The 230,686-nt window shown below is 72.5% G+C and carries 186 protein-coding genes, 1 tRNA gene, 3 rRNA genes and 9 pseudogenes (2 of these 199 running past the window's edge); 131 read left to right on the top strand and 68 right to left on the bottom strand.

The genetic code is table 11. The features are described 5' to 3' along the window. Positions 1 to 617: the 5' portion of an ArsA-related P-loop ATPase gene (locus VM636_RS13940; protein WP_338484621.1), read on the bottom strand. Its footprint begins 361 nt before the window's first position; 617 of the gene's 978 nt are visible here — the first part of the coding sequence; the start codon lies at positions 615 to 617; the stop codon falls past the left edge of the window. Between the two features lie 105 nt (positions 618 to 722). Here VM636_RS13940 and VM636_RS13935 point away from each other — a divergent pair, with 105 nt between their 5' ends. From VM636_RS13935 to VM636_RS13920, 4 genes are all read left to right on the top strand, one after another. Then, positions 723 to 881, top strand: coding sequence for a DUF4177 domain-containing protein (locus VM636_RS13935; RefSeq protein WP_071828754.1), 159 nt, complete (start codon positions 723 to 725; stop codon positions 879 to 881). Then, positions 878 to 1,345, top strand: a complete 468-nt coding sequence (locus VM636_RS13930; protein WP_030422466.1) for a RidA family protein — start codon at positions 878 to 880, stop codon at positions 1,343 to 1,345. The genes VM636_RS13935 and VM636_RS13930 overlap by 4 nt, the downstream gene beginning before the upstream one ends. Before the next feature lie 199 nt (positions 1,346 to 1,544). Then, positions 1,545 to 2,432 (top strand): NUDIX hydrolase, encoded by an 888-nt coding sequence (locus tag VM636_RS13925; RefSeq protein WP_030422467.1) that lies wholly within the window; start codon positions 1,545 to 1,547, stop codon positions 2,430 to 2,432. Continuing rightward, positions 2,429 to 3,259, top strand: coding sequence for an MBL fold metallo-hydrolase (locus VM636_RS13920; RefSeq protein ID WP_030422468.1), 831 nt, complete (start codon positions 2,429 to 2,431; stop codon positions 3,257 to 3,259). Before VM636_RS13925 ends, VM636_RS13920 begins: the two co-directional genes overlap by 4 nt. A 442-nt stretch (positions 3,260 to 3,701) precedes the next feature. Here VM636_RS13920 and VM636_RS13915 read toward each other — a convergent pair whose 3' ends face one another. After that, a complete protein-coding gene (locus VM636_RS13915; protein ID WP_030422469.1) occupies positions 3,702 to 4,376 on the bottom strand; it encodes a Crp/Fnr family transcriptional regulator in 675 nt (224 codons plus the stop codon). A 478-nt stretch (positions 4,377 to 4,854) separates the two neighbouring features. Here VM636_RS13915 and nth point away from each other — a divergent pair, with 478 nt between their 5' ends. The 3 genes from nth to VM636_RS13900 all read left to right on the top strand — a co-directional run bounded on the left by nth (position 4,855) and on the right by VM636_RS13900 (position 8,179). Further along, positions 4,855 to 6,093, top strand: coding sequence for an endonuclease III (gene nth, locus VM636_RS13910; protein WP_338484615.1), 1,239 nt, complete (start codon positions 4,855 to 4,857; stop codon positions 6,091 to 6,093). Between the two features lie 55 nt (positions 6,094 to 6,148). After that, the gene (locus VM636_RS13905; RefSeq protein ID WP_030422471.1) at positions 6,149 to 6,862 is read left to right on the top strand and encodes a CoA pyrophosphatase; all 714 of its coding nucleotides are present in this window, start codon (positions 6,149 to 6,151) and stop codon (positions 6,860 to 6,862) included. Between the two features lie 117 nt (positions 6,863 to 6,979). Then, entirely contained in the window at positions 6,980 to 8,179 is a 1,200-nt protein-coding gene (locus tag VM636_RS13900; protein WP_053914542.1) for a MarP family serine protease, read from the top strand. A 112-nt stretch (positions 8,180 to 8,291) separates the two neighbouring features. Here the strand turns inward: VM636_RS13900 and VM636_RS13895 are convergent, their stop codons facing one another. The 6 genes from VM636_RS13895 to VM636_RS13870 form a co-directional block, all read right to left on the bottom strand. Further along, positions 8,292 to 8,480: a hypothetical protein gene (locus VM636_RS13895; protein WP_078856191.1), complete on the bottom strand. Its 189-nt coding sequence runs from the start codon at positions 8,478 to 8,480 to the stop codon at positions 8,292 to 8,294. 128 nt (positions 8,481 to 8,608) lie between these two features. Next, positions 8,609 to 9,559, bottom strand: coding sequence for an alpha/beta hydrolase (locus VM636_RS13890; RefSeq protein WP_030422473.1), 951 nt, complete (start codon positions 9,557 to 9,559; stop codon positions 8,609 to 8,611). Then, entirely contained in the window at positions 9,556 to 10,044 is a 489-nt protein-coding gene (locus VM636_RS13885) for a phage holin family protein (RefSeq protein WP_030422474.1), read from the bottom strand. Before VM636_RS13885 ends, VM636_RS13890 begins: the two co-directional genes overlap by 4 nt. 102 nt (positions 10,045 to 10,146) lie before the next feature. Beyond that, positions 10,147 to 11,577, bottom strand: coding sequence for a Na+/H+ antiporter NhaA (gene nhaA / locus VM636_RS13880; protein ID WP_030422475.1), 1,431 nt, complete (start codon positions 11,575 to 11,577; stop codon positions 10,147 to 10,149). Positions 11,578 to 12,082: 505 nt separating this feature from the next. Beyond that, positions 12,083 to 14,050 carry an acetate--CoA ligase gene (gene acs / locus VM636_RS13875; RefSeq protein ID WP_030422476.1) on the bottom strand — a complete coding sequence of 656 codons (1,968 nt, stop codon included), beginning with the start codon at positions 14,048 to 14,050 and terminating at the stop codon, positions 12,083 to 12,085. 528 nt (positions 14,051 to 14,578) lie between these two features. Then, positions 14,579 to 14,947 carry a hypothetical protein gene (locus VM636_RS13870; RefSeq protein ID WP_199825515.1) on the bottom strand — a complete coding sequence of 123 codons (369 nt, stop codon included), beginning with the start codon at positions 14,945 to 14,947 and terminating at the stop codon, positions 14,579 to 14,581. 592 nt (positions 14,948 to 15,539) lie between these two features. Here VM636_RS13870 and VM636_RS13865 point away from each other — a divergent pair. Beyond that, positions 15,540 to 16,802 carry a hypothetical protein gene (locus VM636_RS13865; protein ID WP_030422478.1) on the top strand — a complete coding sequence of 421 codons (1,263 nt, stop codon included), beginning with the start codon at positions 15,540 to 15,542 and terminating at the stop codon, positions 16,800 to 16,802. 7 nt (positions 16,803 to 16,809) lie between these two features. Here the strand turns inward: VM636_RS13865 and VM636_RS13860 are convergent, their stop codons facing one another. After that, a complete protein-coding gene (locus VM636_RS13860) occupies positions 16,810 to 17,790 on the bottom strand; it encodes an ATP-binding protein (protein ID WP_053914566.1) in 981 nt (326 codons plus the stop codon). 111 nt (positions 17,791 to 17,901) lie between these two features. On the opposite strand from VM636_RS13860, the gene VM636_RS13855 reads away from it, so the two are divergent. Beyond that, positions 17,902 to 18,726 carry a Fic family protein gene (locus VM636_RS13855; protein ID WP_030422480.1) on the top strand — a complete coding sequence of 275 codons (825 nt, stop codon included), beginning with the start codon at positions 17,902 to 17,904 and terminating at the stop codon, positions 18,724 to 18,726. A 485-nt stretch (positions 18,727 to 19,211) separates the two neighbouring features. Here the strand turns inward: VM636_RS13855 and VM636_RS13850 are convergent, their stop codons facing one another. Next, a complete protein-coding gene (locus tag VM636_RS13850; protein WP_030422481.1) occupies positions 19,212 to 20,045 on the bottom strand; it encodes an HAD-IB family hydrolase in 834 nt (277 codons plus the stop codon). A 741-nt stretch (positions 20,046 to 20,786) separates the two neighbouring features. On the opposite strand from VM636_RS13850, the pseudogene ssd reads away from it, so the two are divergent. From ssd to VM636_RS13825, 5 genes and pseudogenes are all read left to right on the top strand, one after another. Continuing rightward, positions 20,787 to 21,461 (top strand): annotated as a pseudogene (gene ssd / locus VM636_RS13845) (septum site-determining protein Ssd); the annotation flags it as partial. Positions 21,462 to 21,565: 104 nt separating this feature from the next. Further along, entirely contained in the window at positions 21,566 to 23,023 is a 1,458-nt protein-coding gene (locus VM636_RS13840) for a site-specific integrase (protein ID WP_338484604.1), read from the top strand. Continuing rightward, the gene (locus tag VM636_RS13835; protein WP_338484602.1) at positions 23,023 to 24,795 is read left to right on the top strand and encodes a hypothetical protein; all 1,773 of its coding nucleotides are present in this window, start codon (positions 23,023 to 23,025) and stop codon (positions 24,793 to 24,795) included. Before VM636_RS13840 ends, VM636_RS13835 begins: the two co-directional genes overlap by 1 nt. Further along, positions 24,792 to 26,966 (top strand): site-specific integrase, encoded by a 2,175-nt coding sequence (locus VM636_RS13830; protein ID WP_338484600.1) that lies wholly within the window; start codon positions 24,792 to 24,794, stop codon positions 26,964 to 26,966. The genes VM636_RS13835 and VM636_RS13830 overlap by 4 nt, the downstream gene beginning before the upstream one ends. 2 nt (positions 26,967 to 26,968) lie before the next feature. Next, positions 26,969 to 27,442 carry a hypothetical protein gene (locus VM636_RS13825; protein WP_338484598.1) on the top strand — a complete coding sequence of 158 codons (474 nt, stop codon included), beginning with the start codon at positions 26,969 to 26,971 and terminating at the stop codon, positions 27,440 to 27,442. Between the two features lie 73 nt (positions 27,443 to 27,515). Here the strand turns inward: VM636_RS13825 and VM636_RS13820 are convergent, their stop codons facing one another. The 3 genes from VM636_RS13820 to VM636_RS13810 all read right to left on the bottom strand — a co-directional run bounded on the left by VM636_RS13820 (position 27,516) and on the right by VM636_RS13810 (position 30,909). After that, the gene (locus VM636_RS13820) at positions 27,516 to 28,496 is read right to left on the bottom strand and encodes a hypothetical protein (protein ID WP_338484597.1); all 981 of its coding nucleotides are present in this window, start codon (positions 28,494 to 28,496) and stop codon (positions 27,516 to 27,518) included. Between the two features lie 184 nt (positions 28,497 to 28,680). Then, entirely contained in the window at positions 28,681 to 29,907 is a 1,227-nt protein-coding gene (locus VM636_RS13815) for a hypothetical protein (protein ID WP_338484596.1), read from the bottom strand. A 90-nt stretch (positions 29,908 to 29,997) separates the two neighbouring features. Next, entirely contained in the window at positions 29,998 to 30,909 is a 912-nt protein-coding gene (locus tag VM636_RS13810) for a hypothetical protein (RefSeq protein ID WP_338484594.1), read from the bottom strand. A gap of 188 nt (positions 30,910 to 31,097) precedes the next feature. Here VM636_RS13810 and VM636_RS13805 point away from each other — a divergent pair, with 188 nt between their 5' ends. The 5 genes and pseudogenes from VM636_RS13805 to VM636_RS13785 all read left to right on the top strand — a co-directional run bounded on the left by VM636_RS13805 (position 31,098) and on the right by VM636_RS13785 (position 37,705). Next, entirely contained in the window at positions 31,098 to 31,880 is a 783-nt protein-coding gene (locus tag VM636_RS13805) for a hypothetical protein (RefSeq protein WP_338484592.1), read from the top strand. Between the two features lie 185 nt (positions 31,881 to 32,065). After that, positions 32,066 to 32,524, top strand: a pseudogene (locus tag VM636_RS13800) (septum formation initiator); the annotation flags it as partial. 497 nt (positions 32,525 to 33,021) lie between these two features. Further along, positions 33,022 to 33,864 (top strand): annotated as a pseudogene (locus VM636_RS13795) (TadA family conjugal transfer-associated ATPase); the annotation flags it as partial. 74 nt (positions 33,865 to 33,938) lie between these two features. Further along, positions 33,939 to 35,234: a site-specific integrase gene (locus VM636_RS13790; protein WP_338484590.1), complete on the top strand. Its 1,296-nt coding sequence runs from the start codon at positions 33,939 to 33,941 to the stop codon at positions 35,232 to 35,234. Beyond that, positions 35,231 to 37,705, top strand: coding sequence for a site-specific integrase (locus VM636_RS13785; protein WP_338484588.1), 2,475 nt, complete (start codon positions 35,231 to 35,233; stop codon positions 37,703 to 37,705). The genes VM636_RS13790 and VM636_RS13785 overlap by 4 nt, the downstream gene beginning before the upstream one ends. A gap of 43 nt (positions 37,706 to 37,748) precedes the next feature. Here VM636_RS13785 and VM636_RS13780 read toward each other — a convergent pair whose 3' ends face one another. Then, entirely contained in the window at positions 37,749 to 38,036 is a 288-nt protein-coding gene (locus tag VM636_RS13780) for a hypothetical protein (protein ID WP_338484586.1), read from the bottom strand. Between the two features lie 679 nt (positions 38,037 to 38,715). Between VM636_RS13780 and VM636_RS13775 the strand changes: the two are divergent. From VM636_RS13775 to VM636_RS13750, 6 genes and pseudogenes are all read left to right on the top strand, one after another. Then, positions 38,716 to 39,045 (top strand): annotated as a pseudogene (locus VM636_RS13775) (secretion protein); the annotation flags it as partial. Beyond that, complete coding sequence (locus VM636_RS13770; RefSeq protein WP_053914565.1) at positions 39,042 to 39,917, top strand: type II secretion system F family protein; 876 nt, start codon at positions 39,042 to 39,044, stop codon at positions 39,915 to 39,917. The pseudogene VM636_RS13775 and the gene VM636_RS13770, both read left to right, overlap by 4 nt. Beyond that, on the top strand, positions 39,914 to 40,708 hold the full coding sequence (locus VM636_RS13765; protein WP_053914540.1) for a type II secretion system F family protein: 795 nt from the start codon (positions 39,914 to 39,916) through the stop codon (positions 40,706 to 40,708). The genes VM636_RS13770 and VM636_RS13765 overlap by 4 nt, the downstream gene beginning before the upstream one ends. Positions 40,709 to 40,804: 96 nt before the next feature. Continuing rightward, positions 40,805 to 41,017 (top strand): DUF4244 domain-containing protein, encoded by a 213-nt coding sequence (locus VM636_RS13760; protein ID WP_053914564.1) that lies wholly within the window; start codon positions 40,805 to 40,807, stop codon positions 41,015 to 41,017. A 115-nt stretch (positions 41,018 to 41,132) separates the two neighbouring features. Next, positions 41,133 to 41,516, top strand: a complete 384-nt coding sequence (locus tag VM636_RS13755; RefSeq protein WP_078962806.1) for a TadE family type IV pilus minor pilin — start codon at positions 41,133 to 41,135, stop codon at positions 41,514 to 41,516. Between the two features lie 278 nt (positions 41,517 to 41,794). Next, positions 41,795 to 42,157 (top strand): annotated as a pseudogene (locus VM636_RS13750) (Rv3654c family TadE-like protein); the annotation flags it as partial. A 348-nt stretch (positions 42,158 to 42,505) separates the two neighbouring features. Here the strand turns inward: VM636_RS13750 and VM636_RS13745 are convergent. Continuing rightward, positions 42,506 to 45,049 (bottom strand): DEAD/DEAH box helicase, encoded by a 2,544-nt coding sequence (locus VM636_RS13745; RefSeq protein WP_199825514.1) that lies wholly within the window; start codon positions 45,047 to 45,049, stop codon positions 42,506 to 42,508. Between the two features lie 80 nt (positions 45,050 to 45,129). On the opposite strand from VM636_RS13745, the gene bldG reads away from it, so the two are divergent. The 11 genes from bldG (at position 45,130) to VM636_RS13690 (ending at position 62,275) form a co-directional block, all read left to right on the top strand. Continuing rightward, positions 45,130 to 45,471, top strand: a complete 342-nt coding sequence (bldG, locus tag VM636_RS13740) for an anti-sigma factor antagonist BldG (RefSeq protein ID WP_003975386.1) — start codon at positions 45,130 to 45,132, stop codon at positions 45,469 to 45,471. Between the two features lie 107 nt (positions 45,472 to 45,578). Then, a complete protein-coding gene (locus VM636_RS13735; RefSeq protein ID WP_053914538.1) occupies positions 45,579 to 46,004 on the top strand; it encodes an ATP-binding protein in 426 nt (141 codons plus the stop codon). An 815-nt stretch (positions 46,005 to 46,819) separates the two neighbouring features. Then, a complete protein-coding gene (locus tag VM636_RS13730) occupies positions 46,820 to 49,225 on the top strand; it encodes a sodium-translocating pyrophosphatase (protein ID WP_030422566.1) in 2,406 nt (801 codons plus the stop codon). A gap of 242 nt (positions 49,226 to 49,467) precedes the next feature. Continuing rightward, the gene (locus tag VM636_RS13725; protein ID WP_053914537.1) at positions 49,468 to 50,052 is read left to right on the top strand and encodes a hypothetical protein; all 585 of its coding nucleotides are present in this window, start codon (positions 49,468 to 49,470) and stop codon (positions 50,050 to 50,052) included. 127 nt (positions 50,053 to 50,179) lie between these two features. Next, complete coding sequence (locus VM636_RS13720) at positions 50,180 to 51,694, top strand: methyltransferase (RefSeq protein ID WP_030422568.1); 1,515 nt, start codon at positions 50,180 to 50,182, stop codon at positions 51,692 to 51,694. A gap of 192 nt (positions 51,695 to 51,886) precedes the next feature. Next, on the top strand, positions 51,887 to 52,084 hold the full coding sequence (locus tag VM636_RS13715) for a hypothetical protein (protein ID WP_030422569.1): 198 nt from the start codon (positions 51,887 to 51,889) through the stop codon (positions 52,082 to 52,084). A 269-nt stretch (positions 52,085 to 52,353) separates the two neighbouring features. Continuing rightward, positions 52,354 to 55,218, top strand: coding sequence for a type I DNA topoisomerase (gene topA / locus VM636_RS13710; RefSeq protein ID WP_030422570.1), 2,865 nt, complete (start codon positions 52,354 to 52,356; stop codon positions 55,216 to 55,218). A gap of 245 nt (positions 55,219 to 55,463) precedes the next feature. Beyond that, entirely contained in the window at positions 55,464 to 58,739 is a 3,276-nt protein-coding gene (tmk, locus tag VM636_RS13705; protein WP_338484569.1) for a dTMP kinase, read from the top strand. Between the two features lie 404 nt (positions 58,740 to 59,143). Continuing rightward, positions 59,144 to 60,349 (top strand): DNA polymerase III subunit delta', encoded by a 1,206-nt coding sequence (locus VM636_RS13700; RefSeq protein WP_053914533.1) that lies wholly within the window; start codon positions 59,144 to 59,146, stop codon positions 60,347 to 60,349. A 125-nt stretch (positions 60,350 to 60,474) separates the two neighbouring features. After that, on the top strand, positions 60,475 to 62,091 hold the full coding sequence (locus VM636_RS13695; protein WP_030422573.1) for an alpha/beta hydrolase: 1,617 nt from the start codon (positions 60,475 to 60,477) through the stop codon (positions 62,089 to 62,091). A gap of 107 nt (positions 62,092 to 62,198) precedes the next feature. After that, positions 62,199 to 62,275: transfer RNA gene (locus tag VM636_RS13690), tRNA-Thr, on the top strand. Positions 62,276 to 62,372: 97 nt separating this feature from the next. Here the strand turns inward: VM636_RS13690 and VM636_RS13685 are convergent. From VM636_RS13685 to VM636_RS13675, 3 genes are all read right to left on the bottom strand, one after another. Further along, positions 62,373 to 63,299: a hypothetical protein gene (locus VM636_RS13685; protein ID WP_338484567.1), complete on the bottom strand. Its 927-nt coding sequence runs from the start codon at positions 63,297 to 63,299 to the stop codon at positions 62,373 to 62,375. 145 nt (positions 63,300 to 63,444) lie between these two features. Then, the gene (locus tag VM636_RS13680) at positions 63,445 to 65,118 is read right to left on the bottom strand and encodes a bifunctional 3'-5' exonuclease/DNA polymerase (protein ID WP_053914531.1); all 1,674 of its coding nucleotides are present in this window, start codon (positions 65,116 to 65,118) and stop codon (positions 63,445 to 63,447) included. A 158-nt stretch (positions 65,119 to 65,276) separates the two neighbouring features. After that, positions 65,277 to 66,050 (bottom strand): Clp protease N-terminal domain-containing protein, encoded by a 774-nt coding sequence (locus VM636_RS13675; RefSeq protein WP_030422712.1) that lies wholly within the window; start codon positions 66,048 to 66,050, stop codon positions 65,277 to 65,279. Between the two features lie 86 nt (positions 66,051 to 66,136). On the opposite strand from VM636_RS13675, the gene VM636_RS13670 reads away from it, so the two are divergent. After that, positions 66,137 to 67,273, top strand: coding sequence for a DUF2786 domain-containing protein (locus VM636_RS13670; RefSeq protein ID WP_338484564.1), 1,137 nt, complete (start codon positions 66,137 to 66,139; stop codon positions 67,271 to 67,273). Positions 67,274 to 67,314: 41 nt separating this feature from the next. Here the strand turns inward: VM636_RS13670 and VM636_RS13665 are convergent, their stop codons facing one another. Further along, positions 67,315 to 67,872, bottom strand: coding sequence for a DUF4232 domain-containing protein (locus VM636_RS13665; RefSeq protein WP_053914528.1), 558 nt, complete (start codon positions 67,870 to 67,872; stop codon positions 67,315 to 67,317). Positions 67,873 to 68,558: 686 nt separating this feature from the next. Here VM636_RS13665 and VM636_RS13660 point away from each other — a divergent pair. Next, the gene (locus VM636_RS13660) at positions 68,559 to 68,828 is read left to right on the top strand and encodes a DUF397 domain-containing protein (protein ID WP_030422715.1); all 270 of its coding nucleotides are present in this window, start codon (positions 68,559 to 68,561) and stop codon (positions 68,826 to 68,828) included. Between the two features lie 37 nt (positions 68,829 to 68,865). Here the strand turns inward: VM636_RS13660 and VM636_RS13655 are convergent, their stop codons facing one another. Then, positions 68,866 to 69,345 (bottom strand): ATP-binding protein, encoded by a 480-nt coding sequence (locus tag VM636_RS13655; protein ID WP_037859573.1) that lies wholly within the window; start codon positions 69,343 to 69,345, stop codon positions 68,866 to 68,868. Between the two features lie 407 nt (positions 69,346 to 69,752). On the opposite strand from VM636_RS13655, the gene VM636_RS13650 reads away from it, so the two are divergent. The 4 genes and pseudogenes from VM636_RS13650 to VM636_RS13635 form a co-directional block, all read left to right on the top strand. Next, entirely contained in the window at positions 69,753 to 70,577 is an 825-nt protein-coding gene (locus VM636_RS13650; RefSeq protein ID WP_051821545.1) for a helix-turn-helix transcriptional regulator, read from the top strand. Positions 70,578 to 70,676: 99 nt separating this feature from the next. Beyond that, the gene (locus VM636_RS13645) at positions 70,677 to 72,137 is read left to right on the top strand and encodes an aldehyde dehydrogenase family protein (protein WP_338484560.1); all 1,461 of its coding nucleotides are present in this window, start codon (positions 70,677 to 70,679) and stop codon (positions 72,135 to 72,137) included. A gap of 118 nt (positions 72,138 to 72,255) precedes the next feature. Beyond that, positions 72,256 to 72,801, top strand: coding sequence for a DinB family protein (locus tag VM636_RS13640; protein ID WP_053914526.1), 546 nt, complete (start codon positions 72,256 to 72,258; stop codon positions 72,799 to 72,801). A gap of 8 nt (positions 72,802 to 72,809) precedes the next feature. Beyond that, a pseudogene (locus VM636_RS13635) lies at positions 72,810 to 72,927 on the top strand (PadR family transcriptional regulator); the annotation flags it as partial. A gap of 287 nt (positions 72,928 to 73,214) precedes the next feature. On the opposite strand, the gene VM636_RS13630 reads toward VM636_RS13635, so the two are convergent. After that, the gene (locus tag VM636_RS13630) at positions 73,215 to 74,633 is read right to left on the bottom strand and encodes a glutamate decarboxylase (RefSeq protein ID WP_030422720.1); all 1,419 of its coding nucleotides are present in this window, start codon (positions 74,631 to 74,633) and stop codon (positions 73,215 to 73,217) included. Positions 74,634 to 74,752: 119 nt separating this feature from the next. On the opposite strand from VM636_RS13630, the gene VM636_RS13625 reads away from it, so the two are divergent. Beyond that, positions 74,753 to 75,514: a MerR family transcriptional regulator gene (locus VM636_RS13625; protein WP_030422721.1), complete on the top strand. Its 762-nt coding sequence runs from the start codon at positions 74,753 to 74,755 to the stop codon at positions 75,512 to 75,514. A 106-nt stretch (positions 75,515 to 75,620) separates the two neighbouring features. On the opposite strand, the gene VM636_RS13620 is transcribed toward VM636_RS13625, so the two are convergent. Continuing rightward, the gene (locus VM636_RS13620; protein WP_030422722.1) at positions 75,621 to 75,995 is read right to left on the bottom strand and encodes a YbjQ family protein; all 375 of its coding nucleotides are present in this window, start codon (positions 75,993 to 75,995) and stop codon (positions 75,621 to 75,623) included. A gap of 137 nt (positions 75,996 to 76,132) precedes the next feature. Here VM636_RS13620 and VM636_RS13615 point away from each other — a divergent pair, with 137 nt between their 5' ends. Further along, positions 76,133 to 77,161, top strand: a complete 1,029-nt coding sequence (locus VM636_RS13615; protein ID WP_053914524.1) for a VTT domain-containing protein — start codon at positions 76,133 to 76,135, stop codon at positions 77,159 to 77,161. Positions 77,162 to 77,206: 45 nt separating this feature from the next. Here VM636_RS13615 and VM636_RS13610 read toward each other — a convergent pair whose 3' ends face one another. Both VM636_RS13610 and VM636_RS13605 read right to left on the bottom strand, forming a co-directional pair. Next, positions 77,207 to 78,907, bottom strand: a complete 1,701-nt coding sequence (locus VM636_RS13610) for a threonine/serine exporter family protein (protein ID WP_030422724.1) — start codon at positions 78,905 to 78,907, stop codon at positions 77,207 to 77,209. A 114-nt stretch (positions 78,908 to 79,021) separates the two neighbouring features. Next, positions 79,022 to 79,513, bottom strand: coding sequence for an inorganic diphosphatase (locus VM636_RS13605; RefSeq protein WP_030422725.1), 492 nt, complete (start codon positions 79,511 to 79,513; stop codon positions 79,022 to 79,024). Between the two features lie 79 nt (positions 79,514 to 79,592). Between VM636_RS13605 and dacB the strand changes: the two genes are divergently transcribed. The 6 genes from dacB to folE all read left to right on the top strand — a co-directional run bounded on the left by dacB (position 79,593) and on the right by folE (position 87,270). After that, positions 79,593 to 81,221 (top strand): D-alanyl-D-alanine carboxypeptidase/D-alanyl-D-alanine-endopeptidase, encoded by a 1,629-nt coding sequence (gene dacB, locus VM636_RS13600; protein WP_338484554.1) that lies wholly within the window; start codon positions 79,593 to 79,595, stop codon positions 81,219 to 81,221. A gap of 88 nt (positions 81,222 to 81,309) precedes the next feature. Then, positions 81,310 to 82,437 carry a zinc-dependent metalloprotease gene (locus tag VM636_RS13595; protein ID WP_030422727.1) on the top strand — a complete coding sequence of 376 codons (1,128 nt, stop codon included), beginning with the start codon at positions 81,310 to 81,312 and terminating at the stop codon, positions 82,435 to 82,437. Between the two features lie 191 nt (positions 82,438 to 82,628). Continuing rightward, positions 82,629 to 83,687, top strand: coding sequence for a tRNA lysidine(34) synthetase TilS (gene tilS, locus VM636_RS13590; RefSeq protein WP_053914522.1), 1,059 nt, complete (start codon positions 82,629 to 82,631; stop codon positions 83,685 to 83,687). Between the two features lie 71 nt (positions 83,688 to 83,758). Continuing rightward, positions 83,759 to 84,319: a hypoxanthine phosphoribosyltransferase gene (hpt, locus tag VM636_RS13585; protein ID WP_030422729.1), complete on the top strand. Its 561-nt coding sequence runs from the start codon at positions 83,759 to 83,761 to the stop codon at positions 84,317 to 84,319. A 195-nt stretch (positions 84,320 to 84,514) separates the two neighbouring features. Further along, positions 84,515 to 86,557, top strand: a complete 2,043-nt coding sequence (gene ftsH / locus VM636_RS13580) for an ATP-dependent zinc metalloprotease FtsH (protein ID WP_030422730.1) — start codon at positions 84,515 to 84,517, stop codon at positions 86,555 to 86,557. Between the two features lie 107 nt (positions 86,558 to 86,664). Beyond that, a complete protein-coding gene (gene folE, locus VM636_RS13575; RefSeq protein WP_030422731.1) occupies positions 86,665 to 87,270 on the top strand; it encodes a GTP cyclohydrolase I FolE in 606 nt (201 codons plus the stop codon). A gap of 72 nt (positions 87,271 to 87,342) precedes the next feature. Here folE and VM636_RS13570 read toward each other — a convergent pair whose 3' ends face one another. From VM636_RS13570 to VM636_RS13545, 6 genes are all read right to left on the bottom strand, one after another. After that, positions 87,343 to 87,834, bottom strand: a complete 492-nt coding sequence (locus VM636_RS13570) for a DUF3180 domain-containing protein (protein WP_030422732.1) — start codon at positions 87,832 to 87,834, stop codon at positions 87,343 to 87,345. A gap of 87 nt (positions 87,835 to 87,921) precedes the next feature. Beyond that, complete coding sequence (folK, locus tag VM636_RS13565) at positions 87,922 to 88,533, bottom strand: 2-amino-4-hydroxy-6-hydroxymethyldihydropteridine diphosphokinase (protein ID WP_030422733.1); 612 nt, start codon at positions 88,531 to 88,533, stop codon at positions 87,922 to 87,924. Next, on the bottom strand, positions 88,530 to 88,889 hold the full coding sequence (gene folB / locus VM636_RS13560; protein ID WP_030422734.1) for a dihydroneopterin aldolase: 360 nt from the start codon (positions 88,887 to 88,889) through the stop codon (positions 88,530 to 88,532). The genes folK and folB overlap by 4 nt, the downstream gene beginning before the upstream one ends. 319 nt (positions 88,890 to 89,208) lie before the next feature. Then, a complete protein-coding gene (locus VM636_RS13555) occupies positions 89,209 to 89,712 on the bottom strand; it encodes a nuclear transport factor 2 family protein (RefSeq protein WP_030422735.1) in 504 nt (167 codons plus the stop codon). After that, a complete protein-coding gene (folP, locus tag VM636_RS13550) occupies positions 89,709 to 90,599 on the bottom strand; it encodes a dihydropteroate synthase (protein WP_030422736.1) in 891 nt (296 codons plus the stop codon). The genes VM636_RS13555 and folP overlap by 4 nt, the downstream gene beginning before the upstream one ends. Before the next feature lie 83 nt (positions 90,600 to 90,682). Next, positions 90,683 to 92,629, bottom strand: a complete 1,947-nt coding sequence (locus tag VM636_RS13545; protein WP_338484549.1) for a phosphatidylglycerol lysyltransferase domain-containing protein — start codon at positions 92,627 to 92,629, stop codon at positions 90,683 to 90,685. A 236-nt stretch (positions 92,630 to 92,865) separates the two neighbouring features. On the opposite strand from VM636_RS13545, the gene VM636_RS13540 reads away from it, so the two are divergent. Beyond that, positions 92,866 to 93,993 carry an alpha/beta hydrolase-fold protein gene (locus tag VM636_RS13540; protein WP_053914521.1) on the top strand — a complete coding sequence of 376 codons (1,128 nt, stop codon included), beginning with the start codon at positions 92,866 to 92,868 and terminating at the stop codon, positions 93,991 to 93,993. Between the two features lie 401 nt (positions 93,994 to 94,394). Next, positions 94,395 to 95,693: a hypothetical protein gene (locus tag VM636_RS13535; protein ID WP_053914520.1), complete on the top strand. Its 1,299-nt coding sequence runs from the start codon at positions 94,395 to 94,397 to the stop codon at positions 95,691 to 95,693. A gap of 513 nt (positions 95,694 to 96,206) precedes the next feature. Here VM636_RS13535 and VM636_RS13530 read toward each other — a convergent pair. Together VM636_RS13530 and VM636_RS13525 are read right to left on the bottom strand one after the other, a co-directional pair. Further along, positions 96,207 to 97,535 carry a PH domain-containing protein gene (locus tag VM636_RS13530; RefSeq protein WP_234340487.1) on the bottom strand — a complete coding sequence of 443 codons (1,329 nt, stop codon included), beginning with the start codon at positions 97,533 to 97,535 and terminating at the stop codon, positions 96,207 to 96,209. A gap of 2 nt (positions 97,536 to 97,537) precedes the next feature. Beyond that, on the bottom strand, positions 97,538 to 97,993 hold the full coding sequence (locus tag VM636_RS13525; protein WP_078856132.1) for a PH domain-containing protein: 456 nt from the start codon (positions 97,991 to 97,993) through the stop codon (positions 97,538 to 97,540). A 322-nt stretch (positions 97,994 to 98,315) separates the two neighbouring features. On the opposite strand from VM636_RS13525, the gene VM636_RS13520 reads away from it, so the two are divergent. Beyond that, positions 98,316 to 99,467, top strand: coding sequence for an NADH-quinone oxidoreductase subunit D (locus tag VM636_RS13520; protein ID WP_030421942.1), 1,152 nt, complete (start codon positions 98,316 to 98,318; stop codon positions 99,465 to 99,467). Here the strand turns inward: VM636_RS13520 and VM636_RS13515 are convergent. After that, positions 99,432 to 100,685, bottom strand: a complete 1,254-nt coding sequence (locus tag VM636_RS13515; protein WP_234340486.1) for an SAM-dependent methyltransferase — start codon at positions 100,683 to 100,685, stop codon at positions 99,432 to 99,434. The two genes, VM636_RS13520 and VM636_RS13515, sit on opposite strands and share 36 nt — an antisense overlap. A gap of 356 nt (positions 100,686 to 101,041) precedes the next feature. On the opposite strand from VM636_RS13515, the gene VM636_RS13510 reads away from it, so the two are divergent. From VM636_RS13510 to VM636_RS13500, 3 genes are read left to right on the top strand one after another with little or no spacing between them, the layout of a single operon-like run. After that, a complete protein-coding gene (locus VM636_RS13510; protein ID WP_053914519.1) occupies positions 101,042 to 102,244 on the top strand; it encodes a sensor histidine kinase in 1,203 nt (400 codons plus the stop codon). Positions 102,245 to 102,302: 58 nt separating this feature from the next. After that, the gene (locus VM636_RS13505; protein ID WP_030421945.1) at positions 102,303 to 102,974 is read left to right on the top strand and encodes a response regulator transcription factor; all 672 of its coding nucleotides are present in this window, start codon (positions 102,303 to 102,305) and stop codon (positions 102,972 to 102,974) included. A gap of 40 nt (positions 102,975 to 103,014) precedes the next feature. Further along, a complete protein-coding gene (locus tag VM636_RS13500) occupies positions 103,015 to 103,647 on the top strand; it encodes an AAA family ATPase (RefSeq protein ID WP_030421946.1) in 633 nt (210 codons plus the stop codon). Positions 103,648 to 103,713: 66 nt separating this feature from the next. On the opposite strand, the gene VM636_RS13495 is transcribed toward VM636_RS13500, so the two are convergent. The 3 genes from VM636_RS13495 to VM636_RS13485 are packed head-to-tail and all read right to left on the bottom strand — an operon-like array spanning position 103,714 to position 106,210. Further along, entirely contained in the window at positions 103,714 to 104,820 is a 1,107-nt protein-coding gene (locus tag VM636_RS13495; RefSeq protein WP_030421947.1) for a DUF5937 family protein, read from the bottom strand. Continuing rightward, on the bottom strand, positions 104,817 to 104,996 hold the full coding sequence (locus VM636_RS13490; protein WP_030421948.1) for a hypothetical protein: 180 nt from the start codon (positions 104,994 to 104,996) through the stop codon (positions 104,817 to 104,819). Before VM636_RS13490 ends, VM636_RS13495 begins: the two co-directional genes overlap by 4 nt. 20 nt (positions 104,997 to 105,016) lie before the next feature. Continuing rightward, positions 105,017 to 106,210 (bottom strand): beta-eliminating lyase-related protein, encoded by a 1,194-nt coding sequence (locus VM636_RS13485; protein WP_053914563.1) that lies wholly within the window; start codon positions 106,208 to 106,210, stop codon positions 105,017 to 105,019. A gap of 209 nt (positions 106,211 to 106,419) precedes the next feature. Here VM636_RS13485 and VM636_RS13480 point away from each other — a divergent pair, with 209 nt between their 5' ends. From VM636_RS13480 to VM636_RS13435, 10 genes are all read left to right on the top strand, one after another. Continuing rightward, positions 106,420 to 107,340, top strand: a complete 921-nt coding sequence (locus VM636_RS13480) for a DUF2520 domain-containing protein (protein ID WP_030421950.1) — start codon at positions 106,420 to 106,422, stop codon at positions 107,338 to 107,340. After that, positions 107,337 to 108,326, top strand: coding sequence for a pantoate--beta-alanine ligase (gene panC, locus VM636_RS13475; protein WP_030421951.1), 990 nt, complete (start codon positions 107,337 to 107,339; stop codon positions 108,324 to 108,326). The genes VM636_RS13480 and panC overlap by 4 nt, the downstream gene beginning before the upstream one ends. Continuing rightward, positions 108,323 to 110,044, top strand: coding sequence for an L-aspartate oxidase (locus VM636_RS13470; protein ID WP_053914517.1), 1,722 nt, complete (start codon positions 108,323 to 108,325; stop codon positions 110,042 to 110,044). The genes panC and VM636_RS13470 overlap by 4 nt, the downstream gene beginning before the upstream one ends. A 5-nt stretch (positions 110,045 to 110,049) precedes the next feature. Continuing rightward, positions 110,050 to 111,030: a carboxylating nicotinate-nucleotide diphosphorylase gene (nadC, locus tag VM636_RS13465; protein WP_030421953.1), complete on the top strand. Its 981-nt coding sequence runs from the start codon at positions 110,050 to 110,052 to the stop codon at positions 111,028 to 111,030. A gap of 5 nt (positions 111,031 to 111,035) precedes the next feature. Continuing rightward, on the top strand, positions 111,036 to 111,833 hold the full coding sequence (locus VM636_RS13460) for a type III pantothenate kinase (RefSeq protein ID WP_030421954.1): 798 nt from the start codon (positions 111,036 to 111,038) through the stop codon (positions 111,831 to 111,833). A gap of 309 nt (positions 111,834 to 112,142) precedes the next feature. After that, positions 112,143 to 112,775, top strand: coding sequence for a hypothetical protein (locus tag VM636_RS13455; RefSeq protein WP_078856128.1), 633 nt, complete (start codon positions 112,143 to 112,145; stop codon positions 112,773 to 112,775). 23 nt (positions 112,776 to 112,798) lie between these two features. Beyond that, the gene (locus VM636_RS13450) at positions 112,799 to 112,978 is read left to right on the top strand and encodes a hypothetical protein (protein ID WP_030421956.1); all 180 of its coding nucleotides are present in this window, start codon (positions 112,799 to 112,801) and stop codon (positions 112,976 to 112,978) included. 152 nt (positions 112,979 to 113,130) lie between these two features. Next, positions 113,131 to 113,670 (top strand): BlaI/MecI/CopY family transcriptional regulator, encoded by a 540-nt coding sequence (locus VM636_RS13445; RefSeq protein WP_267882422.1) that lies wholly within the window; start codon positions 113,131 to 113,133, stop codon positions 113,668 to 113,670. Positions 113,671 to 113,679: 9 nt separating this feature from the next. Then, on the top strand, positions 113,680 to 114,189 hold the full coding sequence (locus VM636_RS13440) for an amino-acid N-acetyltransferase (protein ID WP_030421958.1): 510 nt from the start codon (positions 113,680 to 113,682) through the stop codon (positions 114,187 to 114,189). Positions 114,190 to 114,463: 274 nt separating this feature from the next. Continuing rightward, the gene (locus VM636_RS13435) at positions 114,464 to 114,799 is read left to right on the top strand and encodes an Lsr2 family protein (protein ID WP_030421959.1); all 336 of its coding nucleotides are present in this window, start codon (positions 114,464 to 114,466) and stop codon (positions 114,797 to 114,799) included. A gap of 37 nt (positions 114,800 to 114,836) precedes the next feature. Here the strand turns inward: VM636_RS13435 and VM636_RS13430 are convergent, their stop codons facing one another. Then, positions 114,837 to 115,514 carry an SCO3374 family protein gene (locus tag VM636_RS13430; protein WP_234340485.1) on the bottom strand — a complete coding sequence of 226 codons (678 nt, stop codon included), beginning with the start codon at positions 115,512 to 115,514 and terminating at the stop codon, positions 114,837 to 114,839. A 430-nt stretch (positions 115,515 to 115,944) separates the two neighbouring features. Here VM636_RS13430 and VM636_RS13425 point away from each other — a divergent pair, with 430 nt between their 5' ends. Continuing rightward, on the top strand, positions 115,945 to 118,470 hold the full coding sequence (locus VM636_RS13425; protein WP_030421961.1) for an ATP-dependent Clp protease ATP-binding subunit: 2,526 nt from the start codon (positions 115,945 to 115,947) through the stop codon (positions 118,468 to 118,470). 114 nt (positions 118,471 to 118,584) lie between these two features. On the opposite strand, the gene VM636_RS13420 is transcribed toward VM636_RS13425, so the two are convergent. Continuing rightward, positions 118,585 to 121,650, bottom strand: a complete 3,066-nt coding sequence (locus VM636_RS13420) for an NACHT domain-containing protein (protein WP_338484538.1) — start codon at positions 121,648 to 121,650, stop codon at positions 118,585 to 118,587. Positions 121,651 to 122,128: 478 nt separating this feature from the next. Here VM636_RS13420 and VM636_RS13415 point away from each other — a divergent pair, with 478 nt between their 5' ends. Continuing rightward, positions 122,129 to 122,809, top strand: coding sequence for a M23 family metallopeptidase (locus VM636_RS13415; protein WP_030421963.1), 681 nt, complete (start codon positions 122,129 to 122,131; stop codon positions 122,807 to 122,809). Between the two features lie 14 nt (positions 122,810 to 122,823). On the opposite strand, the gene VM636_RS13410 is transcribed toward VM636_RS13415, so the two are convergent. Next, a complete protein-coding gene (locus VM636_RS13410; RefSeq protein WP_030421964.1) occupies positions 122,824 to 123,429 on the bottom strand; it encodes a TetR/AcrR family transcriptional regulator in 606 nt (201 codons plus the stop codon). 141 nt (positions 123,430 to 123,570) lie between these two features. Here VM636_RS13410 and VM636_RS13405 point away from each other — a divergent pair, with 141 nt between their 5' ends. Further along, on the top strand, positions 123,571 to 125,157 hold the full coding sequence (locus VM636_RS13405) for an MDR family MFS transporter (RefSeq protein WP_338484536.1): 1,587 nt from the start codon (positions 123,571 to 123,573) through the stop codon (positions 125,155 to 125,157). Positions 125,158 to 125,278: 121 nt separating this feature from the next. Here VM636_RS13405 and cseC read toward each other — a convergent pair whose 3' ends face one another. The 6 genes from cseC to VM636_RS13375 all read right to left on the bottom strand — a co-directional run bounded on the left by cseC (position 125,279) and on the right by VM636_RS13375 (position 130,929). Beyond that, positions 125,279 to 126,634: a two-component system sensor histidine kinase CseC gene (gene cseC, locus VM636_RS13400; RefSeq protein ID WP_053914513.1), complete on the bottom strand. Its 1,356-nt coding sequence runs from the start codon at positions 126,632 to 126,634 to the stop codon at positions 125,279 to 125,281. An 8-nt stretch (positions 126,635 to 126,642) separates the two neighbouring features. Then, positions 126,643 to 127,344: a two-component system response regulator CseB gene (gene cseB / locus VM636_RS13395; RefSeq protein WP_030421967.1), complete on the bottom strand. Its 702-nt coding sequence runs from the start codon at positions 127,342 to 127,344 to the stop codon at positions 126,643 to 126,645. Positions 127,345 to 127,531: 187 nt separating this feature from the next. Further along, positions 127,532 to 128,116 carry a hypothetical protein gene (locus tag VM636_RS13390; protein ID WP_037859013.1) on the bottom strand — a complete coding sequence of 195 codons (585 nt, stop codon included), beginning with the start codon at positions 128,114 to 128,116 and terminating at the stop codon, positions 127,532 to 127,534. A gap of 56 nt (positions 128,117 to 128,172) precedes the next feature. Then, a complete protein-coding gene (locus VM636_RS13385) occupies positions 128,173 to 128,712 on the bottom strand; it encodes a SigE family RNA polymerase sigma factor (protein ID WP_030421969.1) in 540 nt (179 codons plus the stop codon). A gap of 271 nt (positions 128,713 to 128,983) precedes the next feature. Beyond that, complete coding sequence (locus VM636_RS13380) at positions 128,984 to 129,961, bottom strand: A/G-specific adenine glycosylase (RefSeq protein WP_030421970.1); 978 nt, start codon at positions 129,959 to 129,961, stop codon at positions 128,984 to 128,986. Between the two features lie 317 nt (positions 129,962 to 130,278). Then, a complete protein-coding gene (locus VM636_RS13375) occupies positions 130,279 to 130,929 on the bottom strand; it encodes a phosphatase PAP2 family protein (RefSeq protein WP_199809426.1) in 651 nt (216 codons plus the stop codon). 174 nt (positions 130,930 to 131,103) lie between these two features. Between VM636_RS13375 and VM636_RS13370 the strand changes: the two genes are divergently transcribed. Beyond that, the gene (locus VM636_RS13370) at positions 131,104 to 131,946 is read left to right on the top strand and encodes a hypothetical protein (protein WP_199809427.1); all 843 of its coding nucleotides are present in this window, start codon (positions 131,104 to 131,106) and stop codon (positions 131,944 to 131,946) included. A 39-nt stretch (positions 131,947 to 131,985) separates the two neighbouring features. On the opposite strand, the gene disA is transcribed toward VM636_RS13370, so the two are convergent. Both disA and radA read right to left on the bottom strand, forming a co-directional pair. After that, entirely contained in the window at positions 131,986 to 133,110 is a 1,125-nt protein-coding gene (gene disA / locus VM636_RS13365) for a DNA integrity scanning diadenylate cyclase DisA (protein WP_030421973.1), read from the bottom strand. An 82-nt stretch (positions 133,111 to 133,192) separates the two neighbouring features. Beyond that, a complete protein-coding gene (radA, locus tag VM636_RS13360; RefSeq protein ID WP_030421974.1) occupies positions 133,193 to 134,602 on the bottom strand; it encodes a DNA repair protein RadA in 1,410 nt (469 codons plus the stop codon). 476 nt (positions 134,603 to 135,078) lie between these two features. On the opposite strand from radA, the gene VM636_RS13355 reads away from it, so the two are divergent. Beyond that, positions 135,079 to 136,833, top strand: coding sequence for a BACON domain-containing protein (locus VM636_RS13355; RefSeq protein ID WP_030421975.1), 1,755 nt, complete (start codon positions 135,079 to 135,081; stop codon positions 136,831 to 136,833). Positions 136,834 to 136,890: 57 nt separating this feature from the next. Here VM636_RS13355 and VM636_RS13350 read toward each other — a convergent pair whose 3' ends face one another. Then, positions 136,891 to 137,760, bottom strand: coding sequence for a hypothetical protein (locus tag VM636_RS13350; RefSeq protein ID WP_030421976.1), 870 nt, complete (start codon positions 137,758 to 137,760; stop codon positions 136,891 to 136,893). A gap of 109 nt (positions 137,761 to 137,869) precedes the next feature. Here VM636_RS13350 and VM636_RS13345 point away from each other — a divergent pair, with 109 nt between their 5' ends. From VM636_RS13345 to ilvD, 4 genes are all read left to right on the top strand, one after another. Then, a complete protein-coding gene (locus VM636_RS13345; protein ID WP_030421977.1) occupies positions 137,870 to 138,820 on the top strand; it encodes a Ppx/GppA phosphatase family protein in 951 nt (316 codons plus the stop codon). Between the two features lie 161 nt (positions 138,821 to 138,981). Beyond that, positions 138,982 to 139,812, top strand: a complete 831-nt coding sequence (locus tag VM636_RS13340; protein ID WP_030421978.1) for a sugar phosphate isomerase/epimerase — start codon at positions 138,982 to 138,984, stop codon at positions 139,810 to 139,812. After that, complete coding sequence (locus tag VM636_RS13335; RefSeq protein ID WP_053914509.1) at positions 139,809 to 140,426, top strand: TetR family transcriptional regulator; 618 nt, start codon at positions 139,809 to 139,811, stop codon at positions 140,424 to 140,426. The genes VM636_RS13340 and VM636_RS13335 overlap by 4 nt, the downstream gene beginning before the upstream one ends. 281 nt (positions 140,427 to 140,707) lie before the next feature. Beyond that, on the top strand, positions 140,708 to 142,561 hold the full coding sequence (gene ilvD / locus VM636_RS13330; RefSeq protein ID WP_030421980.1) for a dihydroxy-acid dehydratase: 1,854 nt from the start codon (positions 140,708 to 140,710) through the stop codon (positions 142,559 to 142,561). A 190-nt stretch (positions 142,562 to 142,751) separates the two neighbouring features. Here the strand turns inward: ilvD and VM636_RS13325 are convergent, their stop codons facing one another. Further along, positions 142,752 to 145,001, bottom strand: coding sequence for a PQQ-binding-like beta-propeller repeat protein (locus VM636_RS13325; protein WP_338484526.1), 2,250 nt, complete (start codon positions 144,999 to 145,001; stop codon positions 142,752 to 142,754). 184 nt (positions 145,002 to 145,185) lie between these two features. Here VM636_RS13325 and VM636_RS13320 point away from each other — a divergent pair, with 184 nt between their 5' ends. The 6 genes from VM636_RS13320 to proC all read left to right on the top strand — a co-directional run bounded on the left by VM636_RS13320 (position 145,186) and on the right by proC (position 150,000). Beyond that, positions 145,186 to 145,503, top strand: a complete 318-nt coding sequence (locus tag VM636_RS13320) for an SH3 domain-containing protein (RefSeq protein WP_030421982.1) — start codon at positions 145,186 to 145,188, stop codon at positions 145,501 to 145,503. Positions 145,504 to 145,612: 109 nt separating this feature from the next. Continuing rightward, entirely contained in the window at positions 145,613 to 146,140 is a 528-nt protein-coding gene (locus VM636_RS13315; RefSeq protein ID WP_030421983.1) for a hypothetical protein, read from the top strand. Between the two features lie 366 nt (positions 146,141 to 146,506). After that, the gene (locus VM636_RS13310) at positions 146,507 to 147,316 is read left to right on the top strand and encodes a class I SAM-dependent methyltransferase (RefSeq protein ID WP_030421984.1); all 810 of its coding nucleotides are present in this window, start codon (positions 146,507 to 146,509) and stop codon (positions 147,314 to 147,316) included. Positions 147,317 to 147,348: 32 nt separating this feature from the next. Next, positions 147,349 to 148,170: an ABC transporter ATP-binding protein gene (locus VM636_RS13305; RefSeq protein ID WP_338484522.1), complete on the top strand. Its 822-nt coding sequence runs from the start codon at positions 147,349 to 147,351 to the stop codon at positions 148,168 to 148,170. Continuing rightward, positions 148,167 to 148,958: an ABC transporter permease gene (locus VM636_RS13300; protein WP_053914506.1), complete on the top strand. Its 792-nt coding sequence runs from the start codon at positions 148,167 to 148,169 to the stop codon at positions 148,956 to 148,958. Before VM636_RS13305 ends, VM636_RS13300 begins: the two co-directional genes overlap by 4 nt. A 229-nt stretch (positions 148,959 to 149,187) precedes the next feature. Next, the gene (gene proC, locus VM636_RS13295; protein WP_030421987.1) at positions 149,188 to 150,000 is read left to right on the top strand and encodes a pyrroline-5-carboxylate reductase; all 813 of its coding nucleotides are present in this window, start codon (positions 149,188 to 149,190) and stop codon (positions 149,998 to 150,000) included. 22 nt (positions 150,001 to 150,022) lie between these two features. On the opposite strand, the gene trpS is transcribed toward proC, so the two are convergent. Further along, positions 150,023 to 151,093 (bottom strand): tryptophan--tRNA ligase, encoded by a 1,071-nt coding sequence (gene trpS, locus VM636_RS13290; protein ID WP_338484519.1) that lies wholly within the window; start codon positions 151,091 to 151,093, stop codon positions 150,023 to 150,025. Positions 151,094 to 151,922: 829 nt separating this feature from the next. On the opposite strand from trpS, the gene VM636_RS13285 reads away from it, so the two are divergent. From VM636_RS13285 to VM636_RS13235, 11 genes are all read left to right on the top strand, one after another. Further along, positions 151,923 to 153,447, top strand: a 16S ribosomal RNA gene (locus tag VM636_RS13285). Positions 153,448 to 153,762: 315 nt separating this feature from the next. Further along, a 23S ribosomal RNA gene (locus VM636_RS13280) occupies positions 153,763 to 156,883 on the top strand. A 68-nt stretch (positions 156,884 to 156,951) separates the two neighbouring features. Next, a 5S ribosomal RNA gene (gene rrf, locus VM636_RS13275) occupies positions 156,952 to 157,068 on the top strand. The 16S, 23S and 5S rRNA genes sit together here, the layout of an rRNA operon. 58 nt (positions 157,069 to 157,126) lie before the next feature. Then, positions 157,127 to 157,771: an HAD family hydrolase gene (locus VM636_RS13270; protein WP_030422653.1), complete on the top strand. Its 645-nt coding sequence runs from the start codon at positions 157,127 to 157,129 to the stop codon at positions 157,769 to 157,771. Between the two features lie 108 nt (positions 157,772 to 157,879). Beyond that, entirely contained in the window at positions 157,880 to 159,178 is a 1,299-nt protein-coding gene (locus VM636_RS13265; protein ID WP_030422654.1) for an MFS transporter, read from the top strand. Continuing rightward, positions 159,129 to 160,301: an acetoin utilization protein AcuC gene (locus VM636_RS13260; RefSeq protein ID WP_030422655.1), complete on the top strand. Its 1,173-nt coding sequence runs from the start codon at positions 159,129 to 159,131 to the stop codon at positions 160,299 to 160,301. The genes VM636_RS13265 and VM636_RS13260 overlap by 50 nt, the downstream gene beginning before the upstream one ends. A 255-nt stretch (positions 160,302 to 160,556) precedes the next feature. Continuing rightward, on the top strand, positions 160,557 to 161,372 hold the full coding sequence (locus VM636_RS13255; RefSeq protein WP_030422656.1) for a phosphatase: 816 nt from the start codon (positions 160,557 to 160,559) through the stop codon (positions 161,370 to 161,372). Positions 161,373 to 161,501: 129 nt separating this feature from the next. After that, positions 161,502 to 161,714, top strand: coding sequence for a helix-turn-helix domain-containing protein (locus VM636_RS13250; protein WP_030422657.1), 213 nt, complete (start codon positions 161,502 to 161,504; stop codon positions 161,712 to 161,714). A gap of 199 nt (positions 161,715 to 161,913) precedes the next feature. After that, the gene (locus VM636_RS13245) at positions 161,914 to 162,012 is read left to right on the top strand and encodes an AURKAIP1/COX24 domain-containing protein (RefSeq protein WP_003948845.1); all 99 of its coding nucleotides are present in this window, start codon (positions 161,914 to 161,916) and stop codon (positions 162,010 to 162,012) included. A 279-nt stretch (positions 162,013 to 162,291) separates the two neighbouring features. Next, positions 162,292 to 163,353, top strand: a complete 1,062-nt coding sequence (locus VM636_RS13240; protein ID WP_338484514.1) for an NAD-dependent epimerase/dehydratase family protein — start codon at positions 162,292 to 162,294, stop codon at positions 163,351 to 163,353. 14 nt (positions 163,354 to 163,367) lie between these two features. Next, positions 163,368 to 164,393, top strand: a complete 1,026-nt coding sequence (locus VM636_RS13235) for a lysophospholipid acyltransferase family protein (protein ID WP_338484512.1) — start codon at positions 163,368 to 163,370, stop codon at positions 164,391 to 164,393. A gap of 187 nt (positions 164,394 to 164,580) precedes the next feature. Here VM636_RS13235 and VM636_RS13230 read toward each other — a convergent pair whose 3' ends face one another. The 3 genes from VM636_RS13230 to VM636_RS13220 form a co-directional block, all read right to left on the bottom strand. Then, entirely contained in the window at positions 164,581 to 165,822 is a 1,242-nt protein-coding gene (locus tag VM636_RS13230) for a DUF5667 domain-containing protein (RefSeq protein WP_030422660.1), read from the bottom strand. A 259-nt stretch (positions 165,823 to 166,081) separates the two neighbouring features. Further along, positions 166,082 to 166,876 (bottom strand): ECF subfamily RNA polymerase sigma factor, BldN family, encoded by a 795-nt coding sequence (locus VM636_RS13225; protein ID WP_030422661.1) that lies wholly within the window; start codon positions 166,874 to 166,876, stop codon positions 166,082 to 166,084. A gap of 307 nt (positions 166,877 to 167,183) precedes the next feature. Further along, entirely contained in the window at positions 167,184 to 168,119 is a 936-nt protein-coding gene (locus VM636_RS13220; RefSeq protein ID WP_030422662.1) for an HAD-IB family hydrolase, read from the bottom strand. A gap of 162 nt (positions 168,120 to 168,281) precedes the next feature. Between VM636_RS13220 and VM636_RS13215 the strand changes: the two genes are divergently transcribed. The 5 genes from VM636_RS13215 to VM636_RS13195 all read left to right on the top strand — a co-directional run bounded on the left by VM636_RS13215 (position 168,282) and on the right by VM636_RS13195 (position 174,042). Next, positions 168,282 to 168,614, top strand: a complete 333-nt coding sequence (locus VM636_RS13215) for a glutaredoxin family protein (RefSeq protein WP_234312786.1) — start codon at positions 168,282 to 168,284, stop codon at positions 168,612 to 168,614. 283 nt (positions 168,615 to 168,897) lie between these two features. Then, the gene (locus tag VM636_RS13210; RefSeq protein ID WP_030422664.1) at positions 168,898 to 169,662 is read left to right on the top strand and encodes a redox-sensing transcriptional repressor Rex; all 765 of its coding nucleotides are present in this window, start codon (positions 168,898 to 168,900) and stop codon (positions 169,660 to 169,662) included. Beyond that, positions 169,659 to 171,371, top strand: coding sequence for a glutamyl-tRNA reductase (locus VM636_RS13205; RefSeq protein ID WP_030422665.1), 1,713 nt, complete (start codon positions 169,659 to 169,661; stop codon positions 171,369 to 171,371). Before VM636_RS13210 ends, VM636_RS13205 begins: the two co-directional genes overlap by 4 nt. Beyond that, positions 171,368 to 172,327: a hydroxymethylbilane synthase gene (gene hemC / locus VM636_RS13200; RefSeq protein ID WP_030422666.1), complete on the top strand. Its 960-nt coding sequence runs from the start codon at positions 171,368 to 171,370 to the stop codon at positions 172,325 to 172,327. The genes VM636_RS13205 and hemC overlap by 4 nt, the downstream gene beginning before the upstream one ends. Continuing rightward, positions 172,324 to 174,042 carry a uroporphyrinogen-III synthase gene (locus tag VM636_RS13195; protein WP_030422667.1) on the top strand — a complete coding sequence of 573 codons (1,719 nt, stop codon included), beginning with the start codon at positions 172,324 to 172,326 and terminating at the stop codon, positions 174,040 to 174,042. The genes hemC and VM636_RS13195 overlap by 4 nt, the downstream gene beginning before the upstream one ends. Positions 174,043 to 174,142: 100 nt before the next feature. Here the strand turns inward: VM636_RS13195 and VM636_RS13190 are convergent, their stop codons facing one another. The 3 genes and pseudogenes from VM636_RS13190 to VM636_RS13180 form a co-directional block, all read right to left on the bottom strand. Further along, positions 174,143 to 175,168: a protein-L-isoaspartate O-methyltransferase gene (locus tag VM636_RS13190; RefSeq protein ID WP_030422668.1), complete on the bottom strand. Its 1,026-nt coding sequence runs from the start codon at positions 175,166 to 175,168 to the stop codon at positions 174,143 to 174,145. Positions 175,169 to 175,854: 686 nt separating this feature from the next. Next, positions 175,855 to 176,392: pseudogene (locus tag VM636_RS13185) on the bottom strand (GNAT family N-acetyltransferase). Then, the gene (locus VM636_RS13180; protein ID WP_030422669.1) at positions 176,389 to 177,672 is read right to left on the bottom strand and encodes a hypothetical protein; all 1,284 of its coding nucleotides are present in this window, start codon (positions 177,670 to 177,672) and stop codon (positions 176,389 to 176,391) included. The pseudogene VM636_RS13185 and the gene VM636_RS13180 overlap by 4 nt, the downstream one beginning before the upstream one ends. 241 nt (positions 177,673 to 177,913) lie before the next feature. On the opposite strand from VM636_RS13180, the gene VM636_RS13175 reads away from it, so the two are divergent. The 7 genes and pseudogenes from VM636_RS13175 to VM636_RS13145 all read left to right on the top strand — a co-directional run. After that, entirely contained in the window at positions 177,914 to 178,360 is a 447-nt protein-coding gene (locus VM636_RS13175; RefSeq protein WP_030422670.1) for an ATP-binding protein, read from the top strand. Beyond that, a complete protein-coding gene (locus VM636_RS13170) occupies positions 178,360 to 178,548 on the top strand; it encodes a hypothetical protein (protein ID WP_338484505.1) in 189 nt (62 codons plus the stop codon). Before VM636_RS13175 ends, VM636_RS13170 begins: the two co-directional genes overlap by 1 nt. A gap of 196 nt (positions 178,549 to 178,744) precedes the next feature. Next, positions 178,745 to 178,924, top strand: a complete 180-nt coding sequence (locus VM636_RS13165; protein ID WP_030422672.1) for an FxLD family lanthipeptide — start codon at positions 178,745 to 178,747, stop codon at positions 178,922 to 178,924. A 222-nt stretch (positions 178,925 to 179,146) separates the two neighbouring features. Beyond that, the gene (locus tag VM636_RS13160) at positions 179,147 to 182,092 is read left to right on the top strand and encodes a lantibiotic dehydratase (protein WP_338486369.1); all 2,946 of its coding nucleotides are present in this window, start codon (positions 179,147 to 179,149) and stop codon (positions 182,090 to 182,092) included. Further along, positions 182,089 to 183,357, top strand: a complete 1,269-nt coding sequence (locus tag VM636_RS13155) for a lanthionine synthetase C family protein (protein WP_338484503.1) — start codon at positions 182,089 to 182,091, stop codon at positions 183,355 to 183,357. The genes VM636_RS13160 and VM636_RS13155 overlap by 4 nt, the downstream gene beginning before the upstream one ends. Before the next feature lie 21 nt (positions 183,358 to 183,378). Beyond that, a pseudogene (gene fxlM, locus VM636_RS13150) lies at positions 183,379 to 185,476 on the top strand (methyltransferase, FxLD system). 77 nt (positions 185,477 to 185,553) lie between these two features. Next, positions 185,554 to 185,892, top strand: a pseudogene (locus VM636_RS13145) (hypothetical protein); the annotation flags it as partial. Positions 185,893 to 186,108: 216 nt separating this feature from the next. Here the strand turns inward: VM636_RS13145 and VM636_RS13140 are convergent. The 3 genes from VM636_RS13140 to VM636_RS13130 all read right to left on the bottom strand — a co-directional run bounded on the left by VM636_RS13140 (position 186,109) and on the right by VM636_RS13130 (position 187,604). Continuing rightward, positions 186,109 to 186,315 (bottom strand): DUF397 domain-containing protein, encoded by a 207-nt coding sequence (locus VM636_RS13140; RefSeq protein ID WP_030422676.1) that lies wholly within the window; start codon positions 186,313 to 186,315, stop codon positions 186,109 to 186,111. Beyond that, complete coding sequence (locus VM636_RS13135; RefSeq protein WP_030422677.1) at positions 186,312 to 187,145, bottom strand: helix-turn-helix transcriptional regulator; 834 nt, start codon at positions 187,143 to 187,145, stop codon at positions 186,312 to 186,314. Before VM636_RS13135 ends, VM636_RS13140 begins: the two co-directional genes overlap by 4 nt. Before the next feature lie 111 nt (positions 187,146 to 187,256). After that, positions 187,257 to 187,604: a helix-turn-helix domain-containing protein gene (locus VM636_RS13130; RefSeq protein ID WP_030422678.1), complete on the bottom strand. Its 348-nt coding sequence runs from the start codon at positions 187,602 to 187,604 to the stop codon at positions 187,257 to 187,259. A gap of 122 nt (positions 187,605 to 187,726) precedes the next feature. Between VM636_RS13130 and VM636_RS13125 the strand changes: the two genes are divergently transcribed. Then, positions 187,727 to 188,851 carry an NADH:flavin oxidoreductase gene (locus VM636_RS13125; RefSeq protein WP_037859544.1) on the top strand — a complete coding sequence of 375 codons (1,125 nt, stop codon included), beginning with the start codon at positions 187,727 to 187,729 and terminating at the stop codon, positions 188,849 to 188,851. Between the two features lie 64 nt (positions 188,852 to 188,915). Here the strand turns inward: VM636_RS13125 and VM636_RS13120 are convergent, their stop codons facing one another. Genes VM636_RS13120 through VM636_RS13110 form a run of 3 tightly spaced genes read right to left on the bottom strand, consistent with a single transcriptional unit; the run spans position 188,916 to position 192,888 of the window. Further along, positions 188,916 to 190,250, bottom strand: a complete 1,335-nt coding sequence (locus VM636_RS13120; protein ID WP_030422680.1) for an NAD-dependent succinate-semialdehyde dehydrogenase — start codon at positions 190,248 to 190,250, stop codon at positions 188,916 to 188,918. Between the two features lie 44 nt (positions 190,251 to 190,294). Next, on the bottom strand, positions 190,295 to 191,395 hold the full coding sequence (locus VM636_RS13115) for a Zn-dependent alcohol dehydrogenase (RefSeq protein WP_030422681.1): 1,101 nt from the start codon (positions 191,393 to 191,395) through the stop codon (positions 190,295 to 190,297). After that, on the bottom strand, positions 191,395 to 192,888 hold the full coding sequence (locus tag VM636_RS13110; RefSeq protein ID WP_030422682.1) for an APC family permease: 1,494 nt from the start codon (positions 192,886 to 192,888) through the stop codon (positions 191,395 to 191,397). The genes VM636_RS13115 and VM636_RS13110 overlap by 1 nt, the downstream gene beginning before the upstream one ends. 89 nt (positions 192,889 to 192,977) lie before the next feature. Between VM636_RS13110 and VM636_RS13105 the strand changes: the two genes are divergently transcribed. From VM636_RS13105 to VM636_RS13000, 22 genes are all read left to right on the top strand, one after another. Further along, positions 192,978 to 193,613 (top strand): TetR family transcriptional regulator C-terminal domain-containing protein, encoded by a 636-nt coding sequence (locus VM636_RS13105; protein WP_053913319.1) that lies wholly within the window; start codon positions 192,978 to 192,980, stop codon positions 193,611 to 193,613. Positions 193,614 to 194,228: 615 nt separating this feature from the next. Beyond that, positions 194,229 to 194,792 carry an amino acid synthesis family protein gene (locus VM636_RS13100; protein ID WP_234340402.1) on the top strand — a complete coding sequence of 188 codons (564 nt, stop codon included), beginning with the start codon at positions 194,229 to 194,231 and terminating at the stop codon, positions 194,790 to 194,792. Positions 194,793 to 194,851: 59 nt separating this feature from the next. Next, positions 194,852 to 196,210, top strand: coding sequence for an aminotransferase class III-fold pyridoxal phosphate-dependent enzyme (locus VM636_RS13095; protein ID WP_037858321.1), 1,359 nt, complete (start codon positions 194,852 to 194,854; stop codon positions 196,208 to 196,210). Between the two features lie 50 nt (positions 196,211 to 196,260). After that, positions 196,261 to 197,694 (top strand): dihydropyrimidinase, encoded by a 1,434-nt coding sequence (gene hydA / locus VM636_RS13090; protein WP_030420633.1) that lies wholly within the window; start codon positions 196,261 to 196,263, stop codon positions 197,692 to 197,694. A 254-nt stretch (positions 197,695 to 197,948) separates the two neighbouring features. Continuing rightward, positions 197,949 to 198,956: an LLM class flavin-dependent oxidoreductase gene (locus VM636_RS13085; RefSeq protein WP_030420632.1), complete on the top strand. Its 1,008-nt coding sequence runs from the start codon at positions 197,949 to 197,951 to the stop codon at positions 198,954 to 198,956. A 5-nt stretch (positions 198,957 to 198,961) separates the two neighbouring features. Then, positions 198,962 to 199,681 carry an NADPH-dependent F420 reductase gene (gene npdG / locus VM636_RS13080; RefSeq protein ID WP_051821361.1) on the top strand — a complete coding sequence of 240 codons (720 nt, stop codon included), beginning with the start codon at positions 198,962 to 198,964 and terminating at the stop codon, positions 199,679 to 199,681. After that, on the top strand, positions 199,678 to 200,511 hold the full coding sequence (locus VM636_RS13075; RefSeq protein WP_051821360.1) for a nitrilase-related carbon-nitrogen hydrolase: 834 nt from the start codon (positions 199,678 to 199,680) through the stop codon (positions 200,509 to 200,511). The genes npdG and VM636_RS13075 overlap by 4 nt, the downstream gene beginning before the upstream one ends. Positions 200,512 to 200,530: 19 nt before the next feature. Then, a complete protein-coding gene (gene cofC / locus VM636_RS13070) occupies positions 200,531 to 201,214 on the top strand; it encodes a 2-phospho-L-lactate guanylyltransferase (RefSeq protein WP_051821359.1) in 684 nt (227 codons plus the stop codon). Continuing rightward, positions 201,211 to 203,832, top strand: a complete 2,622-nt coding sequence (locus VM636_RS13065; RefSeq protein WP_078855960.1) for a bifunctional FO biosynthesis protein CofGH — start codon at positions 201,211 to 201,213, stop codon at positions 203,830 to 203,832. Before cofC ends, VM636_RS13065 begins: the two co-directional genes overlap by 4 nt. A gap of 521 nt (positions 203,833 to 204,353) precedes the next feature. Then, complete coding sequence (locus VM636_RS13060; protein WP_078855959.1) at positions 204,354 to 205,295, top strand: ABC transporter permease subunit; 942 nt, start codon at positions 204,354 to 204,356, stop codon at positions 205,293 to 205,295. Between the two features lie 29 nt (positions 205,296 to 205,324). Beyond that, positions 205,325 to 206,119 (top strand): ABC transporter ATP-binding protein, encoded by a 795-nt coding sequence (locus VM636_RS13055; protein ID WP_030420626.1) that lies wholly within the window; start codon positions 205,325 to 205,327, stop codon positions 206,117 to 206,119. Then, positions 206,116 to 206,934 (top strand): ABC transporter permease, encoded by an 819-nt coding sequence (locus VM636_RS13050; RefSeq protein ID WP_051821358.1) that lies wholly within the window; start codon positions 206,116 to 206,118, stop codon positions 206,932 to 206,934. The genes VM636_RS13055 and VM636_RS13050 overlap by 4 nt, the downstream gene beginning before the upstream one ends. A gap of 65 nt (positions 206,935 to 206,999) precedes the next feature. Beyond that, positions 207,000 to 208,166: an ABC transporter substrate-binding protein gene (locus tag VM636_RS13045; RefSeq protein ID WP_199809391.1), complete on the top strand. Its 1,167-nt coding sequence runs from the start codon at positions 207,000 to 207,002 to the stop codon at positions 208,164 to 208,166. 115 nt (positions 208,167 to 208,281) lie between these two features. Continuing rightward, the gene (locus tag VM636_RS13040; protein WP_030420623.1) at positions 208,282 to 209,073 is read left to right on the top strand and encodes an IclR family transcriptional regulator; all 792 of its coding nucleotides are present in this window, start codon (positions 208,282 to 208,284) and stop codon (positions 209,071 to 209,073) included. Positions 209,074 to 209,166: 93 nt separating this feature from the next. Beyond that, positions 209,167 to 210,651 (top strand): NAD-dependent succinate-semialdehyde dehydrogenase, encoded by a 1,485-nt coding sequence (locus tag VM636_RS13035; protein ID WP_030420622.1) that lies wholly within the window; start codon positions 209,167 to 209,169, stop codon positions 210,649 to 210,651. Beyond that, positions 210,648 to 211,532, top strand: a complete 885-nt coding sequence (locus VM636_RS13030) for a nitrilase family protein (protein WP_051821356.1) — start codon at positions 210,648 to 210,650, stop codon at positions 211,530 to 211,532. Before VM636_RS13035 ends, VM636_RS13030 begins: the two co-directional genes overlap by 4 nt. Before the next feature lie 260 nt (positions 211,533 to 211,792). After that, positions 211,793 to 213,328 carry an NCS1 family nucleobase:cation symporter-1 gene (locus tag VM636_RS13025; protein WP_030420620.1) on the top strand — a complete coding sequence of 512 codons (1,536 nt, stop codon included), beginning with the start codon at positions 211,793 to 211,795 and terminating at the stop codon, positions 213,326 to 213,328. A 76-nt stretch (positions 213,329 to 213,404) separates the two neighbouring features. After that, the gene (locus VM636_RS13020; RefSeq protein WP_053913317.1) at positions 213,405 to 214,526 is read left to right on the top strand and encodes a Zn-dependent alcohol dehydrogenase; all 1,122 of its coding nucleotides are present in this window, start codon (positions 213,405 to 213,407) and stop codon (positions 214,524 to 214,526) included. 53 nt (positions 214,527 to 214,579) lie between these two features. Then, positions 214,580 to 216,097 carry an aldehyde dehydrogenase gene (locus tag VM636_RS13015; RefSeq protein WP_078855957.1) on the top strand — a complete coding sequence of 506 codons (1,518 nt, stop codon included), beginning with the start codon at positions 214,580 to 214,582 and terminating at the stop codon, positions 216,095 to 216,097. Positions 216,098 to 216,177: 80 nt separating this feature from the next. Then, positions 216,178 to 217,176: a porphobilinogen synthase gene (hemB, locus tag VM636_RS13010; protein ID WP_053913316.1), complete on the top strand. Its 999-nt coding sequence runs from the start codon at positions 216,178 to 216,180 to the stop codon at positions 217,174 to 217,176. A gap of 126 nt (positions 217,177 to 217,302) precedes the next feature. Beyond that, on the top strand, positions 217,303 to 218,205 hold the full coding sequence (locus VM636_RS13005) for an SAM-dependent methyltransferase (RefSeq protein WP_338484490.1): 903 nt from the start codon (positions 217,303 to 217,305) through the stop codon (positions 218,203 to 218,205). A 63-nt stretch (positions 218,206 to 218,268) separates the two neighbouring features. After that, on the top strand, positions 218,269 to 219,114 hold the full coding sequence (locus VM636_RS13000; protein ID WP_030420615.1) for an arylamine N-acetyltransferase: 846 nt from the start codon (positions 218,269 to 218,271) through the stop codon (positions 219,112 to 219,114). Between the two features lie 52 nt (positions 219,115 to 219,166). Here VM636_RS13000 and argS read toward each other — a convergent pair whose 3' ends face one another. Beyond that, entirely contained in the window at positions 219,167 to 220,933 is a 1,767-nt protein-coding gene (argS, locus tag VM636_RS12995; protein WP_053913314.1) for an arginine--tRNA ligase, read from the bottom strand. 168 nt (positions 220,934 to 221,101) lie between these two features. Here argS and lysS point away from each other — a divergent pair, with 168 nt between their 5' ends. After that, positions 221,102 to 222,847: a lysine--tRNA ligase gene (gene lysS, locus VM636_RS12990; protein WP_338484488.1), complete on the top strand. Its 1,746-nt coding sequence runs from the start codon at positions 221,102 to 221,104 to the stop codon at positions 222,845 to 222,847. Positions 222,848 to 222,920: 73 nt separating this feature from the next. On the opposite strand, the gene VM636_RS12985 is transcribed toward lysS, so the two are convergent. The 3 genes from VM636_RS12985 to VM636_RS12975 all read right to left on the bottom strand — a co-directional run bounded on the left by VM636_RS12985 (position 222,921) and on the right by VM636_RS12975 (position 226,523). Further along, the gene (locus tag VM636_RS12985) at positions 222,921 to 224,468 is read right to left on the bottom strand and encodes a DUF2637 domain-containing protein (protein WP_338486367.1); all 1,548 of its coding nucleotides are present in this window, start codon (positions 224,466 to 224,468) and stop codon (positions 222,921 to 222,923) included. Positions 224,469 to 224,599: 131 nt separating this feature from the next. Beyond that, positions 224,600 to 225,541, bottom strand: coding sequence for a DUF3558 family protein (locus VM636_RS12980; RefSeq protein ID WP_037858317.1), 942 nt, complete (start codon positions 225,539 to 225,541; stop codon positions 224,600 to 224,602). A 118-nt stretch (positions 225,542 to 225,659) separates the two neighbouring features. Further along, positions 225,660 to 226,523 (bottom strand): hypothetical protein, encoded by an 864-nt coding sequence (locus VM636_RS12975; RefSeq protein ID WP_030420610.1) that lies wholly within the window; start codon positions 226,521 to 226,523, stop codon positions 225,660 to 225,662. A 215-nt stretch (positions 226,524 to 226,738) separates the two neighbouring features. Between VM636_RS12975 and VM636_RS12970 the strand changes: the two genes are divergently transcribed. Then, positions 226,739 to 227,932: an RtcB family protein gene (locus VM636_RS12970; protein ID WP_338484485.1), complete on the top strand. Its 1,194-nt coding sequence runs from the start codon at positions 226,739 to 226,741 to the stop codon at positions 227,930 to 227,932. Positions 227,933 to 227,968: 36 nt separating this feature from the next. Here the strand turns inward: VM636_RS12970 and VM636_RS12965 are convergent, their stop codons facing one another. Both VM636_RS12965 and VM636_RS12960 read right to left on the bottom strand, forming a co-directional pair. Continuing rightward, a complete protein-coding gene (locus VM636_RS12965; RefSeq protein WP_199809390.1) occupies positions 227,969 to 228,115 on the bottom strand; it encodes a hypothetical protein in 147 nt (48 codons plus the stop codon). After that, complete coding sequence (locus VM636_RS12960; RefSeq protein WP_030420608.1) at positions 228,115 to 228,891, bottom strand: SDR family NAD(P)-dependent oxidoreductase; 777 nt, start codon at positions 228,889 to 228,891, stop codon at positions 228,115 to 228,117. The genes VM636_RS12965 and VM636_RS12960 overlap by 1 nt, the downstream gene beginning before the upstream one ends. A gap of 181 nt (positions 228,892 to 229,072) precedes the next feature. On the opposite strand from VM636_RS12960, the gene VM636_RS12955 reads away from it, so the two are divergent. Beyond that, positions 229,073 to 230,170 (top strand): LLM class flavin-dependent oxidoreductase, encoded by a 1,098-nt coding sequence (locus VM636_RS12955; protein WP_030420607.1) that lies wholly within the window; start codon positions 229,073 to 229,075, stop codon positions 230,168 to 230,170. After that, positions 230,167 to 230,686 carry the 5' portion of an FMN reductase gene (locus VM636_RS12950; RefSeq protein WP_030420606.1) on the top strand. 110 nt of this gene lie beyond the right edge of the window, so 520 of the gene's 630 nt are visible here — the first part of the coding sequence; its start codon is at positions 230,167 to 230,169; the stop codon falls past the right edge of the window. Before VM636_RS12955 ends, VM636_RS12950 begins: the two co-directional genes overlap by 4 nt.

The following is a 230,686-nucleotide window of genomic DNA, read 5'->3' as shown; positions in this document are numbered from 1 at the left end:
GCGATGCCGTCGGCGGTCTCCTGGACCGGCATCTCCTCCAGCAGCGTCACCAGGTGCACGGCGGTCTGCGGCGACTTCAGCACCCGCATCACCGCCTGGGCCTGATGGTGTATCGGGCCGACCTTGGCGAGGCCGGCCACCTCGTCGTTGACGTTGAGGAAGCGGGTGACGCGTCCGGTGGGGGGAGCGTCCATGATCACGTGGTCGTAGACGAACCGTCCGCCGCGGTCCTTGCGGCGCACCGCCTCGCACGCCTTGCCGGTCAGCAGGACGTCCCGCAGGCCGGGGGCGACGGTGGTGGCGAAGTCGATCGCGCCGAGCTTCTTCAGGGCCCGTCCGGCGCTGCCGAGTTTGTAGAACATCTGGAGGTAGTCCAGCAGAGCCCGCTCGGGGTCGATGGCGAGGGCGTACACCTCCCCGCCCCCGGGAGCGACGGCGATCTTCCGCTCCTCGTAAGGCAGCGCTTCCGTCTCGAAGAGCTGCGCGATGCCCTGGCGGCCCTCGACCTCGACGAGAAGCGCGCGCTTCCCCTCGGTGGCCAGGGCCAACGCGAGGGCCGCGGCCACCGTGGTCTTGCCGGTACCGCCCTTGCCGCTGACGACCTGGAGCCTGCTCACGTATTCGAGCGTAACCAGTTCGCGTGCCGCTCACGCGGGAGGCTGTGGACAACGTGGCCCCGGTCGGCCGCCTGGGGCCCCGACCGGGCGGCTAGAGTCGGCGGCATGACCAAGTGGGAATACGCAACCGTGCCGCTGCTCGTCCATGCCACGAAGCAGATTCTGGACACCTGGGGCGAGGACGGCTGGGAGCTGGTCCAGGTCGTCCCCGGGCCCAACGCCGAGCAGCTCGTCGCCTACCTGAAGCGGGAGAAGCAGGCATGAGCGCCGTCGAGGAGAAGCTCGCCGAACTCGGCCTGACCCTCCCCGCGGTCGTCCCGCCGCTGGCCGCCTACCAGCCCGCCGTGCGGTCCGGCTCCTACGTCTTCACCTCCGGCCAGCTCCCCATGGTGGACGGCACGCTGCCGGTCACCGGCAAGGTGGGCGCCGAGATCACCCCGGAGGAGGCCAAGGACCTGGCGCGCGTGTGCGCGCTGAACGCCCTGGCCGCCGTGAAGTCCGTCGCCGGTGACCTCGACCGCGTCGCGCGTGTCGTGAAGGTGGTCGGCTTCGTCGCCTCCGCGCCCGACTTCACCGGCCAGCCCTCCGTGATCAACGGGGCCAGCGAACTCCTCGCCCAGGTCCTCGGAGACAAGGGCGTGCACGCCCGCAGCGCCGTCGGCGTGGCGGTGCTGCCGCTGGACGCGCCGGTGGAGGTCGAGGTCCAGGTCGAGCTGACCGACGCCTAGGGGTCCGCGCCGGTCGCGTACGGCCACCCGCGGGCCCGGACGGGCGTCCGGGCCGGGCCGGGGCCGCTGTGTGCCGGGAGACCGGCCCGTACGGTCGCGCACGCGCGCCGTATCGCGCCCGCACGGCGCCCCGGGTCGGGAGTCCGCTCCCGCCCCGGGGCCCCTCGAACATCCGCCCGCCAGCGGATAGCCTCCGGCCATGGCGAATGGTCAGTGGTACCCCCCGGAGTGGCCCGACCGCATTCGCGCGCTCGCGGCCGGCACGCTCACGCCGGTCGAGGCGCGGCGCGCGGCCACCGTCATGCTCCTGAAGGACACCGGCACCGGCACGGTCGTCCACATGCTGCGCCGCCGCACCTCCATGGCCTTCGCCGGGGGCGCGTACGCCTACCCCGGCGGCGGGGTCGACCCCCGCGACGACCGGGCGGTCGGCTGGGCGGGCCCCACGCGCGCGTGGTGGGCGAGCAGGCTCGGCGTCGACGAGAACACCGCCCAGGCGATCGTCTGCGCCGCCGTGCGGGAGACGTACGAGGAGAGCGGCGTCCTGCTCGCCGGACCGGGCCCCGACACGGTCGTCGGCGACACCACGGGCGCCGACTGGGAGGCCGAGCGGGCCGCCCTGGTCGCCCGTGACCTGTCCTTCGCGGAGTTCCTGGACCGCCGGGGCCTCGTGCTGCGCTCCGACCTGCTGGGCGCCTGGGCCCGCTGGATCACGCCGGAGTTCGAGGCCCGGCGCTACGACACCTGGTTCTTCGTGGCCGCCCTCCCCGAGGGCCAGCGCACGCGCAACGCCTCCACCGAGGCCGACCGCACGGTGTGGATCACGCCGGACGAGGCGGTGGCCGGATACGACCGGGGTGACCTGCTGATGATGCCGCCGACCGTCGCCACCCTGCGCTCGCTGTCGGCGCACCCCACCGCCGCGGCGGCGCTCGCCGCGGCGCCGGAGCAGGACCTGGAGCCCGTGCTGGCGCGGGCCCGGCTGGACGGCGACGAGATCGTGCTCTCCTGGCCGGGACACGAGGAGTTCACCAAGTACGTCGCCGCCGGGACACCCGCCGGCCCGGCCCGGGGAGCGGCCCGATGACCGACGCGGCCTCCCTGCCCGGCCGGCCCCGGGGCGTCGTCCGTTCCGGGACGGCCACCCCGCGCGCGGTGAACGTCCTCGCGCCCAACCCGTCCCCCATGACGCTGGACGGGACGAACACCTGGCTGCTCGCCGAACCCGGCTCCGACCTGGCCGTCGTCGTGGACCCGGGTCCCCTGGACGAGGCACACCTCCGGCGTGTCGTGGAGACCGCGGAGCGGTCGGGCCGGCGTGTCGCGCTGACCCTGCTGACCCACGGGCACCCGGACCACGCCGAAGGGGCAGCGCGGTTCGCCGAGCTGACCGGCACCAAGGTGCGCGCCCTGGACCCGGCGCTGCGCCTGGGCGACGAGGGGCTGGCCGCGGGGGACGTCATCACCACCGGCGGCCTGGAACTGGTCGTCGTCCCGACCCCCGGGCACACGGCCGACTCGCTGTGCTTCCACCTGCCGGCCGACCGGGCCGTGCTGACGGGCGACACCATCCTCGGACGCGGTACGACGGTCGTGGCGCACCCGGACGGGCGCCTGGGCGACTACCTGGACTCGCTGCGGCGGCTCAGGTCGCTCACGGCCGACGACGGCGTGCACACCGTGCTGCCGGGACACGGGCCCGTCCTGGAGGACGCCCAGGGCGCCGTGGAGTTCTACCTCGCCCACCGGGCGCACCGGCTCGCCCAGGTGGAGACGGCCGTCGAGGACGGCCACCGTACGCCGTCGGAGGTCGTCGCCCGCGTGTACGCGGACGTCGACCGTTCGCTGTGGCCCGCCGCCGAGCTGTCGGTACGGGCGCAACTGGAGTACCTCGGCGAGCACGGGCTGATCTAGGGACCGTCCCGCGTGCCCGCCGGAGGGCGTGGGGCCGCTCCCGTGTACCCACCGGAGGGGCGAGGACCGGGGGTGGGTTCCGGGTCCGTCCCCGAGGGCGCGGGGCCGGGTGGGTCCTGTGCGTGCCCGGGGCGTGGGGGCGGGTCCGGTCCCGTGCGCTTCGCCCTCGGCGGGGCGGGGACCGGCTGCGCGTGCGTGCCGGAGGGCGGTCCGGGACCGGCCCCCCCCGGACGTGCCGGGGACTGGCCGGGACCGCGTACCGTGCTCGCGCCGGTCGTCGTCCGGGACGGCTCCGCGCGTGTCCGGGACGGCTCCGCGCGTGTCCGGGACGGCTCCGCGCGTGTCCGGGACGGCTCCGCGCGTGTCCGTGTGCTCGGGCAGGGGCGGCTTCGTGCCGGTGTCCGTGCGCTCGGGCAGGGGCAGGGGCAGGGGCAGGGGCGGGTCAGCGGGAGCGCTTGGCCAGCCGCTCCACGTCGAGAAGGATCACCGCGCGGGCCTCCAGGCGCAGCCAGCCGCGCTGGGCGAAGTCGGCGAGGGCCTTGTTGACCGTCTCGCGGGAGGCGCCGACCAACTGGGCCAGCTCCTCCTGCGTCAGGTCGTGCACGACGTGGATGCCCTCCTCGGACTGCACGCCGAAGCGCCGGGAGAGGTCCAGCAGCGCGCGGGCGACCCGGCCGGGGACGTCCGAGAAGACCAGGTCGGACATGGCGTCGTTGGTCTTGCGCAGGCGCCGGGCGACGGCGCGCAGCAGGGCGGTGGCCACCTCGGGGCGCACGTTCAGCCAGGGCTGGAGGTCGCCGTGGCCGAGGCCCAGCAGCTTGACCTCGGTCAGCGCGGTGGCGGTCGCCGTCCGCGGGCCCGGGTCGAACAGCGACAGCTCGCCGATCAGCTCGCCGGGACCGACGACGGCCAGCATGTTCTCGCGGCCGTCGGGGGAGGTGCGGTGCAGCTTGACCTTGCCCTCCGTGACCACGTAGAGGCGGTCTCCGGGGTCGCCCTCATGGAACAGCGAGTCGCCGCGAGCGAGCGTGACCTCGCTCATGGAGGCGCGGAGCTCCGCGGATTGCTCGTCGTCGAGCGCCGCGAAGAGCGGGTTGCGCCGCAGAACGTCGTCCACGAGTTCTCTCCTTGTCGACCTGCTCAGGGGATCGTGCTCCCCCGTCTACCAGGGGACCGTGGTGCCCATTTTGCCGGACAGTCCAAACAGTGTGATCTGTCACAAGGATGCCGCACTGATGTGCTGGGGTACGCGGCAGGGGTCCAATTGGGCGCCGATCTTCGAGGTCCGGGGCGGATGACGGTGCCGGGCCGTAGGCTGGCCGAGTGTCCAAATCGCCGGTGAGAGCACAGGCATAGGGAGCTGCGCGGGTGGTTGCACGTCGGGATTCCGCCGTGGGCGAACAGCGCCCCGATGGCGGTAAGGAAACGGCGAAAGCGGCAAAAGGGGCGGTGTCCGCCGAACGGGCGCCGGCGGCGCGGGGCCCTGCCCGCGACACGGCCGGACCCGCCGGAACGAAGACACCCCCCGCCAGGAAGACGGCCGCGCGGACCAGTCCCGCGCAGACGGCCGCGGACACCGGAAGGACCCGGACGCGATGACGAGCCCGGAGAAGAGGAAATCCGCCGCAGAGGCGGGCACGGAGACGAGCCCCGCCGAGTCGTCGCCCGGGGAGCGGGCCGGCGGCGGCGAGCGGGCCGCAGCGAAGCCTGCCGGGGCGGCCGCCACTAAGGCACCCGCCCAGAAGGCCGCCGCGAAGAAGGCTTCGGCCAAGAAGGCCCCGGCCAAGAAGGCCGCCTCGGGGAGGGCCGTCGCCCAGGCGTCCGCCGAGAGCCCCGCCCAGAAGGCCGCCGCCGAGAAGGCCCCCGGACAGAAGGCGTCCGGGCGGAGGAAGGCGGCCCCGCCGAGCCCGGAGGAGGCCACCGCGCGGAAGGGGACGTCCGCCGGGAAACCCCGGGCCAAGCGGCTCGCCCCCGCCAGGACGCCCGCCGTGGTGCCCGGCAGGGCCACCTCGGTGAAGGGCGCCGCGCCCGCCAAGACCCTCGCCCCGGCGCCTCCCGGCGGCGAGTCGCGTACCGCCCTGGTCCGCCGCGCCCGCCGTATCGACCGCGAACTGGCCGAGGTCTACCCCTACGCCCACCCGGAGCTGGACTTCGAGAACCCCTTCCAGCTCCTGGTGGCCACGGTGCTGTCCGCGCAGACCACCGACCTGCGCGTCAACCAGACCACCCCGGGGCTCTTCGCCAAGTACCCCACCCCGGAGGAACTGGCCGCCGCCAACCCCGAGGAGGTCGAGGAGATCCTGCGGCCCTGCGGATTCTTCCGGGCCAAGACCCGGTCGGTGATAGGGCTGTCCAAGGTCCTCACCGAGGAGTTCGGGGGCGAGGTCCCCGGGCGCCTGGAGGACCTGGTGAAACTGCCCGGCGTCGGCCGCAAGACCGCCTTCGTGGTCCTCGGCAACGCCTTCGGCCGCCCCGGCATCACCGTGGACACGCACTTCCAGCGCCTGGTGCGCCGCTGGCGGTGGACCGACGAGACCGACCCGGACAAGATCGAGGCGGCTGTCGGCTCGCTCTTCCCCAAGAACGCCTGGACCGACCTCTCCCACCACGTCATCTGGCACGGCCGCCGCATCTGCCACGCCCGCAAACCGGCCTGCGGGGCCTGCCCCGTCGCACCGCTCTGCCCCGCCTACGGGGAGGGCGAGACCGACCCCGAGAAGGCGAAGAAGCTGCTCAAGTACGAGAAGGGCGGCTTCCCCGGTCAGCGGCTCAACCCGCCGCGCGCCTACCTGGAGGCGGGCGGCATCCCCGCCCCGCCGCTGGGGGCCGGATGACGGAACGAACGCGGGGGCGTCGGGCGTTGGACGGGGCAGGACGGGGGTGGCGGCGATGACGAGGGCGGGCGACATCCGGGACGTGACGCTGAGCGAGACGGGTCTGCCGGGGTGGCTGGAGCCGGTGGCGCGGGCCGGGCGGACGGTGCGGCCGAAGCAGCTCAGTCGCTTCCTCCCCCCGGAGAACGGGGAGGGGCGGCAGTCCGCCGTCCTGGTTCTCTTCGGCGAGGGCACGCCCCGCCCCGAGGGCGGTCGCGGTCGCGGGCCCGAGCTGCTGCTCATGGAGCGGGCGGGGACCCTGCGTTCGCACGCCGGCCAGCCCGCCTTCCCCGGCGGCGCCCTCGATCCGGAGGACGGCGATCCGCAGGGCGAGGGCCCACTGCGGGCGGCGCTGCGCGAGGCCGAGGAGGAGACCGGGCTCGACCCGTCCGGCGTCCAGCTCTTCGGCGCCCTGCCCAAGCTGTACATCCCGGTCAGCGGTTTCGTCGTCACCCCCGTACTGGGCTGGTGGCGCGAGCCGAGCCCGGTCGGCGTGGTCGACCCTCGCGAGACCGCCCGTGTCTTCACCGTGCCGGTGGCGGATCTCACGGATCCGGCCAACCGCGTCACCGCCGCCCACCCGAGCGGCCACCGAGGCCCGGCATTCCTGGTCGAATCGGCCCTGGTCTGGGGTTTCACGGCGGGCATCATCGACCGGTTGCTGCACTTCGCGGGCTGGGAGCGGCCCTGGGACCGGGAGAAGCAGGTCCCGCTGGACCGGCTCTCATGACAGGCTGGCCCGCGTACTGTGTCGTTCCGGGGGACGCCGTGTCCTGTTGCCGCCGCGGCGGTCCGACGCCCGGCCGGTCCGACGTGAGCGGAAGAGGACGAGGCGAGGGCCCCATCAGTGAACGTGCTGGACATCCTGCTGCTGCTCGCCGCCGTCTGGTTCGCCGTCGTCGGCTACCGACAGGGCTTCGTCGTCGGCATCCTGTCCGTCACCGGCTTCCTCGGCGGCGGTCTCGTCGCCGTCTACCTGCTGCCGGTCCTGTGGGACGCGCTGACCGACAACGCCGAGGTGAGCACCGCCGCCGCCGTCGTCGCGGTCGTCGTCGTGATCGTCTGCGCCTCCGTGGGGCAGGCCCTCACCACGCACCTCGGCAACAAGCTGCGCCGCTACATCACCTGGTCCCCGGCCCGCGCGCTGGACGCGACCGGCGGCGCCCTGGTCAACGTCGTGGCGATGCTGCTGGTCGCCTGGCTGATCGGCTCGGCCCTGGCAGGCACCACCCTGCCCACGCTCGGCAAGGAGGTCCGCAGCTCCAAGGTGCTGCTCGGCGTGTCACGGGCGCTGCCCGCCCAGGCCGACACCTGGTTCACCGACTTCTCCTCGATCCTCGCGCAGAACGGCTTCCCCCAGGTCTTCAGCCCGTTCTCCAACGAGCCCATCACCAACGTCCAGCCGCCCGACCCGGCCCTCGCCAACAGCGCGGTCGCCACCCGGGCCCAGCGCTCCATCGTCAAGGTGACGGGCACCGCCCCCGGCTGCGGGAAGGTCCTGGAGGGCACCGGATTCGTCTTCGCCGACCGCCGCGTGATGACCAACGCCCACGTCGTCGGCGGCGTCGACGAGCCCACCGTCCAGATAGGCGGCGAGGGCCGCAAGTACGACGCCACGGTCGTCCTCTACGACTGGCGGCGCGACATCGCCGTCCTCGACGTGCCCGAGATGAAGGCGCCCGTGCTGCGCTTCGCCGACCAGGACGCGAGCAGCGGATCGAGCGCCATCGTCGCCGGCTTCCCGGAGAACGGCGCCTACGACGTCCGCTCCGCGCGCGTCCGCGGCCGCATCACGGCCAACGGCCCGGACATCTACCGCCGCGACACCGTCCGCCGCGACGTGTACTCCCTGTACGCGACCGTCCGTCAGGGCAACTCCGGCGGCCCGCTGCTCACGCCCCAGGGCGAGGTGTACGGCGTGGTCTTCGCCAAGTCCCTCGACGACCCCGACACCGGCTACGCGCTCACCGTGGACGAGATCCGCGAGGACATCGAGAAGGGCCGCGCCGCCAACCAGCAGGTGGACAGCGACAGCTGCGCCCTCTGAGGCCTCTCGTCTGGATCACGCCGGGCTCGCGGGGCCCGGCTGATCCAGACGAAAGACCCTTGGGCCGCTGCGCGCGGGAGGGGGAGTCGGGACGCCCCGGCCGCCGCGGGGCTCAGCCGCGCGGATGGCGCAGCCGTACGGAGACCCAGCGGGCCCGGCGGCGTAGGATGCGCGGAATGCCCACCCGGGGATCGTCCGCGTTCGCCCATCGCGCGGTCGTGCCGCCTCGCGGATGGGGGTTCACGCCGCTCGTGGAGCGGCCGTCGCGTGCTACGTCGTTGTAGTCGTGCGTCCAGCCCATACCCGGACGTGTGCCCCCGCCCCAAGGTCCATAACCGTTTCCCAGGTCCCCAATTGGCCTATGCGCGCGGCAAGTGGCCGTTCATACGACGAGTGTTCCGCCGTCGGGCACCGGACGCGTCCGTTCGGTCACCGATCCGGCTCGGGATCGTTCAGCCAATTGATCAGTTCTGTCGAGAAGAGCGCCGGGTCCTCCTCGTGCGGGAAGTGGCCGAGCCCGTCGAACAGCCGCCAGCGGTACGGCGCTTCCACGTACCGCCCCGACCCCGCCGCACTGCCCGTGCGCATCACCGGGTCCAGCGAACCGTGCAGGTGCAGGGTGGGCACCCGCACCGGCCGCTTCATCCGCCGGTAGAACTGCACGCCGTCGGGCCGGGCCAGCGACCGCACCATCCAGCGGTACGGCTCGATCGAGCAGTGCGCCGTCGACGGGATGCACATGGCCCGCCGGTAGACCTCCACCGCCTCGTCGTCCACCGGCTTCGGGCCCGACCACTCGCGGATCAGCCGGCCGACCAGCGCGCCGTCGTCCGCGGTCAGTTGCCGCTCCGGGACCCACGGGCGCTGGAAGCCCCAGACGTAGGAACCCGCCCGGGTCTGCCGCAGGTCGCCGAGCATCGCGGAACGCCAGCGCCGGGGGTGCGGCATCGACGACACCGCCAGCCGGCGCACCAGCTTGGGCCGCATCGCCGCGGCCGTCCAGGCCAGGTAGGCGCCCAGGTCGTGGCCGACCAGCGCGGCGTCCGGCTCGCCGAGGGAGCGGATCACGCCGGTGATGTCGAGCGCGAGCCCCGCGGGGTCGTAGCCGCGCGGCGTGCGGTCGCTGCCGCCGACGCCGCGCAGGTCCATGGCGACCGCGCGGAAACCGGCGTCGGCGAGCGCCGGAAGCTGATGCCGCCAGGTCCACCAGAACTGCGGGAAGCCGTGCAGCAGCAGCACCAGCGGCCCCTCGCCCAGCTCGGCGATGTGGAAGCGGGCGCCGTTGGCGGCGACGTCCCGGTGGGTCACCTCGCGTCCGCCGGGGATGCCCAGGCGTACGACCGAGGCGGGTTGGGCCGAAGGAGTGGCGGGGTCCGTCATGAGGACGAGCGTGCCACAGCCTCGATGGCCTCGGGGGCGCGGTCCTGGGGCAGTTCCGGACGCGGGTGCGGCTTGGCGTGCTGCAGGACGCCCGCCGACTGCTTCACCGAGGAGGCGACCTTCTGCGGGCCGCGGCCCTTCTTCGCCTTCTTGGCGAAGACCAGGCCGATCAGCGCCAGCAGCAGGGCGACCAGCACGTTCGCCGCGAAGGACAGCAGGAAGCACACCGCGAGGTTCCAGCCGGTCCACGTCCGGATGCCGTAGGCCAGAGCGAAGTTCAGCATCGGCAGCGAGAAGAGCAGGAGCACAGCCGCGACGGAGAAGGCCCCGCCGCTGGTGACGCCCCGTTTGACGTCCTGCTTGAGCTGCGCCTTGGCCAGGGCGATCTCGTCGTGCACCAGCGCCGACATCTCGGTGGTCGCCGAGGCGAACAGCTGGCCGATGCTGCGTTCGGTGCCGACCGGGCCGCCGTCGGGTGCGCTCATCGCGGTCTCCCTCTTCCTACTGGCTGATGTGCGTACGAGTCCGTTGCCTGTCGTCTTCTGCCTGACTGCGTACGGTCCCGTCTTTTGTACCGTCTCGTCAGATCATGCCGGACCGTCGCCCTCCTCGCCTGCCCCGCCCGTCACTTCGGCAAGCCCGTGCCGCCCTTCGGCCTTCTCCCGGGCGAGCCGGCGGTGCTCGGCGGCCTTCCGCTCGTGGATGGCGGCCATCCTCAGGTGGTACGCCGGGTCGTCCTCCTCGTAGACGTCCGGGACGCCGCTGAGGTCGTCGTCGCGGTTCTCCTCCTCGGTCATCCGGCGGTACTTGGTGTTCCGCATCTTCAGCAGCACCGTGGCCAGGGCCGTGGCGATCAAGGAGCCGGTGAGGACGGCGGCCTTGACACCGTCGGTCATCGCCGGGTCGTCGGTGAAGGCCAGCTCGCCGATGAGCAGCGACACGGTGAACCCGATGCCGGCCAGCGTCGCCACCGCGAGCACGTCGGCCCAGGCGAGGTCCTCGCTGAGCGAGGCCCGTGTGAAACGCGCCGTCAGCCAGGTGCCGCCGAAGATGCCCAGCGTCTTGCCGACCACGAGCCCGAGCACCACGCCGAGGGTCTCCGGACGGGTGAACACGTCGGCGATCGCACTGCCGGAGAACGCCACGCCCGCGCTGAAGAGGGCGAAGAGCGGGACGGCCAGCCCGGCCGACAGGGGACGCACGAGGTGCTCGATGCGCTCGCCGGGCGACCGCGACTCACCCTCACGGGTGTGGCAGCGCAGCATCAGGCCCATCGCCACGCCCGCGATGGTGGCGTGGATGCCGCTGTTGTACATCAGCGCCCAGATGGCGAGGCCGAGCGGGACGTGGACGTACCAGCCGCGGACCCCCTTGCGGAGCAGCAGCCAGAACACGGCGAGCCCGGCGACGGCACCGCCGAGCGCGGCGAAGTTCAGCGTGTCGGTGAAGAAGACGGCGATGATCAGGATGGCGAAGAGGTCGTCGACCACGGCGAGCGTCAGCAGGAAGGCGCGCAGCGCGCTCGGCAGGGAGGTGCCGATGACGGCGAGGACCGCGAGCGCGAACGCGATGTCCGTCGCGGTGGGCACCGCCCAGCCCGCGAGCGAACCGCCGCCGGCCGTGTTGGTGATCGTGTAGACGAGCGCGGGCACCGCCATGCCGCACAGCGCGGCGACCACCGGCAGCGCGGCTGCCTTGGGGTCCTTGAGGTCGCCGGCCACGAGTTCGCGTTTGAGTTCGATGCCGGCCACGAAGAAGAAGATCGCGAGGAGCCCGTCGGCGGCCCAGTGCGCGACCGACAGGTCCAGGCCGAGGGCGGAGGGGCCGAGAGGGAAGTCGCTGACGCTCGCGTAGCTCGACCGCAGGGCCGGGACGTTCGCCCAGACCAGCGCGGCGACCGCGGCGATGAGGAGGAGGACGCCCCCGACGGTCTCGGTGCGCAGGGCGTCGGTGACGAAGGTCCGCTCCGGGAGGGACAGACGGCCGAGGGCCTTGCGGGGGGTGCGGGGCGCGGTCACGGGGAGGAACCTCCGGTCGGTGGGCAGCACGGAACACGTGCCGACCAGACTTCCCGGCGCACCATGAGGAACTGTGTTGTTGATCTTGTCGTATCGCTTGCGCGTCTCTCAGCTTACCGAACGCGCGCGCCCGACACGCGGCCCCGGGGGGAGGCACCTGCCGACAGGGGGGTCGGGTGGTTCGGGTGATTCGGGAGGCTCGGGGCGGAGGCCCGCCGAGGGCGCGGGCCGGTGTGGGTCGGTTCGGACCGGTTCGGACCGGCGTGTGTGTCGGTGTGGCCGGTGTGGCCGGTGTGGCCGGTGTGAGTTGGCTGGACCTGCGTGGGCCGGTGCGGGCCGGCAGGGGCGGGGCGGCTCCGGGGGTGCGGGAGCCGGGGTGAGGACGTGCGGCCCGTGGGCAGGCACCGGGCGGCGGGTGCGGCAGGCGGCCCATGCCGACCACCCCGGTCGGAGGGACCGGGGCGGTCGGGGCGGCCGGTGTGAGTTGGCGGGCCGGGCCGGCGGGTCAGTCGTCGCTCGACGAGGACGGCAGCTTGGCCTGGATGAAGTCCATGACGGTGGAGTCGGTCAGCGTCGTCACGTCGCCCAGCTCCCGGTTCTCCGCCACGTCGCGCAGGAGGCGCCGCATGATCTTGCCCGAGCGGGTCTTCGGCAGCTCGGCCACCGGCAGGATCCGCTTGGGCTTGGCGATCGGACCGAGCGTCGCGCCCACGTGGTTGCGCAGGTCCGCGACGAGGTCGTCGGACTCCGAGGCCGTGCCGCGCAGGATCACGAAGGCCACGATGGCCTGGCCGGTCGTCTCGTCCGTCGCGCCGACCACGGCCGCCTCGGCGACCGACGGGTGGGACACCAGCGCCGACTCGACCTCCGTGGTCGAGATGTTGTGGCCGGAGACCAGCATCACGTCGTCGACCCGGCCGAGCAGCCAGATGTCGCCGTCATCGTCCTTCTTCGCACCGTCGCCCGCGAAGTACTTGCCCTCGAAACGCGACCAGTACGTGTCGATGAACCGCTGGTCGTCGCCCCAGATCGTGCGCAGCATCGACGGCCACGGCTCGGTGATGACCAGGTAGCCGCCACCGCCGTTCGGCACCTCGTTGCCCTCGTCGTCGACGACGGTGGCCTCGATGCCGGGCAGCGCGCGCTGGGCGGAACCCGGCTTGGCCTCGGTCACGCCGGGGAGCGGGGAGATCATCATCGCGCCGGTCTCGGTCTGCCACCAGGTGTCGACGACCGGGGTGCGGTCCGCGCCGATGGTCCTGCGGTACCAGATCCACGCCTCGGGGTTGATCGGCTCGCCGACCGAGCCGAGGACCCGCAGGGACGACAGGTCGAACTTGGCGGGGATCTCGTCGCCCCACTTCATGAACGTCCGGATCGCGGTGGGCGCCGTGTACAGGATCGTCACGCCGTACTTCTGCACGATCTCCCAGAACCGGCCCTGGTGGGGCGTGTCCGGGGTGCCCTCGTACATGACCTGCGTCGCGCCGTTGGCGAGCGGGCCGTAGACGATGTACGAGTGCCCGGTGACCCAGCCGACGTCGGCCGTGCACCAGTAGACGTCGGTCTCCGGCTTGAGGTCGAAGACGGCCGAGTGGGTGTACGCCACCTGCGTGAGGTAGCCGCCGGAGGTGTGCAGGATGCCCTTGGGCTTGCCTGTCGTGCCCGAGGTGTACAGGACGAACAGCGGGTGCTCCGCCTCGAACGCCTCCGGCGTGTGCTCCGCCGACTGCCGGCCGACCACGTCGTGCCACCACAGGTCGCGGGAGTCGCTCCACGCGACGTCCTGGCCGGTGCGGCGGACCACGAGCACGTGCTCGACGATGCCGGCCCGCTCGACCGCCTCGTCGACGGCGGGCTTGAGCGCGGACGGCTTCCCGCGCCGGTAGCCGCCGTCGGCGGTGATGACCACGCGGGCGTCCGCGTCCTGGATGCGGGTCGCGAGCGCGTCCGAGGAGAAACCGCCGAAGACGACCGAGTGGGCGGCGCCGATCCGGGCGCAGGCCAGCATGGCGATCGCCGTCTCGGGGATCATCGGCATGTAGACGGCGACCCGGTCGCCCTTGCGCACGCCCAGTTCCAGCAGCGCGTTGGCCGCCCGGGAGACCTCGTCCTTCAGCTCGGCGTAGGTGATGGCGCGACTGTCGCCCGGTTCGCCCTCGAAGTGGATGGCGACGCGGTCGCCGTGTCCGGCCTCCACGTGCCGGTCCACACAGTTGTAGGCGACGTTCAGCGTGCCGTCCTGGAACCACTTGGCGAACGGCGGGTTGGACCAGTCGAGAGTCTCGGTGGGCTCCTCCGCCCAGGTCAGTCGGCGTGCCTGCTCGGCCCAGAAGCCGAGCCTGTCAGCCTTGGCCTGTTCGTACGCCTCCGCGGTGACGTTGGCGTGGGCGGCCAGGTCAGCGGGCGGCGCAAAACGTCGCTCCTCCTTCAGCAGGTTAGAGAGGGAAGAAGTCTCGTTCTCAGCAGCCATCTGCGCACCGTCCCAGTGGTTTAGACCATTACCGGTTTGATTCTCGGACGCCGTCAAGGGTCGGTCAACCCCTTCCCCGGCGGGTCACCAACTCACACGCACGACGGCCCCCGGAAGTTCACTCCCCGGGGGCCGTACGCCACCCAACGCTTACGGCTCGCAACCCAGCGCCAGGGAGCCTGGTGAATCACGCACCCCGAGCTGGTCGACGAGCGAAGGTAGATGCCTCACGGCAGACGGGCGAGCGACGGGGGCATGAAGTGGTCACGGCCCGATGCTGAGCCCGGCTCTCCGCAGCGTGCCGATCCCGCCGACGCGCGTACACCGAGCAGAGGTCACAGTCGACGAGATGCCGCGGTGGCCCGTCGCCGGGGTGAGCCTCCGCTATGTGCCGAGACACCCGAAGCTGCTCCCCAGAAGGAGTGGTCAGGGTCATCAGACCAGACATGCGCGAGGCACAGCAGCCGGCCGGCGCACTCTAGGCACACCCACATGAACGGTGGCAAGGCAGGTTCTCGGGCTCCTCGGTCAACGCCGACTCCTGATCGTGGTGGCGCCCATGGACGCGCGACCCTGCGTCACAACGCGGGCGAGGTACGCCTCGAGGGCATCGGGGCCCGCCCCGGGCGGGATCGGGTCCAGACCGACCGTGACGCAGACGCGCCCGCTCACCGTGACGTGCCGCCGCCACTCCTCTCCGGGAGCGGGTATCCGCATGACGTAGGCCGGGTGCCCGTAGTCCAGCGCGACGTACGGTCCCCGCAGCAGCAACCGCGTGCCGACGATCGGCCCCCGCTCGGCGGCCGGCCGGAGGCCCGTCCCGTCGACCATGCCCATGAGGGCCGTCTCGATGGTCTCGGCTGTCTCGCCGGGGCGCCTCGAGGGCGCGTGGCCCACCAGGACGTACGCGATCGGATTGGTTGCCGCGCCCGCGGGCCCGCTCTCCCGACTCCATCCTTATGCGGGGCGCCGGGGCCGGGGGTCGTGGACCTCGATACGAACGTGATTGCCTCGTGTGCGTCACTGCTGCGTGGGGCTGCTCCTTGACCTGCCGGCCGTCGCCGCCGGAGGGGCGGTGGGACGGTGGGCGGTGGGCTGCTATCGGACCGTGAGGGGCGACGGGGGCACGGCCGGGCGGGGCGGCGTTTGCGCAGGTGAGGTCCTCGGCCGAAGGACCAGGAGCCGCATGGCGGCCCGAAGGCGTGTGGGCGGGCGGCGTACGGAGTGGCGGGGCAGTGACCTGTGGGTGGCTGGCGGCAGGTCGCAGTCAGTAAACAAATGGTAATTCGGAGTAAAGGGAAGGCATAGGCTTTCCGCGCAAGAGGAGTAGAACACCGCTCACGTGGGTGAATCGGTCTGTTCATCGGCTTGTCGTACTAATTCCTTCTCTCTCCCGTGCCACCTTGACCGCGCTGACGGCACGCCCGGCACAGCATCCGAAGCGCCCGCGTCGGCGTAGGCCCGAGAGAAGGAAGAAGGTGGGCGGAACATGGCCGCCACCCACAGGACCGCCACACGGATCGTGATCGCCGCGATCTGCGCCGCGTCGCTCGCCGGTTGCGCGATCGGCACCGACGGCGACAGCCAGCAGAAGGAGAAGGGCAAGGCCGCCCCCGCGCCGAAGAACGCGGTCCGGCTCATCGGCGACGGCTCCACCGCGTACACCGGGGCCCAGCCGCACCTGCCCCGGCCGGAACGGCTCAAGGCGGGCCAGAAGCCCCCGCAGTTCGTGGTCTTCTCCTGGGACGGGGCGGGCGAGGACAGCCAGAAGCTGTTCTCCCACTTCCGGCAGGTCGCCAAGGACAACGACGCCACGATGACGTACTTCCTGAGCGGCGTGTACCTGCTGCCGGAGGAGAAGCGCGACCAGTACCAGCCGCCGCAGCACTCGCCGGGCCGTTCCGACATCGGCTTCAACGACCAGCAGGGCATCTCCGACACCGTCAAACAACTGCGGCTGGCGTGGCAGGAGGGCAACGAGATCGGCACCCACTTCAACGGCCACTTCTGCGGCGCCGGCGGCGGCGTCGGCGAGTGGTCGGTCGACGAGTGGAAGGACGAGATCAGCCAGGCCAAGCAGTTCGTGAAGACCTGGAAGACCAACACGGGCATGAAGGAGGCCGCGCCGCTCCCCTTCGACTACGACAAGGAGTTGATCGGCGCCCGCACCCCGTGCCTGGAGGGCCAGAAGAACTTCATGCGCGCGGCGAGCCAGATGGGCTTCCGCTACGACAGCAGCGGCGTCAACAACCAGGTCTGGCCGTCGAAGAAGGAAGGGCTCTGGGACCTGTCGATGCAGCTCGTGCCCTTCACCGGGCACACCTTCGAGCAGCTCACCATGGACTACAACTTCATGGTCAACCAGTCCGGCACCGCCACCCAGGGCGACCCCGCCAAGCGGGAGTTCTGGGGTGACCAGATGCGGGACAGCCTGCTCCAGGGCTTCCGGCGCGCCTACGACGGCAACCGCGCGCCGCTGATCATCGGCAACCACTTCGAGTCCTGGAACGGCGGCACCTACATGCGTGCCATCGAAGAGGTCGTCAAGTCGGTGTGCACCAAGGAGGAGGTGCGCTGCGTCTCCTTCCGGCAGCTCGCCGACTGGCTGGACGCCCAGGACCCGAAGACGCTCGACAAACTGCGCACCCTGAACGTCGGCGAGGCGCCGAAGCAGGGCTGGGCGTCCTTCCTCTCGGCCGCGCCCGCGCCGGCGCCGAAGGGCGTGCCCGGGGCGCCGGCGGCCAAGCAGTAGCCGGCGCTCAGGCGGGGGCGACGACCCCTTCGCCGAGCACGAAACCGGGGTCGACCTGCGCCGCCAGGTCGGTCCCGGTGCGCTCGTTGCCCCAGCTCTGGGCGTTCTTGAGGTGGAAGTGCACCATCTGACGGGTGTAGCGCTCCCAGTCCCGCAGCTCGTACGTCGCGTCGGCGGCCGTGTGCAGCGTCTCCAGCGCACGGCGGTTGACGTCCTCCAGGAGGGCGAACCGGGGCGGACGGCCCTTCTCCATGCCACGCACCCAGTCCGAGTGCCCGACCGTCGTCAGCAGGTCCTCGCCGACGTGCTCGCGCAGGAAGTCCAGGTCGTCCGGCCCCTGCACCTTGTTGCCGACGACGCGGAGGACGACGCCGTAGTCCCGGGCGTACTCCTTGTACTGGCGGTAGACGGAGACCCCCTTGCGGGTCGGCTCGGCGACGAGGAACGTCATGTCGAACCGGGTGAACATGCCGGAGGCGAACGAGTCGGAGCCGGCCGTCATGTCGACCACGACGTACTCGTCGCGGCCGTCGACCAGGTGGTTGAGGCAGAGCTCCACCGCTCCCGTCTTGGAGTGGTAGCAGGCGACCCCCAGGTCGGCGTCGGTGAAGCGCCCGGTGACCATCAGACGAACGGTGCCGCCGTCGAGTTCCACCGGTCGCGCGCAGGCGTCGAAGACCGGGTTGTCCTCGCGCACCCGCAGCAGCCGCGAGCCCTCGCCCGGCGGCGTCGTCTTGATCATCTTTTCGGCGGAGGCGATGCGCGGGTTGGTGCCGCGCAGGTGATCCTTGATCAGCGGCAGGTGCTCGCCCATCGCGGGCAGCCCGGCCGCCTGCTGGTCGTCGAGGCCGAGAGCGGCCCCCAGGTGCTGGTTGATGTCGGCGTCGATCGCCACGACCGGCGCCCCGGTGGCGGCGAGATGGCGGATGAACAGGGAGGACAGCGTGGTCTTGCCGCTGCCGCCCTTCCCCACGAAAGCAATTTTCATGTTCACCAAGCGTAGTGGTGTCATCGCGGTGGGTGTCGCGAGAGCCTGTGGCTACGTGAAGAAGACCACTCCTTCGTGGGGTGCAGCGGCAAGGTGCGTACTGTCGTACTCATGAGTACGACAGGCGCGACCGCCGATCCGCTCGCGACCCTGGGCACACTGCCCGGAGTGGCCGATTCCGTGGAGTCCGTACGCAAGGCCGTGGACCGGGTCTACGGTCACCGGATCATGCGACGGCGCAGCAACCAGATCACCTCCGAGGCGGCCCTGCGCGGAGCCCGGGGTTCCGCGGCGCTGTCCGGCGCGGACTGGGCCCTGGAGGAACTGCGCCGCCGCAGCGACTTCGGCGGCGACGACGAGGCCCGCACGGTGGGCGCGGCGCTGCGGCTCACCGCCGAGGCGGGGCAGTTGCTGTCCGTCTGGCGGCAGTCGCCGCTGCGGGTGCTGGCCCGCCTCCACCTGGTGGCCGCGGCGGAACAGTCCGACATGGTGGGCCGCCCACGCCAGGGGGGCGAGCCGGTGGACGAGCCCTTCGTGGACCTGCCGCTGCCGACGGCGGCCGAGGCGCACGCGCGTCTGGAGGGGCTGGCCGACCTGGTCGTCGCGGGCAGTTCAGCGCCCGCGTTGGTGATCGCGGCCGTCGTCCACGGCGAACTGATGACCCTGCGCCCCTTCACCTCGCACAACGGCCTGGTCGCGCGCGCGGCCGAGCGTGTCGTCCTGGTCGGCAGCGGACTCGACCCGAAGTCCGTCTGCCCCGCCGAGGTCGGCCACGCCGAACCGGGGCGTGAGGGCTACCTGAAGGCGCTGAGGGGCTACGTCTCCGGTACGCCGGAGGGGATGGCGGAGTGGATCGCCCACTGCGGCCGTGCGGTCGGGCTGGGCGCGCGCGAGTCGACCGCGGTCTGCGAGGCGCTCCAGCGCGGGGCCGCGTAGGGCCCGCCGGCTCGCGGGAGGCCGGGCCGGGGGCGCACTCGCCGGACGCGGTGGTCGCGCGCCGCGGACGACGTCCGGTGTCGCGCCGGGACGGGCGGCGGGGCGGCGGCAGGGGAAAGGCCCCGGCCGGAAGCGGGGCCCCATGGCGGTCGTCGACGGCATTCCATGGTGATGCGGCGGTACGAGATTTCGTACCGCCGCTGGCATGAGCATCGGGGTACCAAGCGTCCTCGAAATATGTGCCCATCAGGCCGGGGACTTTGCCCGTCACCTGGTGCGGCTGGCCCGTAATCGACGGGTCGACGTCGCGTGGGTGCCCGGTGTTCATGCGCGGTCCGTGGGGCCATGTGCGTTGTGTGAGGTGATCCTTTCGGATGTCCTTGGTCTCGCGGGCCGTTGAATCCTTTGTACTACCGCGGTGCGGTAAGGGGAAGGGGTCGTCCCACTTCTTTACTTTTGGGCGCAAAGGCGGGTGAAAGGGTTGCTCAGGCAACTGCTGCGCGGCGTCGGCTCGCATACCAGACGAGTCCCGCCGTGGCCGCCGCGGCGCCCAGTGCGGCCGCGGCCACGAGCGCCGGTCGCGGGGGCACGGAGAATGCGGGAATGCGGCGCTTGAGCCGTACGGGCCGGTGGAAATCGAGAATCGGCCACTCCCGTGCCAGGGCTTCACGGCGCAGGGCCCGGTCCGGGTTCACGGCGTGCGGGTGGCCGACCGACTCCAGCATCGGCAGATCGGTCACCGAGTCGCTGTAGGCGTAGCAGCGGGCGAGGTCGTACCCCTCGGACGCGGCCAGTTCGCGGACGGCCTCGGCCTTGGTGGGGCCGTACGCGTAGTACTCCACCTCCCCGGTGAAGCAGCCGTCGTCGCCGACGGCCATCCGGGTCGCCACCACGCGATCCGCGCCCAGCAGTTCGCCGATCGGCTCGACGACCTCGGCGCCCGAGGTGGAGACGATCACCACGTCGCGGCCGGCGGTGTGGTGCTCCTCGATCAGGGAGGCGGCCTCGTCGTAGATGATCGGGTCGATGAGGTCGTGCAGGGTCTCCGCGACGAGTTCCTTCACCAGCTCGACGTTCCAGCCGCGGCACAGCGCGGACAGGTACTTGCGCATCCGCTCCATCTGGTCGTGGTCGGCGCCGCCGGCGAGGAAGATGAACTGGGCATATGCGGTGCGCAAGACGGCCCTGCGGTTGATCAGTCCGCCTTGGTAGAAGGACTTGCTGAAGGTGAGAGTGCTCGACTTCGCAATGACCGTCTTGTCCAGGTCGAAGAAGGCCGCTGTGCGGGGCAAGGAGTGGTTTTCCACGACCCCGAGCATAGGCGCAGCCCATTCGGCGTAAGGTGTGGCGCGTGGGTTTGCCTGAGAGGGCTCTCGGGTACACCATGGAAGTCACGGATCGTTCGCGACCGTGCTAACCCGGCCCGACTCCTCCCCCCCCGAGTCGGCCGTGGAGACGACCCCCGCTCTCCCCCCCGGCGGGGGTCGTCGCATGTCCGGGTGGGTTTTCCCTCTTGCTGCCGGTGGTGGCGCGGTACCGGTGTGATCCTCGCCCAGGGATTGGCATGCCCATGTTTTGTAGCTGTCGGTAGTGATCGCGCTGCTCTGTGGAGGAAATGCCTCTCGGCTGGGTGCTCTCGCGCGAGCACTCACCTGTACGGGTGAAGGCGATATTCACAGGCTCGGGACTTGTCCACAGTTTTCCACCAAGATCCACATCTTTTTCGTGATCCCCCGATGGTGATTCCCACGCGACGCCACCGTCGGCCGACTTCGCGGTAACGGGCACGACGGTGCGGCGGCGCGCCGCATGCCGTCGGGTGCGTGGAGGAGCCGAGTCACCGGCGGGCAGCCAGAGCAAGCGGAGAACACGCTGCCGGGACATCACCGTCCGGCAGTGCCACACCACAGCGCCACCCGGCATCGGTGCCAGGCCATCGGTGCCGGGCCATCGGCGCAGGGACGCCGTAGCCCGGCACCGCGAGACCGGCCGGAGCCCGGCACCGCGAGACCGAGAGGGGTCGAGAGATGACGAGAGACGTGTCGAAGGGGGATGCCGTCATGGCAGGAATCACCGAGCATGGTCCGCCGTCCGGCGCCGGAGGGAAGCCTGGCGGGCCGCTCATCGTGACCGAGGACGCCGAACTCCTCGACGACCTGCTGCGCCTGTGCGCGGCGGCCGGGGCGACACCCGAGGTGCACCACCGCGCACCCACGACCCCACCAGGGTCCGGACGGCCCGGAAGCTGGGAGGCGGCACCGCTCGTCCTGGTCGGTGACGACGCCGCAGGCCGGGTTCGAGGGATCCCACGCAGACGCGGGGTGGTGCTGGTCGGCCGGGACCAGGACGATCCGGGGGTCTGGCGCCGTGCCGTCCAGATCGGCGCCGATCACGTCCTGATGCTCCCCGATGGCGAACAATGGCTGGTCGACCGCATCGCCGACGTCGCCGAGGGCGTAGGCCGACCGGCGCTGACCGTCGGCGTCATCGGCGGCCGGGGCGGAGCGGGGGCGTCCACGCTGGCGTGCGCGCTCGCCGTCACCTCCGCACACCAGGGGATGCGGAGTCTGCTGGTGGACGCCGATCCGCTGGGCGGCGGGCTCGACGTGCTGCTGGGCGGTGAGACGGCCGAGGGACTCAGGTGGCCGGCGTTCGCCGGCTCCCGGGGCCGGGTCGGCGGCGGCGCCCTGGAGGAGTCGCTGCCCGAACTGCACTCGCTGCGGGTGCTGAGCTGGGTTGTTTCTGCTTAGTTGCAGTGTCGTTTTGGAGGTGACCTTGCAGGTCAGCGGGCGTTTGTGCGTGCACACTGCCGGTGTCCCGTCAGGTAGCGTCCGCAGGTGTGAAACAAGCGTTCTATTCATCTGTGGGCTGGGAGACCTGGGGGCTTGAGTTCAAGCCGATCATCCCCGAAGGCATGTCGTTGATCTTCGACGAAGATCTGCTCTTCGAAGACGAGCGCGGGCTGCGGCCCTCCGCTGTCGTGAACCGCTGGGCCTGTGAGTTGCCGACGAGCAAGGTTCCGTCGGACAACTCATGGCCGTCCTACGTTCGCGCCGTACGCGAATGGATGGAGTTCGGTGCCGAGCACGGGGTGGGCCTGTTCGAGGACAGGAACCGGCTCAAGGTCCTTCTGAGTGCCTACTCGGTCCACCGCGCCCGGGGCCCGCTCAAGGCCCGGTTTAAGGCATCGACGTGGAACCAGCACATGGCCATGCTCGGCAAGTTCTACGCCTGGGCGATCGACAACGGCTACACCACCGCTCTGCCGTTCACCTACGACCACGCCACGGGACTGTTCGAGAACCAGATGCGCGAGGTGAAGGTCAACCAGGCTCGTCGCCGTCAGGCGAAGAGGCATGTGACGATCAAGTACCTCGAAGACGACTTTGCTGCCCTGTTCCTCAAGGGCCTGGCCCGACTCGAGCCGGACGGCTCGGAAGAACGTGGGTACCGGGGCCGGGAGATGGCCCGAAATGCGGCTGTGGGCCGGTTCCTGTTCGCTTCCGGGCCGCGCAAGCAGGAACTCACCTACCTGCTGGCCTGCGAAGTTCCGGCATTGCCGAAGAGGCGGACCGAGATCCCGACGCTCGTACCACTGCCGTGGGGCATCACCAAGGGCGGAAAGTTCCGTAACACGTGGGCCGATTACGACTCGCTGGTCGAGCTGCACAACTATCTGGCGTTCGAGCGGGCGACCGCTGTGGCGGGCTCGACGTGGATGCCGCCAGCCCGCTGGGGCGAGCCGCTGATCGTGACCGAGGCCGATGCCCGGGGCGGTCGGATCAACGGCATCCGGATGCAGTGGGAGGGCCTGGGGCCCGGCGAACGCCGCCGACTGGTCGCGCCCGGCGGCGGATCGATGCTGTTGTCGGTCTGCGGCCCCGGACGGCCCTTCACCGCGTGGAACACGGTCTTCGAACGCGCCTCAGACCGGATTCGTGAACGGTACGAGCCACGCTTCCCGCATGTTCATCCGCACCGAGGGCGCCACACCTTCGCGATGCAGACGATGGCGAAGCTCGCATCGGGCTACTACGCGCGTTTGGCCCGCAAGGTTCAGCCTGGTGACACGGACGCCGCTCTGGCTCTCTACCTCACCAGCCATGAACCGCTGCTGATCCTGCGCGATTTGCTAGGGCACTCCAGCGCTCTGACCACGGAAAAGTACCTGAACCGCCTCGATACGACACGGATCTTCGCTGACCTGCATGCGACAGGAGAGCCGTCCGCTGCTCGGCTGCGGGCTGCTGAGCGTGAGGCGGCTGCGGAGTTCGACGATGAGGGAGACGGCATCTGATGCCCGCCACCGTGATCGATGAGCCGCCGGGGATAACCGCGATCTTCAGCGATGGGACTGGATGCACACGCTGGGTGAACAGCGAGGTTCACGGTGAGAGATTCTCCACCAAGAATCCTGGGCTGGCCCGTGAGTTGCTGCATGGTCTGGCGGACCTCGTGCATCCGCACGGAGATGTCGACCAGGAGAACACGCTGGCTGGCTACCTGGGAGGGGTCAGAACCCTCACCAACGGGCTGGCTGAGCTGGGGTTCACCGGTGGCGCCGCCGAGCTGACCCGGAGCCAGCTGGCCGAGCACTGGATCAGCGGGAAGCACCGTCCGGTGGACGAAGGCCGCGCGCGGGCGATGCTGCGGCGACTTGACGATCTCCACGGAGTGTTGCGTCCGGATGTCCGTGAGTTGGTCGACGGCCGTCGGTTCGTCTCGAAGCGGCGGCGTGACCAGAAATTCATCCAGCCCTACAGCGAGGCCGAGTGGTCGGGCCTCAGCCAGGTTTGCCGCACCGTGGTCAAGGAGTCGTACGCGGCTCACCAACTCGCGGTGAAAACCGCTCAGTCGGGCCAGGATCCGCGCGTGGGCGGATGGACGGACGCGAACCTGCTCTGGCTCTATGCCGAGGTGGGTCCGGTGGCGGCGGCCCCGTTCGCGGCTTGGTCCGTAGACCATCCCTCCGGACTGTCCCAGTCGAGATTTCCGTGGCGCCGTAGCTACGAGGCCGCCAAGCTGTTCCCCTCGGTCGATGTCGTGATCGGGTATCGGCTGTTGTTCGGGATATACACCGGCATCGTCCCGGATGGCCTGGATGACCTTGGTCTGGGCGATGTCGACTGGGCCGGGGACAAGACGATCCTGCTGGATTACCTGAAGGGCCGCACGGCCGCGGAGAGCCGGACGCTGACTACGCGGGCGACCCGGTTGCTGCAGCAGTGGATCGACCACACAGAACTTTCTCGCCGGTTCGCTCCGCCGGAAGCTCGGGACGCACTCTGGGTCCGCTACGACACACATGGGGCAGGCCCCTGGACCACACGGCCGGCCCGAGGCACCACGATCCGCAAGTGGGTGACGGACAAAGGCCTGGCGGGTGACGACGGTGAGCCTCTGGCCTTGCACATGCACCGGATCCGCACCACCTACGACTCAATGCGGGATCGCCGCGCGTGGACGGGCAGCCGACGCGCGACAATGGACCCCAACCGGAGCCCCCAGGCCGAGGGCGACCACTATCTGGGCGCGGGGACACCGAAGCAGCGCGAGCTCGTGGACGAGATCATCGCCGAGGCCCAGAACGACATGCTGAAGCGGGCAGAACCACCAGTGGTCCTGGCAGACGATGACGTCGTCGAGCTCATTCGCGACTACCCCCAGAAGGTCGCGGCCCTCGGCTTGGACGATGCGTCGCTGGCCGCACTGGTTGGCGGGGAACGTGATGTGTTCACCGCCGCCTGTGGCGACCAGTTGTCGGGCCTGCACGGCCCGAAGGGCAAGCCCTGCCCTGCCCGGCCGTGGGTATGTCTGCTGTGTCCGCTTGCGCTGTTCACCCCGCGGCACTTGCCCAATTTGATGCGCCTGAGAGCGTTCTTCGCCCGTCAGTGGGATCAGATGCCCCAGGCCGATTTCATGGGCGTCTTCGGCCGATACGACCAACGCTTGGCCGAGATTCTCACTCCGGACGCTCACTTCACCTCTCAGGCCCTGCTCGCTGCAGCCGCACAGGTTGCCGACTACGACGCCGAACTGCCGCTGCGGCCGGAAGAAGGAACACGATGACGACAGTGATCGCAGGGGCGTCCACGGACGGCGCACAGAACAGGGGTCCGCTGGCTGGGCTCGATGTCTGCGAGGCTGCCGGATTGCGGGTGAGGCCGGGCGGGATACGGCCCAGAGTCGGCGAGCCGGTCTGGTCCTTCACCGACGTCGAGGGTCTGCCCGTAATCCTCCGGCCAAGTGAACGCAGGCTGGACTTCTCCGCGATCCGGGATCAGCGCTGGCGCGTTGTGGCCGAGGAGTTCATCTTTGCGCGCCTGGCCCCGAGGCACGAGGCCGTGCGGGAACTGGCGAATGCCTTCCGCTATCCCCTCGAGATCAAGACCTGCCAGGGGCGACTCAAGAACCTGATCGAGTGGTTCAACTGGCTTACCGAGCGCGGGATCACGTCGCTGGGCGAGGTCACACAGCTGCATTGCCAGGCCTACTATCTGCACCGCAGTGACGTGCGGGACCGGAAAGGAAGAATCCTTCGGCCTGCAAGCCAGGAGACACGGCTGGCCGCAGTGCAGGCTATGCAGGAGACGTCCTTTTACAACGATCTTTTCAGCACCGACCGGTTTGACGACGGGTTCGTTCCCTGGCGCGGCCGTTCCCCCTTCGAGGTGGCCGGCTGCAAGCATCGCAGGGCGAACGTGACCCAGCCGATGCGGCAGGAGGCCCTGCAGCCTTGGCTGGGCGCTGCCTTGTACATCGTCGAAACACTCGGTCCCCACGTCCTGGACCTGGTCGGCGAGGCTCGGCAGGAAGAGGCACCAGCACTTTGGGCTAGCAGTGAGACATGGGAGTCCCGTCTCAGTACAGCGATCCGCACTCATATTGCCGAGGGTGTCCCGCTGGCGACGCTCGAAGTTGCAGAGACGGCAAGGCGCGGGCGCGAAGGATGGTCCGATGACGACCCGCTGCTAAACGTGAGTCTGAACGCCCTCGCCCAGAAGGCTGGCATAGCGGCGTTCCGACACCGCTGGATTCCCGCCCTGCGTCCGCAACTGGAGCAAGCCGTGTCCGCCGTAGGCGTGAGACCCCGATGGGGACGGGACGCGCCGATGGTGGCCCGCGCAGATGGCGAAGGTGAGGTGCCCTGGACCGAAGGAGTCGCGGGACAACTGGACTTGAAGTTCCTGGTGGAACGGGTCCGGACCGCCTGCATCGTCGTCACTGCCCTGCTGACCGGCATGAGGGCGAGCGAGATGATGGAGATGCCGGTCGACGCCTGCGTCCCGCCGAAGGACCTGGGAGCTGGCCGAATGCGTTACCGGCTGAGAACCAAGCTGATCAAGGGACAAGGCATCGGCGGAGTCTGGGACGAATGGGTCACCGTCCGCCAGGCGCATTCCGCAGTCCAACTAGCGGTCGGACTCCGGAATCCAGAAGATTCCTCCCCATGCCTGTTCGGTCGGTTCAGCCTCACCGGGCGATGCGCGAGTCTGCGGAACTGGATCAATAGTTCAGAGGGGCGACGTCTGGGACTTGCCCCAGTACCGGACGACCCGATCACCCTGCAAATTACCCGTCGCACTCTGGCCATGGAACTTGCTCACCGCCCCGGTGGACTTCTGGCAGCAAAGATCCATCTCAAGCATGTTAGCGTCGTCACCACCGAAGGGTATGCAGCAAGGCCGGGAGGCGCGCAGGCTGGTTTCCTGACTGATGTTGCCGCAGAAGAGCAGGTCCGAAACGAAAATCTTACCCTGGCAGCCTTCCGGGATTCCCAGAAGGGAATCATGCCCACCGGTGCCGGCGCGCGCGACCTGATCGAGTTCTTCGCTTCCGTCGACGCCAAGCTCAAGGAGATGGAGGCATCCGCGCCAGGAGTCAAACCCGGGGACCAGGAAGTCATCAACCTGTTGTCCAAGCGGGCGAAAACACTGCACCTGGGCATTGCCAACTACTGCTGGTTCATCGACCCCTCCAAAGCCTTGTGCCTGGCCCTCGCAGGGAAGCAGGGAGCGGACAAGCCACTGGTCGGCATGTGTGACTCCGCGCGCTGCCCGCAGGCCACCCACCATCTGAGCCACCGTCCGGTCTGGGCTGCAAGCGCGGAAAATAAAAAGGTCTTCATCGGCAACATCGGGCGCGGCCAGCCGACGGAGAAGGCCCGTCTGCAAGCCGACTTGGAGCGTGACCTGCGAGTTTTGGCCGAGATTGACACTGCGACTGGAAGGGCCGCCTGAACGTGGGACGTATAAGCGAAGAAATCCGGATTCGGAACGAGGAAGCGATCCGGGCTGCGGCTGACCGGTTACTCCGCGGTGAACTGCCGCCCGGTGGCAAGTGCGACCTCAGCACTTTGGCGACCGAGGCGGGAGTGACACGCACCGCGTTCTACCCGAAGAAGAACCGCGACGGCACTGTCCGCCCCGGCCCATACCAGCATCTCGCCGAGGAGTTCGAGCGGCGTCTGAAGTTGCTCCAGGACTCTGGGACCGTCATCGATCCCAGAGTCGCGCAGATCCAACGGCTCAAGGACAAGAACGCCAAACTCGAAGAGCGGCTGAAGGATCAGAATACCGAGATTGATGAACTCAAGGAGTTCCAGCAGCTAGCGCTGTCCCGGATTGCCGCCCAGCACCTCGAGATCGAGCGCCTGCGTGCCGAGAAGGCGGCTGGCGAAAAGATCGCCAACTTGCCTCGCGGGGCCCGCCGGTAGTCGCTGCGCTGTTGTGTCTACAATGCCCTATCAGTAAATCCAGCGGCGAGACTTCTTACATTTCTCCACGATCTCAGTCCTCCTCGAGCTGGGCGCGCAGAACTTCTTCCTCCTCGTCACGCCTGCGATCTCGGAAAGTGTCCGAGGCGAGATTCATCCACAGGTCCTCATGGGTGCTGCCGTCGGAGTAGGTAAAGGTCGCGGCCGGCCCCATGGGGATGTCTTGGTAGAGGTGGGCGAAGTAGCCGAGGAGGTAGCCGTCGAGGGCGAAGCCGCAGACGCTGCACAGGAAGTGTTGGGTGACGATCACAACCTCGGGTTCTTCGCCCTTGAAGTCCGTGTCGAGATCACCGCCGACCCAGCCTTGGTTGGAGCATGCGGGGCATTCGCGCATTGCTGTCGCCTGCCCTGCGACCATGCTGTGTACTTGTGCGCTGGCTATGGCCCTGCGTCGCTCCTCGGTGTCGCTAGCACCGAATCGCGCCTCGTATGTTTTGTTGGCGCGGATCTTCAATGCTTCGATCCGGATGAAGTCAGCGCGTCGCTTTTCTTCAAGGATTTTGTCATGTAGGGGATGGAACTCTCCCCAATAGTCAGCGGTGTCCTCTTTGAGTGCGACGAGAACGGCATCGACAACCTTGATCCCATTGCTGAGAAGGTCCTCAATCTTGGCGGTGTCGTGTACTCCGATGTGAGCGACACCGTTGCGAGCATCAGCGATCACGCGGAACTGGTCCTCTGTCACTTTCAGCGCGCTCTTTTCGAGGATCTTACTGACCCGCGAGAAGGCTTCGACGGCACCGATGGTTTTGATCAGGGACAGTTTTTTCTTGGCGAGGTCGCCCCGGTCAGCCGCATGCAGCAGACTCGGGAGGTCGCGTCCGTCGGCAACGAGCGAGGGGTGGATGGAGCATAGATAGGCCTTGAGGACATGCTCGATGGCGACACCTGCGTGTAGGACAACCACGTCAGCTTGTTGTTCGGCAGCACCGAGGTCTGCGAGGGCCAAGTGCATGAGGCGCCGACTTGAGGCCAAAAGCTCGCTCTTGTTCACGTCTTCTTCCATAATTGTTATGTGCGTAAGCAGGGTGACTTGGCCTGGTCTTCTGGTCCTTGGCAGCGAAGGCCAGACCTGTCCGTCTGGAGCTTAATCCAGCTTCTCTCGTTAAGAAACGGGAGCGTGGCTGCCCGTTCTCCTCACCTTCTCCTGACGTAGGGCGCGTGGGTGACGTCAGTCTCTAATTGGCTGTGCCGATCGGGTGGAGATGGAAGGGAAGGAAAGCGATCCTTATTTCGCGGGATGGGTCGCCGTCGATGTGGAAGACGAAGTCGTGACGAGTCCCGAACTCATCAGTCGGCCCGCGCCGCTTGAAATTGGGGTGCGCTTCCAGGCGATCTAGAGCTTTGGTGACGATGTCCGAGAAGGCCTTGCCGCGGACGAACAACAGCACGGCCGCCTTGGTGTCGCGCCAGGTCAGATAGCCAAGTAGCTGGTCCAGCGTGTTGGTGATGGTCTTCGGGCCTTTCCAGAACTTGCACTCGCCGATGAACACGTGCCTATCGTCGACCCGGATGAGGATGTCGGTCTTGCCTTTAAAGTTGAACACCTCGCCTGCGGCCGCGCCCTCGAACTGGGAGTTCAGCGCCAAGAGCAACAGGTCGCGAATCTCCTCCTCGTCGAGTTTGCACACCAGCGAGGGTGAGCGCTCCAGCTGGTTGCGAGCGTTGGTCAGAACCCGCAGAGCGTCCTCGTAGTCGGTGTCGGCCAGAGTGGGCTCGGGCTGGAAGGCGGCACCCGTGGAGGGCTCGGTGGGCTCGGTCTTGATTTTCTTACGGGTCAGCGGGACTTCGTAAGTCTTGGCATCTCTGCGCTTACGGATCGGGAACCCGAGTGATGCAGCAAGGTCTCTGCCGGCAAGAAGGTCCTGCTTGCGGGCCTGCACTCGCTCAGGGATCAGTCGTTCGACGCGCTTGTTATAGCTGTTGACGTTGTCTCGTGCCCAGTCCAGGCACTTCGTGATCTCGGCGATCTTCTCGTTCAGTGCCTGGCGTACCCGTTCGTGATTGTCACTCTGGCCGGACCAGAGCAACTTGATCTCTGCGTCGGTCACGGTTCCCTCGGGCGCGGGTTCCATGCAGGGGTTGGGCCGGAGGGTGAAGACGACGCGGTCTCCCGTGTAGGGGATCAGCAGCTGGATCTTGTTCTGCACGACCCTGAAGGAGCCGTTGATCGCCTCGACGCTGTTGTAGACCTGCTTCAGAGGCTCGATCTCGATGCCCTCGTGGTCGAGGGTGGGCACCACGATGCGGAAGCTGTCCATCAGTTCCTCGACGATGTCGGTCTCCGGCATGGTCAAGAGCTGTTCGGGGTCACGGTCCTCGACCGTCTGGTTGATCTCCCGGAGGTTCTTGTGCATAAAGTCGCGAAGGTCCCCGTGGCTGAAGAGCTTGCCGTTCCCGTGCATCTTCCAAGTCTGCGACATGGCACTGACAAGGAGGGATCCCCATCTGCCCTCGCGTAAACGGATCGCGTCCCTTAAGGGACGAAGTGGTATCTATCGCGGCGGGAGATGGCCATGGCGACTGAGAAGGCGCGCGAAGAAGTCGGTGAGCATCGCCTTCCCGGCTGTGTGGTCGCGCAACTCGTGGCCGCCAATACGGAAGACTTCGTAACCCTGCAGTGTGAGCTGGCGATCCTCCGCCACCATCGGGGCGTAGCGAGCTGGGTCAGCCACCCAGGCGGGGCCAGGCCGGTGCGGCGACATTGCATCGACCTGTCGAGCGTAGTGCTGGATGCCGTCGACTTCGATGACCGCTCGGGCGCGCTGATTCATCAGCAGCAGGAAGTCCATCCGCTGGCGGGTAAGCCGGCCAACACCGTCCAGCTCGGCCAGGCTGTACGGGTCGTAGTGAAGATAGACCTGGGGGATGAGTGCCGGGAGGTCGAAGCCGAGCTCGGTGTAGGCGTCGAACACCAGAAGCTCGGCACCGTTGTCGCCCAACGAACGGCGTAGCCGCTCCCGCAGCGAGACACGAGCACGCGTTGGATCATTCGCATGCTCCGGGTGCTGGTGAACCCACCAGGCCACCAGGTCAGACCAGCTCAAACCGCGGTCTTCCAGAGGTCGGTCGTACACCAGGCAGTACTTCTCGTTCTTCACGATGCGGATGGTGTTGCTGATTGAATCCGGCAGCACGATCTGCGGCTTGGGGCCATCGGCGGCGAAGATGAGGTTCTTCATTTCCCCGTCGACTCCGCGGGCACCTAGCGCGTTGACCAGGGTCTGCAGGTCCTCGTCGCCATACTCGCTGATCACCCGCCGCGCGATGTCCACAAGCTCGGACAAGGGCTTTCTCTGCAGCCGAGAGCGCACATACACCCGCTTGCTGTTGAACGGATCCTCACCAGTCCTCTGGGGCTCCAGTCCCAGGTACTCGCACACAGCCGCGAGCTCGTAGGACTTCACCACGTGGAGCGCCCCAGCTATGGCTTCACGAAGAGCAGCCGGAGTGACCGCAGGTGTAGACGGCATCACATCATGATGGACCTGGTCTGCCGTGCCGGTACAGAGGGCAACTGCCGCTTGCAACAACGTTCCTGAGCCGCTCGACCAACCCGGCTGTGCCTGTCAGATCCGGCTGCCAGACTACGAGGATGCACATGGATGCCGATGAAGAGGCCAACCTGGTACTGGGGCAGACAGCGATCTTGCTGGATCGCAAGGGAGACCGTGAAGCCGCTCAGCTACTCGCGGACGCCAGTTACCTCGACTTCGAGAGTACGGGTGATTCCTACCAAGCCTCTGGTGGCATCCAGACCTACATCATGGCTGCCGTGCTGTACGTAGATGATCACTTGATGTCCGCGTTCACCGACGAGATCCAGGGGCGCATCGCGACTGTCCTGCTCGACGTCGCCCTACGCAACGGCTACACGGCAACCGACCGCATGCATGTCAAAGAGGTCCTGCCGACCATCCCGAGCGACTGGAGAAAAGGGCTGAAGGAGCGAGCCCAGGAGCGGCCCACCAACCAGGCCCGCCGGGAGCGGTTGGCGCCCAACCATCCCGTAGAAGATGGGCTCTCGCTCGGCAGCCGCCAAGAGCAGCAGGTCTACCGGGCGCTCAGGCAAATCCAGGCCACGACTCCGCCCGACCGGACTATAGCGATCGCGCCGCTCCCCGGCGTGCGGCTGCAGGCTGGCCACACTTGGACGCCCGACATCATCGTGCTTGGGAACGGACGGGCAGTCGTTTTTGAAGTTGACGGGCCCCACCACCGCGACCGCCGCCGGTACGCCGATGACAGAAACCGAGACCTTCAGTGGCAGCGCTGCGGGATCCAGGTTGTCCGCCTACCAGTAGAGGATCTGCAGGAAGGTGAGCAGCTCACGAACCGGCTCAAGGAAGAGTTGATACGGCACCTTTGGCCTCGTTGACCAAAGTTGAGGGGCTTCACCTTCAGGGGGCAAGTCCTCCTGGTGCCTGTGTTTCTCATCACCAGGTACGCTCCGGGTGAGCTTTCTAAGCGACACCACGCACAGAATGAGCGTGACACGAGCCGGCGCTTCGCTCGTTGCCCAAAGAGACGTGACCTGCGAGGGACACGATCTTTGCGGAAAGAAGCTGGGACAGGGGTGACTGTGTCGCGGTACCGCCCCAGGCCGTACGGGCGGTGCTGGCCGCGGCCCGGCGCAGGGGCGGCACGGTCGTCGTCGACCTGCCCCGCCGCATCGACGACGGGGCCGCCGAGGTTCTCGCCCAGCTCGACGTCGCCCTGCTCGTCGTCCCGGCGGAACTGCGCGCGGTCGCGGCGGCGGGCCGGGTGGCCTCCGCCGTCGGCATGGTCCTGCGGGACCTGCGCGTCGTGGTGCGGGGGCCGTACGGCGCCGGTCTCGACGACCGCGAGGTGGCCCGGCTGCTCGGGCTGCCGCTGGTGGGCGAGGTGCCTGTCGAGTCCGGGCTGCTGCGGGGGACGGAGGGTGGCCGTCCGCCGGGCGCGGCGGGCAGGGGGCCGCTGGCCCGCTTCTGCCGGGAGTTCTGGGAACGCGCCCTGGTCGTGGACGGGGGTGGAGCGGCGTGAACACGCGGGTGAGCGGCGAGGCGGCGGGGATGTACGCGAGGCCGGAGGGCGCGGAGGCGTCGGTCGGGAGGCCCACGGGGGTGGCCTTCGGACGGCTTGGCGGTGGAGCGTCCTCCGGGGTGGCACCGGGAGGCGGGACGGGGCCTTTCGCGGGGCTCCCCGCCGGCACGGAGGGTGCGCCGGCAGGCCGGAGGGGACCTTCCACGGTGCTCCCCACGGGCGTCGCCGCAGGGACGGCATCGCGGAGGCCGGCCGGGTCGGTCACGACCGGACTCCCGGCCCGGGGGCGACGGCCGTCGTGGGCCGCGGTGGAGCTGGAGGCCGGGGAGACGGACCGGGAACCCCACCCGGAGCACGGCCGGCCGGCCGGGACCGGGGAGCGGACGCCCGTGGCCGCGGGGCCGGTCGTGTTCGACCGGCCGGGGAGCGGGACGGCCGCGGCGCCCGGAGCCGTCCCGCCGGCGCCCCCGGGGGCGGGGACCGGGGCCGCCCCGGGCCTGCTCGACGGCGTACGGCGGTGGCTGGCCGACCGCGGGGCGGAACCGACACCTGCGCGCGTGGCGCAGGCTCTGCGCGACCAGGGACGGGTGCTCGGAGACGCCGAGGTCCTGGGTGCCGCCGAACAACTGCGGTCGGAACTCGTCGGCTCCGGCCCGCTGGAGCCGCTGCTCGCCGACCCCGCGGTGACCGACGTCCTGGTGTCCGCGCCGGACCGGGTCTGGGTCGACCGGGGCGGCGGGCTGGAACTGACGCCGGTCTCCTTCCCGGACGCGGCGGCGGTACGGCGCCTGGCCCAGCGTCTCGCCGGTGTCGCGGGACGGCGGCTCGACGACGCCCGGCCCTGGGTGGACGCCCGGCTGCCCGACGGCACCCGGCTGCACGCCGTCCTGCCCCCGGTCGCCGTCGGCTGTACCTGCCTGTCCCTGCGGGTGGTGCGGCCCCGCGCCTTCACGCTCGGCGAACTCGCGGCGGCGGGCACGGTGCCGCCCGGTGGGGACGGAGTGCTGCGCGCCCTCGTGCACGCACGCCTGTCCTTCCTCGTCAGTGGAGGCACGGGCACCGGGAAGACCACTCTCCTGAGTGCCCTGCTCGGTCTCGTCGGGCCCGGCGAACGCGTCGTCCTCGCCGAGGACTCGGCCGAACTGCGGCCCGACCATCCGCACGTCGTCCGCCTGGAGACCCGGCCCGCGAACCAGGAGGGCGCGGGCCGGGTCAGCCTGGAGGACCTGGTCCGACAGGCGCTGCGGATGCGACCGGACCGGCTGGTCGTCGGCGAGGTCCGAGGCCCGGAGGTCGTCCACCTGCTCGCCGCCCTGAACACCGGCCACGAAGGCGGTTGCTGCCTGTTGACCGAACTAAGTAGGTCGTTTTCCCAGGTCAGTGACCAGATGAGGGTTCTTGCGTTAGCCCGTCCGTGAACTCACCTGAAGTGCTCCGCAAGGACCTGACGAACCTGACCGTGCCGCAGATCGGCCGCCTGGAAGAGACGGGCAAGGAAGAGGAGCCGTACAGGCTGCTCGACCCTGCTGACGTCGTCGTTGAGCCGGTGGCTGAGTGGTTCGCCGAACTGCAAGCATGCGCCAAGCCGCCGGCCACGATCCGGTCGTACGGCATGGACCTGCTGCGGTGGCACCGGTTCCTGTGGACGTTGGAGATCCCCTGGAACAAGGCGTCCCGGGCCGACGCCCGGGACTTCACCCGGTGGCTCCAACTCGCCGACAAACCAGTCCGGTTGCACTGGCGCTACCAGAAGTACGGGCTGCCGCCCGGCGGGCTCCCGAAGCAGAGCCGACCAGATCGCGGCACCCCGAACCCACTGACAGGCAAGTCCGGTCCGGGCGAAAAGTACGCACCGACGACCAGGGCCCACAACGAGACGTCCATCCGGTTGTTCTACGACTTCCACTGCGAAGAGGGCACCGGACCACTACTCAACCCGTTCCCACTCGACCGGTCCCGACGCTCCCGCAGAGCTCAAGCGGCGGCCCGGCCGAACGCCCACCACAACCCCATGGAGGCCTTCCTCGACGAACGGACGGGCCGCTACCGCCCAACCGTGCCCAAGCGGATCCCGAAGCGGATCCCCGACGACCTGTTCAACGCCCTGTTCGCCGCCCTAAATCACGATCGGGACCGTGCTCTGCTGGCCTTCTGGGTCTCCACCGGAGTCCGAGCCGATGAACTTCTCGGCAGCAAGAACAAGGACGCGCTCCCGGGCGAGCAACTGATCGGGGTGACTCGCAAGGGCACCCGCGAATACCAACAAGTTCCGGCCTCCACCGACGCGTTCGTCTGGCTCCGCCTGGCCCAGGAACAGGCCTGGCGAGGCGGGGTCCCCCGGGGCCGCAACGAGACGTTGTGGTGGACGCTGAGGAAGCCCTGGCGCCCGCTGGAGTACGACGCGGCCCGCATGATGTTCAACCGGGCCAACGATCTCCTCGGAACGAACTGGACCCTGCACGACCTGCGGCACACCGCCGCCTACCGCATGGCCCGGGACCCCGAGCTGTCGCTCACGGACGTCCAGTGGGTCCTCAACCACGCTCACCTTTCCACCACGGAGATCTACCTGGCGGCCAGCCAGGACGAGATCGTCGAGCAGTTGCTTGCCCACCACGCCCGCCAGGCCGCAGGGAAACTCCCGACGCCGCGGCCACCGGCTCCCGGTTACAACGCGGCGAGCCTGGACGTCCTGTTCGGCCGATCATGACGAGCACGACACTGCTGGCCAAAGTGCCAGCTCAAGGCCCTGTTCTCGCGTTTCACGGCTCGCACTACAAGGCCTTGCAGAAGGCCTACCCGCCGCGGACCGTCCCGGAGACCTGGCCGGAGACCGCGGTCGACAGCGACACCGTCCTCGACATGCTGAACGAGCTGTTCAAAGACGCTGCGAAGAACACGCGCTACACACGCTGGCGCGGGGCCCGCAACGTGATGCGATGGCTTGAGCGGTTCGACGGCGAGACCTGGCAACAGCGGTGGCGCAACAGCCCGTTGGACAAGCACCTTGCCCTCGACCTTCCGGATCTCGGACCCTGGGTCCGAGAGCACGCGGACCCCATCCCCGATGGCGTCCTGCGATCGGGCATCCTCGGGATGGCCTGCGCTGACGTGATCCGGCCCGACCCCCGCTGGCTGCTGACCCGCCGGTCGCGGCACATGCGTCAGATCGTGGCCGAGTGCCGTGACCCGGACGGCTTCTCCGCCCTGGAGGCCAAGGCCGCCCCAGGCGTCTGGGACGCCAAGCTCGGCCTGCAGGCCCGGAACCACATCTCCACGATCATCCTGGCCAAAGGCGGCAAGGTCAGCGACATCACCGTCGGCGACTGCCTCGAACTGCGAGGCATCGAGCACGAGACCATGGCCACGGGAAGCGGCCGGTCACTGTTCTACCTCTGGCTCAAGGACCTGGAGGTCTTTCCCCCGGACGCGCCGGCCACCCTCCGCGACTTCAAACGGCGGGCCGGGCAGGTCAGCGTCGAGGAGCTGGTGGACCGCTACCAGCTGCAGTGCCGCCCGGTCCGCGACCTGATCGTCGACTACCTCACCGAGCGCCAACCAGCCCTGGACTACACGTCGCTGGAAGGGCTCTCGCGCAACCTCGCCCAGCTGTTCTGGGCCGACCTTGAACGCCACCACCCAGGGATCGACTCCCTGCGACTGCCGAAGAACGTCGCGACCGCATGGAAGGAACGCATTCGCACCAAGACCCGCCGCAAGCGGCAACCGGACGGCAGCTACATCGAGATCACCACCGAACGGCAAAGCGCCATCTCGGTGCTGAACGTCATCCGGGCCTTCTACCTCGACATCTCCCAGTGGGCCGTCGAGGAGCCGGGCCGCTGGGCACCTTGGGTGGCCCCCAGTCCCGTCAAGGAAGCCGAGCTGAACTACAAGAAGCACGCCCGGCGGCAGAAGGCGAAGTCGGACCAGCGCACCCGGGAACGGCTGCCCGTCCTGCCCACCCTCGTCGAGGCCGCGGACCGGCAGCTCAAGGAGGCCCGCACGCGAAATGAGGCGGCCCTCGCGGCCGCCCCCGGCGCCACCTTCTCGGTCTTAGGCAAGAACTACACCCGCATCCGGCACCCCCGCTGGGCAGACGGCGTCGCCGCCAACACCGTCTATGACGAGGACGGGCGGCGATGCACGTTCGGCTATACCGAGAACCGGGCCTTCTGGGCCTGGGCGACGGTGGAGTTCCTCCGACACACTGGCGTCCGCATCGAGGAGATGCTGGAGGTCAGCCACCACAGCATCACCCAGTACACGCTCCCCACCACTGGGGAGGTCGTTCCGCTCCTGCAGATCGCCCCCTCGAAGACCGACCAGGAACGACTCCTGCTGGTCAGCCCCGAACTCGCCGACGTGCTCGGCGCCATCATCTGCCGAGTCCGCGACGCCGCCGGGACCGTTCCGCTGGTCCGCTCCTACGACGTCGGCGAGAAGGTCTGGAACCCGCCCATGCCTCTGCTGTTCCAATGGCGCACGGGCGGTCAGAACAGGCCGATCTCCGAGACCACGATCCGCAGGGCACTCAACGAGACCCTCGACTTCGCCGGCCTGACCGACAACACAGGTCAGCCGCTCGACTACCAGCCGCACGACTTCCGAAGGATCTTCATCACCGATGCCATCATGAACGGCCTGCCACCTCATATCGCGCAGGTCATCGCCGGGCACGACGACATCTCAACGACCATGCGCTACAAGGCGATCTACCCCATGGAGGCCATCGAGGCCCACCGCTCGTTTATCGCGCGGCGGCGGTCGACCCGTCCCAGCGAGGAGTACCGTAGGCCGACCGACGCCGAGTGGGACGAGTTCCTGGGGCACTTCGAGCTCCGCAAGGTCTCGATTGGCACCTGCGGACGAGCCTACGGAACGTCCTGCATCCACGAACACGCCTGCATCCGCTGTCCGATGCTCCGACCTGATCCTCGCCAGCGATGGCGCTTGGTCGAGATCAGGGACAACCTCGTCGACCGCATCGCCGAGGCCGAACGAGAAGGCTGGCTCGGCGACGTCAAGGGCCACGGGACCACCCTTGAAGGGGCCAAGGACAAGCTCGCTCAGATGGACGCGCAAGCAGCAAGATCAAAACAGTCGATCTACCTAGGAATGCCTTCGTTCGGGGACATCGCCGCTCGAAGTACGGTCGCGGACACCGAAACGGGGTCCTGATCAGCTTGTCAGGACCCCGCACGGCATTGGCCGCGGGCCCTCGTCAGTCTTCGATAGCGGCGCCATCCCGCTGCTGATCAGGAATAACAGTCCTGACCAAAGCAGTGCAGGAAGCTGTGATCACACCCACCGCTGATGCCTGCTCCGGCGATACTGCGTTCAGCAACACCAGGGCACACAGCACCCCTGAAACCATCGCGATGCCGCCAACAAGCAGCAACCGACGACGGCGAATGGCGTGGGCTAGACCGGGCTGGAGTGGGCGTCGTTCGCTGTCCGCCCTAGCATGGTCCATGAAGACGGCTCCCTTCGCGGAGATCGGATTCACCACCACCGGCGGCCTCCTGTGACAGCAGGAGGCCGCCGCCTTGTCAGGCGGCGGCCCGCGGTCGCCGGTTGAACCATGCTGGACCCGAGGGCTCTGACCAGGCAACTCTCAGGATTTTCGCGCGCCTCAACTTACGTCAAATGGGCGGGCGCCATGCTGGGGCTCGTGGAAATACCACATCCTGCCTGGAAGCGGCCATCAGCCCGCTCTCCTGCAGTAAGTCGTTCTACTTGGGCGGATGGCCGGAAGAAACAGCACATTCATTACATTCGCGGCGCCGTGCGCGACATGAGAGCCACTAAAACCCGCAAAGCCTGTCGATGCGGAGTAGATCGAATTCTTCCGCTTGTGACGCTGTGACCTGGGGCTTCGGCACCGCTCGGCTCACCCAGCAGTGCGGTGTGACATGTCTCACGTTTGAACAGGGGGGGGGCTATTGGGGCCCTTGCCTCCTAGTTCAGAGAAGCCTGCATCCGCCGTCCGATGCTCCGCCCGGACCCGCGCCGAGTCAGACAGTCGATCTACCTAGGAATGCCCTCGTTCGGCGAGATCGCCGCACGAGCCTGACCCCCGGCTCCGCCAGCACGCTGGCGGAGCCGCTTTCATGAGAGGAGGCCCCGTGACCAGCACTCTTTCTATCCTCGGAGAGCTCGGAGCATGCGCGACTTCTAAGTTCGGAGAAGGCACCGTGCACGCCAATGCCGCCGCCGACGTCCCGGCCCGGCTGGAAGCCCTCGGCACGGCCGCCGGGCTCGACCGGGCGGCGCTGCACAGCCAGTTGGCGGCGGCCCTGTCGGTGGTCCTGCACCTGGTGCGCGACAGGGCCGGACGGCGCCGCATCGCCGAGGTCCACGTCCTGGAACGGGACCCCTCGGGCCTGGTCCGGACGGTACCTGCGCTGCGCTGGGGCCCCGAGGCGTTCGTGGCCGAGCGGGGCTGGGCGCGGCTGCGTGAACTGCTGCGCGGCGACCGGCTCCCCGCGGAGGTCCCGGCAGGGGAGGTGTGCCGGTGACGACCACGAACGAGCTGTCGGTGGGACTGGCCCTGGTGTGTCTGGGCGTGGCCGGGTGGCTGGCGGGCGGAGGACATCCCGGGGTGCGGCGCGCGAGGCTCCTGCTCGCCCACGGAGGCACGGCCGGGGCCGGTCCGCCGCGCCCGGCACGGCGGTTGCGGGAAGCCGCGCTGCGGGCCCACGGCAGGCTGCGCCCCGAGTGGTGGTGCCTGGTCGCCGGACTGTTCCTGGCGGTCCTCGGCGGCTCGGTGCTGCCGGTCGTCGCGGGGGCGGCCGGGGTACCGGTGCTGCGCGGGGTGCGGCGGGCCGGAAGTGTCCGGCGGGATGGTGAGCGACGGCAGGACGCGGTGATCGCGCTGTGCGGGGTCCTTGCCGGCGAAGTGCGGGCAGGGCGGCAGCCGGCCGAGGCACTGCTGTGGGCCGCACGGGACTTCGCCGGGCTCGGGGAGGCACGGGCGGGGCTGCTGGCGGCGGCCAGGTTCGGCGGGGACGTCCCAGGCGCGTTGACCGCGGCGGCACGCAGACCGGGTGCCGAGGGACTGAGGGGCCTCGCGGCGTGCTGGCGGGTGGCCGTGGACCAGGGCGCGGGGCTCGCGGCCGGACTCGACCGGCTGGAGACCGCGTTGCGCGCGGAACGCGAGCAACGGGCCGACCTGCGCGCCCAACTGGCCGGTGCCCGTGCCACGGCCGTGATGCTCGCCTGCCTCCCCGCACTGGGGCTTCTCCTGGGCGTCGCCCTGGGCGCGGACCCGCTGCACGTACTGCTGCACACCGGAGCGGGGCTGGGTTGTCTGCTGGCCGGCGGGGTGCTGGAGGGCCTCGGCGTGTGGTGGGTGACGCGGATCGTGCGGGGAGCGGAGGCGGTGACATGAGCGGCGACGTGGTCCACAGGCTGGGGGTGGTGGTGGGGGCGGCGGCAGCGGCCGCGGCGCTGGTGTACTGGGCCGGCGCGACCCGGCGGGACCGGAAGGCACGCGGACGGCTCACCGCACTGCTGACACCCGAGCCGGCCGGCCCTGGCACCCGGGGCACCGAAGTGATGGACGCCGTGCGCCGGGTGCTGCCTCTGCTGGGCGCGGTGGGAGCCGGGTGGGCCCTGATCGGGGGCGCGACCGGAGCCGTGACGGGACTGCTGGTCGCGGCCGGCCTGTGGCGTCGGCAGCGCCGGAGAGCGACGACCGGCGAGGAGGCGGAGAAGGCCCGCGCCGAGGAAGCGGCCCGTCAACTCCCGCTCGCCGCCGACCTCCTGGCCGCCTGCGTCGCCGCGGGCGCCGGCCCGGTCGTGGCGGCCCAGGCGGTGGGCGATGCCCTCGGCGGCCCGCTGGGAGACGCTCTGGCCCGCGGCGCGGCGGAAGTGCGGCTCGGCGGAGAACCCGGCGGCGCCTGGCGCACCCTGGCGGAGCTTCCGGGCGCCGGACCGCTCGCACGGCTGCTGGAACGGGCCGACGTGTCCGGGCTGCCCGCCGCCGCTCCCGTCGCCCGTCTCGCCGCGCGGGCACGCGCCGACCGGGCACGGGCGACGACGGCCAGGGCTCGTCGGGCCGCCGTCATGGTCACCGCTCCGGTGGGGCTGTGCTTCCTGCCCGCCTTCGTCGCGGTGGGCGTCCTCCCCGTGGTGATCGGCCTCGCGGGCGGGGCGCTGGGCGGAGGAGGTGGTCGATGACGGGACGGAGCCGCACGGCGCAGTGCCACTGACGTGGGCGGCCGACAGCGGAGGAACAGCGGGCTGGCGGTGGGAACGGACCTTACGGGGGTTGTGATGTCTCAGGCGGTACGGGCACGGCTGCGTGCCCTGGTGATCAAGGTACGGACGGCACGGCGACGGGACGCGGGCATGGTCACGTCGGAGTACGCGATGGGCATCGTCGCGGCCGTGGCGTTCGCGGTGGTCCTCTACAAGGTGGTGACGAGCGGGGCGGTCAGCACCGAGTTGCAGCGCATCGTGAAGCAGGCGCTCAGTGTGCGGATGTGAGCGGCGGACGAGCCGGCCGGCCCGGTCGGGAGGGGGAAACGGCGGACCGGCCGACAGGGGGCGGTGCGATCCGCGGGCCGGTGGCCGGTTCACCGGCTCGGGCGATGAGGGGTTCGTGACGGCGGAGACCGCCGTGGTGCTGCCGGTGCTGGTGGCGTTCGCCATGGCTCTGGTGTGGGTGCTCCTGGTGGTGGCGGCCCAGATCCAGTGTGTGGACGCGGCTCGGGCGGCTGCCCGCGCCGCGGCCCGCCAGGACCCGCCCGACGCGGTCCTCGAGGTCGCCCGCCAGGCAGCCCCGCGCGGCGCGCGGATCACGGTCGGCCGGGAGGGGGGCCGGGTCCGGATCGTCGTGGTGGCCGCACTCCCGGTGCTGAGCGCCCTGCCGTTCGAGGTACGCGAGGAGGCGGTGGCGGCGGCGGAACAGGCGCCGGACCGGACGATGGCCCGGGGAGCGGGAACCGGGCGCCCCGGCCCCCGAGAGTCGGGAGACGGGGCGTGACGGGCCGTGGCAGGCTCCGGTGGCCGATGCGGGCGCTCCTGTGCCTCCGCCGGGACGGCGGGCCACCTGCGCGCGGCTGGGCGGGCTCGGGGGCGGAGGAGGGCCGGGGCGTCCCGCTCCGCCACGGTCCGGCGGTCGTCCCGGGCCGGGAGCTGGACGCCGCCGGGTGCGAATCGGCGGGCAGTGCCGCGTGCACCCCGGACGCCGTCGCGGGCGGGTCGGCGATCAGAAGCGTGGACGGCCTGGACGCCGCCGGGCGCGGAACGCCGGGCAGGGCTGTGAAGCCGGAGGCGTTCGCGGTCCCCGGGGCCTCGACCGGCCCGGCACGCGACCAGGGGTCGGCCACTGTCTGGGGTCTCGTCGTCATCGCCGTGCTGTGCCTGGTGTTCGGCGTCGTGCTGGCCCTGGGGCAGGCAGTCGTGGCCCGGCATCGCGCGGCCGGCGGCGCCGACCTCGCGGCACTCGCGGCGGCGGACCACTGGGCACGTGGCGATGCGGCGGCCTGCGAGCGGGCGGACCGGATCGCACGGGCCCAGGGCACGCGGCTCGTGCGGTGCGTGCTCGTCGGGCAGGTCTCGGACGTGACGGCGTCGTCGGGCCGGGGCCCCTTCGCGGCGGAGGTCCGTGCCCGAGCGGGGCCGGAGCCGGAGCCGGGGGAGTGGTCCGGCGGCCCTTCACGGACGGGGCCGGCCGGACCGACCGGCACGGCGGGGCGTGCCGCGGGGGATCCGGTGCGCGGGGTCGCGTCCGCGGGTCCTGCCGGTGCCCCGGCGAAGACGGCGATGTCCCTGAGCCCCGTCGTGCGGTCGCGGTCGCGCGGGCCGGTGATTCCCGGCGCTCTCCCGGACCCCCGGCAGGCAGGCGTGGACCCCCGGCCTGTCGTCGAGCAGCCGGTGGTGACAGCCCCTGAGCCCGGCGCGAAGCACGTGACGCCGGAGCCGTCCCGTCGCGCCCGTTCCCGGCCGGGGCAGGCGGTGGGGCACTCCCGGCTAGTCCGCCACGGAGGGCCCGCCACCACTGCCTCCGTCGCCCTCCGCGCCTCGCAGCAGCACGGTCAGCAGGCGGACCGCACCCCGCTTGTGCAGCGGATCGTTGCCGTTGCCGCACTTGGGGGACTGGATGCAGGACGGGCAGCCGGCCTCGCACTCGCAGGAGGCGATGGCCTCGCGCGTGGCCGCCAGCCAGTCGCGGGCCGTGTGGAAGGCACGCTCGGCGAAGCCCGCCCCGCCGGGGTGGCCGTCGTAGACGAAGACCGTCGGCAACAACGTGTCCGCGTGCAACGGGACCGAGACGCCGCCGATGTCCCAGCGGTCGCAGGTCGCGAAGAGGGGCAGCAGGCCGATCGAGGCGTGCTCGGCGGCGTGCAGGGCGCCGCCGAGGATCTCCGGGCCGATCCGGGCCGCGTCGAGCTGGTCCTCGGTGACCGTCCACCACACCGCCCGCGTGCGCAGCGTGCGGGGCGGCAGGTCGAGCTTGGTCTCGCCGAGGACCTCGCCGGTGATCAGGCGGCGGCGCAGGAAGGAGACCACCTGGTTGGTGACCTCGACCGAGCCGTAGCACAGGCGGCCGTCGCCCCAGGGGATCTCGGTGCCGGTCTCCAGGACGGAGATCGCCGTGGTGTCGCGGGCGACCGTCGAGTACGACGGGGTGGCCTGCTCGACGAGGGCTACGGAGTCCTCCAGGTCGAGGGAGCGGACGAGGTAGGTGCGGCCCTGGTGGAGGTGGACGGCGCCCTCGTGGACGGTCGTGTGGGCGGCCCCGGCGTCGACCGTGCCGAGCAGCCGGCCCGTACCGGCCTCCACGACTTGGACCGGCCTGCCGCCCTCGCCGCGGATGTCGGTCAGGTCGGCGGCCCGTTCGCGGCGCGTCCAGTGCCAGGCCCTGGTCCTCCGGCGCAGCAGTCTCGCCGCCTCCAGTTGGGGGATCACCTTCTCGCAGGCGGGACCGAAGAGCGGCAGGTCCTCCTCGGTCAGCGGCAGTTCGGCCGCCGCCGCGCACAGGTGCGGGGCCAGGACGTACGGGTTGTCGGGGTCGAGGACGGTGGATTCCACCGGCTGGTCGAACAGGGCCTCCGGATGGTGGACCAGGAAGGTGTCCAGCGGGTCGTCCCGGGCGACCAGCACCGCGAGGGCCCCCTCCCCGGACCGGCCCGCACGGCCGGCCTGCTGCCACAGCGAGGCGCGGGTGCCCGGATAGCCGGCGATCACCACGGCGTCCAGGCCGGAGATGTCGACGCCGAGTTCGAGGGCGTTGGTGGCCGCGAGGCCGAGGAGTTCACCCGAGTGCAGGGCGCTTTCCAGGGCCCGGCGCTCCTCGGGGAGATAGCCGCCGCGGTAGGCCGCGACACGCCGGGCCAGCGACCGGTCGACCTCGGCCAGGCGTTCCTGGGCGATCACCGAGATCAGCTCGGCGCCCCGGCGGGAACGGACGAAGGTGATCGAGCGCAGGCCCTGCACGGTGAGGTCGGTGAGCAGGTCGGCGGCCTCGGCGGTGGCCGTACGGCGTACGGGTGCTCCCTTCTCGCCCCGGAGTTCGGTCAGGGGCGGCTCCCAGAGGGCGAAAACCAGTTCACCACGGGGCGAGGCGTCGTCGGCGACCTCCACCACGGGTACCCCGGTGAGCCGGCGGGCCGCCACCGCGGGCTCGGCGGCGGTGGCGGAGGCCAGCAGGAAGACCGGGGAGGAGCCGTAACGGGCGCACAGCCGGCGCAGTCGCCGCAGCACCTGGGCGACGTGCGAGCCGAAGACGCCCCGGTAGGTGTGGCACTCGTCGATCACGACGTACTCGAGCGATTTCAGGAACGACGACCAGCGGGGGTGGGAGGGCAGGATGCCCCGGTGCAGCATGTCCGGGTTGGTCAGGACGTACGTGGCGTACTGGCGGATCCACTCGCGTTCCTCGAACGGGGTGTCGCCGTCGTACACCGCGGCGCGTACGGGAGTGCCGAGCGGCTCCGCGAGGTCCCTCACCGCCCGGTGCTGATCGGCGGCGAGCGCCTTGGTGGGGGCGAGGTAGAGGGCCGTGGCCCCGCGCCCGCCCGCCCTCCGCGCCACGGCGCCGGGATCCGCCGCCGCGCCCCGCCCGTCCCGCGGTGCGAGGGGTCCGGCACCGTCCAGCAGGGCGGACAGCACCGGGACCAGGTAGGCGAGGGACTTGCCGGAGGCGGTGCCGGTGGCCACGACCACCGAGTCGCCGTCCAGCGCGTGCTCGACGGCGCGCGCCTGGTGGGCCCAGGGGCGTTCGACGCCGGCCGCCCGCACGGCGTCGACCACCTCCGGGCGAATCCGGTCCGGCCAGTCGGCATGACGTCCCGCGCGCGGGGGCAAGTGCTCCGTATGAGTGATGCGCGCAGACCGGCTCGGGCCCGCGGCGAGCCGGTGCAGGATCGTGCCCGGAACCGGCCGGGAGCCCGGCTCGGCCAGGGGTCGATCGGATCGGTGATTCTTGGCCATCGGCACCGAGTGTGTCACTGGCGTGACGGACAATGGGACCAAGGCGTCGTGCACGCCTGCCGGTAAGTGATTGAATGCCATCGCGGCTGGCGAACCGTCCTGGGGGCTTCAAGCCGAAGCCCTGAGGGGCGACCGCTCGATAGCAAGGTGCTGGAGGATCCGTGGACCTGTCCCTGTCGACCCGTACCGTCGGCGATCGTACGGTCGTCGAGGTCGGTGGCGAAATTGACGTATACACCGCGCCCAAGCTGCGCGAGCAGCTGGTCGAGCTGGTGAACGACGGGAGTTTCCACCTCGTCGTCGACATGGAGGGCGTGGACTTCCTCGACTCCACCGGGCTCGGTGTGCTGGTCGGTGGCCTGAAGCGTGTGCGTGCCCACGAGGGCTCGCTGCGCCTGGTCTGCAACCAGGAGCGCATTCTCAAGATTTTCCGCATCACCGGCCTGACCAAGGTGTTCCCGATTCACACCTCGGTCGAGGAAGCGGTGGCGGCCACCGACTGACGGCCGGTCCCGGGCCCGCCCGGCCCGGGGCGCCCGTAGCACGAGGGGGTCCGGGCCGGCGTCCGCCCGGACCCTCGACAGCACGCCCGTAGCTCCGAGGGGGATGCATGGCCACCGTTGAACTCCGCTTCAGCGCGCTGCCCGAGCATGTCCGCACCGCCCGTCTCGTGGCGGCCGCCGTGGCACGCCGGGCCGGAGTGGACGAGGCGGTCCTCGACGAGGTCAGGCTCGCCGTCGGAGAGGCGTGCAGCCGGGCCGTGGGCCTGCATCGGCACGTGGGCATCACGGCGCCGGTGACGGTGGCGCTGATCGAGGAGGAGAAGCAGTTCTCCATCGAGGTCGGTGACGAGGCGCCGCACGCCGTCATGGGCGCCGCCGGCGGCCCCGCCGCGGAGGCGGAGGCCGAGGAGGACGAGATGGGCCTCGCGGTCATCAGCGGGCTCGTCGACGACGTCGAGGTCACGGCGGACGAGGGCGGTGGCCTGATCCGCATGACCTGGCCGACGGCCCCCGCCGACCTGCCGACCGCCTGATCCGATCGACCGCACGCTCCGTTCCCGGAGCCCCGGCCCCGGTGGCCGTAGCTCCCCCGGCAGCAGCCGTCTTTCGCACCGACCCGAGGTCGGTCCTCTCCGGTGGCGGCCACACCGTCGGTGCTCCGGCCCCTGGACTCACCGAGCCCGCCCGGCCCAGTCCGCGCGGCGTCACGCCTCCCGGGGCGCTCGGAAGCCCGCGCGCGTCCGCTTCGGCGCACCTCGGACGGGCACGGTCACGCCCGTCCGTTCGCAAGCCCGCGCGCCCGCTCCGGACCCGATCCGCGGTACCGCCCGCTGACGCCCGCCCCAGGTGACCCACCTGCACCGCATCGACACCACCTCAGCGTTCAGGGCGTCCTCCCGGGGGTCAACCCTCACCTCCGCCGCGCCTGAGCACCCCCTCCGTGGCACCTCCCGCGACCCGCCCGGCGAGCACCCCCTGCCTTCTCCCGTGGCACCTCCCAGGGCCGACCCGCCCCGCCTCGGCCGAGCGCTCCCGCCCCCTCACCCGGCACCCGGGCCACCCGAAAGGCCCCGTCCCAGGCGTGCCTTTCGGCGCGTGCGGCAGGGGAGGCCCGCGCCTACAGTGGTCCAGTGCACCACGCGAATTCCTTCACGTTCCGCGTGTGCTGTGAATGGATCACGAAAAGAGTGATCTCTTCCCGGTCGATTTAACGCCCGAAAGGCGTTACCGCGAACGGCGCTTTTCGGTTGACAGTGCACATCTATTTGTCGTGCTCTGTTTTGATCAGGTTCCCGTACCTACAATCCCGTCCACATCGTGAGCTCAGCCCAAGCGTCAAGGAGGACGAATGGCGGAGCTTCCCATCCCTCATCAATGGGGCGCGTCCCCGAACCTCGCCGCCGCGGTGCTGACCGACGGGAACCGGGTGCTGATCGCGGTCATCGCGGTCGTCGCCCTGGCCGCTCTGGTGCTGGCGGGGGTCCTGGTGCGTCAGGTACTCGCGGCGGATGCGGGCACCGACAGCATGAAGAAGATCGCGGCGGCGGTCCAGGAAGGCGCGAACGCCTATCTGGCCCGGCAGTTGCGCACGCTCGGCGTATTCGCCGTCGTGGTGTTCTTCCTGCTCATGCTGTTGCCCGCGGACGACTGGAATCAGCGCGCCGGACGGTCGATCTTCTTCCTGGTCGGTGCGGTGTTCTCGGCGGCGACCGGATATATCGGTATGCGACTCGCCGTCCGCAGTAACGTGCGCGTCGCTGCGGCGGCGCGGGAAGCGACACCGGCGCCGGGCGAACCGGAAAAGGATCTCACTCTCGTCTCGCACAAGGCGACGAAGATCGCTTTCAGGACGGGTGGCGTCGTCGGCATGTTCACCGTGGGACTCGGCCTGCTGGGCGCCTGTTGCGTGGTGCTCGTCTACGCGGCCGACGCGCCGAAGGTGCTGGAGGGCTTCGGCCTGGGGGCCGCGCTGATCGCCATGTTCATGCGTGTCGGCGGCGGCATCTTCACCAAGGCCGCCGACGTCGGCGCCGACCTGGTCGGCAAGGTCGAACAGGGCATTCCGGAGGACGACCCGCGCAATGCCGCGACCATCGCCGACAACGTGGGCGACAACGTCGGCGACTGCGCGGGCATGGCCGCCGACCTCTTCGAGTCCTACGCGGTGACCCTGGTCGCCGCGCTGATCCTCGGCAAGGTCGCCTTCGGCGACTCGGGGCTCGCCTTCCCGCTGCTGGTCCCGGCGATCGGTGTGATCACCGCCATGGTCGGGATCTTCGCGGTGGTGCCCCGGCGCTCCGACCGCAGCGGCATGAGCGCGATCAACCGGGGTTTCTTCCTCTCCGCGGTGATCTCGCTGGTGCTGGTGGCGGTGGCCGTCTTCGTCTATCTTCCCGGCTCGTACGCCGACCTCGACGGGGTCACCGACGCGGCGATCGCGGGCAGGAGCGGCGACCCGCGCGTCCTCGCCCTGGTCGCGGTGGCCATCGGCATCGTGCTCGCCGCCCTGATCCAGCAGCTCACCGGCTACTTCACCGAGACCACCCGGCGCCCCGTCAGGGACATCGGCAAGACCTCGCTCACCGGACCCGCCACCGTGGTCCTCGCGGGCATCTCGGTCGGCCTCGAATCCGCCGTGTACACCGCCCTGTTGATCGGCCTCGGCGTCTACGGGGCGTTCCTGCTCGGCGGCACCTCGATCATGCTGGCGCTGTTCGCGGTGGCGCTGGCGGGCACCGGCCTGCTCACCACGGTCGGCGTGATCGTGGCCATGGACACCTTCGGCCCCGTCTCCGACAACGCCCAGGGCATCGCCGAGATGTCCGGCGACGTCGAGGGCGCCGGCGCGCAGGTGCTCACCGACCTGGACGCCGTCGGCAACACCACCAAGGCCATCACCAAGGGCATCGCCATCGCCACGGCCGTGCTCGCGGCGTCCGCGCTGTTCGGCTCGTACCGCGACGCCATCACCACCGGCGCCCGGCAGGTGGGCGAGAAGCTGACCGGGCAGGGCGCCCCGATGAGCCTGATGATGGACATCTCTCAGCCCAACAACCTGGTCGGGCTCGTCGCGGGCGCGGCGGTCGTCTTCCTCTTCTCGGGGCTGGCGATCAACGCGGTGTCGCGGTCGGCGGGTTCGGTGGTCTTCGAGGTGCGGCGCCAGTTCCGCGAGAAGCCCGGGATCATGGACTACAGCGAGACCCCGGAGTACGGAAAGGTCGTCGACATCTGCACCCGGGACGCCCTGCGCGAACTCGCCACGCCCGGACTGCTCGCCGTGATGGCGCCCATCTTCATCGGGTTCACGCTCGGCGTGGGCGCGCTGGGCGCCTTCCTGGCGGGTGCCATCGGGACCGGCACGCTGATGGCGGTGTTCCTCGCCAACTCCGGTGGCGCCTGGGACAACGCCAAGAAACTCGTCGAGGACGGCCACCACGGCGGCAAGGGCAGCGACGCCCACGCGGCGACCGTCATCGGCGACACGGTCGGCGACCCCTTCAAGGACACCGCCGGACCGGCCATCAACCCGCTGCTGAAGGTGATGAACCTGGTGGCGTTGCTCATCGCGCCGGCGGTCATCAAGTTCTCGTACGGCGCGGACCGGAGCATCGGCGTACGGGTCCTGGTCGCGGTCGTCGCGTTCCTCGTCATCGCCGCGGCGGTGTACGTGTCCAAACGGCGCGGCATCGCCGTGGACGACGGGGACGATCCCGGCCGCACGCCGACGCCGCGCGACCCGGCGGTGGTGTCCTAGCCGGCCCGGTGCCCGGACCAGCGGGGAAGAGCCAAGGCGTGGGCGGACGGCGTGTGTTGACACGCCGTCCGCCCAGCCGTAGGCCATGGCGCGCACGCGTGTCGCCGGTATGCGCGGGACGGGGGCGCCCGCGCGTGGTGAGGCTTCTCTCTCTTGGTGCAAATGGCGTCAGACACGCTCTTAACGGATGTTCGTCCTGACCGTGTCCTCCATCCGGCGTGTATGTTCCGGGGCCGAGAGCCATGGAAGGGACCAAACCGGTGAACAAGAAGCTCGCGGCCGCGCTGTCCGGCGGTGCGGTACTGGTACTGGCGCTGACGGGATGCGGCGGCGGCGACGGCAACGAGAAGCTGGACGCCTGGGCGAAGGAGGTCTGCGACGCGGTGCAGCCGCAGGCCAAGAAGATCGAGGCCGCCAACACCGCGATCCAGAAGGAGACCTCGGACAACAGCACGCCGGAGCAGGTCCAGAAGACCGACGCGAAGGCGTTCCAGGACATGTCCGACGCCTACAAGGCGATGGGCGCCGCCGTGCAGAAGGCCGGGCCGCCGAACGTCGACGACGGTGAGAAGAAGCAAAAGGACGCCGTCAAGGAACTCGACAGCCTCTCCTCGGCGTACGCCTCCCTGAAGACGCAGGTGGAGGACCTCGACACCAAGGACCAGGCCAAGTTCGCCGACGGACTCAAGGACATCGCCACCGAGCTGAACAAGCTCGGCAAGAACGGCAGCGACGCGCTCAGGACCCTGGAGGAGGGCGACGTCGGCAAGGCGATGGCCAAGCAGCCGAGCTGCAAGTCGGCCACCGCCCCGGCGGCACAGGGCTGACCCCCGCATCCGGCGACGGCCCCCGCGCGCCCGGCCCCGCCACTCGCCCGCCCCGGCCCGTGGAGTGCGTCCACCCGGCGGTGCCCGCCCCCCGGCCGAGGGGCGGGACGCGGGCCACAATGGGGACGTGAGTAACGCCAGCCTCTCCCCCCTTCCCTCAGCCGACCACCCCGACGTCGCCGCGCGACTGCGGGAGGCCCTGCTCGGGGCGTCCTTCACCGCCGACGGACTGCTGGAACTGCTCGGCGCCCCCGCCTACGCGGCGCTGTCCCGCAGCGAGACGGTGCCCGCGCTCCGGGCCACCCGGGGCGACACGCCGCTGGAACTGCTCGTGCGGCTGTTCCTGCTCCAGCAACCCGTGCCCCACGCGCGCGTGGCGGACGTCCTGCCCCTGGACGACTGCCTGGCGCACGGGTGGCTCGTGCGCACCGACGGGGAGGAGGTGGCGGCCGCCGTCGACGTGCGCCCGTACGGCGGACCGGACGGCGAGGACTGGTTCATCGTCTCCGACCTGGGCTGCGCCGTCGGCGGTGCGGGCGGCATCGGCAACCGGGCCGAGGGCGTCGTCCTCGGCGTCGGCGGCGCCTCGACCACGCTCGCCGGCCTCACCGTGCGCGCCCCCGTCCGCGCGGCCCTCGACCTCGGCACCGGTTCCGGCATCCAGGCGCTGCACGCCTCCGGGCACGCCACGCGCGTGACGGCCACCGACGTGAACCCGCGCGCCCTGCACATCACCGCGCTCACCCTCGCCCTGTCCGGGGCGCCCGCCGCCGACCTGCGGGAGGGCTCGCTCTACGAGCCGGTCGGCGAGGAGACGTACGACCTGATCGTGTCCAACCCGCCGTTCGTGATCTCCCCCGGGGCCCGGCTCACGTACCGGGACGGGGGCATGGCCGGGGACGACCTGTGCCGCACCCTCGTCCAGCAGACCGGGCGGCGGCTCGCCGAGGGCGGCTTCGCGCACTTCCTGGCGAACTGGCAGCACGTGGAGGGCCGGGACTGGACCGAGCGGCTGCGCTCCTGGGTGCCGGACGGCTGCGACGCCTGGATCGTCCAGCGCGAGGTGCAGGACATCACGCAGTACGCCGAGCTGTGGCTCCGGGACGCGGGCGACCACCGGGGGGACACGGCCGCGTACGAGGCGCGCTACGACGCGTGGCTGGACGAGTTCGAGGCGCGCGGGGTCAAGGCGGTCGGCTTCGGCTGGATCACGCTGCGCCGGACCGCGGCGGCCGCGCCCTCGGTCACCGTGGAGGAGTGGCCGCACCCGGTCGAGCAGCCGCTCGGCGAGACGGTCCGAGCCCACTTCGACCGCGTCGACTACCTGCGCGCGAACGACGACGCCGCGCTGCTCGCGGCCTGTTTCACGCTGGCCGGCGAGGTCGTCCAGGAGCAGGTCGGGCCGCCCGGCGCCGAGGACCCCGAGCACGTCGTGCTGCGGCAGAACCGCGGCATGCGCCGGGCCACCCGCGTCGACACGGTCGGCGCCGGCTTCGCGGGCGTCTGCGACGGCACGATGACCGCCGGCCGCATCCTGGACGCCATCGCCCAACTCGTCGGCGAGGACCCGGTGGCGCTGCGCGACCGTACGCCCGCGCAGATCCGGCTCCTGGTGGAGCAGGGCTTCCTCGAACCGGCGTAGGGAAAACCGCACCGGTCTTCACGGCGCGCCGCGGTCCGGCACGCCCCCGTGCCCGCCCCTTCCCGGCCCCGCCGCACGGGGAGGGGCGGCGTCGTGCCCCCGTTCACCTCGGGTTCGCCTGTCCGCCGCCCGCGCGTGTCAGCCTCCCTGGGTCCGGGCACCCGCGCCCGGGGAGAAGGGGGCACGGCGGTCATGGAAAGCGGACCCGCGATCTTCGCGGGCATGGTGTTCGCCCTGTTCGGGGGCTGTCTGCTGGTGTGGACCGCGACGCGCGTGCGGCAGGGCCGCCCCGTCGCGGACGGTGTGAACCCGGTCGCATCGGCGACCGTCGCCGGCCTCGTCTCGGTGGTCGCGCTGCTCCTCGCCCTGTGGTGCCTGACCCGCCTGTGAGGCACGGCTTTCCGGCCACGTGGCCGGTGCGGGCCGGGTAGTCACGGAGTCGCGCTCCGGATACGCGCCGAGGGCCGGTCGGCACTCCGGGCGGCAGGAACAGGGTTCGTCGGGTTACCGTTCGAGTGGCCGTTGCGGGCTTTTCCCGTTTGACACGGGGGCGGGAGGTACCGTCACACTCCGCAGCGTCACCGCCGAAACACAGAACGACCCGACCCCGGGACCACCGCCTGGGGAGGCCCCAGCGTCGACCGGAGAGAAGAGCGAAGTTGTCCCCGACCAGCGAGACCGCGAAGGGCGGCCGCCGACTCGTCATCGTCGAGTCGCCTGCCAAGGCGAAGACGATCAAGGGCTACCTCGGGCCCGGTTACGTCGTCGAGGCGAGCGTCGGGCACATCCGCGACCTTCCCAACGGCGCCGCCGAGGTGCCCGAGCAGTACACCGGTGAGGTGCGGCGCCTCGGGGTGGACGTCGAGCACGACTTCCAGCCCGTCTATGTGGTGAACGCCGACAAGAAGGCCCAGGTCAAGAAGCTCAAGGACCTGCTGAAGGAGTCCGACGAACTCTTCCTCGCCACCGATGAGGACCGCGAGGGGGAGGCCATCGCCTGGCACCTCCAGGAAGTCCTCAAGCCGAAGATCCCGGTCAAGCGGATGGTGTTCCACGAGATCACCAAGGACGCGATCCGGGCCGCCGTGGCCAATCCGCGCCAGCTCAACCAGAAGCTCGTCGACGCCCAGGAGACCCGCCGCATCCTCGACCGCCTCTACGGCTACGAGGTCTCCCCGGTGCTGTGGAAGAAGGTCATGCCGCGGCTGTCGGCCGGCCGGGTGCAGTCGGTGGCGACCCGCCTGGTGGTCGAGCGGGAGCGCGAGCGCATCGCGTTCCGCTCCGCCTCGTACTGGGACCTGACCGGCACCTTTGCCACGGGCCGCCCGGGTGACGCCTCCGACCCCGCCGCCCTCGTGGCGCGCCTGCAGAGTGTCGACGGACGGCGTGTCGCCCAGGGCCGCGACTTCGACTCCCTCGGACAGCTCAAGTCCGCCAACACCCTCCACCTCGACGAGGCGACCGCCCGCGCGCTGGCCGCCGCCCTGGCAAAGACGCGGTTCACGGTCCGCTCCGTCGAGTCCAAGCCGTACCGCCGCTCGCCGTACGCGCCGTTCCGGACGACGACGCTGCAGCAGGAGGCCTCCCGCAAGCTCGGCTTCGGGGCCAAGGCGACCATGCAGATCGCCCAGAAGCTGTACGAGAACGGCTTCATCACCTACATGCGCACGGACTCCACGACGCTGAGCGACACGGCGATCTCCGCCGCCCGCGCCCAGGTCACGCAGCTCTACGGCGCCGACTACCTGCCGGCGCAGCCGCGCACCTACGCCGGGAAGGTCAAGAACGCGCAGGAGGCGCACGAGGCCATCCGCCCCTCGGGCGATCGTTTCCGCACGCCCGCGGAGACCGGGCTCACCGGCGACCAGTTCCGGCTCTACGAGCTGATCTGGAAGCGGACCGTCGCCTCCCAGATGAAGGACGCGACCGGCAACAGCGTCACCGTGAAGATCGGCGGCGCCGCGGCCGACGGCCGGGACGTCGAGTTCAGCGCCTCCGGCAAGACGATCACCTTCCACGGCTTCCTCAAGGCGTACGTCGAGGGCGCCGACGACCCGAACGCCGAGCTGGACGACCGCGAGCGCCGGCTTCCGCAGGTCGGCGAGGGCGACGCGCTCACCGCCGAGGAGATCACCGCCGACGGTCACGCCACCAAGCCCCCGGCCCGCTACACCGAGGCGTCGCTGGTCAAGGAACTGGAGGAGCGGGAGATCGGCCGCCCGTCGACGTACGCGTCGATCATCGGCACGATCCTGGACCGCGGGTACGTGTTCAAGAAGGGCACGGCGCTCGTGCCGTCCTTCCTCTCCTTCGCCGTCGTCAACCTCCTGGAGAAGCACTTCGGGCGGCTCGTCGACTACGACTTCACCGCCAAGATGGAGGACGACCTCGACGCCATCGCCCGCGGCGAGGCCCAGGCCGTGCCGTGGCTGCGCCGCTTCTACTTCGGCGAGGGCAGCGGCTCCGGCCGCGCCGCCGACGCCGGCAACGGCGACGGGGACCACCTCGGCGGCCTGAAGGAACTCGTGACCGACCTCGGCGCGATCGACGCCCGCGAGGTCTCCTCCTTCCCCGTCGGCAGCGGCATCGTGCTGCGCGTCGGCCGCTACGGCCCGTACATCGAGCGCGGGGAGAAGGACGCCGAGAACCACCAGCGCGCCGACATCCCCGAGGACCTCGCCCCGGACGAGCTGAGCGTCGAACTCGCCGAGGAACTGCTCGCCAAGCCCAGCGGCGACTTCGAACTCGGCACCGACCCGGCGACCGGCCACACCATCGTCGCCAAGGACGGCCGCTACGGACCGTACGTCACCGAGGTGCTCCCCGAGGGCACCCCGAAGACCGGCAAGAACGCCGTCAAGCCGCGTACGGCCTCGCTGTTCAAGTCGATGTCGCTGGACACGGTCACCCTGGACGACGCGCTGCGCCTGATGTCGCTCCCGCGGATCGTCGGCACCGACGCCGAGGGCGTCGAGATCACCGCGCAGAACGGCCGCTACGGCCCGTACCTGAAGAAGGGCACGGACTCGCGGTCGCTCCAGGCCGAGGAGCAGCTCTTCACCATCACCCTGGAAGAGGCGCTGGCGATCTACGCCCAGCCCAAGCAGCGGGGCCGGGCCGCGGCCAAGCCGCCGCTGAAGGAACTGGGCGAGGACCCGGTCAGCGGCAAGCCGGTCGTGGTCAAGGACGGCCGCTTCGGCCCGTACGTCACCGACGGGGAGACCAACGCGACCCTGCGCTCCGGCGACAGCGTCGAGGAGATCACCCCGGAGCGCGGCTTCGAACTGCTCGCGGAGAAGCGTGCCAAGGCGCCCGCCAAGAAGACGGCGAAGAAGGCCGCCAAGAAGGCCCCCGCGAAGAAGACGGCGGCCAAGAAGACCGCGGCGAAGAAGACCGCCGCCAAGACGGCCACGGGCAAGACCGCGGCCGCGAAGAGCACGGCGAAGAAGAGCACGGCGAAGAAGAGCACGGCCAAGAAGAGCACCGCGAAGAAGACGGCCGCCTCGGAGACCGGGACGGACTGAGCGCGGGCCCGGCACCCGCCCGCCGGACCCGCCACACCGTGCCGGGTCCCCGGCGGGTGGCCGGTACGCCGCCACCGTCCACCAGGGGTTCCTCCTCCGGTTCTCCCGCGTGGCGCCCGTCGGCGACCCCGGGGCCCGGTCTGGGGAGCGGCCCACGGAACGCCTCCGCATCATTTCGGTGTCGGGGCGTTCGTCCGTTCGGCCGGGTACACCGGCCTGTCCTCGACGCCCGATAGGCTGAACGCATGACGCGAGCCGAGCAGCCAACGGCCCCTCACACCGCCCCTGACGACGCACTCGTCGCGGACTCCCGCGAGCGCGCCGTCCGCGCCCTGCTGCGCCGGCCGCAGCTCAGGCGCCTGTGGGGGGCGCAGCTCGTGGGGGGTGTCGGCGACATCCTCGCCCTGCTGGTGCTGGTGCTCCTCGCCGTGCAGTCCGCCATCGCCACGGGCGCGCTGGGCGGCGGCTACCGGGGCGTGGCGTTCGCGGTGGCGACCGTCTTCGCGGTGCGCGTCCTGGCGACGGTGCTCTTCGGCGCCGTCCTGCTCGGCCCTCTCACCTCGCTCACCTCCCCCGACGGTCCGCTCGACCGCCGCTGGACCATGGTCGGCGCGGACGGGGTGCGGGCCGCGCTGCTGCTCGTCGCGCCCCTGTGGATTGACTGGACGCGGGACAGCGCCCTCGCCGTGCTCCTGGTGACCGCCTTCGTCACCGGAGTGGCCGAACGTTTCTGGACGGTGTGCCGGGAGGGCGCGGCCCCCGCGCTGCTGCCCGCCCCGCCGCCCGAGGGCGCCGCCGTGCGCCCGCTGCCGGACCACATGGACGCCCTGCGCCGCCTCTCCCTGCGCACCGGTTTCGTCGCCATCCCGCTCGCCGCCGTCGCGCTCGTCGTCGCCGGCCTGCTCAACAACCTGCTGGGCGCCGGCATCGCCTGGTTCGCCGAGCACCAGGCGGCGCTCGGCTCGTACGTGGCGGCCGGGCTGTTCGCCGCCTCGCTGTCCCTGGTGACCTTCCTGGAACTGCCCACCGTCCGCACCCCGCGGGCGCGGTCGCCGCTGGAGGGACTGCGCCGTCCCCGGAGCGGCGGTGGCCCGGACACCGGCCGCACCGGCGCGATCCCGCTGCTGGTCCTCGCCTGCACCGCGGTCGCCGGGGCGGTCGCCGCCACGGTCGCCGTCACGGTGCTGCACGCCATCGACCTGCACGGCGGCCCCGTACTCTTCGGGCTCATGGTGGGCGCGCTCACCGGCGGTGTCGTCGTCGGCATCCGCACCGCACCCTCCCTGCTGCCCTCCCTCTCCCGCCGGCGCCTGCTCGCCCTGGCGATCGCCTTCTCCGGCATCACCCTGCTCTCCGCCGGGCTCGTCCCGGACGACACCAGCGTGCTGCTGCTCCTCGCGCTGACCGGTGTCGGCGCGGGCGCCGCCGCCAACACCGGGCACGCGCTGCTCGACCAGGAGACCGAGGAGGCGCGACGCGCCCGGGTCACCGAGCACCTGCACGCGTGCGTGCGGCTGTGCGTCGGCCTCGGCGCGGTCGTCGCGCCCCTGGTGGCGGCGGGCATCGGGCCGCACCGCCTGGAGAACGGCAAGTTCGTCTTCGCGCACGGCGGGGCCGCGTTCACCCTGATGCTGGTCGGCGCGCTGCTGCTGCCGGTGGCCGCGCTGGTGCTGGCCAAGGTCGACGACCGCTCGGGCGTCCCGCTGCGGCACGACCTGCGCGACGCGCTGCTCGGCGGCGACGACCCGGTCCCCACCCCCGCGACGAACGGTTTCTTCATCGCCCTGGAGGGCGGCGACGGCGCCGGCAAGTCCACCCAGGCCGAGGCCCTCGCCGAGTGGATCCGCAGCAAGGGGCACGAGGTGGTCCTCACCCGCGAGCCCGGCGCCACGCCGGTGGGCAAGCGGCTGCGGTCCATCCTGCTCGACGTCTCCAGCGCCGGGCTGTCCCACCGCGCCGAGGCCCTGCTCTACGCCGCCGACCGCGCGGAACACGTCGACACCGTCGTCCGGCCCGCCCTGGAGCGCGGCGCGGTCGTCGTCTCCGACCGGTACATCGACTCCTCGGTGGCCTACCAGGGCGCCGGGCGCGACCTGTCGCCGACCGAGATCGCCCGTATCAACCGCTGGGCGACCGACGGGCTCGTCCCGCACCTGACCGTCCTCCTGGACGTCGCCCCGGAGACCGCCCGCGAGCGGTTCACCGAGGCGCCTGACCGGCTGGAGTCGGAGCCCGCCGAGTTCCACGCGCGCGTGCGCTCCGGCTTCCTCGCGCTGGCCGCAGCCGACCCCGGGCGCTACCTCGTGGTCGACGCGGGCCAGGAGCCGGAGGCCGTCACCGCCGTCGTACGCCACCGGCTCGACCAGGTGCTGCCGCTCTCCGAGGCCGAGATCCGGGCCCGCGAGGAGGCGCGGCGCAAGGCCGAGGAGGAGGCCCGCCGCAAGGCGGAGGAGGAGGCCGCCCGCAAGGCCGAGGAAGAGCGCCTGGAGCGTGAGCGCCAGGAAGAGCTGGAGCGGCTGCGCGCCGAGGAGGAGGAGCGCAAGCGGCGCGAACTGGAGGAGGCCCAGCGCCGCGAGGCCGAGCGGCAGGCCGAGGAGGCCCGCCGCCGCGCCGAGGAGGCCCGCCGCAAGGCCGAGGAGGAGCGGGCCCGGGTGCTCGCCGAGGAGAAGGCGCGCGCCGAGGAGGAGGCCCGCCGCCGGGCGGAGGAGGAGCGGCGCCGCAAGCAGGCCGAGGAGGAGGCCCGGCTGCGGGCGGAGGCCGAGGCACAGCGCCTGGAGAAGCAGCGCCGGGCCGAAGAGGCCCTGATCCGCGCCGAGGAGGCCCGCCGGGCCGCCGAGGCGGCGGCGGCAGCGGCCGCCGCGGGCACCCGGCCGACCGCCCCCGAGGCGGCCTCCCGACGCTCCGCCGACACCCGGAAGCCGTCCGGCACGCCCGGGGCCGCGACCACGCCCGCCCCGGCGAGCCCCCCGCCCGCCGGAGCGGCGGACGAGACGGCGGTCCTGCCTCCGGTGCGGGCCGACCGAGGCCGCGACACGCCCGACACGCCCGACACGCCCGACGTGCGTGGTGGCGGCCGGGCCGCGCGGCCGTCCGAGTCCGAGGTGACGGCCGAGCTGCCGGTGCCGCCGGGCGCGGCCGACGAGACGGCGGTCCTGCCGGCGGTGTCGCCGAGGTCCGAGGACGAGACGGCGCTCCTGCCGCCCGTGCCGCCGGGCGCCGCCGACGAGACGGCCGTGCTGCCTCCCGTACGCGAGGACGACCCCGCCGACCGGCTCCCGCGCGGCTACTTCCGCGACGAGGACCCGGCCGCCCGGCCCGGCACGGCCCGCGAGCCCGAGGACCGGACGCGGGAACTGCCCCGGATCGACGCCGAGCAGGCACGCCCCCGCCGCCCCCGGCCCGACTGGGCCGAGGAGACCCCGCTGGACGACCTGCCGACCCTCGCGGACGAACTGCTCGGCCCGCGCGACGACGAACCGGACGACGACGGACGCCGGGGCAGGGGCCGCGGACGCCGCTGACGCCCGGCCGGGCATCGACCGGAACGGTGCCGCCGGTGCGCCACGCCCGCGGCGCGAGCCTCCGGCACCGCCTCGGGCGCGGCGGGTCGGCCCCTGCCGGCGACCGTTCCGCGTTCTTCGGCGGCGCGGGCCGCGGGGCCGCACCGGCTGCCCCGCAGGGGGGGGTGGCCGGGGCCGGGTGTCGGTGGCGGCCCGCACAATGGAGGGCCCGGTCCGGTGCGGCACGGGCCGTGGCGGGAGCCGCCGGTGCCCCCTGGCGGGCCGGGCGGAACTGGCGGACCGGGTGGCTCGCGTGCCGGCTGCCCCGCGGTGCGGGTGGCCGGGGCCGGGTGTCGGTGGCGGCCCGCACAATGGAGGACGCGGCGCACAGTGCGGCCGGACGTGACGGAAAGGCGGCGTGACCCATGACCGTGTGGGACGACCTCGTCGGACAGGAGAAGGTGAGCGAACAGCTCGCCGGCGCCGCCCGGGACGCCGACGCCTTCGTCACCGCCGCCGCGAACGACGCCCCCACGCCCGCGACCACCCGCATGACCCACGCCTGGCTCTTCACCGGGCCGCCGGGCGCGGGCCGCACCCGGACGGCACGGGCGTTCGCCGCCGCGCTCCAGTGCGTCAGCCCCGACCGGGCCCTCGGCGGCGTCCCCGGCTGCGGCTTCTGCGACGGCTGCCACACCGCGCTCGTCGGCACCCACGCCGACGTCAGCACGGTCGCCGCCGTCGGTGCGGAGATCCTGGTCAAGGACATGCGGGACACCGTCCGCAAGTCCTTCACCTCACCGGCGAACGGCCGCTGGCAGATCATCCTCGTCGAGGACGCCGAGCGGCTGAACGAGAAGTCGGCCAACGCCGTCCTCAAGGCCGTCGAGGAACCCGCCCCCCGCACCGTCTGGCTCCTGTGCGCCCCCTCCATCGAGGACGTGCTGCCCACGATCCGCTCCCGCTGCCGCCACCTGAACCTGCGCACCCCCTCCGTCGACGCCGTCGCCGACATGCTGGTGCGCCGGGAGGGCATCGCGCCGGACGTCGCCGCCTCCGTGGCCCGCGCCACCCAGGGCCACGTCGACCGGGCCCGCCGCCTGGCCACCGACCCGGCCGCCCGCGAACGCCGGACCGCCGTCCTGCGCCTCCCGCTGCGCGTCGAGGACGTCGGCGGCGCGCTCAAGGCCGCCCAGGAACTGGTCGACGCGGCGGCGGCGGACGCCAAGCAACTCGCCGAGGACATGGACGGCAAGGAGACCGAGGACCTGAAGGCGGCGCTCGGCGCGGCCCAGGGCGGGCGGATGCCGCGCGGCACGGCGGGCGTCATGAAGGACCTGGAGGACATGCAGAAGCGCCGCCGGACGCGCACCCAGCGCGACAGCCTCGACCTGGCCCTCACCGACCTGACCGGCTTCTACCGCGACGTCCTCGCCCTCCAGCTCGGCTCCCGCGTGGCCATCGCCAACACCGACGCGGAGGACGCCCTGGAGCGGCTGGCCCGCGTCGGCACCCCCGAGGCGACCCTGCGCCGCATCGAGGCCATCGGCGCCTGCCGCGACGCCCTCGACCGCAACGTCGCGCCGCTGCTCGCCGTGGAGGCGATGACGATGGCGCTCAGAGCGGGCTGACCGCGCGGCGCCGCCGGCCGCCCGGAGCCCGCGCCACGTCACCCACGCACACCCCGCTTTCACCCGTACGCGCCACGCCCGGCACACACGGCACCCAAGGGAATGCGGAGAGTTACGCTCCCTGAATGCACACACGGCGCACCCACCGCAGCACCCGGCCCCGGGCCCGTACCGCGGCCGTCCTCCTCGCCGCCTCGCTGCTCGCCACCGCCTGCTCCGCCGGCGGCGCCGCGACCTCCGCCGCCCCGCGGGCGCCCCGCGCGGCCGGCGCCACGGAGGCGTCGACCGCGACCCTGGCCGCGCTGCCCGAGGCCACGCCGTCGGAACTGACCCGGTACTACGGGCAGAAGCCGGGCTGGCGGGACTGCGGCGCCCCCGGTTTCCAGTGCGCCACCGTCAAGGCGCCGCTCGACTACGCCGAGCCGTCGCGGGGCGACATCGACCTCGCCGTGGCACGCAAGAAGGCCACCGGCCCCGGCAAGCGGCTCGGCTCCCTGCTGGTCAACCCGGGTGGCCCCGGCGGCTCGGCCATCGGCTACCTCCAGCAGTACGCCGGCATCGGCTACCCGGCCGAGGTCCGCGCGCGGTACGACATGGTGGCGGTCGACCCGCGCGGGGTGGCCCGCAGCGAGCCCGTGGAATGCCTCGACGGCCGCCGGATGGACGCGTACACGCAGACCGACATCACCCCGGACGACGCCCGCGAGACCAGCGAACTCGTCGACGCCTACAAGGAGTTCGCCGAAGCCTGCGGCGCGGGCTCGCCGAAGCTGCTGCGCCACGTGTCCACCGTCGAGGCGGCCCGGGACATGGACGTCCTGCGGGCCGTGCTGGGCGACGAGAAGCTGAACTACGTGGGGGCGTCGTACGGGACGTTCCTCGGCGCGACCTATGCCGGGCTCTTCCCGGACCGGGCCGGCCGGCTGGTGCTCGACGGCGCGATGGACCCCTCGCTGCCCGCGCGCCGGCTCAACCTGGAACAGACGGAGGGCTTCGAGACGGCGTTCCGGTCCTTCGCCGAGGACTGCGTACGGCAGCCGGACTGCCCCCTGGGCGGCAAGGGCACCGGCCCGGACCAGGCCGGCCGGAACCTGAAGGCGTTCTTCGAGAAGCTCGACGCCCAGCCGATCCCCACCGGCGACGCCGACGGCCGCGAACTCACCGAGTCCCTCGCCACCACCGGCGTGATCGCCGCGATGTACGACGAGGCCGCCTGGCAGCAACTGCGCGAGGCCCTGACCTCGGCGACGAAGGAGAACGACGGCGCCGGGCTGCTGATGCTCTCCGACAGCTACTACGAGCGTGAGGCCGGCGGCCGCTACAGCAACCTGATGTCCGCCAACGCCGCCGTGAACTGCCTCGACCTCCCGCCCGCCTTCACCGGGCCCGACCAGGTCCGCGACGCCCTCCCCGCCTTCGAGAAGGCGTCCCCCGTCTTCGGCGAGGGCCTCGCCTGGTCCTCCCTGAACTGCGCCTACTGGCCCGTACGGCACACCGGCGAACCGCACCGCATCGAGGCCGCCGGCGCCGGCCCGATCGTCGTGGTCGGCACCACCCGCGACCCCGCCACCCCGTACCGCTGGGCCCAGTCCCTCGCCGGGCAGCTCTCCTCCGCCCGCCTCCTCACCTACGAGGGCGACGGCCACACCGCCTACGGCCGGGGCAGCGCCTGCGTCGACTCCGCGATCAACGCCTACCTGCTGCGCGGCACCCCTCCCGAGGACGGGAAGCGCTGCTCGTAGCCACCCCCGCCCGCCCCGGCGTCCGGGCCCCGGGGCGGGTGCGAAGCACCCCCGGAAACTGTGTAGACTTACCGACGTCGCTGATCGCACCATGGTGCGCACAGCACGCCGCCTTAGCTCAGATGGCCAGAGCAACGCACTCGTAATGCGTAGGTCTCGGGTTCGAATCCCGAAGGCGGCTCCATCTTGGAACCCCAGGTCGGATGTTCGATGACCTGGGGTTTTCCGTCGTCCAGGGTGCTGCCGGAGGGGCTGAGGACCGGGGCGCCGGGTGGTGCGGTTCAGGTGGTGGGGGTCAGGGTGGCGAGGTGGGCGCGGGCCTCGGCGAGGACGCGGGCGGAGAGTTCGCCGGCCCGGCCGTCCTCCCCGGCCGGCGGGGTGCCCAGCACCGTGACCGTGGTGCAGGCGAGGTCGAAGATCTCCTTGACCTGGGCCCGCCGCGCCGCGTCGTAGGTGCCGTAGTCGTCGTGGGCGGCGACCAGCGCGGTGAAGGCCGGCAGCCGTTCCTCCATGGCGAGGCAGAGGTCCAGGAGGACGAGCCGGATCTCCCGGCTGCGCTGGAACACCTCGGACAGGGTGCGGCGGGCCTCGGTCAGTTCGGCCTCCGCCTCCGCCAGCCGCTCGGCGGACCTCTGCTGGTCGCCGCGGACCGAGCGGCCCCGCCATTCGAGGAGGGCGCCGCCCACGACGAGTGCCGGGACGGCGACGACCGAGGCCAGGACCGCCGTCCCGGCGGCCATGCCGCCGCCGCCCGCCGCGAGCGAACCCCCGCCCAGCCAGGCCAGGGTGGCGCTGCTCGCGGCGGCTCCGGACAGCCCGGAGATGGCGGTGCCGGTGGACGCGGTGGCGAAGGCGCCGACGGCCAGGTAGGTGGCGGTGCCGAGGCCCGCTCCGGCGGCTCCGCCTCCGACGAGGGAGCCGATCACGGTCGCCGCGAGGTGGCGTACCTCCCGCGGACCGACGTCGGCCGGGGCGTGTCCGGGCGGGGCGGCGGGGGCCAGTTCGGCCAGGTCGACCCGCTCGATCCGGGCGAAGGCCTCCTGGAAGGGGACGAGGGCCCGCTCGTAGGTGGCCCGTCGCCGTTCCTCCTGTGCCGCGGTCTCCTGGGCTATGTGCCGGTCGAGCTTCCGGCGGCGGGCGGTCAGCTTCTCGTGGCGCCGCTTGTTCCTCCGCGCGAGCCTGACGGCCTGGTACATCGCCACGGCCATGCGGCATCCCCTCCCCCTGGACGGTCGAGACGACCGGGCGTCAGGCTACCGCCGGTGCCGTTCGCCCGCCGTGTGGTGCGCGGGTCTCCTCGGCGCGGCCCGGTGGCCGGTCCGGGGCCCTCGCCGCGCGGGCGGCGGGGCGGTGTCACTTCGCGTCCGCGTAGCACCGGACCGTGGCCGTGGTGAAGGGGAACCGGACCGGGGTGGGGCCGAAGGTGAGGCGGGCGGCGAGGGCCGAGGCGTCGTGGATGGCCTCGACGACCCGGTCCGCCTCCTCGGCGGGGCAGTGCACGATGACCTCGTCGTGCTGGAAGAAGACCAGCTCCGCCGACAGGGCCGCGCAGGACCGGCGGAGGGCGGCGAGCAGGAGCAGCGCCCAGTCGGCGGCGCTGCCCTGGACGACGAAGTTGCGGGCGAAGCGTCCCCGCGCGCGGGCGTCCGTGGAGGTGTGGCCCGGCGTCCCCTCCCGGCCGGGGGCGTCCTGGGGGAGGCCCGCCTCGTCGGTGCCGTCGGACGGGGGACCGGCGGGCGGGCAGGTGCGGCCCAGCCAGGTGCGGACGAGCCGGCCCTCCTCGCCGGCGCGGGCCGCCTCGTCGACGTGGGCCACGGCGCGCGGGAAGCGGCGGCGGAGGGCGGCGAGGTTCTTCAGGCCGTCGCCGGAGGTCTGGCCGTAGACGGCGCCGAGCACGGCGAGTTTGGCCTGGTCGCGGTCGCCGGAGAAGGCCCGGTCGGACACCGACTGGTACAGGTCGTCCGGGCGGGCGGCGACTTCCATCAGGCCGGGGTCGCGGGAGATCGCGGCGAGGACGCGGGGCTCCATCTGGGCGGCGTCGGCGACCACCAGCCGCCAGCCGGGGTCGGCGACCACGGCCCGGCGCAGGACGCGGGGGATCTGGAGGGCGCCGCCGCCGTTGGTCACCCAGCGGCCGGTGACGGTGCCGCCGGCGACGAAGCCGGGGCGGAACCGCCCGTCGCGCACCCAGTCCTGGAGCCACGACCAGCCGTGCGCCACCCAGATGCGGTACAGCCTCTTGTACGAGAGCAGGGGGGCGACCGCCGGGTGGTCGACCGAGGCCAGTTCCCAGCGGCGGGTGGAGCCGACGGTGATCCCGGCGCGTGCGAACGCCTTGACCACGTCCGCCGGGAGGTCGGGCCGCACCCGGTGTCCGAACGCCGCCGAGACCTCCTTGGCCAGCTCCGCCAGGCGGCGCGGCTCGCCCCCGCCCGCGTACCGCTCGCCGAGCAGGTCGTGTAGCAGTGCGCGGTGCACATCGGCCCGCCAGGGCAGCCCGGCCCGGTTCATCTCGGCGGCGACCAGGGTGCCCGCCGACTCGGCGGCCGTCAGCAGCCGCATCCGGTCGGGGTGTTCGGCGCGGTCGTGGCGGCGCTGCTGCTCGGCGTAGACCGCGAGGAGGCCGGTGAGGGGGAGCGGCGTCTCCCGCGGTTCGAACAGGGAGGGCTGCCCGCCCGGGTCGGCGGACCGCGGCGGCGGATCCGGCGGTACGGGGCCGCCGCGCAGCCGGGCCAGGGCGGCCGCCGCCGAGCGGGGCGCGCCGGAGCGGCCCTCGTGGCCGAGGAGGAGGGTCTCGGCGTCCTCCACGTCGTAGCACCGCTCGACGCGTACGCCCGCGGCGAGCAGGCGCGGGTAGACCTCGGCGGTGGACCGCCACACCCAGCGGCCGACGCCGGGCCGGTCGCGGACGGCCGCGACGAGGTCGGGCTCGTGCCGCACCGGGGCGGCGGGCAGCCCGTCGGGACCGAGGGGGGCGACCTCCGCGCCTCCGTCCTCGGTCACGGCGAGCGCCCACCGGTCGGCCACACCGCGAGTGTCGCAGGGGGGTCCGACAACGTACCGGGGGGCGCGGCGGCCGCCGGTCCCACCCCACGGCCCTCAGCCCCCCAATGGGCCTCAGCCACCCCACGGCCCTCGGCCCCCAATGGGCCTCAGCCTCACGGCCTTCAGCCCCTCCAGGGCCTTCAGCCCTCTCCGGTCGTGTCCTCCTCCGCCTGCCCCGCCCCGGCGCCCTGCTCGGTCGCCTCCAGGAACTTCGCCAGGGCCTCGGTGACGTAGCGCTCCGTCGCCTCCTTGGTGAGACCGGCGGTGTGCAGGACGCCGTCGCCGTTCTCGTGTTCCAGCAGGGCGAGGAGGATGTGCTCGGTGCCGATGTAGTGGTGTCCGAGGCGCAGGGCCTCCCGGAAGGTGAGTTCCAGGACCTTCTTGGCGGCGGGGCCGTAGGGGACCAGGCCGGGGGCGTCGTCGGTGGCCGGGGGGAGCGCCGCCGTGGCCGCGTCCTGGACGGCCTGGAGGGTCACGCCCTGGGCCGCGATGGCGTGCGCGGCGAGCGCCTCGCGCTCGGTGAGCAGGCCGAGGACCAGGTGTTCGGGCAGGCCCTCGGCGGCGCAGGCGGCCACCGCCGTGCTGTGCGCGGCCATCACGACGGCACGCGCGCGGGGTGTGTACCGGCTGAAGCCCTGGCTCGCGTCCAGGTCGGCGGACTCCTTCGGCACGAAGCGCTTCTGCGCCGCCTGCCGGGTGACGCCCATGCTCTTGCCGATGTCGCTCCAGGAGGCGCCGGAGCGGCGGGCCTGGTCCACGAAGTGTCCGATGAGGTGGTCGGCCACCTCGCCGAGGTGCTCACCGGCGAGGACGGCGTCCTGGAGCTGTTCGAGGGGCTCGGCGCGCACCTTCTTGATGGCCGTGATGAGTTCGTCGAGGCGTACGGATGACGTGATGCTCGGGTTCGTCGTCATGTGTCAACCGTAGGTTGCCTCCCAGGAGGGTGTCAACCGTTGGTTGACAGTGGGGGTGGTGGTGTCGGGCGTGGCACCATCGGCGGGTGAGTACGTCCCGCACCGTCGAGCGCGCCTTCGAGACCGGCCTGTACGGCACCGGTGACACCGCCCTCGACACCGCCGCCTCCCTCCTCGCCGCCGACCCCGCGGCCGACGCCGAACTCGGGCGCCGGGGCGAGGAGCTCGTCGCCGCCGCCTGGCGGCGCTGCTGGCAGCCCGCCGACGTCCACCGGATCGTCCGGCGCGAACTGGACGACACCCACGTCCGGCTGCTCGCCGCGCTCGTCCGCTCCCAGGCGGCCGACGACCGGCCCCGGGGCCCGCGCTGGGCGGCACAGCTCGACGCCCTGCCGGAGGCGCCCGCGCCGCGCACCGACCGCTTCTCGCACGCCACCGCCGTACTGGAGCTGTACCGCCTCCTGCTGCGCCTGCCCGTGCTGGAGCCGCTGGAGGGGCCGGATGCGCCCGGGGGAGCGGGCCGGGAGCCGTGGCCCGAGTCACGCGCCCTCGCCCGCATCCGCGCGCTGCTCGCCAAGGCGGAGGCGACCGGGTACCCGCGCGAGGCGGAGGCGCTCAGCGCCAAGGCGCAGGAACTGATGGCCCGGCACAGCGTCGACGAGGCGCTGCTGTCCGCCACCGCCCCCGCGCCACACGCGCCCGGCGCCTGCCGGATCGGGGTCGAGCCGCCGTACGAGCAGGCCAAGGCGGTCCTGCTGGACGCGGTCGCCGACGCCAACCACTGCCGCGCCGTGTGGAACGAACCCCTGGGCTTCTCCACCGTCGTCGGCTTCGCGGCGGACCTGGAGGCGGTCGAACTCCTCTACACCTCCCTCCTGGTGCAGGCCGAGGCGGCGATGACCAGGGCGGAGGCCGCCCAGCGGGCCGGCGGCCGACGGCGCACCAGATCCTTCCGCCAGTCCTTCCTGGCGGCCTACGCCCACCGGGCCGGGACGCACCTCCGTGCCGTCGCCGAACGCGCCACCGCCGGCGCCGGCACCGAGCACGCGGACGCCCTGCCCGTGCTGGCCTCGCGTGAGGCCGCCGTCACGGACCGGCTGGAGCGGATGTTCCCCGAGACGACGACGACGCGCCTGCGCGGTGGCGCCGACCCGGCGGGCTGGACGGAGGGCACCCGCGCGGCCGACGACGCGCGGGTGGTGCCCCGGCGGCCCCTGGGGTGAGGGGAGGGGGCGTGCCGGACCTCGCCCCCCGGCCGGTTCCCTCAGTCGCCGGACGCCTGGAACGCCCCGACCGTCACGTCCGGGCCCTCTCCGCCCTCGGCCTGGGGGGCCACGTCGCCGTAGGTCCAGGGGAAGCGGTGGGTGTCCTCCTCGCCGGGGAGGGCGAACTCCGCGCTCCGGGCGGCGAAACCGGCGGCGCCCGCCTCGCCCCGTACGTAGGTGAGGGTGAACGAGGCGGTGGCGTCCGCGGAGAGGGTCAGCCGCCGGGGCGCGGCGGCCTCGGCCGGGGCGAGCCGCGCCGAGGCGTCGCCGGTGGCCAGGGTGACGGACGGGAAGCCGTCGAGGACGCAGGTTGCGCCCGCGTTGGCGAGGATGACGGTGACGGTGCCGGTGTCGCCGGCGGCCGGGGCGGGGCTCGCCTCGACGCTCACGTCCATGTCGGCGGTGCGGCAGGCCGCGCCGCCCCGGTCCACGGTGCCGGCGGCGCCGGTGTCCGTGCCGGTCCGTGCGGTGTCGCCCCCGTCGCAGGCGGTCAGCAGCAGCATCGCGGCGAGGGCGACGGCGGTGGTGGCGGCGCGGGTGCGGCCGGTGATGCGCATCGGCGGGTTCCTCGGGGAGAGAAGGGGATCGGGTACCGGGCCCGGTGACGGGAAGCCGGACGGGAGTGTCCCCCGTCCTTGGACCCGGGTGTACGTCTCCTCGCCGACGCCGCCGTGCCCCGCCACCGTCAGGGACGGCCGGTCGACGGACGTGACGGTTCCGGAGGTCCGGTCGTCCCACGCCGGTGGCGCAGGGGAGGCGGAACGTGCGGACGCCGAGTCCTCGCCCACGGGCCCGCCGCACATCGTGCCACCCGTGGCGGGGAGCGTACCCGGCCGCCGGTGACCGTCAGGGCGGCGGCGCGGCCGTCCGACCGCCCTCCGGACCGGAGGAGCCGGCCGACGGCGAGGCGCCGCCGGGCCTTCTGCCGGGCCCCGCACGCGGAACCGCTCGCCGACCCCCGCCGGGGGTGCCGCTCGCCGGCCCGCCCGCGCCCCGGCGGACGGGCATGTTCGGCGAATCCGCGGGAAGACGCGGGAACGGGTTCCCCGGCATGGGCGTCCCAGAGGACAAGGCTCCCGGCGCGGAGACGGACCGGACCGTGACGGCCGGAAGCTGTAACCGCAGGAACACCCCACGTGCACGTGCATATGCTCAAGCATTTGCACGTGAACAGAGTTATGATCCGGATCAGTTGACCGTTGCATCAATGGCCATACCAGCCAGTGCACCCCGGGGAGCGCCTGTGGACCACGACGTGTACGACGCTGAGGACGCGTCCGCCGTGTACAACGGCATGGCCGCCACACGGCTGTCCGACGTGGTGTGGCAGAAGAGCCGGCACAGCAACTCGCAGGGTTCCTGCGTGGAGTTCGCGCGGTTGCCGGACGGGGGCGTCGCGGTGCGCAACTCCCGCTTCCCGGACGGCCCCGCGCTCGTCTACACCCGGGCCGAGATCGAGGCCATGCTGCTCGGGGTGAAGGACGGCGAGTTCGACCACCTGGTGGCGAGCTGACCCCTTCGGGGGACCCCGCGCGCCCCGCCGTCCCCCGTCAGGGTGTCATCGGGCAGAGCCGGAACAGCGCCCAGACCACCTTGCCGTCGAGGGTGCCCGCGAGCGGGTGCCAGCCCCAGCCGTCGCTGAAGGAGTCGACGAGGAAGAGGCCGCGGCCGGACTCCGCCGAGAAGTCGTCGCTCTCGCGGGCGACCGGGCCGTCGTGGCTCGGGTCGCGCACCGCGCACACCAGGCGGCCCGTCCAGCGCATCAGGTGCAGCCGTACCGGGCCGTCGTGTTCGGCCTGGCGCGGGGTGTCGGCCGGCAGGGCGTGCCGCAGGGCGTTGGTGACGAGTTCGGAGACCACCAGGCACACGTCGTCGAAACGGTCGCCGATCTCCCAGGCGTCCAGCGTCCGGCGGGTGAAGCGGCGGGCCTCGCGCACCGCCTCGTAACGAGGCGGCAGGGCGCAGGAGGCGGCGCTCGACACGGCCGCGGGGTCCAGTGGCGGAAGGCCCTGCCGTAACGGCTCGAGCATGGTCGATCCATTCGTCCCCATGCGAGGCACTCCCGGTAATTCGCGGTCGTAGCGATGCGGCGCGGTGGTGCGGGACCATGGTTTCGGATGCGTTCCGCAGATGCAAGGGCAGATGCACGTGCACGTGACCGAATTGGGCCTGCCCGTACCGCTTGTTGGTCAAATTTTCCATCATCTTCGTGCGCCCCCGCCCCCGCTTCACCCCGCCTCACCTCGCCTCCCTCCCCGTCACTTCGCGCCCGCCCGTCCCGGCCGTCACGGGGCCGCCGGAGCCCGGTGGCTTGATTCCGTTTCCGTAACCGGACGAGTACAGCTCGAAGTGTTTTAGTGGCAGACTTCGGCCCTGGAGACGGTTGGGGAGGCTGGCGAAGGTGAGCGTGGGAGAGCCCGGATCGGTGGTGCGGCGCATGCTGCTCGGATCACAACTCAGGCGGCTGCGGGAGGCGCGGGGGATCACCCGCGAGGCCGCGGGGTACTCGATCCGCGCCTCCGAGTCGAAGATCAGCCGGATGGAACTGGGCCGGGTGAGCTTCAAGACGCGGGACGTCGAGGACCTGCTGACCCTCTACGGGATCACGGACGAACAGGAGCGCGCCTCCCTGCTGTCCCTGGCCCGGGAGGCCAACGTCGCGGGCTGGTGGCACAGTTACTCCGACGTGCTGCCGAACTGGTTCCCCACCTACGTGGGACTGGAGGGCGCCGCCTCCCTGATCCGGGTGTACGAGGTGCAGTTCGTCCACGGACTGCTGCAGACCGAGGAGTACGCCCGTGCCGTGGTCTCGCGCGGCATGCGGGACGCCGACGAGGCCGACGTGGAGCGCCGCGTGGCGCTGCGCCTGGAACGGCAGAAACACCTGGTGGACGAGGCCGCGCCCGAGTTCCACATCGTCCTCGACGAGGCCGCGCTGCGCCGCCCCTACGGGGGCCGGGACGTGATGCGCGGGCAGCTCCAGCACCTGATCGACATGTCCGAGCGGCCCCATGTCCGGTTGCAGGTCATGCCGTTCGGCTTCGGCGGCCACTCCGGGGAGAGCGGCGCCTTCACCATCCTCAGCTTCCCCGAGTCCGACCTCTCCGACGTCGTCTACCTGGAGCAGCTCACCAGCGCCCTCTACCTGGACAAGCGCGAGGACGTGGCCCAGTACGAGACGGCGATCCGGGAGCTCCAGAAGGACAGCCCCTCGCCCGCGGAGAGCCGCGACCTTCTGCGCGGACTCCTCCAACTCGCCTGAGCCGTCACTAGGATGACGTCCGATCAGATACGACCGGACCGTGGGGCCGACTGACCGATCGGCTCCGTCTGCCTCGGCGGCAGGGGATTGAGGGATCACATGACGTCCTGCTTCACCGACCTGGCCCAGCAGTACATCGACGGCACGTGGCGCCCGGGGAACGGTTCCTGGGACATCATCGACTTCAACCCGTACGACAACGAGAAGCTCGCCTCGATCACGATAGCCACCGTCGAGGAGGTCGACGAGGCGTACCGCGCGGCCGAACGCGCCCAGAAGCGGTGGGCCGAGACCAACCCCTACGCCCGCCGTGCCGTGTTCGAGAAGGCCCTGCGCCTGGTGGAGGAGCGGGAGCCGGAGATCACCGAGGCCATCGCGGCGGAACTCGGCGGCACGCGGCTGAAGGCCGCCTTCGAACTGCACCTCGCCAAGGAGTTCCTGCGCGAGGCCGTGCACCTCGCCCTGCGTCCCGAGGGCCGGATCATCCCCTCGCCGGTCGACGGCAAGGAGAACCGCGTCTACCGGGTGCCCGTCGGCGTCGTCGGCGTGATCAGCCCCTTCAACTTCCCCTTCCTCCTCTCGCTGAAGTCGGTCGCCCCCGCCCTCGCGCTCGGCAACGGCGTCGTCCTCAAGCCGCACCAGAACACGCCCGTGGTCGGCGGCACCCTGATCGCCAAGATCTTCGAGGACGCCGGCCTGCCGGGCGGCCTGCTCAACGTGGTCGTCACCGACATCGCGGAGATCGGCGACGCCTTCCTGGAGCACCCCGTGCCGAAGGTGATCTCCTTCACCGGCTCCGACAAGGTCGGCCGCCACGTCGCCACCGTCTGCGCCTCCCTCTTCAAGCGCTCCGTCCTCGAACTGGGCGGCAACAGCGCCCTGGTGGTCCTCGACGACGCCGACGTCGACTACGCGGTCGACGCCGCGGTCTTCAGCCGCTACGTCCACCAGGGCCAGGTCTGCATGGCCGCCAACCGCGTCCTGGTCGACCGGGCGGTCGCCGACGAGTTCACCGAGAAGTTCGCCGCCAAGGTGCGCTCCCTCAAGACCGGCGACCCGCGCGACCCGGAGACCGTGATCGGCCCGGTGATCAACTCCTCGCAGGCGGACGCCCTGGCCTGCGTCGTCGAGCAGGCCCTCGCCGAGGGGGCGACGGCGGTGGTGCGCGGCACGACCACGGACAACCTCGTCGAGCCCTCGGTACTCACCGGCCTCCCGGCCGATTCGGCGCTGCTGCGCCAGGAGGTCTTCGGCCCGGTCGCCTTCCTCGTCCCCTTCGACGGCGAGGAGGAGGCCGTCCGCCTGGTCAACGACACCCCGTACGGGCTGAGCGGTGCCGTGCACACGGCGGACGTCGAGCGCGGGGTGGCCTTCGCCAAGCGGATCGACGCCGGCATGTTCCACGTGAACGACGGCACCGTGCACGACGAGCCGATCGTGCCCTTCGGCGGGGAGAAGCACTCCGGCGTCGGCCGGCTCAACGGCGACGCCATGCTGGACGCGTTCACCACCCAGAAGTGGATCTCGGTGCAGCACGGGCGCAGCGGCTTCCCCTTCTGAGACTTCGGCGCTTCCCCGGGCCCGTGCGGACAGGGAATGACCGCATGGGCCCCTAACGTCGTCGGTGTCAGCAGGCAAGCCCCGCTCTCGGAGCGGGCCCGACGAAAGGCGGACGGTCATGGTCGCGCACGTGCGAGCCGAAGCGCAGGGCGACGAGCGAGGGGCCCTCCTGTCCTTCCTGGCGGAGCAGCGGGACGCGGTCCGGCGGTCCGTGCTCGGCCTCACGGAGGAGCAGGCGAGGTCGCGGCCGAGCGCCAGTGAGCTGTCGCTCGCCGGACTGATCAAGCACCTGGCCGAGGTCGAGCAGAGCTGGATCGCCCGCGCCCGGCAGGAGCCGCCCGCGGTCGACCGGGACCAGTCCGACTGGAGCGACTGTTTCCGCCTGATCGGCGACGAGACGGTCGCCTCGCAGCTCGCGTACTGGGAGGAGGTGGCCGCCGGCACGGAGGCGTACGTCCGCGGCGTGCCCAGCCTCGACGACACCTTCCCGCTGCCGAAGGCACCCTGGTTCCCGCCGGACGACCGGGTCTCCGTCCGCTGGCTCTGCCTGCACCTGATCCGCGAGACGGCCCGGCACGCCGGCCACGCGGACATCATCCGCGAATCGCTCGACGGCGCCTCCGCCTGGGACCTGGTGGCCCGGGAACAGGAGGCCCGGTCCTGACGGACCCCGTGCCGGCGATGCGTCTCCTCGTGCTCGGCGCGGCGCGCCGGCACGGGCGGGCCCACGGCCACCAGGTGTGCGACGACCCGGAGTACCGGGGCGCGCGAGTGGTCCCACGCCACGCCACCCCGCGCTGGTGGCGGGCCGGCCGGAGAGGGTGCGGGCGGTGCGGGTCCCGGTCCGGCCGGGCACCCCGGTCCACCGGAACCCGGAGTCCCACCCGGCCGCCGCGGTACGCGACCTGGCCGGCGGGCCGGCGGGCCGGCGGGGAGGCCGGGCACGTCCGGGGCGCCGTCCGGAGGCCGTCGGTGCTGCTCGCGGTGCCCTTCCCGCCGGCGGTGCGCCGCTTCGCCCGGCTCGGCCGCCGAGCCGTACGCCCGCGACCCGCCAAGGTCTTTCGCCGACGAAGGACCCTAGTGGTGGAACCCCGTCGCCGCCCCCTTGTCCCGGGTCAGGGGGTGCGGCTGGCGGCGGAGGTCGGGCAGGAGCCGTTCCAGGTCGTCCACCAGGAGGTCGGCGAGGTCCTCGGAGAAGCCGTTGCGGCACACCACCCGCAGCACGGACAGGTCCTCCCGGTGCGGCGGCAGGGTGTACGCGGGGACCACCCAGCCGCCCTCCCGCAGCCGCCGCGAGACGTCGAAGACGTCGTACGCCGTCACGTGGCCGGCGGTGGTGAAGGCGAAGACCGGCAACTGGTCGCCCCGGGTGAGCAGCCGGAAGTCGCCGATCTCCGCGACCCGGCCGGAGATCTTCATCGCGACGTCCCGCGCGGTCTGCTGCACGGCCCGGTAGCCCTCGCGGCCCAGCCGCAGGAAGGAGTAGTACTGCGCGACCACCTGGGCGCCGGGCCGGGAGAAGTTCAGCGCGAAGGTCGGCATGTCGCCGCCCAGGTAGTTCACGCGGAAGACCAGTTCCTCGGGGAGGGCGTCCGCGTCGCGCCACAGCGCCCAGCCGACGCCCGGGTAGACCAGCCCGTACTTGTGCCCGGAGGTGTTGACCGAGGCGACCCGCGGCAGCCGGAAGTCCCACACCAGGTCCTCGTCGAGGAACGGCGCGACCATGGCGCCCGAGGCCCCGTCGACATGCACCGGGACGTCCAGCCCGGTCCGCTCCTGGAGGGCGTCCAGGGCCGCGCAGAGGTCGGCGATCGGCTCGTAGGAGCCGTCGAAGGTGGAGCCGAGGATGCCGACGACACCGATGGTGTTCTCGTCGCACAGTGCCGCGGCGGCCTCGGGGTCGAGGTGGAAGCGCTCGCCCTCCATCGGCACCTGCCGCGCCTCCACCTCCCAGAAGTTGCAGAACTTCTCCCAGCACACCTGCACGTTCACGCCCATGACGAGGTTGGGCCGGACCCCGGGGTAGCGGTCGGCGTTGCGCCGCGTCCAGCGCCGTTTGAGCGCCATCCCGGCGAGCATGCACGCCTCGCTCGACCCGGTGGTGGAGCAGCCCACCGCCGCCGACGGGTCGGGAGCGTTCCACAGGTCGGCGAGCATCGCCACGCAGCGCCGCTCCAGCTCGGCGGTGCGCGGGTACTCGTCCTTGTCGATCATGTTCTTGTCGCGGCACTCACCCATCAGCACCCGGGCCTGCGGCTCCATCCAGGTGGTGACGAAGGTGGCCAGGTTCAGCCGGGCGTTCCCGTCGAGCATCAGCTCGTCGTGGACGAGCTGGTAGGCGGTGGCGGGCGGCATGGGCGCGTCGGGCAGACGATGGACGGGCGGTGCCTGCGTCATGCCCCCGACGGGGTCGGCCTCGCCGAAGAAGGGGTTCACGGACAGGCGCCGGTCGCCGTGGTCGTCCCGCCGCGGCAGCGGCCCGGTGTGCAGTGGCATGTCATCGACCGTAGGCCGGACGTGCCGGACCCGCATGTCGCGCGGGCGCTCCGGTGGACTTGCACCTCACGCCGCGTGAGGCCCCAGCCTGGGGACGTCGGACAGGAAAGGGAGCGGAAGTGCACTACTCCGTGGGACAGGTCGCCGGCTTCGCCGCCGTGACGGTGCGCACCCTGCACCACTACGACGCCATCGGTCTGCTCGTGCCGAGCGAGCGCAGCCACGCCGGGCACCGGCGGTACGGCGACGCCGACCTCGACCGGCTCCAGCAGATCCTGTTCTACCGGGAGCTGGGCTTCCCGCTCGACGAGGTCGCCGCCCTGCTCGACGATCCGGACGTGGACCCGCGGGTGCACCTGCGCCGCAGGCACGACCTGCTCACCGCCCGGATCGAGCAGCTCCGGAAGATGGCGGCGGCCGTGGAACGCGCCTTGGAGGCACGCAAGATGGGCATCGATCTCACACCGGAGGAACGCTTCGAGGTGTTCGGGGACCAGGACCCCGGACGGTACGCCGACGAGGCGGAGGAACGCTGGGGCGGCACCGAGGCGTACGCCGAGTCGCGGCGGCGCACGGCCCGCTACACCAAGGAGGACTGGAAGCGCGCCCAGGCCCAGGTGGACGACTGGAACGGGCGGTACGCGGCCCTTGTGGCCGCGGGCGAGCCGGCGGCCGGGGAGCGCGCCATGGACCTGGCCGAGGAGCACCGCCGGCACATCGGCCGGTGGTATTACCCGTGCTCGTACGAGATGCACACCTGCCTCGGCGACATGTACGTGGCCGACGAGCGCTTCACGGCGTACTACGACGCCCTGGGCGCGGGCGTCGCCGAGCACCTGCGCGCGGCCATCCACGCCAACGCGGCCCGTGACCGCACGTGACGGGAGCTCCGGCCGGCCGCCCCGGGGTGGCCGACCGGCGCCGTGGCGCAGCCGCCGGCGGCGGCCCCCACACCGGTGACCGCCGCCTGGCGCCTTCCGGCGGCGGTCACCCGACGGGCTCCCGCTCGACCACGACGGCGGTCCCGTAGGCGCACACCTCGGTGCCCACGTCCGCCGCCTCGGTCACGTCGAAGCGGAACGCCAGCACGGCGTTGGCGCCCCGCGCGCGTGCCTGCTCGACGAGCCGCTCCATCGCCTGGTTGCGCGTCTCGACCAGTGTCTTGGTGAGCCCGCGCAGCTCACCGCCGACCAGTGACTTCAGCCCGGCGCCGATCTGGCTCCCCAGGTGCCGGGAGCGCACCGTCAGCCCGAAGACCTCTCCCAGCACTTCCCGCACGCGATGGCCCGGCAGGTCGTTGGTGGTCACGACCAGGACCTCGGGAGCGGGGCCCTGCCCGCCGCCGTATTCTTCGATGCCCATGGTTCCCAGCCTTCCCCGGACGGACCCACAGCGCACGCCGGGCGTCCCCTCCCGGTGGAACCTGGGACCATGAGGCTGCGTTGATACGTTGGGGCAGCCCGCCCCCGCCCGCCCCCCAGTGCAGGAGCCACAATCCCGTGACCACGCTTGCGCTCGGCCCAGAGTGGCTGAGCCCTGACTATCTGATCGAGACCTTCAGCCTGGCCGGCATCCTGCTGATCGTCTTCGCCGAGTCCGGACTCTTCGCGTTCCTGCCCGGCGACTCCCTGCTGTTCACGGCGGGCCTGTTCGTCGCCCAGGGGCAGTACATCAGCCAGCCGCTGTGGCTGGTGTGCACGCTGATCGTGATCGCCGCCGTCCTGGGTGACCAAGTCGGTTACATGATCGGCAAGTTCTTCGGCCCGAAGCTCTTCAACCGTCCCAACTCCAAGCTCTTCAAAAAGGAGAACCTGGAGAAGGCCCACGAGTTCATGGAGAAGTACGGTCCCAAGGCGATCGTCCTGGCCCGCTTCGTGCCCATCGTCCGCACCTTCGCGCCCATCGTGGCGGGCGCCGGGCGGATGAAGTACCACACGTTCTTCACGTACAACATCATCGGCGGCATCGCCTGGGGCTCGGGCGTCACCCTCGCCGGTTACTGGCTCGGTCAGATCGATTTCATCCGGGCCAACGTCGAGGCGATCCTCGTCCTGATCGTCGTGCTCTCGGTCGTGCCGATCATCGTGGAGTTCCTGCGCGAGCGCGCGAAGAAGAAGCGCGCCGCCGCCGAGGAGCCCGCCGCCGGGCCGCAGGCCCCGCAGTACCCGGTGATGGACGACGCGACGACGCAGCTCCGCCGCGTGGACGCCCCCCAGCGTCCCCAGCCGCAGCACCAGCACCAGCCCCAGCACCAGCCCCAGCACCAGCAGCCGTACGGCGGCCAGGGGTACGGCGGCCAGGGCGGCTACGGCGACCCCGGCCACGGCGGCGGAAACGGCTACGGGAACGGCGGATACGGCGGCACCGGGAACGGCTACGCCGCACCGGGCCACGGCGGCCAGCCCGGCCACGGCGGTCAGCCCGGCTACGGTGGCCAGCCCGGCCACGGCGACCAGGCCGGCTACGGCGGGCAGCAGTACGGCAACCGGCCCGACCCCCGCCAGCAGCCCTACGACCAGCGCTACTGACCTATCCGAGGGGGCGGTGGCAACCGGACCCCGGGACGCCGCCCCTCAGAAGCCGCGGGTCCGCTTCGCCGCCCGGCGCCCGGCGGCGCTCGCGGCCCCCGGCAGCCGCAGGAAGAGCCGGGAGATCTCCCCGCCGAGGTTCACCCCGATGGCGATGGCCAGGGCCAGCGCCACCGCCTTCGACAGCGACACCAGCCCCCGGTCCACCTCGTTCTGCGCGATCGCCAGCAGACCGAAGTACGTCGCCGAACCGGGCAGCAGCGGCCCGATCGCCGCCGTCGTGTAGGGCAGCGCCGAGGCGAACCGGTACCGGGACATGAGCTGCCCGAAGAGCCCCACCAGCCCCGCCGCGGCGGCCGTCGACGCCACCGGCGAGATGTCGCCCACCACGTGCATCGCCCCGTACACGCACCAGGCGACACCCCCGTTGAGGGTCACCGCCAGCACCGTGCCCCGCTCCTGCTGGAGCAGGACCGCGAAGGCCAGCGACAGCATCATCGCGGCGAGGATCTGCACCGCCGGCTGCTCACCCGTGCCGAGGGCGACGTCCGGGTTGAGCTTGGCGCCCACCTGGACCCCGAAGTACAGCACCACCAGCACCCCGGCGACGATGCTGACGAAGAAGTACATGACCTCCAGCAGCCGTGCCGACGCGGTGATGTAGAAGCCGGTCAGACCGTCCTGCACCCCCGCCACCAGTGCCCGTCCGGGCAGCAGCGCGAAGAGCCCACCGGTGATCACCGCGGACGCCTTCGCGTCGACGTGCGCCAGGTTCAGCGCGACGCCGAGCGCGGCCGGCGGCATCGCGGCCACCGAGAACTGGTAGAACTCCGGCAGCCCGCGCCCCGCGCACAGCCAGGCGAGCCGGTCGCCCAGCATCGCGCCGACCAGCGCGGCGAAGAACACGATCAGGTCACCGCCGACCAGCAGCGAGGCCGCGCCCGCCAGCAGACCGGTCGCCGCCGTCAGCACCCACCCGGGGTACGGGTGCCGGTTGCGGCGGATCTCCGCGAGCCGCCGGTACGCCTCCTCCAGGGAGATCTGCGCCTCGGGGTCGCTGAGGTCGTCGACGAGCTGGAACACGGCCGCGAGCCGCGTGTAGTCGGTGCCCCGGCGGCGCACCGTCCGCGAGGCCGTCACCGGGTCGTCCACCAGCGACGGCTGGTGCGAGATCGACAGCAGGGTGAAGGTGACGTTCGGCTCGCAGCGGTCCAGGCCGTAGGAGCGGCAGACCGCGAACATGGCGGCCTCCACGTCCTCGGCGCCCTCGCCGCCCGCGAGCAGCAGCTCGCCGATGCGCAGCGTGAGGTCGAGCACACGGGGGACCGCGGGCCCGGTCTCGTCGTGCCGCTGGACCGTCTCCGGCGCGGGCCGCTCGGCCACCGGCATGCGCAGCATCGCCCGCATCCGGTCCTGCCAGGGCACGTCCCCGGTCAGGGCCGGTATGCCGCCCGCCGGGGTGAAGGCCGGCGGGGCGTTCCAGGCGCTGTAGGTGCTCGGCGCGGAGAACGCCGAGCCCTCCGCCTCCGGGGGCGCCGGCGGCACGTCCAGCCCTTCCGGCAGGGAGAACTCCGAGGTCGTCTCGGCCTCCGCCCCGGCCGGCCGGGCGACGGCCAGGCCCTCGGGGATCTCGAACTCGGACGTCGTCGACGCCTCGTTCTCGGCCGGCGCCGCGACCCCGGCCGGCGGCCGGAAACCACTGCGGGCCTCATCCGACTGCGGCTTGCGGTCCTCCGCATCCGTCACTTGCGTAGCGCTCCCTGGTACGAACACACCCTCCTGTTGCCCTCAGTATGCGCACCAAACGCGGAACGGGCCGCACGCCGAGGCGTGCGACCCGTCACCCTGCGGGAGCGTGGCTCAGTGACCGCCCTGCTCCTCGAAACGCTTGTAGGACCGCTCGATCTCGGCCTCGGCGTCCGTGCGGCCGACCCAGTTGGCGCCCTCGACCGACTTGCCGGGCTCCAGGTCCTTGTAGACCTCGAAGAAGTGCTGGATCTCCAGGCGGTCGAACTCGGAGACGTGGTGGATGTCGCGCAGGTGCTCCACCCGGGGGTCCGTCGACGGGACGCACAGCAGCTTGTCGTCGCCGCCGGCCTCGTCGGTCATCCGGAACATGCCGATCGCGCGGCAGCGGATCAGGCAGCCCGGGAACGTGGGCTCGTCCAGGATGACCAGCGCGTCGAGCGGGTCGCCGTCCTCGCCGAGGGTGTTCTCGACGAATCCGTAGTCGGTCGGGTAGGCGGTCGAGGTGAAGAGTCGACGGTCCAGGCGGATCCGACCCGTCTCGTGGTCCACCTCGTACTTGTTCCGCGAACCCTTCGGGATCTCGATCGTGACGTCGAACTCCACCGGTGGCTCCTCCATGATCAGCACATAGTTCTGGTGGTTAAGTGTCCCTCACGCCGGTGTGTGATCGCGAAAGGGGCTGGTGTTCGTGCCAGAGCTGAAGCCTTGGCGGGCCGCGAGACCGCACGTGGTGCGGGCCGCGGACGCCGTACGTCCGCGCCTCGCCCGCGCCACGGGCGCCGTGCGCGCGGCCTGGCCGCGGATCGCACGGCCGGTCCGGAACACGGTCCCCCGGCTCGTCCGGTTCACCCGGCCGACGGGCATGACGAAGAGCTGGCAGTACTCCGCCGGTGCCGCCACGGCCGGACTGGCGCTCGCCGCCGGTGTGGTGACCGCCGCCGGGCCCTGGGACTCCACGGGTCAGCGTACGGCCGAGCGGGAGCGTGCCGTCGCCGGGTCCCGCACGGGTGGCGCAGATCACGGCGGCGCGGCGGGCGGCTCCGGCACGGCGCCGGGCTCGCCGCGGCCCGCGCCCAGCGCCGCGGCCGTCCTCACCGGGCTCGGCGGCCTGACCGGCAACGGCACGGTCCAGGCGGCCCCGGGCACCCCGGCCCTCTCCGACTCCCTCGGCCCGCTGCTCTCCGGCCCGGCGCTCGGCGCCGAGCACGCGGCGGCCGTCCTCGACCTCACGAACGGGCGGCGGCTGTACGGGCGGAACTCCGGCGAGGCGCTGACCCCCGCCTCCACCACCAAGATCGCCACCGCGGTGGCCGCGCTGAGCGCGCTCGGACCCGACCACCGCCTCACCACCCGGACCGCGCTGGAGCCCGGCACCGGCGAACTCGTGCTGGTCGGCGGCGGCGACCCGACCCTCACCGCCCGCGAGGACGCCCGCGGCCTCGCCAGCCTGCGCGTCCTCGCCGCCGACACCGCGGCCGCCCTGAAGAAGCGCGGCACCCGCTCGGTCACGCTCTCCTACGACACGACCCTCTACCCGGTCGCCGAAATGCACCCGATCGGGGTCAACGACAACATCGCCCTCGTCACCGCCCTGATGACGGACGAGGCACGCACCGACGACTCCTCCAGCGGACCGGCGCCCCGCGCGGCGGACCCCGCCGCCGAGGCCGCCCGGCGCTTCGCCGGCATGCTGGCCGGGCACGGCGTCACTACCACCGCCCCCGGCCCCTCCAAGGCCACCGGCCGGGCCACCACGCTGGCCACCGTCTCCTCGCCGCCGGTCTCCGCGCTGGTCGAGCGGATGCTGACCGAGAGCGACAACGACCTCGCCGAGGCCCTGGCCCGCCACACCGCCCTGGCCGGCGGCAAGTCCGCCGACTTCCGCGGCGTCTCCGCCGCCCTCACCGCCCGGCTCCGGCGGCTCGGCCTGCCGCTCGACGGCACCGTGTTCCGGGACGGCAGCGGGCTGGACCGGCGCGACCGGGTCACCGCCGACCTGCTGACCGCGCTGCTCGCCGAGGCCGCCGACCCGGCCCGGCCCGAGCTGCGGCCGGTCCTCACCGGCCTCCCGGTGGCCGGCTTCACCGGCACCCTGACCGGCCGCTACGGCGCCGGCGACGACGCCTCCGGCCTCGTCCGCGCCAAGACCGGCACCCTGACCGGCGTCAACACCCTCGCCGGGACGGTGGTCGACGCCGACGGCCGCCTCCTCGCGTTCGCCTTCCTCGCCTCCGGCACGTCGGACGCCCACGCGGCCCAGAACGCCCTCGACCGGGCGGCGACCTCGCTGACGGCCTGCTCCTGCGGCTGAGCGGGCCGGCCGGCGGCGCCGCGGGCCGGGAGCCCCGGGCACCGTTCGCGGACTGACCCGGGCGGCGGGGCTCACGTACCGTTGAACCATGACGAGCATCGGCGCATCCTCCGGCATGGTCGACTGGAATCTCGCGGTGGCGACGGCGACCCGGCTCGTACGGCCCGGTCCCGAGGTGAGCCGCGACGAGGCACGGGCCGTCGTCGCGGAGCTCCGCCGCCACGCCAAGGCCGCGGAGGGGCACGTCCGGGGCTTCACCCGGCTGGCCACCGACGAGGCCCACGACACCCCCGTGCTCGTCGTCGACCGGCCGGGCTGGGTCCGCGCCAACGTCGCCGGGTTCCGGGAGATCCTGCGGCCGCTGCTCGACAAGATGGAGGAGCGGCGCGGCGGCACCCCCGGCGGCGCGGTCATCGGCGCCGTCGGCGGCAAGGTCACCGGCGTCGAGCTGGGCATGCTGCTGTCGTTCCTGTCCTCCCGCGTGCTCGGCCAGTACGAGACCTTCGCGCCCCCCGGCCGCGATCTGCCCGGCGGGGCCGACGGCGGCGGGCGGCTGCTGCTGGTCGCGCCCAACATCGTGCACGTCGAACGCGAACTCGACGTCGAGCCGCACGACTTCCGCCTGTGGGTCTGCCTGCACGAGGAGACGCACCGCACCCAGTTCACCGCCGTGCCCTGGCTCCGGGACCACCTGGAGGGCGAAATCCAGTCGTTCCTGGCGCAGACGGACGTCGATCCCATGACCGTCCTCGAACGCGTCCGGGAGGCCGTGCAGTCCCTCGCCGGCGGCCGGCCCGAGGGGGAGGACGAGGACGGCGGCCGGTCCCTCGTCGAACTGGTGCAGACCCCCGCCCAGCGCGAGATCCTCGGCCGGATCACCGCCGTGATGTCCCTCCTGGAGGGCCACGCCGACTTCGTGATGGACGGCGTCGGACCCGACGTCGTGCCGACCGTGGCGGAGATCCGCGAGAAGTTCCAGCAGCGCCGCGCCAAGGGCGCCTCCCGCCTCGACCAGGCCCTGCGCAAACTGCTCGGACTGGACGCCAAACTCCGCCAGTACCGCGACGGCGAGCGCTTCGTGCGGGCGGTCGTCGAGGAGGTCGGCATGGACGGTTTCAACCGGGTGTGGACCTCGCCGAACACGCTGCCCACCAAAGCGGAGATCTCCGCCCCCGCCGACTGGATCGCCCGTGTCCACCGCACCCCGGAGCCGTGACACGCCCGGGAGCGTGGCACACGGATCCAGCCGACGGCAGACGCACGTCCCCCCAATCACCCGTCCGAGGGACCGTGGGGCTTCGGCAGGCGTGCGATGCTCGGGGAACGCCCCGTTTCTGTCACCATTTACACACTCTGCGTGACCGAATGGGGGTCACCCCCCGAAACACTTCCCGAAGGGCACCGGACATGGGTCCCCATCCTGCGGTCGCGGCGATACGCCTGGCGGTCCGCCGCGTCCTCCACGACATCCTCACCGACCACCCCCTCGGCGCCGGCGGCGACACCGCCGAACCGGCCGCCCTCGCCGCCGAGCACCCGCACGCGCGCCCGCCGTCGCCGCTCGTGCTCGTCGCCTGCTCCGGCGGTGCCGACTCCATGGCACTCGCCTCCGCCCTCGCCTTCGAGGCGCCCCGGCTCGGTGTCCGGGCCGGCGGCATCACCATCGACCACGGCCTCCAGAGCGGCTCCGACCTGCGCGCCGAGGAAGTCGTCCTGCGCCTGCGCGCCCTCGGCCTGGACCCCGTCGAGTCCGCCGCCGTGACCGTCGGCCGCGCCGGCGGACCCGAGGCCGCCGCCCGGGACGCGCGCTACGCCGCCCTCGACGCCGCCGCCGCCCGCCACGGGGCCGCCGCCGTCCTGCTCGGCCACACCCGCGACGACCAGGCCGAGACCGTGCTCCTCGGCCTCGCCCGCGGCTCCGGCATCCGCTCGCTGTCCGGCATGGCCGCGGTCTCGGGGGCCGACGGCCGCTACCGGCGCCCCTTCCTCCAGCTCGACCGGCAGACCGCCCGCAAGGCCTGCCTGGTCCAGTCCCTCCCCGTCTGGGACGACCCCCACAACTGCGATCCCGCCTACACCCGCTCCCGGCTGCGCCACGAGGGACTGCCGGCCCTGGAGAAGGCACTCGGCAAGGGCGTCGTCGAGGCCCTCGCCCGCACCGCCCAGCTCTCCCGCGACGACGCCGACGCCCTCGACACCTGGGCCCGCCAGGCCGAGACCGGTGTCCGCGACGCCGGCGGCCGGCTGGAGTGCGCCAAGCTCTACGCCCTCCCGCCCGCCGTCCGCCGCCGCATCCTGCGCCGGGTCGCCATCGAGGCGGGCGCTCCGGCCGGTGCGCTGTTCGCCCGCCACATCGAGGAGATCGACCGGCTGATCACCGGTTGGCGCGGTCAGGGGGCCATCAACCTGCCCGGCCGGGTCGTCGCCCAGCGGCAGGGTGGCAGACTGGTGATTCGGCAAGGCTGATTCCGGCTCCCCCACCGACCCGTGTTCCGGGCCCCGGGGTGGCCGGACGGCCGGTGGGACGACCGAAAGTGATGCGGGTGGACGCGAAAGACATGGGTGCCGACCTCGAGAAGGTGCTCCTCACCAAGGAAGAGATCGACGCGAAGCTGGCCGAGCTGGCCGCGAAGATCGACGCGGAGTACGAGGGCAAGGACCTGCTCATCGTCGGCGTGCTCAAGGGCGCCGTGATGGTCATGGCCGACCTCGCCCGAGCGCTGTCCACCCCCGTCACGATGGACTGGATGGCCGTGTCCTCGTACGGCGCGGGCACCCAGTCCTCCGGTGTGGTGCGCATCCTCAAGGACCTCGACACCGACATCAAGGGCAGGCACGTCCTGGTCGTCGAGGACATCATCGACTCCGGGCTGACCCTGTCCTGGCTGATCTCCAACCTCGGCTCGCGCGAGCCCGCCTCCCTCAAGGTGTGCACGCTGCTGCGCAAGCCCGACGCGGCGAAGGTCGCCATCGCGGTGGAATGGGTCGGCTTCGACATCCCCAACGAATTCGTCGTGGGCTACGGCCTCGACTACGCCGAGAAGTACCGCAACCTCCCGTTCGTCGGTACGCTCGCGCCCCACGTGTACGGCGGCTGACGCGCCCGCGGTGTATTCACGGGACGCGCGGGGCGCGAGCGGGAACCCGCGGGGGCCTCGCACCGTTGGAGCATGCAGACGGGGATGCCGGCCGTCCTGTGCGGCTTCGGGCCACCAAGCTGGGGTACCGTCAGAAGAACTGTCTTATCAAACTCACTATGGCAGGAGGGACGGGGCGGAATCCGCTCCGTATGGATGGACGTGAAGCGATACTTCCGTGGGCCGGTCATGTGGATCGTGCTGGCCGTCCTCGCCGTGGTCGTGTTGATGCAGGTCGTCGGCTCGTCCGGCGGCTACAAGACGGTGGACACCGGCCAGGTGGTCCAGGCGATCAATGACAACCGGGTCGAGTCGGCGAAGCTGACCACCGGCGACGAACAGACCATCAAGATCCACCTCAAGGACGGGGAGAAGCTCAAGGGCAGCTCCAAGGTCCAGGCGAGCTACATCGGTGACCAGGGCGTCACCATCGCCAATACGCTGCAGGCCAAGTACCAGGACAAGCAGATCCCCGACGGCTACACGGTGTCGCCGTCCAAGCAGAACCCGTTCGTCGGCGTCCTGCTCTCCTTCCTGTTCCCGCTCATCCTCATCGTGATCGTCTTCCTGTTCCTGATGAATCAGATGCAGGGCGGCGGCTCCCGGGTCATGAACTTCGGCAAGTCCAAGGCCAAGCTCATCACCAAGGACACCCCGAAGACGACGTTCTCCGACGTCGCCGGTTCGGAGGAGGCCGTCGAGGAGCTCCACGAGATCAAGGAGTTCCTGCAGGAGCCGGCCAAGTTCCAGGCGGTCGGCGCCAAGATCCCCAAGGGCGTCCTGCTCTACGGCCCGCCCGGCACCGGCAAGACCCTGCTCGCGCGCGCCGTCGCGGGCGAGGCGGGCGTGCCGTTCTACTCGATCTCCGGTTCCGACTTCGTCGAGATGTTCGTCGGTGTCGGTGCCTCCCGGGTCCGCGACCTGTTCGAGCAGGCCAAGGCCAACGCCCCGGCCATCGTCTTCGTCGACGAGATCGACGCCGTCGGACGCCACCGCGGCGCCGGCCTCGGCGGCGGTCACGACGAGCGCGAGCAGACGCTCAACCAGCTCCTCGTCGAGATGGACGGGTTCGACGTCAAGGGCGGCGTGATCCTCATCGCGGCCACCAACCGCCCCGACATCCTCGACCCGGCGCTGCTGCGCCCCGGCCGCTTCGACCGGCAGATCGCCGTCGACCGCCCGGACATGCAGGGCCGTCTGGAGATCCTCAAGGTCCACCAGAAGGGCAAGCCGGTCGCCCCGGACGTCGACCTGTCGGCCGTCGCCCGCCGCACGCCCGGCATGACCGGCGCCGACCTGGCCAACGTGCTGAACGAGGCGGCGCTGCTGACCGCCCGCAGCGACCAGAAGCTCATCGACAACCACATGCTGGACGAGGCGATCGACCGCGTGGTGGCCGGACCGCAGAAGCGGACCCGGATCATGTCGGACAAGGAGAAGAAGATCACCGCGTACCACGAGGGCGGACACGCCCTGGTCGCGGCGGCCTCACCGAACTCCGACCCCGTGCACAAGATCACCATCCTGTCGCGCGGCCGGGCCCTCGGGTACACGATGGTGCTCCCGGACGAGGACAAGTACTCGACCACGCGCAACGAGATGCTCGACCAGCTCGCCTACATGCTGGGCGGCCGGGCCGCGGAGGAGCTGGTCTTCCACGACCCGACCACCGGCGCGGCGAACGACATCGAGAAGGCCACCGGTCTGGCCCGCGCGATGGTCACGCAGTACGGCATGACGGAGCGGCTGGGCGCCATCAAGTTCGGCGGGGACAACACGGAGCCCTTCCTCGGACGTGAGATGGCTCACCAGCGCGACTACTCGGAAGAGGTCGCGGCGCTCGTCGACGAAGAGGTCAAGACGCTCATCGAGACGGCGCACAACGAGGCGTGGGAGATCCTCGTCGAGAACCGCGACGTCCTCGACAACCTGGTCCTCGCCCTGCTGGAGAAGGAGACGCTGGGCAAGGAGCAGATCGCCGAGATCTTCTCCACCATCGTCAAGCGGCCGCCGCGGCCCGCCTGGACGGGCTCCTCGCGGCGCACGCCGTCGACCCGCCCGCCGGTGCTCTCCCCGAAGGAGCTGGCGCTGACCAACGGGGCGAACGGCGCGGGTGCCACGGTCTCCACGGTCAAGAGCCCCCCGGCGGACTCCGTCCCGGGGCAGGAGGACGCCACCGAGGATCGTCCGGAGGGCTGACCCGCCCGACCGGGCCCGGAATGCCCGCCGCGTCCCCCAGGTTCTAGCCTGGGGGACGCGGCTTTCCCGTATGCCCGCAGGCTAGACAGACAGGAACGAGGCACCACATGACCGACCCCGTGACGCTGGACGGCGAGGGCCCGATCGGCGAGTTCGACGAGAAGCGCGCGGAGAACGCCGTGCGCGAGCTGCTCATCGCGGTCGGTGAGGACCCGGACCGGGAGGGCCTGAGGGAGACGCCGGCGCGGATGGCGCGGGCGTACAAGGAGATATTCGCGGGGCTCTGGCAGCAGCCGGAGGACGTGCTGACGACCACCTTCGACCTCGGGCACGACGAGATGGTGCTCGTGAAGGACATCGAGGTCTTCAGCACCTGCGAGCACCACCTGGTGCCGTTCCGCGGTGTGGCCCACGTCGGCTACATCCCGTCCGCCACCGGGAAGATCACGGGACTGTCGAAGCTGGCCCGTCTCGTCGACGTCTACGCCCGCCGTCCGCAGGTGCAGGAACGACTCACCACGCAGGTCGCCGACTCCCTCATGGAGATCCTGGAGCCGCGCGGCGTGATCGTGGTGGTGGAGTGCGAGCACATGTGCATGTCCATGCGCGGCATCCGCAAGCCGGGCGCGAAGACCCTCACCTCGGCGGTGCGCGGCCAGCTCCGCGACCCCGCCACGCGCAACGAGGCGATGAGCCTGATCATGGCCCGCTGAGCCGGGCCGGCCCGCGCCGGAGGAAGCCGCCGGTCCGCCGGGGTGCCGGGAGGTGCCCCGGCGGACGGCTGCTCAGGCGGCCGAGGCGGCTCCCGGGTGGTGGTCGTCGTCCTCGTCCTCCGGGAGCTTGCAGACCCGCTCCAGGAAGAGCGCGGCGGCTATCACGCCGACGCCCGCCACGACCGAGAGACCGGCGTAGACGGCCTGGTCGCGGCGGGCCGGGATGTCCAGGAACTCCAGCAGGAAGACGCAGGTCCCGCCGTACATGCCGGCGACGAGGGCGGCCACCAGTGCGCTGGCCTGGCCGAAGACGACCGCGCGGGCCGCCATCAGCGGGTCGACGCCCTTGGCGCCGGGCACCCGGTCCCGCTGGGCCCTCAGCCGCGAGCGCAGGGAGAGCGCGGTGGCGAGCACGACGGCCGCGATGGCGGCGAGGGCGACCGGAGCGGCCAGCGGGACGCCGGGGAGCGACCCCAGCGAGTTCCACAGGCGGGCGCCCGCCCAGGACAGGACCCCGACGACGACGAACACGCCGGCCAGTGTCCTGATGCGCAGCTCTTTCACGGTGCCCCTTCGGTCCCCCGGACGTCCGTCCGCGGCCCCGGTCGCCCGGCGGCCGGTCGCGGTTTTCGCTCGTGTCGACCTTAACGACTACTCGGGCAGGTGGAGTTCCAGGTCGGTCCGGGGCTCGACGCCCGCGCGCGTGAGGGAGTCCAGGAGGCCGGCCACCGGACCGTGTCCGGGAAGCTGCGCCTCGGGGTCCACGTCGTGCCAGGGCGCGAGGACGAAGGCCCGTTCGTGGGCGCGCGGGTGAGGCAGGGTCAGCAGCGGGTCGTCGGAGACCACGTCGGCGTAGGAGACGATGTCGACGTCGAGGGTGCGCGGGCCCCAGCGCTCGTCGCGGACCCGGCGGAACGCCTCCTCGATGGCGTGCGCCCGCTCCAGCAGCGAGGACGGGGGCAGGGTGGTCTTCAGCACGACGACGGCGTTGAAGTACGACGGCTGGCTGCCGGGCTCGACGCCCCACGGCTCCGTCTCGTAGACCGGCGAGACCCCTTTGACGCGGACGCCCGGGGTGTCCTCCAGCGCGTCGACGGCGCCCTGGAGGGTCTCCAGGCGGTTGCCCAGGTTGGCGCCGAGGGCGATCACCGCGCGCTTGGGGTTGGAGAGCGTCGAGTCCGCGGCGTCCACCTTCTCCACGACGGAGGCCGGCACGGGCTGTACGGTCGGGTCGCTGGGACCTTTGGCGAAGGGGGCGTTCATACACGGCTCCGGGTGATGGTGACGGTCACGTCGTCGAAGGGGACCGTGATCGGCGCGTCGGGCTTGTGGACGCAGACCTCGACCTCCTCGACCGCTTCGTGCTTCAGGCAGACCTGGGCGATGCGTTCGGCGAGCGTCTCGACGAGGTTGACCGGCTCGCCCGAGACGACGGCCACCACCTCCTCGGCCACGATGCCGTAGTGCACGGTCTTCGCCAGGTCGTCGTCGGCCGCGGCGGGGCGGGTGTCCAGGCTCAGGACGATGTCCACGAGGAAGGTCTGGCCCTGCTCGCGCTCCTTGGGGAACACACCGTGGTGCCCGCGGGCCCTCAGGCCGCGCAGCGCGACACGATCCACGCGAATCACTCCTGCAGTCGTCGGTCTCGGACCGGTCCGTACCGTGTGCGGCGGTGCGGCGGCCCTGGTCGAATCTACCCGCGGGGGCCGACAGCGCCGGGCCTCGGGGGCACCGGAGGGGGCGGGGCCGGGGGGATTTCACCGGGCGTTCTCCCCGGTGGCCCCGGCGGCTCACGGGCTGGTAGCCGTCCCTACCCGCCGGTCCGTGGTTCCAACCGCCTGACGGGGCCGGAGTGACCCGTGTGACGCCCGGGGTCTCCGCCTTCGGCCCCTTACGTCCGCCTTCGCTCCGTCCGTTCAGGGAGCGGTGCCGTCCTGTTCAGGACGTGGTGTCGTCGTCCTCCTCGTCGTCGCTCTCCGCGAGCACCGGCGAGGCGTGGTGCGACCAGAGTTTCCACCCGGCCGGGGTGCGGCGGAAGGTGTTGGTGGCCACCACGAGCTGTCCGACGAGGGGGCCGGGCGATCCGCCGTCCGCCGGGGCGGGGCCACCGCTGAGGATGTTCTCCGTACAGGTCACCAGGGCCGTGTCGCCGGTCAGGGAGACGTGCACGTCGGTCAGGAAGAACTGGATGTAGTCGGTGTTCGCCATGATCAGCGCGTACGACCGGAGCACCTCGCCGCGGCCGGTCAGCACCGGCCAGCCGGGGTGCACGCAGGAGATCACACCGGCGTCCGCCGGATCGTGGTACGTCTCGTCGACGCCCAGGTCGGACGGGCTGAGCCAGAGGTCGGAGACCCGGTCGAAGTCGCCCTGCTCCACGGCCTCGTAGAAGGCGGTGTTGGCGGCCTCGACCTGTTCGACGTCGAGGTGCGGCGCGCTCACCCGGCCCCCTCCGGTCCCCGGCCCGGCGCGCGGGCGCCCTCGACGGCGCGCGCGACCCGCACCGCGTCGGCCGTCGCGCGGACCTCGTGGACGCGTACCGCCCACGCCCCGGCCTCCGCCGCGAGCGCCGAGACGGCCGCGGTGGCCGCGTCGCGTTCGCGGGCGGGCGGGGGAGCGGCGCCGTCGCCGGCGAGGACCCGGCCGAGGAAGCGCTTGCGGGAGGCGGCGACCAGCAGCGGGTGGCCGAGGGCCAGCAGTTCGTCCAGGTGGGCCAGCAGGATCAGATCGTGTTCGGAGTCCTTGGAGAAGCCGAGCCCCGGGTCGACGACGACGCGCTCGGGGGCGACGCCGCCCGCGACCACGGCGTCCACCCGGGCCCGCAGTTCGTCGACGACCTCGGCGACGACGTCCTCGTACGCGCCCCGGATGGCGTCGCCCGCCAGCAGGCCCCGCCAGTGCATGACGACGAAGGGGGCGCCGGCGGCGGCGACGACCGGGACCATCCGCGGGTCCGCGAGTCCGCCGCTGACGTCGTTGACGAGGGCGGCGCCGGCCGCGAGGGCCTGCTCGGCGACGGAGGCGCGCATGGTGTCGACGGAGACCGTGGCGCCCTCGGCGACCAGTCCGCGCACGACGGGGACGACCCGCCGCAGCTCCTCGTCCTCGTCGACGCGGCTCGCGCCGGGACGGGTGGACTCGCCGCCGACGTCGATCAGGTCGGCGCCCTGGGCGATCAGGTCGAGGCCGTGTTTGACGGCGGTGGTCGCCTCGAAGAAGCGGCCGCCGTCGGAGAAGGAGTCGGGCGTCACGTTGACGACGCCCATCACCGCGCAGCGGTCCCATGCGGTCAGTCCCGCCAGGGGGAGGCGGCCGGTCTGCTTGCTCATATGTTCAGCGTATGCCCCGCCGGGTCCCCTCTTCGCCGCGCGGCCCGGTCGGGGCCGCGCGGCGAAGGCACGGCGGGCGCCGCTCACGCCGCCCGGATCTCCCGCGGGTCCGCCACCGTGTGCGCGCACGGGCGGCCCGGCGGCGTCCGGCGGCGCAGGAAGCGGGGCAGCGGCGGCGCGAGGCCGAGGAAGCCCTCGGCCTGGAGGGCGGCGATGCCGAGGCGCGGCAGGTCGGCCGAGGCCCGGTAGACGACGAAGCGCGGCTCCCAGCGGGGCCGGAACTTGGCGTTGAACCGGTACAGCGACTCGATCTGGAACCACCGGGAGAGGAAGACCAGCAGCCCCCGCCAGGCCCGCAGCACCGGACCGGCGCCGATCTTCTCGCCCCGGGCGAGGGCGGAGCGGAACATGGCGAAGTTCAGCGAGACCCGGGCGATGCCGAGCCGCGGCGCCGCCCGCAGCGCGGCCACGATCAACAGCTCGTTCAGGCCCGGGTCGGCCGCTCGGTCCCGGCGCATCAGGTCCAGCGAGACCCCGTCCCGCCCCCAGGGCACGAAGTGGAGCACCGCCTTCAGATCGCCGTACGCGCCCGCGTCCACGCCGCCCGCCGCCCCTTCCCGCCCACCGGCTGAGCGCCCGGGTCCGCCCCGGCCGTCCTGTGCGGCCTGTGCGTCCGGTCCGCTCTGTGCGTCCGGTCCGGCCTGGGTGGCGCGTCCGCCCGGTGCGGCCGGGTCCCGGAGGTGCGCCGTGGCGATGAGGCAGTCCCCGTCGGCCGGGTCGCCGATGCGGCCCAGCGCCATGGAGAAGCCGCGTTCGGTGTCGGTGCCGCGCCAGGCGTCGACGGCGCGGCGGACGCGGTCCAGCTCGGCGTCACCGAGGTCGGCCACCCGCCGGACGCGGGTCTCGTACCCGGCGCGTTCGATGCGGTTGACCATCTGGCGCACGTTGCGCATCGCCCGGCCCGACAGGGAGAAGCCGGCGACGTCCACGATGGCCTCGTCGCCCAGTTCGAGGGCGTTGAGGCCGGTCTCCCGGGTCCAGACCTCGGCGCCGGTCTCCGAGCAGCCCATCACCGCCGGGGTCCAGGAGTGGGCGCGGGCCATCTCCGTGAAGCGCTCGATGGCGCCGGGCCACGCCTCCACGTCCCCGATCGGGTCGCCGCTGGCCAGCATCACGCCGCTGACCACACGGTAGGTGACGGCGGCCTTGCCGCTGGGCGAGAAGACGACGGCTTTGTCGCGGCGGAGGGCGAAGTGGCCGAGCGAGTCCCGGGCGCCGTGCCGTTCCAGCAGGGCGCGCAGCCGCGCCTCGTCCTCGCCGGTGAGGCGCGCGGCCGGGTGTTCGGGGCGGAAGGCCAGGTAGACCGTGGTGAGCGCGGTGAGCAGGCCGAGCGCGCCGAGCGAGAAGGCGACCGTCCAGGAGGTGGTGCCGCCCCGGTAGCCGACCGGGCCCTCGACGCCGAACAGTCCGTAGACCACGTGCGTGAGCCGGTCGGCCAGGCCCGGGTCGCCGACCACGCGGTGCGGGTGGGCGCTGACGATGACGAGCCCGAGCAGCAGCGAACCCGTGCTCATCAGCGCGAAGTTGGCGAGCGCCCGCCAGCGGCTGCGCGGGTCGGGCAGAGCCGCGAACTGGCTCCGGTGGCGCAGCAGCGGCGCCAGCAGCGCCAGGGAGATCAGCACGCCGGCCAGGGAGTGCCGGTGGCTCAACTGGGCGAGGGCGCCGACGGGCAGCAGGGCCACCGCGGCCCGCCAGGCCCGCCGCTTGCGGCGTTTGAGCCCGTGCGCGAGCAGCAGGAGCAGCACCCCGGCGCTGAGCGAGAGAGCCGCGGCGAACGGGCCGAAGGCGCCCGGCAGCACCTCGGCGAGGGCGTGCACCCGGCTCCGCCGGAACCCGGGGAGGACCCCGGCGGCGATGTCCAGCAGTCCGACCAGGGTGCACGCCCGGCCGACGAGGACGGGAACGGCCTCCGGGCGCGGACCGCGCAACCACCGGCGTATGCCGGACGGCGGGGGAACCTCACCCGACATTTCCTCATCTGTCCTGACAGACATCGCACCGCAGTTCCGCGAGAGACCGTGTCTCCGGCCCTTACCGGGCGTCGGCGACATTGCGCCTTCTAGGACGGCGCCGGGCGGAAAGAGGTTCATTCCCCCGTCCGGCGTACGGGGGCCACGGCCGCCGGGAAGCGTGCGGGGGCTCCTCGCCGGCCGGTGAGGGGCGGTGGGCGGACCGGAGCGCGGGACGGGCGAGGGCGGATGGACGGATGGGTCTGACGAGTGACGCGGTACTGGCGTCGGCTGCCGGGTGCGGCCTGCTGCTCTTCGCCGGCACGGTGTGGGGGTGGCCGCGGCTGGCCGGGCCGGGGCCGTGGCCCCTCGCGGGGCGAGTCGCGCTGCTGCTCGCCACCCAGGCCGTGGTCTTCGCCGCGGTCGGCCTCGCCGCCAACCGGGCCTTCGGTTTCTACGCGGGCTGGGCCGACCTCTTCGGCCGGGAGACCGGACAGGGCGTGGTCGTCGACCACTCGGCCGGCGGCCCCGGCGCCCTCAGGGTGACGGGCACCCAGGCGGTGCGCCCGGGGTCCGGGCGGCCGGAGGACGGCGGGCGGATCGAGCGGGTCACCCTCACCGGCCGCACCACCGGGCTCGCCTCCCCGGCCTACGTGTACCTGCCGCCGGAGTACTTCCAGGAGCGGCACCGCACGCGCGCCTTCCCGGTGGCCGTCGTCCTGACCGGCTATCCGGGGACCGCGGAGGCGTTGGTGGACCGGCTGCACTACCCGCGCACGGCGCGCGAACTGGCCCGGGAGGGCCGGACGGGGCCCATGGTCCTGGTGATGCTGCGGCCGACGGTCGCGCCGCCGCGGGACACCGAGTGCGTGGACGTGCCGGGCGGTCCGGCGGCCGAGTCCTTCTTCGCCGTGGACCTGCCGGAGGCGGTGCGGGCGCACTACCGGGTGAGCCGGACGCCGGGCGGCTGGGGCCTCGTCGGCAACTCGACCGGTGGGTACTGCGCGCTCAAACTCGCCCTGCACCATCCGGAGGTGTACTCGGCCGGGGCGGGACTCTCCGCGTACTACGACGCCCCGTCCGATCCCACGACCGGCGACCTCTTCCACGGTGACCGGAAACTGCGTGCCCGCGCCGATCTGTGGTGGTGCCTGGACAATCTGCCGCCGCGTCCGGGCAGTTCGCTGCTCGTCACCAGCAGCAAGTCCGGAGAGTCCGGCTACAAGGACACGCTGGCCTTCGTGGAACGGGTCAAGGAGAGGAAGGCGGCCCGAATCTCCTCGATCATCCTGGAAAGCGGCGGTCACAACTTCCATACCTGGCGCCGGGAGATTCCGGCGACGCTCCGGTGGCTCGGCGAACGGCTGGGGGAGGAGCGACGGTGAGGCGAGGCGGGTGGGGGTGGCCGGGGGCGGGCGGGCGCGCCGGCCGGGCGGGGCCTGGGCCGTGCGCGGCGGCGGCCGGGGGCCCGGGGGCCGGGGAAAGGCGGCTTCGGGTTCTTTCGGGCCTGTTCCAGGGGGAGTTCACAGAAATGATCTTGGATATATCCACTTCCCGGCCGGGCGGCACGAGAGACGGAATGAGCGGCTGCGCGAGCGGCGGAACGACGGGGCCGGCGGTAAGCGGAACGTAAACACGCGGGCGGGTGGCCGGCGGCGGAACGGAACCGGCTCGGGCGGGGTCCGGTAGGCAAGTGGAATGCCGTTGTCGTGTGAACACACGGAGATGGCCGGGTTTTTACGACCCGGGGCGCCACGATTCGCCTACGCGCGGTAAGTTTCTGGCCATGCCACGTGGACGTCATCGCCATTCTCCGCCTCTGCACAGGCTGCTTCCCCCGTCGGCGATCGCAGGCGTCTCCATCGTCTGCGCCCTCGGCCCCTGGGTGTTCGACGGAACGACGGTTCTCCGGGTGCTGGCCGCGGGCGCCGCGGTGACGGCCGTCACCGGCGCGGTCGTCATGCGCCGCTGGGACACGCAGGCGGGCAAGCGGGTCGCCGACCTCGTCCGCGCGCGGGCCGGCGACGAGTGGCGGTTCGACGAGCGGCTCGCCGAACTGGAGTCCGACCTGGAGGAGTCGCGCGAACTGCGCACCAAGCTGGAGCAGCGGCTGCGCGCCAAGCGCGCCGAACTGGCGAGCCTGCGCAACGAGCACGCCTCCCTGCTCCGCCGCTACGCCACGGCCGAGACCGAGCGGGCCACCGCGCTGGAGGGCCGCCGCCTGCTGGAGATCGAGGCGGCCCCGACGGCCCCCGCGCTGCCTGCCGCCCGGCGCCCCGAGGAGGCGGACCCGGGCGTGGCAGCGGGCGCGCGGCCGGAGCCGGGCGCGGACCCTGGCGCGGCGGGGACAACGTCTGGGCCGGGAGCGTTCTCCCCCGAGGGCGCGCGGCTGTTCCTGCGGGCGAGGGAGGCACTGGCCCGGCTCGGTGACCCGGCGGACGGGGAGGCCGTCGTCGGCGCGGACGCGGAGTCCGGGGCGGACGCTCGGGCCGAGTCCGAGTCCGAGTCCGGGGTGGCCGGGGAGGCCGCCGTCGGCGACGCCGCCGGGCGGGACGACGACGGCGGCGGTGACGACGGGAACGGCGGTGGCGAGAGCCTGCCCGCCGCCGGACCCGAGCGGGACGACACGGTCCGGGCGGAGTGCGCGGGCACCGACGGGCACGAGCGTGCCGCCGCCATGCCGGGCGGGCCCGAGGAACGGCCCGCGCCGGCCGCGCCGGAATCCGCGCGGCAGGTGATGCGGCCGGTGCGCGAGCCCGACGGGCACTTCACGGTGCCGACCGCGGTCGCCGTCGTACCGGGGGCCTCCGCGCGGCGGCCCCGGGTCGAGGGCGGGTTCGACTTCTTCGGCACCAAGGACGCCGGGGACGGTATGGCGTCGCCGCAGGCGCTGGAGTCCGTCCAGAACGAGGACCTGGCCGACGTGGTCGGGCAGGAGGCCCTCGCCCTGCACAAGGCGGAGACGGAGGCCGCCTTCAAGCCGGCCGCCCCCGCGTCCCCCGCCGTGGGCCAGGTCATCGACCTCACCGCCCACGACGAGACCGAGCGTATCGACGTGGAACGGCTGCGCAGCGCCGTCTCCTGACCCCTCTCCTCGCCTTCCTCGGCCGGCGGCGGGACGCGTGAGCGCCCTGCCGCCGGCCGAGGCGTTCGCGGCCCCGGGCGTGTCGGCTGCCCCCGGTGGGGCGGAGGTGGCGTGTCGCCGGGCGTGTTCCGTGCGGTGGGGCGGCTGCCCGGTGTGTGGCCGGGCGTGTCGCGTGCGGTCGGGGGCCGCCTGGCGGGGCCCCGGGCGGGTGCCGTGTCGTACGACGGCCGTTCGGCGTGTCGCCGGGCGTGTTTCGCGCCGTGGTACGGCTGCCGGGCGGGTCCTCGGGCGTGTTCCGTGTCCTCCGGCGCCCACTCGGCGGGTCCCGGGCGGGTCGCGGGCGGGTCGCGTGCCGTCCGGTGTCCACTCGGCGGGTCCCGGGTGGGTCCCGTCCCGCGCGGTGGTCAGCCGGCGGGGCACCGGGCGTGGCGATCCTGCCCGGTGCCCGTGCCGCGCCCGGTGCCCGTGCCGCCGCGCCCGCCGCCGGTGGCGCCCGGCGGCGGGCCGTGGCGGTCAGGCCATCCAGCGGTCCGGGAGGGCGTCGCGGCGGCCGGTGCGGGAGCGCTCGGCCTGGGTGTGGAGCAGGTCGGCCGCCTCGGCGGCGTCCCGCAGCCGGGCCGAGACGGTGGTGTTCGCCCCGGTGTCGACGTGCACGTCCGCGAGCCGCAGCGCCCGCCGCCACGGTCCCTGCGTCAGCCGTACGCTCTGCACCTTGGCGTGCGGCACCAGCGACAGGGTGCGCTTCAGCAGCCCGTGCCGGGCGGCGAACACCCCGCCCACGACGGCCAGGCCGTGCCCGCGCCACCACACCGGCAGCCGCCGGGCGGCACGGGGCGGCGGGGGCGTCAGGTGGGCCGGCCCCGGCACGACCGCCCCGGGCAGCACCCGGGAGACGACGGAGACGGCGATCTCACGCGGGGCGACGGGCAGCAGCAGGGAGTTGGACGACCCGGCCACGTCCAGTTCGACCCGGACCCAGCCGAGGCGGCGCCACAACAGCGGCTCGACCAGCCGGACCGCCTGCACCCGGCCCGGCGGCACCGTCTCGTGGGCGCGGTCCAGCAGCCCGTGGTCGATACGGAGCCCGTCCGGGGACTCGGCCAGCGTCCAGTCGTACTCCCCGACGAACCGTCCCACGCTGCTCGCGACCGCCGCGCCCAGCAGCGGCAGCGACGACGCGGCGACCGTCCACAGGTTGTCGGTGGCCCACCACAGCACCGTCGGGACGACGGTGGCGGCGATCAGCATGGCCCAGGTGGCGCCGGTCAGCAGCAACGAGAGGGCGAGGACCCGCGGCGGCACGCGCACCAGCTCCCGGGAGGGCGCCTCGCCGACCTCGTGGGCCTCCTCCGGCGCGAAGCCGGCGGCGAGGGCCAGCAGTTCGGCTCGGAGCGCCCGCGCCTCACCGAGGGAGAGGTAGGCCAGTTCGTCCCGGTCCTCGGTGCCGATGACGTCGAGTTTCAGCTTGGCGACCCCCAGCAGCCGGGCCAGCATCGGCTGGGTGACGTCGATGGCCTGGATGCGTTCGAGCCGGATGTGCGCGGTGCGCCGGAACAGCAGGCCGGTGCGGATGCGCAGTTCGGTCTCCGTCACCGCGAACCGGGTGACCCACCAGGTCAGGAAGCCGTACAGGGCGGCGGCGGGGAGGAGCACGGCGAGACCGGCGACCAGCGTGGTGGTGGTCAGCCGGGTCGCGTGCCGCTGGACCTGGTCGGGGTCGTGCACGGCCCAGCCGATGACCACGGCGATGGGCGCCCAGGCCCGCCGCAGCGGGGTGACGGGGTGCAGGCGCCGTCCGTGCGCACCGGCGGGGGCGCTCTCCGGCCGGATCTCCTGGGACACGGTCACAGCCCCGCCGACCGGGCCTCGCCCAGCTCGGTGAGCCGGTCGCGGAGGCGTTCCGCCTCGGCCGGATCGAGACCGGGGATGGTCGCGTCCGACGCGGCGGCGGCCGTGTGCAACTGCACGCTGGCCAGCCCGAAGTGCCGTTCGACGGGGCCCGAGGTGACCTCGACGAGCTGCATCCGCCCGTACGGCACCACGGTCTCCTCGTGCCACAGCACGCCGCGGCAGATCAGCAGGTCGTCGGCGCGTTCTGCGTACCGCCAGGAGCGCCAGTTGCGCCCGAGCATCACCCAGCCCCAGACCAGCAGGGCGAGCGGCGGCAGCGCGCAGAGCGCCCACAGGGGCCCGGCGATCAGGGCCGGCACCGCGCCCGCGGCCAGGGTGAGCAGGCCCACCCACACCACCAGCAACAGCCGTCGCATCCGCAACAGCCCCGGCGGCAGCCCGGTCCACACCGGCCCACCCGGGTCCGCGCCGGCGCCCGGGGCCGCCCCCGGCCCCGGCCCCGAGTCCCCGCCCGGCCCCGACGTCGCGTCCGCGTCCACGCCCTGCCCCGCGTTCTCTTCCGCCATCGCATCCCGCTCCGCCACCGTGCTCCGCTCCGCCCCGGGCGTGTCCCGCTCCGGCGTGCGCGTGCCCGGCGTGTCCGGTATGCCCGCCCCCGGTGTGTCCACTTCCCGCGTGCCGGCGTCCGGCGCGCCGGACGGTCCCGCCGTGCCCGCCTCGCGCGGGCTCCCCGTCTCCATGGGGCCAGCGTACGTAGGGGAGACTGGGGACATGACTCCCACGACGGAGACCACGGTCGGTATCGGCGGCGCCGCGGAGAGCACCGACATGGTGCTGAACATCGGCCCCCAGCACCCGTCCACGCACGGAGTGCTGAGGCTGCGGCTCGTCCTGGACGGCGAGCGGATCACCCGCGCGGAGCCGGTGATCGGTTACATGCACCGCGGCGCGGAGAAGCTCTTCGAGGCCCGTGACTACCGTCAGATCATCGTGCTGGCCAACCGGCACGACTGGCTCTCGGCGTTCTCCAACGAACTCGGCGTGGTCCTCGCCGTGGAGCGGATGCTCGGCATGGAGGTCCCCGAGCGGGCCGTGTGGATCCGCACCCTGCTCGCGGAGCTGAACCGGGTGCTGAACCACCTGATGTTCCTCGGCTCCTACCCGCTGGAGCTGGGCGGCATCACCCCGGTCTTCCACGCCTTCAGGGAGCGCGAGGTGCTGCAGAACGCCATGGAGGAGGTCTCCGGCGGACGCATGCACTACATGTTCAACCGCGTGGGCGGCCTCAAGGAGGACCTTCCCGCCGGCTGGACCGGCCGCGCGCGGGAGGCCGTACGGGCCGTGCGCTCGAGGATGGACGTCTTCGACGACCTGGTGCTCGGCAACGAGATCTTCCGGGGCCGCACCCGGGGCGTGGGCGTCCTGAGCGCCGGGGCCGTGCACGCCTACGGGGTCAGCGGCCCCATCGCGCGCGCCTCGGGCGTCGACTTCGACCTGCGCCGGGACGAGCCGTACCTCGCCTACGGCGAGCTGCGGGACACGCTGAAGGTCGTCACCCGGCGGGAGGGCGACTGCCTCGCGCGTTTCGAGTGCCTGCTGGAGCAGACCCACAACGCGCTCGACCTCGCCGACGCCTGCCTGGACCGGCTCGCCGGGCTGCCGCCGGGGCCGGTCAACCAGCGGCTCCCCAAGGTGCTGAAGGCGCCCGAGGGACACACGTACGCCTGGACCGAGAACCCGCTCGGCATCAACGGCTACTACCTGGTCAGCAAGGGCGAGAAGACCCCGTACCGGCTGAAGCTGCGCTCCGCCTCGTACAACAACATCCAGGCGCTCACGGAACTGCTGCCCGGCACGCTGGTCTCGGACATGGTGGCCATCCTCGGGTCACTGTTCTTCGTGGTCGGCGACATCGACAAGTAGCGGCGCCACCCCGCCGGGCAGGTCCACCGGCCGGCACAGCCAGGTGAAGCCGCCCAGCCCGTCCGGCGCGGTCAGCTCGGCGGCCTCGGAGGCGGCGGCCAGGGCGCGGACGTACCCGGCCGGGTCGGTCGTGGCCAGCGCGAGCGGCGGGCGGGCGCCCGAGACGCCCAGGGCGCGCAGGGCCTCGCGTTGCGGGAGCGTCCGCGCGCCGGACCGCGCCCCCTCCGCCGCGCACGCGTCCAGGGCGACGTGGGAGGTGAGGTCGCACGAGCCGTCGGGCACCGGCGGCGTGCCGCGACCCGCCCGGAAGCCGGTGAGCGTGCCGTGGGGCGGGCGGGAGCCGGCCGTGTGCGCGTAGTCGGCGGCCACGGCGAGGCCGCGTTCCAGCGTTCCGACGGCGGCGGCCCAGGCGGCGTCCCGGGGCCGGCCGATCTCGGCCCGCAGCCCCTCCTCGCCGGGCAGCGGCCACCAGCGCTCCAGCCAGTCGGCGTCGGCCCCGGTCACCGACTCGCCCAGGCGCTCGCGGCCGTCCTCGCGGACGAGGACCCGCCGGGCGACCCCCTCGGCGTCGACCTCCGCGACGTCCACGGGTACGTTGTCGAGCCACTCGTTGGCGAACAGGAGCCCCGTGACGCCGGGCGGCGGCTCGGGGCCCCACGCGATCCCGGGGGCGAGCCCGGCGGGCCGGCCGGCGATCTCGACGGCGTGGGCGCGGGTGCGGGCGGCCACCTCGGCGGGCAGCGCGGCGAGCACGCCGGTCACCAGTTCACCGCGTCCGGCGCCGAGGTCCACGAAGGCGAGGGAGGCGGGCCGGCCCAGCGCCGCGTCGACCCGGCACAGCAGGCGGGCCACGGCCCCGGCGAAGAGCGGGGAGGCGTGCACGGACGTACGGAAGTGGCCGGCCGGGCCCTCGGCGCGCCGGTAGAAGCCGCGCGGACCGTAGAGGGCCGCCTCGGTGGCCTCCCGCCAGCCCCGCCATTCGCTCCGCCGACGGGAGACGTGCGAGACGCCCGGGGCGTCCGAGACGCCCGAGACGCCCGGGGCATCTGAGGCATCTGAGGCACCTGAGGTGTCCGAGACGTCACGGGCACCCGGGGCTTCCGGGGCGGGGCGGTCGGCCGGGGCTTCCGGGGCGTTGGGGTCCGCCGGGGCTTCCCGGGCGTCGGGGTCGGCCGGGTCGTTCGAGTGCTCCGGGGCCACGTCCGTCACAGGGCTCACATCGCTCACATCGCTCCCACTGATCTCACCGGCCCACTGGTCTCACCGGACCACCGGCCCACGGCATCCCACCGGCCCCACCAGGCCCCGTGTCTTCCCCTTCCCGGGCCTCCAGGCATGCCCCCCGGGACCTTCGGGCCCTTCAGGTGTCCACCGGCCGTCCCGGCGTCGCCCGGCCGTCCAGGCCCGTCCACGGGCCCCCAGGCTAGTGCGGCAAGCGGAACGGTCCGCGCGGCAGCCGGAACGGTCAGGGGCACAGAAAAGCGGGACCTCCACCTTGGGGAGTACGCGCGGAGGCCGCGGATCGGCCCTCCGGTTGACCCCCGGGCCGGTCCCGCCTGCCTACGCTGGGTGACGTGCAGCGCCTCTACGCTTTCCTCCGCCGACACCCGACCGGGGTCGACTGCTTCTGGGCACTCGTCCTGTTCGGGCTCGCCGTGGTGTCCGCGGGGCCGAATCCGGAGGCTCCCGGGACGACCTCCCTGGCGCTGGCCGTCCCGGTCTCCGCGCTGCTCTGCCTGGTCATCGCGTTGCGCCGGCGCCTGCCGGAGAAGATGCTGCTGCTGGGCGCCGTGCTCGGACTGGCCCAGCTCGTGCTGGACGTCCCCACGATGCCCGCCGACTTCGCCCTCCTGGTGATCGTCTACACGGTGGCCGCGACCGGGGCCCGCTGGTCCTCGCGGGCCGCGCTCACCATGGGGCTGTGCGCCGCGCCCGTGGCACAGATGCGCTGGCCCAGCGAGCAGGCCGGCATCGCGGGCAACATCGCCATCACCGTGTTCCAGACGGTGCCCTTCGCCCTGGCCTGGGTGCTCGGCGACTCCATACGCACCCGCCGCGCCTACTTCGCGCAACTGGAGGAGCGCGCCGCCCGGCTGGAGAAGGAACGCGAGGCGCAGGCCAAGGTCGCGGTCGCGGCCGAACGGGCCCGCATCGCACGCGAACTGCACGACGTGGTCGCGCACAACGTCTCCGTGATGGTGGTCCAGGCCGACGGCGCCGCCTACGTCCTCGACGCCGCCCCCGACCAGGCCCGCACGGCCCTGGAGACGATCTCCTCCACCGGCCGCCAGGCGCTCGCGGAGATGCGCCGCCTGCTCGGCGTGCTGCGCACCGGCGAGCACCAGGAGGCCGGCGAGTACGTCCCGCAGCCCGACGTCGGGCAGATCGAGGACCTCGTCGAGCAGTGCCGCACCTCGGGCCTCCCGGTCGACTTCAAGATCGAGGGCACCCCCCGGGAGCTGCCCAGCGGCGTCGAGCTGACCGCCTACCGCATCGTGCAGGAGGCGCTGACCAACACCCGCAAGCACGGCGGCCCCCAGGCGGGGGCGAGCGTGCGCCTCGTCTACTTCGACGACGGGCTCGGCCTGCTCGTCGAGGACGACGGCCAGGGCGCCCCGCACGAGCTGTACGAGGAGGGCGGACTCGACGGCCAGGGGCACGGACTGATCGGCATGCGGGAGCGGATCGGCATGGTCGGCGGCACGCTGGACGCGGGCCCGCGCCCCGGCGGCGGCTTCCGGGTCAGCGCCCTGCTGCCGCTGAAACCGGCACACTGAACACCCCCGCCCACCACGCGCGGCCAGCCCCCACCGTTCCGCGGAAGGAAGAGACCCGATGACGATCCGCGTCATGCTCGTCGACGACCAGGTGCTGCTGCGCACCGGGTTCCGCATGGTGCTCGCCGCGCAGCCGGACATGGAGGTCGTGGCGGAGGCGGGCGACGGCGCCGAAGCCCTCCAGGTGCTGCGCTCGACCGCCGTCGACGTGGTCCTGATGGACGTCCGCATGCCCCGGCTCGACGGCGTGGAGGCCACCGGCCGGATCTGCGCCGACCCCGACGCGCCCAAGGTGCTGATCCTCACCACGTTCGACCTCGACGAGTACGCCTTCTCCGCGCTGAAGGCCGGGGCCTCCGGCTTCATGCTCAAGGACGTGCCGCCCGGCGAACTCCTCGCCGCCATCCGCGCCGTGCACAGCGGCGACGCGGTGGTCGCCCCCTCCACCACCCGCCGGCTGCTGGACCGTTTCGCGCCGATGCTGCCGGCCGCCGGCGGACGCCCGCGCCCCGCCGAGCTGGACCGGCTCACCGAACGTGAGCGCGAGGTGATGGTGCTGGTGGCGCAGGGCCTGTCCAACGGCGAGATCGCGGCCCGGCTCGTCCTGTCGGAGGCGACCGTGAAGACGCACGTCGGCCGCATCCTCACCAAGCTCGGCCTGCGCGACCGCGTGCAGGTGGTGGTCCTCGCCTACGAGACCGGGCTCGTGCGGGCCGGCGGACACGGCTGACCGGCCCCGCGCGGCCGGCCCCGTCGGTAGGGTCATGTGCATGCTCCTGTGGATCAACGGCCCCTTCGGGGGCGGCAAGACACAGACCGCACACGAGATACGGCGCCGGCTGCCCGGCAGCGTCGTCTGCGACCCCGAGCACACCGGCTTCGGACTGCGCCGCACCCTGCCGCCCGCGCTGCGCGGGGACTTCCGGGAACTGGTCTCCTGGCGGCGGGGCGTGGTGGAGGTCCTCGACCTGGCCCTGGCCCGGCACGAGGGCGTGGTGATCGCGCCCATGACGGTCACCGACCCGGTGCAGTTCGCCGAGACGGTCGGCCGACTGCGCGAACTGGGCCATGACGTAAGGCACTTCACTCTCCTCGCCGAACGGGAGACGGTGCTGCGGCGGCTGCGCGAGCGGGGACCCGGCCGGCTGCTCGCCCGCGCCGCGGGACGCAAGGGGCCCGCGCGGCGGGAGAGCTGGGCGGTGGCGCAGCTCGACCACTGTCTGGAGCGGCTGCGCGAGGCGGAGTTCGCCGAACACCTGTGGACGGACCACACGACCGTCCCGAAGACCGCCGACCGGATCGCCGTCCTCGCCGGACTCACCCTGGCCCCCAACACCGAGGGGCGGCTGCGGACCCGGCTGCGGCAGGCCGCCGTCGGCCTGCGCCACATCCGTCTCGACTGACCCGCGCCGCCCGGCGGCCGGAGCCGGGCCCTCGGCCCGCGGCGGGGTCCGGAGGACAGGCGCCGGCTACCGGAGGATGCCCTCCAGGAAGTCGCTGCCGAGCCGGGCCACCACCGTGACGTCCAGTTGGTGCAGGACGTACCGGCCGCGCCGGCGGGTGGTGAGCAGGCCCGCCTTCTTCAGCACGCCCAGGTGCCGGGATATCTCCGGCGCCGTCATGCCGTGCGCCTGTGCCAGCTCGCCCGTGGTGTAGGCGCTGCGCGCCAGGTGGCGGCAGATCCGCATCCGCACCGGGTGGGACAGCGCGGTCATCCGCAGGGTGAGCTGCTCGACACTGGTCGGCGCGTCGGGCTCGGGGGAGCCGGCCGGGTAGTGCAGCACCGGCTGCCAGCCGTACCGGTGCAGGACCAGCAGGTGCGGCCGGCCGAGGCTGGTGGGCACCAGCAGCAGACCGCCCTCGCCCGTCGAGGAGCGGCTCTCGCCCAGCTTGTCGACGACGATCTGCCCGGCGGCCTCGTCCAGCGTCACCGCCGGCGACACGGCGGCCAGCGCCTCCGCCAGGCCCTTGCGGCGCAGTAGCTCGGTCTTGTGGCGGGCGTCCGCCGCGAGCTGGTGGCGCACCCGGGCCCAGATCTGCGCGAAGAACGCCTCGTCGCAGTCGAGCGCGAAGCGGCGCAGCCACTCCCGGATCCGCGGCGGGTCGGCCAGCAGCCGCTCGCCGAAACGGAGCTGGCGCGGCCCGCGCGCGGCGGCCAGCTCCAGCGCGCGGCGGCGCACCGAGGCGTCGGTGAGGGCGGAGACCCCGCCGGTGCCGTACGGCAGGGCGCAGGTGAACTCCAGGGCCGCGTCGACGAACTGCTCGTCGGAGAGCCGGTCGAGGAGGTCCAGTTCCTCGGCGAGGCCGGCGCCGGGCAGCGTGTCCCGGCCGGGGATCCCGGCGTACGGCATGAAGAGGTCCGAGAACGTGGTCCGCCACAGGAAGTCGGCCTCGCACATCCGGTCGGCGAGGTGTGGGTCGAGCCGCGCCGTCACCCCGGTCGCCCAGCCCTGGAGGCCCGGGTGGTGACCCGGCTCGGACAGCGCGTGCAGGGCCATGCCCAGCTCGGCCAGGGGCGAGGGCACGACGGCGATCCTCTCCGGCCGCAGCCCCGTGATGTCGATGCGCACGCTCATGTCCTCATGGTGCACCCCGCCACCGACAACGCCGCCGCCGACAGCTCGGCCACCGAAACCGCCGCCACCGACAGCTCCTCCGCCGACAGCTCCGCCGCCCGGTCGACGCGGGCCGTCAGCCGGCCGCCCGCCCCGGCGGCTTCCTCCGGCCCGTCACACCCGTGCCGGTTCGCCATCCGCTCACCCGCTCACTGGCTCACTGGCTGACCCGGCGCGCGAAGTCGACCGCCGCCGCCCGCACCTCCTCGCGCGTCCACTCCAGCCCGGGGGCCTCGACCGTGACCTCGGTGACGGCCAGACCGGGCCCGGCCGGGTCCCAGGCGCGGGGGAAGAGCAGGGTGCCGGTCTCCTCGGCCTGCCGGAGGGCGGCCTCGGCCGCCGCCTCGGGATCGCCGGCCAGCCAGACGTGGAACTGGTGGGTGTGCGGCACCCCGGGGTGCACCCGGGCCCAGGGCGCCCCGGCCGCGGCGAGCCCCTCGCGCAGCCCGGCGGCCACCACGCGCGCGTGCGCCACGTACGCGGGCAGCCGGGGCAGCTCCCGCTCCAGCCCGGCCAGCGCCGCGAGCGCGGTGGGGAACTGCTGGAAGACGGTGCCGCCGTAGCGGTGCCGCCAGGCCCTGGCCTCCTCGACCAGGGTGCGGGGGCCGGCCAGGGCGGCGCCGCCGAAGCCGCGGAGGGACTTGTAGAAGGACACGTAGACGCTGTCCGCGAGGCCGGCGATCTCGTCCAGGGGGCGGCCGAGGTGGACGGTGCTCTCCCACAGCCGGGCCCCGTCGAGGTGGACCACCGCGTCGCGCTCCCGGGCGGCGTCGACCAGCGCGGTCAGCTCCTGCCAGGTGGGCAGGAGGAACCCCGCGTCGCGCAGCGGCAGCTCCAGCATCAGGGTGCCGAAGGGCTCGCCCAGCTCCCGCACCTCGTCGGCGGTCGGCTGACGCGGTGCGCTGGTGATCCGTACCGGGCGCAAGCCGCTGACCTGGCCGAAGGCGTGCCGTTCGTGCACCTCGGGGTGGCTCAGGGCGTGCAGGGCGACGGCCGGGCCGCCGGTGCGGCCCGCCCAGCAGCGCAGCGCCACCTGCTGGGCCATGGTGCCGGTGGGGAAGAAGGCCGCGGCCTCGTGGCCGAGGAGCCGGGCCACCTTCTCCTCCAGGAACCCGACCACGCCGTCGCCGTAGAGGTCGGCGTACGCGTCGAGGTCGTACAGGTCCTCGGCCCCGTCCAGCACGGCGAGGCGTTCGCGCAGGGTCGTGCCGAGGATCGGCCCGGCCAGCACCCGCCGGGCGCTCCGGTGCGCGGCGACCCGCCGTTCGCCGAGCCGGCGGGACCGTTCCGCCTCCGTGGGTGTGCCGGCTTCCGGGTTCCGCCGGCCGTCCTGTTCCGCCGTATCGCTCATGCGGCCGATCATCCCGCGCGCGGGACGACCGGCGGAACGGGTTTTCCGCGCCGCCCGCCGGGACGACCGCCCCGGGCCCGCGCCCGCCCGGACGACGTGGGGTGACCCACAGCCTGTGGACGACCGGACGCACCCGGAACCGATCGCGTTAACATGACGAGAAATCGTCCGGTACCCCGAGCGGACTGGAACGGGAAGGCCCCCGCCGCGTGAACACCACCCCACAGCCCGACCCCAAGGACCGCCCCGCGCGGCTCACCGTAGGCGTCGTCGGCGCCGGCCGCGTGGGCCCCGCCCTGGCCGCGTCGCTGCGACTCGCCGGCCACCGCCCGGTGGCCGTCTCCGGGGTCTCCGACGCCTCCAGACGGCGCGCCGCCGAACTGCTGCCCGGCGTGCCGCTCATGCCGCCCGCCGAGGTGCTGCGCCACGCCGAACTGGTCCTGCTGACCGTCCCCGACGACGCCCTCCCGCCGCTGGTGGCCGGGCTCGCCGAGACCGGCGCGGTCCGCCCCGGCCAGCTCCTCGTGCACACCTCCGGCCGGTACGGGGCCCGGGTCCTGGACCCCGCCCTGCGGGCCGGGGCGCTGCCGCTGGCGCTGCACCCGGCGATGACGTTCACCGGCACGGCCGTGGACGTGCAGCGGCTGGCCGGCTGCTCCTTCGGGGTCACCGCCCCCGAGGAACTGCGGCTGGCCGCCGAGGCCCTGGTGATCGAGATGGGCGGCGAGCCCGAGTGGATCGCCGAGGAGAAGCGCCCGCTCTACCACGCGGCGCTCGCCCTCGGCGCCAACCACCTGGTCACCCTGGTCGCCCAGTCCATGGACCTGCTGCGCACGGCCGGCGTCGGTGCCCCCGACCGGATGCTCGGCCCGCTGCTCGGCGCCGCCCTGGACAACGCCCTGCGCTCCGGCGACGCCGCCCTGACCGGGCCCGTCGCGCGCGGGGACGCGGGCACCGTCGCCGCGCACGTCGAGGAGTTGCGCGCGCACGCCCCCGGGACCGTCGCCGGGTACCTGGCGATGGCCCGCGCGACCGCCGACCGGGCGCTGGCCCAGGGCCTGCTCCGGCCCGAACTCGCCGAGGACCTGCTCGGCGTACTCGCCCACGGCACCGAGGGAGACGCCCGATGACCGCCACGCTGCTGCGCACCGCCGGGGAGCTGCACGCGCGCGTGCAGCACGGCCGCCGGGCGGTCGTGATGACGATGGGCGCCCTCCACGAGGGCCACGCCACGCTGATCCGCCGGGCCCGCGCGCTCGTCCCGGACGGCGAGGTGGTCGTCACGGTCTTCGTCAACCCGCTCCAGTTCGGCGAGGGCGAGGACCTCGACCGCTACCCGCGCACCCTCGACGCCGACCTGGAGGTCGCCGGGCGCGCGGGCGCGGACGCCGTCTTCGCGCCCTCCGCCGAGGAGGTCTACCCGGGCGGCGCCCCCCAGGTCCGGATCAGCGCCGGGCCCATGGGCACCGTCCTGGAGGGTGCCTCCCGCCCCGGCCACTTCGACGGCATGCTCACCGTCGTCGCCAAGCTGCTCCACCTCACCCGCCCGGACCTGGCGCTGTACGGGCAGAAGGACGCCCAGCAGCTCGCCCTGATCCGCCGCATGGCGCGCGACCTGAACTTCGGCGTGGAGATCGTCGCAGTGCCCACCGTGCGCGAGGAGGACGGCCTCGCCCTCTCCAGCCGCAACCGCTACCTCTCGCCCCGGGAGCGCCGTACCGCGCTGGCCCTCTCCCAGGCGCTCTTCGCCGGCCAGGACCGGCACGCCGCCCAGGAGGCGCTGCGCGCGCGGGCCCGCGAGGTGCCCGCCACGCACGCGCGTGCCGAGGCCCTGAGCGCCCTCGGCGAGTCCCGTGCCGCTGCCGACGCGCACGCCGTCTCCCTCGCCGCCCCCGGCAGCCCCGCGGCCGTCCGCGCCGCCGCCCGGCTCGTCCTGGACGACGCGGCCCGCCTCGACCCGCCGCTGGAACTCGACTACCTCGCGCTGGTCGACCCCGCCGACTTCGCCGAGGTCGGCGACGACCACACCGGGGAGGCCGTCCTCGCCGTCGCGGCCCGGGTCGGGGCGACCCGCCTGATCGACAACGTCCCCCTCACCTTCGGAGCCGCCTCGTGACCGGCACGGGCATACGCCTGCACGCCCCCGCGCCCGGCTGGGCCGTCGCGGCGGACGTGGTCGTCGTCGGCTCCGGCGTCGCCGGGCTCACCGCCGCGCTGCGCTGCCACGCCGCCGGGCTGGACACGGTCGTCGTCACCAAGGCCCGCCTGGACGACGGCTCCACCCGCTGGGCGCAGGGCGGCATCGCCGCCGCCCTCGGCGAGGGCGACACGCCCGCCCAGCACCTGGACGACACCCTGGTCGCCGGGGCGGGCCTGTGCGACGAGGACGCCGTCCGCCTCCTGGTCACCGAGGGCCCCGACGCCGTACGCCGGCTCATCGAGACCGGCGCGCACTTCGACGCCTCCGACGAGGGCGCCCTGCACCTCACCCGCGAGGGCGGCCACCACCGCCGCCGCATCGCCCACGCGGGCGGGGACGCCACGGGGGCGGAGATCTCCCGCGCCCTGGTCGAGGCGGTCCGCGCGCGGGGCCTGCGCACCGTCGAGAACGCCCTCGTCCTGGACCTCCTCACCGACGCCGGCGGCCGGGCCGCGGGCGTCACCCTGCACGTCATGGGCGAGGGCCGGCACGACGGGGTCGGCGCGGTGCACGCCCCCGCCGTGGTCCTCGCCACCGGAGGCATGGGCCAGGTCTTCTCCGCGACGACCAACCCGTCCGTGTCCACCGGCGACGGCGTGGCCCTGGCGCTGCGGGCCGGCGCGGAGGTCAGCGACCTGGAGTTCGTCCAGTTCCACCCGACCGTGCTCTTCCTCGGCCCCGACGCCGAGGGCCAGCAGCCCCTGGTGTCCGAGGCGGTGCGCGGGGAGGGCGCCCACCTGGTGGACGCGGACGGCACCCGCTTCATGGTGGGCCGGCACGAACTCGCCGAGCTGGCCCCCCGGGACGTCGTCGCCAAGGGCATCACCCGCCGGATGCGGGAGCGCGGCACCGCGCACATGTACCTGGACGCCCGGCACTTCGGCGCGGACATGTGGGAGCGCCGCTTCCCGACGATCCTCGCGGCGTGCCGCGCCCACGGCATCGACCCGGTCACCGAGTACGTCCCGGTCGCCCCGGCCGCCCACTACGCCTCCGGCGGCGTCCGCACCGACTCCCGCGGCCGCACCACCGTCCCGGGGCTGTACGCGTGCGGGGAGGTGGCCTGCACCGGCGTGCACGGCGCCAACCGGCTGGCCTCCAACTCGCTGCTGGAGGGACTGGTCTACGCCGAGCGGATCGCCGCCGACATCGCCGCGCGGTGGGACGGGGACGCCCCGCACGCGCGCGTGCCCGCGCCCGCCCCGGACCCCGGGCGTCCCGCCGGCCCGCTGCTCGCCCCCGAGGCCCGCCTCGCCCTCCAGCGGATCATGACCGAAGGCGCCGGTGTGCTGCGCTCCGCCGCCTCCCTGGAACGGGCCGCCGCCCGGCTCGACGCGCTGGAGTCGGAGGCCCGGGAGTCCCCGGCGGGCAACGGCAAGACCGCCGAGCCCGGCGTCGACGCCTGGGAGACGACGAACCTGCTGTGCGTGGCCCGCGTCCTGGTCGCCGCGGCGGCGCTGCGCGAGGAGACGCGCGGCTGCCACTGGCGCGAGGACCGCCCCGACCGGGACGACACGGCCTGGCGCCGCCACGTCGTGGTCCGCCTGAATCCGGACCGCACCCTCGCCGTGCACCCCACCGAGACCGCAGACTTTCCCCCGACCCAGCCGACGCCGCCTTCCCAGGAGCAGTGACAGCAGTGAACACCCACGACCTTCCCCTCGCCTCGGCCGGAGGCTGCGGAGACGGCTGCGCCTGCGGCGCGGACCCGGACGACGAGACGTACATGGAGTGCGGGCTCGACCCTGAGCTGGCCGCTCTCCTCACCGAGGCCGGACTCGACCCCGTCGAGGTCGAGGACCTCGCCCACGTGGCGCTCCAGGAGGACCTGGCCGACGGCGTGGACGTGACGACCGTCGCCACCATCCCCGAGGAGGCCGTCGCCACCGCCGACTTCACCGCCCGCGAGGCGGGCGTGGTCGCGGGCCTGCGGGTCGCCGAGGCGGTCCTCTCGGTCGTCTGCGCCGACGAGTTCGAGGTCGAGCGGCACGTGGAGGACGGCGACCGGGTGGAGGCCGGACAGCGCCTCCTGTCGGTCACCACCCGGACGCAGGACCTGCTCACCGCCGAGCGCAGCGCCCTCAACCTGCTGTGCCGCATGTCGGGCATCGCCACCGCCACGCGCGCGTGGGCGGACGCCCTGGAGGGCACCAAGGCCAGGGTCCGTGACACCCGCAAGACCACGCCGGGCCTGCGCGCCCTGGAGAAGTACGCGGTGCGCTGCGGCGGTGGCGTCAACCACCGCATGTCCCTGTCGGACGCGGCCCTGGTCAAGGACAACCACGTGGTCGCCGCGGGCGGTGTCGCCGAGGCGTTCCGGGCGGTGCGCGAGTCCTTCCCGGAGGTGCCGATCGAGGTCGAGGTCGACACCCTGCACCAGCTCCGCGAGGTCGTGGACGCGGGCGCGGACCTGATCCTGCTGGACAACTTCACGCCGGGCGAGTGCGAGGAGGCGGTGGCCGTCGTCGAGGGCCGGGCCGCGCTGGAGGCGTCGGGCCGGCTGACCCTCGGCAACGCCAGGGCGTACGCCGACACCGGCGTCGACTACCTGGCCGTCGGTGCCCTGACCCACTCCTCGCCGATCCTGGACATCGGCCTGGACCTGCGAGCAGCGGAGTAGCGATCATGCTCCTGACGATCGACGTGGGCAACACGCACACGACCCTCGGCCTGTTCGACGGCGAGGACGTCGTGGAGCACTGGCGCATCTCCACGGACGCGCGCCGCACCGCCGACGAGCTGGCGGTCCTGCTCCAGGGCCTGATGGGCGCGCACCCGCTGCTCGGCGAGGAACTGGGCGACGGCATCGACGGCATCGCCATCTGCGCGACGGTCCCCTCGGTCCTGCACGAACTGCGCGAGGTCACCCGCCGCTACTACGGCGACGTCCCCGCGGTCCTCGTCGAGCCGGGCGTCAAGACCGGGGTGCCGATCCTCACCGACAACCCCAAGGAGGTCGGCGCCGACCGCATCATCAACGCCGTCGCCGCGGTCGACCTCTACGGTGGCCCGGCGATCGTCGTGGACTTCGGCACGGCGACGACGTTCGACGCGGTCAGCGCGCGCGGGGAGTACGTCGGCGGGGTCATCGCCCCCGGCATCGAGATCTCCGTGGAGGCGCTCGGCGTGCGCGGCGCGCAGCTCCGCAAGATCGAGGTGGCCCGCCCGCGCAGCGTGATCGGCAAGAACACGGTCGAGGCGATGCAGGCGGGCATCGTGTACGGGTTCGCCGGGCAGGTCGACGGGGTGGTGCGCCGCATGGCGCGCGAACTGGCCTCGGACCCGGACGACGTCACGGTCATCGCCACCGGGGGGCTCGCGCCCATGGTGCTGGGGGAGGCGTCCGTCATCGACGAGCACGAGCCGTGGCTGACCCTGATCGGCCTCCGCCTGGTCTACGAACGCAACATCTCCCGGCTCTGAGCCGGGAACCCGGCCACCCGCCCCGCCCGGCCACCCCCGGCCCCCCCGGGCGGGTGCGGGAGCCGGGCGTCGTCCCGTGCCGCCGCGCCCACCCGTGCCGCCCCGGCGGCCCGCCTGCCCGAGGCTGTGCGCCGGCGTGCCCTGCCGGGACCGGGAGGGCCGGGGGAAGCCCGGCGCCGTCGCGCCCCCGGCGGACGGCTGTCCACGCCGGGCGGCTGGCCGTACCCGCGCGCGACAGGGCACGGGGCCGCCACGCCACAGACCCGCCCGTTATGCCAAGTTTGTCTGATTAGCGCGTATCGTCGCCCCATGCCCACGCCCTACGGAACCCGCGGCGGCATGGCGTTCGGCACCGAGGAGCTGCGTGTGCTCCGCCGTGCCCTCGCCCTCGCCCTGAACCCCCGCCCCCTCTCGGCCGAGGACGTCCAGGACTGCCTCCGTCTCGCGGAGTCGCTGGACGAGGCGATGCTCGAGAGCTCCCGGCTGCGCGCCTTCCTGGTGGCCGACCTGGCCCGGTACCGTGCCGCCCTCCCCGGCACCGTCACCGGCTACCTGGCCCTCCTCGACGAGGCCCTGACCGCCGGGCACCAGCCGGGCCCGGACGACCTCGCCGCGCTCCGGGCGCTGCGCGGCAACCCCACCGCCGCCGCCCTGCTGGCCCGCTGCGCCCCCGTCCTGCCCGCCGCGCGCAGCCACCTCCACGCCCTCCCCGGCGGCCGGACGGCGGTCCGCCCCGCCGTCGCGGAGCAGGAGAGGGACCCGGCGCGGAAGCCGTCGCCGAGCCCGGCCGGGCCCCCCGCGCAGAAGCCCGCCCCGAAGCCGGCGCAGCGGCCCGCCGCGCCCCGGCGGCCGGTCCCCACCCCCGGCGAGGTCTTCCCGCGCCGCAAGCCCAGGCCGGCCCCGCCCGCCCCCGGCTCGCGGCACCACCTCGCCGCCGGCTGACGCGGCCTGGCTACCCTGGACCCATGGACTACGTCTCCGCGCTCCTGCCCCCGGCCGTGATGGCCGTGCTCTTCATCGCCGTGATCAGGGTGATCGTGAAGACCCAGGGCGGCGCCAACAAGGCCAAGGAGGACGCGGCCGTCGACGCCGCCCTCGCGCGCACGGAGGGCACCCGCCCCACCCCGGCGCAGCCCGACGCCTGACGACTCCGGGCCCGGCCCGCGGCGCCCGAGGGGCGCCCCTCCGTGCTCCGGCGTACACCACAGCCGCACGCTTTGCCCCGTTTGCCAGCCAAGCGGGGCATTGTGGGTGTGATGCGACGCATCGCCCGACATCTCCGGCTATCGTGCGAAGAGTGCCTCGCCCCTTGGGAGAACTCGAAGACGCGGTCATGACGCGGGTGTGGAAGTGGAACCGCCCGGTGACCGTTCGGGAAGTCCTGGAAGACCTCCAGCAGGAGCGGACCATCGCCTACACCACGGTGATGACCGTCCTGGACAATCTCCACCAGAAGGGCTGGGTCCGCCGTGAGGCGGAAGGCCGGGCCTATCGATATGAGGCGGTCTCCACCCGGGCCGCCTACGCCGCCGCGCTGATGAACGACGCGTGGTCGCAGAGCGACAACCCGGCCGCGGCCCTCGTGGCCTTCTTCGGGATGATGAGCGAGGAACAACGCGCCGCGCTCAGCGACGCGGTCCGTATGGTCCAGGGTCCTGATACCCCGCCCGCCGGGACACCTCCCGCCACGTCTTCCACGCCGCCTTCCGCGCCGTCTTCCCCCGGCCCTTCCGGGGAAGACCCCCCGGAAGGGCCGTCGTCTTCGGCGCCGCCTTCGCCGGCGCCTTCCGGTGCCGCCCCCAACCCCGGCTCGGTCCCGGACGCCGGTGGGCGATAGCGTCCGCTCATGCCAAAAGCCATCACCGTCCGGCGGGCCCGCACCAGCGATGTCACGGCCGTACGCCGGCTCCTCGACGCGTACGTCCGCGACCGCATCCTGCTCGACAAAGCGATGGTGACTCTTTACGAGCACATCCAGGAGTTCTGGGTGGCCGAACGGGACGACAACGCCGAGGTGGTCGGCTGCGGCGCCCTCCACGTGATGTGGGAAGACCTCGCCGAAGTGCGCACTCTCGCCGTGAAGCCCGGCCTCAAGGGCTCCGGTGTCGGACATCAGTTGCTGGAGAAGTTGCTGCACACCGCGCGGTGGCTCGGTGTTCGCCGGGTTTTCTGTCTCACCTTCGAAGTGGACTTCTTCGCCAAGCACGGCTTCGTGGAGATCGGAGAGACGCCGGTCGACGCCGATGTCTACGCCGAGCTGCTGCGTTCCTATGACGAGGGCGTTGCGGAGTTCCTCGGTCTCGAACGAGTGAAACCCAACACCTTGGGCAACAGCCGGATGCTTCTGCATCTGTGATCGCCCGGCATCGTCCCGGTGCGGCCAAGCTGTCATCCCCTCGGTATCCGCGCCCAGGTTTATTCGGCGGGCGGCCGGTTCACCGTTCCCTATGTCCGATACGCGCATCTTCCCGGGCCCGGAGCAGGCTACCGGTCTCCGCCGGGGGTTTGTGTTTTTCCGGCAAAAGCGGTTTGCTTTCCGACGTACTGCTGTACTGCATATAACAAGGGACGGCGATACGGCGGACGCCGGCGGACCTCCGGCCCTCACGTTATCGATGAAAGGAATTGCGGTGGCACAGAAGGTTCAGGTCCTTCTTGTCGATGACCTCGACGGTGGCGAGGCGGACGAGACCGTGACGTTCGCGTTGGACGGCAAGACCTACGAGATCGATCTCACGACGGCGAACGCCGACAAGCTGCGCGGACTTCTCGAGCCGTACGTGAAGGGCGGCCGGCGCACCGGCGGCCGTGCCTCCGGCGGTCGCGGCAAGGCGCGCGCCTCGGCGGGCACCGGCCAGGACACCGCGGCGATCCGCGCCTGGGCGAAGCAGAACGGTTACGAGGTCAACGACCGCGGTCGCGTCCCCGCGATCATCCGCGAGGCGTACGAGAAGGCCAACGGCTGATCACCCGGTCCGGGGCACGGCCCCGACCGGCCCGCCCTCAGCGCGTCGCCCGGCCCAGCCGGACCCGGTGGACCTCGGTCGCCAGGGTGTGCAGCAGTCGCGCGAGGTCGGGGGCGCCGGAACCCCCGATGGCCGAGAGCGACGGCAGCGCGTCCTCGACGTCGTGCGCCGGATCGGGGGGCCGCAGCCAGCGAGCGGCCCCCTGCGCACCGCCGTCGTCCCCGGCGAGCGGCGGCCGGCCGGCCGAGCCGGTGCCGGGGGGCGGGGGCGCGTCGACGAGACCGCCCGCGCCGACCGCCGTCAGGTCGAGCGCGAGCGAACCCCACTCCAGCCACTCCAGCAGGCCCGGCAGCTCCTCCGCGCCGCCCGCGGAGACGAAGAGCAGCATCCGCCCGCCCCGGACGGCCACCGGGAACGCGGGCGCGGCCGGACCCGTCCGGTCCAGCGTCGCGTGACCCGCCTCGGCCGGGACGTCCAGGACGTCGAAGCGGACCCCGGTCCGCAGCCGTACCGGCGCCGCCGGCCCGCCCGGCGTCCCGGGCTCCGTGGGCCAGCCGAGCACCCTCTCGTACCACCACCGGACCCGTCCCGGGGTGCCGTCCGCCGCCGGCGGGCGACGGGGTCCGGGCACCGTGGCGGCCGGGCCGGGATCCACCGGCGGTGCCGCCGGTGACGCCGGTGACGGAAGGGGAGCGGGGGAGGGGGCACGGACCATGCCCAGGGAAACCGTCGGACGGACGTCCGAGTTACGCTGGGTGGTGCGGCGATTGCGGGGAGTTCCGGAAGAGGGGGCGTGTGGAGGTGTCCCACGGCACCGGGTTGTTCGCCCGTAGCGGAGGGAACCGGCGTGCGTGGCATGGAGTGTCCGTGCCCGCGGGTAAGACATCCCTAGTGGGAGGGGGCGACACGCAGAATGGGCCGTCTCACGTTCGCCATGGGCGTACTGGCGAGTGGGGTAAGTACCTGGCCTGCGGGAACATCGTCTCGCACCATCGGGTTGTGGCAGATGTCGGCGTTCGGGGTCAGGAGGCCATCGACGGTGTCGGCAGTTGGAATGAGCGGTCCCCGCTTGCGGGACTAAGCTGCGGAAGGACAGGGAGGGGAAGTTCCCCTTACTGCCTGACCGCTCTGAGGAGCGATTAACGATGTTCGAGAGGTTCACCGACCGCGCGCGGCGGGTTGTCGTCCTGGCTCAGGAAGAAGCCCGGATGCTCAACCACAACTACATCGGCACCGAGCACATCCTCCTGGGCCTGATCCACGAGGGTGAGGGTGTCGCCGCCAAGGCCCTTGAGAGCCTCGGGATTTCGCTCGAGGCGGTCCGCCAGCAGGTGGAGGAGATCATCGGCCAGGGCCAGCAGGCCCCGTCGGGTCACATCCCCTTCACCCCCCGTGCCAAGAAGGTCCTGGAGCTGTCGCTCCGGGAGGCCCTTCAGCTCGGTCACAACTACATCGGCACCGAGCACATCCTGCTCGGCCTGATCCGCGAGGGCGAGGGCGTCGCCGCCCAGGTCCTGGTGAAGCTGGGTGCCGACCTCAACCGGGTGCGGCAGCAGGTCATCCAGCTGCTCTCCGGTTACCAGGGCAAGGAGACCGCCACCGCCGGCGGTCCTGCCGAGGGCACCCCCTCCACGTCCCTGGTCCTCGACCAGTTCGGCCGGAACCTCACCCAGGCGGCCCGCGAATCCAAGCTCGACCCGGTCATCGGGCGCGAGAAGGAGATCGAGCGGGTCATGCAGGTGCTGTCCCGCCGCACCAAGAACAACCCGGTGCTGATCGGTGAGCCCGGCGTCGGCAAGACCGCCGTCGTCGAGGGCCTCGCGCAGGCCATCGTCAAGGGCGAGGTGCCCGAGACCCTCAAGGACAAGCACCTCTACACCCTCGACCTCGGCGCGCTGGTGGCCGGCTCCCGCTACCGCGGTGACTTCGAGGAGCGCCTGAAGAAGGTGCTCAAGGAGATCCGCACCCGGGGCGACATCATCCTGTTCATCGACGAGCTGCACACGCTGGTCGGCGCGGGTGCCGCCGAGGGCGCCATCGACGCCGCGTCGATCCTCAAGCCGATGCTGGCCCGCGGTGAGCTCCAGACCATCGGTGCCACCACGCTGGACGAGTACCGCAAGCACCTGGAGAAGGACGCGGCCCTCGAGCGCCGCTTCCAGCCGATCCAGGTCGCGGAGCCGTCCCTGCCGCACACGATCGAGATCCTCAAGGGCCTGCGCGACCGGTACGAGGCCCACCACCGGGTCTCCATCACCGACGAGGCGCTGGTCCAGGCCGCCACGCTGGCCGACCGGTACATCTCGGACCGCTTCCTGCCGGACAAGGCGATCGACCTGATCGACGAGGCCGGCTCCCGGATGCGCATCCGCCGGATGACCGCGCCGCCGGACCTGCGCGAGTTCGACGAGAAGATCGCCGGCGTCCGCCGGGACAAGGAGTCCGCGATCGACTCGCAGGACTTCGAGAAGGCCGCCTCCCTGCGCGACAAGGAGAAGCAGCTCCTCGCCGCCAAGGCCAAGCGGGAGAAGGAGTGGAAGGCCGGCGACATGGACGTCGTCGCCGAGGTCGACGGCGAGCTGATCGCCGAGGTCCTGGCCACGGCCACCGGCATCCCGGTCTTCAAGCTCACCGAGGAGGAGTCGTCCCGCCTGCTGCGCATGGAGGACGAGCTCCACAAGCGGGTCATCGGCCAGATCGACGCCGTCAAGGCGCTGTCCCGGGCGATCCGCCGCACGCGCGCCGGTCTGAAGGACCCGAAGCGCCCCGGTGGCTCGTTCATCTTCGCCGGCCCCTCGGGTGTCGGTAAGACCGAGCTGTCCAAGGCGCTCGCGGAGTTCCTCTTCGGCGACGAGGACGCGCTGATCTCCCTCGACATGTCGGAGTTCAGCGAGAAGCACACGGTCTCGCGCCTCTTCGGCTCGCCCCCCGGTTACGTGGGGTACGAGGAGGGCGGCCAGCTCACGGAGAAGGTCCGCCGCAAGCCGTTCTCGGTCGTCCTCTTCGACGAGGTCGAGAAGGCCCACCCGGACATCTTCAACTCGCTGCTGCAGATCCTGGAGGACGGTCGCCTGACCGACTCCCAGGGCCGGGTCGTGGACTTCAAGAACACGGTCATCATCATGACGACCAACCTCGGCACCCGGGACATCTCCAAGGGCTTCAACCTGGGCTTCGCCGCCGCCGGCGACACGAAGACCAACTACGAGCGCATGAAGAACAAGGTGTCGGACGAGCTGAAGCAGCACTTCCGCCCCGAGTTCCTCAACCGTGTCGACGACGTGGTCGTCTTCCCGCAGCTCACGCAGGCCGACATCCTCGCGATCGTCGACCTGATGATCACCAAGGTGGACGAGCGCCTCAAGGACCGGGACATGGGCATCGAGCTCTCCCAGACCGCCAAGGAGCTGCTGTCCCAGAAGGGCTACGACCCCGTGCTGGGTGCCCGGCCGCTGCGCCGCACCATCCAGCGCGAGATCGAGGACACGCTCTCGGAGAAGATCCTCTTCGGCGAGCTGCGCCCCGGTCACATCGTGGTCGTGGACACCGAGGGCGAGGGCGAGGCCAAGACCTTCACCTTCCGGGGTGAGGAGCAGTCGGCGCTGCCCGACGTCCCGCCGATCGAGCAGGCGGCCGGCGGAGCCGGTCCGAACCTGAGCAAGGAGGCGTGATCCCTCCGGGGTGAGCCGCCGAGAAGGGGCTGTCCCGGGACTCCGGTCCCGGGACAGCCCCTTCTTCTGCTTTCTCCGCTCGCCGTGCTTCTCCGCCCCGCCCGCCGCGCCGGGTCAGCGCCGGTCCAGGCTCAGCTCGGCGCCGGGGAAGAGCGGCCGGAAGGCGTCGAGGGGGAAGGTGTGCCCCCGCCGGGTCCCGAGGACCACGGACCGCACCCCGGGCACCAGGCCGGCCAGCGCCGAGAGGTCCTCGGTGCCGTCCATCGCGGGCACCCGCAGCTCCGCCACGCCGGCCAGCTCCGGCCCGGGGGCGAGGCAGGCCGGCCGCTCGCGGAGGATCACCGCGTTGAGGTAGAGGCGGACGAGGCGGGGCAGGGCGGCGATCTCCCGCCAGTCGGCCTCGGTCAGCCCCGCGGCCAGCGGCCCGAGGCTGAGCGTGTGCAGCGTGGTCCAGTGACGCAGTCCGCGCAGCCCCGTGCCCCGCGTGCTGTCGCGGCCCAGGAAGAGGAAGCCCAGCGGGGCGTCGACCGGCAGTGACTCGGTGAGGTCGGTGCCCGGCAGGCGCTGGACCAGGGAGAGCATGCCCGGCGACGACAGGGACCGCAGCCCCGAGAGGTCGGCGACCGGGTCGAGGACGAGTTCCGCGAGGGGCAGCTCCGCCAGCGCGTCCAGGCCGGTCGCGTGCGGGCTCTCGGCGTGTTCCAGCCGGGTCAGCGAGGTGAGGCGCCGCAGCGGTGCCAGGTCCGTCAGCAGCGGGTTGCGCCCGATGAACAGCGTGGTCACCGCCTCCGGCTCGGGCAAGGCGGTGACGATGTCCCCGGCCTGGTGCGGGCCCGAGATCCGCAGCGCGGGCCAGGGGCGCATCCCGGCGAGCGCGGCGAGCTGGGCGGGCGTCCCACAGTCGAGGAAGAGGTCCGTACGGTCGAGGTGGTCCAGGACCTCGGCCGCGTACCGCGCGGTGTCGAAGCGGTACCAGGTGCCCGCGAGCTGCCGCCGCACGTCGAGGTCCGGGTGGCCCCGGAAGCGGCGCAGTACGGCGAGGGCGCCGTCGGGCTCCTCCCGGCCCAGGAGCGAGGCGGTGACGGTGACGCCCCGCGCCTCCTCGTCAGTCAGCCCCTCGGGCCCCGGCAGCAGCTCCAGCACCAGCGGGCCGGCCGCCGCCAGTTCGCGGGCCGCCGCGGTGGTGCGCGGCGGGATCAGCCCGGCCGCCCGCCGCTCCACCTCCGCGCGCACCGCCGGGTCCAGGGCGGTGGCGTGCTCCAGGCAGGCCAGGGCGAGCAGGGTGAGCCGGGGCGAGCCCTCGGCGGTCAGCCCCCGCAGCAGGGCGACGCGTTCGCGGGGCCGGGCGTGTGCGACGGCCATGCGGATGACGTCCTCCCACTGGGTGTCGCCGGCCCGGCCGGCGAGGACGTCGAGGTGGCCCTCCGCCACGGCGTGGCGGGCGGCCAGGTAGTCCTGGAAGGTGCGGTGGACGAAGTCGAGGCAGTCCTCGGCGGGATGGCGGAGCACGCCGCTGCGCAGCAGCAGGGAGCGCAGCACCGTCGGGGCGTCGCCCGCCCCGGCGGCCGGTGCCAGGCTGGGCAGGGCCCGCTCCACGATCCGTTCGGCCGTCGCCAGGCCCATTTCGCCGCGGCCGCTCAACACCAGTGCGTAGGCGAGGCGTTGGAGGAGTTCGAGCTGGGCCTCCTCGCCGAGGTCCGGGCCGTCGGCCGTGGCGAGGCCGCGTTCGCGGTCCCGGCGGGTGAGGAGCATGGTGAGGGCGGCGTCGTACAACTCCTTGCGGCCGGTGGGGAGATAGCCGCGCCTCTCGTGGTGCAGGGCGCAGACCAGGCCGCACATCAGGGGGTTGGTGGCGAGGCGGGCCAGGTCCCGTTTGGTGCGCAGGGAGTCGAGCAGCCGTTGCGCGTACTGGGGGGCGCGGGCGGCCTCGTGCCAGCGGTGGACGAAGGTGGCGACCTCCGCGCGGCCCATGGGCGCCAGGGAGAGTTCCCGGAAGCCCTCCGGGGCCAGCCAGTCGGCGCGGACGGCGGTGGGGCGGGTGGTCAGCAGCCAGCGGTTGCCGGGGTAGGCGTGCAGGAGACCGCGCAGCCAGTCCCGGGTGGCGTGGCGGTCGGCCGCCGGGATCTCGTCCAGGCCGTCGACGAGGACCAGGGCGCGGCCGGCGGACAGGACGCGTTCGGCCCAGCCGTCCGGCGGGGTCAGCGGGCAGCCCACGGCGCTCAGGAAGGCGGCGGGGGCGGGCGGCGGGCCGGTGCGGACCAGGGTGCGCAGCGGGAGGACGTAGGGGATGTGCGTGCCCTCCCGGGCGGCGGTCACCGCCAGCCACTGGGCGAGGGTCGTCTTGCCGGAGCCCGCGTCGCCCCGGAGCAGCACGCGGTGCTCGCGGTCCAGGGTGCGGTCGGCGGGCAGCCGCCGGGGGCGGGGGGAGGGGCCCTCGCCGGGGTCGGCGGGGTCCTCGTCGCCGGGTTCCTCGTGGTCGGCGGTGGCCTCCAGGGCGAGGTAGGCCACCTCCAGCGGCCAGCGGTCGGGGGAGTCGCGCAGGTCGATGCCGTAGATGGTGAGGTGGTCGTGACGTTCGGCGACGTAGGACAGGTAGCGGCGCTCGAAGGCCGTGTCGCCGGCGTCGGGGCGCGGGGTGCGGAGGATCAACTCGTCGACCTTGGCGATCAGTTCGGCCTGCTGCCGGGTCTGTTCGACGAGGGTGCGGGCGACGAAGGCGGAGCGTCGGGTGAAGAACTCCAGGATGTGCAGGCAGGCCCATTCGGTCGCGGAGTCGAGGAAGTGGCCCGCGTCGGCGGAGAGGCCGTCGGCGGCCCCGTGCCGGCCGAGCCGGGCGGCCAGTTCGCGGTGTCCCAGACGGACCGCCTGGACGTCGTCCATGTCCAGGTCGCCGAGGGAGAGCAGCCGGGCGCCGAGGGCGTCGGCGACGGCGGTCTCCTCGTCACGGGGGAAGGGCGCCTCGCCCCGGGAGTCCAGGGCCGCCCGGACCAGGTGCGCGGCGAGCCGGCGCACCTCCTTCTCGCCGAGGACGCGCCGCTCGCCGCGGAAGGAGACCAGGTGGGTGAGGCGGACGGGCCGCCCGACCAGGCCCGCGCCGGGGCCGTCCGCCACGAACAGCTTCCTGACCAGGGAAGCGATGAGTGGGGAGGCCAACTTCCCGCCGAGTACGACTGGTTCCATCCGCCGGCTCCTCCCCCGTCGCCTGTGACGAGGGGAGCCTACCGGGGCGCCCGGGGTGGGCGGTGGGTGTGGCGCCGGTCATGTTCCGGGGTGCCGAACGGCCGTCGCGGGGCGGTGGTTCACCCCTGCGGGGGAGTAGCCCCCGTCACATTCGGGGCCCTTTCGACCATGGCTCCCGGTGACATGCCGCACAGGCGATCCGGGGGGTACTACGGGGAATAGTCGACGCCACGGCACCCCGGGAAACGGACATACCGCACCGAAGGGGGGCCGGGCTTGCGGGGCTCTGAGCTGCTGCTGTCCGAAAAGACGGGTCTGTCGCCACTCGGGTGGTTTCACGCTGAACTACGAGAAACGGTCGTAGGTCACACCTTTGTGCCGGTTCGCCCCATCGGGTTACCAAGGTGGAGCCCGCCGGGAGACCGCCCCGAGCGTTCACCGGAGGGCGCATCCCTGATCCCGTCCCCATGAGGTTCGCATGTTCCCGCGCGTCACGTCCCGTCTGCCCCGTCCGACCACCCTGCGCAGCCGCGCGGCCCTGATGGCCGCCGGAATCGGCGCCTCGGTCGCCCTGGGCTCCGGGGTCGCGGCTGCCGCCGGCACCTCGGCGGCTCCCAGCACTTCCACCGTCGCAAGCTCCGTCCAGGCGCAGGCCCAGGCTCAGGCCAAGGCCGCGCAGACCGCCAAGGCCGGCAAGTCGGCCCAGGCCGCGAAGGCCCCGGCCGCCGCGAAGAAGGCCGCCTCCTGGGTGGACCCGGTCGCGAAGTACTCGCTCACCGCGAGCTTCGCGCAGAACGGCGGCATGTGGGCGTCCAAGCACAGCGGCCAGGACTTCGCCGTGCCGGTGGGCACCGACGTCGTCGCCGTCCACGGCGGCACCGTGGTCAAGGCCGGCGGCAACGGCGCCGGTGACGGCCCCGCCTACGGCAACGCCGTCGTCATCAAGCACGGCAGCGGCACGTACTCCCAGTACGCCCACCTGTCCCGGGTCGACGTGAAGGTCGGCCAGGTCGTCAAGACCGGCCAGCACATCGCGAAGTCCGGCAACACGGGCAACTCCAGCGGTCCGCACCTGCACTTCGAGATCCGTACCACCCCGAACTACGGCTCGGCCGTGGACCCGGTCGCGTTCCTGCGCGGCAAGGGCGTCACCGTCTGACGCACGCCCCCCGGTCAGGCGCCCGGGACCGCTCCCCGGTGCGCCTGCGCCACCAGATCGGTGGCGACCTCCAGAACCGCCGCACGCCTCCTGGCCGGATCGTCCTCCAGGTCCTGGAGGACGAACATCCCGGCGTGCAGCGTGAAGAGAGCACTCACACAGCGGACCTGGTCGACCAGGTCCGCTTCGGGGTCGATGAGGATGTCCCGCAGGCCCAGCATCCGGTGCTTGAACATCTCGCCGATGCGCAGTTCCCGGATGGTGGCCTGGTTCTCCTGCATGAAGCGGAAGAGCGGGGCCGCGTCGGCCAGCACCTCGGCGTAGCGGCGGACGATCTCCTGCTTCGTCTCCAGGGAGTGCGGCTGCTCGCGCCCCCACGCGATCAGGCCCCCGATGGGCCGGGTGAGGTCCTCGAAGATGCCGACGAGGATCTCTTCCTTGGTCTTGAAGTGGTAGTACAGGGCCGCCTTGGTGACGTCCAGACGCTCGGCGATCTCCCGCAGCGAGGTCTTCTCGTACCCCTGCTCGGCGAAGAGTTCCAGCGCCACGTCCTGGATGCGCTGGCGGGTGTCCCCGCGCCTGCGCCGCCGCTGCCCGGTGCCGTCCATCGTGCCGCTCATCCTCCCACGCCACCTCCTGCCCCGCGCACCGTCCGGAAAACTTACTTGACGACCGGCTAGTTACGGGTTTAGCGTCCCCGAGTCTAGTCAACTTGCCGGGCGGCAAGTAAGTACGGGTGTGGACCCGGGGGAGAGGGACTCATGGCGGAGACAGGGGTGGCCGAGGCCGCCGTCGCCGGGGAAGAGACCGGCGGCGGGCAGCCGCGGAGCGTGCGGGTGGTCCTGCTCGCGCTCATGATCGCGATGATGCTCGCCATGCTCGACAACATGATCATCGGCACCGCGATGCCGACGATCGTCGGTGAACTGGGCGGGCTGGAGCACCTCTCCTGGGTCGTCACCGCCTACACCCTGGCCACCGCGGCCTCCACCCCGCTGTGGGGCAAGCTCGGCGACATGTACGGGCGCAAGGGCTCGTTCCTGACCTCGATCGTGATCTTCCTGGCCGGCTCCGCGCTGAGCGGCATGGCGCAGGACATGGGCCAGCTCATCGCCTTCCGCGCGGTCCAGGGCCTCGGTGCCGGCGGGCTGATGGTCGGCGTGATGGCGATCATCGGCGATCTGATCCCGCCCCGCGAGCGCGGCAAGTACCAGGGCATGATGGCCGGCGTCATGGCGCTCGCCATGATCGGCGGACCGCTGGTCGGCGGCACCATCACCGACCACTGGGGCTGGCGCTGGGCCTTCTACATCAACCTGCCGCTCGGCGCGCTCGCGCTGGTCGCCATCAGCGCCGTGCTGCACCTGCCGAGGAAGCGCGCCACCGCCCGGATCGACTACCCCGGCGCCGTGCTGCTGACCGTCGGCATCACCGCCATCGTGCTCGTCACCACCTGGGGCGGCACGGAGTACGCCTGGACCTCCGCGCGGATCATGGAGCTGACCGGCATCGGCGTCGCCGCGCTGGTGGGCTTCGGCTTCTGGCAGACCCGGGCGGCCGAGCCGATCGTGCCGCTGCACATCTTCCGCAGCCGCAACTTCACGCTGATGTCCGTCATCGGCTTCATCACCGGCTTCGTGATGTTCGGCGCCACGCTCTTCCTGCCGCTGTACCAGCAGGCCGTGCAGGGCGCGTCCGCCACCAACTCCGGGCTGCTCCTGCTGCCCATGCTCGGCGCGATGCTGGTCACCTCGCTCGTCGCCGGGCGGGTGACCACGAGCACCGGCCGCTACAAGGTGTTCCCGGTGGCGGGCGGCGCGCTCATGGCCGTCGGGCTGTACCTGCTGTCGCTGATGGACACGGGGACCAGCCGGTTCACCTCCGGCGTGTACATGGCCGTCGTCGGTCTCGGCATGGGCTGCCTGATGCAGATCACCATGCTCGTGGCGCAGAACAGCGTGGAGATGAAGGACATGGGCGTCGCCTCCTCGTCCACGACCCTCTTCCGCACGGTCGGCTCCTCCTTCGGCGTGGCGATCATGGGTGCCCTGTTCAACCACCGCGTCCAGGACGTCATGACCGAGAAGGCCGGTGCGCTGGGCTCCCGGGTGACCGAGCGGTCGGCGCAGCTCGACGCCACCAGCCTCGCCAAGCTGCCGGTCCCGGTCCGCGAGGCGTACCAGTACGCGGTCTCCTCCGGCACCCACGGGGCGTTCCTGCTGGGCTCGGCCGTGGCGGTGGCGGCGCTGGTCGCGGCGGTCTTCGTCAAGGAGGTCCCGCTGAAGGGCGCGGGCCCGCGGCAGGCCGACGCCCCGACGGCGCGGGCCGCGGCGGCCGGTCCGGCCTGAGCCACGCCGGCCTGAGCCACGAGGGCGCGCACGAGGCCCCGGGACCCCTCCTCGGGTTCCAGGGGCCTTCGCCGGGCGCCACGCACGCGCCGCGCGGCGTGCGGCTCGGGGCCGTGCGTCCCTACGGCAGGCGGGGCAGCGGATGGCTGCCGGTGTTGGTGGGGGCGTGCTCGGGGAGCCACAGGACCGCCGCCGCGCCCTCGGCGGGCTCCTCCTCGGACGCCCCCGGCGGGCGCACGTTGCGGAAGGTGAGCCGGGCGCCCAGCACCCGGGCCTGACCGGCCGCGATGGTCAGCCCCAGGCCGTGTCCGCGCCCCGCCCGGTCCCGGCTGCCGGTGCGGAAGCGGCTCGGGCCGTCCGCGAGCAGCTCCTCCGGGAAGCCGGGCCCGTGGTCGCGGACCCGGATCACCCGGCCCTCGACACTGACCTCGACCGGCGGACGGCCGTGCCGGGCGGCGTTGGCGAGCAGGTTGGACAGCACCCGCTCCAGCCGGCGCGGGTCGGTGGTGACCTCCGACTCGTGCACCACTCGCACCCTCGCCCGCGGGTCCCGTGCCGCCACCCGCCGGGTGACGAAGTCGCCCAGCACGATGTCCTGCAGCTCGGCCCGTTCCGAGGCGCCGTCGAGCCGGGCCACCTCCAGCACGTCCTCCACGAGGGTGCGCAGCGCCTTTGCCCGGTCCTGCACCAGCTCGGACGGCCTGCCCGGCGGCAGCAGCTCGGCCGCCGTGAGCAGCCCGGTCACCGGCGTGCGCAGTTCGTGCGCGATGTCCGCGGTGACCCGGCGCTCGGCCTCCAGCCGCTGCTGCAACGCGTCCGCCATCGCGTCCACGGCGCTGGCCAGGTCGTCCGTCTCGTCCCGCACCACCCCGCCGATCGCGTCCCGCACGCGTACGTCCGGCTCGCCCCCGGCGACCCGGTGCGCCGCGGCGGCGGCCTTGCGCAGCCGCCGGGACAGGTGCCCGCCGATCAGCACGCCGAGCGCGCTGCCGCCGAGGACGACCGCGATGGACCCGATCACCAGGGCCTGGTCGAGGTCGGAGAGGATGTCCGAGCTGCGGTCGGTGAAGCCGGTGTGCAGCGACAACACGTGCCCGTCGGTGAGCGGCACCGCCGCCCAGATCTCCGTGGCACCGCCCGGCCGGTCGGCGACGTAGGTCGCGCGCCGGCCCGCCTCCACCTTGCGGCGCAGCTCCTCGGGGAGGTCGGGGTCGTCGATCCGGGTGTTGGGGAAGTTCAGCCGCCCGGACAGCTCGTAGTTGCGCTGCGCGACCAGGACCCGTTCGTCCGCGAGGTCGCGCGCGTTGTCCAGCATCGACACCCGGGCCGCGTTGTGCACGACCAGGCTCAGCGCGACCGCCACCAGCGCGCCGACCAGCGCGATCGCCGCGCTGAGCTTCCAGCGCAGCCCCGTACGGATGCCCGCGCTCCCGGCCGTGGCGGCGGCCCGGAGCCGGAGGCGGAAGAACTTCCGCATGGCCCCGCTCAGGCCCTCAGCTTGTAGCCGAAGCCGCGGACCGTCTCGATGCGGTCCTGGCCGATCTTGCCCCGCAGCCGCTGCACGTGGACGTCGACGACCCGGGTGTCGCCGCCCCAGCCGTAGTCCCAGACGCGTTCCAGCAGCCGGTCGCGGGAGAGCACGGTGCCCGGGGCGGTGGAGAACTCCAGCAGCAGCCGCATCTCCGTCGGGGTGAGCGCCACCGGTTGCCCGGCGCGCCGCACCTCCATCCCGTCGGTGTCGATTTCCAGCTCGCCGAAGGTCAGCACCCCGCCGACCGGGGGGTCGTCCGCGTCGGCCCGGTCGCCGCCGCCGGCGTGGCCGAAGCGGCGCAGCACCGCGCGGATGCGGGCGACCAGGACCGCGCCGTCGAAGGGCTTGGTGACGTAGTCGTCGGCGCCCGCCTCCAGGCCGAGGACCACGTCGATGGAGTCCGCCCGCGCCGACACCATGATCACCGGCACGGTGGACTCGTCCCGGATGCGGCGGCACAGGCTGACCCCGTCCATCCCCGGCACCATCACGTCCAGCAGGGCGATGTCCGGCCGGTCGGCCCGGAACGCCTCCAGCCCCGACAGCCCGTCGGGCATCGCGGTGACCGCGAAGCCGACCCGCTCCAGGGCGAGCTGGGTCGCCTCGCGGATGACGTCGTCGTCCTCGACGAACAGGACGTGGGTCTGGTCTGCCATCCCGGTGCTCTCAGTCCTCGTGGTCGATGTGGTCAGGTGCGGTCGGTGTGCGGGGCGGTGCGGGTCGGTGCGGGGGCGCGGTGGCGTGCGCGGGCGCCGGGCCGGACGCGGGTGCGGGCCCATCACCTCATCGGTTCGTGACCCCCGTCCGGTTCACGCGCCGGCGCCGCGGTCGTACGCGACCCGGTCAGGGGGCCGGGACCGGGCTCGGCGCGACCCCGACGGAGTTGCTGTAGTCGTTGTGCGTACGGTGCTCCTCCGTGAAGTGGTCCGCCGACCAGCGGTACGTGATCACGTTCTCGCCGGACGGGTCCGACACCGGGTCGCCCCGCTCGTAGACCTGCTGGGTGACCACGAGGTCGCCGCGGTCGATCTCCGCGTAGACCGGGGGCTCCTCGGAGCGGAAGACGTTCCGGTACCCGCCATCCTGCTCGCGGTACACGTAACTGCCCACCCCCACCGCGTCCCCGCAGGTCAGCACGTTGACGACGACGTCCTGGGCCTCTCCGTCGGTGAGGTCGCCGTAGGAGACGTCGACCGGGTACTCGTCGGCGACGCAGGGCTTCAGCCCCCGCTTGACCGCCGCCGAGACCCGGGGGTCGGACTTGACCAGGCGGACCGCGTCGACCCGGTCCGGGACCCCGGAGGGCGTGGCCACGGGTGAGGCGCTGGCCACCCCGCCGACCGCCTCCGCGTGCGCCGGCCCCTCGTCGCGGGCGCCGCCCGCCCCGCACCCGGACAGGAACACGCCGAGGGCGACGAACACGACCACCGTCGCACTCGCCGCCCCTGCCGTACTCCCGGTCCCCCCGAGGGTCCGACCGGCACTCAGGCCGCGCACCGCTCCCGCTCCTCACGCTCCAGCGCGCGTGCGTCCCGCTCGCGGGAGACCAGCTCCTCGCGGAGCCGGGCGAGCGCCCGGTGCAGCGTGCTCTTCACCGTTCCGGCGGACATGCCGAGGGCCTCGGCCGTCTCCTCCGTCGTCATCTGCTCCCAGTGTCGCAGCACCACGACGCTGCGCTGCTTGGGGGCGAGCACCTTGAGGACGTCCATCAGCAGCGCGCGGTCCGCGCACTGCTCGGCCGAGTCGTCCACGCACCGCTCGGGAAGCTGCTCGGTCGGCACCTCCTCCAGCTTCCGCGCCCGCCACCACTCGGTCCGGGTGTTGATCATCACCCGGCGCAGATAGGCGTCGGCCAGCCGCTTGTCGGCGATGCCGTCCCAGCGGCCGTACGTGCGGGCCAGCGCGGTCTGGAGCAGGTCCTGGGCGTCGACCGGGTCCGGGACGAGTCGGCGCGCGCTGCGCAGCAGCGCCTCCTGCCGGGTGCGGACGTACTCCTCGAATGCGAGCACCTCGCCCTGCTCCATGGTCAACCGCCTTCCGGTCCCCGTCCGGCGGTCTGGTCACCCGCCGGACATCCCCTGCCCCGGCCCTCGGCCGGCGGCGTACGGGCCCGCGGGCCGAAGCGGCCGGCGGGCTCGCAGACGACGCTAGGGAAGCGTTGTCACGGGGCTGTGCGCAGCACCCCGCGGCTACCGCTCGGCTGTCCGGCGGTTGTGTAACGGAAGTAAGGGACGGGTAAGGCCGTGGGCCGTCCCGTCCCGGTATGGGGTGGTATGCGGGGCCGGTCAGGGTGGGTCAGGTCAGCGGGAGCCGGTACAGGCCGTCCGCGAGCGGTTCGACCAGTCCGTCGGCGACCAGCCCGTCCAGCGCGCGGGCGCGCTGCACCGGCTCGTGCCAGACCCGTTCCAGCGCCGAGCGCGGCACCGGGCCCCGGGACTCCCGCAGCACCGCGAGGAGCCTGCCGCGCACCTGCCGGTCGGTGCCCGCGTAGGTCTGGGCGCGGCGCGGCGGGCCCTCGTGGGCGGGCTTGCCGGCCAGGTTCCAGGCGCACTGGGCCGTGATCGGGCAGCGGTGGCAGGACTCGTTGCGGGCGGTGCACACCAGCGCGCCCAGCTCCATCGAGGCGGCGGCCCAGCGGGCGGCGGTCGCCTCGTCCTCCGGGAGCAGCGCGCGGGCGAGCCGGCGTTCGGCGGCGGTGGTGGCGTTCGGCGGGTACTGCACGCCGCCGACCGCGCGGGCGAAGACCCGGCGGACGTTGGTGTCCAGCACCGCGTGGCGCTGGCCGTAGGCGAAGGACGCGACCGCGGCGGCCGTGTACTCGCCGATGCCGGGCAGCGCGAGCAGTTGGGCGTGGTCGGAGGGGACGTCGCCGCCGTGCCGTTCCGTTATGGCGACGGCGGCGCCGTGCAGCCGCAGGGCGCGGCGCGGGTAGCCGAGCCGGCCCCAGGCGCGGACGGCTTCGCCGGGGGCCTCGGCGGCGAGGTCGGCGGGGCGGGGCCAGCGGGCCAGCCACTGTTCGTAGACGGGCAGGACACGGTTCACCGGCGTCTGCTGGAGCATGAACTCACTGACCATCACCCCCCAGGCACCGGCCTCCGGACGCCGCCACGGCAGATCGCGGGCGTGCTCGTCGAACCATTCGATGACGGGGGAGTGCAGCGGCTCGCCGGACACGGTGCGCGCGGCCGCCGGTGCGGAGTCGGACACGGCGGCGGACACCCGGAGGCCGGGGTCGGCGGGGCCGTGATGCGAGGGCTTCGTGGGCGCAGTCATGACCCTGAGATCCTGCCACGGCCCCCGGGACGCGATGACGGACCACCACCCGATGGAGGGCACGCCCCCGCGCGGTCGGCCCCATCCCGTCCCACAGCCGGCGGTACGGGGCCCTGCCGGGCGGGGGAACGGGCCCTGTCGGGCCGGGGTGGGGCGGCCGGCCCGGCCCGGGGGCGCGTCCGTGGGCGCCACGCCCCCGGGGTCCGTGGCGCTCCGGCGGCCCCGCGGCTCGCGGCGCCCGCCGTGGTCCGTGGCTCATGGTGCCCGGACCTCGGCGGGGGACGGCGCCCGGGCGCCGGGGGTGGCGTCCGGCGGGGTCAGCGGCGGGCGTGGGCCGCGTGCTGGCGGGGGCGTGCCGCGGCCGTCGGGCCGGGGCCGGTCAGCCAGCGGGCGGCCGAGGACGACGAGGCGCGCATCGTCTCCGTCAGCCGGGCCACCGGGCGCGTGCCCACGCGGACCGCGAGGAAGGCGAGGAGCACGCCGAAGAGCAGGCCGGCGGCGACGTCGTGCGGGTAGTGCACGCCGACGAAGACCCGGGAGAAGGCCATCAGCAGGGCCATCGGCGCGGTCAGCCAGACCAGCGCGCGCCGGACCAGGACCAGGGTGACGGCGGCGCCGCCCGCGATCGTGGAGTGGTTGCTCGGGAAGGACCAGTCGCCGGTCGGCGGGCAGGTGATGAGGGAGGGGAGCGCGTCGGGGACCGCGCGGCAGGGCCGTTCCTCGGTTATCACCGACTTGAGCAGTTCACTGCAGACGTACGCCACAGCCGTGGCCACGGGTGCAAGGGCCGCGATCGCGAACGCGCGCGAGTCGGCGTGCCGGGCCCGCCACCAGAAGATGACGAACAGTACGCCGAACACCAGGAGTCCGGCTTCCGTCCACGCCTCTGCCGTGCGCTGCACCCATACCGGGGTGTCGTGGGCGAAACCGGTGATGTCGCGGTAGAGATCGTTGTCCTCGAAGGTCATGGAGGCAGAGCGTATGCGGTCCGGCGACAGGGTCACAGCCGCGACCGTCCGCCGCGGGCACGGGCGCCGGGCGAGGGCGGCGAAACCGGTCTCCGGGATGATGATCCGGAAAAGTTGGCGCCCGAACGGCGGGTGGGACGGGGTAACGCGTCGATCTCTCGTATGGTTTGCGCCGTGGGATCTCTGCGCAATCCGGTCGGGCCGCTTCCCTCCTCCATCTACTGGCGACGGAGGGCCGTACTGCTGTCCGTGCTCGTGCTGTTGGCGCTGCTGATCACGTGGGCCGTGGTCGCCGGCGGCGGGGACGGCGGCAAGGGCGGCGACGCCACCGCCAACGGCAAGAACCCGGTGTCCTCGATCACTCCCGGCCCCTCCGACTCCGGGCCGGCGATCAGTCAGGCGCCGGGCGGGCGCGACGAGTCGGGCGGCGGGGACGGCAACGGCTCCGGCTCCGGCGGCGGTTCGGGCGCGAAGGACGGTGAGGGTGACGGCTCCGGCGACGGCTCGGGCTCCGGCGACGGCGATTCCGGCCCGGGTTCCGGCGACTCCGGCGCGGGCGGCGGCAAGGCGGTCGGGGTCGGCGCGGGCGACGCCCTGCCGGGCGGCTCGGACCTGCCCGACTGCGGTCCCGGCGCGGTCCGGCTGAGTCTGCGCAGCGTCCGCAACACCTACGCGCCCGACCAGAAGCCCACGTTCGAGCTGACCGCCCGGAACTCCTCCGGCGCCGACTGCAAGATCGACCTCGGCCCGAAGCACACGGTGCTGACGATCACCCCGGCCAGCGGCGACGACGTGTACTGGGCCTCCGACGACTGCCCCAGGGACGGCGGCAGCCTGCGCTACAAGGTGGCCGCCCACGGCGCCATCACCTACACGCTGACCTGGGACCGCAAGCCCAGCGCCGCCGGGTGCGGCACGCCCCCGGCCGGATCGGCGAAGCCGGGCACGTACCTGGTCGAGGCGAAGGCCCCGGGCCGGGAGAAGGTGCGCACGTCCTTCGTGCTGGAGGCCGACTGACGGACGACGGGGGCCGCGGCGCGGCCCCCGTGAGGTGGGTCAGACGTAGCGTTCCAGGATGGAGGACTCGGCCAGGCGGGAGAGTCCCTCGCGGACGCTGCGGGCGCGGGCCTCGCCGACGCCGTCCACCGTCTGGAGGTCGTCCACGCTGGCGGCGAGGAGCTTCTGCAGTCCGCCGAAGTGCTCCACCAGCCGGTCGATGATCGCGCCGGGCAGCCGGGGGACCTTCGCCAGCAGCCGGAAACCGCGCGGCGAGACCGCCGAGTCGAGCGTCTCGGGCGAGCCGGTGTACCCCAGGGCGCGGGCCACCGTGGACAGTTCGAGCAACTCGGCGTGGCTGAGCTTGTCCAGCTCGGTCAGCGCCTCCTCCACGGTGCGCGAGCGCTTGGCGGTCGGCTCGGGCACGTAGTCCCGCACCACCAGCTCGCGTTCCGGTTCGACGCCGGCGATCAGTTCGTCGAGCTGGAGGGCGAGCAGGCGGCCGTCGGTGCCCAGCTCCACCACGTACTCGGCGATCTCCGTGGCGATGCGGCGGACCATCTCCAGGCGCTGGGAGACCGCCGAGACGTCCCGGACGGTGACCAGGTCCTCGATCTCCAGCGCGGAGAGCGTGCCCGCGACCTCGTCGAGGCGCAGCTTGTACCGCTCCAGGGTCGCCAGGGCCTGGTTCGCCCGGGACAGGATCGCCGCGGAGTCCTCCAGGACGCGGCGCTGCCCGTCCACGTAGAGGGCGATGAGCCGCATGGACTGGGAGACGGAGACGACGGGGAAGCCGACCTGTTTGCTGACCCGGTCCGCCGTGCGGTGCCGGGTGCCCGTCTCCTCGGTGGGGATCGTCGGGTCCGGGACGAGCTGGACGCCCGCGCGCAGGATCTTCGACAGGTCCGAGGAGAGCACGATGCCGCCGTCGAGCTTGCACAGCTCGCGCAGCCGTGTCGCGGTGAACTCCACGTCCAGCACGAAACCGCCCGTGCACATGACCTCGACGGTCTTGTCCGAGCCGAGCACGATCAGACCGCCCGTGTTGCCGCGCAGGACCCGCTCCAGGCCGTCACGCAGGGCCGTTCCGGGTGCGACGGCGCTCAGCGAGGCGCGCATCAGGCCCTCCGCGCCGGCGCTCTGGCCGGACTTTCCGGGAGCCGCTGCCCGGTCGTTGGCTGCCACTGCACTCCTCCGGTCGCAGGTACTTCAGGCGCTCCCGCATCGCACACTCGGTTCGTACGGACGGGCGAGACCAGGGCAAAGTCTACCGGCGGTCCTCCGTCTCCCGTGGGGCCTCCCGGCGACGGGACCGCGGCAGGACCCGCAGCGCGTCCCCTATGTCCGCCACTTCCAGAACCTTCATGCCCTCGGGGACCCGGACCGGATCGCCCGGTACGAGGGCATGTGTGAAGCCCAGCCGGTGCGCCTCGGCCAGCCGGCGCTGGACGCCGGTGACGCGCCGCACCTCCCCGGCGAGCCCGACCTCGCCGATGGCGACCAGGTTCTTCGGGAGCGGGACGTCGCTCGCGGCACTGGCGAGGGCGAGCGCCACGGCGAGGTCGGCGGCCGGCTCGGAGAGCCTCACCCCGCCGACCGTGGCGGAGTAGATGTCCCGCTTGCCGAGGGCGCTGATGCGTCCGCGCTGCTCCAGGACGGCCAGCATCATCGAGACACGGGAGGTCTCCAGACCGGACGTGGTCCGGCGCGGGGAGGGGATCTGGGAGTCGACGGTGAGCGCCTGCACCTCGGCCACCAGCGGGCGGCGGCCCTCCAGGGTGACGGTGAGACAGGTGCCGGGCACCGGCTCGGCACGGCGGGTGAGGAAGAGGCCGCTGGGGTCGGCGAGGCCGGTGATGCCCTCGTCGTGCAGTTCGAAGCAGCCGACCTCGTCGGTGGTGCCGTAGCGGTTCTTCACACCGCGGACCAGGCGGAGGCGGGCGTGCCGGTCGCCCTCGAAGTGCAGGACGACGTCGACCAGGTGCTCCAGCAGGCGGGGCCCGGCGATCGCGCCGTCCTTGGTGACGTGTCCCACGAGCAGCGTGGACATGCCGCGCTCCTTGGAGGCGCGGATCAGGGCGCCGGCCACCTCCCGGACCTGGGCCATGCCGCCGGGGGCGCCGTCGATCTCGGGGGAGGCGACCGTCTGCACCGAGTCGAGGATCAGCAGGGAGGGCTTGACCGCGTCCAGGTGGCCGAGGACGGCGGCGAGGTCGGTCTCGGCGGCCAGATAGAGGTGGTCGTCGATGGCGTGGATGCGGTCGGCGCGCAGCCGGACCTGGCTCGCGGACTCCTCGCCGGTGACGTACAGCGTGCGGTGCTCGTCGCTGGCCGACTTGGCGGCGACGTCCAGCAGCAGCGTGGACTTGCCCACACCGGGCTCGCCGGCGACGAGGACCACGGCGCCGGGCACCAGTCCGCCGCCGAGCACCCGGTCCAGCTCGGGCACGCCGGTGGAGCGGGCGGTGGCCTGCCGGCCGTCGACCTGGCCGATGGGGAGGGCGGAGGTGGTCACGCGCCCTGGGGCGGTGGTGCGGACGGCGGGCGTGCCGTACTCCTCGACCGTGCCCCACGCCTGGCACTCGGGGCAGCGGCCGAGCCACTTGGCCGTCTGCCAGCCGCACTCGGTGCAGCGGTAGGACGGCCGGTCCTTGGTGGTCTTCGTACGGGCAGCCATGCACGAACCGTAACCGTCGCCGCCGACAATCCGAACCGTGCGGCCGGGCGCTCCCGGTACCGGCCGGGGCCCGGCGGCGTGCTCCGGTGCGCGCGGACGCCGGACGGCGTGCGGGCGGGCGCGTGCGCCGGTGCGCCCCCTGTGACGGCGGTGACGGCGGTGACGGCGGTGACGGAAGGGGCGGCGGGGCGGCGGCGGGTCGACGACGGCCTGACGACGGGCCGTCGACGGGATGTCGGGTGGTGCGTCCGGCGGGGTGTCCGGCGGGGCGTTCGCGGGGTGTTCGGGGGGCGTCCGCGTGGTGTTCGCGGGGGGTGTGCGGGGCTCGGAGGTCCGGATTTCGCCACCTCACCCTGAGAACCGGCCACGGAATCTCAGCTTCCTGTCCCCTTATGAGGGATCGTTTCACCCGTACGGATTAAATGTGTGCAACGTGTCAGAACGGGCCCCCCACAGCGCCCTACGGTCGCCGGGTGATGAGGAGCAGTCCGGAGACCACGACCCGCACGACCGGCGCACACCGGGCGCACCGGGAGGCGCGCGACCGCGCCGTGGTGCGCACCCCGGCGCAGCGGCCGCCCGCGCGTCACGACGCGTACCTGGACGGCCTGTTCACCTACTGCCTCTCCGTCCTCTGCGACCACGACGGAGCCACCGCGGCCCTCGCCGACGTCCTCGCGCTGGCCGAGCGCCGCGCCCACCGCTGCCCCGACGCCGCCGGGGACCGCCGCGCCTGGCTGTACGCGCTGGCCCGCTGGGCCTGCCTGCGCCGCCTGGCCGAGGCCCGTCGGCACCGCCAGGGCGGTCACGCCGCGGGCCGCTCCCGCGGCGGCCGGCGGTGCGGCTCCCGCCCCGCGCCCGGCGCCCACGCCCCCGCGGCCGGCCCGGACCCCGCCGACGAGGGGAACGAGGAGGACCGCCGGCGCCGCCGCGAACTGGCCCGGCTGGCCTGGCCGGAGGCGGCCGGCACCACCCCGGAGCAGCGCGAGGCCCTCGAACTGGCCGTGCGTCACCGCCTCGCCGCCCACGAGGTCGCCGCCGTGCTCGGCATGGACCTCGCCCCGGCCCGCGAACTGCTGGCCTCCGCCGCCTGCGAGGTCGAACGCACCCGCGCGGCCCTCGCCGTCGTCGAGACCGGGGCCTGCCCCGGCGTCGCCCGGCTCACCGGCGAGAACCGCCTCGTGCTCAGCGCCGCGCTCCGCCGCGAACTGGTCCGGCACGTCGACGACTGCCCCCGCTGCCGCCGCACCGCCGAGCGCGCCATCCCCGGACGCTGGCCCGGCACCGCCGTCACCCCCGCCGAGCTGCCCGTGCTGGAGGCCCCGCGCGCCGCCCTGCACCTGGTGATGGCCCATCTGCCGCGCGCCCGCGGCGCCGTCCCCCGCTTCGACCGGCGCGGTTTCCCGATGGACCCCAAGGACCACGCCGCCCGGCGCGACCGGCTGCGCGCGCGGGCCGTGACGACCACCGTCGTCGCCACCGTGGTCGCCGCGCCCATGCTCGCCCTGTGGGCCGCGCACCGGGGCGGGCCGGAGGGCGAGGCCGACGGCCGCCCGGCCACCGCCGGGGAGGCCCACGGCCCCGACGTCCCCGACGGCCCCCCGGACGGCACCGGCTACGAGAACGCCGGCAACGCCAGCACCACCCCCGGGCCCGGTTTCGACGAGGCCGGCGGGGCCGACGTCACCGTGGAGGTCGTCAGCGTCACCGGCGCCGGCCAGACCGGCACCGGCCGGCTCACGGTCGCCGCCGGCACCGACGGGGACACCACGCTGATCACCCTCACCGCGGCCGGGGACGCCCCGGTGGACTGGTCCGTCTCCACCACCGCCCCCTGGCTCTACGTGAGCCGGGCCTCCGGCACCCTCGCCCCCGGCGAGACCCTCACCGTCAAGGTCTTCGTCGACCACCTGCGCGAGCCGTCCGGCCCCTGGAAGGCCCGGGTGGCCGTCGCCCCGGCCGGCGCGGTCGTCACCATCTCCGGTCACGGCCCGGCCCCCGCCCCGACCCGCCCGGCCCCGCGGCCCAGCACGCCCGGCACCCCGCCGCCTTCGGGCACCTCCCGCCCGGACCCGTCCCCGACGCGCTCCCCCGCGCCGGACCCGACGCCGACCGACGACCCGGGGACCACGCCCCCCGCTCCGGAGCCCACGCCCACCGAGCCGTCCCCGACCGGCACCTCGCAGCCGCCGCCCGACGAGAGCGGCGACCCGAGCCCCTCCGGCTCGTAGGGCGCGCGGGCTCGTCGGGGCCGGGCCGCCGCCGCGCCGACGGCGGGCGGCGGCCCGTCAGCGCGCCGGGTCCGCCGGGTGCGGGGCCAGCAGCGGCAGCCGCGAGGCGAGGCGCTCCTCGCACAGCTCGGCCAGCCGGTCGTAGCCCGCCTTGCCCATCAGCTCGACCAGCTCCGCCCGGTAGGAGACGTACACCGGCTCGCCCGCGCCGTGCGCCGAGGTCGCCGAGGTGCACCACCAGTGCAGGTCGTGCCCGCCCGGGCCCCAGCCGCGCCGGTCGTACTCGCCGATCGACACCTGGAGCACCCGCGTGTCGTCGGGCCGGTCGATCCACTCGTAGGTGCGCCGCACCGGGAGCTGCCAGCACACGTCCGGCTTGGTCTCCAGCGGCTCCCGGCCCTCCCGCAGCGCCAGGATGTGCAGCGAGCAGCCCACGCCCCCGGCGAAACCGGGCCGGTTCTGGAAGATGCACGAGCCCTGGTACGGGCGGGTCTGCCGGGAGCCCTCGTCGTCCTCGGAGACCCAGCCGCCGCGGGTGCCCTCGGCGTGGTGCTGCCAGATGTCCGGCGTCAGCCGCGCCACGTGCTCCGCGACCCGCTTCTCGTCCTCCTCGTCGGAGAAGTGGGCCCCCAGCGAGCAGCACCCGTCGTCCGCGCGGCCCGCCTGGATGCCCTGGCAGCCGGAGGCGAAGACGCAGGACCAGCGCGAGGTCAGCCAGGTCAGATCACAGCGGAAGACCTGCTCGTCGTCGGCCGGGTCCGGGAACTCCACCCACGCGCGCGCGAAGTCGAGGCCCTGCTCGTCGTCGACCGGAGCGGCGGCCTCCGCCGCCGAAGAACCCAGGGACATCCCGTACCGTCCGTCCTTCTTGCTCTTCTTGTCCTTCTTGGCCGACTTTTCGTCCTTCGCCTTTTTCGTCTTTGGCACGGCTCCAGGGTAAGACGCCCGGTCCCGTGGCAGGCACCGCCTCCCGGTCCGCCCCCGCCCGCCGGGTGCGGCGTACCCGGCGGGCCCCGGCGGCAGTAGCGTTTCCCCCATGAGACTCGGTGTCCTCGACGTGGGTTCGAACACGGTGCACCTGCTGGTGGTGGACGCGCACCCCGGAGCGCGCCCGCTGCCCGCGCACTCGCACAAGGCGGACCTGCGGCTGGCCCAACTCCTCGACGACGACGGCGCGATCGGCCCCGACGGCGTCGACCGGCTGATCGCCGTGGTGCGCGAGGCGCTGCGCGCCGCCGAGGACCAGGGCGTCGAGGACCTGCTCCCGTTCGCCACCTCCGCCGTGCGCGACGCGGCCAACGCCGACGACGTCCTCGCCCGGCTGCGCGAGGAGACCGGCGTCGAACCGGCCGTCCTCAGCGGCGCCGACGAGGCCCGCCTCACCTTCCTCGCGGTCCGCCGCTGGTTCGGCTGGTCCGCGGGCACGCTCCTCGTCCTCGACATCGGCGGCGGCTCCCTGGAGATCGCCCACGGCATCGACGAGGAACCCGACGCCGCCGTCTCGCTGCCGCTCGGCGCCGGCCGGCTGACCGCCGCCCACCTGCCCGGCGACCCGCCCCGGCCGGAGGACGTCCGCGCGCTGCGCCGCCACGTCCGGACGGAGATCGCCCGCACGGTCGGCGACTTCAGCCGGCTGCGCGCCCCCGACCACGTGGTCGCCACCTCCAAGACCTTCCGGCAACTGGCCCGCCTGGCCGGCGCCGCCCGCTCGGCGGAGGGCCTCTACGTCCAGCGCGAGCTGAAGCGGGTCTCCCTGGAGGGCTGGGTGCCCCGGCTGGCCGCGATGACCGCCGCCGAGCGCGCCGAACTGCCCGGCGTCTCCGAGGGCCGGGCCGGCCAGCTCCTCGCCGGGGCGCTGGTCGCCGAGGCCGCGATGGACCTGTTCCGGGTGGAGACCCTGGAGATCTGCCCGTGGGCCTTGCGCGAGGGCGTGATCCTGCGCCGCCTCGACCACATGGGGCGCGGCCGGCCCCCGGGCGGCGGATGACCCGGGGCCCGGGGACGACCCCGGGCCGCGGGGCGGCGCTCCCCGGCGGCGGCCGGGCCCCGTACCCCCCACGGCCGCGCGCCGGGCCCCCGCTATGGCGATGGCCACAACGGCCCGCGACCACCCCGCACCCGCCCGGGGCGACCCGTAACCTGGCCCTCGTGGCAGAACCAAGGGACGTCGTCCGCATCCCGGACGCGAAGGTCGCCCTGTCGACGGCTTCCGTCTACCCGGAGTCGACGGCGACGGCCTTCGAGATCGCCGCACGCCTCGGCTACGACGGGGTCGAGGTCATGGTGTGGACCGACCCCGTCAGCCAGGACGTCGACGCGCTGCGCCGGCTCAGCGACTACCACCGGATGCCGATCCTGGCCGTGCACGCCCCCTGCCTGCTGATCACCCAGCGCGTCTGGTCCACCGACCCCTGGGTCAAGCTCCAGCGCGCCCGCGCCGCCGCCGAGAAGCTCGGCGCGAGCACTGTCGTCGTGCACCCCCCCTTCCGCTGGCAGCGCCAGTACGCCCGCGACTTCGTCGACGGCATCTGGCGCATGGCCGGGGAGACCGACGTCCGCTTCGCCGTCGAGAACATGTACCCCTGGCGCTACCGCGACCGCGAGATGCTCGCCTACGCGCCCGACTGGGACGTGACGAAGGAGGACTACCGCCACTTCACGATCGACCTCAGTCACGCGGCCACCGCCCGCGCCGACGCCCTCGACATGATCGCGCGCATGGGCGACCGGCTCGGCCACGTCCACCTCGCCGACGGCCGGGGCTCGGCCAAGGACGAGCACCTGGTCCCCGGCCGCGGCACCCAGCCCTGCGCCGAGGTGCTGGAGCACCTGGCCCGCACCGGCTTCGGCGGCCACGTGGTCGTCGAGGTCAACACCCGCAGGGCCATGTCCGGCGCCGAACGCGAGTCCGACCTGGCGGAGGCCCTTGCCTTCACCCGGCTGCACCTGGCCGCGGCGGCGAAGGCCGGCCGCCGGTGACCGCCGCCCCCGGCGGCACGCCCGCCCGGCGCCGCGGCCGGCCCCCGCGCGCCGAGTCCGCCGGCACCCGGGACCGCATCCTCGCCGCGGCCCGCGAGGAGTTCTCCGCGCGCGGCTACGAACGGACCTCCGTCCGCGCCGTCGCCAAGGCCGCCGGTGTCGACCCGGCCCTCGTGCACCACTACTTCGGCACCAAGGAGCAGGTCTTCGCGGCGGCCGTCGAGGTCGCCTTCGCCCCCGCCCTGGGCGCCCCCCGCGAGATCGCCGAGGGGCCCCTCGACCAGACCGGCGAGCGGCTGACCCGCTTCTTCCTCGGCATCTGGGAGAACCCGGCCACCCGCGCCCCGCTGCTCGCCATCCTGCGCTCCGCCCTGGACCACGAGACCGCCGCCGCCGTCTTCCGCCGCCTGGTCGCCGCCCAGCTGCTGGGCCGCGTCGCCGCCCACCTGAACCTGCCGGACGCGGAACTCCGCGCCGAACTGGCCGCCGCCCAGCTCGTGGGCTGCGCCCTCCTCCGGTACGTGATCAAGGTCGAGCCGCTGGCCTCGGCGGACCTGGAGACGCTCGTCGCCCGCCTGGCACCCGTCGTGCAGGGCCACCTCACCACGCCCTGATCGAGTCCGCACCGGCCGGAACCATCCAGAACCGGATGGAGCCGGATGGAGCCGGATGGAGCCGGATGGTCCGGATAGACCGGGTAGGCAAGACGGGCCGGACAGGGCGGACAGACCGGATGGGACCGGTCGTCCGGGGTGCGCGGGGCGGGCCGTGAGCCGGGCCGTCCGACATCTCCCGTACGAGACGTGCGTCCCGAATCGCGGACACCGTGTCCCGACCCCTGGAAGTCCGGCGTACGCTCGACGGCAGTCACAACTCTCCGAAGGAGCGAGCGACGATGCCCGAGCTGAGGTCCCGCACAGTCACCCACGGCCGCAACATGGCGGGCGCACGCGCCCTGATGCGCGCCTCCGGTGTACCGGGCGCGGACATCGGGCGCAAGCCCGTCATCGCGGTCGCCAACAGCTTCACCGAGTTCGTGCCCGGCCACACCCACCTGGCGCCGGTCGGCCGGATCGTCAGCGAGGCGGTGACCGCCGCGGGCGGCATCCCCCGCGAGTTCAACACCATCGCCGTCGACGACGGCATCGCCATGGGCCACGGCGGCATGCTCTACAGCCTGCCCTCCCGCGACCTGATCGCGGACAGCGTGGAGTACATGGTCGAGGCGCACCGCGCCGACGCCCTGATCTGCATCTCCAACTGCGACAAGATCACCCCGGGCATGCTCAACGCCGCGCTGCGGCTGAACATCCCCACGGTCTTCGTCTCCGGCGGCCCGATGGAGGCCGGCCGCACCACCCTGGTCGACGGCACGGTCCGCACCCTGGACCTGATCGACGCCATGGTGGACGCGGCCGACGACAAGGTCTCCGACGCCGACGTGCTGCGCATCGAGGAGAACGCCTGCCCGACCTGCGGCAGTTGTTCCGGCATGTTCACCGCCAACTCGATGAACTGCCTCACCGAGGCCATCGGCCTCTCCCTGCCCGGCAACGGCTCGGTCCTCGCCACCCACACCGCCCGCAAGGCCCTCTACGAGGACGCGGCGCGCACGGTCATGGACATCACGCGCCGCTACTACGAGCAGGACGACGAGTCGGTCCTGCCCCGCGCCGTCGCCTCCTTCCAGGCGTTCGAGAACGCCATGGCGCTCGACATCGCCATGGGCGGCTCGACCAACACGATCCTGCACCTGCTGGCCGCCGCGCAGGAGGCCGAGGTGCCCTTCGGCCTCGCCGAGATCGACGCCCTCTCCCGCCGCGTGCCCTGCCTCGCCAAGGTCGCGCCGAACGTGGGCAAGAACCGCACGTACTACATGGAGGACGTGCACCGGGCCGGCGGCATCCCCGCCCTGCTCGGCGAACTGCACCGCGCCGGACTGCTCAACGAGGACGTGCACGCCGTGCACAGCCCCTCCCTCGCCGACTGGCTGAAGACCTGGGACATCCGCGGCGGCTCCCCGTCCCCGGAGGCCGTCGAACTGTGGCACGCGGCCCCCGGCTGCGTCCGCTCCGCCGAGGCGTTCTCCCAGTCCGAGCGGTGGGACTCCCTCGACGAGGACGCCGAGGGCGGCTGCATCCGCTCCGCCGAGCACGCCTACTCCGCGGACGGCGGCCTCGCGGTGCTGCGCGGCAACCTCGCCGTCGACGGCTGCGTGGTGAAGACGGCCGGCGTCGACGAGTCGATCTGGACCTTCGAGGGGCCCGCGGTCGTGTGCGAGTCGCAGGACGAGGCCGTCCAGAAGATCCTCACCAAGCAGGTCACCGAGGGCGACGTCGTCGTCATCCGCTACGAGGGCCCCAAGGGCGGCCCCGGCATGCAGGAGATGCTCTACCCGACCTCGTACCTCAAGAGCCGCGGCCTCGGGAAGGCGTGCGCGCTGATCACCGACGGCCGTTTCTCGGGCGGCACCTCGGGCCTGTCCATCGGCCACGCCTCGCCCGAGGCGGCCTCCGGGGGCACCATCGCCCTGGTCCGGGACGGCGACCGCATCCGCATCGACATCCCGAACCGCTCCGTCGAACTGCTCGTGGACGACGCCGAGCTGGCCCGCCGCTCCGACGCCCTGAACGGCGCGTACGTCCCGCGCGACCGCGACCGCAAGGTCTCCGCCGCCCTGCGCGCCTACGCCGCCATGGCGACCAGCGCCGACAAGGGCGCCGTGCGCGACGTGAGCAGGCTGGGCTGAGCCCGCGCCCGGTACGGGGCCGCGCCACGGGGCCGTCCCGGAACCGTGGCGGTCCCCGGCACCGGGGGCCGCGTCCGTCCGACACGCCGAAGGGCCGTCCCCCCACCGCGCGGGGGCGGCCCTTCGGCGTGTCGTCGTGTCCGCCCGCGTGTGATGTTGTCCGCCCTCGTGCCGCTGCCCGCGCCCGGCGCTACCAGGCGGCCGGGTCCCGGGCGTCCACGGCGAGGACGCTGCCGTCGGGCGCCCCGGAGAAGACGTGGCCGCCCGCGAGCACCGGCGGGGCCAGATCGGCGGGGACCCGGTCGGAGGCCGTGCCGAGCCGGGGCGGGGTCTGGCCGAGCAGGCGGCCCGAGCCGGCGTCCACGCCGAGCAGCCGCCCGTCGGGCGCGGCGACGTACACGTGCCGGTCGTCGGCGACGGGCGCCGAACCGCGGCTCATGCCGGTCTCCAGGCTCCACCGCTGGACGCGGCCGGCGAGATCGACCGCCCGCAGCGAGCCGCCGTCCCCCATGAGGTACACCCGGTCCCCGCGCACGGCGGCCTCGGCCTGTCCGAGGGGGACGGGCAGCGCGACGCGGAGCAGGTCGCCGGTGCCGGGGGTGTAGCGCAGCACGGCGCGGGCGTCGCCGTAGACCGGGTCGACGGCCAGCAGGCACAGGGACCCGCCGGACACGCCGGCCGGACGCACCACACCGTCCATCTCGGTGTCCCAGCGCACCGTCCCGGTGGCCGGGTCGACCGCGGTGACGCGGGTGCGCCGCCCGTCGTCGCTGGTGCTCGTCGCGTACGCGAGCCGGTCGCCGGGGAACGCCGCGAAGTACGGCATCCGGTGGCCCGGGACCGGGCGCGTCCACCGGCTCTCGCCGGTCGCGGCGTCCACGCCGGTGACCCGGCCGTCGGCGCCGGTGAGCAGCAGCATGCCGCCGGCCCGCCGCAGGCCCTGGTAGGCGGGCAGCTCCGCCTTCCGGGCCGCCGCGCCGGTGGCGGGGTCGAGCGCGGTCAGGGTGCGGCCCTGCTGGACGGCGGGCTGGACGAGGCCGCCGTCCGCGACCGAGGGCGGTTCGCCGACGACCGTCCGCTCGACGGGGTGGCGCCACAGCACCCTCCCGTCGGAGGGATCGAGCGCGAAGACGAGTCCGGGCCGCGCGCACAGCAGCCGTCCGCCGCCGTACGAGCAGTGCGAGACGCCCGGCTCCTCGTCGGGCGCCGTCCGCCAGGTACCGAAGGGGGACGCCGCGGCCTGCGGCACCGGCGTCCTCGGGTCCGTGCCCTGCGAGGGCAGGACCAGGACGAGCGCCCCGGCCGCGACGACGCCGGCCACACCGGCCCCGAGCGCGAACCGACGGGCGCGGCGGCGCGGGGGAGGGGGCCGGGTGGCGGACGGGCCGGACGCCGGGAGGCCGCCGTCCGGCGGGCCGGCGTGCGGGAGGCCGGGCGTGTCCCGCGCCGCGGGGCCGTCCTCCGGCGTGTCGCCCGGCGCGGGGCCCGGCGTGCCGGCCGCCGTCCCGTGGTCCCCGGGCGTGTCCCCTTCCGGCACGCTGTCCCGGAGCGCCCCGGGCGTGTCCTGTGACGGGTCCCGTGGGGCCGGTGTGAACGTCTGGGTGTCGTACGAGGCCGCCACCGTCCGCAGCCGCCGCATCAGCTCGTCCGGCGTGGGCCGGTCCTCCGGCTCCTTCGCCAGACAGCTCCGCACCAGCGGGGCCAGGCTCCCCGGCAGCCCCGTCAGGTCGGGCTCGTCGTGCACGACCTGGTACGCCACGACGTACGGGCTGTCCGAGTCGAAGGGGCCCCGGCCGGTCGCCGCGTGCACCAGCAGCGAACCGAGCGCGAAGACGTCCGCGGCCGGTCCCACCTCCCGGGGCCGGCGGAACTGCTCCGGTGCCATGAACGGCGGCGTGCCGATCAGCTTGCCCGTCTCGGTGCGCAGTTCGCTGTCCTTGGGCCGGGAGATGCCGAAGTCGATGACCTTCGGGCCGTCCTCGGCGAGCAGCACGTTGCTCGGCTTCAGGTCCCGGTGGACGACCCCGACCCGGTGGATGTCGCGCAGCGCCTCGGCGAGCCCCGCCATCAGCCGGCGCAGCCGCCCGTGCTCCAGGGGGCCGTTCCGCTTCACCTCGTCGGCGAGGGTGGGGCCGGGGATGTACAGGGTGGCCATCCAGGGGCGCACCGCATCGGGGTCGGCGTCCACGACCGGCGCCGTGAACGCCCCGCTCACCCGTCGCGCCGCCGCGACCTCCTGCCGGAACCTGCCCCGGAACTCGGGGTCCCGCGCGTACTGGGCGTGGACGACCTTCACCGCGAGCCGCATCCCGGACGTACTGCGGGCCAGGTGCACGACCCCCATGCCACCGGAGCCCAGCCGGGCGTCGAGCCGGTAGTGGCCGGCGTACTCCGGACGCTCCGCTTCCGCATCGGGTCCGGCGTTCCGCTCTGGCGCCATGGGACCACCCCCGTGCCGTTCCTCAGCGCGCGCGACGTTCGGAGCCTAGTCGATGGGGCCGACGCCGCCGAGACGGCCCGCCCGGCACGCCCGTACGGAAAACGAACATGTGTTTCACGGTCCGCAGGGCGGGAATCAAGGGGGCCCCATGGTCGTCATGGGGTGCAACGGGGGAGGTTTCGTCATGTCCGTGGACCAGTCCGCGCCCGTCGGGGGCGACGAGGAGAGGGAGGCCGTCGCCGCCGCGGCCGCCGCGCGCACGTACCCGGTCGCGCCGGGGTACCGGCTCAACGTCCGCAGCGGACCCGGCACCGGCTACGCCGTCGTCCGGGTCCTGCCGCTCGGCGCCCAGGTCCCGATCACCTGCCAGACGAACGGCACCACGGTGACCGGTCCGTACGGCACGTCGTCGATCTGGGACCGCATCGGCAGCGGGCAGTACGTCTCCGACACGTACGTCTACACCGGCAGCGACGGGTACGTCGCCCCGCCCTGCTCCTGAGCCGGGCGCTCCGGGCGGGCCCGCTCCCGGGCCCGCCCGGACGGGCCGGGCCGCCTCCGGCCCCGGGCCCGCCCGGAGCCCGCGGCGCCGCCCCGGCCATAATCGACCCGTGAGCGACGAGAACGGTACGAACGGCACCCGGAGCGCCGCCGAGGGCTCCGCCACCCCGGCCGGCCCCCGCCCCGAGCCGCTGCGCTTCTTCGGCACGAGCTGGGTGGACCACGGCCGGGGCTACGCCGTCCGCCGCGCCGGCGTCGCCGTCGGCGCGCTGCTCACCGCGGCCGTGGCCTGCCTGGTCCTGTTCATCGCCTACGAGGGCCTGCGGATCGCCGCCGTCAGCGGTTTCGTCACGGTGCTGATGGGCGTCATGTTCGCCCTCTGCAGCGCCGTGGCCTTCCGGCACACCTGGACCGGCTTCTCCCGCCGCCCCGACCCCGACCGCCAGGCGTCCCTGCGCGGTCTGCTGAGCATCGGCTTCGTCGGCTCGCTCCTCGCCTACTTCCTGCGCTGCTTCACCGAGGCCCCCGGCGAGGGCCTGCTCCGCGCCGAGTACGAACGCGCCCGCGACCTGTACGCGCGCCGCACCACCCGCCGCTCCGGCAACCCCGCGAGGAAGAAGCGCCGGGGCCGCGCCTGACCCCCCGCCCCGCCGGGCCGGCATCCGGCGGGAGGGACGCGGCGCGCGGCACACGCACCCGGGGGTCCGTCCTCGGGGCGACGCGGAGGTCTGTCCCTGGTGCGTCGCCGGGGGTCCGCCCTCCGGTCCGTGCCTGGGGGTCCGTCTTCGGGGCGTTGCCGGGGGTCCGCTTCCGGCCCGTGCCCGGAGGTCCGTCCCTGGTCCGTGCCCGGAGGTCCGTCCCTGGTCCGTGCCCGGAGGTCCCCCCAGGCCGTACCTCGAAGCCCGCCCCCGGCCCGCCCCCGGAGGCCCCCGGAGGCCCCCGGTCGCCCCGGAGGCCCGTCCCGGGCCGTGCCCACCGGCCCCCACGGCCGTCACCATGGCCGGATGACGACCTCGCCCGAGCCCGCCACCCCCGCGACCCGGCCGACTCGCGCCTCCCGCGCCGTCCGCGCCCGCTCCTTCGACGCCGCCGCGGACCGGTACGCCGCCGCCCGGCCCTCCTACCCGCCCGCGCTGCTCGACGCCGTCGAGGAACTGGCCGGCCGACCCCTCGCCGGTGCCCGGGTCGTGGACGTCGGCGCCGGCACCGGGATCGCCACCGCCCTGCTGCACGCGCGCGGCGCCCGGGTGACCGGGGTCGAGCCCGGCGACGGCATGGCCGCCCGGTTCCGCCGGGACCTGCCCGACGTGCCCCTCGTACGCGGCGTCGGCGACGCGCTCCCCCTCGCCACCGGCTCCGCCGACCTGCTCACCTACGCCCAGTCCTGGCACTGGACCGACCCGGACCGTTCGGTCCCGGAGGCGCTGCGGGTGCTGCGCCCCGGCGGCGCGCTCGCGCTGTGGTGGAACACCGGCCCCCGCGACGTGCCGTGGATCGCCGAGCAGGAACGGCGCGTCGAGGCCCGCTTCGGCGTCGAGGAGCCCGGCCTGCGCGGGGTCGAGGCACGCCTCGCGGAGACGGCCCGCCGTGTCGGCGGCGCCCGCCGCACCGTCCGCTGGAGCCGGCGCGTCCCCCTCGGCACCCACCTGGCCAACCTCGCCAGCCGCTCCCTCTTCCTCACCCGGGACGCCGAGCAGGGGAGGGCCTTCCTCGCCGAGGAGCGGCGGTGCCTGTCGGACGTCTTCCCGGACGGGGTCGTGGAGGAGACGTACGACGTCGTCCTGCTCGTGGCGACCACCCCCCGGGACGCTTGACGCCGGCCGGTCGCAGGAGGAGTATTCATCACATGATGAATTATTCTTCCGGGCCTCCCGGAAGGCCCGCGGACCCGGCCGGGCCCGCCGGCCCGGCCGGAGCACCGGCCCTCCGCGCCGAAGACCTCACCGTCGTCCGGGGCGGCCGGACCGTCCTGCGCGCCCTCGGCTTCACCGTCCCGCGCGGACAGGTCACCGGCCTCCTCGGCCCCTCGGGCTGCGGGAAGTCCACCCTCATGCGCGCCGTCGCCGGCACCCAGGCCAAGGTCACCGGCACCCTGGAGGTCCTCGGCCGGCCCGCCGGCCACCCGGCCCTGCGCACCCGCGTCGGCTACGTCACCCAGGCCCCCTCCGTCTTCGACGACCTCAGCGTGCGCCAGAACCTCGACTACTTCGCCGCGATCCTCGACCCCGGCCGCGCCGCCGCCGCACGCCGCCACGAGCACGTCGGCCGGGCCATCGCCGACGTCGACCTCACCGACCACGCCGACGCCCTGGCCGGCCGGCTCTCCGGCGGCCAGCGCAGCCGCGTCTCCCTCGCCGTCGCCCTGCTCGGCGCCCCGGACCTGCTGGTCCTCGACGAACCGACGGTCGGCCTCGACCCCGTCCTCCGCCGCGACCTGTGGAACCTCTTCCACGCCCTCGCCGCCGAACGCGGCGCCACCCTCCTCGTCTCCTCCCACGTCATGGACGAGGCCGAGCGCTGCCACCGGCTCCTGCTGATGCGCGAGGGCCGGCTGCTCGCCGACGACACCCCCGACGCCCTGCGCGCCCGCACCGGCACCGACACCGTCGAGGACGCCTTCCTGCGCCTCGTCGACGAGGCCGACCGCACGAAGGAGAGCACGCGATGACCTCCCCGGCCCCGGCGGAGCCCAGGCCCGCCCCCGCCCCCGTACGTCCCCTGAACCTCTCCCGCACCACCGCCACCGCCGGCCGCGTGCTGCGCCAGCTCGCCCACGACCCGCGCACCATCGCGCTGATGCTCCTCGTCCCGTGCGTGATGCTCTTCCTGCTGCGCTACGTCTTCGACGGCAGCCCGCGCACCTTCGACACCATCGGCGCCTCGCTCCTCGGCATCTTCCCGCTGATCACGATGTTCCTGGTCACCTCCATCGCCACGCTGCGCGAGCGCACCTCCGGCACCCTGGAACGCCTCCTCGCCATGCCGCTCGGCAAGGGCGACCTCATCGCCGGCTACGCCCTCGCCTTCGGCGCGCTCGCCGTCGTCCAGTCCGCCCTGGCCACCGGACTCGCCCTCTGGGTCCTCGACCTGGACGTCACCGGCAGCCCGTGGCTGCTGCTCCTCGTGGCCCTGCTCGACGCCCTCCTCGGCACCGCGCTCGGCCTCTTCGTCTCGGCCTTCGCGGCCTCGGAGTTCCAGGCGGTCCAGTTCATGCCGGCGGTGATCTTCCCCCAGCTCCTGCTCTGCGGCCTCTTCACTCCGCGCGACCGCATGCACCCCGCCCTGGAGGCCGTCTCCGACGTCCTGCCCATGTCGTACGCCGTCGACGGCATGAACGAGGTCCTGCGCCACCCCGACCTGACCGGCGTCTTCGTCCGGGACGTCCTGATCGTGGCCGGCTGCGCCCTCCTGGTCCTCGCCCTCGGCGCCGTGACCCTGCGCCGCCGCACCGCCTGACCGGCGCCCGCCCCGCCGGCCCGCATCCGCCCCGCCGGCCCGCATCCGCCCCGCCGGCCCGCATCCGCCCCGCCGGGGCCTCGCCCCACCCCACCGGTCCCCACCCGCCCCGCCACCTGCGCCGTCCGGGCCGCACCCGCGTCCCGCCCACCGGACGCGGGCACCCGGCCCGGCCGCCCGGTGCGAGGATGAACGCGGACGACGCAACCCTCGGAGGGGCACCCCAGCCATGACCCAGAAAGTCGCAGTCCTCGGCACCGGCAAGATCGGCGAAGCCCTGCTCAGCGGGATGATCGGTTCCGGCTGGTCCCCGGACGACCTCCTCGTCACCGCCCGCCGCCCGGAACGGGCCGAGGAACTCCGCGCCCGCCACGGCGTCACCCCCGTCACCAACGCCGAGGCGGCCAAGCACGCCGACACCCTCATCCTCACGGTCAAACCGCAGGACATGGGCACGCTCCTCGACGAACTCGCCCCGCACATCCCCGCCGAACGGCTGGTCATCAGCGGCGCGGCCGGCATCCCCACCGCCTTCTTCGAGGAACGCCTCGCCCCCGGCACCCCCGTGGTCCGCGTCATGACGAACACCCCGGCACTCGTCGACGAGGCCATGTCCGTCATCTCCGCCGGCACCCACGCCACCGCCGGCCACCTCGCCCACACCGAGGAGATCTTCGGCGCGGTCGGCAAGACCCTGCGCGTCCCCGAGTCCCAGCAGGACGCCTGCACCGCGCTCTCCGGCTCCGGCCCGGCGTACTTCTTCTACCTGGTCGAGGCCATGACCGACGCCGGCATCCTGCTCGGGCTGCCCCGCGACAAGGCCCACGACCTGATCGTCCAGTCGGCGATCGGCGCCGCCAAGATGCTCCGCGACAGCGGCGAGCACCCGGTCCGGCTCCGCGAGAACGTGACGTCCCCGGCCGGCACCACCATCAACGCCATCCGCGAACTGGAGAACCACGGCGTCCGCGCCGCCCTCATCGCCGCACTGGAGGCCGCCCGCGACCGCAGCCGCGAGCTGGCCTCCGGCACGAAGGACTGACCCCGGCCGGGGCCCGCCCCTCTCAGCCGGCCCGGACCACGGCGGGGCCGGCGATCGTCCGGGCCTCGCCGCCGCCGTCGCCGTCCTCGTCGTCCGAGAGGGGCGGCAGCAGTCCGATCGCCCGGTACGCGGCGTCCACCGTGGGCCGGGCCATCGCTCGCGCCCGCTCCGCGCCCCGGCGCAGCACCTCGTCCACCCGCCCCGGGTCCGCGCACAGCTCCCGGTGCCGTTCCCGCACCGGCCGCAGCGCCTCGATCACGGCCTCCGCCGTGTCCTTCTTCAACGCGCCGTACGAGGTGTACGCCTCACCGAGGGCCACGGGGTCGCCGCCGGTGCAGGCGGCCAGGATCTCCAGCAGGTTCGTCGGCCCCGGCCGCGCCTGCGGGTCGTGGACGACGTCGCGTCCGCTGTCGGTCACCGCCCGCATCACCTTGCGCCGCACCACGTCCGGCTCGTCGAGCAGGTAGACGATGCCCGGCCCCACGTCGTCGCTCTTGCCCATCTTCGACGCCGGGTCCTGGAGGTTCATCACCCGCGCCGCGACCGCCGGATGCGTGGCCCGGGGCACGGTGAAGGTGTGCCCGTACCGTTGGTTGAACCGCACGGCCAGGTCCCGGGTCAGCTCCACGTGCTGCGCCTGGTCGTCACCGACCGGCACCTCGTCGGCCGCGTACGCCAGGATGTCGGCCGCCATCAGCACGGGGTACGTCAGCAGCGACAGCCGCACGCTCCCGCCCCGCTCCCGTTCCCGGGCGGCCTTCTCCCGGTACTGGATCATGCGCCGCATCTCCCCGTCGGTCGCCACGCACTCCAGTACGTACGAGAGCCGGGCGTGCTCGTCGACGTGGCTCTGCACGAACACCGTGCACACGTCGGGGTCCAGCCCCGTGGCGAGCAGCAGGGACGCGGCCTGCCGGCTCAGCCGGCGCACCCGTGCCGGATCGTGGTCGACGGTCAGCGCGTGCAGGTCGACCACGGAGAACAGCGCGTCCGCGCGGTACTGGTCCTCCGTGGCCCAGCGCCGCATCGCGCCCAGGTAGTTGCCGAGCGTCAGGTGCCCGGTCGGCTTGATCCCGCTGAAGATCCTCGTCATCTCTCCGCCTCTCGGCCGGGGCCGCCGTCCGCCGGCTGCCCCGGCCCCGTGCGAGGGGAGATACGGGAAACGGCCGCCGGGAGCGGCGGCCGTCGCAGTGCGTACGTGAGCGCGGGCCGCCGTCAGGCGGCCCACCAGAACTGGTCGTGCGTACGCGTGGTCACGTCCGTCAGCCTACGCCGCCGAGGGCTCCACGTCCCGGAGTTGACACGCCACGGGCCCACCCGTACTGTTCTCCGAGTTGTCCGACGTGAGCGCCGACCGAGTCGGTCCCCGGACAGCGATTCCACGAGCACCACCCACACTTCGGCGGACACCGCGTTGTCGGCTTCGTCGTGGCAATGGCGTGCGTATTCACGGAATGAGGAATCCACGTTCGGAAGAACGCGGACCCCGATTAGCTCGGGGTCTGGGAATCCGCTACAGTCTCACCTCGTCGGAACGGCCCAACGGCCGGGATGGCAACCCCTTCTGACGGGGGATCAGCACCGAAAGGGTCTGATAGAGTCGGAACCGCCGGAAAGGGAAACGCGAAAGCGGGAACCTGGAAAGCATCGAGGAAATCGGATCGGAAACGGTCTGATAGAGTCGGAAACGCAAGACCGAAGGGAAAGCGCCCGGAGGAAAGCCGGAGACAGTGTCTCGGGTGAGTACAAAGGAAGCGTCCGTTCCTTGAGAACTCAACAGCGTGCCAAAAGTCAACGCCAGATATGTTGATACCCCGACGTCGGGACTCTGTTCCTGATGTTGTGGTTCCTTTGAAATACACAGCGAGGACGCTGTGAACGGTCGGACTATTCCTCCGACTGTTCCGCTCCCGTGAAAAGCATTCACGGAGAGTTTGATCCTGGCTCAGGACGAACGCTGGCGGCGTGCTTAACACATGCAAGTCGAACGATGAACCACTTCGGTGGGGATTAGTGGCGAACGGGTGAGTAACACGTGGGCAATCTGCCCTGCACTCTGGGACAAGCCCTGGAAACGGGGTCTAATACCGGATACTGATCCTTCTGGGCATCCAGAGGGTTCGAAAGCTCCGGCGGTGCAGGATGAGCCCGCGGCCTATCAGCTTGTTGGTGAGGTAATGGCTCACCAAGGCGACGACGGGTAGCCGGCCTGAGAGGGCGACCGGCCACACTGGGACTGAGACACGGCCCAGACTCCTACGGGAGGCAGCAGTGGGGAATATTGCACAATGGGCGCAAGCCTGATGCAGCGACGCCGCGTGAGGGATGACGGCCTTCGGGTTGTAAACCTCTTTCAGCAGGGAAGAAGCGAGAGTGACGGTACCTGCAGAAGAAGCGCCGGCTAACTACGTGCCAGCAGCCGCGGTAATACGTAGGGCGCAAGCGTTGTCCGGAATTATTGGGCGTAAAGAGCTCGTAGGCGGCTTGTCGCGTCGGTTGTGAAAGCCCGGGGCTTAACCCCGGGTCTGCAGTCGATACGGGCAGGCTAGAGTTCGGTAGGGGAGATCGGAATTCCTGGTGTAGCGGTGAAATGCGCAGATATCAGGAGGAACACCGGTGGCGAAGGCGGATCTCTGGGCCGATACTGACGCTGAGGAGCGAAAGCGTGGGGAGCGAACAGGATTAGATACCCTGGTAGTCCACGCCGTAAACGGTGGGCACTAGGTGTGGGCAACATTCCACGTTGTCCGTGCCGCAGCTAACGCATTAAGTGCCCCGCCTGGGGAGTACGGCCGCAAGGCTAAAACTCAAAGGAATTGACGGGGGCCCGCACAAGCGGCGGAGCATGTGGCTTAATTCGACGCAACGCGAAGAACCTTACCAAGGCTTGACATACACCGGAAAGCATTAGAGATAGTGCCCCCCTTGTGGCCGGTGTACAGGTGGTGCATGGCTGTCGTCAGCTCGTGTCGTGAGATGTTGGGTTAAGTCCCGCAACGAGCGCAACCCTTGTCCCGTGTTGCCAGCAGGCCCTTGTGGTGCTGGGGACTCACGGGAGACCGCCGGGGTCAACTCGGAGGAAGGTGGGGACGACGTCAAGTCATCATGCCCCTTATGTCTTGGGCTGCACACGTGCTACAATGGCCGGTACAATGAGCTGCGATACCGTGAGGTGGAGCGAATCTCAAAAAGCCGGTCTCAGTTCGGATTGGGGTCTGCAACTCGACCCCATGAAGTCGGAGTCGCTAGTAATCGCAGATCAGCATTGCTGCGGTGAATACGTTCCCGGGCCTTGTACACACCGCCCGTCACGTCACGAAAGTCGGTAACACCCGAAGCCGGTGGCCCAACCCCTCGGGGAGGGAGCTGTCGAAGGTGGGACTGGCGATTGGGACGAAGTCGTAACAAGGTAGCCGTACCGGAAGGTGCGGCTGGATCACCTCCTTTCTAAGGAGCGCTTCTAGGCTGCTTCGGCAGTCCAGAGGCCAGTACATCGGCGAATGTCCGGTGCTGGTTGCTCATGGGTGGAACGTTGACTACTCGGCATGGTTCAGGATGGACCAGGCGCTAGTACTGCCCCTTTGCGGGGTGTGGAACGCTGATCTGGGCGGCTGATCGTGTCGGGCACGCTGTTGGGTGTCTGAGGGTGCGGTCGTGATGGCTGTGTCTTCGGTTGCTGGCCCCGGTATAGATCTGCTTCGGCGGGTTGTGACGGGTGGCTGGTCGTTGTTTGAGAACTGCACAGTGGACGCGAGCATCTGTGGCCAAGTTTTTAAGGGCGCACGGTGGATGCCTTGGCACCAGGAACCGATGAAGGACGTGGGAGGCCACGATAGGCCCCGGGGAGTCGTCAACCAGGCTTTGATCCGGGGGTGTCCGAATGGGGAAACCCGGCAGTCGTCATGGGCTGTCACCCGCTGCTGAACACATAGGCAGTGTGGAGGGAACGCGGGGAAGTGAAACATCTCAGTACCCGCAGGAAGAGAAAACAACCGTGATTCCGGGAGTAGTGGCGAGCGAAACCGGATGAGGCCAAACCGTATGCGTGTGAGACCCGGCAGGGGTTGCGCATACGGGGTTGTGGGATCTCTTGTTCACAGTCTGCCGGCTGTGAGGCGAGTCAGAAACCGTTGATGTAGGCGAAGGACATGCGAAAGGTCCGGCGTAGAGGGTAAGACCCCCGTAGTCGAAACGTCAGCGGCTCGTTTGAGAGACACCCAAGTAGCACGGGGCCCGAGAAATCCCGTGTGAATCTGGCGGGACCACCCGCTAAGCCTAAATATTCCCTGGTGACCGATAGCGGATAGTACCGTGAGGGAATGGTGAAAAGTACCGCGGGAGCGGAGTGAAATAGTACCTGAAACCGTGTGCCTACAAGCCGTGGGAGCGTCGGAGCAAGGCTTGCCTTGCTCTCGTGACTGCGTGCCTTTTGAAGAATGAGCCTGCGAGTTTGCGGTGTGTTGCGAGGTTAACCCGAGTGGGGAAGCCGTAGCGAAAGCGAGTCCTAATAGGGCGGTGGAGTAGCACGCTCAAGACCCGAAGCGGAGTGATCTAGCCATGGGCAGGTTGAAGCGGAGGTAAGACTTCGTGGAGGACCGAACCCACCAGGGTTGAAAACCTGGGGGATGACCTGTGGTTAGGGGTGAAAGGCCAATCAAACTCCGTGATAGCTGGTTCTCCCCGAAATGCATTTAGGTGCAGCGTCGTGTGTTTCTTACCGGAGGTAGAGCACTGGATAGGCGATGGGCCCTACCGGGTTACTGACCTTAGCCAAACTCCGAATGCCGGTAAGTGAGAGCGCGGCAGTGAGACTGTGGGGGATAAGCTCCATGGTCGAGAGGGAAACAGCCCAGAGCATCGACTAAGGCCCCTAAGCGTACGCTAAGTGGGAAAGGATGTGGAGTCGCAGAGACAACCAGGAGGTTGGCTTAGAAGCAGCCATCCTTGAAAGAGTGCGTAATAGCTCACTGGTCTAGTGATTCTGCGCCGACAATGTAGCGGGGCTCAAGCGTACCGCCGAAGTCGTGTCATTGCGATATGTACCTCTAACGGGGATCGTGATGGGTAGGGGAGCGTCGTCTGCCGGGTGAAGCAGCACCGGAAGGTAGTTGTGGACGGTTGACGAGTGAGAATGCAGGCATGAGTAGCGATACAAACGTGAGAAACGTTTGCGCCGATTGACTAAGGGTTCCTGGGTCAAGTTGATCTGCCCAGGGTAAGTCGGGACCTAAGGCGAGGCCGACAGGCGTAGTCGATGGATAACCGGTTGATATTCCGGTACCCGCTGTGGAGCGTCAAACATCGAGCATCGTGATGCTAAGGCCGTGAAGCCGTCCTGGATCCTTCGGGTGAAGGGGAGTGGTGGAGCCGCTGAACCAAGCGGTTAGTAGGTGAGTGATGGGGTGACGCAGGAAGGTAGTCCATCCCGGGCGGTGGTTGTCCCGGGGTAAGGGTGTAGGCCGTGAGGTAGGTAAATCCGCCTCGCAATAGGCTGAGACCTGATGCCGAGCCGATTGTGGTGAAGTGGATGATCCTATGCTGTCGAGAAAAGCCTCTAGCGAGTTTCATGGCGGCCCGTACCCTAAACCGACTCAGGTAGTCAGGTAGAGAATACCGAGGCGTTCGGGTGAACTATGGTTAAGGAACTCGGCAAAATGCCCCCGTAACTTCGGGAGAAGGGGGGCCATTCCTGGTGATGATCTTTTCGGTCTGAGCTGGGGGTGGCCGCAGAGACCAGCGAGAAGCGACTGTTTACTAAAAACACAGGTCCGTGCGAAGCCGTAAGGCGATGTATACGGACTGACGCCTGCCCGGTGCTGGAACGTTAAGGGGACCGGTTAGCTTGGATTCGTCCAGGCGAAGCTGAGAACTTAAGCGCCAGTAAACGGCGGTGGTAACTATAACCATCCTAAGGTAGCGAAATTCCTTGTCGGGTAAGTTCCGACCTGCACGAATGGCGTAACGACTTCTCGGCTGTCTCAACCATAGGCCCGGTGAAATTGCACTACGAGTAAAGATGCTCGTTTCGCGCAGCAGGACGGAAAGACCCCGGGACCTTTACTACAGTTTGATATTGGTGTTCGGTTCGGCTTGTGTAGGATAGCTGGGAGACTTTGATGCATGCACGCCAGTGTGTGTGGAGTCGTCGTTGAAATACCAGTCTGGTCGTGCTGGATGTCTAACCTGGGTCCGTGATCCGGATCAGGGACAGTGTCTGATGGGTAGTTTAACTGGGGCGGTTGCCTCCTAAAGGGTAACGGAGGCGCCCAAAGGTTCCCTCAGCCTGGTTGGTAATCAGGTGTTGAGTGTAAGTGCACAAGGGAGCTTGACTGTGAGACCGACGGGTCGAGCAGGGACGAAAGTCGGGACTAGTGATCCGGCGGTGGCTTGTGGAAGCGCCGTCGCTCAACGGATAAAAGGTACCCCGGGGATAACAGGCTGATCTTCCCCAAGAGTCCATATCGACGGGATGGTTTGGCACCTCGATGTCGGCTCGTCGCATCCTGGGGCTGGAGTCGGTCCCAAGGGTTGGGCTGTTCGCCCATTAAAGCGGTACGCGAGCTGGGTTTAGAACGTCGTGAGACAGTTCGGTCCCTATCCGCTGTGCGCGTAGGAGTCTTGAGAAGGGCTGTCCCTAGTACGAGAGGACCGGGACGGACGAACCTCTGGTGTGCCAGTTGTTCTGCCAAGGGCATGGCTGGTTGGCTACGTTCGGGAGGGATAACCGCTGAAAGCATCTAAGCGGGAAGCCTGCTTCGAGATGAGGGCTCCCACCCACTTGATGGGGTAAGGCTCCCAGTAGACGACTGGGTTGATAGGCCAGATATGGAAGCACTGTAAAGTGTGGAGTTGACTGGTACTAATAGGCCGAGGGCTTGTCCTCAGTTGCTCGCGTCCACTGTGTTGGTTCTGAAACCACGAACAGTCTTTGTTGGCTGGGTTTTATAGTGTTTCGGTGGTTATAGCGTAGGGGAAACGCCCGGTTACATTCCGAACCCGGAAGCTAAGCTCTACTGCGCCGATGGTACTGCAGGGGGGACCCTGTGGGAGAGTAGGACGCCGCCGAACAAATATTGGGAAGACCCCGCACCTTTGGTGCGGGGTCTTCTGCGTTTATGGTCCTTTCATGCGTTACGAACTGGTCCTCTTCGACAACGACGGTGTCCTCGTCGACAGCGAGCCGATCTCCAACCGGCTCCTCGCCGGCTACCTCACCGAACTGGGGCACCCGACGTCGTACGAGGACTCTCTGCGCGACTACATGGGGGCCGCGCTGCACCGCGTCCACGACCTCGTGCGGGAGCGGACCGGGCGGCGGCTGCCCGAGGACTTCGACGACGTCTTCCACCGGCGCGTCTTCGCCGCCTTCGCACGGGAGCTGGAGCCCGTCCCCGGCGTTGACGACGTCCTCGAAAAGCTCGCCGCGGACCAGGTGCCGTACTGCGTGGCCTCCTCCGGGAGCCACCAGCGGATCAGGGTCGGGCACGCCAGGACCGGGCTCGACCGGTGGTTCGACGACGGGCGGATCTTCAGTTCCGAGGACGTCGGACGCGGCAAGCCCGCGCCGGACCTCTTCCTCCACGCGGCCCGGCGGATGGGCGTCCCGCCCGAGCGGTGCGTCGTCGTCGAGGACAGCCCGCTCGGCGTCCAGGCCGCGGTCGCCGCCGGCATGGACGTCTACGGGTTCACCGCGATGACGCCCCCCGCCCGGCTCGCCGGGGCCACCGGACTCTTCGCGGACATGGCCGAGTTGCCCGGCCTGCTCGCCTGATCCGGACCCCGCACCGGACCCGTCGGCCCGGCCCGGAACCAGAGCTGAAAGAAATTCGCCTTCGGCGAGATCTCCCCACCGGTAGGTCCGGGCCCTACGCTCGCCGCCATGACGGATGAGCTGCGGCGCGGCAGGGCCTCGCTGGCCTTCTCCTTCTTCACCCAGGGCGTCGCCTTCGCCCTGCTCGTCACGCGCATCCCGGCGGTCCAGAGCCGCTACGGCGTCTCCGACGCGCTGCTGCCCGCCTTCCTCGCCGCCGTGCCCGTACTCGCCGGAGCCGGCAGCGTGGCCACCGAGCGGCTGGTCCGCAGGGTGCGGCCCAGCCGGGTCCTGCGCTGGTCCCAGCCGGTCGTCCTCCTCGCGCTGCTCGGCGTCGGCGCGGGCGACCGGATGATCCTCCTGGCCGTCGCCCTGGCCGCCTTCGGGCTCGCCGTCGGCGCCCTGGACGCCTCGATGAACATGCTCGGGGTCAGCCTCCAACGGGCCTACGGGCGCAGCATCGTGATCGGGTTCCACGCGGCGTACAGCCTCGGCGGCATCCTCGGTGCCTCGCTGGCCTGGGCCGGGGCCCACTGGCACCTGGCGCTGTGGGTGTCGTACCTGCCGGTCGTGGCCCTGCTGTTCCCGGCCGCGCTGACGGGCAGCCGCTGGTACGTCGACGGCGAAAGGACCGGCCAGGGGACCGGAGAGGGAACCGTGGAGCGGACCGGCGAGGGGCCCGACCGCGCGGGCGGTCACGTCACGCGGCCGGCGGACGACGGCTCCCGCGCGTCCGGCATCGGTTTCCGGGTGCTGCTGCCGCTCTGCCTCGTGATGACCTTCGCGTACATCGGCGACTCGACCGTCTCCAACTGGAGCGCCAAGTACCTCCAGGACGTGCTGGGCAGTTCCGAGCAGCTCGCCACCGTGCCGTACAACGTCTACATGGTGACCACGCTGGCCGGGCGGACCGTCGGGGACGCCGGGGTGCGGCGCTTCGGTGCCGTGGCCGTCGTCCGGGCGGGCGCGGTGCTCGCGGCGGGCGGGTTCGCCGTGGTCGCGGCGGCGCCCGGGGCGTGGACCGGGATGCTCGGCTTCACGCTGCTCGGCCTCGGGCTGTGCGTCCTGGTGCCCCAGACCTTCGCGGCGGCCGGGCGGCGCGCCTTCGACCAGGGGGGCGCGGCGGCGTCCGACGCGGCCGTGGCGCGGCTCAACATCTTCAACTACGTGGGCTTCCTCGTCGGTTCGCCGCTCGTCGGCGCGCTCGGCGGCGCCTGGAGCTACCGGGGCGCCATGCTGGTGCCGATGGTGTTGGTGCTGGTGACCCTCGGGTACGCCCGCTCGTTCGCGCCAGGGCCGGACCGATACGGTGTCCGGCATGAGCGGTCGCGCACAGTTGATGTGGGACGAGGCAGTGACGGGCTATGACTTCGGTCCCCAGCACCCGATGGACCCGGTCCGGCTCGCGCTGACCCGGCGGCTGGTCGACGCCCTCGGCCTCGACCGGGAGGTCGACGTCGTCTCGGCCAAACCGGCCGGCGAGTCGACGCTGCGGCTGGTCCACCGCGAGGACTACATCGACGCGGTGCGCACCGCCTCCGCCGATCCGGACGCGGCCGACGTCTCGTACGGGCTCGGCACCCTCGACGATCCGGCCTTCGCCGGGATGCACGAGGCGTCCGCGCTGATCGCCGGGCAGTCGGTGGGCGCCGCCGAGGCGGTGTGGCGGGGCGACGCGCTGCACGCGGTGAACTTCGCCGGCGGCCTGCACCACGCGATGCCCGGCGCGGCCTCCGGCTTCTGCGTCTACAACGACGCGGCGCTGGCCATCGCCCGGCTGCTGGAGCTGGGCGCGGAACGGGTCGCCTACGTGGACGTGGACGTGCACCACGGGGACGGTGTGCAGGCGGCGTTCTGGGAGGACCCGCGGGTCCTGACGATCTCGCTGCACGAGCACCCGCGGACCCTGTTCCCGCAGACCGGGTGGCCCGAGGAGACGGGCGCGCCCGGCGCGGAGGGCTCGGCGGTCAACGTCGCGCTGCCCGCCGGGACCGGTGACGCGGGCTGGCTGCGGGCCTTCCACGCGGTGGTGCCCGAGCTGATCGCCGACTTCCGGCCGCAGGTGCTGGTGACGCAGCACGGCGCCGACACCCACTTCGAGGACCCCCTCGCGCACCTCGCGGTGTCGCTGGACGCCCAGCGGGCCGTGCAGAGTGCCTGCCACGACCTGGCGCACGCGCACGCCGACGGGCGGTGGGTGGCGCTGGGCGGCGGCGGGTACGCGGTCGTCGAGGTGGTGCCCCGGTCGTGGACGCACCTCGTGGGGATCGCGGCCGGGCGGCCGGTGGAGCCGGAGACGGTGATCCCGGAGGGCTGGCGGCAGGAGGTGTACGCGCGGACCCGGCAGCTCGGGCCGATGCGGATGACCGACGGGCGGTGGCCGGTGGCGTGGTCCGACTGGGAGGCCGGGTACGACCCCGCGGACCGGTTGGACCAGGCGGTCCTGGCGGCCCGCCGCGCGGTGTTCCCCCTGCGCGGCCTGCTGGCCTGACCCTGCGGCGCCGCCCCCACCCGGCGGCCTCTCCCTGACCCGGCCGCGCCGGACCCGACCCGGTCCGGCCGGCCTCGCCCCAGGCCCCGGCGGCCCCGCCCGTCCGGCCCCCGCCCCGGCCCCGCCACCCGTGCGGCCCCCGCCGCGACCGCGGTACCCCGGCGAGGACCACGGACGCCCGCCGGGGTCCCCCGGCCGTGGGGTGTTCGCCCGTTCCGGGGACCGCGGCGGCGGGCGTCCGGCAGCATCCTGCGAATGCCGAGCCGTGACGCCCTCAGGGCACATCTCCTGGACACCCGCCTCGCCGGGGACGTGGCCACCTCCCGCGAGGCGAGCCTGCGCAGTTACCGGCTGTTCGCCGCCCGCGACCCGCGTGTCCTGATCGGGCTCGATCCGCGCGGAACGTGGGAGCATCGGGACCTGATCGCGCTCATGGCCGACCGGTGCGGGGTCTCGCCCGACCCCCGGCACACGTCCGGCCGGGACGTGATCGACCCCGAGCGGACGCTGACCGCGCTGGACGCCTTCGCCGACCGGATCGGTGCCGTCGCGCAGCGTGGCGGACCGGTGCTCCTCGGCACCGGCCACCCGCACCGGCTGCTGGGTTTCTACGCCGCGCTCGCAGACGCCCTGTCGACGGCGGGATGTGACGTCCTCACCCCCGCGCAGGGTCGCCGTGTCGACATATTGACCCGGTTCGGTCTACGCACACACCGCCTCGACTACGTGCGCCGCGTCGCCCTGGTACGGGAACCCGGCACCCGACGCGCCGGTGGTGAGCCCGGCGCGCACACGCACTCGCCGCTGCCGGTCAGAGCGGTGCTGGACGCCGCCGCGGAGGCCGGCGGACCCCTGCCGGAACTGGTGATCGGGGACCACGGCTGGGTCTGCGGGGCAGGTCAACTGGGGTTCGAGGCCATCGGGCCGGCCGACACGGACGATCCGGCGCTCTTCGTCGGGGAGGCGGAGGGCGTGGTCGCCGTCGCGGTCCCGCTCGACGACGCCGTGCGCTCCGAGTACTACCGGCCGCTCATCCGCTACGTACTCAATCGAGCGTGTCTGTCACGGTAGGCATGCGATGGGTGCACCTCTTCCCCATTCGCATCACCCGCCCCTAGTCTGGGGAGTGAGCACGCAGCGACGAAGAGTCACCGGAAGGGGAAGCCGGCGGCCGTCGCGTGCGGAAGGTTCAGGTGTGTCATGGCTCAAGTCGGCGAAAGGCCTCTGAACGAGGTTCAGTTCCTTACCGTGGCGGAAGTCGCCTCGGTGATGCGCGTGTCCAAGATGACCGTGTACCGCCTGGTGCACAGCGGTCATCTGCCCGCGATCCGGGTCGGACGGTCGTTCCGCGTCCCGGAGCAAGCGGTGCACGAGTACCTCCGCGAGAGCTACGTGGGGGTGGAAACGGCCTGAGACGGCCCGGGGCAGGCTCGTACGGGGGCTCTTCGCGGGCCTCCCCCGGTCGTTCACGACGCCTCGCCACCACTCGGTCCGGGTTCGATTCACCTCGATTTACGACCTCGGTCCCAGGGCGGGTAGGCTGGCCCCTCGTAGGTCGTGTGGGCCCATGGCGCCCAACAACCGAGTCATGAGAAGTGAGCGAGGGTAAGTCGTGGGCTCTGTTATCAAGAAGCGGCGCAAGCGGATGGCGAAGAAGAAGCACCGCAAGCTGCTCAAGCGCACGCGCGTTCAGCGTCGCAACAAGAAGTAGGCGACGCTGCGCCGTCCGTGTGTCCTGTGGCCCCCCACCGCGTCCGGTGGGGGGCCACAGTCGTCCCCGCGCCCGCGAAAACGCGTCACCCGCCGCCCCGGCGGTCGCCGCGGCGCCCCCTCGACCGGCTAAGTTGTGCCGCGTGACGGGAACGCGGCACGGGACGGCCCGGCGCCGGGCACCGCACCGGCCGTACGGCGACCCGGCCGGACGGGGCCGGCGACCGGGACCGGCGGACCGGACCCGGTCGCGGAACAGGGCGGAAGGAAGGCGCTGGCCGTGGGGAAGACCGTGCTCGTGACCGGCGTGGCCCGCCGGCTGGGAGGCTGCTTCGTGCGGCGCGTCCAGCGCGACCCCGACGTGGAACGGGTCGTCGGCGTCGACGCCGTACCGCCCGAGCACGACCTGGGCGGCGCCGACTTCGTCCGGGCCGACATCCGCCGGCCCGGCATCGGGCGGGTGCTCGCCGAGACCGGTGCCGACACGGTCGTGCACATGGACGTCACCGGCACACCGCTGGGCGGCGGCAGCCGGACGTCGGTCAAGGAGACCAACGTCATCGGCACCATGCAGCTCCTCGGTGCCTGCCAGAAGTCCCCGGCCGTACGGCGGCTCGTCGTCAAGTCCAGTACGAACGTCTACGGATCCGCCCCCCGCGACCCCGCGGTCTGCACCGAGTCCACCACGCCCAAGTCCCTGCCCAGTGGCGGCTTCGCGAAGGACGCGGTCGAGGTCGAGGGGTACGTGCGAGGCTTCTCCCGGCGCCGGCCGGACGTCGCCGTGTGCGTGCTGCGGTTCGCCAACATCCTCGGCCCCGGCGCGGACACCCCGCTCGCCTCCTACTTCGGGCTGCCGCTGCTGCCGACCGTCTTCGGCTACGACCCGCGGCTGCAGTTCGTGCACGAGGACGACGTGGTCGAGGTGTTGCGGATCGCCGCCCACGCGCCGCGGCGCGGGACCCTCAACAGCGGCACCTTCAACATCGCCGGGGACGGCGTGCTGCTGCTCTCCCAGTGCGCGCGCCGCCTCGGCCGCCCCACCGTGCCGGTCCTGCTGCCCGCGGTCACCTGGGCGGGCACCCTCGTGCGTACGCTGGGGATGACGGACTTCTCCCCGGAGCAGATCCGGCTGCTCACCCACGGACGGGTCGTGGACACCACGCAGATGCGCGAGACGCTCGGCTTCGTCCCGGCCCACACCACGGCCGGGACCTTCGCGGCGTTCGCCGCCGCCCAGGGCCCCGGACTGCTGCCGCCCGCGGCCCTCGCGGGGGCCGTCGACCGGATCGCGGCGCTGTCCCCGCGGGGCGGCGGCCACCTCCCGACCCAGAGCGCCAACTGAGGAGCGCATCAACGATGGCGGACGCCAAGGTCATTCCGTTCGACGACGACCGGTCGCGGGGCGGCGCCGCGCAGCGCCCGACGCGGCGCCGGGGCGGCGGGACCCGGCGCGGCTCCGGCGAAAACGCGCCGGTGCGCGGGATCCAGCCGGTGCCCGAGCCCGAGGAGCACCCGGGCGGCCAGGCGCCGCCGTCCGGCGACGGCGCCCTGGAGCGGCGCGTGGCGAGCGGGCTGGCCTTCCTGCGCCGCCGCCTCACCGGCGAGTACGAGGTCGACGACTTCGGCTACGACGCCGAACTCACCGACCAGGTGCTGATGTCCCTGCTGCGCCCGCTGTACGAGCGGTACTTCCGGGTCGAGGTGAAGGGCATCGGCAACATCCCGTCCGAGGGCGGTGCGCTGATCGTCGCCAACCACTCCGGGACGCTGCCCCTGGACGCGCTGATGATGCAGGTCGCCGTGCACGACCACCATCCGGCCGACCGGCACCTCCGGCTGCTGGCGGCGGACCTGGTCTTCGTCATGCCGGTCGTCAACGAGCTGGCCCGCAAGCTCGGTCACACCCTCGCCTGCACGGAGGACGCCGAACGGCTGCTGGGCCAGGGCGAACTGGTCGGGGTGATGCCGGAGGGCTTCAAGGGCATCGGCAAGCCCTTCGGGGAGCGCTACAAGCTCCAGCGGTTCGGGCGCGGCGGTTTCGTCTCCACGGCGCTGCGCAAGGGCGTGCCGATCGTGCCCTGCTCGATCGTCGGGGCGGAGGAGATCTACCCGATGGTCGGCAACGCGAGGACGCTGGCGCGGCTGCTGGGTTTCCCGTACTTCCCGCTGACGCCGACCTTCCCCTGGCTCGGTCCGCTGGGCGCGGTGCCGCTGCCGACGAAGTGGACGATCCAGTTCGGCGAGCCGATCCCGACAGACGAGTATCCGCCGGAGGCGGCGGACGACCCGATGCTGATGTTCAACCTGACCGACCAGGTGCGGGAGCAGATCCAGCACACGCTGTACAAGCTGCTGGTGCAGCGCCGCTCGGTCTTCTTCTGAGCCCGTTCTCCCGGGAGCGCCGGGTCTCCGTGCCCCGCGCCGCCGGCCTCCGGGTCCTCGGCCGACGCCCCCGGTCCGCCGGGCCTCGCCGTACGGGCACGGGCGCCGTACGCACGGCGCAGGAGAAGGCGCCGGGTGCACCCCCGTCGTCTGGGTGCCCCCGGCGCCTGGCCGTGCCGTCAGCCGGTCAGTCGGCGTCCTCCCCGTGGATGCCCAGGCCGGGCAGCAGGCCCGGCAGGAGCGGCGGGAGGGTGACGTCCGGGCGGACGGGTGAGGAGGGGCCCTCCGGGGACTGGGAGGCGCTGCCGCCCCCGGTGTCCTTCGGCGGGTCGAGCAGGCCGCCGGTGCCGCCGCCGAGGAGGCCCTCGACGGGGTTGTCGGAGCCGGCCGACTCGCTGGGGCCGCTTCCCGTGTGCCCGCCCGGCGAGGAACCGGTGCCGTCGCCGGGCGCCGGGGACTCGTGGGCGCCGGGCGTGCCGGTGACCTCCGGGTCGGGCCGGCCGCGGTGCCTGCCGGTGCCGCCCTCGTCCTCCTGGGGGGAGGTCGGCGGCAGCATCGAGCGCAGCGGCGCCACGTCGTCCTCTATGGCGTCGAAGACGGAGGAGACCTGCTCGCTCACGTCGCCGAGCTGCACGGGCAGCCGGTCGCGCAGTGCGCCCCAGGTGTCCCGGTGCGAGCGGGAGAAGGCGGACAGCGCCTGCATGGGGGCGAGCGAGTCGGGGTCGCGGGCGTAGACGGCGCTGAGCAGCCGGTGGCCCTCGGAGGCGTCGTGCCGCATGCCGGACAGGGCGCGGCGGACCTGGCCGAGGGACTCGTGGTCGAGGTCGCCGGCGCGACCGCGTTCCATCAGCCGGCGGGCCTCGCTGAGCCGGGTGGACGCCTGGTCCAGGTAGGCCTGCCCGCGCTCGTCGTCCCCGGCGGTGAGACCGAGCCGGAAGTCCTCTATGCCGCGTTTGAGGCCGTAGAGGGAGTCGCCGGGCAGGGCGTCGGAGCTGGCGGCGGCGACTCCGCCGAAGGCCCCGGCGGCGACGCTCACACTGAGGCCGCCGGCGGTGAGCCCCTTGGCCAGCCGGGAGCGTGGACGGAACTTCTTCAGCGGGGCCGCGCGGTGGGCGCCGCGGGCGTGGCGTTGTTCGGGTACCGAAGGATTCGTTTCGCCCCCCGCGGTGCCCTCCTGGAGCATGGCCTCGAACGCCGCCACCAGCTGTGCGCGCTGGACGACTTTGACCTCGGGGTCCAGCTCCGGCTTGGGCAGCGAGTCCAGGTCGGCGGTGAGGGCCAGCAGGCGCCCCCGCTCGGCCTGGTCCGCGGTGGCCCCGGTGGGCGGCGATCCTTCGGGCTGCTCGGTCGCCGCCCCCGGATCGGACTGCTCCTCCAGAGCCTGGGCGAAGGCGTTCGCCCGCCGGTGTGCCGATACGTTCGCGATCACTGGCGGCACCTCCTCTCGTCATGACGGTCGACTCCCCAGGGGGTCCTGAGGGTCGCACACCCCGGCCCCGACCACACGCGAGTGCGGCCGGAGTCGGCCAGGGGGTGTTGACCACAGGGAGCCTGCATCCCGCACAACGAGCGGCGCGGCACTTGGGTTACGGACGGTGGGTGATCGGACCTCGGTCTCAACTGACTCTCACCGATGGTGATTTGGGGAATGCGGAGGGTAGTGGCGCCCCGGGCGGGGCGCCCGGGGCTCAGCGGGCGTCGTCCGGCAGCAGCCGGGCGAGGGTGCGGACTGCCCGGTACTGGAGCGTTTTGATGGCTCCCTCGTTCTTCCCCATGACCCGCGCGGTCTCGGCGACCGAGAGGCCCTGGAGGAAGCGGAGGGTGACGCACTCCTGTTGCTGTGGGTTGAGCCGGCGTACGGCGTCGAGCAGGGCGGCGTTGGAGAGCGATTCGAGGACGGAGTCCTCGGGGGAGCGCTCGACCTCGTTGGCGTCGAGCATCTCGCCGGTGGTGATCTCCAGCCGGAAGCGGCTGGACTTGAAGTGGTCGGCGACCAGGTTGCGGGCGATGGTCACGAGCCAGGCGCCGAAGTCGCGCCCCTGCCAGGTGAAGGTGCCGATGCGCCGCAGGGCGCGCAGGAAGGTCTCGCTGGTCAGGTCCTCGGCGGTCGCCTTGCCGCCGACCCGGTAGTAGATGTAGCGGTACACGGTGTCGCTGTACTGGTCGTAGAGCCGGCCGAAGGCGTCGGCCTCGCCGGCCTGGGCCCGCTCGACGAGGTCCATCATCCGGGCACTGTCACTGTCCGCGGCGGGCCGGCGGTGGGTGGTGGTGGCACCGGAGGAGGACGGGCGGGCGCGTCTGCCGACGGCGGCGCTGCCGTCGGCGAGTGCGTAGCACGGGCCGGCGGGGGCGGTGACCGCCGCGGCGAGTGCGGGGACGGCGTACGCGGTGGGGACGAGAACGCGCAGCAGGTCCTGGGCTGTTTTGACCGTTGCGCGCAGCGTAGCCAGGCCCGAGGCGTCAACCCCGACGTGTGGGTACACGGGACTCCCAGAGGCAGAGCTTCCATCACGTGCAGTGCGGAACCGTTCACCCGTCGTAGCGACGGACGGGTACCGAATTGCGTCTGAGGAGAATAACGCTTCGTACAGGGACTGCTACACCCAGTTGCTCAAATCACCGGTTACGTCGCTTTCTTAGCCAGTTGGTGACTGAGTGAGTACGGATTGTTGATCAGTTCTTGATCGAAAAGGTTCGAGTTCCGATGGGTGACCGTGCGGGTTGTGGCCAATGTGCGCGCGGGTGGACTGGAGGGGTTCCCTCCGGGGTAGAGCGACCGGATCGGCTCGTTCAGCGGCGGCGGCGGTGCAGGGCGATCGCGGCGGCCGTGCCGCCGGCCACGGCGCCGACGCCGGCCGCCGCGGGGATGCCGACCTTCGCCGCCTTGCGGCCCGTGCGGTAGTCGCGCAGGCGCCACTCCCGTGCGCGGGCGTGCTTGCGCAGCTTGGCGTCCGGGTTGATCGCGTAGGGGTGGCCGACCAGCGACAGCATCGGGATGTCGTTGTGCGAGTCGCTGTAGGCGGCGCAGCGCGAGAGGTCCAGGTTCTCCGCCGCGGCGAGGGCGCGCACCGCCTCCGCCTTGGCCGGTCCGTGCAGCGGTTCGCCGACCAGCCGGCCGGTGTAGACGCCGGCGACGGACTCGGCGACCGTGCCGAGGGCGCCGGTCAGGCCGAGGCGGCGGGCGATCACCTGGGCGATCTCCACCGGGGCCGCCGTGACCAGCCAGACCCGCTGGCCCGCGTCCAGGTGGGCCTGGGCCAGGGCCCGGGTGCCGGGCCAGATCCGCCCGGCCATGTACTCGTCGTAGATCTCCTCGCCGATGGAGCGCAGTTCGCTGACGCGGTGGCCCTTGACGATGGACAGGGCCGAGTCGCGGGCGTCCCGCATGTGCTCGGGGTCCTCGGTGCCGGCCATCCGGAACCACGCCTGCTGCCAGGCGAAGCGCATCAGGTCGCGGGTCTCGAAGAACTTCCGCTTGTGCAGGCCGCGGCCGAAGTGGAACAGCGCGGCGCCCTGCATCACGGTGTTGTCGAGGTCGAAGAAGGCCGCGGCGCGGTCGTCGCCGTGCACCGGGAACGGTGCCTCGCCCTCCTCGGCGGCCCGCTCGGCGGGCGCGGCCTCGCGGAGGGTGGACTCACGGGCGGCCTCCGCCGATGCCTCGCCGGCCAGCACGCTGCGGGCCGTGGCGGAACGTCTGCGGGGGGAGAGCCATCGGAGAGCGGCCATGTCCGTGAGCATAGCCAGTCTGTTCGGGTGCGCCGGGTCCGAGAGGCGGTGGGCGCGTGAACCCGGGGCGACGGCGGCGCTGCCGGGACCGGCGCACGGCGGGACGAGGCGGAGGCCGGCGGAGGGGGCCCCGGCGGGCCGGAGCGCGCGAGAATGGCCGGCATGAGTCCCCTCTTCCGCCGGAGGGACCGGGCGACCGAGCAGTCCCCGCAGTCCCCGCGGCCCGCGCAGGCGCGGCCGTCCTCCCCGCGTACCGAGTCCCATGTCGTCACCCTCATCCGCAAGCCCGGCTGCCACCTGTGCGACGACGCCCAGGCCGTCGTCGAGAAGGTCTGCGCCGGCCTCGGCGTCGCCTGGGAGGCGAAGGACATCACCGAGGACCGCCGGCTGCACGACGCGTACTGGGAGCAGATCCCGGTCGTGCTGATCGACGGCAGGCAGCACACCTTCTGGCGTGTGAACGAGGAACGGCTGCGCAAGGCACTGACCGACTAGTTCAAGTAGTCCGGATGGTCGCTTAGGATCGATGGTGACGTGGTCTCGGGGGCGTTGATCGTGAGGAGTGTGCACGGCTTTGCCCTCGATGAGTGAGGAACGAGGGCGCGTATGCGCCGGTTCCGTATCAGTGCGCCGGGGTTGCGTGACCCCGGTCACGTTGGCCGGGCAAATCGGACACCATCTTTGTGCACGCGTTCACAAAGACATAGCCTGCATTCGACGGGGCGGTCATGTAGGGACGTATGACCGCCTACAGCCCCGCTCTACCCGCAGGAGCACCGTGGCAACTGGCCGAGCACACCGACCGGCGACCCGTAGCCGAGGGATTCCCGAGGCCACCGTCGCCAGGCTTCCGCTGTACCTCCGAGCGCTGACCGCGTTGTCGGAGCGTTCGGTCCCCACGGTCTCCTCCGAGGAGCTGGCCGCGGCGGCGGGCGTCAACTCCGCGAAGCTGCGCAAGGACTTCTCCTACCTCGGCTCCTACGGGACCCGCGGGGTGGGCTACGACGTCGAGTATCTCGTGTACCAGATCTCGCGCGAACTCGGGCTGACCCAGGACTGGCCGGTTGTCATCGTAGGAATCGGTAATCTCGGCGCCGCGCTCGCCAACTACGGCGGCTTCGCCTCCCGTGGTTTCCGGGTTGCCGCGCTCATAGACGCCGATCCCGGGATGGCCGGAAAGCCCGTGGCGGGCATCCCCGTGCAGCACACCGACGAGCTGGAGTCGATCATCCGGGACGACGGTGTCTCGATCGGCGTGATCGCGACCCCCGCCGGCGCCGCCCAGCAGGTCTGCGACCGCCTCGTGGCCGCCGGTGTCACCTCCATCCTGAACTTCGCGCCGACCGTGCTGAGCGTCCCCGAGGGCGTCGACGTGCGGAAGGTCGACCTCTCCATCGAGCTGCAGATCCTCGCCTTCCACGAGCAGCGCAAGGCCGGCGAGGAGGCGACGCCCGACGGCGTGGCGCCGCCGCCGCCCGCCGTCCGGGCACGGCCGGCCGACGACGGACCGGACGGGGAGGTCCCCGCCGTGATGCCGGCATGAGTCTTCTCGTCGTCGGGCTGAGCCACCGCAGCGCGCCCGTGAGCGTGCTGGAGCGTGCCTCGCTGAGCGCGGACGCGCAGTTCAAGCTGGTCCAGGACACGGTCGCCGCCGAACCGGCCACCGAGGCGGCCCTGCTCGCCACCTGCAACCGCATCGAGCTGTACGCCGACGTGGACAAGTTCCACGCCGGTGTCGCCGAGCTGTCCACGCTGCTCGCCCAGCACAGCGGGGTCGGCCTCGACGAACTCACCCCGCACCTGTACGTGCACTACGAGGACCGGGCCGTGCACCACCTGTTCTCGGTGGCCTGCGGGCTGGACTCCATGGTGGTCGGCGAGGGCCAGATCCTCGGCCAGATCAAGGACTCGCTCGCCCGCGCCCAGGACCAGCACTCCGCCGGACGGCTGCTGAACGACCTGTTCCAGCAGGCACTGCGGGTCGGCAAGCGTGCCCACTCCGAGACGGGTATCGACCGGGCCGGACAGTCCCTGGTCACCTTCGGACTGGAACAGCTCGCCGAGGGGGGCGACGTCGACACCTGGGCCCGGGGCAAGAAGGCCCTGGTCATCGGCGCCGGTTCGATGTCCTCCCTGGCCGCCGCCACGCTGGCGCGGGCCGGGGTCGCCGAGATCACCGTCGCCAACCGCACCGCCGAGCGCGCCGAACGCCTCGCCGCGATCCTCGACGAGGGCGGCACCGGCGTACGGGCCCGCGCGGTGCCGATGGACGCCGTGCCGCACGAACTGACACGTGCCGACCTGGCCGTCTCCTGCACCGGCGCGACCGGGCTCGTCCTGACCGCCGAGGCCGTCGCCGAGACCGTCGCCGCCCGCACCGGCGCCCCCGTCGAGCCGGTCGGCGCCGCCCCGGACACGGGCACCGCCGAGACCATGCCCGCGGCGCGGGACGGCGCGACGCCGGCCCCCGTCGCCGAGGAGAACAGCCCGCTCGACCTCGCCTCCGTGCCCTCCGGCTTCTCCGTCATGGGCGAGGCCGCCGTGGCCGGCATGGACGCGGCCACGCTGGAGCAGCACGCGGCCTGGGCCGCCGGTGGCAGCGCCACCGAGCGGCGCGAGTCGGCGCGGCGCGGTCCCGGCGCGGACGCCGAGCTGATCACGGCGCTCGCCGCCACGGCGACCTCCGCCGGACGCGTCCCCGAGCGGCGCCGGCCCGAGCCGGTCGCCGAGGTGCCGCGCCCGCGGCCCTCCCTGTACCTGCTCGACCTCGCCATGCCGCGGGACGTCGACGTCGCCGTGCACCGGCTGGCCGGGGTCCGCCTGGTGGACATCGAGTCGCTCGCCGACGCGTCCGCCGACGCCCCGATGGCCGCCGACGTCGACCAGGTCCGCCGTATCGTCGGTGACGAGGTCACGGCGTTCGGCGCGGCACAGCGGGCCGCGCGCATCACGCCCACGGTCGTCGCGCTGCGCAGCATGGCCGCCGAGGTCGTGGCCGGCGAGATCGCCCGGCTGGAAGGGCGGCTGCCGGGCCTCGACGCCAAACACCGCTCCGAGATCACCCAGACCGTCAAGCGCGTGGTGGACAAGCTCCTGCACGCGCCGACGGTACGGGTCAAGCAGCTTGCCGCCGAGCCCGGCGGCGCCGGGTACGCGGACGCGCTGCGCACCCTGTTCGACCTCGACCAGGAGACGGTGGCCTCCGTCTCGCGGGCCGAGAACAGCACTGAGAAGAACCGAGGGCCGGCATGACTGAGAAGGCACTGAGGCTTGGGACCAGGCGCAGCAAGCTCGCGATGGCCCAGTCCGGGCAGGTGGCGGACGCCGTGAGCCAGGTGACCGGACGGCCTGTGGAGCTCGTCGAGATCACCACGTACGGCGACACGTCGCGCGAGCACCTGGCACAGATCGGCGGCACGGGCGTGTTCGTGGCCGCGCTGCGCGAGGCGCTGTTGCGGGGAGAGGTGGACTTCGCGGTTCATTCGCTCAAGGACATCCCCACCGCACAGCACCCGGGGCTGGTCCTGGCCGCCGTCCCCGTGCGCGAGGACTTCCGGGACGTGATCGTCGCCCGCGAGGCGACGAAGCTGACCGACCTGCCGAACGGGGCGCGCATCGGCACCGGCGCGCCGCGCCGCATGGCGCAGCTCAACGCGTACGCCCGGGCCCGCGGACTGGACATCGAGACCGTCCCGATCCGGGGTAACGTCGACACCCGTATCGCCTTCGTGGAGCGCGGGGAACTCGACGCCGTCGTACTCGCCGCCGCCGGGCTGAACCGCGTCGGCCGCATCGACGAGGCGACCGACTTCCTGTCGCCCGACGTGATGCTGCCCGCGCCCGGCCAGGGTGCCCTCGCGGTCGAGGCTCCCGCGAACGACCCGGACCTCGTCGCCGCGCTCGCCGAACTCGACGACCCGTTCACGCGGATCGCCGTGACGGCCGAGCGGTCACTGCTCGCCGCCCTGGAGGCCGGATGCAGCGCACCCGTGGGCGCGCTGGCCGACCTGCTGGCCGAAGGGCAGGTTGCCAAGGAAATGCGCCTGCGCGGAGTCGTCGGTAGCACCGACGGTGCCACGATGGTGCAGCTGTCCACCACCGGTCCCGTGCCCGAGACGCACGAGCAGGCGATGGCGCTCGGTCGCGACCTCGCCACCGAGATGCTCGCCCAGGGCGCGGCCGGTCTGATGGGGGAGCGAGCACATTGAGCCCCACCGCCTTTCCCGCCTGTCCCGAACACGGGCACGTCACCTTCCTGGGTGCCGGACCCGGAGATCCGGGACTGCTGACTCTGCGCGCCGTCGAGGCGCTGGCCCACGCGGACGTCCTCGTCGCCGAGCACGAGGTGCTCGACGTGGTCCGCACGCACGCGCGTCAGGGCGTGACCGAGGTGCACACGGACGCGGACGCGTCCGCGGATGCCCCGGCGCAGCCCGGTCCGGGCGCAGGCGTGCCCAGGCTGGCGGTAGTTGACGGTTCGTCGACCACCACCGGCACCCCCGCCGTGCGGGATGCCGCACATCTTGTCATGGAGGCCGCGCGGGGCGGCAGGCGGGTCGTCCGTGCGGTCACCGGCGATCCGGGGCTCGACACGTACGCCGCCGAGGAGATGCTGGCCTGCGCCGCGGCCGGGGTGCCCTTCGAGGTCGTCCCGGGCATCGCCACCGCCGTGGGCGTGCCCGCGTACGCGGGGGTGCCGCTGAGGGACGCGGAGGGGACCGACGTGAGGTTCGTGGACGCCCGTACCGCCTCGGACCGCTGCTGGACCGAGGTGGGCGCCTCCGACGGCACGGCCGTGGTGTCGACGACGCTCGACTCGGTGGCCGCCGCCGCCGGGGAACTGGTCGCCGCCGGCCGCAAGCCGGACACCCCCCTCACGGTGACCGTCGCGGGCACGACCACGCGCCAGCGCACCTGGACGGCGACGCTCGGCACGATCGCCCAGACGCTCAAGCAGGCCAAGGTGCTGCCCTCGCCGGACGGTGGGCGTCCGGTGATAGCCGTGGTCGGCGAGCGTTCCGCCACCGCCCAGCGCGAGCAGCTCTCGTGGTTCGAGTCCAAGCCGCTCTTCGGCTGGAACGTCCTCGTGCCGCGCACCAAGGAGCAGGCGGCGTCGCTCTCCGACCAGCTCCGGTCCTACGGAGCCGTACCGCACGAGGTGCCGACCATCGCGGTCGAGCCGCCGCGCACGCCCCAGCAGATGGAGCGCGCGGTCAAGGGCCTGGTGACCGGCCGCTACGAGTGGATCGCCTTCACGTCGGTCAACGCGGTCAAGGCGGTCCGGGAGAAGTTCGAGGAATACGGGCTCGACGCCCGTGCCTTCGCCGGGATCAAGGTCGCCGCGGTCGGCGACCAGACCGCCCAGGCCCTGATCGACTTCGGCGTCCGGCCCGACCTGGTGCCGAGCGGCGAGCAGTCGGCCCGCGGCCTGGTCGAGGACTGGCCGCCCTACGACCCGGTCTTCGACCCGATCGACCGCGTCTTCCTGCCCCGCGCCGACATCGCCACGGAGACCCTGGTCGCCGGGCTGATCGAGCTGGGCTGGGAGGTCGACGACGTCACCGCCTACCGCACGGTGCGCGCCTCGCCGCCGCCGGCCACCACCCGGGAGGCGATCAAGGGCGGCGGCTTCGACGCGGTCATGTTCACCTCGTCGTCCACCGTGCGGAACCTGGTCGGCATCGCCGGCAAGCCGCACAACGTCACGGTGATCGCCTGCATCGGTCCGGCGACCGCCAAGACGGCCGAGGAACACGGCCTGCGGGTCGACGTGATGGCTCCCGAGCCGTCCGTGCACAAGCTGGCGCAGGCCCTGGCCGACTTCGGCCTCCGGCGCCGCACCGCCGCGATCGAGGCGGGCGACCCGGTCACCCGGCCCAGCGAACGCCGTCCCGGCGCGCGGCGCCGTCGCTCGACGACCTGAGCGGAGCCGGCCACCGCGGCCCGGCAAGGAGGCGGAGCGTTCTGCAGGAACGCTCCGCCTCCTTGTTTTTCAGGGCCGCCACGGGTCCGGAGGTAGTGGCCTACCGGGACAGTCGCAGGTCCCAGCCCGCAGGGCCCTCGCCGCCGGCCACGCGGACCAGGGCCGGGGTGTAGCTCTCCGGCGCGGGCCGCCCCGCCGCCTCCCACCGCCGTAGCCAGCCGCGCAGGATGGCCAGCGACGGGGAATCGGGCCGGTCGGCGAGGATCGTGCCGTCCTGCTGGATGACCGCGGCCGTGGTCGCCGTGGTGTGACCGATCGCCCACAGCTCCGGGCACAGCCCCGCCATCGTCAGCCCGGGGTCGCCCAGGGCGGCGGCGAAGGTCCGCCAGGACGGCCAGCCGACCTCGGGCCCGTCGTACGGTTCGGTGTGCGCGTCTTCCAGCAGGTGGCCCAGGGAGGTGCGAGCGCCGGTGTGCAACGGGTCGTCCTGCTCCCGCCAGGCGATGGAGATCCAGGAGGGGGCCGGGACGCGCCTCTCCCAGTCCACCCAGCGGCCGGGTAGGTCCAGGTCCGTCTTCGGCGATGCCGTCGCCTCGATGTATCCGCCGGTGAACACCGCCTCCACGACCGGCTGACCGCCGCTCACGCGGATTTTCGCGACGACCGTCATGTTGGGCACCGCGGCGATCGGCAGCGGGGCGACGATCAGCCCGCCGTCGACGACCTGGTCCACCCACACCTCGGGCAGCAGAGACGGAGTGCACCACGCCACCATCCGGTCGTACGGGGCCCGCTCGGCGAAGCCGGCCGTACCGTCCGCGGTATGGCAGCGGACGTTGTGCACGCCGCGGTCGTGGTGGATGAGGTTGGCCCAGCGGACCAGGAAGTCGTCGATGTCCAGACTGGTCACCGAGCCGGTCGGGCCGACCAGTTCGGCGAGCAGGGCGCCGGACAGGCCCGACCCGGTGCCGTACTCGGCGACCTTGTGGCCGGGGCGGACGTCCAGGGTGGTCAGCTCGCGGTGGATGACGACCGGGTTGGAGCGGTGCGGCGTCGGCCCACGGCCCTCGTGGTGGGTGTAGTGGTGCTCGGGGACGGACTCGGCGGCCAGGGCGACGGCGTTCAACGGCTTCACTCCTTCGAGGGGAACAGGCACGCGTATTCGGTCAACTGCTCTGGGCGGGTGAAGGACACGATGCCCGGGTGACGCGGACCGGGGTCAAGATCGTGAGGGCGGCGTGGTGGTATCGGCCGCCAGTGCTGTACTCGCCGACCGGCCCGCCATCGGGCAGTTCGGCCCAGGCGTGGTACTCGTCGTGAACCCGCCTGTGCGGCCTGGCCGATGTAGGGGGTGCGCGCCCGTCCGGGCTCGGTTCACGATTCGTCGTGGTGCGTGAGCCGGCCGTCGGTGAGCCGCCAGTAGTGCTGGTGGGATGTCAATTGCCAGGTCTCGCAAGCGGCGATCGCCTGCGTGATCCATTCGTGGAGCTGCAGGAGGGCCTGCGCCCGTAGAACAGCGCGGGTGGCGGCACGTTCAGTAACATCGACCGGGTGGACGTCAATGCCGAGCCGACCACGTCCAGGTGCATACTGCGGCCGTAGTTGCGGTGGATCGGAGCGACCCATTCTGCTCCCAGGACGATGGTCCCGCTGTCAGGTCCCGTGAGGAACCGCAGGTCCGTGACGCGGCTCATGTAAGGGCCGAGGCACCCGGTGATGTCGGTGGTGGTCAGTGGCCAGGCGCGGTGCCGGGGCAGTTTGCGATTTCGTGCGGACATGACAGGCAGGATCGCAGAAGGCGTCGGAGATGCCTCAGCGGATGGTGCGGATCATCACTGTCAGGACCGGGGAGGCCGGTGACGGCTGGCTCTGCCCGATGTCTTCGTAGCCCCAGGACCTGTAGAGGGCGTGGACCTTTCCGTCTCCAGCGGCCGGGTTGACCATGAGGGTGACGAACGGTTCATCGCGGACGGCGAGGAGCGCGTCGTGCATGCGGCGGGCAGTGCCGGTCTTGCGCCAGGCCGGCACAACGCCGCCCTCCTTCAGTGCCATGGCTGGGCTGGCGGTGTACCTATTGATCGGCGTCGGGCTGATGCGCTGCCAGTACCGGTCGCCGTGCTCGATGGTGTTGCCGTACGCGAAGCCGACCGGCTCTTCGTCGGTATAGGCCAGGACAGTGGTGAATCCCGGTTCGGCGCCGTGCCGCTCCAGCCGTTCGCCGAAAGTGGTGACCAGGTAGTTCGGCAGGTGCAGGAGTGGTGCGCGCACCTCGGCGTACATCGAGCAGATCGCCGCGCACGGGGCCGAGGCCGGTGAAGGTGCCCAGTCCCACCGCGGGTGTCGCGGTCATGCAGGCGCTCCCCAGGCGGTGGTGTGCTCGGTCCATGTCCGCACGGTGTTGCTGCCGCGCGCGGTGTTCCGTAGGGCGTCCCCGAATTCCTGGAGGATGCGCGTCACCCGGGCGTGGCGGGTGGCGACGTCGGTGGGGACCCGCATCGCAGTGGCCGTGGCCGCTTCGGCGTCACCCTGCCTGAGCTGCGCGTGAGCGAGCCGAGCGGTGTTGAGGGCGCGGTCGCGCCGCATCTGGGGGTGGAGCAGGGTGAGACTTCTGTGGGCATGGGCTTCGGCTCGTTCGAAGTCACCGAGGCGCAGGTGCGCGGACAGGGAGAGCGTTTCGAGTTCTGCCCCGTTGAGAGCCGCGGTCATCCACACCGGGCGGTCGAGATCCGGATCGGCGCGTTCGAGCGAGTCCTGAGCACAGCCCAGAGTTTTCCGTACGGCTGCCGAGTCGCCGGTGAGGCCGAGGGTGGCGGCCTGGCGGGCGTGCCCCAGTGAGGCGAACAACGGATCGCGGCGGGTGAGGTGCAGGTTGCGGGCGACGTCGTTCGCGGCGATCGCGTCGGCGGGGCGGCCCATGTGCCGGTACATGGTGCCCGCGTGGCTCCAGATACGGAACTTGATCGCCTGGTCGCCGGACATCTCGGCGAGTGCCTGGGCCTCGCGCATGTGCGCCTTGGCGATGTCGTAGCGGCAGCCGTCGATCGCGGCCCACATCGCCGAGGAACGGAAGGCCGCGGCGGACGCGTAGAGGCTGTTGCGTACGCGCTGGGTGGCGTTCCCCGCGTTCTGGAGGTTCAGCGCCTCGTCCGCGAGCGCGGCGGCACGCTGCTCGATGCCGAGTTGTCCGCCGTGGCGCTGGTCGCCGGCGATGACCTCGGCGAAGCGCTTGTTCAGGCGGTGGACGTCGCTCATGCCGATACGGCGTGGTGAGGCCGCGGCGGGGGCGGCTGCCGCGGCGGCAGCCGCCGCGATGCCGCCGACGAGGGTGCGGCGCTTCATGTAGGGGTCCTCCTGCTGCGGTGAGGCGGGGACGGACGAAGGCCGGCCTCGGGGGACGAACCCCAAGGCGACGGCGGGTAGTCCGGAGACGTCCTCAAGTGCCTTGCGAGCCGCTGATTTGGGCCACGTGACCCGGCCCGCCTTCCACGCGCGCACCGATGAGCCGTCGAGCCCGCCGGTACGTCCGGTCAACCGTTCAATGGCCTGGTTCACGGCTTCGGCCAGGCTGTTGGAGCTGTAGCCGTGTTCGGTCATCCACGCCTCAAGAACAGTGTTGCGGGTGGTGTCCATTGCGGCACCGTAGCCCTCACCCCTCGTCACCCGCCAGGTAAACGGGTGGTCAAATCGCCCTATGCCGGGCTGGTTGATGCCGTCGTGAATGCCCTAACCAGCCTTTCTGGGCCAGGGGTTGTCTGGATACCGGCCGCTCGGTGCCGCTGGGGCGCGGGCGGTCATCGACGGCCCGGCTCACCCCTGAAGTGCCCTGAGGAGTGAACCGGGCACCTGGGACCCCAACGAAGGCTCCACGCCCATGACGAGTCTGAAGAAGCCGATCGAGGCCGCCCCCGTCGGCCACCCCAAGTACAGCCAGACCTTGCCGTGCGCTCCGTCCACCGCGGAGGTCGGCCGGAAACTCGTACGGGACGTCCTCGGCGTATGGCGCCTCGACGATCTCGCGGATCAAGCCGAGCTGATCGTCACGGAACTGATCGCGAACGCCTGCAAGCACACACGGAGTTCGCGGATCCGCTTGGTCGTCGGGCGGCCGAGCCCGATACAGGTGCATGTCGGCGTCGTGGACCGCGACCCCTCGCGCCTGCCAGCTCTCGAGCGGGCCGGTGCGGAGGACGAATCGGGCCGAGGTCTGCTGATCATCGGTGCGCTCGCCGAACGCTGGGGCTGCGATCTGCAAGGCTCGGCCACCCGGCCCTGGGGAAAAGAAGTCTGGGCCGAACTCCGTGCCGAGGGCGACGAGTGATGGCGTGGCTATGGACCACCGGTGACTGCTGGCTCGGCTGCGAACGCACCGGAGTCCCGGTGATCTGGCTCGGCCCGGTGCAGTGGGACGGACAGCACGCCCCCTTCTACGCGTGCGAACCGTGCCTCGCTCGGCTCAAGGCCCAGGCGCTCGCCCATTTCATGACCTGGCGGTCGGCCCCCGCCTGACCAGCCCAGCGGCACACGACTTCCCGGTGTGAGGCGGCCGGGGTCCACGAGGAACCTGCGTGGGCCACGTTCTCCCGCGCCGGGTGGCCAGGCGCCGTCCATTGAAGCCGGACCTCCCGGCACCGCTGCTGTGACGGCGTTCTGGTGGGCCTCCCGGCCCGGCAAACACATCAACAACGAAGGTGAGGAGTCTGACATGACACGCAACACCATGGTTCCCCTCCGTACCGAAGCGCGTCCGCAGAACCCCGGTGCGTCGGACGGTTTCGACCTGGACGTTTTGCTCGTTGAGATCGCCGACCCGGCGGGTCTGGTCAACCTGACCGACGACAACTGCGGATCTACCTGCGGCGCCTGCGTCACCAACGTCGCCTGACCTCGTTCCTGTTCATCCCGAACCGGTGCCGTCCCGCTCGGCGCGGCGGCACCGGGCCGGTCGTCCCGCCTACGGAGGTACCTGGTGCCCGCCCCGCCCGCAGCGTTCCACACCGGCTCCGCCGCTCTCGTCCGCGCTGTGACCCTGGCCCGGTCGACCGTGCCGCCCTGTCCCGACCTCGACGACTTCTCGCCCCGTGGCTCTGCTGCCTGCCGGGCGTGGCTGGGCGCCGCCCTCGCGGACGGGGACTTCGCCGAGGCACTGTGGCACTCCAGCCCCGCACTGACCGAACGGGTTCGGGTCCTGTGCGCGGCCGAGAATCCCTCCGCGCGTGACGTACGCCGGGCGGCGCTGTCTGTGTCCCGCTATCTGCTGCGTGCCCGGCATCGTGCAACGCCGTTCGGCCTGTTCGCCGGCGTGGCCGCCGCGCAGTTCGGCCCAGGGGTGCGGGCGGGCTGGGGTGACGAACACGTGGCCGTCGGCCGGGCGGGGGCGGAGTGGGTGGCGGCCGTGATCGAGCGGCTGGAGTCGTGCCCCGACCTCCTCGAACGCCTGCCGGTCGTCGTCAACAACACCGTGTCGCGACGGGGCGACAGGCTCATCGTCCCGTTCCAGCCCGACACCCGGGACGACGGAACGCGGGCAATCGAGGTATCCCTCGCCCTGACCGGGCCGCTGCGCGCGGTCCTCGCTGCGGCGCGGACGCCGATCCCATTCGGCACGCTCGTGGACGGGCTCCGGTCGGAGTTTCCCGAGGCCGGACCGGGGAAAGCACATCGGCTGGCAGAGGAGTTGATCCGCCGACGGGTGCTGCTGACCTGCCTGCACGCTCCGGGCACCGAGACCGATGCCCTCGGGCACCTCCTGGGCCGGCTGAACTTGCTCGGCACCGATCGCCTAGCCACGGTCGCAGAAACGGTGCGCGAACTGCGAGCGATCCACTCGGGTCTGACGGGGTGCACCACACGCCATGGGCGGGAACGCATCGCATCCCGGATGCGTGCTCTCGTTCCCGGCCTGCGCCGCCACCCCGTCGCGCTCGACCTTCGCCTGGACGCGCGGATCGTTCTGCCGGGAGCCGTCGCCCGGGAGGTCGAGCGCGCAGCCCTGGCCCTCACCCGGCTGAGCACACGGCCGTACGGGACGGCGGCCTGGAACGCTTACCACCAGCGGTTTTACGAGCGGTACGGCATCGGCACGCTGGTGCCGCTCCACGAAGTCGTGGCGGACAGCGGCGCGGGATACCCCGACGGCTACCCGGGCACCCCTGGCACCCCGCGACGACCTCGCGTCTCCGAACGGGACGACGCCCTCGTACGACTGGCGCAGGCCGCCGCCCTCGACGGCCGTGACGAGCTGGCCCTCACCGACGAGCTGATCGCGGACCTTGGCATGGGACCCGAAGCACCTCGGTTGCCGCCGCATCTGGAGGTCGGGGTACGCGTGTACGCAGTCAGCCTGGCGGACCTGCGACGGGGACGGTTCCGGCTGGAGGTCGTGAGTGTGTCACGGGGCGCCGGTGTCTCCACGGGACGCTTTCTCGACGTGCTGTCCCCCAGCGATCGCGCGGCGTTGGCCACGGAACTGGCCGACCTTCCGGCCGCCGACGGCGCCACCGTACCCGTGCAGCTCTCCTTTCCCGCGCTTGTCCCGGAGAGTGCTCACGTCGCCCGCGCTCCGCAGGTACTGCCCACCGTGATCAGCCTCCAGGAGCACCGCACCCGCGACGAGAACGTTCTCACCCCGGAGGATCTGGCAGTGGGCTGCGACGGACGCCGCATGTACCTGGCCGCTCCGGCTCGGGGGCACCGCGTCGAGGCCGTGGCGGCGAACGCGCTCAACCCGCACACGCACACCCCGCCCCTGGCCCGCTTCCTCTCAGAGTTGTCGCGCGCGCAGTGCGCCCAGGTCACTGTCTTCGACTGGGGCGCCGCCGCGACGATGCCCTTTCTTCCCCGCCTGCGGTACGGACGCACCGTACTGGCCCCGGCTCGCTGGCGGTTGGAGGCGACCGAGTTGCCCGGTCGGGCTCGCCCCCGCGCCGAGTGGGACTCCGCTCTCACCGAGTGGCAGACCCGTCGGCGGATGCCGGCCCGCGTCCACCTCGTCGAGGACGACCGGCGCCTCTTCCTCGACCTCGACGAGGCCGTGCACCGGGCACTTCTGCGCCGGCACCTCGACCGGTTCCGTGCGGCCGTAATCGTCGAGGCCCCGGAATGGGAGGCCTACGGCTGGTGCGGTGGACGGGCCCACGAAGTCGTGGTGCCCCTCAAAGCGACCCGGACCCCGGCGTGGCCACCCTTGCCTACCCCCACCCCGGCCCGCACCTTCTCACCCGCCCAGACGCAGACACCCGCTGTCTCCTCGGTCCTGCTCGCCGCCCTGTACGGAGATCCCCGCCGCCAGGACGACTTGCTCTCCCGGTACCTCCCCGACCTCCTCGAACAACTCGGTGCTCCGCCCTGGTGGTTCATCCGCTTCCGCGATCCCGACCCGCACCTTCGTGTACGCATCGCTCTCCCCCACCCGGGAGCGTTCGCCCGGACCGCACGCACGGTGAGCGCGTGGGCCGACACGCTGCGGTCTGTCGGACTGCTGACCGACCTGCGTTACCCCACATCCTTCAGGGAGATGGGCCGCTGGGGATCCGGCGCCGCCTGGAACGCGGCCGAGGCCGTCTTCCAGGCGGACTCGCTGGCCGTCCTGACCCAACTCGCCCAACCCCGGCGTCCGGGGCACCGTCCGCTGGTGGCAGCCCACACCGTCGCCATCGCCACCGCGTTCCTCGGCGGCACCGAGGCGGCGATGCGATGGCTGACCGACCGCGTCCCGCCTTCCGCCCCCACTCCCGTTCCGCGCCCGGAGTACGTCGAGGCCGTACGGCTCGCTGATCCGCGCGACGACTGGGCGGCTCTGCGAGACGCCCCGGGCGGCGACGCCATCGTGTCGGGATGGGCGGACCGGGCCACCGCACTTGCCGCATACCGGTCGTATTTGCCGGGCCCGGAGACTCGGGGCATCGCCGTCGACGACGTACTCACCTCCCTTCTGCACGTCCACTTCGTACGCAACGTCGCCGTGAACTTCCCCGAGGAAGAGGCGTGCCTTCACCTGGCGCGCGCCGCCGCCCTGGCGTGGACCGCGCGAATCACCGGACGGCCCTCGTGACCGTCCGCCCCGCGCTCGACGTCGCCGCCGCCATCGCCACTCGGTTGGCCGACCCCGGCACCGTGTCGCTCGGTTGTCGAGAACACCGTCAGCACCTCGCCCACGGTCCGTCTGGTATCGCCCTCCTGCACATCGAACGGGCAGCGAACGACCTCGGCCCGTGGCAGTACGCCCATGACTGGCTCACCGCCGCGTCCCGCCGGCCGATGACCAGCGGCGCGGACAGCCACCCCTTCTACGGGACACCCGCCCTCGCCCACGCGGTGGCTTGTGCCGCCGGCTCCCTCCCCGGCTCGTACCAGCGTGCCCTCGACGCACTCGACCGACAGGTCATCCGCGACACCGGCCGCCGTCTTGATGCCGCACACCGCCGCATCGACGCCGGACTCCTCCCGAAGCTCGCCGAGTTCGACACCATCCGGGGCATCACCGGATACGGTGCCTATCTCCTGCGCCGCGACCCCGACGGTTCGACGACACGCGCCGTCCTCGACTACTGCATACGCCTCACCGAACCAATCACCCACCACGGCGATACCCTGCCGGGCTGGTGGGCGAAGACCGGACCATCGGGCCGCCCAGACGGCGGCCGGTTCCCCGGCGGGCACGCCAACAACGGGCTTGCGCACGGCATCGGTGGCGTGCTCGCACTACTGTCCCTAGCCGTCCGGTACGGCACCATCACCGACGGGCACCACGCCGCGCTGCGCACCATCCTCGCTTGGCTGGACCGCTGGCGGCAGGAGACAGGCAGCGGAGCCGCCTGGCCCTACTGGATCTGCCGGGACGAGCTACGAAGCAGCCGCCCCACCCCGTACGTGCCCTCGCGCCCGTCCTGGTGTTACGGCACCGCCGGACTCGCACGCGCCCGGCAACTGGCCGCACTCGCCCTCGGCGACACCCGCCTTCGCACTGAAGCGGAGAACGCGTTGTCGACCGCCCTCACCGACACCGGTCAGCTACGGACCATGACGGACCACGGCCTGTGTCACGGCGTCGCGGGTCTTGCCCACGTCGCCGCCCGTACCGCCGACGACGCCCACCCGGAGGCGGCGGCCCGGCTCCGCGCTGCGATCCCGGCACTCGTGGCCACGCTGTATCCGCCGGGCACCGACCCGGCGCTCACTGCCAAGAGGCTTTTGGGCGACGCAGGGGCGGGCCCCGGCCTTCTCGACGGCGCGGCCGGCACCGCTCTGGCGCTCCTCGCCCACGGCATGGGCACGCCCCCTCGTTCGGGCTGGGACACCTGCCTGCTCATCGTCTGAATCACCGACCGAAGGACTTCTATGCCCCCTGATCGCTGGCAACAGCACAGCATCATCTTCGCCGACCGCGACAGCGCCCGGCAGTCTGCGGTCCAACGGCTCGGTCCCGTACTGGCCGGTGCGCAGACTGCCGGTCAACTCACCCACTGGTGGTTTATGAACAAGCAGCCCTGGATGCTCCGTTACCTCGCCGAGAAACCCTCTCCGGCAGTGGAGACACTGCTGAGTGAACTCGTCGGCGACGGTGTGGTCGTCTCCTGGCTGCCCTGTGTGTACGAGCCCGAGACCGAGGCATTCGGCGGTGCGCAGGCCATGGAAGCGGCTCACGAACTGTTCCACCGGGACTCCAGCCACCTGCTCGCCTACGTGCCGGGCCCGGGGCACCTGGGGCGCCGGGAGACGACGATCCTGCTGGCGAGCGAGCGCCATGATGCGTGGTGCCCGACTCGACTGGTTCGAGCAGGGCGACGTCTGGGCGAAGGTTGCCGCCCTCCGGCCGCCCGCCGCTTCTTCGTCAACCGGACGAGTGGCTGAACTGGCCCCGGCCATGCGGCGACTCATGACCGCCGATGCCCAAGACCTCTGCCGTCCGGACGGCCCGCTCCATCCGCACGACACCTGGGTGACCGCCTTCGAAGAGGCGGGTGCCACGCTCGCCGAGCTCGCCGTCCGCGGGGGCCTTACCCGCGGACTACGGGCCGTCATCGCGCATCACGTGATCTTCCACGCCAACCGCGCCGGTCTCCTTCTGGACGACCAGAGCGCTCTGTCCCACATCGCACGAGAGGTCATCATGGGAACGAGTGACATCCCCGGGTCGTCCGTCGGCGCGTCGGCGTCCGCCATTGGCGTCGGCGCGGTGAACCCCGACCCGGCCATCACCCCCACGGCGGACGCCGAGCGTCTTCGCCACGCGCTGGTCGACCGGCTCCGCGCGGACGGCCACGCCCGAACGCGCGCCGTCGAGAACGCGCTGCGAACCGTGCCTCGCCATGTGTTCGTGCCTGAGGCCTCGCTGGACAACGCCTACGCCAACGCACCCGTGCACATCAAGTACGACACCGACGGCACCTCCCTGTCCTGCGCCTCCCAGCCCGGCGTCGTCGCCCTCATGCTGGACCAACTCGACGTACGACCCGGTCAGCGTGTCCTCGAACTCGGCGCCGGTACCGGCTACAACGCCGCCCTGCTCGCCCATCTCGTCGGCGAGAGCGGCTGGGTGACCACCCTCGACGTCGACGACGACCTCGTGGCGGGTGCCCGAGCCCACCTCGCCGCCGCCGGGATCACCAACGTCGAGGCCATCACCCGCGACGGGGCCATCGGACACGCCGAGGGGGCACCTTACGACCGGATCATCGCCACCGTCGGCGCGCACGGGGTGCCCCACGCCTGGCTGCGGCAACTCGCCCCGGGCGGACGGCTGCTCGTCCCCCAGCGTCTCAAGGGCACGGTGTCCCGTTCCATCGCCTACGAGCGGCATGAGAACCGATGGGTGTCGCTGAGCAGTGAGATGAACACCTTCATGCCCCTCAGGCGGGGCATCGCCGACGACGAACGCCGGGTCGTCCCGCTCAGCACGGACGGCACCGTCAGGCTCCAGGCCCCGGCCGGCCAGGACATCGACGCCGCCGCCCTCGCCGGAGTCCTGGACCATCCGCGCACCGAGCAGTGGACCGGTGTGACGGTACGGGCCATGGAGTCGTCGGAATGGATGGAGCTGTTCGTCTCCTGCTCCCTCCCGTCCGGCCTGATCCGCATGCTGTTCCCGCCGGACGCCAAGGGCACCCTGCTCACCGAGGACCCCTACCCCTCCTCGAACGCCGCCGTCGAGAAGGGTGCCGTCGCCTATCTCGCCCGGCGCGTGTCGCAGGAGACGACGCCCGAGGGCGCCAGGCTCTGGGAGTTCGGCGTGATCGGGCACGGCCCCGGCAGCGGAGAGCTGGGCGCCCGGGTCGCCGAAGCCATCCGTACCTGGGACCGCGAACACCGCGACCACGAGGCCACGTTCCAACTTCAGCTCCCGGACACCCAGGCCCACGAAGACCGGCTCCCCGGTCGCTTCACGCTCGACGCCCCGCTGAACCGGATCGTCGTCGACTGGCACCAAACCACCTGATGGCGGGCGGTGCCCGTCGGCCCACGCCCGGCGGGCACCCCTACCTCGTGTTTCCTGTCGACATCCGGGGGAGAACCATGGACCCAAACGGGCTCACCGCCCAGCGCTTCCCGCTCATCGCCCGATTCCGTCCCGCCTGCTTGCCGTTGCGCCAGCGCGTACGCGCCCTCGTCGAACTCGCCGACACCGCCGTGACCACGGCCGATCAGGGACTCGCCTCGTCCGTCTACAACCAAGCCGGTCTCCTCGCCTCCGACCTCGGCCTACCCGGCCTCGCACGCGAGATGTGTCACCAGCACGCAGCCGCCTACCTGCACCGCTGCCCCCTGCCCGCCATGTGCGTGATCCGGGGCCTGGAACCGGTCGTCAACCTCGCCCGCCTCCAGATCCGCGCGGGCCGGGCCGACTGCGGGCGGTAGCGACAGGGTGATTCACGAAAGCCTCACCCGCCCACCCGACCCGGGACACCCCGCCGCCGGGCAGATGGCCTGATCTCCACATCCGCGATTGATCGGAGAGCTGTACCGCTCGCTGGGTGTGGGGAGTCCCTGTCCGGGGGACCGCATCCGGGCAGGCATGAAGGCGAGGAGGCGGAGCGTTCTGTGGGGGGCACGCTCCGCCTCCTCGTTTCTTCAGGCCCTGGACGCGTACGGCAGGAAGGCTGTCCAGGTGGTGGGGGTGAGGGTGAGGCGGGGGCCGTCGGGGTTTTTGGAGTCGCGGACGAGGACGCGGTCGGGGGTGGTGGCCATCTCGACGCAGGAGGGGCCGTCCGCCGTGCTGTGGCTGCTCTTTATCCACCCCGTCTCGCGGGTGGCTGCCTCGGAGGGCTTGCGGGTCATGTTTCTCCCCAGATTTTCTCGATGAGGGACAGCGAGTCTCTTGGCGCGAGCGCCTGGGCCCGGATGATTCCGTACCGCATGTCGAGGACGGTGGTCTCCTTGGGGTTGCAGACCACCCGGCTTGTCAGCGGTGCCTCGCTGAGTCCCACGGTCGCCCCGTCCTTGAGCTTGATCAGCCGGAACGGCCCGTCGATCCCTGAGTTCTCCTCCCGGTCGAGGGGCAGGATCTGGAGGTCGACATTGCGCAACCGGGCCACCTGCAACAGGCGTTCGCGTTGCTCACGCATCACCATCTTGCCCCCGATCAGGCGGCGTAACGTCGCCTCGCACAGCACGAAGCTGAACATGGGGCGGGCGCTCGCACCGCCGAGGATGGCTTGCCGGGCCAGCCTCGCGGCGACCTGTCGCTCCAACTCCTCCTCCGTGAAAGGCGGGCGGCGGGAGCTGAAGACCGCCCGCGCGTACGCCTCGGTCTGCAACAGCCCGTCGACGACGGAGTTGTTGTAGGAGCAGATCTCGACGGCCTCCGCCTCCAGACGCTTCACGTCCCGTACCTTCTTCGGGTACCGGACCTCTGCCACGTCGTGTTTGAGGGCGGCGATCTTGCCGCCCGCTTGCAGGGCCTCGTCCGCCGCGTCCAGGTACTCGGGGCGGGGGATTCTCCGGCCCCTTTCCACCGAGGAGACCAGCTCCTCGCCGTAGCCGATCGCCGCGCCGAACTCCGCCTGGGTGAGGCCGGCCGCCTCGCGCCACAGCTTCAGTTGGCGTACGACCGTGCGCATCACGGCGCCGGTCTCCTCGTCGTCCGGTCCCGTCTCCCACCCGCTCATGCCCGTCGTCCCTCCGCCGCACGCCCGTCCCCGGATCAACGCCGGTGGCCGGGGCGGGTCACCCCGGACGGCCCGGACGGAATCGGGCGGGGCGCGGACGGGCCGCGCCGGTCACCGTGGCGGGGGTTCCGTGGCGGTGAGGATCGCGGTCAGCAGGCCCGGGAAGCGCTGCTCCAGTTCCGTGTCCCGCAACTCGCTGTAGCGCGAGGTGCCTTCCTCGTACTGCGAGATGACGCCGCTCTCCCGCAACACCTTGAAGTGGTACGTCGAGGTCGACTTGGAGACAGAAAGCCCGAACGAGCTGCAGTTCATGGGGTGTTCGGCCCGAGCGAGGGAGCGCACGATGCCCAGCCGCAGCGGTTCGCCGAGGGCCCGCAGGACCAGGCTCACCGGGACCTCGCGCAGGTCGGGGTGGGGCAGGGCCTTCTTGGCGGGGGCACGTCTGGCACGGGTGGACACAGGAGAAGTCTACGTCGGACGGTGGCAATGGTACGTTGAATCTCGTAGTACGAGGAAATTCCGACAATGGTTCTGTCGCAGATCGCAGATCGCAGACGGCCACGGCGCAACGGAGAGACCCCTTGAGCGACCCCACCCCGCAGCACGACGCGACCGACGACCCGCTGTTCTCGCCCTTCGACCTCGGCGGCGTCCGGCTGGGCAACCGCACGGCGCTGGCCCCCATGACGAGGGTCAGTGCCACCGAGGACGGACTGGTCACCGAGCGCAACGCGCGCTACTACGAAGGATTCGCCCGCGGCGGGTTCGCCCTGGTCGTCACCGAGGGCGTCTACACCGACACGGAGCACAGCCAGGGCTACCTGTACCAGCCGGGGCTCGCGACGGACGCCCAGGGCGAGGCGTGGCGGCCGGTGGTCGAGGCCGTGCACGCGGCGGGCGGAGCGATATTCGCGCAGCTCATGCACGCGGGGGCGCAGGCCCAGGGCAACCGCTTCCGCGAGGAGAGCGTCGGCCCCTCCGCCGTCGCGCCGCGCGGCGAGCAGCTTGCCTTCTACCGGGGCGGCGGCCCCTACCGCACGCCCAGGGCGCTGGACGCCGGGGAGATCGCGCGGGTGCGCCGGGGCTTCGCGGACGCGGCCCGCCGGGCGGCCGACGCGGGCTTCGACGGTGTGGAGGTGCACGGGGCCAACGGCTACCTGCTCGACCAGTTCCTCACCGACTACCTCAACCGGCGCGAGGACGCGTACGGCGGCGGCGTCGAGAACCGCGTGCGCCTGGCGGCCGAGGTCCTGGACGAGGTGCTCCAGGCCGTGGGCTCCGAGATCGCGGTCGGTATCCGCGTCTCCCAGTCCAAGGTCAGCGACTTCCACCACCGCTGGGCGGGCGGCACCGAGGACGCCGAGGCCGTCTTCACCACCCTGGCCCGCACCGGCGCGCACTTCCTGCACACCACCGAGTACCGGGCGCTCGACCCCGCCTTCCCCGCCGGTACCGAGACGCTGGCCCGGCTCGCCAGGAAGTTCGGCGGGCTGCCGGTGATCGCCAACGGCGGGCTGGAGGACCCGCGGGACGCCCGGACCGCGCTGGAGTCCGGCGACGCCGACGTCGTCGCGCTCGGCAAGGGCGCGCTCGCCCAGCGGGACTGGCCCCACCGGGTGCGGGAGGGCCGGGAGATCGCGAGCGAGCCGCACCCCGACATCCTCGCCCCGCTCGCCGACATCAAGGACCGGGAACTGGCCGGGTGAACGCCGACGGGCCCGCCGGTGGCCGGGGGTACCGGCCGCCGGCGGGCCCGCGTGACGGGTGCGGTCAGGCCACCGTGCGGATCAGCTTCTTGTTGACGAACTCCTCGATGCCGGGCCGGCCCAGCTCGCGGCCGAAGCCGGACCGCTTGATCCCGCCGAAGGGCAGTTCCGCGCCCTCCGCGCCGACGCCGTTGACGAAGACCATGCCGGCCTCGATGCGGTCGGCGACCCGCGCGGCCTGCTCGGGGTCGGTGGTGAAGACGTAGGAACCGAGGCCGTACGGGGTGTCGTTGGCGATGCGGACGGCCTCGTCCTCGTCGGCGGCCGGGAAGACCAGGGCGACGGGGCCGAACAGCTCCTCGCGGGCGGCGGGGTGGTCCGGCGCCAGGCCCGTGAGGACCCCGGCCGGGAAGTACGCCCCGCGCCGCTCGCCCGTGCTGTGCAGGGTGGCGCCCTGGGACACGGCCTCGTCCACCTGGTGGGCGAGCCGCTCGGCGGCGGCCACCGAGGACAGCGGGGCGTCGGTGGCGCTCGCCAGCAGCCGGGCCGTGAACCGCTCGACGAACGCGTCGTACAGCTCCTGGACGACCACGAACCGCTTCGCCGCGTTGCACGCCTGCCCGGTGTTGTCGAGGCGGGCGGCGACCGCGGAGTCGACGACCGCGTCCAGGTCGTCCGTGGCGAGGACGAGGAAGGGGTCGGAGCCGCCCAGTTCGAGGACGACCTTCTTCAGGTGCCGGCCGGCGATCTCGGCGACGGCGGCACCGGCCCGCTCCGAGCCGGTGAGCGAGACGCCCCGCACCCGCGGGTCGGCGATGACCTGCGCGACCTGCTCGTTGGTGGCGTACACGTTGACGTAGGCGCCCTCGGGGAAGCCCGCCTCGGCGAACAGCCGCTCCAGCAGGGCGGCGGTGGCCGGGCACTGCGGGGCGTGCTTGAGGACGATCGTGTTGCCCAGCGCCAGGTTCGGGGCGGCGAAGCGGGCGACCTGGTAGGCCGGGAAGTTCCACGGCATGATCCCGAGCAGCGTGCCGACGGGGCCGCGCCGGATGACCGCGCCGCCGGGACCGGAGGTCACGTCGAGCGGCTCGTCGGCGAGGAACTCCTCGGCGTGGTCGGCGTAGTAGTGGTAGATGTCGGTGCAGAAGTCGACCTCGCCCTCCGCCTCCGCCAGGGGCTTGCCCATCTCGCGGACGATGCCGGCGGCCAGTTCGCCGCGGTGCTCGGCGTGCAGGTCGCCGAGGCGGCGCAGCAGGGCTGCGCGTTCGGCGACGGTGCTGGTGCGGCCCCACGCGGTGGCCGCGTGGGCGGCGGCGACGGCGGCGGTGACCTCGGCGTCGGTGGCGGTCGGGTAGGTCTCGGCTGTTTCGCCGGTGGCGGGGTCGGTGACGGCGTACATGCGCTCTCCGGGGTTGAGGGTCGGTGGCCGGGGCGTGGACCGGCTCAGGGCTCCAGGATGGTACGGACTCCGGTGTGCGTGCGGAGGTCGTCGAAGGCCGCCGCGGCCTCGGCGAGGGGCCGGGTCCGGCCGACCAGGTCGTCCAGCGGGAGCCGTCCGGCGAGGTGGAGGCGGGCGAGGCGGGGGATGTCCCGCTCGCCGATGCTGGAGCCGTAGTTGCAGCCGAGGATGCGTTTGCCCTGGTCGGCGAGGTCGAACAGGTTGAAGGAGCCGGTCGCCTCGGTGGGGGCCATGCCCACCAGCACGGCGGCGCCGCCGGAGGTCAGCATGGCGGGCAGCGTCTCGACGACCCGGGCGCTGCCGATCGCCTCGAAGGCGTAGTCGACGCCGCCCAGGTGCTCCTGGCACCAGGCCGCCACGTCCGTGCCGGCGCCGTCGAGGGTGTGGGTGGCGCCGAACCGGCGTGCCACGGCGAGGCGTTCGGGGGAGAGGTCGACGGCGACGACGGGATCGGCGCCGGCCAGGCGCAGCCCCATGACCACGCTGAGCCCGACCCCGCCGGTGCCGATGACGACCGCGGACTCGCCGGGGCGGACCTGGGCCGTGTTCACGACCGCGCCGACGCCGGTGGTGATGGAGCAGCCGAGCAGCGCGCCGATGGCGAACGGCAGCTCGGCCGGCACCTTGACCGCCGCGCTCTCGGGGACGACCAGCCGGCGGGTGAAGGCTCCCAGGCCCAGGTAGGGCCAGACCGGCTCGCCGTCGGTACCGGTGAAGGGGGTGGTGCCGTCGGGCAGGGTGTTGGCGACGGCCTGGGTGCCGGTGCACAGCCACGCCTGGCCGGCCACGCACTTGCGGCAGCGCCGGCAGGGCGCGAACCAGGAGAGGACGACGTGGTCGCCGGGGCGTACGGAGGCGACGCCGGCCCCGGTGGCGGTGACCACGCCGGCCGCCTCGTGGCCGAGGACGAGGGGGCGGTCGGTGGGCCAGTCTCCGGCGACGATGTGCAGGTCGGAGTGGCAGACGCCGGCGGCTCGTACGTCGATCTCGACCTCGCCCGGCCCGGGGGCCCGTGCCGCCACCTCGCGGATGCCGAGCCCGCCTGCGGGGTCGAAGACGACGGCGGGGGAGAGTTGCGTCGGCATCAGGGTGCCTCCACCTCTTCTGCGCTTGGGTGCGGTCCCGCGGTCCGCGGGAGCCGGGTGTGGGGTTTGGCGAAGGCGACGTAGGCGGCGCCGAGGACGAGGAGCACGGAGAAGACCAGGATCACGGCCCAGGTCTGCACCCAGCTCCCGCCGACCGGGGCGAGCGCGGCGCGCGGCCAGGCGATGTTGACCGCCTCGAACAGCAGCCACACCACGGCGGCCACGTTGACGACCAGGCCGGCGCGGCCGAGCCGCAGCCGTCCGGCGGCGGGGTTCCACCGGCCGCTGAGCCGGGCGGCGAGCGCGACCACGGCGACGGTGAGGAAGATGAAGTAGAAGCCGCCGGAGCCGAAGGCGATCAGGGTGGCGGCGGCGTTGCCGTTCAGGCCGAGCAGCAGTCCGAGCGTGGCGAGGACGGCCGTGGCGATGAGCGAGACGTAGGGGATCTGCCGCGGGCCGATGGTGGCCAGGGTGGTGGAGAAGGGGAGCTGACGGTCGCGGGCGAAGGCGAAGACGGCCCGCCCGATGTACGTCTGGATCGAGATGGCGCAGGCGAAGAACGCGATCAGCACGACGAGGATGAACGGCTTCTCGCTCCAGTCGCCGAGTCCGTCGGTGACCGCGGTGAAGACCGGGTCGGCGAGGGCGCCGGCCACGGCGTCCCGGGGCTTGGCCAGCGCCATCGTCACGGCCAGGCCGGTGAGCAGCACGGTGAAGGCGACGAACAGGTAGGCGCGCAGCAGGGCGCGCGGGACGCTGCGCCGGGGCTGTTCGGTCTCCTCGGCGACCTGGGTGGTGGCGTCGAAGCCGAGGAAGGCCCAGCCGGCGACGGCGAGGCAGGTCAGGAAGCCGGCCAGTACCGACCCCTGGGAGGCGCCCTCGGCCCCGAGGGTGTCGAAGAGGATGCCGAAGCCGTTGTGCCGGGCGAACAGCAGCAGGATCAGGCTGACCGCGATGGAGGCCACGCCCTCGGCGATGATGCCGGCGTTGAGGAAGTGCTTGACCGGGTTGACGCCGAGCAGGTTGATGCCGAGCGCGACGGCGACGAAGACGACGCCGAGCAGGACGTGGGTGAGCGGGGACGGGGTGCCGTCGGCGACGAGCATGTACAGCCAGCTCGCGCCGAGGTAGGCGACGGTCGTCAGGGAGGCGACGGCCGAGGCGAGGTAGAGCCAGCCCGTCAGCCAGCCCAGCCGGGGGCCGCCCAGCCGGCGTACCCACTGGTAGACGCCGCCGGTCATCGGGAACTGGGAGGACAGCTCGGCGTAGACGGTGGCCACGAGGAGCTGGCCGAGGAAGGCGACCACGACCGCCCAGATCCAGGCGGGGCCAGCGAAGACGAAGCCGAGCTGGACGACGGCGTAGATGCCGACGACGGGGGAGATGGTGGCGAAGCCGATGGCGAAGACGGCCCAGGCGGACAGGGTGCGTCTGAGCTCCTGCTGGTAGCCGTATTCGGCGAGGTCACCGGCGTCGGTGCGGATGTCGTTCATGCGTCTCCTGACCATGGCGCGTGCCGGAGGGCGCTATTGGCCGGGTGACCAATTGCTTAATTGGTCGCATACTCAATAACATCCGTCCCATGACGTCAAGGGGTCCTGGCAAACGAGTGCGCAAGGCGCCGGCCGAGCGCCGCAACGAGATCGTCACCACGGCCGCGCGGGTGGGCCTCACGGAGGGGCTGGAGTGCGTGACCCTGCGCCGGGTCGCCGACGAGCTGGGAGTGCAGGCGGGGCTGGTCGGCCACTACTTCCCGGCGGCGGACAAGCTCGTGGCCGAGGCGTTCACCAACGCCACGATGACGGAACTGGACGCGCTGCTGCCGGAGGCGGACGAGGACGTCCCGCCGGGCACGCTGCGGAGCTTCTTCCGGCTCATCTCCAGTGCCGAGTTCGACAACGTCAGCCGGCTCTGGCTGAACGCGCGGCACCTGTCCCGCTACCGTCCGGTGCTGCGCGAGCACGTGGTGGAGCAGGAACTGCTGTGGTGCCGCCGCATCGAGCGGGTGGTCGCCGCCGGGGTCGCGGCGGGGGACTTCCGCTGCGCCGACCCGTGGGTGGCGGCGGTCCGGATGCTGGTGGCGATCGACGGGACCACCGCGTACATCAACACCAGCGCCGACCATCGCGCGGCGGCGACGGGTGACATGGTCCGCACCTTCGCGGAGGCCGAACTCGGCCTGGAGCCGGGGGCGTTGGAGACGCCTGCGGTGGACTGAGGGGGCGGTCGCGGGGCCGGGCCGACGGCCTGGCCGGCCCGGGCGGCGGTGCCGCGGGCGTCCGCCGACGGCGCCTGGGCGGCGGTGCCGGCGGACGTCGGCCTGTCGTGCCTCGCGGCGGTGCCGGCGGATGCCGGCTCGTGGTGCCTGGGCGGCGGTGCCGCGGACGTCCGCCCGCGGCGTCCGTCTCGCCCTGCCCGGCCCCGCGCCCGTCTCGCCCTGCCCGGCCCCGCGTCCGTCTCGCCCTCCCCGCGCCCGGCCCCGCGCCCGGCCCCGCGCCCGGCCCCGCGCCCGGCCCCGCGCCCGGCCCCGCGCCCGGCCGTGCGCCCGGCCGTGCGCCGGGCCTTCGCGTCGGAAGGCCGGACGACTCGTCGAAGTGGCGGCCACCCCGGGACCGGGGTGGCCGCCACTGTCGTGGGCGGGGCTCCGCCGGCCGGCTCACGGGGCCCCGGTGGTCCGCGCGTGCCCGTCGGACGCCGGTGCGAGAGGCCGGCGTCCGACGGGCGAAACGGACCTCTCCCCGCAGACCCCTTGACACCTCAGGAGCCCCTTCAGGACTATATGAACCAACGGTTCGCTAAATGAACCAGCGAGCCTGATCCCTGGAGGAGAGCCGTGCGCATTCGGGTCCGCAAGATCATCAAGCAGCTCGATGAGACGAGGCTGGAGAACGGCCGGGCGGTGGAGCCGGTGCACCGGGTCGCCTTCGTCGGGGCCGTCATCGAGAACCCGTACCCCCGCGAGTACGTCCAGGACCTCGTCACCCTCGCCGACGAACTGGGCGAGGAGATCGGCGAACTGGTCGGCCCCGCCTGCGTGGACCTGCTCGGCGGCGAGGTCGAGGCGTTCGGCAAGGCCGCGCTGGTCGGGATCGAGGGCGAGGTCGAGCACGGCTCCGCCCTCATCCACAACCTGCGCTTCGGCAACGTCTTCCGCGGCGCCGCCGACGGCACCGAACTGCTGCCCGCCGCCGAGAAGGTCGGCCTGCCCGGCAGCCCGATCGACATCCCGCTCAAGCACAAGAAGGACGCGAAGACCCGGTCCCACCACCAGACGGTCACGCTCCAGATCGCCGACGTCCCCCGGCCCCGCGAGATCCTCGTCGTCTGCGCCGCCGCGAACGCCGGCCGCCCGCTGGCCCGGCTCGCCTCCTTCGGCGCCGAGACCCGCACCCCGTAACGGCGGACGAGCACCCACCCCCGTACGCAGCAGCCGACAACGACGAGGAGGGCCGTCCGTTGACCATCACCGAGACCGACGCGTGGACCGGGCAGCGCGTCAAGCAAGCCGACACCGAGTACGTCATCCACTCCTGGTCCGTCCAGGGGACACTCGATCCGATCCCGGTGGCCGGCGGCTCCGGGTCCTGGTTCTGGGACTACGAGGGCAACCGCTACCTCGACTTCCAGTCCCAGCTCGTCAACCTCAACCTGGGCCACCAGCACCCCAAGCTGGTCGAGGCGATCCGCGAGCAGGCGGGCCGGCTCTGCTACATCGGCCCCGGCTTCGCCGAACGCTCCCGCGCCGAACTGGCCGAGACGCTGGCCGACCTCACCCCCGGCGACCTGAAGATGAGCTTCTTCACCACCGGAGGGGCCGCCGCCAACGAGAACGCGATCCGCCTCGCCCGGCACGTGACCGGCCGCCACAAGGTGATCGCCCGCTACCGCTCCTACCACGGCGCCACCAACGGGGCGATGTCCCTGACCGGCGACCCGCGCCGCTGGTCGTCCGAGCCCGGCGGCATGCCCGGCGTGGTGCGGATGCTCGACCCGTACACCTACCGGTGCCCGGCCGGGCACCCCGACCCGTGCCCCGTCTGCTCCGGCGGCCCGCACCTGGAGGAGATCCTCCAGTACGAGAACCCGGAGACCGTCGCGGCGGTGATCATCGAGCCGGTCACCGGCACCAACGGCCTGATCTACCCGCCCGAGGGCTACCTGCGCTCGCTGCGCGAGGTCTGCGACCGGTACGGGATCATGCTGATCTTCGACGAGGTGATGGCCGGGTTCGGCCGCACCGGCGAGTGGTTCGCCTGCAACCACTGGGACGTCACCCCCGACATCCTGACCACCGCCAAGGGCCTCAACTCGGGGTACGTCCCGCTCGGCGCGATGACCGTCTCCTCCCGCATCGCCGACTGGCTCCGGGACCACATGTTCTGGGGCGGGCTCACCTACGCCGGGCACCCTCTCGCCTGCGCCTCCGGCGTCGCCTCCCTGCGGATCATGCGGGAGGAGAACATCGTGGAGAACGCCCGCGCCCGCGGTGAGCGCCTCGGTGCCGGACTCGCCCGGCTCGCCGAGAAGCACCCGAGCATCGGCGAGATCCGCGGCCGGGGCCTCTTCCACGGCGTCGAGCTGGTGAAGGACCGCGCCACCCGCGAACCCCTGGTCCCCTTCAACGCCAAGGGTCCGGCCGCCGCCCCGGTCGGCCGGCTGGTCAAGGCCGCCCTGGCCCGCGGCCTCTACCTCACCGCCAACTTCAACGTCCTGCGGCTCACCCCGCCGCTCGTCATCACCGACTCCGAGATCGATCTCGCCCTCGATGTGCTCGACGAGGTCCTGGGCCTGGCCGACGAGCACTACGTAGGGTGAGGCGCAGCGGTGGGGTGCGGCCGGACACACTCCGGGAAAGGGAGGGCACCATGGGTTCCACGCTGATCAGGGGCGGCACGGTGGTCAACGCCGACGCCGCCGTCCGGGCCGACGTACTGATCCGCGACGGGGTCGTCGCCGCGCTCGGCACGGGCGCCGAGGACTGGGCCGCCGACCGGGTGGTCGACGCGGAGGGCATGCTCGTGATGCCCGGCGGCATCGACGCCCACACCCACCTCGAATATCCGATCGACGGCTTCACCACCCGGACCGCCGACGACTTCCACAGCGGCACGGTGGCCGCCGCCCACGGCGGGACCACCACCGTCCTCGACTTCGTGAAGAAGGAGCCGGACCGCGGCCTGCGCGACACCTACCGGGCCCGGCGCGACACCGCGGCGGCCAAGGCGGTGGTCGACTTCGGCCTGCACGCGATCGTCCCGCCCCGCGCCCAGCAGCCCGACGTCCTCGACGACCTGCGCCAACTGGCCGACGAGGGCGCCACGAGCTGGAAGTTCTTCATGGCCTACCCCGGCACGCAGATGGTCGACGACGGGGAACTGCTGGAGGGCTTCGACCTCGCCCGCGGCCTCGGCGTGCTGCCGATGGTGCACGCCGAGAACGGCCACATGATCGACCGGGAGACACGGCGGCTGCTGGCCGACGGCCGCAGCGCCGAGGTCTTCCACGCCACCGCCCACGGCCACGAGTCGGAGGCGGAGGCCGTGCACCGCGCGGTGGTGCTCGCCGAGTCCGTCGGCACCCCGCTCTACGTCGTGCACGTCTCCAGCGCCGCCGCGGCCGACGAGATCGGCCGGGCCAGGGCGGCCGGTGCCCGGGTGTGGGGCGAGACCTGCCCCCAGTACCTGGCCGTCGCCTACGAGGACTACGCCGAACTGGGCGAGAAGGCCGCCGCCTACCTCTGCTCGCCCCCGATCCGGGAGCGGGGCAACCAGGCCGGACTGTGGCGCGCCCTGGTCACCGGCGCGCTGTCGACGGTCGCCACCGACCACGCCGGTTTCTGCCTGCACCAGCCGGAGGACCTGCCGCCGCAGAAGCTGCGCAGCCCCGGGTACTTCCCGAAGGTGCCCAACGGGGTCCCCGGGATCGAGGACCGCCTGATGGTGCTCTGGGAGACCGGGGTCGCCGCCGGCCGCTTCGACGCGTGCCGGTTCGTGGACCTGGTCGCCACCCGGCCGGCCAAGCTGTTCGGGATGTTCCCGCACAAGGGCGCCGTCGCCGTGGGCGCCGACGCGGACCTGCTCGTGTGGGACCCGGCGGCCGACCACGTGATCACCGCGGCCGGCAGCCACATGCGCACCGACTACAACCTCTACGAGGGGATGCGGGTGACCGGCCGCCCGGTCCGCGTCTTCTCCCGGGGCGAGCAACTCGTGGGCCCCGACGGTTCCTTCGAGGGAGCCGCCGGGCGAGGACGCTTCCTCACCCGCGGCGCGTCGGCCCGCACCGGCACCCCGTACTGAGAGCCCGTACCGAGAGCCCGTACGGAGAACCCGTACGAGCGCCCGCGCCGCGGCCCGCGCGCCGCCGCCCCCGCACCGGCACCCCGGTGCCGCGACCCCCGCACCGAGATCCCCCCACACCGAGACCCACCCCGTACGGAGGCCCCCTCTCCTCCGACGGGTACGCCCACCGCGGCGTCCCTCGTACGGAACATGATCGTCCGGTTCCTTTCCCGGGACGCGCGCCACGCACCACGAACGGAAACGGTGGCTCGATGAAACTCCCCCTGGGCATCCACGTCGGCGAACGGCTGAGCCTGGAGCAGACCTACTGGCAGGCCGAGCTGGCCGACCGCAACGGCTTCGAGTCCGTCTGGGTCGCGGAAGGACGGCTGGCCCGCGACGGCATCGTCCCCGCCGCCGTGATCGCCAGCCGCACCGACCACGTCAAGATCGGCACCGGTGTGGTCAACAACAAGAGCCGCAACGCGGCCCTGATGGCCGTCACCTTCAAGACCCTGGACGAGCTCGCCCCCGGCCGCGCCATCCTCGGCATCGGCGCCTGGTGGGAGCCGCTGGCCACCAAGGTCGGCCAGCCGCTGCGCAAGCCGGTCGCCTCGATGCGCGAGTACATCACCGTGCTCCAGACCTTCTTCCGCAACGAGGTCGTCTCCTTCGACGGCGAGTTCGTGCAGATGCGGGACGTGCGCTTCGACAGCATGTACCGCGAGAACAAGCCGGTCGACATCCCCATCTACATCGGCGCCGTCGGCCCGCGCATGCTGGAGCTGGCCGGTGAGATCAGCGACGGCGTCCACATGGACTTCCTGCTGCCGCCCTCGTACCTGACCGGTGCCAAGGAGGCGATCGCCAAGGGCATCGCCAAGCGCACCGACGGCAAGGACGCCATCGACCTCACCCAGATCGTGGCGTGCAGCGTCGACGACGACGATCCGCAGGAGGCCATCGACGCCTGCAAGGCGTTCCTCACCCTCTACCTCGCCCAGCAGCCGCACATCGCCGAGCACTGCGGCGTGGAGCGCGAGCTGGTTGACCGCATCCAGGAGCGGGCGGGCTGGCCCGCCACCCCGGAGGCGATCAAGAAGGCGATGCCGCTGGTCCCCAACGAGCTGGTGCAGAACGTCACCGCCTGCGGCACCACCGCCCAGGTCTTCGACAAGCTGATGGAGTACCACGAGGCCGGCGTCCGCTGCCCGATCATCTCCACGCTCGGCGACAAGGAGCAGACGCTGACCCGCCTCGCCCAGGCCGCGAAGGACTGAGGGCGATGAGCGACGTCACGCCCGCCCCTGCCCCCGCCCCCGCCCCCGTGGCCGTGGTCGGCGGCACCGGTCCGCAGGGCCGGGGCCTGGCCTACCGGCTCGCCCGCGCCGGTCACCCCGTGGTCCTCGGCTCGCGGGACGCCGGCCGGGCCGCCGAGGCCGCCGCGGCCCTGCGCGGACTGCCCGGTGTGGCCGCGCCGGTCGAGGGCGCCGCCAACGAGGACGCCGTCCGCCGGGCGGAAACGATCCTGCTGGCGGTTCCGTACCAGGGCCACGCCGACCTGGTCGCCTCGCTCGCCGAGGGCCTGGCCGGCAAGGTCCTCGTCTCCTGCGTCAACCCGCTGGGCTTCGACAAGGGCGGCCCCTACGGCGTGCCCGTCCCCGCCGGCAGCGCCGCCGAGGAAGCCGCCGCGCTGGTGCCCTCCGCCGTGGTCACCGGCGCCTTCCACCACCTGGCCGCCCCGTTGCTGCTCGACCCGGAGGCCGACCTGCGCCACGAGGACGTCCTCGTGTGCGGGGACGACGCCGACGCCAAGGCACGGGTGCTGGCCCTCGCCGCCGCCGTCACCGGCGGCCGGTCGGTAGACGCGGGCCGGCTCCGGCTCGCCGCCCAGCTCGAACCGCTCACCGCGGTGCTGATCTCCGTCAACAAGCGCTACCGGACCAGGTCGGGCATCGCCCTGACCGGTCTGCCGTCCACCGCCGAGAAGGAGGAAGTGGCGTGAAGCTCGCCGCCGTCCAGCTCCGGGCCACCGAGGACCGGGCCGAGACCGTCGAACGCGCCGGCGACCTGCTGGACGCCGCCGCCGACCAGGGCGCCGGGATCGTCCTGCTGCCCGAACTGTTCGCCGTCCCGTTCGTCCAGCCCGACCCGGACCCCGAGTACTTCCGGCTCGCGGAGAGCCTGGACGGGCCCTCCAACACGATGGCGGCCGAACGCTCCCGCCGGGCCGGCATCACCGTCGTCTCCTCCATCTTCGAGGAGGGCGAGGTGCCCGGCGTCTACTTCAACACCGCCTGCACCTACGTGCGCGGCGAGCTGAAGTCGGTCTACCGCAAGTCCCACCTGCCCTTCTCCAACGGCTTCCCGGAGAAGTTCTACTTCCGGCCCGGCGGCACCGAGCCCGAGGTGGTGGACACCGGCGAGACCGGCGTCGGCACGATCATCTGCTACGAGCGCCACTTCCCCGAGCTGAGCCGGATCGTCGCCCTGCGCGGCGGCTCGGTGCTCTGCGTCCCGGTGGCCTCGGCGAGCGCGCCGATGCGCGAGGTCTTCCAGCTCGAACTGCGCGCCCACGCCGTCTTCAACGGCATGTTCGTCATCTGCTCCAACCGCGTCGGCACCGAGGGCGTCAAGGAGTACTTCGGGCTCAGCGCGGTCTACGGCCCCGACGGCGACGTCCTCGCCCAGGCCGCCGACGACCGCGACGACATCGCCGTCGCCGAGGTCGACCTGGACCGGGTGGCCGCCACCCGGCGCAGCCGCCCCTTCCTGCGCGACCGCCGGCCCGAGCTGTACGACCGGCTCACCGGCATGGGACCGGCCGCGCCGTGAGCGGGCGGCGGACCGCGCCATGACCACGCCGTGGGTCGCGCTGGTGCCGGCGAAGTCCCTCGACCGGGCCAAGTCCCGGTGCACCGGGCTCACTCCGGACGCCAGACGGTCCCTGGCGCGGGCCATGCTGACCGACGTGGTGCGGCGGCTCGCAGGGGTGCCCGCCGTCCGCGCGGTCGTCGTGGTGACGACGGACCCCGAGGCGTCGGCGACGGCCCTCGCCTCGGGGGCCGCCGTCTGCGGGGGACGCCTCCCCGGCCTCAACGAGGAGGCCGGGGACGCCCTCCGGACGGTCGGCGGTGCCGACCCCGCCGCCGCACTCGCCCTGATCATGGGCGACCTGGCGGGGGCGGGCACCGCCGACTACGCCGCGGCCCTCGCCCTGGCCGGCCGCCACCGGCGCGCGGTCGTCGCCGACGCCGACGGCACCGGCACGACCCTGCTCACCCTGCGCTCCGCGGCGGACTTCCGGCCCTTCCTCGGACCGGGCTCGCTCGCCCGCTTCCGGGCCGCCGGACACCGCCCCCTCGACGTGGGCCCCGCCTCCCCGCTGCGCCGGGACGTGGACACCGTCGACCACCTGCTGTCGCTGCCCGCGCACACCCTCGGCCCCGCGACCCGGCGCTGGCTCGCCGCCGTCCGGCCGGACGGGGCCCGGCCGGGAGCGGCGGCCCCGTACGAACGAAGGGTCGGAACACCGTGAACGGCCTTCCCCGTCCCACCCGCTCGGCGATGAACCGGGCCCTGCGCCGGGCCCGCGACGCCGTGACGCTCGACGCCGCCGAGGCGGAGGTGCTGCTGCACGCGCGCGGCGCCGACCTCGACCGGCTCTGCGAGGCCGCCGGCCGGGTCCGCGACGCCGGGCTCGACGCCGCCGGGCGGCCCGGCGTGATCACGTACTCGCGCAAGGTGTTCGTGCCGCTGACCCGGCTGTGCCGGGACCGCTGCCACTACTGCACCTTCGCCACCGTCCCCGGCCGGCTCCCCGCGCCCTACCTCACACCGGACGAGGTGCTGGAGACCGCCCGCGCCGGGGCCGCGGCCGGCTGCAAGGAGGCGCTGTTCACCCTGGGCGACCGGCCCGAGGACCGCTGGCCCGCCGCCCGCGACTGGCTGGACGCCCACGGCTACGACGACACGCTCAGCTACGTGCGGGCGATGGCGATCCGGGTGCTGGAGGAGACCGGCCTGCTGCCGCACCTCAACCCGGGCGTGCTGACCTGGACGGACCTCCAGCGGCTCAAACCGGTCGCGCCCAGCATGGGGATGATGCTGGAGACCACGGCGACCCGTCTGTTCACCGAGCGCGGCGGCCCCCACCACGGCTCGCCCGACAAGGACCCCGCGGTGCGGCTGCGGGTCCTCGAGGACGCGGGCCGCAGCAACGTGCCGTTCACCACCGGCATCCTCGTCGGCATCGGCGAGACCCCCGCCGAACGGATCGACGCCCTGCGCGAGATCCGCCGGATCTCCCGGGCCTACGGGGGCATCCAGGAGGTGATCGTGCAGAACTTCCGCGCCAAGCCGGACACCGCGATGCGCGCCGCCCCCGACACCGGACCCGCCGAACTGGCCGCCACCGTCGCCGTCGCCCGGCTGCTGCTCGGCCCCGGCGCCCGCGTCCAGGCCCCGCCGAACCTGGTGGGCGAGGAGTACGCGCTGCTGCTGCGGGCCGGCATCGACGACTGGGGCGGGGTCTCCCCGGTGACCGGCGACCACGTCAACCCCGAGCGGCCGTGGCCGCTGATCGACGAACTGGCCGCGCGCACCGCCGACGCCGGCTTCACCCTGCGCGAGCGGCTGACGGTCCACCCCGAGTACCTGCGGCGCGGCGAACCCTGGCTGGACCCGCGGATCGCCCCGCACGTGGCGGCCCTCGCCGACCCGGTGACCGGCCTCGCCGCCGAGGGCGCCCGCCCGGCCGGCCTGCCCTGGCAGGAGCCGCAGACCCCGCTCGTCGCCACCGGGCGCACCGACCTGTTCGCCGCCGTCGACACCGAGGGCCGCGCCACCGACCGGCGGGCGGACTTCGACTCGGTGTACGGCGACTGGGCGGCGGTGGCCGGCGCCGTGCCCCCAAAGGCCCGCAGGGCGGGGCCGGCCGGCGCCGGGGGGCGCGCACCGGCGTCCGCGGCCCGGCCGCAGCGGCTGCGCCCCGAGTTCGCGGCGGCGCTGCGCGCGGCGGAGACCGATCCGGCGGGACTGCCCGCGGACCCGGCGCTCACCCTGCTCGGCGCCGGCGCGGGCGCGGAGATCGAGGCGCTGGCCGCGCTCGCCGACGCCCTGCGCGCGGACGCCGTCGGCGACGAGGTCACCTACGTCGTCACCCGCAACATCAACTTCACCAACGTCTGTTACACCGGCTGCCGTTTCTGCGCCTTCGCCCAGCGGCGCACGGACGCCGACGCCTACACCCTCTCCCTGGAGCAGATCGGCGAGCGGGCCGAACAGGCGTGGTCGGTGGGGGCGAGCGAGGTCTGCCTCCAGGGCGGCATCCACCCCGACCTGCCGGGCAGCGCGTACTTCGACATCGCCGCCGAGATCAAGCGCCGCACCCCGGGGCTGCACGTGCACGCCTTCTCCCCGATGGAGGTGGTCAACGGCGCTGCCCGGATGGACCTCTCGGTGCGCGAGTGGCTTCAGGGGGCCCGGGAGGCGGGGGTCGACTCGCTGCCCGGCACGGCCGCCGAGATCCTCGACGACCAGGTCCGCTGGGTGCTCACCAAGGGCAAGCTGCCCGCGGCCCAGTGGATCGAGGTGGTCACCACCGCGCACTCCCTCGGCATGCCGACCACGGCGACGATGATGTACGGCCACGTGGACACCCCGCGCCACTGGGTGGACCACCTGAAGCTGATCGGCCGGCTCCAGGAGGAGACGGGCGGTTTCACGGAGTTCGTGCTGCTGCCCTTCGTCCACACCAACTCCCCGGTCTACCTGGCCGGGATCGCCCGCTCCGGGCCGACCGTCCTGGAGAACCGGGCGGTGCACGCCCTGGCGCGCGTCCTGCTGCACGGCAGGATCGGCAACATCCAGACGAGTTGGGTGAAGCTGGCCCGGCAGAGCGTCCTCGACGTGCTGCGCGGCGGGGTCAACGACCTCGGCGGGACGCTGATGGAGGAGACGATCAGCCGGATGGCGGGCTCCTCGCAGGGCAGCCACAAGAGCGTCACCGACCTGGAGGCCCTGGCCCGGGACGCCGGCCGCCCGGCCCGGATGCGGACCACGGCGTACGGCGTCGTGGACGCGGAGCGGGAGGCGGTGGCGCGCGCCCACGACGGGGTGTGGCGGCCCCGGCGGGCGGTGCTGCCGCTGGTGTAGGGGCGGGGGAGGGGGACCGGGCGGCCGGTGCCGGAATTCACCGCCCGCTTCCCTTCACCCCTCTCTTCCGTCCCCCCTTCCGGCTCCCTATTCCGGGGGAATACCGCTTTCCCGGAATCGCCTTTCCGTTCTCCCCCGGAAGCCGCCCCTTCCGGGGCCCGGAATCCGCCCGCCCGGGGGCCGGGAGCCGCCCCGTCAGCGCCCCGGAGGGGCCGGCCACCCCCTCGGCCTGCCCTTTTCCGGGGCGTTCCGCGTGGTGTCCGGGAAACACCGGGGACGCCTTCGGAAGGGCTCCGGGCCGCCCCCGGAACACCTCCGGAAGAGGTAATTCCGAAGGGGCGCGGAAATCGGCCACGCGTTTCGGTCAAACCGTTGACGCGGGCCGGACCGGGCTCTAGCGTGAACCACCAGTTCACTCAGTGATCCAGTGCTGGGTGACGCACAGGTTGGCAGGGCGGCCCAGACCCCCTCCCTGGACGACACAGGACGACACATCCGAAGGATTCGGAGAGTGCCCGAGCATGACTGCGACCAACATCTCTGCATCGCCCAGACCCCCCGCGGCCCGCAAGGACCCAAGGCCCGCGGCCCCCCGGGAGCCCGGACGGGGTGGCACCCTGCTGCGCCGGATCACCGACCCGCTCGGCGCGCTGCTCGTCGTGGTCGCCCTCGCCGCGCTGTGGGAGGGGTACAAGGCGTTCGGCCGTGCCGTCGACGACCGGTTCCTCGGTCTCGGCCTGCCGGTCGCCACCGACGACCTCTCGATGCCGCACCTGTGGACCATCCTCGGCTCGCTCGCCGCGCCGGCCCGCGCCGGGGACCCCACCTCGCTCGCCGCCTACCTCGTCGGCGAGACCACCGTGACCCTCCGCGAGGCGCTGTACGGACTGGGCGCGGGATCGCTGCTCGGCCTCGTGCTCGCCGTGCTCTTCCTCCACGTGGCCCCGCTCAGCCGGGGCCTGATGCCCTGGCTGGTCGCCTCCCAGACCGTGCCGCTCGTGGCCATCGCCCCGATGATCGTCATCTGGGGCGGCAAGGCCGGACTGCCCCCGTGGGCCGGCGTCACCGGCATCGCCGCCTACCTCGCCTTCTTCCCCGTCACCGTCAACTCCCTGCGCGGACTGAAGTCCCCGCCCACCGTCCAGCTCGACTTCATGCGCAGCGTCGGCGCGGGACGGCTGCGGGTGCTGTGGTCGCTGCGGTTCCCCGCCGCCCTCCCGTACGTCTTCGCCGGGCTGCGGCTCGCCGCCACGGCGAGCGTGGTCGGCGCCATCGTCGGCGAACTGTCCGCCGGCACCGGCCGCGGCATCGGCCGCGCCATCCTCACCTCCGCCTACTACTACTCCAACGGCCCGGAGAAGCTGTACGCGGCCGTCCTCGTCGCCGCGATCGCCGGGATCCTCTTCGTCCAGGTCCTCGCCCTGCTGGAGCGGTTCGCCCTCCGCCACCGGCACGCCCGTTAGCCGAGAACCCTCACCCCCTGGAGCTCCTGATGGCCGAGCCCGCAATCATCTCCGTCCACGGAGTGGACAAAGTCTTCAACGGCGGCTCCGACCGCGCGGTCACCGCTCTGCAGGACATCGACCTGACCATCGGGCGGGGCGAGTTCATCTCCCTGCTCGGGCCCAGCGGCTGCGGCAAGTCGACCCTGCTGCGGGTGATGGCCGACCTCACCGCGCCCACCGGCGGCACCGTCACCGTCAACGGCAAGACACCGTCCGCGGCCCGCGCCGCCCGCGACTACGGCATGGTCTTCCAGCAGGCCGGCCTCTTCGAGTGGCGCAACGTCCTGCGCAACGTCGAACTCCCGCTCCAGGTGGCCGGTGCCAGGAAGGACGTGCACCGGGCCAAGGCGCTGGAGATGCTGGAGCTGGTCCGCCTGAGCGAGTTCGCCGGGCACTACCCCTGGCAGCTCTCCGGCGGCATGCAGCAGCGCGTGGCCATCGCCCGCGCCCTCTCCGCCGACCCGGAGATCCTCTTCATGGACGAACCGCTCGGCGCCCTCGACGAGATGAACCGGGAACGGCTCCAGGGCGAGCTGCTGCGCATCTGGGGCGACACCCGCACGACCGTCGTCTTCGTCACCCACAGCATCTCGGAGGCGGTGTTCCTCTCCTCGCGCGTGGTGGTGATGTCCGCGCGGCCCGGCCGGATCGCCGCCTCCATCGACGTGGACCTGCCCTACCCGAGGACCGCCGAGACGCGCACCACGCCGGAGTTCTTCGAGAAGGTCACCGAGGTCCGCAAGGCCCTTCACGGGGCCCCGGACGAGCGGGCGGCGGCATGAGCACCCTCCGGCTCTCCCGCCCCGGCGGCGGCTCCGCGCTGCGGACCCGGATCGGCAGGCTCACGCCGGTCGCGGTGACCGCGGTGGTCGTGCTCGGCCTCTGGCAGGCCGTGATCGCCCTCTTCGACGTACCCGTGTTCATCATGCCGACGCCGGTCATGATCGCGCAGGCGTTCCAGGACGACGCGGGCGCGATCATGTCGGCCTCCCGGGCCACCGTCCAGGCGGTCCTGCTCGGGCTGGCCCTCGGCTCCGCCGGGGGTGTCGTCACGGCCCTGGTGGTCAGCCGCTTCCCCCGGATGTCCGGACCGGTGCTGAACGCGGCCGTGCTGATCAACTGTGCCCCGGTCGTCGCCCTCGCCCCGATCTTCAACAACTGGTTCGGCGTGACGAGCCTGCTGTCCAAGGCCGGCGTCGCCGCCGTGATGGTCTTCTTCCCGGTCTTCGTCAACACCACCCGGGGACTCCTCCAGGTCGCGCCCCTGCACCTGGAGATCATGGAGTCCCTCGCCGCCCGCCCGCGCCAGGTGGCCCTCATGCTGCGGCTGCCCAACGCCCTCCCGTTCGTCTTCAACGCGCTCAAGCTCGGCACCACCCTCGCCGTCATCGGCGTCATCGTCAGCGAGTACTTCGGCGGCAGCACCGAGGCGCTCGGCGTCTACATCGCCTATCAGGCGGCCCTTCCCCGCTTCGACTACGCCTGGGCCGGAATCCTCGTCTCCGGCGCGCTCGGACTCGCCCTGTTCGGGGCGGTGACGCTGCTGGAGCGGCTGCTGATGCCGTGGCACGCGTCCCTGCACGACCAGGCGTCCTGACCGACGGCCGCCCCCTCCCCCCGGCCGTTCCCGTCCACCCCTCTTCCTTCCCGCGCGGAGGTAACGTGTCCAGAAACCGAGCACCACTGCCCAGATCCGCCCGTCGAGGGCTCCGGTCGGCCGCGGTCCTGTCCGCCGGCGCGCTGCTGCTCGCCGCCTGCGGCGGCATGTCCGAGTCCGGGAGCCGGGCCGCCGCCGAGGCGGGCAAGGACTGCGCCTCCCGCACGAAGGTCCGCGTCGTCCTCCAGTGGGTCGCCCAGGCCCAGTTCGCCGGGTACTACGCGGCCAAGGAGAAGGGCTTCTACGACAAGGCGTGCCTCGACGTGACGATCCAGGAGGGCGGGGTGAACATCGTGCCCCAGCAGGTCCTGTCGGCCGGCAACGCCGAGTTCGCCGTCTCCCACGTCACCAAGACCATGGTCACCCGGGAGCAGGGCGCCGACCTCGTCAACATCGGCCAGGAGTTCCAGCGCGGCGCCTACCTCCAGGTCGCCTGGGCCGACTCCGGCATCAAGGACCTCGCCGACCTCAAGGGCAAGCGCGTCGGGAGCTGGGGCTACGGAAACGAGCTGACCCTGTTCGCCGCGATGCGCGGCTCGGGCGTCGACCCGGCCAAGGACGCGGAGATCATCCAGCAGCCCTTCGACATGTCGCTGCTGCTCAAGCGGGAGGTCGACGCGGCACAGGCCAAGACCTTCAACGAGTACGCGCAGCTCCTGGAGACCACGAACCCGAAGACCGGCAAGCTCTACCAGCCCTCCGACTTCGTCGCCATCAACCTCCAGGACGCCGGCTACCAGACCCTGGAGGACGGCATCTACGCCAAGGAGGAGTGGCTGGCCAAGAAGGAGAACCAGGAGACGGCGGTCAAGTTCCTCAAGGCCACCTACCAGGGCTGGGGCTTCTGCCGCGACGACCTGGAGGGCTGCGTCGACATCGTCCTCGAGAACGGCAGCGCCCTCGGCAAGGGCCACCAGACCTGGATGCTCAACGAGGTCAACAAGCTGATCTGGCCCGCCGAGAAGGGCGTCGGCACGGTGGACGAGGGGGCCTGGGACCAGACCATCGACCTCGCGGTGAAGGCCGGGCTGCTCAAGGCGCCGCCCACCGAGGGCGCGTACCGCACCGACCTGACCGAGAAGGCGCTCAAGGAACTCACGGCGGAGGGGTTCGACGTGACCGGCTCGTCCTACCGGCCCGAGACCGTCGAGGTCACCCCGGGCGGCAAGTGACCCGGCGGGCCCGGCGTGCGCCGGGTCCAGGCGGCACGCGGCGGCCGGGCCGTCCCTGCCTGCCAGGATGGACGCACCGCCCGGCAGCGAACCCGACGTGACAGACGGAGGAACAATGGCACCCAGTGAAGCAGGTCTCGTCCGCAGGACGATCTGGCTCCTGCGCACGGTCGCGGCCCACCCCGAGGGGGTCGGGCTCAGCGAGATCGCCCGGGAGTCCGGCATCCCCAAGGCCACCTGCTACCGGGTGCTCACCGTCCTGGAGCGGGAGAGCTGGCTGAACCTGGACCCGGTCACCCGCCGCTACCGCGTCTCGCTGGGCCTGCTCTCCATCGTCGGCGGGCTGCTGGACGGCGGCGGCGCCTACGGCCACATGCGCGACGTGCTGCGCGACCTGGCCAAGGAGACTAAGGAGACCGCCGGCTTCGACGTGCTGCTCGCCCCGAACGTCATGGTCGTCGCCCAGGTCCCCGGCCCCTCCCTGATCGGCCAGACCCTCAAACCCGTACCCCGGACCCAGCCGGTGTGGGCCACCTCCACCGGCAAGGTCCTGCTCAGCGCCCTCGAACCGGACCGCATCCGGGCCGAGTTCGGCGAGGAGTTCGAGGCCCACGCGCCCGAACAGCTCGGCGGGCTCGACGCGTTCATCGAGTCCATGGGCGAGGTGCGCACCCGCGGGTACGCCGTCGCCTACGACGAACTGGAGGTCGGCGCGGCCTCCGTCGCGGCCCCCGTCCGGGTCGGCGACGCCACCACCTACGCCGTCTGGATCGGCGGACCCACCTACCGGCTGACCCGCCCGCGCATCGACGAGGTCGCCGAGGCCGTCCGGAAGGCGGCCCGGCAGCTCGGCGAACTGCTCAGCGTCACCGGCATCGAACTGCCCACCGGATTCACCGAGCGCTAGCCCCGAGCGGCGGCGGCGCCTCGGCCCCGGACGGGGCACACCCCACGGCCACCACCATCCGGCGGGGCCGCGGAGCGAACGAGGAGGAAGCCAATGGCGGCACTTCAGGAGCGGCTGCGCGCCGCCCGGGAGGTCGTGCAACGCACACCCCAGGGCCTGTTCGTCGACGGCGAATGGCGCCCGTCCCGCAGCGGGGCGACCCTCGCCGTCGAGGACCCCGGCACCACCCAGACGATCGCCGAGGTCGCCGACGCCGCCCCGGCGGACGCCGTCGACGCCCTCGACGCCGCCGTGCGGGCCCAGGCGTCCTGGGCGGCGACCCCGCCCCGCGAACGCGGCGAGGTCCTGCGCCGGGCCTACGAGGCGATCACCGCCCGCACCGACGAACTGGCGCTCGTGATGACGCTGGAGATGGGCAAGCCGCTGGCCGAGTCCCGCGCCGAGGTGGCCTACGCCGCCGAGTTCCTGCGCTGGTTCTCCGAGGAGGCCGTGCGCATCGACGGCGGGTACATGACCGCCCCCGGCGGCGGCTCCCGGGTGGTGACCCTGCGCCAGCCGGTCGGCCCCTGCCTGCTGATCACCCCGTGGAACTTCCCCATGGCGATGGGCACCCGCAAGATCGGCCCGGCGCTGGCGGCCGGCTGCACCGTCGTCGTCAAGCCCGCCCGGCAGACCCCGCTGTCCATGCTGGCCCTGGTGGACATCCTGCGGGAGGCCGGGGCGCCCCCCGGGGTGGTGAACGTCTTCACCACCAGCCGCTCCGGCGAGGTCACCGACCACCTGCTGCACGACACCCGGCTGCGCAAGCTGTCCTTCACCGGCTCCACCGGGGTCGGCCGCGCCCTGCTCGCCGGCGCCTCCCGCACCGTGCTGCGCACCTCCATGGAACTGGGCGGCAACGCCCCCTTCCTGGTCTTCGCCGACGCCGACCTGGACGCGGCCGTCGAGGGCGCCTTCCAGGCGAAGATGCGCAACACCGGCGAGGCGTGCACCGCCGCCAACCGCTTCTACGTCCACACCTCGCTCGCCGCCGAGTTCGGCCGGCGCCTCGCGGACCGGCTCGGCGCCCTCCCGGTCCGCCACGGGCTCGACCCGGAGTCGCTGGTCGGCCCGCTGATCGACGCGGCGGCGGTCAAGAACGTCACCGCCCTGGTCACCGACGCCACCGAGGCCGGCGCCACCCTGCTCACCCCGGAGGCGGACGTCCCCGCCGACGGCCACTTCCTCGCCCCGGCGGTGCTGGACGGGGTCCCCCTCGGGGCGCGTGCCCTGCGCGAGGAGATCTTCGGCCCCGTCGCCCCGATCGTCGCCTTCGACGACGAGGAGAGCGCGGTGGCCCTCGCCAACGACTCCGAGTACGGGCTCGCCGGGTACCTCTACACCGAGAGCCTCGACCGCGGGCTGCGGGTCTCCGAGCGGCTGGAGTGCGGCATGGTCGGGCTCAACCAGGGCGTCATCTCCAACCCGGCCGCGCCCTTCGGCGGCGTCAAGCAGTCGGGCCTGGGCCGCGAGGGCGGCGCGGTGGGCATCGACGAGTACCTGAGCCTGAAGTACCTGGCGATCAGGGCGGACCGATGACCGGCTTCGTCCTCGCGGGCCTCCAGTACGAGCCCGTCCTGCGCGATCCGGCGGCCAACATCGCCACGTCCTCCCGGCTCGTCCGCGAGGCCGCGGCGGCCGGGGCCCGCCTGGTGGTCCTGCCCGAGGCCGCCTCGGCCGGGTACATGTTCACCGACCGCGACGACGCCCGCCGCAACGCCGAGCCCGTCCCCGGCGGCCCGGTCGGGGACGCCTGGGCCGCGCTCGCGGCCGAACTGGACCTGTGGATCGTCGGCGGCATCACCGAACTGGCCGTGGAGGAGGGCCGGGAGAAGGTCTACAACGCGGCGGCGCTCTTCGGCCCCGACGGGCATGTGGGCACCTTCCGCAAGGCGCACCTGTGGAACTTCGAGAAGCGGCTCTACGACCGCCAGGAGGACGGCTTCCCCGTCTTCCGCACGCCGCTCGGCAACATCGGCGTCGGCATCTGCTATGACGCGTGGTTCCCGGAGACCTTCCGCAGCGCCGCGCTCGGCGGCGCCGACCTGCTCGCCCTGCCGTCCAACTGGGTGCCCGTACCGGGGCAGCCCGAGGACGCCCCGGCGATGGCCAACCTGATGTGCATGACCGCCGCCCACAGCAACCAGTTCTACGTCGCGGGGATCAGCCGCACCGGCGCCGAACGCGACCAGCCCTTCATCGGCCGGTCGCTCCTCGTGGGCCCCGACGGCTGGCCGCTGGCCGGACCGGCCGCGGGCGAGGGCGAGGCCGTCCTGCTCGCCGAGGTGGACCTGATCGGCTCCCGCGAGGCACGGCACGGCAACCCCTTCAACCAGCCGCTCGGCGACCGTCGTACCGACGTCTACCGCAGCGGCGACTTCACCCCGGAGCCCGCGCGGCCGGCCGGCGACCCCGCCTGACCCGCACCCCTCCGGCGGCTCCGTCCGCCCCGGGGACCGCCGCCCGCCGCGGTCCCCGGCCCCGGGGCTCCCCGCTCCTTCCGGCCTTCTGCCGCTTTCCCCGCGGCTTCCCCCCGCCATCCCCGCCATCCCCGCCATCCCCCGTTTTCTCCCGAACAAGGGACACACCGGCGTCTATTGACAGGCCGGGGGGCCTCCCACAGACTTCTTTCCACCCTCTGAACCCCTGGTTCACTCTATGGACCAAAAGGTGAACGGTTATGCGAGCGAACGAGCGCAGCGGCACACAGGTGGAGCTCACCGACCCGAGCAGTATCGAGAGCAGTCCGCTCTACAACGCGGACCTCGCCCCCGTACCGCTCTCCGGCCGGACCTGGACCACGTACAACTACGCGGCCCTGTGGATGGGCATCGCCCACGGCATCCCCACCTACTACCTCGCCAGCGGGCTCATCGACCTCGGCATGAGCTGGTACCAGGCGGTCATGACGATCGCCCTCGGCAACCTCATCGTCCTGGTGCCGATCCTCCTCAACAGCCACGCCGGCACCAAGTACGGCATCCCCTACCCCGTCTTCGCCCGCGCCGCCTTCGGCACCCTCGGCGCCAACGTGCCCGCGCTGCTGCGCGCCCTGTCCGCGTGCGGCTGGTTCGGCATCCAGACCTGGATCGGCGGCCAGGCCATCTACACCATCACCGGCGCCTTCGCCGGGGACGGCTGGCTGCACGCGGGCGAACTGTGGGGACACCCCAGGACGCTGTGGCTGTCCTTCGCCGTGTTCTGGCTGCTGCAGATCGCGCTCATCGTGCGCGGTGTCGAGTCCATCCGCCGCTTCGAGAACTGGTCCGCGCCGCTCATCCTGGTCGTCGCCGCCTTCCTGCTGGTCTGGATGGTCGTCCAGGCCGACGGCTTCGGCCCGCTCGCCACCGAGGGCTCCAAACTGGGCTGGGGCACCGACTTCTGGGCGCTCTTCGCACCCTCCCTGATGGGCATGGTCGCCTACTTCGCCACCATGTCCGTGAACATCGCCGACTTCACGCGCTTCGCCAAGGGCCAGCGCGAGCAGATGCGGGGGCAGTGCCTCGGCCTGCCCACCACCATGACCGTCTTCTCCATGATCGGCGCCCTGACCACCTCGGCCACCATCGCCGTCTACGGGCACGCCATCTGGGACCCCATCGACCTGGTCAGCCGCTTCTCCCACCCGGTCGTCATCCTCTTCGCCCTGCTCTGCGTCATCGTGGCCACCATCGCCGTCAACGTCGCCGCCAACACCGTCGGCCCGGCCTACGACTTCTCCAACGCCTTCCCGCGCCTGATCAGCTTCCGCACCGGCGGCGTCATCGCCGGGGTCATCGGCATCCTGATGCAGCCCTGGCGGCTGCTCTCCTCGCCGGAGCTGTACATCTTCACCTGGCTCGGCGTGACCGGCGCCTTCCTCGGCGGCGTCGCCGGCATCCTCGCCGCCGAGTACTGGCTGCTGCGCAGGCGGGTCCTCGACCTCGCCGGCCTCTACACCCGCGGCGGCCCCTACGAGTACGCCCGCGGCTTCAACTGGCGCCCGCTGCTCGCCCTCGCCGTCGTCCTCTTCCTCTCCCTGGCCGGCGCCTACTCCGAGGACGGCGCGGGTCCCTTCCCCGCCGACGGCTACGTCCCCTTCCTCAAGCCGCTGTTCGACTACAACTGGGCCGTCGCCTTCCTCGGCGGGATCGTCCTGCACACCCTGTTCAGCAGGATCGTTCCGCCGCGTGCTCCGCTCCCCGTCTCCGAGGCCCCCCGCAAGGCCGCGGTCTGAGCGCCGCCGCCCGGCGCCCCGGCGCCACCGCACCCCCGAGCCGCCCCTCGTCCCCGACCTCCCTGGAGGCCATCCGATGAAGACCCGCGCCGCCGTCATGACCGCCCCCGGCAAGGACTGGGAGATCATGGAACTGGACCTGGCGCCGCCCCGCGCCGGCGAGGTCCTGGTCCGCTTCACCCACGCCGGGCTCTGCTACTCCGACGAACACGTCCGCACCGGCAACATGGCCCCGCTGCCCGTCATCGGCGGCCACGAGGGCTCCGGGATCGTCGAGGCGGTCGGCGAGGGCGTCTCCCGCCTCGCCCCCGGCGACCACGTCGCCGCCTCCTTCAAACCCTCCTGCGGACACTGCCGCTGGTGCGCCGACGGCCGCGCCAACCTGTGCGACGCCGCCGCCTACGGCCCCGAGGGCAAACTGCCCGACGGCACCTACCGGTTCACCGGCCCGGACGGCCCCCTCGGCGCCAACTGCGCGCTGGGCACCTTCGCCGAACACTCCGTCGTCTCCCAGGACTCCCTGGTCCGCGTCGACCCCGACGTGCCGCTCTCCGTCGTCGCCCTGGTGAGCTGCGGCGTCCTCACCGGCTGGGGCGCGGCCGTGCACGCCGCCGAACCCCGGCCCGGCGACACGGTCATCGTCGTCGGCGCCGGCGGCGTCGGCATCAACGCCGTCCAGGGCGCCCGCCTCGCCGGCGCCGGCGACGTCGTCCTGGTCGAGCCCAACGAGGCCAAGCACGCCCTCGCCCGCGACCTCGGCGCCACCCACGTCTGCCGCGACCTGGCCGAGGCCGGCGCCCTCGCCGCCCGGCTCAACCCCGGCGCGGGCGGCGCCGACACCACCCTCGTCTGCACCGGCGAGACCACCGCCCCCATCGTCCGCGCCGCCTTCGAGGCCACCGGCAAGGGCGGCACCATCGTCCTCGCCGGCATGTCCGAGGACGTCCACGACATCAACGTCCAGCTCCCCGGCACCCAGATGGTCTTCGCCGAGAAACGCCTCCAGGGCACCATCTTCGGCTCGTGCAGCCCCATCCGGGACGTGCCCCGCGTGCTCTCCCTCTACCGCCAGGGCCTGATCAAGCTCGACGAACTGGTCAGCCGCACCTACCCCCTCGACGAGATCAACCAGGGCTTCGCCGACCTGCGTTCCGGCCGCAACCTGCGCGGCGTCGTCGCCCACCGCGGCGCCCCGTGACCCCCGCACCGCGCCCACCGCACGCACCGCAGGAACCGAAGGAGCACCCCGCCATGTCCCACGGGACCGACCGCGACGCCCTCTACCTCGACGGCGGCTGGCACGCCCCCGCCGGCGACCGCACCTTCACCGCGGTCGGCGCCGCCACCGAGGAACCGCTCGGCCACTTCCCCGAGGCGTCCCGCGCCGACGTCGACGCTGCCGTCGCCGCCGCCCGCCGCGCGGCCGGCGGCACCCGCGGCTGGGGCACCGCCGCCGACCGCGCCGCCGCCATGGAACGCCTCGCCCTCGCCCTGGAGGCCCGCACCGACGCCCTCGGCACCCTCATCGCCCAGGAGGTCGGCACCCCGAGGGCCCGCGCCGTCGAGGCCAACGTCGGCGCCGCCGCCGGACTGCTCCGCTTCTACGCCCCGCTCACCGGCGTGATGCACAGCGAGGACCTGCGGCCCGCCGGATACGGGCACAGCCTGGTCCGCCGGGAACCGGTCGGCGTCGTCGCCATGATCGTGCCCTGGAACTACCCGCTGAGCACCCTCTTCTTCAAACTGGCCCCCGCCCTCGCCATGGGCTGCACCGCCGTGGTCAAACCGTCCCCCACCACCGGACTGGACTCCTTCCTGGTCGCCGACGCCGTCCACGAGGCCGGCTTCCCGCCCGGCGTGATCAACTTCCTGCCCGCCGAACGGGAGGTGGGGGAGTACCTCGTCACCCACCCCGGCGTCGACAAGGTCGCCTTCACCGGCTCCACCGCCGCCGGACGCCGCATCGGCGGCCTGTGCGGCGCCCTGCTGCGCCCGGTCACCCTGGAACTGGGCGGGAAGTCCGCCGCGATCCTGCTGGAGGACGCCCCGCTGCCGCTCCTCCTCGACCACCTGCTCGACCTGTCCTTCAACAACAACGGCCAGACCTGCACCAACAACACCCGCCTGCTGGTGCCCCGCTCCCGCTACACCGAGATCGTGGACGCCGTCACCGACACCGTCGCCGCCTGGCCGGTCGGCGACCCGCTCGACCCGGCCACCGTGATCGGCCCGGTCGCCGGCGCCGCCGCCCGCGAGCGCATCGAGGGTCACCTCGACCGGGGCCGCCGCGAGGGCGCCCGCGTCACCACCGGCGGCGGACGCCCCGCCGGACTCGACCGGGGCTACTACGTCGCGCCCACCGTCTTCGCCGACGTGGAGCCGTCGATGGCGATCGCCCGCGAGGAGATCTTCGGCCCCGTCGTCACCGTCACCCCCTACGACGGCACCGTCGAGGGCGCCGTGGCGCTCGCCGAGGACTCCGCCTACGGACTGGCCGGCAGCGTCTGGACCGAGGACGAGGCGCTGGGACGGCGGGTGGCCCGCGCGGTGGACACCGGCACCTTCAGCGTCAACCACGCCAACTTCGACATCGGCGCCCCCTTCGGCGGGCGACGGGACAGCGGGCTCGGCTCCGAACTGGGCCGCGAGGGGATCGACGCGTACCTCCAGTACAAGACGATCTTCGTGACCGAGCCGCCGGGACCGGAGGAGAGCGACGGACCCGCCCGGACCGCCGCCCCGGCCACCGCGCCCGCCCCCGCCCGCTGACCCCGCGCGCCCGCCCCGCCCGACGGCGCCCGACCGGGCGTCGGCAAAGGCACCGGCGGGGCGGGCGTAGCGTAGGGGGCATGACGACGTACGGACACTTCCCCCGCACCCGGCCCCGGCGGCTCCGGAGCACCCCCGCCATGCGTCGGATGGTCGCGGAGACCCGGCTGCACCCGGCCGACCTGGTGCTGCCCGCCTTCGTGCGCGAGGGCGTGAGCGAGCCGGTGCCGATCTCGGCGATGCCCGGCGTGGTGCAGCACACCCGGGACTCGCTGCGCAAGGCCGCCGTCGAGGCGGCCGGGGCAGGGGTCTCCGGGATCATGCTCTTCGGTGTGCCGGAGGAGGCGAAGAAGGACGCCACCGGCAGCGCCGGCACCGACCCGGACGGCATCCTCCAGGTCGCCCTGCGCGACGTGCGGGCCGAGGTGGGCGACGACCTGCTCGTCATGTCCGACCTGTGCCTGGACGAGTTCACCGACCACGGCCACTGCGGCGTGCTGGACTCCGGGGGCCGGGTCGACAACGACGCGACCCTCGGGCGGTACGCCGAGATGGCGCGCGCCCAGGCCGAGGCCGGGGCGCACGTCGTCGGCCCCAGCGGCATGATGGACGGGCAGATCGGCGTCGTCCGCGAGGCCCTCGACGGGATCGGGCGCGAGGACGTCGCCGTCCTCGCCTACACCGCCAAGTACGCCTCCGCCTTCTACGGCCCCTTCCGCGAGGCCGTCGGCTCCTCGCTCACCGGCGACCGCAAGACCTACCAGCAGGACGCGGCCAACTCCCGCGAGTCCCTGCGGGAGGTGGCGCTCGACCTGGCGGAGGGCGCCGACATCGTCATGGTCAAGCCCGCCGGCCCCTACCTCGACATCGTGGCCCGCGTCGCCGACGCCGTGGACGTGCCGGTGGCCGCGTACCAGATCTCCGGCGAGTACGCGATGATCGAGGCCGCCGCCGAGAAGGGCTGGATCGACCGGGACCAGGCCGTCCTGGAGTCGCTCACCGGCATCAAGCGGGCCGGCGCCGGCATCATCCTCACCTACTGGGCCACCGAGGTGGCCCGCACCCTCGGCCGGGGCTGAACCGGACACCTCCCACGCCCCCGGCCCGGGTGGCCGGGGGCGCCCGGGTACTCCCAACTCCCCCTGGGAGTTAGGTTGTCGACGACCAGAACGGTTCGTACACGACCGACAGACCAGGGAGCCCCCATGCCCGGTGACGCGCTCAGCCAGGACCCCGCGGAACTGCGGAGGAGGATCGACAGCGGCCGGGCGCACCCCGCCCGCGTCTACGACGTCTTCCTCGGCGGCAAGGACCACTACCCCGCCGACCTCGACGCGGCGGCGGCCGGCCTCGCCGCCAACCCGCGCGGCTACCTCGACGTCCGGCACAACCGGGACTTCCTGCGCCGCGCCGTGACCACCCTGGCCCGTGACGAGGGAGTCCGCCAGTTCCTCGACATCGGCACCGGGCTGCCGACGGCGGAGAACGTGCACCAGATCGCGCAGCGCCTCGTCCCGGACTCCCGGGTGGTCTACGTCGACAACGACCCCGTCGTCCTCGCCCACGCCCGCGCCCTGCTCACCAGCGGCCCCGAGGGCCGTACCGACTACATCGACGCCGACCTGCTGGACCCGGCCGCCATCCTCGAACAGGCCGCCCGCACCCTCGACTTCGACCGGCCCGTCGCCCTGTGCCTCGTCGCCATCCTGCACTTCGTCGAGGACGCGGCGGCCTACCCCATCGTCCGCGAACTGGTCGACGCGCTGCCCGCCGGCAGCCGGCTCGTCCTCAGCCACCTCACCGACGACCTCAACCCGGAGAAGGTGCGCGCGGTCCGGCGGACCTACACCGAACGCGGCTTCACCTTCGTGCTGCGCACCCGCGCCGACGTCGAGCGGTTCTTCACCGACAGCGGGCTGACCCTCGCCGAGCCCGGCGTGGTCCCCGTCCACCACTGGCGGCCCGACCACGCGGCGCCCGTCCCCGAGCGGCCCGAGGAGTCCTACCTCGCACAGCTCGACGACATCGAGAAGGCCCGCTACCAGGACATCAACGACGTCACGGACGCCGACATCAACGTCTACGGCGGCCTCGCCGCCAAGGGCTGAGCGCCCCGGGACCGCCGGCCGGGACCGCGACCGGACGGCCCGGCGCTTCCGTACGGTGAGGCCATGCACCACAGCACACCGACCACGCCCCTCGACCCGGACGCCTACCTCGCGCGGATCGGCCGGCCGGGGCGGTGGCGGCCCGACGCGGCCACGCTCCGCGCCCTGCACCTCGCCCACCTGCGGGCCGTCCCGTTCGAGAACCTCGACGCCCTGGCCGGTTCCGCGCCCTCGCTCGACCTCGGCGACCTGACGGCCAAGCTGGTCCACGGCCGCGACCGGGGCGGCTACTGCTACGAGCACAACACGCTGTTCGCCGCCGTCCTGGAGGCGCTCGGCTTCACCGTGACCCGGCTCGCGGCCCGGGTCGCCGTCGGCGCCGAGCGCGTCGAGGACCGGCCCCGCACCCACATGGCCCTCCTCGTCGAGGTGCCCGGGGAGCCGGTGCCGCACCTGGCCGACGTCGGCTTCGGCGCGGCCGGTTCGCTGCTGGAGCCGGTGCCGCTCACCGCGGACACCGCCTTCCACCGCGCCGGGCGCGCGCACCGGCTGGTCCACGTCCCGCACACCGGCCCGCTGGAGCTGTGGCTGCTCCAGACGCGGACGCCCGGGGCGGGGGCGGCGTGGGAACCGCAGTACGCCTTCACGCGGGAGCCGTTCACCCCGGGCGACTTCGAGATCGTCAACTGGCACATGGCGACCAACCCGCGCTCCCCCTTCTCACGGCGGCCCTACGTCCGCAGCGTCACCCCGGAGCGCGACCTCCTCTTCCACGACGGGGCCCTGACCGAGACCGCCCCCGACGGCACCACGGCCACGCGCACGCCCGCCGACGAGGCGGACGCCCGCCGCCTGCTCGCGGACGCCTTCGGCATCACGGCCCCGGACGGCGTACGGCTGCTGGCATGACGAGGGCCCCGGGGGCGGTTCGTCCGCCGCCCCCGGGGCCCCGGCCGGGTGTTCAGAGGCGCTCGGGCGTCCGGATGCCGAGCAGCGCCATGCCCTGGTGCAGGGTGCGGGCGGTCAGGTCCACCAGGAAGAGGCGGTTCTGCGTCTGCTCGGCGGTGTCGGCCTTCAGCACCGGGCACTGGTCGTAGAACGTGGTCAGCAGCGAGGCGAGCTGGTACAGGTAGGCGGCGAGCTTGTGCGGCTCGCAGGCCGCCGCCACCTCCAGCACCGTCTCGCCGAACTGGTCCAGGTGCAGGCCGAGGGCGCGCTCGGCCGCCGCCAGCTCCAGCTCCGGGTGCGGCACCGGGCGGGCGTCGCCGGCCTTGCGCAGGATGGACTGGATGCGGGCGTAGGCGTACTGGAGGTACACCGACGTGTCGCCGTTGAGCGACACCATCTGGTCCAGGTCGAACTTGTAGTCGCGCACCGCGGACGTCGACAGGTCGGCGTACTTGACCGCGCCGATGCCCACGTACCGGCCGTTCTCCTCGATCTCCGCCTCGGACAGGCCCACCTTCCCGGCCTTCTCCCGCACCACGGAGGTGGCCCGCTGGACCGCCTCGTCGAGCAGGTCCTCCAGCTTGACCGTCTTGCCCTCGCGGGTCTTGAACGGCTTGCCGTCCTTGCCGAGGACCGTGCCGAAGGCGAGTTGGGTGGCGGTGACGCCGTCGAGCCAGCCGGCCCGGCGGGCGGTCTCGAAGACCATCTTGAAGTGCAGCGACTGGCGGGCGTCGACCACGTAGAGCAGGGTGTCGGCCTTCAGGGCGAAGACGCGGTCGCGGATGGCGGACAGGTCGGTGGCCGCGTAGCCGTAGCCGCCGTCCGACTTCTGCACGATCAGCGGGACCGGCTTGCCGTCCGGGCCCTTGACGTCCTCGAAGAAGACGCAGAGCGCGCCCTCGGAGCGGACCGCGACGCCCGACTCCTCCAGCAGGCGGCAGGTCTCCGCGAGCATGTCGTTGTAGCCGGACTCGCCGACGATGTCCGGGTCGCGGACCTCCATGTCCAGCTTCTCGAAGACGGAGAAGAAGTAGATCTTCGACTCGTCGACGAACTTCTGCCAGACGGCCAGCGTGTGCGGGTCGCCCGCCTGGAGGTCGACCACCCGGCGCCGCGAGCGCGTCTTGAACTCCTCGTCGGCGTCGAACAGCTTGCGCGCGGCCTTGTAGAGGCGGTCGAGGTTGGACATCGCCTCCTCGCCGCTGACCTGGCCGGCCTTGTGGTCCAGCTCGTGCGGGTGCTCCTCCAGGTACTGGATGAGCATGCCGAACTGGGTGCCCCAGTCGCCGATGTGGTGGCGCCGCACGACCGTCTCGCCGGTGAACTCCAGCAGCCGCACGACCGCGTCGCCGATCACCGCGGACCGCAGGTGGCCGACGTGCATCTCCTTGGCCACGTTCGGCTGGGCGTAGTCGATCACCGTGGTGCCGGGGGACCCGGCGCGCGGCACGCCGAGCCGGCCGGTCTCGTCCGCGTACCGGGCGGCCAGGTTCGTGGTGATCGCCCGGTCGGCGATGGTCAGGTTGAGGAAGCCGGGGCCGGAGACCTCGACGTCGGCGAGCAGGTCGCCGGTGGTGACGTGCGCGACCACCTCGGCGGCCAGCTCCCGCGGGTTCGCCTTGGCCTTCTTGGCGAGCGCGAGGATGCCGTTGGCCTGGTAGTCCGCCCGGTCGCTGCGTCGCAGCAGCGGGTCCGCGCCGGCCGCCTCCGGCCGGGTGGCCGTCAGGGCGGACGCGAGGTGCTGCTCGACGGAGTCGGTGAGGGACGTGACCGAGGCCATGGAGGGATCGCCGTTCTGCTCGGGTTCCTGGGGCTGCCTGTAGTGCGGTGACTACGGCATCCGAGTATCCCACGCCGGGTGAAGCCATTTTCGCGGATGGGGGCGCGGCTGGGAGAATGGTGCGGTCAGCCGTGCGACCGTACCGGCTGCTAGAGCAGAAAGAAGGACGTGCCGATCGTGGCTCAGAGCACAGAGACCACCGACTGGGTCTCCCGTTTCGCGGACGAGGTCATCGCCGAGTCGGAGCGACGTGCCCCGGGCAAACCGGTCGTCGTCGCGTCCGGGCTGTCCCCCTCGGGCCCCGTCCACCTGGGCAACCTGCGCGAGGTCATGACCCCGCACCTGGTCGCCGACGAGATCCGCCGCCGGGGCGTCCCGGTGCGCCACCTGATCTCCTGGGACGACTACGACCGCTACCGCAAGGTGCCCCAGGGCATCGCGGGCGTCGACCCCGAGGCGTGGGCCGAGCACATCGGCAAGCCGCTGACCTCGGTCCCCGCCCCCGAGGGGTCCGCGTACCCGAACTGGGCCGAGCACTTCAAGGCCGCCATGGTCACCGCGCTGGCCGACCTCGGCGTGGAGTTCGACGGGATCAGCCAGACCGAGCAGTACACCTCCGGCGTCTACCGCGAGCAGATCCTGCACGCCATGCGGCACCGCGGCGACATCGACGCCGTCCTCGCCCAGTACCGCACCAAGCCGAAGACCGCCGGGAAGAAGCAGCAGAAGCCGGTCGACGAGGCCGAACTGGAGGCCGCCGAAGGCTCCGGCGCCGCCGCCGAGGACGACGGCAGCTCCGGCTCCGCCGGCTACTTCCCGTACAAGCCGTACTGCGGGAACTGCGACAAGGACCTCACCACGGTCACCGCCTACGACGACGAATCGACCGAGCTGACCTACGCCTGCACCGCCTGCGGCTTCTCCGAGACCGTGCGGCTCTCCGAGTTCAACCGCGGCAAGCTGGTCTGGAAGGTCGACTGGCCGATGCGCTGGGCGTACGAGGGCGTGGTCTTCGAGCCGAGCGGCGTCGACCACTCCTCGCCCGGCTCGTCCTTCCAGGTCGGCGGGCAGATCGTCGGCATCTTCGGCGGCAAGCAGCCGATCGGCCCGATGTACGCCTTCGTCGGCATCAGCGGCATGGCCAAGATGTCCTCGTCCCGGGGCGGCGTGCCCACCCCGGCCGACGCCCTGAAGATCATGGAGCCGCAGCTCCTGCGCTGGCTCTACGCCCGCCGCAAGCCCAACCAGTCCTTCAAGATCGCCTTCGACCAGGAGATCCAGCGGCTCTACGACGAGTGGGACCGGCTCGACGCCAAGGTCGCCGCCGGCGAGGCGCTGCCCGCCGACGTCGCCGCCCACTCCCGCGCGGTGCGCACCGCCGCGGGCGAGCTGCCGCGCACCCCGCGCCCGTTGCCGTACCGCACGCTCGCCTCGGTGGCCGACATCACCGGCGGGCACGAGGACCAGGCGCTGCGCATCCTGAGCGAGCTGGACCCGGAGCACCCGCTCGGCTCCCTCGACGAGGCCCGGCCCCGGTACGCCAAGGCCGAGGCGTGGGTCACCACCCACGTCCCCGCCGACCAGCGCACCATCGTGCGCGGCGAGCCGGACGCCGACCTGCTGAAGTCCCTCGACGAGGCGTCCCGCAAGTCCCTGCGGCTGCTGCTGGACGGGCTGGCCGGCCACTGGTCGCTGGACGGGCTCACCCACCTCGTCTACGGGGTGCCGAAGGTGCAGGCCGGCTTCTCCGCCGACGCCACGCCGAAGGAGCTGCCCGCCGAGATCAAGACCGCCCAGCGGTCCTTCTTCGCGCTCCTCTACCACCTGCTGGTCGGCCGGGACACCGGCCCCCGGCTGCCCACCCTGCTGCTCGCGGTGGGCCAGGAGCGGGTGCGCGCCCTGCTCGGCGACTGATCCCGCCCGGACACCCGACAGGGGGCGCCCGGCACTCGCCGGGCGCCCCCTCGGCCGTCACGGCACCGCCGGGTCAGGCGATGTGGTCCTCCTCCAGCTCCTTGCTGAAGCGGGTGGAGAACTCGGTGACCAGCCGCTTGGCCTCGGTGTCGGGCAGCGGGGCGCCGAAGGTCGCCTGGATGTTCTCGCCGAACTCGCGCGGGGTCGGGAAGCTGTCGTCGATCGACCGCTTGAAGACCTGGTAGTAGGCGTCCTCGTCCGGCTCCGGGGTGCCGCCGCCCTCGCCGAGTTCGCGGGTGCGGCCCGGCACGACGGGGATCGGGAAGCTGCCGGTCTCCTCGGGGGAGGGCTCGTGCAGCGGGGGCTCCTCCTCGTACTGGTCGCGGTACTCGTCGGCGTGGCGCTGCTGCTCGTACCACTGGGCGTACTGCTCGGCCGGGTCGTACGCGGGGTCGTAGCCGCCCTGGTACTCGATGCGGCGGGTGTTGAACCAGGGGCTCTGCTCCGGGCCGCCGGGGGCGCCGGGGGTGCCGTGGGTGCCGGGGGCGCCGAGGGGGGCGAGGTTCACAGAGCCGTCGGGGTTCACAGCGGTGCGGGGGTCGGCCGGGTTCACAGCGGTGCCGGGGGTGGCGGAGTTCACAGGGTCCTCGGGGTTCACAGCGGCGTCCGGGCGCGTCCGGTTCACAGGGGTCGCGCTGTTCACCCCGTTCGTGCTGTTCACAGAGTTCGGGCGGTTCACGCCTGCCGCCCCGTCCGCTCCGTTCACGGCATCCGCGCGGTTCACACCGTTCACGGCATTCGCCGAGTTCACAGCGCCCGCCTGCGCGGCGGCCCCCTGCGCGGCGGCCCCCTGCGCGGCGGCCCCCTGCGCGGCGCCCGCCGCCTGCCGCTGGCCCTCCAACTCCAGCCGCTGCCCCGCGCCCGGCGCCGCCACCGCGGCGGCCGTCGTCCCCTCCGGCGCGGGCGGCAGCAGCGCCGGCTCGATGCCCGCCGCCGCCAGCCCCGCCGGCGCCGTGTCCGCCAGCGGCACCCCGTAGCGCGCCAGCCGCAGCGGCATCAGGGACTCCACCGGGGCCTTGCGGCGCCAGGCGCGGCCGAAGCGCGAGCGGAGCCGGGCCTGGTAGACCAGCCGTTCCTGCTCCAGCTTGATCACCTGGTCGTAGGAGCGCAGCTCCCACAGCTTCATCCGGCGCCAGAGCAGGAAGGTCGGGACCGGCGAGAGCAGCCAGCGGGTGAGCCGGACGCCCTCCATGTGCTTGTCGGCGGTGATGTCGGCGATCCGGCCGATGGCGTGCCGGGCCGCCTCGACGGAGACCACGAACAGCACCGGGATCACCGCGTGCATGCCCACGCCGAGCGGGTCGGGCCAGGCCGCCGCGCCGTTGAAGGCGATCGTCGCCATCGTCAGCAGCCACGCCGTCTGGCGCAGCAGCGGGAAGGGGATGCGGATCCAGGTCAGCAGCAGGTCGAGGGAGAGCAGTACGCAGATGCCCGCGTCGATGCCGATGGGGAAGACGTAACTGAAGTGCCCGAAGCCCTTCTTGAGGGCCAGTTCGCGCACGGCGGCGTACGAGCCCGCGAAGCCGATGCCCGCGATGATGACGGCACCGAAGACGACCATGCCGATGAGAACGCGATGCGTCCGGGTCAGCTCTAGTGGCGCGGCCACCCGTACTCCCCTCCCAGTGCCTGTTGTTGCGCGCAACAGAGTGGCACATGTGTGCGGAGGACGGGTGGCCGGTAGGGGGAGCGTCAGCTCTCGCGGGCCGTCGCCGAGGCCGAGGGGCTCGCGGCACCGGACTGCGCGGGCGAGGCCGAACCGCCGTCAGCGCCGTCCTTGTCACCCTCGCCGGAGCCGTCCCCGGAGCCCTTTCCGGAGCCCTCGCCGCCGCTCTTGCCGCCGTCCTCGGCGCCGTTGGCCTTCTGCACCGAGGCCACGGCCTCCTGGGCGGCCTTGAGCGCGGCCTTGGCGAGGTCGTCGGCGGACGGCGTCTTGTCGCCGGCCAGGCCCGCGCCGTTGTAGTCGAGGGTGATGACGACGTTCTCGGTGCGCGCCACGACCGTCTGCTGCTTGAAGGTTCCTTCCTTCTTCTTCAGCTCGTAGCGCACCACCGTGGCCTCGTCACCGGTGTCCCCGGCCTCCTCGGCCTTCAGGTCCTTGGCGCCGTCCGCGGCCTGGGCGTCGGTGACCTGCTTGCGGTAGTAGTCGCCGGCGAGCTTGTCGCCCTCGCCGCGGGTCGCGTCCGAGTCGAAGCGCAGCATGGAGACGCTCAGCCAGCGGAACTGGGAGCCCTTCACCCCGTTGTCGGAGAGGCTGTCCCAGGAGCAGGTGGCGCGCGTCGCGTTCTCGCCCGACGTGCTCTCCTTGCCGGAGCCGGCCTTGGGCACCAGATCGCCCAGGGTCTTCTTCGACAGCACCGAGCAGGGCTCGGGCAGTTGCGCGTACGCCGCCTCGCGGACCGTCGGGGTCGGGCTCGGGGACCGCGTGGCCGACGCGGAGGCCGCGCTCTCGCCCTTGCCGTCGCCGGAGCCCGAGGAACAGCCCGCCGCCGCCAGCGTCAGGGGCAGGACGGCCGCGCCGGCCAGCAGACGGGCCAGGCGCCTCGCCCGCCGGTCACCTCCCCAGCGCCTCGACGGTGTGGGAGGCACCCCCGGATCTCGCTCTGCTCGTCGCTGCATGGTTCCTTCACTCATGGCACTCGTGGTTCCTGCGTTTCGGAACGGGTCCGAGGGGCCACGGTACGCGGTGCTTACGGCGGCGGGTCCCGGTTCGCGGCCTTCGTGGAGGGGGTGCGAGCGGCGGGCGACCGGCTCAGCGGCTCAGCGAACGCGCCAGTTCGGCCGCGATTTTCTGGGCCCTGTCCTGCATTTCCTTGCTGTCCGGGATGATCTGGGCCATCGCCGACTGCTCCGCGTACTCGACGGTCACCATCACGTTCGACGTGCGGAACGCCACAGTCACGGTGCGTCGTTTGGCGGTCGACCCGGAGCTGCTGAGGCGGTCGTCGAGGAACGCCTCGTCGCCGAGTCCGTCGAGCAGGCGCGGCTGGAGGTCGGCCGGGGTGGCCCCGTCGGACGGGCCCGTCGTGGCGTCGGCCGGTCCGGAGGGGGCGCCGCCCGCGGCACCGGAGGCACCGGGGGAGGGGGTGCCGGCGGAGGCGGTGGCGGAAGGGGTGCCCGAGGCGGTCTCGGAGGCGGTGCCGGAGGGCGTCCCGGAGGCGGTCGGCTCGGGCAGGTCGGCGGCCTCCACCTGCCGGGCGAAGAGCAGCTCGGCCTGGCTGTCGTCGCTGACCCGGTTGTCGTAGGAGACGACGCGTTCGAAGTCGACGAAGAGGTGGTCGGTGGCGTCGGCGGACTCGACCTTCCAGCGGCAGCCGACCTTGCGGTCGGTGTCGTAGGCGAGGGTCGCCTCCCCGGCGTAGGCCTTCGCGCGCTGCTCCTCGTCGGTCATCTCCGGGATGCCGGGCAGCAGTTCGTCGAGCGTCTTGTGGCCGACCGCGAGGCAGGGCTGCGGCAGGGTGCGGTACTTGCCGGGCTGGGCGGCCTCGGTCGCCTCGCCGGGACGGCCGGGATGGGAGTCGTCCGTCGTGGCGCCGTCGCCCGACCCTCCGGTGCAGCCGGCCAGCAGCGCCGCGAGGAGGGCGGCGATGCCGGGTGCGTAGACCTTCCGCTGCACGGGTGGGCTCCTCTCGACGACGGCCGTGGGGCCGTTCCGGTCGGGTCGCGGGGGCGTTCCCGCCGGATATTCGCTTGCCGGGCGGGGTCGCCCGCTGGAGACAATGTGTATCGCACGCGCCGCCGTGAACGCCGGTCCGATGTCCTGTTGGTCGGCCCTGGCTCCGGTTTTTGCGCTTTTCGACTTTTACGGGGTTCTGGGGGAAGAGGGGCGTTATGTCGTACGTGGAGCTGCCGGGTGCCCGGGTGCCGATCCGCATGTGGACCGACCCGGCGACGGTCGAGGACGGGGCGTTGCGGCAGCTCCGGAACACGGCGACCCTGCCGTGGATCGAGGGCCTCGCGGTCATGCCGGACGTGCACTACGGCAAGGGCGCGACGGTCGGCTCGGTGATCGCGATGCGGGGCGCGGTGTGCCCGGCGGCGGTCGGGGTCGACATCGGCTGCGGTATGTCCGCGGTGCGCACCTCCCTGACCGCGAACGACCTGCCGGGCGATCTGTCCCGGCTGCGTTCGCGGATCGAGCAGGCGATCCCGGTGGGGCGCGGGATGCACGACGAGCCGGTCGACCCGGGCCGGCTGCACGGGTTCGCCACCGCGGGCTGGGACGACTTCTGGTCGCGCTTCGACGGCGTCGCCGAGGCGGTCCGGTTCCGGCAGGAGCGGGCGGGCAGGCAGATGGGGACGCTCGGCAGCGGCAACCACTTCGTCGAGGTGTGCGTCGACACCGAGGACGCCGTCTGGCTGATGCTGCACTCGGGCTCCCGCAACATCGGCAAGGAGCTGGCCGAGCACCACATCGGGGCGGCCCGGGATCTCCCGCACAACCAGGGGCTGGTCGACCGCGACCTCGCCGTCTTCGTCGCGGACACCCCGCAGATGGCCGCCTACCGCAACGACCTGTTCTGGGCGCAGGAGTACGCCTCCCGCAACCGCTCGATCATGATGGCGCTGCTCAAGGACGTCGTCCGCAAGGAGTTCCGGAAGGCGAGGCCGTCCTTCGAGCCGGAGATCTCCTGCCACCACAACTACGTGGCGCAGGAGCGGTACCGGGGCGTGGACCTGCTCGTGACCCGCAAGGGGGCGATCCGCGCCGGGCGCGGCGACCACGGGATCATCCCGGGCTCCATGGGCACCGGTTCGTACATCGTCGAGGGGCTGGGCAACGAGGCGTCGTTCAACTCGGCCTCTCACGGGGCCGGCCGGCGCATGAGCCGCAGCGCGGCCAAGCGCCGCTTCACGGCGAGGGACCTGGAGGAGCAGACGCGGGGCGTGGAGTGCCGCAAGGACTCCGGGGTGGTGGACGAGATCCCGGCGGCCTACAAGCCGATCGAGCAGGTCATCGACCAGCAGCGGGACCTGGTGCGGGTGGTGGCCCAGCTCCGGCAGGTCGTCTGCGTCAAGGGCTGAGCCCGCGGGCCGGGCCCCGGCGGTCGCCGCCGGGGCCTACTTGGCGTGCTTCACCGCGTAGATCATCACGAAGGCGACGAAGTGGATGCCGAAGAGGAAGTACCCCAGCCACCACCACATCAGCCGCTGTTCCTTCTTCTCGCGTGTCCGGCGGCGCTCGTCGCGGCCCGTCTGGTCGGGCATCACGCCTCCCGGTGCAGTTTCGTGTGGGACGCCTGCGCCCGGGGGCGGACGACCAGCAGGTCGATGTTGACGTGCGGGGGCCGGGTGACCGCCCAGGCGACGGTGTCGGCGACGTCGTCCGCGGACAGCGGCTCGGCCACGCCCTCGTAGACCCGGGCGGCCCTCTCGGCGTCGCCCCGGAAGCGGGTGAGGGCGAACTCGTCGGTCTTCACCAGGCCGGGGGCGATCTCGATCACCCGGACCGGGCGGCCGACGATCTCCAGCCGGAGCGTCTCGGCGAGGACGTGCTCGGCGTGCTTGGCGGCGACGTATCCGGCGCCGCCCTCGTAGGTGGCGTGACCCGCGGTCGAGGTGACCACGACCACGGTGCCGTCGCCGCTCGCCTCCAGCTTGGGCAGGAGCGCCTGGGTGAGGTGAAGGGTGCCGATGACGTTGGTCTCGAACATGCGGCGCCAGTCGTCCGGGTCGCCCACGGCCACCGGGTCGGCGCCCAGCGCGCCGCCCGCGTTGTTCACCAGCACGCCGACGGTCCGGAAGGCGGTGGCGAACTCGTCGACGGCCGCCCGGTCGGTGACGTCCAGCGGGTACGCGGTCGCCGAGTGGCCGGCCGCCGTGATCTCCTCGGCGAGCGCCTCGATCCGGTCCTTGCGGCGGGCGGTCAGCACGACGCGGTATCCGGCGGCGGCGAGCCGGCGGGCCGTCGCGGCACCGATGCCGCTGCTCGCCCCGGTGACGACGGCGATACGGGAGGCGGCGGGCGGTGCTGCGGGGGCCATGGGCTGCTCCAGGGTCGGACGTCCGGTCGCCGTCCAGCGTAAGTCAGCCCCCGGGCCGCGCCCCGCGCTCCCCGGCTCTCTGCCGGGCCGGCGGGGCCGGCGGGATCTGCGGAATAGATCGGGGAGGCGCGTGGTTGCCGGGGTATAGTTGAAGCGTCAACAACTTGGAGGGTGAGCGACCATGCAGTTCGGGATCTTCAGCGTCGGCGACGTCACGCCGGACCCCACCACGGGCCGTACCCCGACCGAGCGCGAGCGGATCAAGGCCATGGTCGCCATCGCGCTGAAGGCCGAGGAGGTCGGGCTCGACGTCTTCGCCACCGGGGAGCACCACAACCCGCCGTTCGTGCCCTCGTCCCCGACGACCATGCTCGGCTACATCGCCGCCCGCACCGAGCGGCTGATCCTCTCCACGTCCACCACGCTGATCACCACGAACGACCCGGTCAAGATCGCCGAGGACTTCGCGATGCTCCAGCACCTGGCCGACGGCCGCACCGACGTCATGATGGGACGCGGCAACACCGGCCCGGTCTACCCCTGGTTCGGCCAGGACATCCGCCAGGGCATCAACCTCGCCATCGAGAACTACGCCCTGCTGCACCGGCTGTGGCGCGAGGACGTGGTGAACTGGGAAGGCAAGTTCCGCACCCCCCTCCAGGGCTTCACCTCGACGCCCCGCCCGCTGGACGGCGTCGCCCCCTTCGTCTGGCACGGCTCGATCCGCTCCCCGGAGATCGCCGAGCAGGCCGCGTACTACGGCGACGGCTTCTTCCACAACAACATCTTCTGGCCCGCCGACCACACCAAGCGCATGATCGAGCTGTACCGCGCGCGCTACGCCCACTACGGGCACGGCACCCCCGAACAGGCGATCGTCGGCCTCGGCGGCCAGGTGTTCATGCGGAAGAACTCCCAGGACGCGGTGCGCGAGTTCCGCCCCTACTTCGACGTGGCCCCGGTCTACGGGCACGGCCCCTCGCTGGAGGAGTTCACCGCGCAGACCCCGCTCACCGTGGGCTCGCCCCAGCAGGTGATCGAGAAGACCCTCGCCTTCCGCGACTACGCCGGCGACTACCAGCGCCAGCTCTTCCTGATGGACCACGCCGGGCTGCCGCTGAAGACCGTCCTGGAACAGCTCGACCTGCTCGGCGAGGAGGTCGTCCCGGTGCTCCGCGAGGAGTTCGCCAAGAACCGTCCGGCCGGCGTGCCGGACGCCCCCACCCACGCGTCGCTGCTGGCCGCGGCCCGCCAGACCACGGAGGTCACCGCCCGATGAAGCTCGTCGTCGTCTCGGCGGGACTGAGCGTCCCGTCCTCCACCCGGCTGCTCGGCGACCGCCTGGCCGCCGCCACCGCCGAGGCCGCCTCGGCCGGCACCGACGGCGCGGGGGCCCCGGCGGACGTCGAGGTCGTGGAGCTGCGCGACCTCGCCGTGGAGATCGCCCACCACTTCACCAGCGGTTTCCCCGGCACCGCGCTCTCCGCCGCCTTCGACGCGGTACGGGAGGCGGACGGGCTCATCGTGGTCACGCCGGTCTTCTCGGCCTCGTACAGCGGGCTGTTCAAGTCCTTCTTCGACGCCCTCGGCGGCAGCGACCCCGACGCGCTGGCCGGTACGCCGGTGCTGGTCGCCGCCACCGGCGGCACGGCACGGCACTCGCTGGTCCTGGACCACGCCCTGCGCCCGCTCTTCGCCTACCTCAAGGCCGTCGTCGTCCCCACCGGCGTCTACGCGGCCTCGGAGGACTGGGGCGCCGAGGGACTGGACGCCCGGATCGGGCGGGCGGCGGGGG

It is taken from the genome of Streptomyces sp. SCSIO 75703 (assembly GCF_036607905.1).
In the GTDB taxonomy this organism is placed as follows: Bacteria; Actinomycetota; Actinomycetes; order Streptomycetales; family Streptomycetaceae; genus Streptomyces.
The sequence above is the reverse complement of the archived record's forward strand: the minus strand, read 5'-3'. Positions and strand labels throughout refer to the sequence as shown.

Excerpts from the sequence above, each read along its gene's own strand:
- VM636_RS13935 (WP_071828754.1), top strand. The coding sequence starts at position 723 with ATGACCAAGTGGGAATACGCAACCGTGCCGCTGCTCGTCCATGCCACG.
- VM636_RS13930 (WP_030422466.1), top strand. The coding sequence starts at position 878 with ATGAGCGCCGTCGAGGAGAAGCTCGCCGAACTCGGCCTGACCCTCCCC.
- VM636_RS13925 (WP_030422467.1), top strand. The coding sequence starts at position 1,545 with ATGGCGAATGGTCAGTGGTACCCCCCGGAGTGGCCCGACCGCATTCGC.
- VM636_RS13920 (WP_030422468.1), top strand. The coding sequence starts at position 2,429 with ATGACCGACGCGGCCTCCCTGCCCGGCCGGCCCCGGGGCGTCGTCCGT.
- nth (WP_338484615.1), top strand. The coding sequence starts at position 4,855 with ATGACGAGCCCGGAGAAGAGGAAATCCGCCGCAGAGGCGGGCACGGAG.
- VM636_RS13905 (WP_030422471.1), top strand. The coding sequence starts at position 6,149 with ATGACGAGGGCGGGCGACATCCGGGACGTGACGCTGAGCGAGACGGGT.
- VM636_RS13895 (WP_078856191.1), bottom strand. The coding sequence starts at position 8,480 with ATGGGCTGGACGCACGACTACAACGACGTAGCACGCGACGGCCGCTCC.
- VM636_RS13890 (WP_030422473.1), bottom strand. The coding sequence starts at position 9,559 with ATGACGGACCCCGCCACTCCTTCGGCCCAACCCGCCTCGGTCGTACGC.
- VM636_RS13885 (WP_030422474.1), bottom strand. The coding sequence starts at position 10,044 with ATGAGCGCACCCGACGGCGGCCCGGTCGGCACCGAACGCAGCATCGGC.
- acs (WP_030422476.1), bottom strand. The coding sequence starts at position 14,050 with ATGGCTGCTGAGAACGAGACTTCTTCCCTCTCTAACCTGCTGAAGGAG.
- VM636_RS13865 (WP_030422478.1), top strand. The coding sequence starts at position 15,540 with ATGGCCGCCACCCACAGGACCGCCACACGGATCGTGATCGCCGCGATC.
- VM636_RS13860 (WP_053914566.1), bottom strand. The coding sequence starts at position 17,790 with ATGAAAATTGCTTTCGTGGGGAAGGGCGGCAGCGGCAAGACCACGCTG.
- VM636_RS13855 (WP_030422480.1), top strand. The coding sequence starts at position 17,902 with ATGAGTACGACAGGCGCGACCGCCGATCCGCTCGCGACCCTGGGCACA.
- VM636_RS13850 (WP_030422481.1), bottom strand. The coding sequence starts at position 20,045 with ATGCTCGGGGTCGTGGAAAACCACTCCTTGCCCCGCACAGCGGCCTTC.
- VM636_RS13835 (WP_338484602.1), top strand. The coding sequence starts at position 23,023 with ATGCCCGCCACCGTGATCGATGAGCCGCCGGGGATAACCGCGATCTTC.
- VM636_RS13830 (WP_338484600.1), top strand. The coding sequence starts at position 24,792 with ATGACGACAGTGATCGCAGGGGCGTCCACGGACGGCGCACAGAACAGG.
- VM636_RS13815 (WP_338484596.1), bottom strand. The coding sequence starts at position 29,907 with ATGCACGGGAACGGCAAGCTCTTCAGCCACGGGGACCTTCGCGACTTT.
- VM636_RS13805 (WP_338484592.1), top strand. The coding sequence starts at position 31,098 with ATGCACATGGATGCCGATGAAGAGGCCAACCTGGTACTGGGGCAGACA.
- VM636_RS13785 (WP_338484588.1), top strand. The coding sequence starts at position 35,231 with ATGACGAGCACGACACTGCTGGCCAAAGTGCCAGCTCAAGGCCCTGTT.
- VM636_RS13765 (WP_053914540.1), top strand. The coding sequence starts at position 39,914 with ATGAGCGGCGACGTGGTCCACAGGCTGGGGGTGGTGGTGGGGGCGGCG.
- VM636_RS13760 (WP_053914564.1), top strand. The coding sequence starts at position 40,805 with ATGTCTCAGGCGGTACGGGCACGGCTGCGTGCCCTGGTGATCAAGGTA.
- VM636_RS13745 (WP_199825514.1), bottom strand. The coding sequence starts at position 45,049 with ATGGCATTCAATCACTTACCGGCAGGCGTGCACGACGCCTTGGTCCCA.
- VM636_RS13735 (WP_053914538.1), top strand. The coding sequence starts at position 45,579 with ATGGCCACCGTTGAACTCCGCTTCAGCGCGCTGCCCGAGCATGTCCGC.
- VM636_RS13730 (WP_030422566.1), top strand. The coding sequence starts at position 46,820 with ATGGCGGAGCTTCCCATCCCTCATCAATGGGGCGCGTCCCCGAACCTC.
- VM636_RS13725 (WP_053914537.1), top strand. The coding sequence starts at position 49,468 with ATGGAAGGGACCAAACCGGTGAACAAGAAGCTCGCGGCCGCGCTGTCC.
- VM636_RS13715 (WP_030422569.1), top strand. The coding sequence starts at position 51,887 with ATGGAAAGCGGACCCGCGATCTTCGCGGGCATGGTGTTCGCCCTGTTC.
- tmk (WP_338484569.1), top strand. The coding sequence starts at position 55,464 with ATGACGCGAGCCGAGCAGCCAACGGCCCCTCACACCGCCCCTGACGAC.
- VM636_RS13700 (WP_053914533.1), top strand. The coding sequence starts at position 59,144 with ATGACCGTGTGGGACGACCTCGTCGGACAGGAGAAGGTGAGCGAACAG.
- VM636_RS13695 (WP_030422573.1), top strand. The coding sequence starts at position 60,475 with ATGCACACACGGCGCACCCACCGCAGCACCCGGCCCCGGGCCCGTACC.
- VM636_RS13685 (WP_338484567.1), bottom strand. The coding sequence starts at position 63,299 with ATGGCCGTGGCGATGTACCAGGCCGTCAGGCTCGCGCGGAGGAACAAG.
- VM636_RS13675 (WP_030422712.1), bottom strand. The coding sequence starts at position 66,050 with ATGACGACGAACCCGAGCATCACGTCATCCGTACGCCTCGACGAACTC.
- VM636_RS13665 (WP_053914528.1), bottom strand. The coding sequence starts at position 67,872 with ATGCGCATCACCGGCCGCACCCGCGCCGCCACCACCGCCGTCGCCCTC.
- VM636_RS13655 (WP_037859573.1), bottom strand. The coding sequence starts at position 69,345 with ATGCTCGAGCCGTTACGGCAGGGCCTTCCGCCACTGGACCCCGCGGCC.
- VM636_RS13650 (WP_051821545.1), top strand. The coding sequence starts at position 69,753 with ATGCTGCTCGGATCACAACTCAGGCGGCTGCGGGAGGCGCGGGGGATC.
- VM636_RS13645 (WP_338484560.1), top strand. The coding sequence starts at position 70,677 with ATGACGTCCTGCTTCACCGACCTGGCCCAGCAGTACATCGACGGCACG.
- VM636_RS13640 (WP_053914526.1), top strand. The coding sequence starts at position 72,256 with ATGGTCGCGCACGTGCGAGCCGAAGCGCAGGGCGACGAGCGAGGGGCC.
- VM636_RS13630 (WP_030422720.1), bottom strand. The coding sequence starts at position 74,633 with ATGCCACTGCACACCGGGCCGCTGCCGCGGCGGGACGACCACGGCGAC.
- VM636_RS13620 (WP_030422722.1), bottom strand. The coding sequence starts at position 75,995 with ATGGGCATCGAAGAATACGGCGGCGGGCAGGGCCCCGCTCCCGAGGTC.
- VM636_RS13595 (WP_030422727.1), top strand. The coding sequence starts at position 81,310 with ATGACGAGCATCGGCGCATCCTCCGGCATGGTCGACTGGAATCTCGCG.
- tilS (WP_053914522.1), top strand. The coding sequence starts at position 82,629 with ATGGGTCCCCATCCTGCGGTCGCGGCGATACGCCTGGCGGTCCGCCGC.
- hpt (WP_030422729.1), top strand. The coding sequence starts at position 83,759 with ATGCGGGTGGACGCGAAAGACATGGGTGCCGACCTCGAGAAGGTGCTC.
- ftsH (WP_030422730.1), top strand. The coding sequence starts at position 84,515 with ATGGACGTGAAGCGATACTTCCGTGGGCCGGTCATGTGGATCGTGCTG.
- folE (WP_030422731.1), top strand. The coding sequence starts at position 86,665 with ATGACCGACCCCGTGACGCTGGACGGCGAGGGCCCGATCGGCGAGTTC.
- folK (WP_030422733.1), bottom strand. The coding sequence starts at position 88,533 with ATGAACGCCCCCTTCGCCAAAGGTCCCAGCGACCCGACCGTACAGCCC.
- folP (WP_030422736.1), bottom strand. The coding sequence starts at position 90,599 with ATGAGCAAGCAGACCGGCCGCCTCCCCCTGGCGGGACTGACCGCATGG.
- VM636_RS13545 (WP_338484549.1), bottom strand. The coding sequence starts at position 92,629 with ATGTCGGGTGAGGTTCCCCCGCCGTCCGGCATACGCCGGTGGTTGCGC.
- VM636_RS13540 (WP_053914521.1), top strand. The coding sequence starts at position 92,866 with ATGGGTCTGACGAGTGACGCGGTACTGGCGTCGGCTGCCGGGTGCGGC.
- VM636_RS13535 (WP_053914520.1), top strand. The coding sequence starts at position 94,395 with ATGCCACGTGGACGTCATCGCCATTCTCCGCCTCTGCACAGGCTGCTT.
- VM636_RS13520 (WP_030421942.1), top strand. The coding sequence starts at position 98,316 with ATGACTCCCACGACGGAGACCACGGTCGGTATCGGCGGCGCCGCGGAG.
- VM636_RS13505 (WP_030421945.1), top strand. The coding sequence starts at position 102,303 with ATGACGATCCGCGTCATGCTCGTCGACGACCAGGTGCTGCTGCGCACC.
- VM636_RS13500 (WP_030421946.1), top strand. The coding sequence starts at position 103,015 with ATGCTCCTGTGGATCAACGGCCCCTTCGGGGGCGGCAAGACACAGACC.
- VM636_RS13495 (WP_030421947.1), bottom strand. The coding sequence starts at position 104,820 with ATGAGCGTGCGCATCGACATCACGGGGCTGCGGCCGGAGAGGATCGCC.
- VM636_RS13490 (WP_030421948.1), bottom strand. The coding sequence starts at position 104,996 with ATGGCGAACCGGCACGGGTGTGACGGGCCGGAGGAAGCCGCCGGGGCG.
- VM636_RS13485 (WP_053914563.1), bottom strand. The coding sequence starts at position 106,210 with ATGAGCGATACGGCGGAACAGGACGGCCGGCGGAACCCGGAAGCCGGC.
- panC (WP_030421951.1), top strand. The coding sequence starts at position 107,337 with ATGACCGCCACGCTGCTGCGCACCGCCGGGGAGCTGCACGCGCGCGTG.
- VM636_RS13460 (WP_030421954.1), top strand. The coding sequence starts at position 111,036 with ATGCTCCTGACGATCGACGTGGGCAACACGCACACGACCCTCGGCCTG.
- VM636_RS13455 (WP_078856128.1), top strand. The coding sequence starts at position 112,143 with ATGCCCACGCCCTACGGAACCCGCGGCGGCATGGCGTTCGGCACCGAG.
- VM636_RS13450 (WP_030421956.1), top strand. The coding sequence starts at position 112,799 with ATGGACTACGTCTCCGCGCTCCTGCCCCCGGCCGTGATGGCCGTGCTC.
- VM636_RS13440 (WP_030421958.1), top strand. The coding sequence starts at position 113,680 with ATGCCAAAAGCCATCACCGTCCGGCGGGCCCGCACCAGCGATGTCACG.
- VM636_RS13430 (WP_234340485.1), bottom strand. The coding sequence starts at position 115,514 with ATGGTCCGTGCCCCCTCCCCCGCTCCCCTTCCGTCACCGGCGTCACCG.
- VM636_RS13425 (WP_030421961.1), top strand. The coding sequence starts at position 115,945 with ATGTTCGAGAGGTTCACCGACCGCGCGCGGCGGGTTGTCGTCCTGGCT.
- VM636_RS13420 (WP_338484538.1), bottom strand. The coding sequence starts at position 121,650 with ATGGAACCAGTCGTACTCGGCGGGAAGTTGGCCTCCCCACTCATCGCT.
- VM636_RS13415 (WP_030421963.1), top strand. The coding sequence starts at position 122,129 with ATGTTCCCGCGCGTCACGTCCCGTCTGCCCCGTCCGACCACCCTGCGC.
- VM636_RS13410 (WP_030421964.1), bottom strand. The coding sequence starts at position 123,429 with ATGAGCGGCACGATGGACGGCACCGGGCAGCGGCGGCGCAGGCGCGGG.
- VM636_RS13405 (WP_338484536.1), top strand. The coding sequence starts at position 123,571 with ATGGCGGAGACAGGGGTGGCCGAGGCCGCCGTCGCCGGGGAAGAGACC.
- cseC (WP_053914513.1), bottom strand. The coding sequence starts at position 126,634 with ATGCGGAAGTTCTTCCGCCTCCGGCTCCGGGCCGCCGCCACGGCCGGG.
- cseB (WP_030421967.1), bottom strand. The coding sequence starts at position 127,344 with ATGGCAGACCAGACCCACGTCCTGTTCGTCGAGGACGACGACGTCATC.
- VM636_RS13385 (WP_030421969.1), bottom strand. The coding sequence starts at position 128,712 with ATGGAGCAGGGCGAGGTGCTCGCATTCGAGGAGTACGTCCGCACCCGG.
- VM636_RS13380 (WP_030421970.1), bottom strand. The coding sequence starts at position 129,961 with ATGACTGCGCCCACGAAGCCCTCGCATCACGGCCCCGCCGACCCCGGC.
- VM636_RS13375 (WP_199809426.1), bottom strand. The coding sequence starts at position 130,929 with ATGACCTTCGAGGACAACGATCTCTACCGCGACATCACCGGTTTCGCC.
- radA (WP_030421974.1), bottom strand. The coding sequence starts at position 134,602 with ATGGCTGCCCGTACGAAGACCACCAAGGACCGGCCGTCCTACCGCTGC.
- VM636_RS13355 (WP_030421975.1), top strand. The coding sequence starts at position 135,079 with ATGAGGAGCAGTCCGGAGACCACGACCCGCACGACCGGCGCACACCGG.
- VM636_RS13345 (WP_030421977.1), top strand. The coding sequence starts at position 137,870 with ATGAGACTCGGTGTCCTCGACGTGGGTTCGAACACGGTGCACCTGCTG.
- ilvD (WP_030421980.1), top strand. The coding sequence starts at position 140,708 with ATGCCCGAGCTGAGGTCCCGCACAGTCACCCACGGCCGCAACATGGCG.
- VM636_RS13325 (WP_338484526.1), bottom strand. The coding sequence starts at position 145,001 with ATGGCGCCAGAGCGGAACGCCGGACCCGATGCGGAAGCGGAGCGTCCG.
- VM636_RS13320 (WP_030421982.1), top strand. The coding sequence starts at position 145,186 with ATGTCCGTGGACCAGTCCGCGCCCGTCGGGGGCGACGAGGAGAGGGAG.
- VM636_RS13310 (WP_030421984.1), top strand. The coding sequence starts at position 146,507 with ATGACGACCTCGCCCGAGCCCGCCACCCCCGCGACCCGGCCGACTCGC.
- VM636_RS13305 (WP_338484522.1), top strand. The coding sequence starts at position 147,349 with ATGATGAATTATTCTTCCGGGCCTCCCGGAAGGCCCGCGGACCCGGCC.
- VM636_RS13300 (WP_053914506.1), top strand. The coding sequence starts at position 148,167 with ATGACCTCCCCGGCCCCGGCGGAGCCCAGGCCCGCCCCCGCCCCCGTA.
- proC (WP_030421987.1), top strand. The coding sequence starts at position 149,188 with ATGACCCAGAAAGTCGCAGTCCTCGGCACCGGCAAGATCGGCGAAGCC.
- trpS (WP_338484519.1), bottom strand. The coding sequence starts at position 151,093 with ATGACGAGGATCTTCAGCGGGATCAAGCCGACCGGGCACCTGACGCTC.
- VM636_RS13270 (WP_030422653.1), top strand. The coding sequence starts at position 157,127 with ATGCGTTACGAACTGGTCCTCTTCGACAACGACGGTGTCCTCGTCGAC.
- VM636_RS13265 (WP_030422654.1), top strand. The coding sequence starts at position 157,880 with ATGACGGATGAGCTGCGGCGCGGCAGGGCCTCGCTGGCCTTCTCCTTC.
- VM636_RS13260 (WP_030422655.1), top strand. The coding sequence starts at position 159,129 with ATGAGCGGTCGCGCACAGTTGATGTGGGACGAGGCAGTGACGGGCTAT.
- VM636_RS13255 (WP_030422656.1), top strand. The coding sequence starts at position 160,557 with ATGCCGAGCCGTGACGCCCTCAGGGCACATCTCCTGGACACCCGCCTC.
- VM636_RS13250 (WP_030422657.1), top strand. The coding sequence starts at position 161,502 with ATGGCTCAAGTCGGCGAAAGGCCTCTGAACGAGGTTCAGTTCCTTACC.
- VM636_RS13235 (WP_338484512.1), top strand. The coding sequence starts at position 163,368 with ATGGCGGACGCCAAGGTCATTCCGTTCGACGACGACCGGTCGCGGGGC.
- VM636_RS13220 (WP_030422662.1), bottom strand. The coding sequence starts at position 168,119 with ATGGCCGCTCTCCGATGGCTCTCCCCCCGCAGACGTTCCGCCACGGCC.
- VM636_RS13215 (WP_234312786.1), top strand. The coding sequence starts at position 168,282 with ATGAGTCCCCTCTTCCGCCGGAGGGACCGGGCGACCGAGCAGTCCCCG.
- VM636_RS13205 (WP_030422665.1), top strand. The coding sequence starts at position 169,659 with ATGAGTCTTCTCGTCGTCGGGCTGAGCCACCGCAGCGCGCCCGTGAGC.
- hemC (WP_030422666.1), top strand. The coding sequence starts at position 171,368 with ATGACTGAGAAGGCACTGAGGCTTGGGACCAGGCGCAGCAAGCTCGCG.
- VM636_RS13180 (WP_030422669.1), bottom strand. The coding sequence starts at position 177,672 with ATGGACACCACCCGCAACACTGTTCTTGAGGCGTGGATGACCGAACAC.
- VM636_RS13175 (WP_030422670.1), top strand. The coding sequence starts at position 177,914 with ATGACGAGTCTGAAGAAGCCGATCGAGGCCGCCCCCGTCGGCCACCCC.
- VM636_RS13170 (WP_338484505.1), top strand. The coding sequence starts at position 178,360 with ATGGCGTGGCTATGGACCACCGGTGACTGCTGGCTCGGCTGCGAACGC.
- VM636_RS13165 (WP_030422672.1), top strand. The coding sequence starts at position 178,745 with ATGACACGCAACACCATGGTTCCCCTCCGTACCGAAGCGCGTCCGCAG.
- VM636_RS13140 (WP_030422676.1), bottom strand. The coding sequence starts at position 186,315 with ATGACCCGCAAGCCCTCCGAGGCAGCCACCCGCGAGACGGGGTGGATA.
- VM636_RS13135 (WP_030422677.1), bottom strand. The coding sequence starts at position 187,145 with ATGAGCGGGTGGGAGACGGGACCGGACGACGAGGAGACCGGCGCCGTG.
- VM636_RS13120 (WP_030422680.1), bottom strand. The coding sequence starts at position 190,250 with ATGTACGCCGTCACCGACCCCGCCACCGGCGAAACAGCCGAGACCTAC.
- VM636_RS13115 (WP_030422681.1), bottom strand. The coding sequence starts at position 191,395 with ATGCCGACGCAACTCTCCCCCGCCGTCGTCTTCGACCCCGCAGGCGGG.
- VM636_RS13110 (WP_030422682.1), bottom strand. The coding sequence starts at position 192,888 with ATGAACGACATCCGCACCGACGCCGGTGACCTCGCCGAATACGGCTAC.
- VM636_RS13105 (WP_053913319.1), top strand. The coding sequence starts at position 192,978 with ATGACGTCAAGGGGTCCTGGCAAACGAGTGCGCAAGGCGCCGGCCGAG.
- hydA (WP_030420633.1), top strand. The coding sequence starts at position 196,261 with ATGGGTTCCACGCTGATCAGGGGCGGCACGGTGGTCAACGCCGACGCC.
- VM636_RS13085 (WP_030420632.1), top strand. The coding sequence starts at position 197,949 with ATGAAACTCCCCCTGGGCATCCACGTCGGCGAACGGCTGAGCCTGGAG.
- npdG (WP_051821361.1), top strand. The coding sequence starts at position 198,962 with ATGAGCGACGTCACGCCCGCCCCTGCCCCCGCCCCCGCCCCCGTGGCC.
- cofC (WP_051821359.1), top strand. The coding sequence starts at position 200,531 with ATGACCACGCCGTGGGTCGCGCTGGTGCCGGCGAAGTCCCTCGACCGG.
- VM636_RS13060 (WP_078855959.1), top strand. The coding sequence starts at position 204,354 with ATGACTGCGACCAACATCTCTGCATCGCCCAGACCCCCCGCGGCCCGC.
- VM636_RS13055 (WP_030420626.1), top strand. The coding sequence starts at position 205,325 with ATGGCCGAGCCCGCAATCATCTCCGTCCACGGAGTGGACAAAGTCTTC.
- VM636_RS13050 (WP_051821358.1), top strand. The coding sequence starts at position 206,116 with ATGAGCACCCTCCGGCTCTCCCGCCCCGGCGGCGGCTCCGCGCTGCGG.
- VM636_RS13040 (WP_030420623.1), top strand. The coding sequence starts at position 208,282 with ATGGCACCCAGTGAAGCAGGTCTCGTCCGCAGGACGATCTGGCTCCTG.
- VM636_RS13035 (WP_030420622.1), top strand. The coding sequence starts at position 209,167 with ATGGCGGCACTTCAGGAGCGGCTGCGCGCCGCCCGGGAGGTCGTGCAA.
- VM636_RS13030 (WP_051821356.1), top strand. The coding sequence starts at position 210,648 with ATGACCGGCTTCGTCCTCGCGGGCCTCCAGTACGAGCCCGTCCTGCGC.
- VM636_RS13025 (WP_030420620.1), top strand. The coding sequence starts at position 211,793 with ATGCGAGCGAACGAGCGCAGCGGCACACAGGTGGAGCTCACCGACCCG.
- VM636_RS13020 (WP_053913317.1), top strand. The coding sequence starts at position 213,405 with ATGAAGACCCGCGCCGCCGTCATGACCGCCCCCGGCAAGGACTGGGAG.
- VM636_RS13015 (WP_078855957.1), top strand. The coding sequence starts at position 214,580 with ATGTCCCACGGGACCGACCGCGACGCCCTCTACCTCGACGGCGGCTGG.
- hemB (WP_053913316.1), top strand. The coding sequence starts at position 216,178 with ATGACGACGTACGGACACTTCCCCCGCACCCGGCCCCGGCGGCTCCGG.
- VM636_RS13005 (WP_338484490.1), top strand. The coding sequence starts at position 217,303 with ATGCCCGGTGACGCGCTCAGCCAGGACCCCGCGGAACTGCGGAGGAGG.
- VM636_RS13000 (WP_030420615.1), top strand. The coding sequence starts at position 218,269 with ATGCACCACAGCACACCGACCACGCCCCTCGACCCGGACGCCTACCTC.
- argS (WP_053913314.1), bottom strand. The coding sequence starts at position 220,933 with ATGGCCTCGGTCACGTCCCTCACCGACTCCGTCGAGCAGCACCTCGCG.
- VM636_RS12985 (WP_338486367.1), bottom strand. The coding sequence starts at position 224,468 with ATGGTCGTCTTCGGTGCCGTCATCATCGCGGGCATCGGCTTCGCGGGC.
- VM636_RS12980 (WP_037858317.1), bottom strand. The coding sequence starts at position 225,541 with ATGAGTGAAGGAACCATGCAGCGACGAGCAGAGCGAGATCCGGGGGTG.
- VM636_RS12970 (WP_338484485.1), top strand. The coding sequence starts at position 226,739 with ATGTCGTACGTGGAGCTGCCGGGTGCCCGGGTGCCGATCCGCATGTGG.
- VM636_RS12965 (WP_199809390.1), bottom strand. The coding sequence starts at position 228,115 with ATGCCCGACCAGACGGGCCGCGACGAGCGCCGCCGGACACGCGAGAAG.
- VM636_RS12960 (WP_030420608.1), bottom strand. The coding sequence starts at position 228,891 with ATGGCCCCCGCAGCACCGCCCGCCGCCTCCCGTATCGCCGTCGTCACC.
- VM636_RS12955 (WP_030420607.1), top strand. The coding sequence starts at position 229,073 with ATGCAGTTCGGGATCTTCAGCGTCGGCGACGTCACGCCGGACCCCACC.